This is a genomic window from Glaciimonas sp. CA11.2, assembly GCF_034314045.1.
Taxonomy (GTDB): domain Bacteria; phylum Pseudomonadota; class Gammaproteobacteria; order Burkholderiales; family Burkholderiaceae_D; genus Glaciimonas.
On sequence record NZ_JAVIWL010000001.1, the window covers coordinates 3,918,873 to 4,149,558 of the forward strand.

Here is a 230,686-nt window from a genome sequence, read left to right on the forward strand (position 1 = left end):
GCAGCGGTTTAACAGGAAGCACTTCTGAGGGGGAAGTCAACGCTGGCTTTATTTCTGATGTCCCTGCAGGGGATACATCGGTCGGTAGGGCATCGGGTGCGGTTGGTATCGCAGGTATCGCAGGTGTCGCGGGTAATATTGTTAATGCGGGAGCGGGTAAAGGCGTAGCTTTTATTGCTTGCCCTGACGCCGCAGGTTTAACGATGGCTGCGGCAGGCGATGCTTTTTGCCAATACCGCAATCCCCACACTGCACCGATTACTATGGCTATCAACAACAACAACAGCGCCGCCACCCACCAGATACGTCGTGATTTATTGTCTACATTCGGTACTGTCCGGATGTGGTTTTGCGACAAGGCGTCCGTCCCGGTCGGTCCGATAACTACACCAACAGTGGATCCACGCTTGTCGAGATCCTGCAGCATTTGATTGATAAGACTCATTTAAAATAATCCACAGCCATATCTATAAATAAAAAAAAGAACGCCGAGCCGCCTAATAGTCGCCAGAACCATGAATGAGGTTTTGAGGAAAAGGTATCCTTCACTGCCACACGGACATTTGCCGGACCAACCTGCTGACGGCCTTTGCCGTAAGCAGCCATCAAGGATTTGTGGGCTAAAATATTTACCAATCGCGGAATTCCGCCGCTCGCTCTGTACAGGCGTCGCAGTGCGCCATGGGTGAACAAGCGGCTACCAGTGAATCCAGCAACGTTCAGACGATGCGAAATATAAAACGCCATGTCATCTTTGGTCAGTGGCGCAATATCGTATTCAAATGTGATGCGCTGCTTCAATTGCCGAATCGTATTGTTTTGCAATTTCAGATTTAATTCAGGCTGTCCAAACAGGACGATTTGCAATAACTTTCTTTTTTCTGTTTCCAGATTGGTTAATAAACGCAGCGCCTCCAGACTTTCCAGTGGCAACGCTTGTGCTTCATCCAGGCACAGTACGACTTTTTTTCCTTGTTCGGCCAGTTTAAGTAAACGGAGATTGATTGATTTCATCAAATGATGTTGGTCGACATCCTTCTCCAGCACAATCTCCAATTCGTCTGCTACCGCCAGCATCAACGGGCGCGGTTCAAGCGATGGATTGGGTATGTAAGCTGTCACAAAGCTATCGTCGAGGGTTGACATGAACTTGCGACATAACATTGTTTTTCCGGTGCCAACTTCACCGGTAATTTTGATGAAGCCTTCACCATTATTGGTCGCAATCAACAGCGTATTTAAGGCAGCCTGATAATTCGAGCATGCGAAAAAAAAGCTGGTATCGGGTGTTATACCAAATGGTAATTCACGTAAACAGAAATGTGCTTTATACATGGTTAGCGCTGTCCTTGGACCTGTGCGTCTCCGTCGCCCATATTGCGCGGTACCAAACCTTGCAATCTGCGCTGACTATCAAGCATGTCCTGATCCCAGCTATCTTCGCCCTGAACGATGGTTGGTTTGAGCAAGATGACCAATTCGCTTTTTTGCGACACACGGCTGTTATTGCGGAATAGATTACCGAGCACTGGCACATCAGCGGCCCCGGGTACTTGGGCGCGATCAGATGAGGACGATTGGCGCATCAGACCACCAATGGCAATGATCCGTCCATCCTGACCGCGGACCACGCTATCGGTCTCGGAGATTGCGCTGGAGGCTAAAGGCAAGCTCAATGTGCCGCCACTTGCTCCCAAATTGATCACTTTGTCGACTGTTGTTACTTGACTCACGGACGGGTGAATATGCAAGGTGATATTGCCGATTGCATCAATTTGAGGCGTCACATCCAGTGATACACCAGAGAAAAAGGGCTGCACATCCACGGTAGTGATCGGTAGCGTAGTCGTATTGCCGGAACTTACGCCTTGGGAGGTCGTCAATTTCGTCACAAAAAACTCATCTGTACCGACTTTCAAGACCGCTTTTTGATTATTCATCGTGGCGATGCGGGGACTGGATAAGACATGCACCGTTCCTTGAGAGTCGAGAAACGAAATCAGCGCTGCAAAATTGCTATTTTGAAAGGCCAAACCGAACAGCGAGCCAGCCGCCGTGTTGACCGCGCCCAAGGTGCTGCCAGCAACGGCGTTGATTGCGTTAGTACCACCGTTGGTCAAGGTTGTGCCAGCGACTGACGAAAGCGTTGTTCCAGGTGCGACATAGCCGAGCGAAGTCCGGCTACCTTTGCCGCCAAAGGCAGACCAATTAACGCCAGATTGAAAATTATCATTGAGTGAGACCTCAATGATTTTGGCTTCCAAAATCACCTGGCGATCTACCGATAATTGGGTCGCCTTTAAAAACGTCGAGACATTCCGCAATTCATCCGACATGGCGCGAATCACTACGACACCCGATTGCGGGCTGATCACGACGCTACGTCCGTCTTTGTCGCCAATGATGGCGTTTAAAGAGGCCTTCAGTTCGCCCCAAAAGTCGTTGTTTGAAGTTGTACTAATTTTGCTGCTGTCGACTGCACGCGAGGTCGTTCCGGACTGCGACTGATATCCGGGCGTGTTGTTACTACCCGAATTACTGGATACAACGTCACTCACCGAACCTGAAGTAACGCGGATATCAGATGATCCTTTGCGACTGCCGCTGAGATAATTGACCTGAAAAATACTTGTTTGCAAACTTAACGGTTTAACATAAATACGCGTGCCTTCAACCTTGTATTCATAGCCATAGAGTTCTCGGATTGCGTCCAGTGCTTCAAACAATGTCACGTTTTTAAGATTGGCCGAAATAGTGCCGGTGACGTCAGGATGAACCAGCATGTTGTAACGCGTACCGGCAACCAGCGCCATAAAAAACTGACTTGCTGGCACATTATTGAACGATAAATTAAATCGCTCTTCCATTGGTTGCCGCGTTTTTGGCATTTCAATTTTGAGCGGCGGCAACAGCGACGCAAAAACGGCTTCCTGCTGGGTGCGCTTCGCGTTGTTTTCTACCGCGCTATTCATCTCGGTATTGATAAGGTCGTACGTTTCACGCTTAGAGGCCGGTGAAGCGCATCCTGTCAATCCTACGATCAAAATAGCTATGAGAGTCTTTTGCATTCTTTTCTAAAGCCTGTTGATGTACATTTTAAGGTGTAGATTTGTTGACTGATTTTTTTTGTATATCAGGAAAAAGTTTCAACACTTGTTGTTCTTTTCCATTTTGTAAAATGACTTCGGTTTCACTCACCTTTACCAGACGAAATTCACCGAATTTTTGATGAAGTTTGACTGTTTTCCCGCTGATAATCGCTATCTTGCTATGCTCTGAAATGATGACGGATTGGAGTACCGGGCCACTGGCTGCCGGGATCGCTTCGCCGTGTCCGGTACTGATACCGATGGAATCTGGTGGGCGTGTCGGGTCAGGCGTAGTTTGTGCCATGACCGTTGATGCTATCAGCAAGGAGCAATATGCTGCTGTTGCGATCCATTTGGCAAATGTGCTCATAGATTTAGCCATTTTTCATCCAGGCTTAAGGTGAACAGCGTCAGACTTAAGGTGGCGTCCGGATAAGTGTCTATCTGCATCGTTGCTTTGCCCCAAAATAATTGCCAAGGCATTGCTTCCAGTGCCGACATGTAATGCATCATGTCGAGATACCTTCCTTGAATAACAATTTCGACACCATGTTTGTAAATGCCGCTGCCGTTTTCGATGCCACGCACTGCCTGTGCTCCCGTTACAGATGGCTTTTCTAGCGAAATTTTTTCGTCAGTGGGTGTGGGGTTGGGATTGTTTAGCGTGCTGACGGGAAGTGTGTTGAGCGAAATTAAGCGTAACGCGCCGTTACGTTTCAAGATATCTTCGAGTAGCGATGTCATGTTCTCCGGCTTGACGAGCACGCTATTTAATCCCAACAGCTTGGAATGGAGTTGTTGCGATTGCTCCTGCAAAATTTTTAAACGATCACTGTTGATAACATCCGGATCGAAGGCTCTTGATCTCAGGCGTTCTTGAATCGCAGTCTGTATTACAGCAATTTTTGATTGATTGTTTTGAATGTGGAGCGACATTAGTTTTTGTCGGTCAAATTGTGGATTAAATAATAATGTATTGAATAATAGTATGAGCGTCAGTGCAGCACCGATGAAGATCATGATGCGCTCACGCAGACTCATGGCATCAATTTTTGAAATGATTGGCTGGAGGTTGTGTTTCATTACCCTTTTTCTCCGCGTAATTCTGCCGGTTGCTTGACGGGTTTGGCGTTTTGTACAGCGGTCGTTGCCGGAATATTTGGCATGATAGAAGGAATCGCGGAGGGTGGCGCGGTGTATGACGCGATGTCAGAGGCCGTCTTGTCTTTCGCTATGCCTGATGATCGCAGATCAAACTCCACGTAGGGCGCAGCGATCGGAGAATTAGCTTGATGCGCATTGCCGCTCGCTGCTATTTGCGGGACGTGGATATCAAGTCTGGAAAAAGTTTTTCCTTGCATGACGGTCTCATTTTTAAGACGACCAATATAATAGGGCACTAGCTCAGGGCGCAATGCGCGGCCGCGCAAATCCATCTCGTTGCCAGCGCCGATAATACTGAAACCGGTTAACCACAAGCCATCCACTATTTGACGAGAAAAGGCGCCTAAATAAGCTGAATAGCCGCTGGTATTGCCGATGTCACCTTTTTCCAGTTTATCGAATACCTGTTGCAAGGATTTGACTTCCAGGTCTGTCTTTGTAACGCTATCCTCGATAGATTGACTTTTTGGATGCGGTGCATATTCAGTAGTGACTTTGTTTAACTCGGCCTGAACCACTATTAACTGCGCAAAAGTACTGGCCTCGTCTTTACTGACGCTAGAAAATTGATAGCCAGAATAAACGGAAATACATGCGGCACCAAGGATTATTAATCCCAACGCCTGAAGCATCGCTACCGCAGAAAAATATTTCTTTTGCTTTAAAAATATGGGATTGAAAAGATTGATCTGCTGACTCATAACTTCTTCTCATCAAGGCGCAACGCCGCACCCAGCGTGATGAAGTAGCGTTGTTGTTGCTCAATCTTGTAGAGTTCCGGCACCTTGGAAAAATCTAGAATGGTTTCTAAATTCAAGGTTTCAATTGGAATGTATAGATTGGCGGAAAGGTATTCCTGCAGCGCTGTTCCCTCTTCTCCCATCGGGGAGAGTATTAATTTTGACAATGACAGCGCGTGATACTGTCGATCAAAATGATCTAATGATCGTTGGAGGTCGAGTGTAATGCGTTCGTAAATGATTGTGATTTGAGATGCGTCGGCTGCTTGTAGTTGGGTGATGGTGGTATCCATTCGGCGTGACAAATAGAGCTCACCTGCGGAGGTGATGGTAACGAGCCCACCTTCCGAATTGAAGGACAGCAACGCGACGGCATGTCCTTCTGGTTCTAGTAATGTAGCGATGTTACGCTGCGCCATTTCAGGAACATCAATGACGCGTAACGCAATATTGGCATCTTCGAATAACGCTTGACGCTGTTCGATTAATTGATTGCGGACCACCACTGCAAACAGCGCGTTGCTGTGTAATGGCCCATTTTTGTCGATGGGGATAGCAAGAACATCAATGGTGGCGTCGTCAACGTGATAGTCCAGCATATCCTTTAAGCGCCAGCGTACGGCTTTTTTAAGCTCATCTGGCGGCACATTTAGCGGATCAATCGAGAGTAGTTGATACTCACCGATATTGAGTAAGTGGGAGCATTGATAACGATTTACGTTGATATCTTGCGCAAGCTTACTGAGCGTAACGGCTGTTGTAGTTTTTTCTGAAGGGTAAAAAGATAATAATTCCACGCTAGGCTTGCTAGACGGCAACCTTTTTAAATGGGCGGCGTAAACACCATCGAAATGACAACCAATCGCTAACCAACCTGCATTTTTTTTAGTTTTACTGAATAAGCTCACAAATAAACCTTTGCTGGTGCTGAATAAAAGTAATTGATGAGCGGTGCCCGTACCAGGGTACGGATAATGGTTACTGTATCGCAATTTGATCCGTATCGTTAGGTAAAATTAACGTTTTGTGGCGGTTATATTTTTCATAAATATCGGATTTTAACGAGGACGTACAGTTACCGTAAGGTTCTTAACCGCAATCGACTTCAAAGAGATGCTTTTGGGAAATTATCGTGATGACCAGTCGTGCAAATTGTGAAGTGAGTTTTTAAATATAAGTGTTGTAAAACACGACGTATTTATATCGATTTCAAGCTTTATTGCCAGAACTGGTGTTGTCGAAGGATAATCTAGCGCGTTGTTTTTCGGTTGAGTGGACAGATCAGGATTTAGATTAGGACAGAGATCTGGATAGAAACCGAGGCAGAGATTCCACTTTCGCAGAATAAATTTTGCTACATCAGATGATGCTGCTCAAAGTAACTAACGCAACGTCGGAATGCTTTTCGCTTGAAATTTGAAATCACAATTGACTCATCTGAGTATTGTAACAATTGTTAATAAAGCAATTTTCCTCCCACTTTTTAAGTGTAATAATTAACGCACTACCTACATGACATCGATAAAAAAATTGCCAGTTCGCAGCCTGATCAGTTCTTCTTTTCCTTTTGCAAAAAAACTGTTAACAATGTTGGTTGCTGCAACGACTACCGTTGGCGCAGGCGTTAGCTGTGCAGAAACTGAAGTAGATCAGCCGTCCAGTCAGAGCGCCACGACAGCGGTTAGGATTCCAAATACACACGAATTACCGCTGGTTACCGTCAAGGCAGAAGGTGAAGCAAAGGATAGCTATCGTGCCAGATCAGCGACAGTCGGTACATTTGGCAGCGAGACGTTGTTAGACACACCAGCGTCGATCTCGGTGGTTACGCGCAGTCAGCTGGACGATCAGCAATCTCGGTTACTCAGTGATGTGGTACGTAACGATGCCTCGATTGATAATAATTACACGCCATTGGGCTATTACGAAAATTTTAGCATCAGGGGATTTTCGTTAGATTTGGCGTCTAGCTACCAACTGGATGGCATGACGATTTCGGGTGAGCAAAATGTGGCACTGGAAAATAAAGAGCGGGTAGAGGTATTGAAGGGATTAGCTGGCTTGCAGGGTGGCCTTGCCGCACCCGGCGGATTGATCAACTATATTAGCAAGCGACCGGCCGATGTCGCGTCTGTGACGTTGGGAACCGACTCGCGCGGTTCGCGCTATCTGGCGACCGATGTCGGGACGTTATTTGGCGATCAAAAACAGTTCGGTTTACGGGTTAACGCCGCGCATGAAGGAATAAATACCTACGTCGATGGCGTGAGCGGTAATCGCAATTTTGTCTCAGTAGCGGCGGATTGGGTTCTCTCACCGTCTGCGACGCTGCAGTTTAATATTGAAGATCAGCATAGCCAGCAGCTTTCTGTGCCGGGTTATCAACTACTTGGCGGCATTGTTATCCCAAGCGGTGTTTCTCCTTACCGTTTGCTCGGTGGGCAGCCTTGGGGCAAGCCTGTCACTATGGATTCGTTGAACACCAACTTGCGTCTGGACGTAGCGATCAATCCTGACTGGCATGGCTCTTTAGCAGTTAGCCGGAGCAGGGTGATTATTGATGATAATTCGACATTTCCTTATGGCTGCTTTTATGTGAGTAGTTGCGGGGCCGGTGGCACGCCGCCGCAATACTTTAGCGCGACCGGGGATGTTGATGTTTACGATTATCGCTTCCCGAATGACACACGACGCAACGATCAGGTTCAGGCAATTTTGCAAGGCAAAACAATGCTTGGTGGATTACGCCATGACCTCACGTTCGGTGCGAGTAGTTTCCGTCGCACGGTGAGTTTGAGCGACGGCGTCAACCAGTATGTCGGCAGCGACAATATCTACAATGCGACTCCGTTAATTTTTGCGCCATCGACTGATATACCGTCGTCTTCCACGCGCCGTCTCGATAGTCGGCAACAGGGTTTGTTTGCATTGGATCGCATACAACTTAGCGAGCGTTGGCAAATTCTGGCGGGTGCACGTCAGGTCTGGTTGCGTGAAAATGCATTCGATGACACCGGCGCGACGACGCGAACAACTGACAAATCGATGCTGTTACCACAACTGGCATTGATCTATAAGCCGCTTGCAACGATGACTTTATATACCAGCTACAGCAAGGGTCTGACGATGGGTGGTCAGGCGCCGTTTTGGGCGACGATTAACCCTTCGGCATTTTTGCCGCCGACCGTGTCGCGCCAGATTGAAGCTGGTATTAAATTTGAAGTAAGTAATCAACTGATGTTGAGCGCGGCCATTTTCCAGATGACCAAGCCATACGAATATCCGAAACCGGAAGGTGCCGATATTGAGTATGTGCAAGAAGGAACACAGACTAATAAAGGCATTGAATTAAGCGCAGCTGGCCAAGTCACCAAACGGTTGCGACTGACCGCTAGTTTTGCGGGAACGCAGGCTATTGCTACCAATACGGGAACACCCGCATACGATGGCCATCAAGCCATTAATGTGCCACGTTTGCGAGGCAGTATTTACGCTGACTATGCGGTTCCGGGCATCGATGGTCTGAATCTGCTGGGCGGTTGGGAATATAGCGCGCGCAAGGCCGCGACACGTTCAGGCGATGTTGATGTGCCGTCCGTTAATGTATTTAATGCCGGTTTGCGCTATGCCGCTGTGTTGTCTGGTCACAAGGCAGTCGTTCGCTTGGCCGTCGATAACCTGCTCAATAAGCAATACTGGAAAGACGTTGGAGAATACCTCGGTGATGGTTATTTGCATTTAGGCGCGCCGCGCACCGCCCGTTTGTCCGTCCAATACGATTTTTAAGCAGGTCGAAATTGATTTTAAGATGAGCCACCAAACCGATAACACTTCATTGCTCAGTCATGGCCTGGACGCGAATGACGTGCCACCCGCCTGGCCGCCACTGAAGCTGGCCGAAATAAAGGATTTGTTGAGGCGGTATCCACAAACCGGTGAGGTTATACGCCTTACATGGTTTAGCCCACGGCCGTTTTCCAGCGCCTGTGTGGTGGAGACGACGTCAGGCATGTTGTTTGTTAAGCGTCTGATAAAGGCGATACGCAGTGCCGCTGATCTTTTGGAAGAGCATCGGTTTATTGCACATTTAGCATTGCATATGTCGGTTGACGGACCCGCCGTCAGCGAAGTTCTTGCTGATATGCATGGTGCGACAGCGATTGCCGACGGCGACTGGACCTATGAAGTGCATCGACTGGCGAAGGGAAATGACGTCTATCGGGATGCCTTTTCCTGGACACCATTTTTGCACCCCGGACATGCCTATGCGGCCGGCCGTGCCCTGGCGGAAATGCATCAGGGTGCAGCCGGTTATAACGCTCCTGCACGCAAGGCAATGTTGCTGGTGTCGGGGTTTTCAATATTTAGCGACGATGATCCTCTCACCGCGATGGCGCATTACATCGACGCCCGGCCAGGCTTGGCGACCTACGTCGCACAACGTGATTGGCGTCAGGATGTAGAGCGTGTATTGATGCCTTTTTACGCATGCTTGCAACCGTTGCTAAAAAATCTGGTGCCCTTATGGACGCATAACGACTGGCATGCTTCCAATTTGTTATGGTGCGCATCAGACGATCAGAACGATGCTGGCGGGGCGAAAGTAGCGACAATACTGGACTTTGGCCTATGCGATCAAACCTGCGCGGTCTACGATTTGGCTATCGCCATTGTTACGAATATTGTCGAATGGCTGAAACTTCCGCAGCTAGACGCTGATAATCAGTTACAGGACGATCAATTAGTACACTTTGATCAATTGGCGCTTTTGCTGGATGGCTATGAAGCCGTGGTTCCTTTGTCGGCGTTCGATATGGCTGCCGTGACCGCTCTGCTGCCGCTTGCACACGTGGAGTTTGCGCTTTCCGAGCTGGCATATTTTTATGGCGTTCAAGGCTCCGCGGAGAATGCAACAGTGGCTTATGATACGTATTTATTGGGTCATGCAGAATGGTTTAATAGCGATGCGGGACGGCGATTGTTAGCGTATATGCGGGATCGCAGTACGAAGAAGTGACAATCTCAAAAGAGAACAATCCTGGAAGAGATAAACTTCCTCAGTCCATAATTGAAAGAAAAAAATGTCCGGTTTGGAAATAGTGGCGGTCATTGTTAGCGCGCTGGCGGTCTGGCTCACGGCACGCCGTAACATATGGTGCTGGCCGGTTGGTTGTGTATCGGTGATGTTTTATTCGCAGATCTTTTTTGATGCCAAATTGTATTCTGACTTGCTGCTGCAACTGATTTTTTTTGTCATGCAATTGTACGGCTGGTGGCATTGGACGCGCAACCGCACGCATTCCCAAACCTTGCCGGATGCATCGCGAGATGAAGATAAAGTACACATCATGCCCCGACGATTGTCAGTCGCCGGTTGTTGGGTTGGTTTGATGATCGGCGCTGCGGGAAGTCTCTTGCTGGGCTACGTGATGGCGCGCTTTACGGATGCGCATATTCCCTGGCTTGATTCTGCTCTGACCAGTTTTAGTCTGGTGGCGCAATATTGGATGGCGCGTAAATACATTGTAAACTGGTGGCTATGGATAGCCGTCGACGTCATTTACATTGGCGTGTATGTCTACAAAGATTTACAGTTGACTGCGGGCTTGTACGCAATGTTTATTATTCTGGCGATTGTTGGCTTGCGCAATTGGCGTCGTGAGTTGCTGCAATATGAGAGTGCCACGCCGAGTGTTAGTCTGGCGGCGCAGAACTATTAAAAACAACTAAGAGTATTCAACGTCGATAATGTCCGAAACTCCCAACGATATGTCACTGCCAACGCGCTATGTTGCGCATCTCGATATGGATGCCTTCTATGCTTCGGTAGAGCTATTACGCTATCCGGAATTGCGTGGTCGCCCTGTTGCCATTGGTGGTGGATCGGACCATCAACCGGTCGTAAACGCGGACGGGACGCGCAGCTATGCAACTCTCCGACATTATGTCGGTCGCGGTGTAATCACGACATCTACTTATGAAGCACGTGCGCTGGGTATTTTTTCGGCAATGGGAATCATGAAGGCTGCAAAACTGGCCCCGGATACAGTCTTATTGCCCACCGACTTTGAAGCGTATCGACATTATTCAAGATTATTTAAAGCTGCCGTGGCGAGCATTACGCCACTCATTGAAGACCGTGGTATAGATGAAATTTACATTGATCTTAGCGAACAAACAGAACCGATTGCTATTCTTGCAGCGCGTATAAAAAAGGCGGTAAATGATGCCACCGGGCTTTCTTGCTCGATTGGCGTTGCGTCTAATAAACTACTCGCAAAAATCTGTTCTGATCTGGAAAAACCGAATGGATTGACCATTCTGACGCAAGCCGATTTAGCAACCCGGATCTGGCCGCTGTCGGTAAGCAAGGTTAATGGTATCGGACCAAAATCAGCCGAGAAATTAACCTTGTTAGGTATTCGTACAATTGCGGAGCTGGCCCACGCAGACACTGGCATGCTTCAGGAAAATTTCGGTAGCAGTTATGGCGCATGGCTGCATTGCGTTGCACACGGTATTGATGATCGGCCCGTTGTGACGCATTCCGAACCCAAGTCGATCAGTCGCGAAACTACTTTCGAGCGCGACCTTCATGCAACGGCAGATCGCACAACACTCACAGAAATATTTACACGTTTATGTGAGCGCCTCGCTGGCGATCTACAGCGCAAAGGCTACGTTGGGCGCACGGTAGGTATCAAGTTACGCTTTACTGATTTCAGTGCGGTGACACGTGACGTCACTCTTCCTTCAAGCACCGACGATGCGGTCGCTATTCGGCGTGCTGCAGGAGAATGTCTCCGCCGTGTCTCTTTCCATCAAAAGCTGCGGTTACTTGGCGTACGCGTCAGTGCGTTGGAGAGAAAAGGGGTGGCGAGCACAGCGTCACAGCGAGCACAAGGTGATTTGTTCGAAAATGGCACGGATGCGCCTTGATGGGTTTGTAATGGTTTGCAGCGCGTGGTGATGCGTTGTTTGAATCTTTGCTAATTTAGTTGATTTTACTTTCCGGAAAATTAATAACTTTTTTTGTCGGTGCCCTGATGGGACGTGAGCCATATTTTTGAAGGCGCGTTTTATTGCTAAGTCTTTGACCCCTTCGAAGAAACTATTGCCAGTGTAACGGTTCGACGCAACGCCAGATGCAACGTCTGGCTGGTTTATATTTCTCCCAATTTCTAAAAAAAATAAACGCGAATTATAAGAATGATCCTAGATACATTTCCGCAAAAAACCTATATTCTCCTTGCCAATGACTTTTAGTTCAGCAACACAACATGCGATTGGTATTTTATTACCCATCGATTAGCAAGCGTGAAACTACATTCAAGCCCTCGTGCCATTTCCGCATTTTGGCATTTTTTTTACGGGTATAAATTGTATAACTTCTTATTAATGTTCGTTCTCTTCATGCCTGTTTCTTTCGCTTCAGCTGCTGCGGTAATGCAGGATGTAACGGTGGGTCAATTGCTGGAGCGGGCCGAGAGAGGAGAGCGCAAGGCAATCAAAATGCTTGCCGCTGCGGGTGCTGTCATATTCCAGGGACGCTCCCTTAACAGGCGTGTCGAGATCACGCCTGAGATCAATGGATTAATGAAAATAATCAGTATACGAGTTAGCTTATTAAGGATTGCTGAATATACAGAGAATGGTTTTTTGAATAAAAATTCATTTCTAATGTGGACTAAAAAACGTGATCCGATTCCGGCATGTGTCTGGCTAATGCGTGCCGCCAATTATCCCGATGAGAGTGGCGAGTCGGATAAAAAATACGCCCATGAGATACGTAAAAGATTAGGTAATTCGATCGAAAAAATGACCGATGAACAGATAGTTGCATGCCAAAAAGGCGCAGACAATTGGATTCTCGGCTTGCCAGATGTGGAAGACACATGGGCCACTATTCAAAGCTCTGTTTTAGGCTAAGTGGCTAGCAATATGACTCATGAAAATAATCGAATTACCTGCCACGGATCTGCTTAAGAACTATGATCTTTAAATGGGACGATAACTGCTTTTTGGCATTGAGGTAACTTCGTCTCATAGGTAATGGAAGGCCAAAATTTGTAATTCAAACAAACTGTTATCGCCTCATCGCTACTTACGATGCTTGCGTTTGGCGACGCCATTTTTTAACGAGCTGAAACTTTTTCAACTGGTAAAAAATATCGTGCAACATATTAATCTCTGATATTTACGCAGATAAAACGAGGATCGAAACTGAACAACAAGCATGTCTTGATCAACAAAAATAATCGTCCACCGGTGTAATTCAACCACTCATTTCTCCTGTAATCAAGCAGGTGATTAACTTCGTCGCAGGTAAATTATTTGATGGCACAACGGTTGCAGGCTTCATTACGGTCGTGATTTGAAAGTCACGTGGAGATACTTCCCATTTATATTATTAAGGAATTGAAAAGATTGAATAAAAATTATAATGGTGGAATAGAAAGTACACATTGGAAAATAGCTGATCTTGATTTTTCTACGATTGACCTTGCGCAGGTAGCGCTAGATGAAAACCTTTTCTATTTAGTGACTAGCGCATCATTTATCGAGAGTGGATCAAGTTTATATACGCAGAATCTGGTTGAATATTACCGGGATGAACCAGAAATTGAAGATTGGTTGCGCAATCAATGGGAAGTTGAAGAGCTTCAACACGGGCAAGCTTTGCGGGCATATGTGAATTATGTATGGCCAGAGTTTGACTGGGAAACTGGTTATCGACATTTTTTTAAAGAGTATTCTGATCATTGCAAGGTAGAGCTTTTAGCACCTACCAAGGGTCTGGAGATGGTGGCGCATTGTGCAGTGGAGGCGAGTACCGCGGCGCTATATCGGGCTCTGTCGCGTTGCACTACTGAACCGATATTAAAAGAAATGGCATCGTTGATTGGGCGCGACGAGGTTAGTCACTATAAGTATTTTTATCGCTATTTCCGCCGATTCCGGAAAGAGGAGGGATTGCGTCGGCATCGGATATTGTGGACATTGTGTCACCGGATGCTAGAAATAAAAAATCAGGATACTAGTTGCGCGTTAAGGCACGTCGTTCAAATCAAGTCTCCCTCACACGCCAACGATGCGGCATATATCAAAAACATCAGTAAAAAAATGAATGAGATGGTCCGCCGCCATTTATCTGCCGATATGACGATTAAGATGGTTATCCGGCCATTGGACTTGCCCCCGATGATTGAATCCATGGTGACTTATCCGTTGACGCAGATTATGAACAAATTTTTTCTACGTTAAAGGGGTTACATCGGTCGCGGCGGTCAGGCCTTAACCCATCAATTGACCAGTGGCGATAAGAAGTATCTTGTCGTTATGGCTTACGTCAGGTCGGCTATCAATACAAGAGCTGCTGGCTGGAGCGGGTAAATCGACCGACGTCCGTAAATTGGTGATCTGTGGGGCTGAATTATTGAATATTGAAGACGAAAGAAAGTCGTTTAGCACGTCTTCACGGAGCATTTTAAATACTGTTGCCAAGTCATCAAACAGACATAAATGTGTCATTTTCCTGAAGTAATCGCTCGTTACTCTGGCATTGTCAACATCTAAAAAGGACAATGCATGCGTTTATTGACCATACCCCGCGATGCAAACCCGATTTTTCCCAAGCTAACGGTGAGTATTGCCACCACACAGGAAGAAATACGGGAAGTGCAACGCTTGCGGTATAAAGTTTTTGTTGAGGCATTTAGTTTGTCTGCGCTGGTGAATGTAGACGGCCTTGATGTCGATGAATTTGACGCTTACTGCGATCACCTGATTGTCCGTGACAACAAAACCTTGCGCGTAGTTGGCACATATCGCGTGATGAGTCCGCATGCGTCGCGTCGCATGGGTTCTTACTACTCTGAAAAGGAATTCGATCTGGGTCGGCTCGACCATTTACGCAATCACCTTGCCGAAGCAGGGCGCGCTTGCATACATCCCGACTATCGTAGTGGCAGTGTCATCATGCTTTTGTGGGCGGGATTAGCGGCGTATATGCGGCGTGAACGTTGCGACTATTTGATGGGATGCGTCAGCGTTAGCCTTGCTGACGGGGGCCATAATGCTGTGGCTTTGTATCACTCTATGACCGACGAGAATTTCTCTCCTCCAGAGTATCGGGTTACGCCAATTACGCCGTTCTCGGTTTATGAACGCGAACCCGGGCATGTGCCGATTATGCCACCGCTTTTAAAGGGATATTTACGCAGTGGTGCATGGGTTTGTGGTGAACCGGCCTGGGACCCTGACTTTCATTCTGCCGATTTTTTCCTGTTATTGCCGTTAGCCAGACTTGATAGTCGTTATGCACGTCATTATCGCAAAGAAATGAGTCCAGGATGAAACCAAGCGAACGCTTTCTGAGCAGCGGATTTTCTGGTTCAGGTACGGATATCAAACGCGAACCAATTCGCTTCAGGGCGATCTGGATTTCTGATGTGCATCTTGGGACAACCGGATGTCAGGCGAAGCGCTTACTGGAATTTTTACGGGCGACTGAATCGGAGACGCTCTATCTGGTTGGCGATATCATAGATGGTTGGCAATTGAAGCGGCGCTGGTATTGGGATCAAGCGCATAATAACGTCGTTCAAACGGTATTAAAAAAAGCACGAAAGGGGACTGAAGTTATTTTTGTTCCTGGCAATCACGACGAAGCGATCCGTCAATTCATCGATCTTGATTTTGGCGGTATCAAAATACGCGATGAGTTGATACATACCACCGCCAAAGGAAAGCGGTTTCTGGTGCTGCATGGAGATCGCTTTGATGGCGTTATTTCCTGCGCTAAATGGTTGGCGTATGTCGGTGATAGTTTGTACACAGTGATTCTCAAGTTTAACCAGTGGTTCAATGGCTGGCGTGCTCGAGCGGGATTACCTTATTGGTCGCTATCCCAATATTTAAAGCTTAAAGTAAAAAATGCAGTGAATTATATTTCTTCTTTTGAAAATGCTTTAGCAGCAGAAGCAGCCAAAAAGGGCCTTGATGGCGTCATTTGTGGACATATTCATAAGCCTGAAATGCGTGAGATCAATGGGATCACTTATTGCAACGACGGCGATTGGGTGGAGAGTTTAACCGCATTGGTAGAGGACGCCAGCGGTACGTTGCGTTTAGTGTCGTGGCAAGAAATCGTGGGACAGAAGAGTGCAATAGCCAGCGCCAATGTTGGAGAGCTATGCGAATTGCCATCATAGCGGACGCTTCTCTTACGCAAATTAATGGTGTCGTCAATACGTTGCAAGAAACCTGTCGATGCTTGCGCAATATCGGTCATGAGGTCTTATTGCTCACTCCCGACGATGCTGCCACGTTCGCTTGTCCTACTTATCCAGAAATCCGATTAGCCTATAAGCCTTATCGGCGAGTGGCTGCTTCGTTGCGCGATTTTCAGCCCGATTGCCTACACATCTCGACCGAAGGCCCGATGGGGTTGGCGGCCAGACGTTTTTGTTTGCGTCACAAAATAGGATTTACCACGGCATATCACACGCGCTTTCCTGAATATCTGAGTGCGCGCGCGATGATGCCAAAGGCGGTGACCTATCGATGGTTGCGCTGGTTTCACTGGCCGTCCAAGGCGGTGATGGTACCGACCCCGCATATGATAGCCGCACTGCAAAAGCGCGGATTTAGGCGTTTGGTGCTGTGGGGACGCGGAGTTGACACAGAGCGATTCCAATGCATCGAGCAGGATCGATCGTGTATTCAACGGCCTTTATATTTATATGTTGGAAGAGTGGCGATCGAAAAAAATATAGCAGCATTTTTAGATGCTGATTTACCTGGCAGTAAGTGGATTATTGGCGATGGTCCAATGCGTGAAGAGTTGCAGCTACGCTACCCGGATACGCACTTTTTGGGTAGTAAATTACATCAGGAATTAAGCGCCTATTACAACTGTGCCGACGTATTGGTGTTTCCAAGCGAAACAGATACGTTTGGATTGGTCATGCTGGAAGCAATGGCTTGCGGTGTGCCTATTGCAGCATATCCAGTGTGTGGACCGATCGATGTGGTGAGGGACGGTGTATCGGGGAGTCTGGAGTTTGACTTAAGGCGAGCGTGTATTCAGGCGCTTCGGCTGGATCGACATCAGGTACGCGAGCATGCGCTGACCTATTCGTGGGAATTGGCGACACAACAGTTTTTGCAAAGTTTGTATCGAGTTGATGCTATTAAAACGATGGAATGGGCGCAAATGTCCATAATATCCTGATCGCTATACTTATTTTATAACGTGTATCAATACTTTTTCTTATCTGGCACCGTCCGTCAGTATGGCAAAATACGCAAGATTCGAAGTTTAATGCGCCAAATTTTCTCGGGATCAAAACAGGATAGAGACGATTACACAACAAAAAACCTCGCATTGCGAGGTTTTTTGATTTGATCGTCAACTATGGCTCGATGAGCGATTCGCTTACCAGATTTTCCACCAAGGTTTCTTCTCGGCGACTGGGCCACCCTTGTAATAAACGCTATCAGGGTAGTTTTTTTGCAGAACGCGCGCAGCATCGTCACGCAATTCTTTCATTCCCAGCGCATCGTAGGACCGTACCATAATGTAAAGGGCTTCCTGAACGGCGGGGGCATCGCGATATTCTTGTACTGCACTTTGGGCACGGTTCGCTGCTGCGACATAAGCACCGCGGCGTAAGTAATAGTTTGCTACGTGGACATCATATTGGGCCATCGCATTAACCAGGTACTTCATGCGCGTTAGCGAATCCGGCGCATAAGTACTATCTGGAAAGCGCTCGACAACTTGCTTAAAAGCATCAAAAGCGTCGCGGGCTGCTTTAGGATCGCGTTCGGTGGCATCTTCTTTTGACAAGAAATCAAAGATACTGACCTTGTCATTAAAGTTAACCAGGCCACGTAAATAGTACATATAGTCTACGTTTGGATGATTTGGATGCAATTTAATGAAGCGGTCAATGGCCGCAAGCGCCTCTGGCTGTTCACCCTGCCGGTAGTGCGCATAAGCGATATCCATCTGTGCTTGTTGGGCGTAGGTGCCGAATGGGTAGCGCGATTCCAGCTTTTCAAAGTATGAAATTGCTTTATCGTAACCACCACTACTCATTTCATCCTTTGCCTCCGAGTATAATCTGGGAGCAGACCAGTTTGCGGTTTCATCGACCTTGTCGGGCAATAGGCCACATGCCGATAATGAGAGAGCGAATGCGACAGCAGCTAGTGTGGAGAGTTTTTTTTGCATGGTGGTTCGCAAGAATGCGTGTAAACAATTGATAGATTATAGCCGATGGGACTTGCAGTGACGTCATTTACAAAGCCAAATTTGGCTGAAAACCCTACGGAAATAGAATTTGAAGCCGATATCGATGATAGCGAAGAAATTGAGGTAGCGGTAAATACCGCTGCGCCAATCGTCTTGATATTGACGCCTCAGGTGTGTGGAACCCGACTTGATAAGGTTATTTCAAGTCAGATTCCCCAATTTTCCCGTAGCCGGATCCAACAATGGATGGAAGCAGGTCATGTTAGTGTCGATGGCAAGGTTGCCACGACCAAAATGATTGCTTTCGGCGACGAGACCGTAATCGTGCAGCCGCAACCGGCACCGGATGAGCATGCTTATACGCCAGAAGAAATGGCGCTTTCGGTGATATACGAAGACGACGATATTATCGTGATCGACAAACCGGCGGGACTAGTGGTGCATCCTGCCGCTGGCAATTGGTCGGGAACGCTATTGAACGGTTTGCTGTATCGCTGGCCAGAATTAGCTGGCGTGCCGCGTGCCGGGATTGTGCATCGGCTGGATAAAGATACCAGTGGATTGATGGTGGTGGCGAAGACGTTAGAGTCGCAGACCGATCTGGTTCGCCAGTTGGCCGCGCGGACGGTAAAACGCCAATACCTGGCGTTGGTATGGGGCACGCCTCAACTTAACGGAACCATTGATGCCGCAATGGCGCGTCATCCTCGGGACCGTATCAAAATGGCGGTGTCTGAAAGCCTCAGCGCCAAAACCGCAGTGACGCATTACGAAAGGCTGCAAAGTGGGCTTTTGGATGGGCGCCCAGTCAGTTTGATGCGCTGCCAGCTTGAAACCGGCCGCACTCATCAAATTCGCGTGCACATGTTGTCAATCGGTTTTGCGTTGGTTGGCGATACGTTATATGGCAAGCAGCATTTAATGCCCGCGTTTCCACGACAGGCTTTGCAGGCAACGCGGCTTGGCTTGAATCATCCCTCGACTGGTGAAGAGTGTGAATGGTTCACGCCGCTGCCGGATGATTTTGCTGATTTAATCAAGCGCTCTAGTATTGCGGCACCTGATTGACACTGTGCAAATAAGTCTTTGAGAAAAGCTTATCGTCATAGTTGAAGGGCGCAATGGCGCAATGGTCATTGCGTCCTTCAACCAAGCCCCGTATTAACACTTTATAGACGCACTTTATGAACGTGATTATTCCCGATTGGATCGGTGCGCCACCGAATGTTGGCGCTTTGGTGACGTCCCGTGACGGCGGCGTAAGTCGTGCCCCTTACGATGACGGAAGTGGTGGCGGTGGGCTTAATTTAGGCTCGCATGTCGGTGATCTGTTGGCCGATGTTGAGGCGAATCGGGCTTTGTTGATGCCATTTTTGCCTTCTTCACCTCTTTGGATGACCCAAGTTCATGGCGTTCAAGTGGCTGATGCAAATAGGGCCGTTGCCGGTGTGGAGGCGGATTCTGTCATTGCGACAAAGTCGGGGAGAGTATGCGCCATCCTGACTGCTGATTGTCTGCCTGTATTATTCTGTGACGTCGAAGGTCGGGTTGTTGGCGCTGCACATGCAGGGTGGCGCGGCTTGGTCGGTGGCGTCCTTGAACTTACCGTAGCGCATATGCGGGATGCTGGCGCAGGTGAAATCATCGCATGGCTTGGCCCCGCAATTGGGCCGCAAAAATTTGAGGTTGGAGCGGACGTGCTCGCGGCATTTATAGACAGTGCTCAGGCGCGAAAAGTATCGGCAGAAACTTTGCAGCAGATTTCTTCCGCCTTCATACCCATTTTTGAATCTCCAGGAAAATATCTGGCGAATATTTATAGTCTTGCTCGCATTATATTGAGTGAGGTTGATGTGCACGGTGTTTCTGGTGGCAGTGCTTGTACCGTTACTGACCGACAGTTTTATTCTTATCGCCGGGATCAAGTTACTGGTCGCATCGCTTCGCTGATCTGGCTGAAATAGTGTTTTTAGGATTGTCTCGAAACTTTACTAAGCGCATTGCGCTCTAGCTGTAGTTATGGCTCAGGAGAAGCTTTACGGGGACTATTAAGACTGACTCCCTCATCCTTCGTAACGTATCAACGTATGCTGGCGTATGGCGGCGCTCCGATTGAGCGCGGCTCGGACAGTAATTACAGTACTACTTGCGTGGCTTAACCTATTTAAGCAACCTAGACGCAATTCTCTTGTTGATCCTTCGTTTGGTTATATATCCACAACGGTAATAATTGCTTCAATCTTCTTTTTTACTATAGTTTTTGTGTCGGATTTTCTCTGGATTTTGGTGTTGCTAGTTGTGTTGAATCGGCCTTTGGTTCGTCTGATTCAGCGTTTACTTGCAAGGCAGCATCCTTCTCGACAAGCATTCTCTTGCGTTGTTCGGCTCTTTGTCGATTTCGCTTGCGTTGGGGTGTGCCCATCAGGTATAAAACTATTGACAAAGGAATTACGCCATATAGCAGAAAAGTCATTACTGCGGCGGTAGCAGTTTGTTCTGTAATTGACATCATGAAGACAACGTAAATCCAAGCAATAGCGACGATATACATAGAATGAAATTAGGCTAACGGACAATCCCGCACAATACGCGAAATCAACGGTACCCGCATGACTAATCCAAAATTTCCTCCCTTCGATCCTGCATTTTTGTCGCAAGCGTCACAACAAATGCTGGAACAATTCTCTAAAAATGTGTCGCCGAATATGTCAGAAGGCATTTCGCAAATTGCAGATCCGAACAAATGGCTATCGTGGTTCAGTTCTGCGCCTGGTCATTCGTTGGCACCACCGCTGATTTCCGATACGGCGCTTGGCGACCTAGGGATCAAACTAGCACCAGAATCTCTCGAAAAACTACAAAAATCGTACACGGAGCAACTCACTGCATTGTGGCAGGATGCGGTTGCGGCGCGTACACCGTCCCTCCCGGACAAGCGTTTTAATGGTGCTGCGTGGCAGAGTAATCCGCTGCATGCGTACAACGCTGCGGTCTACTTGCTGAATGCGCATTATTTGACCGCTTTAGTCGACGCTGTCGATGCGCCGTTGAAAACCAAGCGGAAAATTGGATTTGCTGTTCAGCAGATGATTGATGCCATGTCGCCCAGCAATTTTCTGGCAACCAATCCGGTAGCACAGCAATTGTTGGTCGAGACCAAAGGGGAGAGTCTGACCCGCGGAATGGCGCACTTACTCGCCGATATGCAAAAAGGCAAAATATCGCAGACCGATGAGGGGGCTTTTGAAATCGGCAAAGATGTTGCCACCACAGAAGGTTCGGTAGTTTTTGAAAATGCTTTATTTCAGTTAATACAATATAAGCCGTTGACCAAGACTGTGCATGAGCGTCCATTGTTGATCATGCCGCCTTGTATCAACAAGTTTTACATCATGGATTTGCAGCCGCAAAATTCGCTTGTGCGTTATGCGGTTGAACAAGGTCATACTGTTTTTTTGATTTCATGGTGTAACGCCGATGCGTCTACTGCAAAAACCACGTGGGATCAATACGTCGAAGATGGCGGAATTCAGGCCGTACATGTGGCGCAAGAAATTTCTGGTCAGGATCAGGTCAACGCGCTAGGTTTTTGCGTCGGCGGTACGATTTTGTCTTCTGCATTGGCAGTCATGTATGCGCGGGGTGAAAAGCCAGTATCAAGTCTGACTTTGCTAACGTCATTGCTTGACTTCACTGATACGGGCATTCTTGATGTCTATATCGATGAAGGACAAATTGCTAAGCGCGAGCAGGAAATTGGCGCTGGCGGTTTAATGCCGGGGCGCGATTTTGCATCAGCATTTTCGAGCTTGCGTCCAAATGACTTAGTCTGGAATTATGTCGAATCGAATTATTTGAAAGGTGAAGAGCCAACGGCTTTTGATCTATTGTATTGGAATGCGGATAGCACGAATTTGCCGGGTCCAATGTTCTGCTATTACCTTCGTAATATGTATTTGAATAACTCGCTAAAAGAGCCGGGTAAGCTTACGGTGGCGGGTGAGAAGCTCGATTTGGGAAAGATTGCTGCACCAACCTTTATTTATGCCTCCCGTGAAGATCATATTGTTCCCTGGACTTCTGCGTATGCATCAACCACACTCCTTAATCCTAAGCACGGTAGCCGTAACCGATTTGTATTAGGTGCTTCCGGGCATATCGCCGGAGTGATTAATCCGCCGTCTAAGAATAAGCGTAGTTATTGGACCAATTCAACAGCGGGTATAGCCGCAGAAAAGTGGCTGGACGGCGCAACCGAACATCCCGGCAGCTGGTGGTCTGAATGGTCAGCGTTCCTAGCTGAGAACGGTGGTAAAAAAGTGGCGGCACCGCGCAAACCAGGTAATACCACTTACAAATTAATTGAGCCAGCTCCGGGACGTTATGTCAAAGTAAGGGCTGAATAAATTACTAAATTCATAATAATTGAAACTTATCGCGGACAGAAATATACTACAATTCATAAACCAGATTCAACCACTAGAATTCCACAGCATAGTAATCCCCCCAAGGGAGTTTTAGCGATGCGTTGCCTGCATCGGTTTTTGTTAATTGAATGAAAGAGGAGACAAAATGTCCAAGCGAATTGCTTATGTAACAGGTGGAATGGGTGGCATTGGGACCCCAATTTGTACTCGTCTCTGTAAAGATGGTTACACCGTGGTCGCAGGCTGTGGTCCTAATTCAACGCGAAAGGACACTTGGCTTGCAGCAATGCGCGCTCAAGGTTTTGATATTCACGCGTCTGAAGGGAACGTGTCAGACTGGGAATCAACCAAAGTCGCTTTTGACAAAGTCAAAGCTGAAATTGGTGAAGTTGATATTCTGGTCAACAACGCTGGCATTACGCGGGATGGTCAATTCCGTAAAATGTCAAAGGCAGACTGGGATTCAGTCATTGATACTAATTTGAATTCACTATTTAACGTGACTAAACAAGTTATTGACGGCATGGCAGATCGTGGTTTTGGACGGATCATTAACATTTCATCCGTAAATGGACAGAAGGGTCAGTTCGGGCAGACCAACTACTCGACTGCAAAGGCTGGAATTCACGGTTTTACCATGGCTTTGGCGCAAGAGGTGGCCACTAAAGGTGTTACTGTGAATACGGTCTCTCCTGGTTATGTTGGTACCGATATGGTGCGCTCGATACGCCCCGAAGTTCTTGAGAAGATTATTTCAGGAATTCCAGTCAAACGTTTGGGTGAGCCAGAAGAAATTGCTTCGATTATTGCCTGGATTGCGTCTGACGAGGGCGGTTACGCCACCGGATCGGATTTCTCGCTGAATGGCGGTTTGCACATGGGCTAAGTGACGCTTTTTGCTCAATCGAGAGGTCGGGCGAAAGGTTTGACGCCGTCAATGTTTTATCGTTTTTTTGTTGAGTATCACTAGCGCGGGCCCTGTAATCCGTGTCTTTTGTACCGGTAGACTCCTTTTCACACTAGCGTGAGAAGGAGTCTAACGTCATCGGTTGCCTTGCATTATTTCTTTTTATCCCACAACTTAGCGCAATTGGCGCAATATGATACTGTAAGTTGACCGCGTTTCAAGCGGTGTACTGTATTGTGTAAGAGGGAGCTGACTTACATGCTTGATTTGAAATGCGTTTATGCGCGATAAACTGGAAATTCCCATGACCACACCAAAAAAAATTTCTGTGCGCCTGATCAAAAAATACCCGAACCGCCGCCTTTACGATACGCAGACTAGTTCTTACATTACATTGACTGACGTCAAACAGTTAGTGCTTGAAACCGAAGAGTTTGCAGTGATTGATGCCAAGAGTGATGAGGATTTGACGCGAAGTATATTGCTACAAATTATTCTGGAAGAGGAGTCCAACGGAACGCCGATGTTTTCGAGCGCAGCGTTGTCTCAAATAATTCGCTATTATGGTCACGCCATGCAAGGCATGATGGGGTCATACTTGGAAAAAAATATCCAGGCATTCATCGATATTCAAAATAAGCTGACTGAAAATTCTAAAGGTTTTTACGAAGGTAAGCCATTTAGCCCTGAAATGTGGGCACAGTTCATGAATGTACAGGGCCCAATGATGCAAGGCATGATGAGCAACTACATTGAGCAAAGCAAAACATTATTTGTTCAGATGCAGGAAAAAATGCAAAATCAAAGCAAAAATATGTTTGGCACATTCCCCTTTGTCCCGCCGCCGTCCGATAAAGACGAAAAATGATGGTTGGTGTCTAAAACAGCATACATTTACAGGCGGCCGTAACATGTTGCGAGTAATGCGGCTCTACCCGCCTAACAAGTTAATATAATAAAAGGTGGGGCCGCTGAAGTGTGGTCGCTGAAGTGGCGCTCTCAGGAGGTAATACCACCTCGAACGAAGAGATGAGACAGATTTTTCCATCCACAAAAAGGGAAATCTCATCTAAAACAGGTTCTAAGGTGTCCATGTCAGCGGAAGGGGTACAATGGCGCCTTCGCTTCGTCCCCATTTTCTCCATCATGTCAAATGTTACTCCTGTAGCCGTTCCGGTTGCCCCTAAAGTTGGATTCGTCTCCCTTGGTTGTCCTAAGGCGTTGGTCGATTCCGAGCAAATCCTAACGCAATTACGTGCGGAAGGTTATGAAACTGCCAAGTCTTACGATGGTGCCGATCTGGTGATCGTGAACACCTGCGGATTCATCGACGCTGCCGTGCAAGAGTCTCTCGATGCCATCGGTGAAGCCCTTAGCGAAAACGGCAAGGTGATTGTCACTGGTTGTCTAGGCGTCAAAAAAGATGCCGCCGGTGACGATATCATCAAAAAAATTCATCCAAAAGTGCTGGAAGTGACTGGTCCACACGCGCTGACTGAAGTCATGTTTGCGGTGCATAAGCATCTCCCAAAGCCGCATGCGCCTTTTTTTGATTTGGTCCCACCGCAAGGGGTCAAGCTGACACCCAAACATTTTGCGTACCTGAAAATTTCTGAAGGCTGCAATCACCGCTGCACCTTTTGCATTATTCCATCGATGCGTGGCGACCTCGTATCGCGCCCAGTCGCCGACATCATGCTGGAAGCTGAAAACCTTTTTAAGGCCGGGGTCAAAGAACTACTCGTTATTTCTCAGGACACCAGCGCTTATGGCGTCGATGTTAAATTCCGCATGGGATTCTGGAATGGCAAGCCGGTCAAGACCCACATGACCCAGTTGGTAACCGCGCTGGGTGAGTTGGCTGCGCAATATGGTGCGTGGGTTCGCCTGCATTATGTTTATCCGTACCCGCACGTTGATCACATCATTCCTTTGATGGCTGAAGGAAAAATCTTGCCGTATCTGGACGTGCCTCTGCAACATGCACATCCCGATGTATTGAAGCGGATGAAGCGCCCTGCCAATGGCGAGAAGAATATTGAGCGTATTCAGGCGTGGCGTGCAATGTGCCCGGACATTACTATTCGCTCGACTTTTATCGCTGGATTTCCAGGTGAGACCGAAGCGGAGTTTGAATATCTGTTGGATTTCTTGAAAGAAGTTGAAATCGATCGCTTGGGTTGTTTTGCTTATTCTCCTGTAGACGGTGCGACCGCGAATGAGATTGCCAATCCTGTTCCAGAAGAGCTGCGTGAAGAACGTCGTGGCCGTGTCATGTTATTACAAGAAGAAATTTCTAAAAAGCGACTGAAAGCCAAAGTCGGCAAAACCATGCGGGTGTTGATCGACTCAATCGATGGTAGTGGTGGTGTTGGGCGCTCGAGCGCAGATGCGCCCGAAATTGATGGCGTGGTGTATGTCAAGCCGCCGTACGAGCCGCATAAAAAATTAGTCGTCGGCGAGTTTGTTGATGTCACGATTACCGCTGCAGATTCGCACGATCTGTGGGCGTCTGCATGACGTTGAGGTATCACGTTAGTTGGACGGCCGGGAGGGCCAAGTTGTGTACATCCTTACTTCCGGTCTTACTTACCGCGTTATTGACAGTCTCTCACTTAGCAGTTGCCGCACCGATTGCAGCAGAGACGCCGCAATTTTCGGCCATGTCTGGCGTTCCGGTTTCAGTTCCAGTCGATCAACCGGCAAAAAAGCAAGTTACACCAGACCTTTTCACGCAACCGCTGTCGTTCCGCGGTACGTTGGGGGATGCGACGATTGAAATGCATCTTCAGCTAAAGCCTGACCCGACCGAAGGGCTGCAAGGGACCTATTCGGCTCCCGGTCAATCTGTCCAAATATTGTTGGCTGGTGAGTATGACGGCGGCGATGTCATCATGGAAGAGTCTATTAATGGCAAGGACGTGTCTGGCGACTGGTCAGGCCAATTTGATGGCAAGACATTCAGCGGCACCTGGTCGACCATTGATGATGCGATTACCAAGTCTTTTGTGTTGGTAGTTGAGTCCAGCAAAGAACGCAAAAAATCGTCCAAAAAATAATCGTAATCAACATTATTTCGACGCGAAGTCACATTTATCATGCGATGTGGATTATTCCTTTTATCTTCATCTGGAAAAGTTGCTATGCTCGTAGCTGAAACGCGTGTGGTTGAACCTCGTTTCAAGATTAGCACCTGATTCAAGCTTCACCTGTTTAGTAAAGCAAGTCGTAATCAATGCATTCTCTTTGGCTGTAATTAATCCAATATGTAAGTATGCAATCTGGTCAGTAATTGCGCCAATAATCAATTCAACAATCGGGTAATCCCATATGTCCAAAAAGTCACTGCAAACTTCTATCATTCACAACGATTACGTTGCTCCGCAAGGATTTGGCGCATTTCCAACGCCGATATATCACGCATCGACTGTTTTGTTTGAAAATGTCGCCGCGATGCGCGCGCGGGACTGGCTCGATAAGAGTGCTTATAACTATGGTTTGCACGGTACACCGACCACCTTTACGCTAGAAGCGCGCCTAGCCGATATCGAGGGCGGTACGCATTGTCGCCTCGCGCCTAGTGGCTTGGCTGCGATTACGATGGTTGACTTCGCATTTCTAAAAAGCGGTGATGACGTTCTGGTGCCTGATAATGTGTACGGCTCCAATCGCGTGCTGAGCAATTGGCTATCAACTAATTTCGGGATCACCTCACGCTATTATGATCCGATGATTGGTGCTGGAATTGCTGATCTGATTCAACCGAATACGACGCTGATCTGGACCGAAGCACCGGGTTCCGTATCGATGGAAGTGCCTGATATTCCAGCAATCTGCGCCGCCGCACATGCTCGCGGCGTTTTGGTCGCGCTTGATAATACCTGGTCGGCTGGTCTGGCGTTTCGGGCATTTGATCACGGCATTGATATCGTCATGCATGCACTGACCAAATATCAGTCCGGTGGCTCGGATGTATTGATGGGCGCGGTGATTACGCGTGATCCGGCAGTCGCAAAGAAGATTGAGATCGCTTTTAATAATCTTGGATTAGGCGTCGGCATGGATGATGTTTATCTGGTGCTACGTAGTTTACCGACAATGAAGTTGCGTTTTGAGGCGCATGATGCAGCTGCGCGCACGGTAGCCGCCTGGTTCAAAAATCGGCCGGAAATTACGCGGATGTTGCATCCGGCTTTTGCCGATTGTCCTGGTCACGAAACCTGGAAGCGTGATTTTACCGGTGCTGCCGGTTTATTCTCCGTACTATTTGATAGGCGGTATACCGAAGAACAAACCGATCGTTTTGTTGATAGCCTGAAGTTGTTCAAGATTGGTTTTAGTTGGGGTGGAGCGAATAGTCTGGCAGTCCCGTATCGGATTCAAGGCATGCGTAAAGACTGGGCAGAAGAGGGAATTTTGGTGCGCTTTAATATTGGACTGGAAGATCCGCAGGATCTGATTGCAGATATAGAGCAGGCGCTAAATCAACTGAAATGATTAAAAATTGCCCCACATGGCGGCAAATCATGGGCTGGTTGTCATGAAAATCTCACCGCAACCAGCAAAGACGAGAAAGTGACTTTTAGGTAAAACGGGCTAAATCGTCCGTTTAAACTGTCCACCGCCTCTTTCTCATGCTGCCGTCGAATACTTGAATAAAACCGTCGTTATTCTGAATAGTCTTTTGGTTAAAGTTTTTTATATTAGCGCCCATGCTGACATGGGCGCTAAAGCAGGTCTTAAATCGGCATAGTCTTGTTGTCATTCAAGTCGAGTAGGCCCTTGATCAAACGATACGCTTTCCATAGCCAGGCGACACCCCACACGAGAAATGCCAGTGGAATACCGACAATCGTGAAAAATAAGACGCCGCCAACCGCAACCCAGACCAGATACCACCAAAACGAACGAATTTGCCAGTTGTGATGGCTGTAGATGAACGTATCTGCGGCATCTTCTCGCTTCATATAGTTAATAATGAGCGGAATAAACGAAAATAGTCCAAGAGAAAATACCAGACAAGCGCCGTGGAATAGATAGAGCCACCACGCGAGATTTTTCAAAGAGTTCAGTTTGTTATCGAATACTAATTCTTGTGTCATCGTAGCGATCCTTGCATTGAATTGTTTCAAAATGATAGTGTGCGTAAGTCGAGCCACTAGACGATGAGACCAGATTCTCCGTTTTTAGTTACGGATCAGCGCGATTATTAGGTCAATAGTGGCAAGATGCCGTCTAAACCAACAAAATTCAAGGCCACACTTGCTTGAGCGCGTACTACGGGTTTGGCGCGGAACGCCACGGACAGGCCAGCGACGCGCATCATTTTTAAGTCATTTGCGCCATCGCCCATGACGATTGCCGCCGCTGGCAGAATCCCCAGCTCGGTACAAATACGTTCTACGGTACGTTGTTTTACATCAGCATTGACGATTTCACCGATAACTTTTCCGGTGAGTTTTCCATCGACGATTTCTAATTCGTTGGCGTGTGTATAGTCGAGGCCAAGACGTTTTTTAATGCGAGCAGTAAAAAAGGTAAATCCGCCTGAAACCAGTAGTGTTTTGATGCCGGCAGCTTTTATCGCTGTTAGCATTTTTTCAGCGCCCATTGACAGCTGAAGGCGCTCGTCATAAACCCGTTCGAGGGCAGATGCATCCAATCCTTTTAGCAAGGCCACACGACGAATCAGGCTTTCGTTGAACTCCAGTTCCCCACGCATGGCAGCCTCGGTAATGGCCGCAACTTGTGGTTTTAGACCTTGCATGTCGGCAATTTCATCGATGCATTCTATAGTGATCAGCGTCGAATCCATATCCATAGCAAGTAATTTGAAATCGGATAACTGACGCTCTGGCGTCATGAACGCGTAGTCAAGCTTAGCTATGTGACAAGCACTATCAATTTCAGCCTTCAGCGCATCCGACATCGCGATACCCTCACAGCGCCAAGTCGTTGCTGAAAGGTCTATGAGCCGGCCACTTGCAAGATTGGCGATGTGGGTCGCGGCGGCGCGGTCTTGGCTCAGGCCTTGCAGGATTAAATTCATGTCGTCATTCTTTCGTAATGCTTTGTTAAGTATTTTTTAATACGTGTTTTTTAATACCTGCTAATTGATCCGTTGATCCGTTGATCCGTTTATCCATCTACACATCTCAACCGTATTTATAATATTGGTTGAAATCTTGATTCGACTGAATAATGTGGTCGATTTATTACTTTAATTAGCCTGACTTGATATTGATTCAACTTTAGTATTATAAAAGTCTCAAGTGGCCTAAAAACCTCAAGGACTTTGGATACAGTTAAATCAAATTGAAAAAAGTTATTAGCCAATGAGCGCCCGGATCGTTGCCTTCACCTGATTCACGCGTGCAGCCAAATCCGGCATGGGGATAGTAATACGTAATTTGTCCTGACCATTGAGTTTGATGTGGCGATTCTTTTGGATCAATTCGATAATCCGCATGGCATCGATGGGTGGATTCGGGGCGAACTGTAGTAATGCCGCTTCTGAATGGGCGTCAATTTTAACGATACCAACCGGCTTGGCCGCCACACGGAGTCGATGCGTTTCGATCAGGGCTTTCGCCGGATCTGGCAATTTGCCAAAACGATCAATCAATTCTTCCTGAAGATCGTCAATCTTATCCTGCACATTGCAATTCGCCAAACGCTTGTATAGCGACAAACGCTCGTGGACATCGCCGCAATAGTCGCTAGGCAACAATGCAGGAACGTGCAGATTTATTTCGGTCATGGTCGAGAGTGGTGCGGCCAAATCTGGCTCTTTGCCATTTTTGAGTGACCGTACAGCCTCGTTGAGCATGTCGGAATAAAGTTGAAAGCCGATTTCGTGCATTTCGCCAGATTGATTGTCGCCTAGCACTTCTCCGGCACCTCGGATTTCCAGATCATGCATTGCTAGATAAAAACCGCTACCGAGTTCTTCCATTTGCTGGATGGCGTCGAGGCGACGTTGGGCAAGCTTGGTCAGTCCTTGTACGTCGTTTACCAACAAATAGGCGTAAGCCTGATGATGCGAACGTCCGACCCGACCGCGTAACTGATGTAGTTGCGCCAGGCCGAATTTGTCAGCGCGATGCATGATGATGGTATTTGCCGTGGGAACGTCAATGCCGGTTTCAATGATGGTGGTGCATAACAAGATGTTAAAGCGCTGTGCAACGAAATCACGCATCACTTTTTCGAGATCGCGCTCGTGCATCTGTCCATGCGCGACTGCAATGCGGGCTTCTGGCAACAGGACTTCCAGCATTGCCTTACGATTCAGGATGGTGTCGACTTCATTGTGTAAAAAGTAGACTTGACCGCCGCGTTTGAGCTCACGCAAGCAGGCCTCACGAATGGTAGATTCATCTTCACTGCGCACAAATGTTTTGATTGCCAGACGCTTTTGCGGTGCGGTTGCGATAATCGAAAAGTCACGTAGTCCTTCGAGTGCCATGCCAAGGGTACGTGGAATCGGAGTTGCTGTCAGCGTCAGGACATCGACTTCGGCTCGTAACGATTTCAGTACTTCTTTTTGACGAACACCAAAGCGATGCTCTTCATCGATAATGACCAATCCCAAACGCGCAAATTTAACGTCGTCCGATAACAGCTTATGCGTACCGATGACGATGTCGATAGTACCGTCGGCCATGCCTTTCATCGCTTGCGTGATTTCTTTTCCTGAACGGAAGCGCGATAGCTCTGCAATCTTAACCGGCCAGTCCGCAAATCGGTCTGCAAAGGTTTGTGCATGCTGCTCCGCCAGCAAAGTGGTCGGCGCCAAAATGGCTACCTGTTTGCCGCCGAGCACGGCGACAAACGTTGCGCGCAAGGCGACTTCTGTTTTGCCGAATCCTACGTCGCCGCAAATCAAGCGATCCATTGGCTTTCCACTGGTCATATCACCGATCACCGCATTAATTGCAGCGGCTTGATCAACCGTCTCTTCAAAACCAAAACTTTCGGCAAAGGTGGCGTAGTCATGGGCCGAGTATTCGAAGGTATGACCTTGACGTAATGCACGACGCGCATACAAATTCAGTAATTCGGCAGCAGTATCGCGCACTTGTTGTGCGGCTTTGCGTTTGGCTTTTTCCCATTGACCGGAGCCGAGCGCGTGCAAAGGCGCATCTTCGGGAGATGCACCGGAATAACGTGAGATGACGTGTAGCTGCGATACTGGCACGTAAAGCTTGGTATCTTTGGCATATTCGAGATGCAGGAACTCAGTTTCACCTTCACCAAGATCCATGCTGACCAGTCCCATGTAACGGCCGATCCCATGATTAATGTGGACTACCGGATCGCCGATCTTGAGTTCCGACAAATCGCGGACCATCGATTCGACCTGCGTTGCGCCTTCCTGTTTTTTCTTGCCGATACGCCGCCCGGAGCCTGCGTATAGTTCGGTTTCGGTGATGAAGGCGAAATCGTTGAGTTCGAACCCGACGTGTAGCGGGGCCACGCCCAGCATCAACTTCGACGACGAGGTGACAAAATCGGTGTAACTCTCGGATAGTTGCAGCGGTAGATTGTATTCGGTGAAATATTGCTGAAGCGTCTCGCGTCGGCCATTTGACTCAGCGCAGATCAACACCCGTTTGCCTGTTTGCAAAAGATAGCCACGCAAATTGGTAAGGGGGTCTTCAATCCGCCGGTTGACTGCTATATTTGGTATAGCAGCAGATAACGTTGGTGAAGAGGATACTGTTGCGGGTAATTCCGTAGTCGCTGATTCAGTATTGCTATCGTTGGCTAATCCGTCATCCTGTTGAATAATCCACCGTCCATGCGGTTTTACCAATTTGAAGAAATCTTCGTCACTGAGAAAAATCGTTTCTGGCGCAAGTAAAGGTCGTTCTCGATCAGATTTTAAAAACCTGTAACGCGATTGCGTATCGGTCCAGAAGCGCATGATCGCGTCATTAATATCGCCGACCAAAGCGAAGGTTGTGTTCTCTGGCAGATATTCAAATAATGTCGCAGTCCCATCAAAAAATAGCGGCAAATAATATTCGATACCGGCGGAAGCGATACCGTTGCCGATGTCTTTATAAATGGCTGAACGGGATGGATCACCCTCAAATACTTCACGCCACCGACTGCGAAAGGCAGTACGCGCAGTTTCATCCATTGGAAACTCACGTCCTGGGAGTAAACGTATTTCTTTGACCGGATATAAGGAACGTTGCGTATCGGCATCAAAAGTACGAATAGTCTCAATGGTGTCGCCGAACAAATCGATGCGGTAGGGGAGAACTGAACCCATCGGAAAAATGTCGATCAATCCGCCGCGGACAGAATATTCGCCGGGTGAGATCACTTGCGTGACGTGACTGTAACCTGCCAATGTCAATTGCGATTTCAGGCGCGCTTCATCCAGTATCTCGCCCTGCTTAAAAAAGAAAGTGTAAGCAGCCAGAAACGAGGGCGGTGCCATGCGCACTAAAGCGGTGGTCGCCGGGACGATCAATAAGTCGCAATGCCCATTTTGAATTTCATACAACGTGGCGAGGCGCTCCGACACCAGATCCTGATGCGGTGAGAAGGCATCGTAGGGAAGCGTCTCCCAATCCGGCAGCAGATGGCAACGCAAACTGCTGCGATTTTGAAACTTAGGCGCAGTGTCGCTGTTTTCACTCTTAGTGCCGCTTTTAGCGTCGGTTTCCTTCTGATGTTGCTCGGCAAACCATGGAATCTCGGAAAGGAGTCGTTGCGCGTCGGTGGCGTTGGCGACAATCACTGTCAACATTTGTTGCCGGGATTTCAGCGTTATCGCAGCGTGGGCCAACGCGTAAGCATCCGCTGAGCCATGGACGGCTGGCAGCATGAAACGAGCGCCCGGTTTGGGCAGCGATTTATCTAGATCAAAGTACATCTGGCTTTTGGTTTTGATGTGGGAACCTATTTAAGAACAAAATACGCGGTCATGGTCGGAGCGCATGTGCTGCCCATCCTCCAACCCAGCTGAAGAGTGTCGTGTCGTTCTTGACATGACTTTGACCATACCAGCACAGCGAGAGTGAAGGATAATAATAATCGGCTTCAGCGACGCGGCGACTGGAGAAGGCCAAAAAAGCCACAATTAACCTGTATTGACAGTTAAAATTCAGTGCAACATTATAAACTACGGCGCCATTGTCTATTCGTCAGCCTTATTATGTGGGATGCCAGCGCGGTCGTCTCAGGGTTAGGCGGTATTTATGCGCTGTGTTCGGAAACTTTCTAATCGACAATAACTTCATAAATCTGCGTGGATTGACCACGACTGCGGTTAGCTTGTAGAGAAGCACACGATCTTTTAAAAGATGTCGCGCTGGAAGTGATGTGTCGATGAGAGACCTGCGCAACCCTTGACCAAATGTTCTTTTTTTTAATTTCACCATATTCAATCGCATGCATTCGTCACGTAATTTCGCTTTGATTCCTGCAGCTGGTATAGGCGCGCGCTTGGGTGCCGATTATCCTAAGCAATACTTGCCGCTGGCGGGCAAAGCCATGTTACGACATGTGCTGGACACCTTTGTTGCCTGTGCGGCGATTACGCATACATTCGTGGTGGTCAGTGCGGAGGACGGCTATATCGCCGACCTGATGGCTGCTGCGCCACATTTGCAGGAGCGCGTGACGCTGCTTTATTACGGCGGAGAAAGTCGACATCTATCGGTCCTTAATGGACTTAATGTAATGGGTGACGATGTAGCGGATGACGATTGGGTGTTGGTGCACGATGCAGCGCGACCGGGTTTAACGGTGACATTGATTGATCAATTGATTGCGGCCTTGCGCGATGATGACGTTGGCGGATTGCTGGCTTTGCCGGTTGTCGACACGCTGAAGCGCAGTGATGAAGGCCGTCACGTTGGTGCAGAAGATCGAGAGCTGCTGACGACACGAGTCACAGAAACGGTGTCGCGCACAGGATTGTGGGCGGCCCAAACGCCTCAGATGTTTCGGTATAGCTTGTTGCATCGTGCATTGGATAACGCGTTTAAGAAAGGGCTGCACATCACCGACGATGCAAGTGCGATTGAGATGCTTGGATTGCAGCCAAAGTTAGTGAAGGGCAGTCCTCGTAATTTTAAAGTGACGTTGCCACACGATATTGCATTAGCAGAAATTTTTTTGAGGGAGAAAATATGAGCAGTCAACCAGGGTTTCGTATCGGACAGGGCTACGATTGCCATGCGCTTGTCGCTGATCGGTTATTGATTATTGGTGGTGTCACCATTCCGCATCGGTTGGGTTTGCTAGGGCATTCGGATGCTGATGTGTTGCTGCACGCCATAATTGATGCATTATTTGGTGCATCAGGACTTGGCGATATCGGCCGCCATTTTCCAGATACTGATGCGGAGTTTGCCGGTGCTGATTCACGAAAATTATTGCGAGAAGCGATACGACGCGTCAGTATTTCTGGGTTTGGGGTCGGTAATATTGATTGCACCGTGATCGCTCAGGCACCCAAAATGGCACCGCATATTCCATTCATGGTAGAAAGAATTGCCGAGGACTGTGGTATTACCGCGGGTCAGGTAAATGTGAAAGCAAAAACCAACGAACGGCTAGGTTATCTGGGGAGAGAAGAGGGAATTGCTGCCGAGGCGGTGGTTCTTTTATTCCGTTTGTGACTATCGTTGTTGGCAAAAAAAGAGTCCTGACATTTTTTCGAAAACGCTATTTGCCGCCGTTTTTGACGAATGGAAGGATGATTTGTACCGACAAACCGCCACCGCTTCGATTGTATAGGTGCAATTTGCCGTCGTGACGTTTGATAACGCGATTCACGATTGCTAACCCTAATCCCGATCCATTGGCTTGGCCGCGTGCGGTATCGAGACGTGTAAATGGTCTGAGTAGTCGTTCCATTTCAGCCTCGGGAACGCCGGGGCCGCGATCCGAAATATCGATCAGTACTTTGTCATGCTGAAGCATGGCAGTGACATCGATCACCGCTATGTCAGTTCCGTTGGACTTTCCATAACGACGCGCATTTTCAATCAGGTTGGTAAAGACCCGACGTATTTCAGTTTCGTTTCCCTGAATATAAAGATTCTCGGAAACCCTGGAATGGATTTCGATATCGGTATGACGCGCGGCATTTTGCTCCACGTCATGGAGAAAATTGGTCATGTCAATAATGGTAAAACTACTGACGTCAGTTGGTTTAGCATAATCCAGAAATTGACCAATAATGCCGTCCATCTGTGCCAGATCCGATTGCATGCCGATTCGCGCTTCATCTGATAAATGCGCCATTTCAACTTCCAGTAACATGCGCGAGATTGGCGTTCGTAAATCATGCGAGATACCGGCCAAAATGATGGCCCGATCGGCATCGACGCGCTGCAAATCATCAACCATTTGATTAAAGCTACGATTCGCTTCTTCGATTTCTGTAGGACCAGTTTCTGGCAAACGGTCGGGTTGTTCACCCTTGGCGACCGCGCGCGTGGCGGCGGTAAGGCGTGCCAGCGGTTGATTGATCAATGCCGAGACAAACATCGCACCCAATAGCGACAACAGCATGGCAGCGGTCGCCCATTGAAACCACTGAAAACCGGAGCTGCGTTCAACGCGATCACGATCCAGCATCAGCCAGTATTGATCCTCATCAATAGTGAAGCTGACCCAAAAACCACCGATATCATTGACGCTGGCAGAAAATTTTGTATCGTTGCCGAGGCGTGCTCGTACTTCGGCTTCCAGTTCTGGCATCACGGCACTATCTGGCGGTGGCTCAATCTTGTCGTTTTCTTCGAGTGGATAGATGCGTATGCCTTCATTGCTGGCGAGATCAAATAGCAGCTCGCGGCGCAAATCCGGTGCGGAGTGCGTGAGAGCCGCCCGCGTGATAGTAACGACCGAAATGATTTGGGCCGCTAATTGCTGTGCTCGGGGACCACGTTCTACAATGCGAAAACTGGCAACCCACACCACCATACTGATGGTGATGAGGAATGCCATTAAAAAGAAGGTGCGCCAGAGAAGGCCGCTTTTTAGCCACGCCAAGCGTTGTGGTGTGGTCATAGCGTGCTCATGAATTGGTCATTCAGCGCGGTTGACCTTCTGGAATAAAGACGTAGCCAAGTCCCCACACAGTTTGGATGTATAGCGGATTAGCGGGATCAGGCTCAATTAATTTGCGTAGTCGCGAAATCTGCACATCAAGACTTCGATCAAATACTTCGTATTCACGGCCGCGCGCTAACTCCATTAATTTTTCACGCGACAATGGCTGACGCGCATGGCGCGCAAAAACCTTAAGGACAGAAAATTCACCCGTTGTAAGTGGCACAGATTCGCCGCTTTTCTTGAGGGAACGTGTTCCCAGATCAAGAACAAATTCACCAAATTCAAACGATTGTGGCGTCTCTGATGGTGCGCCAGGCAATTCATCCGGGCCTTTGCGTCGCAACACCGCACCAATGCGGGCCACCAGCTCGCGGGGATTAAAAGGCTTTGGCAAGTAATCGTCCGCGCCCATTTCAAGGCCTACAATCCGATCTACGTCTTCCCCTTTTGCCGTCAGCATAATGATCGGCGTCTGGTCTCCAGCACCACGCAGCCGGCGACAAATCGCGAGTCCATCTTCGCCCGGTAGCATGAGATCAAGCACCAACAGATCGTAGCGCTCACGTATCCACAATTTATTCATTGCCTGTGCATTCTCTGCCGTGACCACCTGAAAGCCTTGCTCGGTCAAATAGCGGCGCAATAAATCTCGTAGGCGGATGTCATCATCGACCACAAGAATTTTATACTGGTGGGCGTTAGCTGTTTGGGTAGGGGTGTTGTGAGTATTCATAGTCGTATGGTAACGTCAGTGCACATTAAAAATATACAGGAAGGGCGTGGATTACAAAGTGTTACAAACTTTACCAAATACCTCTTATGACAAAAAGTGAGGGGGCTTACACTTAAGCTGTGGCGGGTAAATCTTAACCGTTATCCTGCATTCACAGAAGAAAACGTTATGAATATGATGTTCCGAAAAATGAGTCTTTGTTTGTTGTTGCTTGCTGCAATGGCGGGGGCAACTGCGCGGTCAGATCGTGAGCGTGAAGAGCCGTCGCCACAACGCTCTTCCCGCCAGTACGAACCGCAACACGACAGCAATCGCAATCAGGAATGGCAAAACGAACGTGCCAACAGAGATTCGGGTCAGCCAGTTCCGCGTGGGCGTTTGTCACCTGATGAGCGACGCGCCTTGCGTCAGCAAATTAATGAGGTTGGCCGCGATCTTTATCCTCCTCGTCGTTGATGCATTAACTATGCTGCTATTTGTGCTGTATTAATCCATTAGTTCAAAAGTTAATAGTGTAATTCTGCCTCCTTTTAAGCCTGGCAGAATTCTTGATCTAAGGCACCCCAATAAGTCACAGCAACATGCAAAATGACGGCGCGTATTCCTATTGTAGAATGGAATGGGGCAAAGAAACAGTCAGCGAATCATCTTCGTTTTTTTGTCACACAGCCAGTACATTCAAATTCTCAGGGTATTACGAATAGAAAAGATAAAGACGCATCTTCCTTGCGCATCTTCGCAACCTGTCCCTCATTAGTCTTCAGGCAAAACTTCCGCGACTTTGCTATATTTTGTCAGGCAGTTTGCTGTACGGCCAATCTCGTGAAAAGTCATCCTTATCTGAAATCGTCGCCCTGCTTGGAGGTGGCGTTTCGCTTGTAGGATAAATAGTCCCCGCATTAATGGACGTCCGGTGAATACGTGTTTGATGCCGCGTTTGGAGATTTACCACTTCAGATATAGCAGTGCTGCGTTTTACCTTATCTAAACACCACGCCTTTGATAATCGGATGGGTTTCTACTATTGATTAGGCGTAATCAGGATCTCATTGAGTCGTGGAAATTTTCACAGGGAATTGAAAGCGACATTATCGTTGGAGCAATTTTTGATGATGAAGAATGGGGAACGTATGTTGTATTTGTGCAACTGGCGAGATGTAAAGCACGGGTGCGACTTTTTGTTACGGGCACAAAGATCGGTGCTCTATCACTTTTTTGATTCTCGATGGGCTAGGTTGTCTTCCATTTCCGGCATTTGCCGTTGCGTTGATATTTAGTATTGTTAGCCAAATGCATCAAAAACGTCTCTCGATGCATTTTGGCTTCAGTCAGGCTATCGCGTCTGCTTCAACTCGTTCCGTTATGGGATTCACTCGGTTGTAAATGCTTTAGGTATTCAATGAAAGCATTGCTTGCATCGTCTAGAGGTGCGCTGGATTTCTCAAGTTTCGAGCAAAGCACAGCTCCCTCCCAAACGATCCAGAAATAGCGCGCAAGTGCCTCACTGTTGGCATCAGCCCTTAGATGACCTGCTGCTTTTGCCTCGTCAAGACAGGCTTGAATACGTTGACGCCAATCCGTCAGTACGCTAAGGAGAGCGAGGCGAAATTTATCGTCCAATGCGGCCAACTCCTGACCCAAATTTCCGATCAGGCAACCTCGCCTGAAGTTAAATCGCGCCATTCCTGCTGTAGCATCTAATGTAAAAGCCTTGATACGGTCTAAAGGTTGAATTGAAGTGTCCATCAATATGCGATCAAGTTTGTGCGCAAAATAATCGGCATACCCATCGATCACTGCAAGCGTGTAGGTTTCTTTGTTTTCGAAGTAGTAATAAAACGACCCTTTCGGAACGCCAGCAGCTTTAACGACTTCATCGAGCGGTGTATTGTGAAAACCTTTTTCCGTAAAGATCTCGACCCCAATACGAATGAGTTCGGCGCGTTTTCCTTTATCGCGAGGGGCAGATGCGACTGTATTTTTAGCCATTTGTGATTCCGGTTGGAGATGCTGAGGTGAGCGATTGGATGAACGGTTAAGCGCAAAATGTAGGCATGATTTTCGTAATCAAATCCGATAAGGACTCCACATTTGTTTTTTCTGCGTTAAAGACGTCGAATCGCTCTTCGATTTTCAAGACTAGGTTCTATTCATTCACCCTAGTAAGGTGCCCACGCAATACCTAGCGATTCGAACATCAAATATTTCTTCAGGAATCATAATAGTTTATAACTGACTGGTCAACTAAATAAGAAAAATTGGTAAATCCGTTATTGGAAATAGCTTAAATCTCAGACTAGATGCGCCATACACCCTTGATAGCATTTCTAAATTTTTTCTACAAACGACTTTCAAAAGATATAGTTGACCAGTCAGTTATTACTCGGTATAAATACGCCGAGTGGCTGATTTTAATTTGCTCGTTAGAAGCGAACTATCGGTTACTAGCTCAAACAGGTTCGTCAAGTTTGAGTAAAAATGTCCATTTATAAATATTAAGGAGACAAGTGGTGGAAAAAAACAATTTCGGACAACCCGTCGAGGCGAGACGGTGATGGATTTCTTAGCGCCGCACTGCAGCGGTTTGCAAGACTTTGCGTAATGATTGTCGAGCGGATCATGCCTGATCCGTTTGTCATTGCCATTTTGTTGACAATGCTCACGTGCGCTTTGGCTTATTTTTTAGCGCCGCACGCCTCAGTTCCCCAAGTATTGACAAGCTGGGTCGACGGTGTCTTCAAAATCGCTAGCTTTGCCTTTCTTGTTGCACTGACACTGGTCATCGGTCACGCCCTGTCCACCTCCAAACCGGTTGCAAGTATTCTTAAAACAATTGCACAGATCCCGACTACAAAACAAGAGGCGATGACCCTGACATTCCTGGTTTCAATGACGGCCGGCCTTTTGAATTGGGCTGTTGGCCTGGTTGTCTCGGCGCTATTTGCGCGGGAAATAGCAAAACGTATGCGTGTAGATTTTGCCTGGTTGGTAGCCGCCGCGTATGCTGGCTGGTCATTCTATGTATGTGGCATTTCGAGCTCGATCGCGCTGGTGAGTGCCAGCAAGGGTTCGCCTCTCAACGTGATAGAAAAAATCACTGGAAACGTGCTTCCGATGAAGGAGTTTTTATTTTCTCCGTTGAATTACCTACCTTTGATTATTCTGGCGATCATTCTTCCTCTTGTATTTTGCGCGATGATGCCAAGCGATGCGGAGACGATTGCAGCAGACCCGGCTCGTCTTAAGGCTGAAGATGCCGTGATCCCGGAAGAAAGCGTATCGCATACCATCGCCGGAATGCTTGACCATGCCTGGATACTTAATCTTGCGCTGGTAGGGCTTGGACTGGCATACATCGGGCTGAAAATATCAGAGGGTGCATTTGCGATGGATTTGAACATGTTGGTTCTCATATTTCTGTTGCTTGGGTTGTTGATGCATTGGACGCCAAAGGCTTATGTACGTGCCGTAAATAATGCGGCGCGAGTGACAGGACCGATTTTGCTGCAGTTCCCAATTTACGGCGGAATTATGGGGATCATGTCGGCCACCGGATTGGCGGACGTCATCGCCCAATGGTTCATTAGTTTTTCAACGACGCAAACGCTGCCATTTTGGAGTTTTGTATCGTCCGTGATCATTAGTATGTTTATACCGAGCGCGGGTGGTCACTGGGTGGTCCAGGCGCCGTTTGTGGTAGCGGCTGCAGAGCATCTGCATGTTGCGCAGGGTGCGGTGGCAATTGCAGTCGCACTCGGCGAGAGCGCCGCCGACATGATTCAGCCTATGTGGGTCATTCCGCTGCTGGCAATTGCCGGTGTGGGGATGGGGCGTGTCATGGGTTATACCGTGGTCGCTTTTTTCATTATGTGCGCAGTAATGGGCGGCACATTACTTTTTTTTCCACATTAGGCCGCTGCCGTTCGATCAATGCACACTATAAAGTGACGTAAAAAAATGGGCGAGTGCAACTGCTTATGTTGAAGTCGAACTCCGCCCAGGTAAATATTTGACTACTCGACTAGCAAGTTGAATATAGTGGCGGTTGTTGCGTAGGTTCACCTGCATCCGCCTTTTTTTCGGGGTAAATCCCATTAAAAATTAAGGAGACTCTCATGTCGCAAAACAAATTTCAAGCTCTGGTTCTTCGCGAAGAAGACAAGAAAACCAATGCGTCAATTGAAACACTGACTCTGGATGCGCTGCCTGATGAAGATACGTTGGTCAAAGTTGACTATTCCACGCTGAATTACAAAGATGCACTGGCGGTCACCGGTAAGGGCAAGATTGTGCGTACTTGGCCAATGGTGCCTGGAGTCGACTTTGCGGGTACTGTCGTTGAATCCAGCAACCCGCAATACCAGCCGGGGACCAGAGTGGTACTGACAGGATGGAGTGTCGGTGAAAAATATTGGGGCGGTTACAGTCAGTACCAGCGTGTCAAAAGCGAATGGTTGGTCCCGCTACCGGAAGGGCTGACTACGCGACAGGCGATGATGATTGGTACCGCTGGTTTTACCGCAATGCTCTGCGTTAACGCGCTGGAAGCGGCCAATATCACGCCGCAAAGCGGGCCAGTGCTGGTCACTGGTGCTGCGGGGGGAGTAGGGAGTGTAGCGGTCGCCATTCTCACAAATCTTGGTTATTCGGTTACTGCACTCACTGGCGATCCCGACAAACACACTTACGTAAAACATCTTGGTGCAACCGCATTTGCGGACGGACTGGAGTGGAGTGAGGCTCCACGTGCCTTGGAAGCGCAACGGTGGGCCGCGGCGATCGACACTGTCGGCTCTAAAGTGTTGGCGCGCGTTCTGGCGGAAATGCACTATGGCGGCGTTGTTGCTGCGTGCGGTCTCGCTGGCGGTGCTGATCTGCCCACAACCGTTATGCCGTTCATTCTGCGTAGTGTAAAGTTGATCGGCGTTGACTCCGTGATGCTGCCAACCAAAGATCGCGTTAGTGCATGGCAGCGTATCGTCAACGATCTGCCATTGGAAGTGTTAAATGGTATTACGGCGGCGACAGTGCCATTGACCGAGGTCAAGAGTGCGGCGGAAGACATGCTGGGCGGCAAACTCAAAGGACGTGTACTAGTTGATGTGAACGCTGTCTGATCATTGCGAAGGTAACGTAATGATGTAAAACCGCTCAAAAAAACTGGATGGAGACTGCTGTGCAAATAAAATTAAACATGGGCTTGGGAAATGCGCTGAAGAATGCGTGCGGCAGGTTTGACGATGCTGTCGCGCTCACTGGAACGCATGGTTCGCTGTCATATACGGCGCTGGCGTACGAGGCGGAGCGCGTATCACATGCGCTTCGCAACATTGGGATCAGGCCCAATGAGCCTGTGCATGTCCACGTGTCGAATCATCCACTAGATATAGCGGCATTGTTAGGGGTATGGAATGCGGGCGGGGTCGTGGTTCCAGTGCATCGCACCACGCCGGCAGCAGTGGCAGCCAAGGTTCTGGATAAAACCAAGGCACGATTGATGATTGACATGCAAGCAGCCGCCGCCAACCCCGCAAGCGTAGTAACTATGATCACAATGACACGCCCGCCTGACAGGCCGTTGTTGGAGAATGCCGCATTCATTATATTTACCTCGGGATCCACCGGTACGCCGAAAGGAGTAGTGGTCTCGCATGATGCGTTTTACGGCAAGATTCAGCAGATCGATAGCTTACTTAATTTCCAACCCTACGAGAATACGTTGCTGGTATTGAATATTACTTTCAGCTTTGGTCTCTGGATAAGTTTGCTGACATTGATGCGGGGCGGCACGCTAGTCATGGCTGAAAAATTTGACCCAACAACCTTCCTGGGAACGCTGGTCGATAACAACATCACGCGTGTCGGGATGGTGCCGACAATGATGCGTGTTCTGTTTTCTGATTCAGGATTACTATCAGAAATCGATCGAGTAGTTGCGCAAGATAAATTGCGCCAGATTTTAATTGGTGGAGAATCACTGGGTCATTCGCTTGCGTCTACCATCAGACAACGCTTTTCGGGTACGGACCTGATCGATATTTACGGATTGACCGAAACGGCGACCTGTGATTTTTTTTCTTTCCCGGAAGATTATGCGAAATATCCGGGCTGCATCGGCCGCCCATCGCCCAACGTTAGTTTCCGCATAGTTGATGCTTATGATGCACCGGTTCTATCGGGCACTTTGGGAGAGCTACAAATACACAGTCCCTATTTGATGATCGGCTATCTTGATGAGCCAGAGCTTACGACCACGGCCCTGTCGGATGGCTGGTTGAAAACCGGCGACCTGGTGCGCCTGATAGACGGCTCGGTGGTTGAACTCATGGGGCGAAGCAAGGAAATAATTAGTCGCGGAGGGAACAAGGTTACGCCAGGAGAATTGGAGCAACTGTTATGCTCTCACCCCGATATTTCGGCCGCCATGGCCGTGGGGATTGCGGATACCGTTCTCGGTGAACGTATTCACGTTCTGGTGGTACCCCGAACTGGTACGTCACTTGACATTGCGTCTTTAAAAAAATACCTTGAAAGCCGACTAGAAAAATTCAAGCAGCCCGATACTTATTACATATCTGATGAGCTGCCGTTAGGACGCACTGGCAAGGCGGATAGAGGGCAGCTCAAGATGATGATCCAATCCGGTGCCATCGCATCGGCCTCAGCAGCGACCCGGGTTTAACGCGAACATTAAAGGACCATTATGTCTGACTTCACTACGATCCAATATACGTCCCAAGGCGGTATCGCACACATCATCTTTAACCGGCCCGAACGCCTGAATGCGTTAGATAAAACGATGCTGCATGAGATTAACGATGCCGTCGATCGTGCTGAGTCTGACGAGACTGTGCGCGTTATCCTGGTGAGCGGATCTGGCCGTGCCTTTTCATCTGGCTTCGATTTAAAGGCCCAAATGGAAAGCCAACCGCAAGGGTCAAAAATCTGGCGTGATATTCTCGATCTCGACTTCAATACCACGATGCGTTTCTGGAATAGTCCTAAGCCGACTATCGCCGCCGTTCATGGCGCATGCATGGCCGGCGCGTTTGAAATAGCACTGTCTTGCGATATTACAATCGCTGCCGAAGATGCTATTTTTGGTGAGCCTGAACTGAAATTCGGTGCGGGGATCGTTACGATGTTGTTGCCTTGGATGACAGGGCCGAAGCATGCAAAGGATATCATTTTTACCGGCGCAGACAGAATCAGTGCTCAAGATGCACTTCGTATGGGATTTATCAGCCGTATAGTTCCGCAAGGTGCGCATGTCGAGACGGGACTCAGCATTGCTCGCGGGATTGCATTGGTGGATCCGGTCCTTGTCAGTCAAACAAAAAAGGCGCTGAATCGGACCTATGAACTTCAAGGAATGCAGAGTGCGTTGAAAGAAGCGCTGGACATTGATCACGCCATTGAGTCGAAGGGTTCGCCGGACAAACGCGCATTCATGGACATCGCGCGAGATCGTGGCATGCGGGCAGCGATCGCATGGCGTGATGCCCGCTTTGCCGAAGCACAGTCTACATGAACAAGCCGATCACCACTATCGTCCTGGCGCAACTATTCGGTACCTCGCTCTGGTTTAGTGCGAACAGTGCGGCAGACGATTTAATGCGCCTCTGGGGATTAAGTGCAGCAGATATCGGTTGGTTAACCAACGCTGTTCAAGTCGGCTTTATTGTTGGGACGTTGATTTTTGCTTTTACGGGTTTTGCGGATCGCTTCGCCGCGAGTAAGATATTTGCGGTCTGTTGCATCCTCGGCGCAGTCTTCAACGGCCTCTTTGCACTTTTGAGTACCGGGCTGGAAAGCGCCTTGTGGTTTCGATTCGTCGTCGGTTTGTCTCTAGCCGGAATATATCCGTTGGGAATGAAACTCGTCGTCAGCTGGAGTCCGCAAAGCGCCGGCCGAAGTCTTGGCCTGCTAGTGGGCATGTTAACGCTGGGCACCGCATTGCCGCATGGAATACGGATGGTTGGCGGAATGGTTTCGTGGCAAACGGTTATTCTGACATCCTCCGCATTGGCACTTGTCGGCGCGTTGATGGTTGGCTGGCTGGGCGATGGTCCGCACCTTCAGCGGCGTACCCACGCATCAAGCTCGATCGGTAACGTCATGGATGCATTCCGAGTAAAAGAATTTCGGGCATCTGCCTTCGGCTACTTTGGCCATATGTGGGAGTTATATGCGTTCTGGACTCTGGTGCCTGTTCTGCTTTTGGATGTGCTGTCATCCCCGGGAACACTGCCGTATCACAGTATTTCAGGTTGGGCATTTGCGGTAATTGGCATCGGTGCGATTGGGTGCATCGCCGGTGGCTTACTCAGCGAAAGAGTGGGAAGTGCGCGCGTGGCATGGTGGGCGTTGGCAACATCGGGGGCGATATGCCTGCTGTTTCCATTTTTACAAACTTTGCCAGTTTTCTGGAAGCTGGCATTAATGCTCTTGTGGGGCTTGGCAGTGGTCGCCGACTCGCCGCAGTTCTCGGCGATGTCAGTTAAGGCTTGTCCACCGGGATTGGTTGGCAGTGCGTTGGCAATTCAAAACAGTCTGGGATTTCTACTCACAACCTTCGCGATTCTAATTACCACGTCGGCTTACCCAATAGTCGGCAACAAGGTTGCCTGGATCTTGTTACCCGGACCGATTTTTGGACTTATCGGTATGCGCTCACTTTTGCGAGGACCTTCAGTTCCTTTGCCCGTTCCCGCTGAGTAACGCTCTGTTAAATTACTGAGATCTGCTTTAAAACACACATAAACTTAACGTTCAATTGACGAAGCTAAATATGATGACATGGCACTGCATGTCACCTCAGTTTAATCAAATAAGGTGTGAGGATGTCCGTCAGCCAGCGCATTACAGCCTGAACGCGTGGCGCAAGCTGGTGGCGATTGGCATATAGCAGTGAAACTGGCATCGGGCACGCGGTGAACTCTGGCAGTACGAGAACTAATGACCCTTGATCAACCAATCGCTGGAGGCCAAGTGTTGGTGCCTGAATGAAGCCTAAACCGGTTAAAGCGGCTGCCTGATAGGCATCGGTGCCAATTACTGAGACCGCAGCGGTCATCGGTAATGTTTTGTAGGTGTTGTTGGTACGATCGAAATACTCCCATCTCGCATCGTTCGACGTCAGATTTGGCGTGTAGTGGACGATGCGGTGTTGTGTCAGATCGGCGAGTGTCTGAGGCACGCCGTGCTGGCTTAGGTAGTCTGGACTAGCCGCGTTTGACATCTGCATCAGTCCGATAGGACGGGCGACCAGGTCGGAGTTTTCTAGTGCGCCTACGCGCAAGATGCAGTCGAATCCTTCCTGGATCAGATCTACGCGGCGGTCGGTTGTACTAATGCCGATTTCTAGTCCCGGATGCGCGCTCAGAAATTCTGGCAGACGCGGAATGATGACATCGCGGGCGAAGATGTTCGGCATGTCGATTCTGAGTCGTCCGGTGAGACCTCCTGAAGTGGGTTGAAACATGACCTGAAGTTGTTCCGCTTCAATCAGCAACTCCTTGCAGCGATCAAGAAAGCGTTTGCCATCTTCTGTCAGGCGCACGCTACGCGTCGTTCGTTGTAGCAGCCGAGTACCAAGGCGCGCTTCTAGCTGTTGGATAGATGTCGATACATGTCCCTTCGCCAGCCCCAATTGTTCTGCGGCGCGGCTGAAGCTGGCTAAGTCGGCGACTCTTGAAAAGATCCGAAGTTCATCAAAATCCATGGCTACACGACCTCGATTGTTTTTATAAAAGAACAGTGTAACCAGTTTTGATGGCTTTATCCTCGGTCAGGAAATGATTAAAGTTCAGCTATCGCAACCTGTTTCAACAACTAAGGATTCCCAATGACTATTCAAACTTCTCCAATAGCGCTTATTACCGGGGCTAGCCGCGGTCTCGGGCGCAACACGGCGCTGAAGCTGGCCGAACGCGGCGTTGATGTGATCGTTACCTACAAGGGTAACGAAGTTGAGGCAGAAGCTGTGGTTCAACAGATTCAGGCGCAAGGTCGTCGGGCGCTGGCTCTGCAACTCGATGTCGGCGACGCGAAGTCGTTTGCGGCGTTTGCCGATGCGGTAAAGACTGCGCTGGCGACTACTTGGCAGCGTGATCGATTTGATTTTCTCGTTAATAACGCCGGTGTTGGCTACCATGCAAGCCTGGCAGAAACCACTGAAGAACAGTTCGACATGCTGTTTAATATCCATCTGAAGGGCCCATTTTTCCTGACGCAGAAACTGCTGCCGCTGATGAATGACGGCGGTCGTATTGTAAATATCTCATCCGGTCTGACCCGCTTTACGTTTCCCGGGCTTGCTGCCTATGCTGCAATGAAGGGCGGCGTCGAGGTGCTGACGCGGTACATGGCCAAGGAACTTGGCACACGCGGTATCGCCGTTAATACGCTGGCGCCGGGCGCGATTGAAACGGATTTCGGCGGTGGCATGGTGCGTGATAACGCGGAGATGAATGCGGCTGTAGCGAGCCAAACTGCGCTAGGACGTGTCGGTTTGCCGGATGACATCGGCGGGGCTGTCGCAGCCTTGCTCTCTGCGGACAATCGCTGGGTAAATGCGCAGCGTGTCGAAGTCTCGGGCGGCATCTTCATCTAACCGCTAGCTAGAATTTCGGTGGGTTTTAACCGCCCGGCCCGAATGTATCTTGACCATTTTTTTGCGTACAAAAGTGAGACCAAACCTTGGCGTTGTTTAGCTAAAGAGTAATGCCGTCTGAGGCGGTATTTAAAAGTTGAAAGTATCTGAAAGCCCGCTGAGATGCGGGCTTTTTTTTGAATCAATTTGATCGAATGGCAGGCTTGGAAATCCTCAATAGCGCTTAAAAAAAAGTTTATTGAAGTTTTTTGGGGATTCACTATATGGCGCGCTAGACATCGCGTTAGTAAAAGTTGGCATCCCAGTCGCACCACCGCATGTCACTTTGCTTTACGACAACTGCTTTATTTCTAATCGATCAATTGAACCTACTAGCTAGACAGTGCGTGAATGCATTTTGGTCCATAGTTTATTCTGATGTACGCATCATGTTCCGTTGGCATGGTGGACGCTTTTGCCGTGATGCATCAAGCCGCGTCTGCGCTTTCTTGCTCGCCATTAACATTCTCCTCCAGAGTATTTTTCGATGTAACGCTAATTAGATTGTTTGCAGCGATTTCGCTCAACAAGTTCTCGAGTCGATGCGCGGCAAGCATAAAACGCATGTTTTCGTTTGGCAGCGTGAGTGTAGGCCCGATTCTAAAAAAAAAGGACCGCCGATGGAGATGACGATCCACGCCATTCTCGGGCACGCAAAGGAACCTCTGTTCTTGCACTACAATGTTGCTCAAATTCTGGAAATGGACGAGGCGTTGCAAGAAATTAAGAGTGAGTAAGGGAGTAAAAAAGCCGACATGCGCACGCTGCGTCTTCGACTGGCGCAACGAACAGCCACTCAATGAAAAACATGACCCATTCAAAAGTCACTCAAGCAAAAAAAAGGGGATTAACGCTTTTAGCGCTAACCCCTTAATTTCACAACGTATTACTGGTGCGGCTGGCAGGAATCGAACCCACGACCCCTTGGTTCGTAGCCAAGTACTCTATCCAGCTGAGCTACAGCCGCGAAAGATCGACATTGTATATGGGTTTTATGTAAATAGGGAGAAACTTTTTTAAAAATTTAAATGTGCGAAATGCGGTGCAATTTATCAGCCGTATGCGAGCTTAAATGCCGGATTAATTGCGCGTTGATTCCCGTGCTAAATGGCATTAGCGAGGTATCTGCGCACATGCCGGAGTATTAAATAAGGGAATCTTGTGGCGTGATATTTGATGCGGAGGAGGGTGTTATTTATCGACGCCGTAAACCAGAAAAGAGTTGCAAGATTTCTCTTGCAACTCTTTTGTTTTCTGGTGCGGCTGGCAGGAATCGAACCCACGACCCCTTGGTTCGTAGCCAAGTACTCTATCCAGCTGAGCTACAGCCGCGAAAGAAAAAATTATAGCCGAGGTGGCGTGATTTTGGAAGGGGTAAATTGCGAATGAATCATTATTGTTAAAAAAATCTACATTTTTCTGAATCGGGATAAATTTTAATCGTCAAAGCCCGTCCGGTAAAGAAGGGGTAATCGCCGCTATAGCGTTAGTACCTCACATTGGTAAGCGCGCATGGACCGCCATATTCTTTGAGGGGAAGCGGTTTTATGATGGCGGTGATACAATCAAACAATAATCATTATCATTTACTATTCTGAAAGAGCAACATAATGGGAGCGAAATCTAATATGAAATTTTTGACCTTGGCGATGTTGTTTACTGCGGGCTTTACAAATAGCGCCTTAGCTGCGGAATATCCAATCGGCAAACAGCAAATCATGAACGGAATTGAAGTCGCTGCGGTTTATTTGCAGCCTATCAAGATGGAACCAGAAGGCATGATGCGCAAGGCAGAGTTATCAGATATCCATGTCGAGGCAGACATTCGTGCCGTAAAAGATAACCCTAATGGTTTCGCTGAAGGGGACTGGATGCCGAATTTGGTTATCTCGTATCAGTTCACAAAAGTGGGATCAAAAGAAGTCATCAAAGGCGACATGATGCCGATGGTAGCGAACGACGGTCCGCATTATGGCGATAACGTCAAGTTGGCAGGTCCCGGTAAATATACGTTGATTATGAAAATCTCACCGCCGTCTGCGAATGCGGCAGCGCACTTTGGTCGGCATGTAGATAAGGAAACCGGCGTTAGCGCCTGGTTCAAACCGTTTGAGGTCAAGAATGATTTCGTTTTTGCCGGCGTCGGTAAAAAGGGCGGCTATTAATAGATAATGCTGTTGCTAAATCGGCATGTAACACCATGTGCTTCTTTAGTAACCTCAAGTGGACGTTTTCCGATCAGGAGTCATATCGATGTTTGTACAAAATTTACGTGGTGTGCTGGCTATTGGTTTGCTGTGCACCGCAGGCTTTTCGTCCGCTGTAGATTTACCTACTTTTAGGTTGGAGATGAAAGATGGCGTCTTAAACCCGGCGCGAATTGAAGTTCCGGCTGGTCAGAAAATTAAGATCGAAGTGCACAACACCGGCTCTTCCGCGGTGGAATTTGAGAGCGTTCAGTTACGCAAAGAAAAAGTTTTAGGACCCGGCGCACAGTCATTTATCGTGATTGCGCCGCTGTCACCTGGTGAGTACAAATTTTTTGATGATTTTCATTTAAGTGCAAAGGGCTTGATTGTCGCCAAATAAAGTTATTCGGAGCCTGACACCATTAATTTGAATTGACAAAAAACAGGTTTTTTAGTTGATATTTTTTGTAATCTCAATAGGAGAGTTTTTGTCGGGTTCATAACCGAAGCGGCGCTGGAAATCGCTCAAATGTTTAATGTTTATACCTTGTTAACGATGTAATGGAGAATTAAGCGATGGGTCAAGTTTTGTTCATCGTCTGGCGCGAGAGCGTTGAGGCTTTGCTAGTGGTTGGCATATTACACGCTTGGTTGGCTAACGGCGGAGCGGAAACGCGCCGTGGCCTGCCTTATTTGTGGGCCGGTGTCGGCATCGGCATCATTGCGGCGATCGGCCTAGGTGCTGCGTTGCTGGGTTTTAGCGAAATTCTGTCAGGAGATTCGCAAGACTATTTTCAGATAGCGATGGTATTGATAGCGGCGGTATTGATCGTGCAGATGGTGTACTGGATGCGCAAACATGGTCGTACGATGAAGCGCGAAATGGAAACCTCGTTGAAAGCCAACTTAAAGGCTGCTAACTGGTGGGGCGTGACGGTACTGGCGGCGTTGGCTATCGCACGCGAAGGTAGCGAGACGGTGATTTTCCTGTATGGCATTAAACAGAGCGAGCATAACAGTCTCCAGATGCTGATATTGGCTGCAATAATCGGGTTTGGACTAGCCGTTTTGACGTTCTATCTTCTGCAATTAGGCGGCAAGATTTTTTCCTGGCGTCGATTCTTTCAGGTGACCGAAACCATGCTGTTATTTTTGGCGGCGGGATTATTACTCACCGGCGTTGAGCGCCTGATGTCGCTAGACATTGTTCCCACGTTGATCGATCCGATCTGGAATAGCGCATGGTTGCTCGATGACAGCAGTACTTTCGGCAATTTGGTTGGCACCTTAACCGGCTATCGTGCTCAACCGGCATTGATGAGTTTACTGGTCTACATTGGCTATTGGGTGGTAGTGTCACTGTTTTTAAAACGTGCCGCGCCAAAAAGCACCGCACAGGCTAAGCTGGCAACCTAAACTCATGAGCTCTTGCACTACATCAACTGCATCGCCGACGTCGCCAACCCGCTTGGCACGCGTCGGCGAGTGGATGCGCCTCAATGCACCGCTCATCCGTGGCATCCAATGGGGCGTCGTTCTCATTTACGCATTGCTGATTCTGGTACCAATTTTTCTACCGCTACCCGATGAAACGGCGCACATCTGGTCCAACCTGACCTTAATTGCGCAGTTTGCATTTTGGGGAGTATGGTGGCCTTTCGTGTTAATCAGTATGGTGTTGATGGGGCGTGTCTGGTGCGGCGTATTATGTCCTGAAGGTGCACTGACTGAATTTGCCAGCCGGCATGGCCTCTTTAAGCCGATTCCACGCTGGATGCGTTGGGGTGGATGGCCATTTGTGGCTTTTGCGCTCACGACGGTTTATGGACAAATGGTAAGTGTCTATCAATATCCCAAGGCGGTTCTACTTGTATTGGGCGGTTCGACCTTTGGTGCGATTATCGTTGGATATCTTTATGGTAGGGAAAAGCGCGTTTGGTGCAAATACCTTTGCCCTGTCAATGGTGTGTTCGGCTTGTTGGCAAAATTGGCGCCTTTTCATTACAAGGTTAATGAGGCGGCCTGGCGTGCTTCGTACAATACGCACGGTAAGAAAACGATTGCCATTAATTGTGCACCGCTGGTGCCTTTGCGTGCAATGACGGGTGCTGCCGATTGCCATATGTGCGGACGCTGTAGCAATCATCGCGAGGCGATCACATTAACATGGCGTCCTCCGACATTAGAGATAGTCTCTCTGGGCGAAAAGCAAAATAGCCTGTGGGAAAGTGCTTTAGCACTTTATGGCCTGATGGGAATAGCGATTGGTGCATTCCACTGGTCGGCAAGTCCATGGTTCATTGTGATCAAACAAGCGATTGCGACCTGGTTAATAGATCGCGACATCATGTGGCCTTTTGCGACCAATGCACCGTGGTGGATATTTACCAATTATCCTGCCCAAAGTGACGTCTTCAGTTGGTTGGATGGAAGCCTCGTAGTTGCTTACATTTTAACCACCGGCTTGGTGCTGGGGACCGTTTTGTCGTTGCTGTTTGCTTTGAGTACCCGTTTGTTGGGTAATTGGGATCGTAGCCGCTTTAATCATTTGGTACAGTCTACGATTCCTCTGGCGGGTTGCGGTGTGTTTGTGGGCTTATCCGCGACTACCATCAGCCTCTTGCGGGCCGAACATTTACCCGTGTTCTGGGCGAACGACATGCGGGCGATTCTATTGATTGCTACCACGCTGTGGAGCGTCTGGTTGGCATGGCGTGTAACTGGTCGATACGCATCAGGAACAGGGCGACGCTTACTTGGTATGGCGCCAGTAGTAGCTGCTCTCGGTGTGGTAAATTTTGCCTGGTTGCTGATGTTTTGGTTATGGTGAAAATTGCCGGGTTTGCTCAAATCACTAGGTTAACCTAACAACACCTGCTGGTGCTGGCTGCCACGGTTATCGTTTTTTATTGAAATGTAAGTATTAACATGTACTAAATGGCGCCGCTTGGTGCCATTGTTGTTTTAATCCTGCTGTAATGGGCCATTTAAACCGATTTTCCCAAGCCAGTTGATGTCTAGTCTGCAAGTTTGGTGGAGGCGGAGTAAAATGTTGACCTTAATGTGGCAAGTAGCCCACCGGCCGATCAAATCATTCAACTCGCTTAGCGGCATGGCACCGGTAATTGCATGCCGACATTTTAGCTATGCAATATTATCTGCAATATTTTGCCCGTCTTTTAATCGTTTTAATCACATTCATATCCCACCATGGTTCGTCCCCGTTTTTTGCCTGATAATTTCACTCTGATGCTTGTCACGACCGTGCTAATCGCGAGTCTTTTACCTGCTCAAGGTGAAGTCGCTCACGGATTTAGTATGTTGACGACATTTGCTATCGGGTTGCTCTTTTTTCTTCATGGAGCAAAATTGTCGCGCGAAGCGGCGATCGAAGGTGCGATGCACTGGCGTTTGCATTTAACGGTATTGGCATTTAGTTTCGTTTTATTTCCCCTTTTAGGTTTGGCATTTAAACCTATCTTCCTGCCGCTCGTGACGCCAGATTTGTATCTGGGTATTTTGTTTTTGTGCACTTTGCCATCGACTGTCCAATCCTCGATCGCCTTTACTTCCGTCGCCCGGGGTAACGTTCCAGCGGCGGTGTGCAGTGCGTCGGCATCCAATCTGATCGGGATATTTCTTACTCCTGTTCTGGTTGGTTTAATCGTCGTAGCACATGGCCAATCCCATGGTTCGTTAGATTCGATTATGAATATCGTCTATCAACTGCTGTTGCCGTTTGTAGCTGGTCAAATTGCACGACGCTGGATTGGCGTTTGGGTTGATAAACACAAAGCCCTGTTGAAGTTCGTAGATCAGGGATCGATTTTGTTAGTGGTATACACCGCATTTAGCGAGGCAGTGGTACAAGGATTATGGTCGCAGTTACCCGCAATTTCGTTGCTTGGATTACTTGTTGTATTGTCATTGTTATTGTTTGTTATGCTGGCAATAGCGACTTTTCTCAGTCGTCGCCTGGGATTTAATAAAGAAGATGAGATCACTATCGTATTTTGTGGCTCTAAGAAAAGCTTAGCCAGCGGCATACCCATGGCGAACGTATTATTTGCCAGTCACACAGTCGGGATGGTGGTATTGCCGCTGATGTTATTTCACCAAATACAATTGATGGTTTGTGCAGTTTTGGCAAAACGCTACTCTCAGCGGGCAAGGGTTATGGCTCCGCCGATTATCGTTAAGACCGATTCAACATCCGTTTGATGTTTGTATAGAGCAGATTGCTTGCGCCAATTTAGTAAGCTTGATGCGTTATTGACGGAGTGCTGAAGGCAGAAAAAATGCCTTCAGCATGTTGGCGGTACAATTCATTGACGAAAAAAGCTGTGTGCCACCCAACCAATAACGCAATGAACAACGCATATAACCATCAAGGTGCCGGATTAGGTTGGCGCGTATGAATTGCTTCGATTTCCGCCAAAATTTCCTCACTTAAAGTCACTTTGATACTGTCCAGATTGCTTTGCAATTGCGGCAGCGTAGTAGCGCCGATGATGTTACTAGTGACAAAACCGCGACTCGTTACAAAAGCCAAAGCCATTTGCGCGGGATCGAGACCGTGTTTTTGTGCAAGCGCAACGTAATCGCCAGCGACCCGATCAACTTGCGGGTTAGTGTATCGACTAAAACGCTCAAATACCGTCAAACGCCCACCGGCAGGACGCGCACCGTTTAAATATTTTCCAGATAAAACACCAAAGGCCAACGGTGAATAAGCCAGCAAGCCAATTTGCTCCCGATAAGAAAATTCGGAATGCCCAATTTCAAAAGTGCGGTTCAGCAAACTATAGGGATTTTGAATGGATACAATACGTGGCAGATCGAATTTTTCGGCAGCGCGAATAAATTGCGCAATTCCCCAAGGTGTTTCGTTCGAAATACCGATGTGACGGACTTTGCCAGATTGAATAAAATCAGCAAGGATCGTCAGCGTCTCCTCAATCGGAACAGTGTCTTCCTCCGGAAGGTGCGTGTAATTCAAATGACCGAAACAATTTACGCTACGATCCGGCCAATGCAATTGGTATAGATCGACATAATCTGTTTGCAGCCGTTCAAGACTGCCATTGAGCGCTTCGGTCAAACCTTTACGATCAAAATTATTGACGCCGCCGCGGATGTGTCGTGGATTGTGTGGTTTGCGTGCCGGACCGGTTGCTTTGGTTGCAATCAATACTTGATCGCGTTTGCCAGAATTTTTTAGCCAGGTGCCCAGATAGTTTTCAGTCAAGCCCTGTGTCTCAGGACGAGGTGGTACTGGATACATTTCGGCTGCATCGATCAGATTCACCCCATGCGCAAGCGCCATATCGATTTGAGCATGCGCTTCGGCCTCAGTATTCTGTTCTCCCCACGTCATCGTGCCGAGCGTGATCTGGCTTACTTTTAGGTTAGTGTTTCCCAGCTCGCGATATTGCATTGTATGTTCCTTTGTCGCGATGACCACTTTGAAAGGTAGGCCAACCACGATCTTGACGGTTGAAATTGACTGGAATATGGAAAGTGACTTTAGCGTTGCTGCGCCCACTGATCAGACTTATCGCGTTCATCAGTAGATTTTTCGTTAATCCTGTTGATCTTTATGTTGTGGATGGTAGTGATCTGTAACGTGCTTTCGGTCAATTTAATGCGGCGTATTAGTTGTCTTAAAGTATAGCGGTAACCAATGATCGTTGCTGGCGCAGATTATTTTTCGCGGGGCATTATGCATGCCGTCCCATGTGGCGAAGGTCAGTTTGACCACTCAATTCGATGCTCGCTTGCGCTGTGAAGGTGGCGCGTGTTCTGTTGTGGTCGATGGGTCGGTGAGTCGATCAACCTTAAATAACTCAGGGAATAATCGAATCCATAGCGCCACGACAATAATGGTGCCGATACCACCGATCATTACTGCGGGAACCGGGCCGACCCATGATGCTGTGATACCTGATTCAAATTCACCCAGCTGATTTGAGGTTCCAACGAATACAGAATTGACCGCACTGACCCTTCCCCGCATCGCGTCTGGCGTTTGAAGCTGGACAAATGAGGATCGGACGACAACGCTGATCATGTCGGATGCTCCCAGTATTACCAACGCCACAAGTGATAGTGCCATGGAGCGGGAAAGGGCAAAAACGACAGTGGCAACGCCAAAAATCGCAACGGCAATAAACATGCTGCGGCCAACGCGTTTAGTTAATGGACGACGTGTCAGATATAAACCTACGGAAAGTGCACCAATGGCAGGCGCTGAGCGAAGAAGGCCCAACCCGAGTGGGCCGGTCGCGAGTATGTCATGCGCAAAGATCGGCAATAAAGCGGTCGCACCGCCGAGCAGCACAGCGAATAAGTCGAGTGAAATAGCGCCCAAAACAGCTGGACGGCTCTTGATGAAAGCAATACCTGCAAATAGCGATGTCAAAGTTGCCGGTTCTCGTTTCGGTAAAACGGTTTCAATTCGTATACGATTGACCAATACGCTTGCGATAATAAACGCTGCGCTGCTGATGGCGTATACGGCACTTGCTCCGAGAGCATAAATAAATCCACCAAGTGCAGGGCCGATAATCACGGCGGTTTGCGTGGCGGACGCTGCCCATGCAACAGCGCGTGGTAATAGTCTCGCGGGAACCAGGCCGGGCACTAATGCTTGCATGGTGGGTGATTCAAAGGCGCGAGTGGCACCGATAATAAAGACAATGACGAAAATCGCGTCCTTTGAAAGCCATCCTTGAATGCTGCCGAGCGCCAATATGGCAGCGGCGATGCCTTCAATAAATAAACAGATACGGGCGATTTGGCGACGATCATAACGATCCGCGACATGGCCCACGACCAACGCCAGAAATAGTGCAGGAAGGAACTGAACCAGTCCGACGATGCCAAGATCGAATGCACTGCCGGTCATTTGATAAACCTGCCAACCGACTGCCACGATTTGCATTTGGTTTGCCACGGTAGAGGCTACCCTTGCGCGCCAAAATAATGAAAAAGGTAGATGACTTAAGACCGAATCAGAATCGGGAGAAGGATGCGTCTCGGTGTTGGCTGACATTGGTAAGAGTAGTTAAAACAAAAGCAGTGAAATTAAAATGAAATGTCAGTCTCATGCAAATTTACGGGGGACTGGTGCATTTTTTTGGCTAAATAGCGATTAGATACGACTGCTACTTTTATACTGAATCATTGTGTAGAAGTATGAAGAGCTGCGATTATATTACTGTATTCGATATTAATCTCTTGCTAATAAAATCTTTGATTACTAATCGTTTGATGTAGGTTCTAGATCGCTAGCTGGATGATTTTTTAGTGATGTTCGCTCTTAGAAAAAGTGCATTATCCGTATGCTTCTATTAAAAAAATGTAGGAGAAAAAGAAATTAGTTCGCCTGAAAAGTATCGAAAAAGTAGGGGGTAAATGATTTTTTTGCTATATTTTGAAAGATAATAATTGCCATTTGTTATGTTTATCAGTTATAAAGATAACAGAGCAAGAAGGTTGACTGAATTACAGGAAACTCTTTAGCTCGTATCCTAAGCATAATTAATCGAGTAATTCTTATATATTTTTAGTGTTATTCGATAATTTTCCGGTATAATACGGAATCGTTTAGGATTCGAGCTAGTGGTGCAGTATTGGTCTGTCATTCCTTTCTTGCTTTAAACGATCTAACGGGCGCAAGCCCAACTTAACTGAAATAGGAAATGTAATGGCAACTGGTATTGTTAAATGGTTCAATGATTCAAAAGGTTTTGGTTTTATTACTCCTGATGAAGGCGGTGAAGATCTGTTCGCGCATTTCTCCGCAATCCAATCTAACGGCTTCAAGTCGTTGCAAGAAAACCAACGTGTTTCTTTCGAAGTTACTGCTGGCCCTAAGGGTAAGCAAGCTTCGAACATTCAGCCTATCTAATAGCTGAATCAAGTAATTTCTAAAAATCCCCGGTGCGCTGGGGATTTTTTTCGTCTAGCTTTTCGTATTCTTTGTCCTGATCTGTCTTCCATTTCCCAAATTGCACGTTGCTATATTGTTATGTTCTCATCTTAGCTATCCAATGCCTTAACGGCGCAGTCGTTTGAAATCCGGGAAGTATTTCCCTTTCCCATCCTTATTTCAGCCATCCTAATTGGATGGCAGAATATTAACGACCTTTTTGATGTAAAAACGGCGACATTGGTTATGCTGTTTTGGTTTTAATAGGTAGAAAAAGTCGCGCAATAAGCGTTGTATCTGCACTACTAAAAAATAGTGAAATCGATTCGAAATCGTCGGACATTAAAATTTTTCACCTCATTGATGAAAAGGTTTGGGGGTGACAGCCTTGTTTGTGCGGATAGTACGTACTGTTTTTTAAAAAACATCATATTGTCAGGAACTTGTAAGGGTGGACTGAAATGCTGCGTTGTCTGATATTTTTTAGATCAAAAACTAAAACGCAGATGGTGACAAAATCGCTCGGGGAAATGCCTCAAAATTGTAGGCAATTGCAGTATCCTGCGAGTTGATGTGTAGCTAGCTAATGAGCTCCCGTCATGCCGAGGACAGCAGTTAAAAGTCAGGCACGCAGGATGAACATAATAAATAACAGGAAAGAGGAAGAGACCATGTCATATAAAACTAACGTATTCGTTGCCGCTGCTTTACTAACTTGGTCGATTGCCGGTGTTACCTCGGCTGTCGCAGCAGAGCCAATCAAGATAGGCGTCACAGGGCCATTTACCGGTGGTTCCGCACCGATGGGCGTCTCCATGCGTGACGGCGTTAAGTTGGCGGTTGCAGACATCAATGCAAAGGGCGGTCTTTTGGGACGTCAATTACAATTGGTTGAACGCGATGATGAAGCTAAAAATGAGCGCGGTGTCCAGGTAGCGCAAGAATTGATCAACAAAGAAAAGGTCGTCGCCACGGTTGGTTTTGCAAATACCGGTGTAGCCCTTGCATCGCAACGCTTCTATCAGGAAGCAAAAATTCCGGTGATGAATAGTGTTGCGACTGGCAGCATTATTACTAAACAATTTGTTGGTCCGGAAAACAAGGACAACTATATTTTCCGTACTTCTGCAAACGACACCATTCAATCAAAAATGATTGTCGACGAAGCTGTTGGACGTCAAAAATACACCAAGGTAGCGATTCTGGCTGACTCCACTAATTATGGTCAACTTGGTCGGGAAGATTTGGAAAAGGCACTTTTGGCAAACGGCATCAAGCCGGTTGCCGTAGAAAAGTACAATCTCAAAGATGTCGATATGACCGCACAATTGCTGAAGGCCAAGCAGGGCGGCGCGCAAGTAATATTGACTTACGGTATTGGACCTGAGTTGGCCCAAATCGCAAACGGCATGGAAAAGATTAACTGGAAAGTACCGATTATCGGTAGCTGGCCTTTGTCGATGGGTAATTTTATCGACAATGCAGGTAAGAACGGCGATGGTGCGCGTATGCCCCAAACTTTTATTCAGGATGGTAATACGCCGATGCGTAAAAACTTTATCCAGGCCTATCAAAAGGCCTATAAAGTAGAGCGGATGCCGTCTGCTGTTTCGGCTGCCCAAGGTTACGACTCGATCTACTTGCTCGCTGCGGCGATCAAACAGGCCGGCTCCACCGACGGCGCGAAAGTTCGGGAGGCGTTGGAAAATCTAAAGGCCCCTGTAGAAGGCGTTATCACCACTTACAATAAACCATACAGCCACGATGATCACGAGGCTATTAAGCCTACTATGGTTACGATTGGTGTAGTTAAGGATGGCCGTGTCGTTCTAGCAAAGTAACGCTATCAAGAACCGTTTATTGGCTTTGCTGTATGAACGGATATTGACGATCATGCCAGTCCTTGGGAACCGGGGGCTGGCTTTTTTTATTGCCTTATAGCTGCCGTACTAAGGTAATTTGAGATCGTATTTTTTCGTATTTTTTCGTCTTTTGGGTAAAACAACATGGAAATCTTTCTCCAGCTGGTTTTTAGCGGTGTCGCGTTGGGTATGATCTACGCGGTGATTGCTTTCGGCTATCAACTTACTTTCGCAACTTCCGGCACGCTCAATTTTGGACAGGGCGAAGCACTGATGCTAGGTGCGCTGGTCGGCTTGAGTCTGGTTGGTAATATTCACGGCGGTCCTTTTTTAAATTACTGGCTAATGATTCCGGTAGTGATTATGTTCGGCGCCTTACAAGGCGTTGTGGTCGAGTGGATAGGCGTACGCCCGGCGATCAAAATTAAGTCGGAGTTTGGCTGGATCATGTCGACCATCGCGCTCGCGATCATCTTCAGAAACGTCGCTGAAAATATCTGGGGCAAAGATGACCTGACATTCCCATCACCGCTATCGGCAACGCCTTTTCAGGTATTTGGTGCCAGTGTGCAGCCGATGCAAGTTGTTGTAGTGCTGGGTGCTCTCGGCATGATGCTAGCGGTCGAGCTATTCAATCGTAAATCTATTTATGGCAAAGCAGTTGTTGCGACCGCCAATGATCGTGACGCAGCGGGACTGATGGGCATTAACACCAGCATGGTGATTACGTTCTCCTACGCATTATCGTCCGCGACTGCCGCTTTTGCTGGCGTACTGGTGGCACCGCTGACCTTAACCGGCGCAACAATGGGTGCAGCCTTGGGTTTGAAAGCATTTGCAGTTGCCATTATTGGTGGTTTGACCTCTGGTATGGGCGCGGTGGTTGGCGGATTAATTCTGGGGATCGCCGAAACGTTGACTGGTTTTTATGTCTCGACTGGATATAAGGAAGTGCCAGGACTAGTTTTACTCCTGCTGGTCTTAGCCGTTAAACCTGCCGGTTTGTTTGGTAAAACTGCCATCAAGAAGGTGTAATGATGAGCAAAAAAATATTTGCATTAAGTTTGCTAGGGATTGTGGCATTGGGCGTTTTTCCGCTGGTATTTCATAATCCGTATTACATTCATCTGGCCGAAACCATCCTGATTTATGCCATTTTATTATTCGGCCTCGATATCGTCGTCGGGTACACCGGTCAAGTGTCGCTGGGTCATGCCGGATTATTTGGTATCGGCTCATATACAACCGGTGTTTTGGTATTTAAATTAGGTTGGCCGTTCTTGCTTGCTGCACCGGCCAGTCTGGTAGTGACGGCATTATTTGGCGCCATTATGGCCTTGCCAGCGCTGCGGGTTACCGGTCCTTATTTGGCAATGGTGACGCTCGCGTTCGGTACCATCACCGGTATATTGATCAATGAAATGTCATTTCTGACCGATGGCCCAATGGGTATCAAGCTTAGCAAACCTTCGTTCTGGGGTTACAAGCTGGATGAAGTTGAATACTTTTATCTGGTCGCTGTACTAATGGTGTTGTCGCTTCTGGTAGTGCACCGTATTCTGAAGTCGCATTTGGGCAGGGCTTTTGAAGCTTTGCGCGATAGTCCGATTGCCTCCGATTGTATGGGTGTGTCGGTGTATCGTTATAAAGTCTATGCGTTTGTTATTAGCGCTGCGTTAGCAGGTCTGGCCGGTAGCTTGTATGCGTATTCGGAAGAGTATATTTCACCGAACACTTATAACTTCGAGCTGACGATTCTGTTCTTGCTTGCTGTCATTATGGGAGGTCGCAAGAGCCGTATCGGATCGTTAATCGGCGCGTTGATTGTGGTGATGCTACCGAGTTTGTTATCCGACATTAACCTGTTTCGGGATATTGCAACTGTCATCGCCGTAGCCGGCGTGGGTTCCGGAGCGTACTTATTATTCAAAAAACGTAAAACGCCACGCGAACTCGCTGTTCCGGTTTTAGCCACTGTTGGCCTGGCTATTTTTGCCTACCGACTGGAAAATATTACCGACTGGCGTTTGACGGTATTTGGTTTAATGACGTTGTTCGTCGTGTATTACCTGCAAGATGGGATCGTCGGATTTGTGCGAGGTGTGTTTGCTAAAAAAGGTATTGCGGCCCGCAAGCCTCTTCCCGTGACGACAGTCGCAGATAATGTCTGGGCGGGTAGCGCCGGCAACGTTGAAATTGGCACTAATTTACTCAGTGCCAAACAACTTTTGATGCAATTTGGTGGTTTGAAAGCGTTGAATCAGGTTGATTTGAATATTGTGAAAGGTTCGGTGCATGGATTGATCGGTCCTAACGGTTCAGGCAAAAGTACCATGATGAACGTGTTGACCGGCATCTATAAACCGACTGCTGGCGTGGTTGAGTTTAATGGTCGCGTGATCTCTGGTACAACGCCCTCCGCCATCGCGTTGGGCGGGGTTGCACGCACATTTCAAAATGTGCAGTTGTTCGGTGAAATGACCGCGACAGAAAACGTTTTGGTTGGCTTGCATCATACGTTTCGTAGTAATGTTTTGGACGTTATGCTTAACACTCGTCGTTATCGGGAAGAAGAACAAGCTGCTCGGGTGCGGGCTGCCAGTATTTTGCAGTTTGTGGGTCTTTCCGATTTGGCTGGTGAAGAGGCGCGCAATCTTCCTTATGGCAAACAGCGTTTGCTGGAGATTGGGCGCGCATTGGGCTTAAATCCAGAACTATTGTTATTGGATGAGCCTGCTGCGGGACTGACAGCACCGGATATCGTGGAGTTAATTGCGATCATTCATAAGATTCGTGACCACGGCATTACCATCATCCTGATTGAACATCATATGGATGTGGTAATGACTATTTCAGACACCGTCACGGTGCTCGATTTCGGACAGAAAATAGCTGAAGGCAAACCTGCCGCTGTGCAAGCCGATCCTGCTGTGATCGAAGCATACCTTGGAGGTAATGTTAGCGATGAAGAAGTCGCTCATGCGCCGACCACATCCACACCATTAACATCCAGCGAAGCGGGGGCTTGAAATGCTATCAATTTCTAATCTACACGCCGCTTACGGCAAAGTTGAAGTTTTGCATGGTATTTCTTTAGAGGTACCCAAGGGAAAAGTAGTGACGTTGGTCGGCTCCAATGGTGCTGGCAAAACGACTACGATGCGTGCCATTTCGGGCATGCTCAAGCCGCGTATGGGTACCATTACGTTGGGTGGCAAGGATGTTACCGGACTTGACTCGCATAAAATTGCCCGTGCCGGACTAGCCCATTCGCCTGAGGGACGGCGAGTGTTTGCGACGATGAGCGTGACAGACAATTTGTTGTTAGGCGCGTTTCCACGTTTCACCAAAGCGCGCCCGCGCGGCGATATAGCGCACGATCTTGAGAAGGCGTTGGAGCTTTTTCCTCGCTTGAAAGAGAGGCAAACGCAGCTGGCTGGGACTTTGTCCGGTGGTGAGCAACAGATGTTGGCGATGGCGCGCGCGGTGATGCTCAATCCAGAAGTCATTTTGCTGGATGAGCCATCGATGGGGCTTGCCCCGATTTTGGTGGAGGAAGTGTTCCGCATCATCATGCGTCTAAAAGAGCAGGGGATCACGATGCTGCTGGTTGAGCAATTTGCTGCTGCTGCTTTGAACGTTGCGGACTATGGTTATGTGTTGGAAAATGGTCGTATTTCCGTGCACGGACCGGCTGAAAAGCTGCGAAATGATCCAGCGGTGCAGGCTGCTTATCTAGGCGGTGGTCACTAGCGCTTGTTGTTCTAATGTAGTCGGATATCATCTATTTAACTAAAAAAATGCCCCGCGACCTCAAACCTGAGGGGCGGGGCGTTTTGTTATCCAGAACCCTAACTATTAGTTTTAACCATTATTTGCTGGTCCCGTATGGACAGATTTGCTGTTTTTGGATGCCATCCATCCGCCACCTAATACCACCGCCATTCCAACGATATAGGCGATATAAGTAAGCCAAGGTACGCTATTCCAGAAGTCTGCAATCAACGGTTCAGTGATAATCATATGTATTGCGGTGTAGACCAAAATCGCTGCACCGACGTAGATCGTAACGGGAAACTTCTCAATCAGTTTTAATGCCAATGTCGATCCCCACACCATAATCGGTACCGAAATCAGCAAGCCGACGATGACCAGAAAAATACTCCCGTGCGCAGCCCCAGCCACTGCGAGAACATTATCGATTCCCATGACAGTATCGGCAATAATGATGGTTTTCAGCGCCACAGCCATACTATTGATTTTACTTCCGTCAATATTGTGAGCACTTGAATCGCTTAGTAAGCGATAAGCAATCCACAGCAGCGCAGCGCCACCGAGTAACAGCAAGCCCGGAATTTTCAACAGCCATACGACCGCAATAGTCATTAATACGCGCGTAATGACAGCGCCTAAGGTTCCCCAGATAATGGCTTTTTTGCGTAAATGATCGGGTAGATTACGAGCGGCCATCGCGATCACAATAGCGTTATCACCCGCAAGAACCAGATCAATGACGACGATCGATAAGAGCGCCGTAAAAAATTTGGCCATATCCCAATCGGCCATACCCAAGGTTGCTAATAAACTTGAAAAATCCATAAAATCTCCGTCGACATAAATGTAAGGTGAAAGCCGTAAATAATAGTAATTTCGACTCTAATCTCGAACAGAATGGAGGATGACAGGATTGGTGAGGAGAACACACGACACAATGCCTGCATGGATTCCATGCTGACAAAGGTCTTGCTCAACAGATCAGATCAATCTGCCATGGTAACCGGGTGCAAGCGTTGTGCTTGTTCCGTGATGACGACTACCGTGTAAAGCGTTGACGTCGCAGATATGATCTTGACGTTGACGCTTGAGAGCTACTCCCCTTTGGAGGGCGGAACCAAATGTGACTCCGCTGACGGCAGTGTACTACATTAACAATTAAATCCACGAAATAATGATAGGACTTACGCAAAATCGCCCCAGCTGCATTGTGCTTTCCTTGCCGCACTCGCGTGCTGTCTGCGTCGGCACGCCTTGCTGGGACGGTTTTGCGTAAGTCCTGTCTTACTTGAGAGATATGCAAACGCCTTTGCTGGGATGGTTTTGTGAGGTGTTGTTAGAGGGAAATATCGATAAAATGTTATCTTCTCAATATGCACATCTCAGCCCTTACGCCAATAATCTGCTTGCGCGTACGCATGCCGCAAAAAATCTACGAAGGCGCGTATTCGCAAGGGTAAATGTCGTCGTTGTGCGAATACTGCGTAAATGTCATTACCGGGCGCAGCAAATTCGTCCATTACTGTAACAAGTTGGCCTGATTCTATCTCGGTGCCAACTTCCCACATTGAACGCCATGCCAGTCCTTTGCCGCTGATCGCCCAGTCGTGCAATACCTGACCGTCGTTACAAAATAAATTGCCTGCTACCTTCATCGTCACGACTTTACCATTTTGGCGAAAAACCCAGCCGCGCTGGCTACCGTCGCCACTCATGGCAAGACAATTATGTTTCGCCAGGTCGTCCAATGATTGCGGTTTGCCATGGCGTTTGATGTAAGCGGGGGATGCCACGACGACGCGCTTGTTATCGGCTAATTTAGTGCCGATCAGGGTTGAGTCGGATAGCGAAGCAATGCGTATGGCGACATCGACGCCTTCGCCAATCAGATCCACCACGCGATCATTCAGATTGAGGGTGAGCGTTACATCGCGATGCTCGGTTAAAAACGAAGGCATCAACGGCGCCACGTGCTGACGACCAAAGCCCGCAGGTGCAGAAATCAGCAAATGACCGCTCGCGTGTGCGCTGCGTTCAGAGACTGCGGATTCCGCATCTTCCAGATCGGAAAGAATCCGCTGGCAGTCCTCCAAAAAAGCCTCGCCTTCGTTGGTAAGCGCAATCTTGCGCGTGGTGCGCTGGAGTAATTTGACGCCAAGGCGTTCTTCCAAGGCATCCAGACGGCGTCCAATCATGGCTGGCGCTATTCCTTCAGCGCGCGCCGCTGCGGACAAACTGCCTTTGGCAGCAATCTCTACAAAAGTCGAAATTTGCTTGAATTGGTCCATCGCGTGATTCTCTTTCTTTTTGTCGCGGACTTACACTTGCCACTGTCTTTACGAAATTGCACGCAAATGATTTTGTCTGGATCCTTACAAGTTTTGGCCACTTGTGACTAAAACGCATAGATCATATGATAAATGATTCCACCTATGATGATTTAGTTTAAATATACTCTATAACGTAAAATCGTTAGAATGCTATTCCAACTTTTGAATACTCAACATGGTGCAATAGCGAATGTAGCAGCGCACAATACGGGATTCGCGCAGCATATTAACGAGGATTTACGCAAAACCTTAAAGCGGATTCATACCTACCGGCTTTATATTCACTTTATCGTTATGCCTCGCAGAGACATTTGGCGTAAGTCTGCTTAAGAGAAGCAAAAACGTAAAAAGCGATTTGAAACACCGAATTAAATACCGAATCAAATTTCAAAAACAGGAGCGATGTATGACACAACTGACACTACCAGCAGGATTAGAAATTAACGGCGCAATTCAAGCTGGATATGAAGAAATTTTGACGCCAGACGCATTGGCGCTGGTTGCAAAACTAAGCCGCGCCTTCGAATCGCGTCGCCAGGAATTGTTGGCGGTTCGCGTTGAGCGCGCAAAGCGTCTTGACGCTGGTGAGCGCCCAGATTTTCTGGCCGATACTGCGCATATCCGTAATGGCGACTGGAAGATCGCACCGATTCCACAAGCGCTGGAATGCCGTCGCGTAGAAATTACTGGTCCAGTTGAACGCAAAATGGTCATCAATGCTTTCAACTCTGGCGCTGACAGCTACATGACCGACTTCGAAGATTCGAACTCGCCAGTCTGGGATAACCAGATCACCGGCCAGATCAATCTGCGGGATGCGATTCGTAAGACAATCTCGCTCGAACAGAACGGCAAATCATACAAACTCAACGACAAAGTAGCGACGTTGGTTGTGCGTCCGCGCGGTTGGCATCTGGATGAAAAACACGTATTGGTCGATGGCAAACGTGTCTCAGGCGGTATTTTTGATTTCGCTCTTTTCATGTTTCACAATGCCAAAGAACAATTGGCACGCGGCGCTGGCCCGTATTTCTATTTGCCAAAGCTGGAATCGCACATTGAAGCGCGTCTGTGGAATGACATTTTCGTCATGACTCAAAACGAACTTGGTTTGCCACAAGGCACGATCAAGGCCACCGTATTGATCGAGACCATTCTGGCCGCGTTCGAAATGGATGAAATCTTGTATGAACTGCGTGAACACAGTGCTGGTCTCAATGCTGGCCGTTGGGATTACATTTTCTCGTGCATCAAGAAATTCAAGCTAGACAAAGATTTCTGTCTGGCTGATCGCGCCAAAGTCACCATGACAGCACCGTTCATGCGCTCTTACGCGTTGCTATTGTTGAAAACTTGCCACAAGCGCAATGCGCCAGCAATTGGCGGCATGGCCGCATTGATCCCGATCAAGAACGATCCAGAGAAGAACGACATCGCCATGGGCGGTGTGCGCACTGACAAGGCACGCGATGCCACTGACGGCTATGACGGTGGTTGGGTTGCCCATCCAGGTCTGGTCGAGCTGTCGATGGCCGAGTTCAAAAAAGTCCTGGGCGACAAGCCAAATCAAATCAGCAAGCAACGCGATGACGTCAATGTTACTGCGGCTGAATTGCTAGACTTTAAACCAGAAGCGCCAATCACTGAAGCGGGTCTGCGGTACAACATCAACGTTGGTATCCATTACCTCGGTGCCTGGTTGTCTGGCAATGGTTGCGTGCCGATTCATAACCTGATGGAAGATGCCGCGACAGCAGAAATCAGCCGTGCGCAAGTCTGGCAATGGATTCGTTCCACCAAAGGCGTCCTCGACAATGGCAAGAAAGTCACCGCCGAGATGGTCGTTGCGATGATTCCGGAAGAGTTGGCCAAGGTCAAAGAACTGGTCGGTAATGGTCCAACATATGACCGCGCTGCTAAAATCTTTGAAGAAATGTCGACCTCGTCTTCTTTCGCCGAGTTCCTGACATTGCCGCTATACGAAGAAATCTAATGTGACATCGGCCTTTGGGTCGATTCAACGTTAAAAAGCCGATCTTAGGATCGGTTTTTTTTATTGGCGTTTGTATTTTCTTAATCGTGATTAATAAAATTTCAAAATTTAAATTTAAACATTTCAGAAAAATGAATGACATGAAAATTGATTAAGGAAGCGTATTTACGTTCTTATTGTTGCATTTAAAATGTATCTTACGTATGATGCCTTTATCGACTATTTTTTAACTGCCACACCCAACGTTTCCGTCCTATGCAACTTACTAAATTTACCGACTTTGGACTACGTATTCTGATGTATCTGGCCTCAATACCCGAGCAGGATCTTGTAACTGTGGGTGAACTGGCGCATCGTTTTGACATTCCAAAGAATCACTTGAATAAAGTGGTGAATAAGATGGTTAAACAAGACTGGATAATCGCTACGCCCGGACGTAATGGTGGTATTCGAATGGCGCAAGCCCCGCAAACATTACATTTAGGCGATATTTTGAGTGTGATGGAGGGGCATACACAACTTGTCGATTGTGAGCAGCCTTTGTGTATTTTAAAAGGAAATTGTTATTTGAAACGGGTTCTTGATAATGGGCAACGCGCGTTTTATGCCGACATGAATCGCTATAGCCTAGCTGAGTTGGTGCAACCGGAAACCGCTGGGCCACAAACTGCTGGCATCATTGCGCGCATGCATTTTCAGCCCTCAATGGCGCAGTAAGATAGTCGTCACGCTGCAAATAGCAGTGGGATTTTGTTATTTATGCAACGCCTTTTTTTCTTCATATTGTAGTATTTTAAATGTAACAATAGGAGTATTTATGATTTCTGCTAATGCCCGTCCTTACATTGATGCCTCCGTTCCCGTTTTGCGGGAGTATGGCGTTGCTATTTCTACCTGTTTTTATGCTCGTTTGTTTGAGGCGCATCCTGAACTAAAGAATATTTTCAATATGGCGAATCAGAAAAATGGCAGCCAACAGCAAGCGTTAGCAAGCGCATTATTTGCTTATGCCGCCAACATTGATAATGCTGATGCGCTTACCCCGGTCATCAGTCGAATCGTGCAAAAACATGTCAGCCTTGGTATCCGCGCGGAGCATTATCCTATCGTTGGCCATCATTTACTCGCTGCTATCGGCGAAGTACTCGGTAAGTCGGCAACCCCAGAATTGATCGCGGCGTGGGCCGAGGCTTATGATGCGTTAGCTAGCGCGTTTATTGGCGAAGAAAAGAAGTTGTATGCGTCGCACCAGATTGAACCAGGTCAACTACGTGAGATGGTCGTCACTCACAAGAAAAAAGAAAGTCAAACGGTCACCTCTTTTTATTTGGAGTCGGTAGATGGATTACCCTTGCCAGCCTTTCAACCAGGCCAGTACATCAGCATTGCAAGAAACGTTGTTGCGTTAAACTTAAGGCAGTTGCGGCAATACAGTTTGTCAGGCGCACCAGATCAACCATACTGGCGCATCAGTGTTAAACGCGAAGACAAGGACGAGCAAGGCAATCCCGCCGGAATGGTATCCAATCTGCTGCATGCCGAAGCTAATGTTGGCGATAAATTGTGGGTCAGTCCACCTTGCGGTGACTTTGTTATGGACAAAAATATTCGGACACCGTTGGTATTGATTAGTGCAGGTGTCGGCATCACGCCAATGATGAGTATGTTGCATGGCAGTCTTCAGCAAACTCCGGCGCGCCATGTGCATTTTTTATATGCGACCCTGGATGGGCATCATCATCCACTGAAGGCTGAATTGGCAGCATTAAGCGCATTTCAGAAATTGCCAGAACAGGCAGCCATATTGACTACCCATTTTGCGTACGCGACACCAACCGCCGAAGATCGGGCAGCCAATGATTTTGACCAGTCCGGCTATTTGGAACTGGACAAGTTGGACTCGTCGCTATTACCAAAAAATGGAGATTACTATTTGTGTGGTCCCAGCGTCTTTATGCGCATCCAGCGGCAGGCTCTGCTCGACAGAGGAATTGCGGCCAATCAAATTCGGCAGGAGATTTTTGGCCCGGCTTTACTAGAGAATTTGCAATAAAGGTATAGGCAGCATATTAATTGGTGGACACTGTTGTAACAATTTATTGGTTGCATAAAGGAAACTATAAAAGTGCAAAAATGCAGTATCCTCGCAATCTGAGATTTCATATTTGCCCAATCAGAGGATATCTATGCAACAAGTGAGACAACCAAAAGAAGAGAGAAGTAGCGTTAGGATATTTCTAATGCTGCTTTTTTTTGTCTTCAGATTTTTGGGTGTAGCCTTTAGCAGTCCCGTTGCAATGGTGTTGGCCCGAATATTGTGCCAAATTCTGCCGATATTACGGTCCACATCGTTGCCCATATTGGTAGCCGTATCGAGCATATTTGCTCAAATGGCGCAAGCCGCGCCGGTACCTAAAATCAATACTTTTTCACCGCAAGGAGCAATTATCCAAGTGCGTCAGGTGCGGGTACAATTTTCTGAGGCCGCGGTGAAGTTCGGTGATCCAAAAGCACCGATGCCGTTTGATATTCAATGTAAAGAGGCCGGTAGCGGACGTTGGGCCGATGACAAAAACTGGATTTATGATTTTGAGCGCGATGTGCCACCGGGCACGCGCTGTTCTTTTGCTCTGAAATCTGACTTCACATTGTTATCCGGTGCTGTAATAACCGGTAAAAAAATATTTCAGTTCAATACCGGTGGCCCCGCTGTTATCAATGTAATGCCCAGAGGCGACTCCATCGACGAGCAACAAGTTTTCATTCTCGTGCAAAATGGTGTCGCCACCAGCGATAGTCTCCTTAAACATGTCTATTGCGAAGCCGAAGGCGTGCATGAGCGGATTCCGGTTAAGTTGATTACCGGGGCATCTCGCAAGGTATTACTGGATCAGTTTGCAGAAAAAATTAATCCGGAAGTCGTTAGTACCGTGCAATGCCAGCAGCGCTTGCCGAACGACAGCGCAGTTCGACTTACGTGGGACAAGGGTGTGGTTACGCCATCAGGCATCGCCACCACGCAGCCGCAAGTGTTCAAATTCAAAGTCCGCCCAAGCTTCACGGCCAGTGTCAGCTGCGAGCGCGAGAATGCCAATGCGGCTTGTGCACCGATTTTGCCACTGCGTATTTTATTCACTTCGCCCGTCACACGTGCACTGGCGGAAGCCGTAACGCTGAATGGCAGCAATGGCAAATTGAAACCTTTTTTTGAAAAAAACAATACCGACGACACCGTCTCGCAACTCACATTTAAACCGCCTTTTGCCGAAAGATCGGAACTAACCATCGTATTACCAAGCGGATTCCACGACGAAAGTGGTCGCCCATTAACAAACGCCAATTCGTTTCCGATGAAAGTCCGCATGGCCGATTACCCACCGCTGGCAAAATTCCCCTCGGCACCATTCGGCATTATTGAACTGAACGCCGATGCCACACTGCCGGTCACATTACGCAGCGTTGAGACCAACATGCTTGCCCGCAGTGCGGATGGAAAAGTGAATCCCGGCAACGTCAGCAACCTCAAAGTCACCGATGATCAGAGTGTTATTGCATGGCTCACCAAGCTCAATCGATACCACGAAACCACTATTACAATCGGCAAAAAATCGGTGGAAACGCGTAGCATCGGCTTGCTGGCAAATCAAGCCGGAGCCAAAACGTTAAGCTTGCCACCTTCACCAGATGCCAAAAATGGGGTGAGGCCGTTCGAAGTTATTGGTATTCCGCTCAAAGATCCGGGTTTTTATGTGATCGAACTTGAATCACAAAAGCTAGGAGCCGCACTATTAGGCAAGGCCGTTCCGATGTACGTGCGCACCAGTGCGCTAGTGACCAATTTGTCGGTTCACGTCAAGATCGGACGTCAAAATGGTGCAGTCTGGGTAACTACTTTGGACAACGCCAAACCGGTAGAGAACGCCGATGTCAGAATCGCCGATTGTCGTGGTACCGAACTTTGGCGTGGAAAAACCAACAAGCTAGGCATCGCCATGGTGCCTGAATTTCCCGAAGATGGTTGTCGTAGCGGTCGGCAAAGTGCGCCAGGACAAATTGATGGCCTGTTTGTTAGCGCCCGTAAAATCGATGAAAAAGGCCGTACCGATATGACCTTTGCCTTAACTTCATGGAACAACGGGATTGAATCCTGGCGTTTCAATCTACCGATGGACAACGACAAATCGGCAACGGTACGCGCCCACACGGTATTTGACCGGACGCTTTTTCGTGCAGGCGAAACGGCCTCAATGAAGCATGTCATCCGGACCGAAACCATGCAAGGTTTCGGTTTGCTACCAAAAGACCAATTGCCAACACGCGTGCGGATTATCCACCAAGGTAGTGGTCAGGAGTTTCAATTCCCGTTGATCTGGCGCGGACAAAAAAATGCCGAGACCGTATTCGCGATTCCAAAAGAAGCCAAGCTTGGACGTTATGACGTCACTCTGGATAGCGGCACGGTGAAAAGCGATACGAACGACACTAACGACACTAACGACACTAACGCTCGAGGCCAGCGGAGTTACAGTACCGGCAGCTTCCGGGTGGAAGAGTTTCGTCTGCCACTCTTACAAGGACGCATTACACCCCCGAAAACGTTAATAGCGCCGACCGACGTACCGCTTGATGTCCAATTAAATTACCTCAACGGCGGCGGTGCTTCTGGTCAAGCGGTGCATATCACCAGTTTATTGCGCACTAAAGCGATCAGCTTTTCTGCCTACGACGGTTATTCCTTTTCAACGCTTTCCAGCGAATCCAATGACGGCAGCAGCGACAACGCTAACGGAGACGATCAAAAAATTGTTGCCGACAAATTGCCGGTCACGTTGGATAAAAATGGCGCTGGCAAAGCGGTAATAAAGGATCTGCCAGCCATTATTGCGCCGAAAGAATTATTGACTGAGATGACCTTCGCCGATCCGAATGGCGAAATACAGACCGTATCGAGCGTGGCCCCGGTATGGCCTTCGGCAATTGTCGTCGGTCTAAAAGCGGGCGAGTGGATATCTGTGAAGAAAAAATTAACCCTGACTGCGGTCGCCCTTAATCCCGCCGGTCAGCCGCAAGTTGGCATACCGATTGAAATCAGTGGCCGTAGCAAGCAAACTAACTCCCATCGCAAACGCATGGTAGGCGGTTTTTATGCGTATGAAAATACCAATACTTCGACCGATCTGGGAGCGCTGTGTTCGGGTAAAACCGATGCGCGTGGTGTGATGATGTGTAGCATTGAGTTGTCAGAGGCGGGAAATGTCGAATTGACGGCTGAAGGCAAGGATGGCAGCGGCAAGGCATCGCTGGCGACCAGTTCTGTGTGGGTCACCAAACAGGGTGAGTTGTGGTTCGATGGTGAAAACCAGGACCGCATCGATATTTTGCCAGAGAAAAAACATTATCAGCCGGGCGAAACCGCCAAATTTCAAGTGCGCATGCCGTTTCGCTATGCCACCGCGTTAATCGCCATTGAGCGTGAAGGTGTGATCGACACGCAGGTCATGCAATTGAACGGACAAGATCCGACTTTTAGCCTGCCGGTGAAAGCCAGTTATGGCCCGAACGTCTTTGTTTCAGTATTGGCAGTACGTGGCCGCATGCGTGATGTTCCGTGGTATTCATTCTTTACATGGGGTTGGAAAGAACCGTTGAACTGGTGGAGTGAGTTCAAAGAATATCAAGCACCTGGTGCAACCGTCGATCTGGCAAAACCAGCCTACAAATTTGGCATTGCCGAAATCATGGTCGGCACGGCGGCGAATCAGTTGGCGGTGACAGTCAAGGCCGATCAACCGAGCTACGCAATCCGTACTGTGGCCAAGGTGACAATTCAGGCCAATTTGCCAAATGGTAAGCCAGCCGCCCGTGCCGAAATCGCCGTGGCCGCAGTCGATGAGGCGTTGCTGGAACTTGAGCCGAATCGCAGCTGGGATTTGCTACAGGCGATGCTGCAACGTCGCAGTTATGGCGTTGAAACCTCGACCGCGCAAATGCAGGTCGTCGGCAAGCGCCATTATGGTCGCAAGGCGATTCCTGCCGGCGGTGGCGGTGGCAAATCGCCCACGCGTGAACTGTTCGACACGTTGTTGTTATGGAAGCCGGTTATTTTGCTGGATGCCAACGGACGGGCGCAGATTGATGTGCCGCTAAACGATGCGCTGAGCAGTTTCAAGATAGTCGCCGTGGCGCAAAGTGGCGACAGCCTGTTCGGCACCGGATCGGTCAGCATCCGCTCAACGCAGGATCTGCAATTGATTTCCGGGTTGCCACCGTTGGTGCGCGAAGGCGATAACTTTAGCGCAATGGTGACGGTGCGCAATACCACCACGCATGCCATGCAAGTCAATGCCACGGCACAAGCTAGCGGTGCGGCGGTATTATTGCCGACCTCGGCAAACGCGCTAACTGCACCAACCAGATCTGCTCAGGCTGTTCTACCTATAATGCCAACCTTGCAAGGGAAGGAGTTGAGCATCCCACCTGGCGAGTCGCGTGAGTTGGTTTGGCAAGTGACCGTGCCGTCAGGTGTGAAACAATTAACGTGGGAAATCAACGCGCAAGAGCAGGGCGGCGCTAAAGTGAAAGACAGTATCAAATTCACTCAGCGTGTGGTGCCAGCCGTGCCGGTGACGGTGCAACAGGCAACCTTCTTCCAGCTTGATAAAGCGTTCTCGCTACAAGTCGCACAACCTGCCGATGCTTTGCCGGGGCGCGGCGGCTTAGCGGTCGCGTTATCGCCTTCATTAGCGGGCAATAATGAGGGGCTACGACGTTACTTTGCCGAGTATCCTTTCTCTTGCCTCGAACAACAGGCTTCGCGAGCGATTGGTTTGCAAGATAACGCATTATGGCTAAAGGTCCTCAATGGCTTACCGACCTATCTCGACAGCGATGGTCTGGCTTATTACTACCCACCGACTGAAAGCAATGCGCGGCACGGAAGTGATACGTTAACGGCTTATTTACTGGCGATCACGCAAGAGTCGGGCTTTGCCATCTCACAGCCAAGTCGCGACAAAATGCTGGACGGTTTAACCGCATTTGTTGAGGGCAAAATTACGCGTGACTTTTGGTCGCCGCAAAAAGATCTCGATGTCCGCAAACTGGCCGCGTTAGAGGCGCTATCGCGCTATGACCGCGCACGGCCCTCCATGTTGGGGGCGATCCAGTTGTCGCCAAATCGTTGGCCGACTTCAGCGGTACTCGACTGGATTAATATATTGCAGCGGGTTACGAGTATTCCTGAGCGCGCTAAACGTCTTGCCGAAGCGGACCAAATACTCCGTTCAAGACTGAATTATCAGGGAACGCAGATGGGATTTTCTACCGAGAGCAGTGATTATTGGTGGTGGTTGATGACCGGTGGCGACGTCAACGCAAACCGTTTGGTATTGACCGTACTCAACGATCCGGCCTGGAAAGACGATATGTCAAAATTAATCAATGGCGCGATTCAACGGCAGTCACGCGGACATTGGTCAACGACGACCGCCAATAGTTGGGGCAGTTTGGCACTACAGAAATTTTCACAGAAGTTCGAATCCGAAAAAGTATCAGGCATCACCAAAGTTGCGCTAGAGCCGGGAATCGTCTCAGCAAATCCAAATCCGCCAAACGGCCAAAATTTCAGTTGGCTAGCAACGGGAGGCGGTAAGTTGCAAATCCCTTGGGCCAGCTCGGCCACGCCAGCGACGCTTAAGCTAACGCACATTGGTGGTGGTGCACCGTGGATCAACGTCCAAAGTTTGGCAGCGGTTGTATTGAAGAAGCCATTCTCCAGCGGTTATCGGATCAATAAAAACATCGTTCCGATCGAGCAAAAAGAAAAAGGAAAATACACGCGTGGCGATATTTATAAGATCAATCTGGAAGTCGACGCACAGACCGATATGACGTGGGTCGTCGTCACTGATCCGATCCCGGCCGGTGGAACTTTGCTGGGCTCCGGGTTGGGACGCGATTCGGCGATTTCCACACTCAGCGAACGACCAAGCGGCAGTGCGTGGCTGGCATACGAAGAGCGCAGCTTTGAGGCATTTCGTAGCTACTACGAATACGTGCCGAAAGGAAAATTCATAATGACCTATACCTTCCGCATCAACAATCCGGGCGAATTTAATTTGCCGCCTACACGCGTGGAAGCCATGTACGCGCCAGAAATGTTTGGTGAAAGTCCTAATCCGAAATGGACGGTGAAGTGAGTGACTTAGTGCGTGACTTAGTCATTGCGCTGCCCATCCGATTGGTCGGATGGGGGAAGCGATAATGTCGCCAGTTAACCTTTGTCTGCGTACAAAAGCTTCACCATGTCTGGGGCGGCTATCAATGGCTGCTGTATTGATGCTGGGATTCAGCACCGCGCCGGTTCACGCCTTGCAAACTTTTAATGAGGTGCAGCAGGAGTTCCGCACCTCCGAGGCAAACTTGCTCGACCGCAAAGGTGCGTTATTACAGCAAATCCGCTTGAATCCGAACGAGCGACGTTTGTCATGGGTGGGTATAGAAGACGTTTCACCCGCTTTACGAAATGCATTGATAGCGTCCGAAGATAAACGTTTTTATGCGCACAGCGGTGTTGACTGGAGTGCCGTTGCCGCCGCCGCGTGGGGCAATCTATGGAATAGCAGAACCCGTGGCGCATCGACTATTACGATGCAATTAGCGGGATTGCTGGACGACGATTTACGTCGCCGCAATGCGCCGCGTACGATCCGCCAAAAAATGTCGCAAGTCGTTGTGGCCCAATTATTGGAACATCGCTGGCGCAAAGATCAAATTCTTGAGGCCTATTTAAATCTGGTCAGTTTTAGGGGTGAGTTAGTCGGCATGCACGCCTTGTCCCGCGTTTTGTTCGACAAGCATCCGAGTGGTTTAAATCAGCGTGAAGCAGCGATTGCAGTAGCGCTCATTCGCGGCCCTAATGCAACACCAGCACGTGTCGCAGAACGCGCCTGTCGCATCTTGACCGATCAGAACGCTGCATCGGAATGCAAGGGATTGGCGGGTTTCACCTTGTTGGCACTGGCCCGAACTGGCTCCAATTCGGAAGTCATTGTGACCACGACTGCGCCGCAATTAGCGCCTCATCTTGCCCGTAAATTACTAAAAACACCCGGCCAATCGGTGCGCTCCACATTGGATGCGGGCGTGCAACGGTTTGCCAATGATGCGCTAAGGCGGCAGATGGCGTCATTGGTTGAGCGTAATATCGAAGACGGCGCCATCGTCGTGATCGACAATGCCAGCGGCGACGTCTTGGCATGGGTTGGATCAAGCGGATCGTTTTCGAACGCTGCCGCGGTTGACGGTGTGGTGGCGTTGCGTCAGGCTGGATCGACCTTAAAACCGTTTTTATATGAATTGGCGATAGAGAAAAAATGGATGACCGCCGCATCGATTCTGGACGATGCGCCGATTAATTTGCCGACTGCCAGTGGCTTATATATTCCCCAAAATTACGATAAGCAATTTAAAGGTCTGGTCAGTGTGCGCACTGCGCTGGGTTCATCATTGAATATTCCCGCTGTGCGGACCTTGGTGACGGTGACGCCAACGGCATTTTTTGATCGCCTGCAACAACTTGGCTTTGGTCTACGTGAATCGGGCGATTTTTACGGCTACAGTCTCGCACTCGGTAGTGCCGATGTCAGCTTGCTGGCGCTCACCAATGCCTATCGTGCGCTTGCCAACCAAGGCCAATACAGCGGCGTACGTACCGCGCTGAACGATCCGCCGGTAAAAATGCGTAAAGTGATGCGTCCCGATGCGTCCTTTATCATCGGCGATATTCTGTCTGATCGCAGTGCGCGCAGCCGCACCTTCGGTCTGGAGAGTGCGCTTTCAACCAGGGTGTGGGCCGCAGTCAAAACCGGCACATCCAAAGATATGCGCGATAACTGGGCCGTCGGTTACTCGGATCGCTACACAGTTGGCGTTTGGGTCGGCAATGCATCGGGTTTGCCGATGTGGGATGTCTCCGGCGTCACCGGCGCAGCGCCAATCTGGCAAGAGGTCATGCAATACTTGCACACGCGTCAGCAAACGCGGCAACGGATACCGCAGAAACCTGAAGGTGTAGTCGAACAAACTATTCGTTATCAAGACAAGATTGAAGCGCCACGTAAAGAGTATTTTATGGCCGGTACAGAGCAAAGTGTGATGACGACCGCCAAATCTGACGATATCAGCATCGCGATACGCTATCCGACACCCGGCATGTTAGTGGCATTGGATCCCGATATTCCACCGCAACGGCAACGCGTACGTTTTGCGGCAGATGGGTTAACCAGCGGGTCGTGGCGACTAGATGGAAAGTTGCTGGCTTCACCCAACGCCGTGTTGAAAACAGCTAACCTATCGAGCAAAAATAGCCACAAATTCGCAACGGACCAAAGTCACCAGATTGCCCTGGACTGGATGCCGTGGCCGGGCAGACATACGTTGGAATTACTGGATAGCAAAAATGTGGTGGTCGATCAGGTTAAATTTGAGGTACGTGGTGCGGTAGAAAAAGAGTTGGAACAGAAATCCGCACAAAAGACAAAAAACCGCTAATTTAGCAGCGTTGATTTTGCGACCATTGGTAAATGGATCGCCAAGGCCAAATGGACATCAAGATAGACATCTCTTTTGATCGCGTACAAGGGAAGGATAAAAATCTAATAGCCGCAAATGCGGCTATTACGATGCGCCGATCAAGGCTGTCCCTGACAGATCGCGTCAACCGGCGATTTGACTTTATTCCTGAGTCTTGCGCTTAGCGAACACACTCATGGCAAGCAAGCCCAAGCCCATCAGCAACGTAGTTGCTGGCACCGGCACAGCGTTAGACGCCTGAACATTGGTGAAGACGAAGTTTTCATCGTGATAATTCAAGTCGGCACCTGGGATTCGAACATCTTCGAAAGCGACATAGGTTCCGGCTGGGATTTGGATATCGCCGGCATAGCTGTTCGAATAAATATGATTTGTTTGATCGCTATTTAAGGCACGATTCGAATACCAAGTATTGCCGGTACTCAAAACGTTGAGCTTGAATGTGAGTACATCACCAGCATTTACATTGCCAAAATTCAATTGTTGGCCGTAGACAGAAGTATGATCGTCCAAGCCATTGATGCCGGTATCGATGCCGTTTACCAACAAGCCCAAAGTATTATCGTAACCGGCAGTTGATCCGGCGAAATACGCCATTATGTCGCCTGTGCTGGCAGCTGTAAATGTATAGTTTACCGGATTGATGGTGCCAATATTCGAATACGCAGTCGGAGTAGCTTGCGCTGCAGATGCGGCGAATAGGCCAGCGATCAGTATGTATGCAATGTTGGTTGTCAGTTTCATTCGGTTTCCTAAAGTAGGTTATTTCAATTTGTTTTCAAGCAAGAAGGTGCCTGTCTAAGCAGCGCCACATACCAACGTATTATTGCTTTTACTAAAGCAAATATCGTGCCGTGAAAATGATCAATAGAATTTACCGCCCTAGGTCGGGTAGGTTGCCTTGCTGCCGGGAAATCCGATAGCAAGCAGGTTCGTTATGCCGTCGGAAAAATAATGGCGATACTCTAAAGCCGTCTTCCACACCGCAACCCTTTGCCAGTAAGGGTTTGCAATCGTTTCCGAGCATTCTTTTAGTGGTATTCGATGGCCTCTCGGTTTAGGCATATCAGTGCGTTGACTACGACGACACATTGTCGGGTGGAAATTTATAACGACTAACTTCACACGATCAACATTTTGAAACGCAAGTTTTTACATTGGCTTGAGGCCTGCTGTGTAAAAATTACCGACATTTTCCGTTAATTGAAATTGAATCCTAATTAATACGTTGGGATCAGTTAAACGCGACAAAATTCTAAAAAAAGCCCTCACTTTTTCCATCATGCCGTCCATACATCCGACATTCAGCGGCCAGCGCCAATAAGTTGGGATCGCGTTCCCGACTTTTCGGTAGTAACAAAGTGATGCGTTGTCTGGCTCCGTACTTTGATTCCAGCGCGATAAGCTGAATATGCGAACTGAATTTGCCCACGCGTCCCGGCAACAGGCTATAACCGATACCACCGCTGACCAGGTTGATCAGCGAAAAAATATCCTGCACCCGCATACTAATATTCGGCGTAAAACCTGCTCGTTCAAAGCACGCCGCAAAGTCTTGCGACGTAACAAAGCCTTCTGTCAATGTTACAAATTTTTCGTCCCGTAGATCCTGTAAATTCACCCGCTTCTGACCGGCATAGGGTGAGTGTAGGGGCGCGGCCAAAAAGACATCATCATCGAACAGTGGAACCGCCACCAACGCCTGACTATCGTCGGGGTTGTTAAGGTCACTTTGTTCGTGCAAACCGATAACGATTGCATCAAGCCGCCCATCCGCAAGCTGTTGTATCAGATCGCGGTTGGAACCCAGCGTCAAATCGATATCCAGTGCAGGCTTACGCAGTTTCAATCCAATCATCAGTTGGGGAATACAGCGCAATGTGAGCGAATAGAGTGATCCTATCTTCAGGCGGGTGGCGTTAAAACCGGCCGCCTCTTGGACTTTTCGGATACCTTCTTCGACTTCATTGATTACACGCTGTGCGTATTCGGCAAACGTGTAAGCGCTTTGCAATGGAATCAGGCTGCGGCCTTCACGTTTAAAAAGCGGGCAACGCATCGCCTCCTCCAGCGAGTGTAAAGAGCGATGCACGCTGACAGTGCTTTGACCTAACAATTCAGAAACCCGAGCCATATTATTAAGCTTCATAAAGGCCAGAAAAACTTCCAGTTTCTTGATTGTTATAGATTCATCGATCGCCATATTTGATCCTTTTGAGCGCTAGTTATGCGCACCATATTTGCTTAAGTTCGGCACCACCGTGACTGGGTGGATGCGAAGTCATTTCGGCGTTAAAGATGATTTATATTCATCGTTTTTTTATTGATTAATGTGCCATGCTGCTAGAGCCATATTAACGTGAATTCATTACTGTCAGAGTAATAAAATCACTTTAAAGTTGATTGAAGTGCAGCGTGCAGTGGACTAATGTCTCTAACACGATGACTGAATGCTGGAGCAAAGATGCAAGCCCAACGAAAGCTTGACCCGCAGTGGAGCAAACGCCGTATTGAAAAACACCGTCGCCTCGCCTTAGTAGCACATCTGGCTGATGGCCCCGTTCTGCGAACCGCCGATATCGTACCCGCGCTACACGCCCTGATCTCTTCCGGAGATCGTGTTGTGCTTGAGGGAAATAACCAGAAGCAGGCCGATTTTCTTGCCCGTTCGCTGGTCAAAATAGATCCGACCAAAGTAAGCAATCTGCATCTGATTATGCCGAGTGTCAGTCTGCCTGAACATCTTGATTTGTTTGAGCGCGGCATCGCTCGCAAGCTCGATTTTGCGTTTGCCGGTGCACAAAGTTTGCGGATATCGCAGTTGTTGCAGGATGGCGTTTTAGAAGTTGGCGCGATCCATACTTACGTTGAGTTGTACGCGCGACTGTATGTTGATCTATCGCCAAATGTCGTGATGGTCGCTGGTTTTAAAGCCGATCGTCAGGGCAATCTATACACCGGATCAAGTACGGAAGATACGCCGGCATTGGTCGAGGCGGCAGCCTTCCGCGACGGTATAGTCATCGCGCAAGTTAATGAAATAGTCGACGATCCTGCTGATCTGCCGCGTGTTGATATTCCCGGGTCATGGATTGATTTTGTGGTCCAGGCCGACAAGCCATTTTTTCTTGAACCTTTGTTTACAAGAGACCCGCGCCTGATTAAACCGGTGCATGTGTTGATGGCGATGATGGCGATTCGAGGCGTGTACGAGCGCCATCAGGTGCAATCGCTGAATCACGGCATCGGTTTCAATACTGCCGCGATTGAATTGATTTTGCCGACTTATGGTGAAAAATTAGGGCTTAAAGGAAAAATTTGCAAAAACTGGACATTAAATCCACATCCAACGTTGATCCCGGCGATTGAGTCCGGTTGGGTTGAAAGCGTCCATTGTTTTGGTGGCGAGCTTGGGATGGAAAATTATGTTGCGGCAAGACCCGACGTATTTTTTACGGGCAAGGATGGTTCGATGCGTTCCAACCGGGCTTTGTGCCAATTAGCGGGGCAATATGCGGTTGATCTGTTTATTGGGTCGACGCTGCAAATGGATGGTCTGGCTAATTCGTCCACTGTGACGCGTGGTCGTTTGACCGGCTTTGGCGGCGCACCGAATATGGGCCACGATCCTGGCGGTCGACGTCATCCCACTCCGGCTTGGCTCGATCTGATCGAAACCGATGATCCATTGGCACGCGGCAAAAAACTGGTTGTGCAAATGGTCGAGACGTTCCAGGGTGGCGGTCAGCCGACCATTGTGGAAACGCTAGATGCGGTCGCAGTTGGTAAAGAGTCGGGGATGCCGATTGCGCCGATCATGATTTATGGCGATGACGTGACGCACGTGTTGACCGAAGAAGGCATCGCCTATCTGTATAAAGCGCGCTCGCTGGAAGAGCGCAAGGCGATGGTAGCGGCGGTGGCAGGCGTGACGCCGATCGGCATGCATCACGATCCGGCGACGACGGCAAAATTACGTAGAGATGGTCTGATTGCGCTGCCGGAAGATATGGGCGTCAATCGTAATGAAGCCACGCGCTCACTTTTGGCGGCAAAGAGTGTTGCCGACCTGGTGACATGGTCGGATGGGCTGTATGACCCGCCAGCAAAATTCAGGAGCTGGTAATGATTGCCATCGCTGACCTCACACATTTGTCGACAATCTCCGACAACCGCCCCAAGGCGGGATCAGTTGTAGTGGAGAAAACATTCGCCGAACGTCTCGCAGATCTGGTGGTGTCGGCATTGGTCGATGAGGTAACGCTGACACCAAAACCCGGTTTGGTCGACATGCGCAGTCGTGGTGCGCATCGTGATCTGAACTGGGGCTTGATGTGTCATTCCGCTTGGGTGTTGCATCCCACTTTTTATGCGATGGCAGTTGCCGGTGAGACGATCACCGATCCCAGCCGATTACGTGAAGAGATCGGTCGTATCGGGCGTGACGGCGAGATGCAGATGATGGCGGCGACGGGTGGCGTGAATACGCACCGTGGCGCGATCTGGGCGCTTGGCTTGCTAGTGACGGCGGCGGCACAGGATCGGCAGGCGTTAACGGCTAGTGCAGTGGCGTCGCGTGCAGCGATGATGGCCCGCTATCATGATCAGTTTTCACCGATTGTTACCGGCAACAAGGGTGAGCAGGCTTGTCGCACTTACGGTGTCGGCGGTGCACGGGCACAGGCGCAAGCGGGGTTTCCTCACGTAATCGATGTTGCGTTACCCGCACTCAACTACTGGCGCATTCGTGGTGAGGGCGAAGACGCCGCACGGCTCAATGCATTACTTGCGATTATTGCCAAACTTGACGACACTTGCGTGCTGTCACGCGGCGGGTTAGAGGCGTTAGTCGCGATACAAACCGGCGCGCACACAGTATTGCGATTAGGCGGCGCTGGCAGTCTGGAAGGAAAAGCGTGCCTGCAAGCGTTTGAAGCTGAGTTGCTTGAACGCCATATTTCTCCGGGTGGTGCAGCCGATCTGTTAGCGGCAGCCTTATTCCTGGATCAATTGAAAAAAGAATTTCCAGCACGAACCTGAAAAAAAGAGACAACAAATGGAAAAGATTTCGTATGAATTTGCCGCTGGTGATCCAGCCACGGCAAGGGTGTTGACCGGAGTGGTTGGTTCAGGTGACCTGGAAGTATTGATCGAACCCCCGCACGTTTCACATCGAACCGGCATCACCACGATCCAGGTCAATACTTCGGTGGATGGCATGAACAACGTATGGGAAGCATTATTGCGACGTATTTTCACGGCAGCGTTATTGCCCGCCATGAAGATCGACATTAATGATTTTGGCGCAACGCCGGGAGTAGTGCGGTTACGCATTGAACAGGCGTTTGAAGAACTCAGACAAGTTTGAGTCATTGCAAGGTGCGCTTTTGGCGCCGTAATGATGAATGCCCAACCCTCGATGACCGCTACGCGAAGGTATATAAAGGTAAGGACCAGATGAACATAGAACAACTATTAAAGCGCGACAGCTTTATTGAACTGACAGCACGTGACCGTGCGCGCGCGCTGCTGGATGCCGGTTCGATGCGCGAACTGATCGGCCCGTTTGATCGGATGACTTCTCCCTGGCTGGCAATGCAAGGCGTGGTGACGCAATCGGACGATGGCGTAGTGGTCGCCAAAGGAACCTTCGACGGTCAACCGTATTTGGTGCTCGCGATTGAAGGTGCATTTCAGGGCGGTAGCATGGGCGAAGTTGGCGGTGCCAAGATAGCCGGAGCGTTGGAATTAGCAGCGGAAGACAATCGCAACGGGATTCCGACCGGTGCCGTGATTCTTTTTGAAACCGGCGGTGTGCGATTGCAAGAGGCCAATCTGGGTCTTGCCGCAATTGCCGATATTCATTCTGGGATTGTTGATCTGCGCCGCTACCAACCAGTGATCGGTATTTCAGCTGGCACGGTTGGTTGCTTCGGCGGTATGTCTATTGCCGCCGCGTTGTGCAGTTATCTGGTCGTGACACAAGATGCAAGAGTCGGATTGAATGGCCCCGCCGTGATCGAACAGGAAGCTGGAATCGCAGAGTACGACTCTCGCGACAGGCCATTCATCTGGAGTTTTACCGGCGGTGAGCAACGTTATCACTCGGGTCTGGTTGACGCTTGCATTGACGATGACAGCGCTTTGATGCGGACCACCGTGAGGGATTTGATTGCACGCGGCCGACCTGCAAAAAATCGTAGCGAACGCTATCAGGATTTTCTGGCCTGCCTTGACAGTGTCGATGCCAGTCTGCAAGCGACGCCGGAAATGGTGCGCAATATTTATCAGAAGGGATTGTCATCATGAAAGCAGTCGTCCAGTTAGAAGAGTCGCCAGCAACGCATAGAACGCATAGAACGCATAGAACGCATAGTCGCGGCTTGATCTGGTTTCAAAAACTGACCAATAATGCGCCGATTAATCCTGGCTATGCTGCTTCCGTGCTAGTCGCCGATGCAGATCTTGCTGGACAGCGCGCACGTTACATCGCTGTCGTACCCGATCCTGAAAACCGCTTTCCCCGCGTTCGCAACGGCGAGGTTGGACTGGTCGAAGGCTGGCAATTGGGCCGTGCTGTGCAAGAAGTGATTGATGCCGACCATGCCAACCATACAAAAACGCCTATCGTCGCCGTCATTGACGTTGCTAGTCAAGCTTATGGTCGGCGAGAGGAGGCATACGGTATCCATCAGGCCTTGGCGGGCGCAGCGGGCGCATATGCCAGTGCGCGACTGGCGGGTCATCCTGTTATCGGTCTGATAGTCGGCAAGGCCATGTCCGGCGCATTTCTAGCCCACGGCTATCAAGCCAATCGATTGATAGCGATCGATGATCCTGAAGTGATGGTGCACGCCATGGGTAAAGCATCGGCGGCGCGGATTACATTGCGTTCAGTTGAAGCAATGGAAGCCTTTGCAGCCAAAATTCCGCCCATGGCTTATGACATCAAAAGCTTCGCATCGTTGGGATTATTGTCGCAAAGTTTGACGTTGCAACATCCCGATAATCCCTCTGTTGAAGAATTGCAGATAGTGCAGCAAAGCTTGCAAGCGGCACTCGAAAGTATTACATCCGATCCTGTCAGGGATCTCAGCAGGCGTTTGAACGCAAAAAATAGGCAAGCCTCAGCAAAGGTGCGCGAGATGTTACGTGCGCAGTGGAAGGGAGACCGACCGTAACTGGAAAAACACACCAGCCTATTTTCAATCTGTCCAAATAGATAAATATAAAAATACTTTGTGCGAAATGCAGGTCAAGGGCTGCCATCAGCGTGTAGCTAATTCAGACCAATACTGAAATTATTTAAGGAGACAAACATGATTATCTATGGAACGGCTTTATTAGCCATTTGCCATTTGCTCGGTATCTTTCTGGGCGATTTGTTGGGACATTTGATCGGCGTCAAAACCAACGTCGGTGGTGTCGGTATCGCTATGCTGCTGCTCATTTTCGCTCGACTATATATGCAACCACGTGGACTTTTACCAAAGCCAACGGAGGCCGGTGTCGGCTTTTGGTCGGCTATGTATATCCCTGTAGTGGTGGCGATGGCGGCACAACAAAATGTAGTTGCTGCGTTGCGCGGCGGCCCGGTAGCGCTGATTTCGGCATTTGGTGCCGTTGCTCTTTGCGCTTGCTGTATTTCGCTGATCAATCGGATGGAACCTCAGACCGATACAGATCCCTTTGCAGTTGAACCAGTGCCAGCGGCTTAAAGGGGAGACATCATGCTAGCAATTTTTGAAAAAGCGTTGCAACAGAATGGATTGATTACCGCCTTTGCTGTAGTTGGTATCATCGTGCTGATATCCGGTTATATTTCGCGCAAGCTGACTTTCGGTCGCGTGCATGGATCAGCCTTTGCGATTCTCATTGGCCTCGTGCTGGCGTATTGGGGCGGCCTGCATACCGGCGGCGAAAAGGGATTAGCAGATATTTCTCTTTTTAGTGGAATCGGCCTGATGGGCGGTGCCATGTTGCGTGATTTTGCCATCGTCGCAACCGCATTTGAAGTACAGGCGACCGAGGCGCGCAAAGCCGGTTTGATCGGCGTGGTGTCATTGCTTCTTGGGACAATCGTACCGTTTATAGTCGGTGCCAGCGTCGCCTATGCTTTCGGCTATTCCGATGCGGTTAGCATGACCACTATTGGGGCGGGCGCGATCACTTACATCGTCGGCCCCGTTACTGGCGCAGCGATAGGTGCTAGTTCTGACGTGATGGCATTGAGTATTGCTACCGGCCTGCTCAAAGCCATCATGGTCATGGTCGGGACCCCAATTGCAGCACGCTTTTTAGGTCTCAAAACACCACGATCAGCAATGGTATTTGGCGGTCTGGCTGGCACGGTAAGTGGGGTCTCCGCAGGATTAGCGGCGACCGACCGACGTCTGGTTCCGTATGGTGCGCTGGTGGCGACATTCCATACCGGTATCGGCTGTCTGCTTGGTCCATCAGTGTTATATTTTGCGGTCAAAGCTTTGATGGGGTAGAGTCAGGAATTAAGAATTAAAGTAGCCATCAAGCGAGAGCGTATTGACATATAAAGCTTATAGATGAGGTTAGTACAACTAAATCATATCCAATATGAAGGCTGTTGTTGTTGACCTACCCGTCATTGGCGCTGCCAAATGTTTTAGTCATCAGGCGGGAATTGTTGGGAAACATGTTTCAGCCAAAGGCGAGTTGGTTTCTCAACCCGCATGATGACTAAAACACTTGGGGACCCGACCAACGGGAGGGCAGCGCCTCTGCGGTCACCTTCTTTTTGGTTACTTTATCTTGGCGAAGCAAGAAAAAGTGACTGGCTATCGGGCCACCCCCGATCAGCATCCACGGAGTACCAACCGTTTCAATTATCGACGAACCGAAACCGTAGCAATAAATTCTATTAAGTAATTTTTAAATCAACATTAGAATGTCAATACAACCAAGTATGAAATATATATTGTCTTAGATTACCCCAATCGTATTTTTATACGGTTGGGGTAAAAACGACTGATTCATCTTTTCATTCATTCCACTGATCGCCTAATTGTTGTGATGCCAAACCAAATTACTCACAATGGAAGCAAGACCACACCGCGACCGCATGATCTGTTATGGATCACCGGGGTGGAAGGACTCGCGACGGATCAGTTGTTACCAACCTGGGCAACCGCCGAGTGGTTGGCTGTTGCGCCGGTGGTGATACGCCGCGAAACTGTTACTGATTGCGCATGGCTGCCGGTGGGTTTGCGTGGCACAACACGGAGCGAACGCTTTAAGGCGCTGCTATCGGTAGATGCGATAAAACGTTGCGTGCAGCCCGAGTTTTTGGTGCAGACCGAAGCGTGGAATATTCACTCGCAATGTGGCGCGTTTCCCGCAGTGAAGACATTGGCCAGTATGGCATCTTCTCTGACCAATATAGGTTTGCATTGGGGGCCGACCGGCAGCGTAGGTTTTGCGCTGGCAACGGGATTGCCGGTATTGCGGGATGAAAGCGATCTGGATATTGTTTTGCATGCACCGTCACCGATATCTCCCGAAAAAATGTCCTTATTGCAAGACCTACTTGATTCGCAAATGTGCCGTATTGATTTGCAAATCGATACCGGTTCGGGCGGCTTCGCTTTTGCTGAATGGGCGGCTGGTCGCAAGACCATTTTGCTGAAAACCGGTAACGGTCCTGTTCTGACCGCTGATCCGTGGTCAGAAAGTCATCAACTCGATACTCACCGCCTGCCATGAGCGTGCTGTTCACGTTTCCCGGGCAGGGCGCACAAAGATCCGGCATGCTACACGCGCTTCCTCGCGAGCCAGAAGTATTGCGCACGCTGGAAGAAGCCTGCATCGTCCTTGGTAGTGATCCTTTGCTGCTCGATACCGCCGCAGCGCTGACATCAACCTACGCAGTACAGCTTTGCTTGCTCATCGCGGGCGTTGCCATGGCACGAGTTTTTGTAGCGCATCATGCGGGACCGGATATGGTGGCCGGCTTATCGATAGGCGCATATCCAGCAGCGGTTGTCGCCGGTATTCTCAATTTCGATGATGCGATGCGGCTGGTACAGCGACGCGGTCACTTGATGGAGAGCGCCTATCCAGTGGGTTATGGCATGGCGGCGATCAGTGGAATCGATCGTTATCAACTCGCTCCCATTATTGCGAATATTCATTCGACAAAAACCCCCGTTTATCTCGCTAATTTGAATGGGCTAAGACAGAACGTCATCTCCGGTTCGGAGGAAGCGATGCAATCAGTGATGACTCTGGCGTTGGTATCAGGTGCGACCAGCGCAGTGCGGCTAGCGGTGAACGTTCCCTCCCACTGTGAACTATTCAATCCGGCTGCGCTTGATATGCAAGATGCTTTTTCTAGTGTAAAAGTCAGTCGACCAACACTGACGTATCTGAGTGCCAGCGCCACAAGGGCGCTCTTCGATCCGACAATGATCGCCAGCGATCTCGCCAACAATATGGCAACGCAAGTGCACTGGTCGGAGACAGCAAGACTGGGATGGGAACGCGGTGCGCGCCTAGCAATAGAGATGCCGAGCGGGACGGTATTAACCAATCTGACGACGCCTTTGTTCACAGAGGGTTTGGCGATTGCCTGTGAAAATAATCGCCTCGATACGTTGCTGGCGTTGGTTGCGCGTGAGCGTGGTTGATTTAAAAATATAGGTCGTATTTGTTGTTGAGGCGCTTTGTTTGGTGGCGGTAAATTCCACAATAACGTCTTGGATCCAAACTGCACTTCACCCTTAAATACGATAACTGCATCCCACTGGGCTTGCGTAACAACCTCAGTAGCGCAGTGAGTTTAGGCGTAAATCCGCATATCCATCGTCTGAATGGACGCTCAGGGTCGGTACGCGGTACGGTTAGAGCAGTCTACTTCTGCATGATGTGCATTCCGTCTATTGAAAATGACAGCAGTGATGAAGAATAAAAAAACGTTGCGCAAACGACGCATTGCGCAACGAAAAAAAGTACCGCTTTTGGCTATTTTCGTCGATGTGACGGAAATTTCAGCTATGTGGACGCTACCCTTGTTTGCGAAACATTCAGGCTAAATACTTAAACTATCGTGCAATGCTGATGAGAAAATGCGATACGGATCGTGCTTACTCAAACCTGCTTTGGCCGTGTCCCAATTGCTTGCGGACGACTGCCCCACTCTGAAGGTATTTGGAACCGTGGTCTGCAGCGCGAGAGGGTCCGACCAGGCCGATTGGTCCGAGTATCCCCATCCTTTTGACCATTCTGGACGCACGCTGGCGTAACTGCCGCTGTAGTTGGCGTTTATCCATTGTTCGATCTCCCGATAAAACCGATTCGCATATGGCGTACCTGGGAAGGTCAGAATATCGAGCCAGACAGCGGTATCCCACTCAGGGCGATCCGGGCGTGGACGCAATGCGGAAAGAATAGGCGATACGCCGTTCGAAGAAGGAACGTCATTCGGATTATCCAGACCGGTAACGCGTATCTCGACCGGACCATTCATCGGAAAGCGATGCATTTGTTGGTATGCAGCAAGACGTTTCTGATAAAACGTCGTGAACTCGTTGATCACACGCTGAACATTTTCACGCTTGGTCAGCACTGCATACCCGTTGGCAGTGACATGCAATGTAGTGGGCCGAACGTATAACAAAAGATTCTTCGACCATCCCCATAAATCCCACGAAACCGTCGTCACCAACCCTGCCGACGCGGCGGCGTATTGAACATTGCCATAAGACGGCGTCATTCCTCCCTGTCCCAAAGTGACGATTTTATATGTCAGCTCACTCACCGAATCAGGAATATTGTCCGAGAAGGTGTAATTGAACGGTTGCGTCGTCAATCGCGATAAAAAAGGTTTATTCGGCGACACTGTCCAGACCTTTACCCAAGGTTTGCTGGTGAACGGAAACCAGATTGCTTCGACGCGCCCGGCACTATCCAAAAAATTGGAGAAGGAGCGACCGCTTGAGGCCACCGGCCCGAACAATTCAGTGGCAGGAATATTGAACCAGCTCTGGCAGCGAAGGCGCTGATTTTGTGACACTTGCAGAGTTACTTCGACAATAAATGCACGGCCGATATGCACCAGCAAAGCAGCAATCTCTGGATCGCTCCGGACAAATTCTCTCAAAACATAACTGCGGCTGTCGTCGTCATATACCACTGCGGTCAACGCCAGGATCAAATTTGCCACCGAACCGTAAGTGCCGCCAGCCAGTGGCTTTTCACCCTTGGCAGGTACACCTGTTCCATGGCCATCAATAGCCAATACGCCACCCAGGGTTATATCGCCGGGTGCGGGTGTGGCGGTCATCCCCAGCCCGGCATTTTCTAACGCCATCAACAGCGCCTCCATCGTGATGCCAGTTTGCGCTGTCACTTGCGGCGTCGGACCCGATTGATCGATGCTGACTGCGGTCAAATGAGCGGTCATATCAAGCATTACCACGGCTGGAAACTCCACGTCGGCGGCAATGCTGAACGGCGACCAATTGTGCATCATGCCACGGGGACGAATTTTATACGCGTTATCTTTGGCCCAGTTAGCGATCTGGACCACATCGTCTGGACTGAGCGGGGAACAGGTCCAGATGTCATCGACCTTGATATCTCCTGCCCAGTTTCGAAAGGTCTGTTTATATAAGGAAATGCCGGGTGGAAAATGTGCAGGCACGCTGCTTGTCGCTGCCTGCGCGGCACGTATTCGGGCTAGCGGCAGCCAACCTGTCAATGCACCTACAGTTGCAATTTTGGCGGTACTTAATAAAAAATCTCGACGCTCTGACCTCACTTTTTTTTGCCTTCTTTTGAATCCATTTTCTAATTCTTTGCATAATTTGTTGATCATGAATTGAGCAAAATTTTTCTAAGCCTTGCTACTTTCACGCGGAGCAGGGATAGAAAATCGGCGTAGTTCTGAATAAATTACCGCATGGTTCATACCCTCCCCAATGGTGCTCTTTACATGTCGTCAGGACCTACGCAAATCCGCACTAGCGGCGGTGTGCTTTCCTTGTGCACGTGCCTGTTGTCTGCGTTGGCACGTCATGCGGGACGCGTTTGAACAAGTCCCTATCGCATCAAATAATAGGCGTGATTGTTGCGTGACGGACGGTGTGTGAAGGGGAAATAGGGGAATTACTTAGGGATCAAAAGAAGGAGAAATATGAGCGTTTTTTTATTGCGGTATACCACCAATGTGGTGTCCAATTTTTATTGGACACGCAAGTTAAGCGGATTGATCCCGACTTATCCGATGAGGATTGTGATATGTGGAGAGAGTCAAGGAGTCGGCACGCCATTTTGGATGGCTTTTTCTGCCGACATCGACTATTTTTTTTGCAATTTGCTCTCTTCCTCTTTCGCCGCATCTTCAAAACGTCCACGTGTCGTGTCTTCATCGCGGCTGCCAAATGCATAGTTGGACTCTAGCCACATCACGTTGATGATGCCGAAGGCGAGTGCCAATCCAACTCCTAAAATCCATGCGAAATACCACATAACTTCTCCTTTTTTTCCTTACTCCTATTTTAATCATAGGAGTAAGGAATGTTAGTAACCAACGTTAGCAATCAATATTAATAAGCAGTATGTTCGTTATCGTGAATATCCTGAATGGTCACCTTGCCGCGCATGATGCGATATACCCAACTGGTGTATAGAATGATGATCGGCAGCATGATGACGACGACCCAAAACATAATGCCCAGCGTCTTATAACTTGAAACTGCATCCCAGACCGTCAAGCTGCTGCCGGGATCGAGTGAGGAGGGCATAACAAATGGAAACATCGCTGTGCCGGCCGTTAAAATAATACACGTCACCGCGACACCGCTCGATAGAAATGCTGGCAATGCCTTTCGAGCTAGACTACATATTATGCACAAGAGTGCCGCGACGACAGCAATGACAGGAAACGCCCAGATTACCGGCCATTTTGTATAGTTGTCCATCCAGGCACCCGCAGCTGTAACAACGGTTTTGGCGGTTGGCATGAACGCGCTGTTGGCATCTGGCATGGCGGTGATGCGATAGCCATGGATGCCGGTGGCGATCCAAAAGCCGCCGATGACGAACAGTACGATAGTGACCAAAGCTGCGCCGATAGCAATTTTGCTTGCGCGCAGTGCGATCACGTCTTCCGTTTTAGTCTGCAAAAAACCAGCGCCGTGCATGACCAGCATGGCGATGCTGAGAACGCCTGACAATAGGCCAAATGGATTGAGTAATCCAAAGAAGCCGCCAATATATTCGACCCGCATGGTGTCGTCGTAATGAAAGGGGACGCCCAATAATAGATTGCCGAAAGCAACCCCAAAAATCAGTGCGGGCACTAATCCGCCAGCAAACAGACCCCAATCCCAAAAGTTGCGCCAGCGCGGATCGGCGATTTTGCTCCGATAGTCGAATCCAACGGGCCGGAAAAATAAGGAAAATAGTAATAACATGAGGGCGACATAAAATCCGGAAAAAGCCGCTCCGTAGACCAGTGGCCATACTGCGAACAACGCGCCGCCAGCGGTGATGAACCAGGTTTGATTGCCTTCCCAAGTGCTGCCGATAGAGTTGATGACAACCCGCCGTTCGGTATCGGTCTTGCCGATAAACGGCAGCATGATACCGACGCCAAAGTCAAAACCGCCGGTCAAGGCGAACCCGACCAATAGCACACCGACAAAACCCCACCAAATAATTTTTAATGTTTCATAGTCGAAAATCATGGCGTTTTCCCTTCAATGACCAGTTTAGGGTCACGGTCAGTATTTTTTACGGCGGTGTTCGATTGGATTTTTTCCAGAATCTCCCAATGATATTTGCCCGTGTGCAGACTACTTGGGCCGCGTCGTGCGTATTTCACCATCAGGATCATTTCGATCACGAACAAGAAACTGTAGAACAGCAGGAAGCCAGCCAGACTGAAATACAAGCTCGAAGGTTGCAGGGTCGAGGCCGATAAATGTGTGGGTAAAATACCCGAAATGGTCCACGGTTGACGGCCGTATTCAGCCAACAGCCAGCCCAGTTCAATCGCGACCCAAGGCAGTGGAATACTGTACATTGCCAGTCGCAACAGCCAGCGTTGTTGGGCAAGTTTTTTCCGTATCAGAAAATAGAACGATGTAGAAAAAATAAACAGGAACAGGATGCCGAGCGCGACCATCAAACGGAATGACCAGAACATCGGCGCGATTTTAGGAAAGGTGTCGTTGACCGCCATCGCAATTTGTTCGGGCGTTGCATCCACCACGGCTGGCGTATATTTTTTCAGCAGCAGACCAAAACCCAGATCATTTTTGAGCTTATCAAATGCTGCAATGGCTTCTGGTGATTTGTCGCCGGATTTAAGCCGCGTCAGCGCAGCGTAAGCCAGCATGCCGTTACGGATGCGGACTTCATGTTCCTTTTTTAAATCAATAATGCCGGTAATTTGTTTGTCGACCGAACGGGTGCCAATCAGACCCAACACGTAGGGAATTTTGACTGCGTAATCAGTACGCTGTTCCTTCTCATTGGGCCAACCAAAGACCGTGATCCCCGCCGGTGCTGGTTCGGTATGCCACTCGGCTTCCATCGCCGCCATTTTGACTTTGTTGACTTCACCTGCGGTATAACCTGATTCGTCACCGAGGACGATAACCGATAAAGTTGCGGCCAGACCGAAACCCGCAGCAATCGCAAATGAGCGCAGTGCAAATGCGGTGTCACGACCTCTTAGTAGATAGAAAGAAGAGATGCCCAACACAAACATCGATGCGGCAACATAACCGGCTGAGAGCGTGTGCACAAACTTGACCTGCGCCACCGGATTGAATATCACATCAATGATACTGGTCAGTTCCATCCGCATAGTGGCGTAATTGAATTCCGCGCCAACCGGATTATTCATCCATCCATTGGCGATCAAAATCCATAGGGCTGAAAGGCTTGAACCCAGCGCCACCAAAAAAGTGATGAACAGATGCTGGACCCTTGATAGACGATCCCAGCCGAAGAAAAACAAGCCGACGAAAGTCGATTCAAGGAAGAACGCCATCATGCCTTCAAGCGCCAAAGGCGTGCCGAAAATGTCACCTACGTAGTGTGAATAGTAGGACCAGTTGGTCCCAAACTGGAATTCGAGCGTGATACCGGTGGCGATTCCCATCGCAAAGTTAATGCCGAATAATTTGCCCCAAAAGCGGGTCATGTCTTTATAGATCGGACTACCAGTCATCACATAGACCGACTCCATAATCACCAGAATCCAGGCGAGGCCGAGAGTAAGAGGGACGAACAAGAAATGGAACATCGCAGTGGCAGCAAACTGCAGCCGCGATAGATTGACTACTTCATCAATGGGAATCATGAGGCGCCTCGGATGTGGGAGAGGGTGAGTTTGAAACAGAGTTGGATGATGACTGCGCTGGCGGCATAGCTTGCGTCACGTCTGTCGGCGCTGTCAGCTTGGTAGCTGGTGGGAGTGTCGAAGCAGGGCGATTGGTCAAAAAATGTTGCTCCACCAGAGCGGTTGGCATGCGCATTTTTTTGGTTTGCGGCTCTGAGAAAAAAAGCTTCCACAGAACAAACAGAAGCGCTAATTTGATGATCACAATTATTGTGATTTCAACCGCGAGCGGTAATCGAGACCAACGTTTTTGAAAAATAAAAGAGGCCATCTCTATTCTTTCCTGTGAATGTCAGGAGAAGTGATCTTTCCTTTTTCCTGTTCTGCCACCTTGTCTAACTTGGTTTTTTTTGCGGTGGGCGAAAGGCGAAACTTATCTCGCACATCGAGCAACTTGCCCACTTTTGATCCCATTTTCATCAGGGATGCCAGTGTTTCCGGCGATAGCCGTTGCACATCATCAAACCACGAGCTTGATAACTCAATCAAATCATACATCTCGCGCATTCTTTTTTGGGCTTCTTTATCGGATGCCGATGATGGATTTTCTAGCAACGCATCGCGCAGCATCGAGAGAGTCGGCTCAATCTCGCGGCGACGACGCTCTTCTAGCAAGGCCTTAAAAATATCCCAAATATCTTTCGGCGGCTCAAAATACTCACGCCGGTCACCTGGTCGATGCAACAACTTCACCAGCCGCCAGGATTGCAATTCTTTCAATCCCATGCTGACATTTGAGCGAGAAAATGAAAGATAGTCGCCAATTTGATCGGCATTCAATGGCTGGCCAAGAACATAAAGTAGCGCATATATCTGGCCAACTGTCCGGTTAATACCCCAACGACTGCCCATCTCACCAAAATGGGAAATGAAACGTGACGTGAGAGGTGTCAGCGGCGTGAGTTCGCTTGCGCCCAAATCTGTAGAGTTCAATGGCATAAAGTTAAGTAAAGGAGAGTTTAGATTTTTGAATTTTCAGTAATTACTGAAATGTATGATAAATCAGGAAGATTTGCAAGTGGGGCGATTGAAGCGTGAATAACGTAAATATCTCTCTATTGAATAATTTTATGGAGCTGCCGATGCGGTTAGTTGCGGAATATGCACTTGACGGCATATTCACTGAAGGGCATACTTTTGGCATGACATGGGAAATCGAATTTACAATGAGTTTGGAGCGTGGTGGGATGGACTTCGCGATGATGAGCAAGCTTCCGTTCGGGCAAGTGTGAGGCTGCTCGGAGACTATGGACCCAGTCTCCGATTTCCGCATTCGAGTGGAGTCAATGGATCACGGCATAGCCACATGCGCGAGCTTCGTGTCCAACATGCTGGTCGGCCATATCGATTGCTATTTGCTTTTGACCCTCGCCGATCCGTAATCCTATTGTTGGGTGGCGACAAGACCGGCAACCGCTGGTATCACGATAATGTGCCGATTGCCGATCGATTGTATGGCGAGCATTTGGAATTACTTAGAAAGGAAGGGCTGATTGATGACTAGGAAATTTTCGGAGCTTGAAAGTAAGATGTCGCCGGAGTCGCGTGCGCGTTCCGATGCGATCTACCGTCAACTTGTGGCGGAACTTCCTCTTGCAGAATTGCGCCGTGCGCGTGGTTTGTCGCAGAAAACGCTTGCTGGCGTGCTGCACGTTGATCAGGCCAGCATTTCTAAAATGGAGCGCCGCACTGACATGTATATCTCCACGTTGCGCAGTCATATTGAAGCGATGGGCGGAGAATTGGAGATCGTTGCCCGCTTCCCCGACGGTACAGTGAGGATCGCTAACTTTAAGGGTATCGAGCAGACGACCTCTTAAAATCGTCTAGGAAAGCAAATTAGCCCAAGTTGCGCCGGATTAGCCGACTAGATGTTTCTATAGATGCTGGCGAAGCGGTTTGGCGCGTGCGTAAATTCGTGCTTTGCGGCAGCTTGTCTGCCATTAATTGGCTCATTACTATTCTGCTCGATAGGTCATTACTACTTTGGCCTAACACACGCTTGCATGTTCATCAAAACTATTAGATACTCAAAAAATCCCTGAAAAAGAAGGGAATCGGGTTTAGTCGCCTGAATTATCCAAAGCGCACAGACGGCGCAATGCCGTTTTTTTTCGTGCGTATGCCTTGTTGCGCCTTCTTGGGGCGGCAATGGTTGGGAGGCTTCGGCCTGCCGATTGCTTTGGATATCGGTCGACTAACCCGGCTATTTGCCGCCCACCCGTTTAGTCGCGGGAGCGGATTAAACAATATCCAAGAAAACCAAAATGCCAACACACGCTCAAGCAAGCACCGTAAAAAATATCCATATAGTCGACAATCTCACGTTACTACATTGCCGTACCTCTGCGATCCTCGCCACCCTTTCAATGGCGTTTGACAGCCAGCAAGACGGACTGCCGAAAACAACCGTGCAAGAAGTCTTGGAAGTGGCCCAAGATATTCTTAAAAAAGCGCAAGAGGAAGTGACTGCACTCCAGGTGCGCATCACACCACTAGGCTAACACCACGGAGCGCCATCCGAGGATGGTGCCATTCGGCGTAAAAAGAAACATAACGCCGTGGTTTAGTCCGGTAACGCCGCATCAATCAGCAGATCCGCCGACATGAGCCGAATCCGATGATCGACAAAATAGCCTCCCGCCTCGGTATAACGTAAATAGAAGCGGCCGCATGTAAGGCAGCGCGTCACATTGCAGCGGTTGTAAGGGAAAAACCGTGGTGCGATTGGCGCGTCCGGCGATTCATAACGCGTGCCGGCCGGATGAAATTCGACAAACGTGGGTTCGACATAAGGATCTTCAAATAGCGTCCCGACCACTTCAAACAGTGCCTCGTCGAGCGATGGCGGCACAGTTTTCCAATCGACAACATTTTCTGGTCGACATTGGCAGGGTATGGTGGCGTTAACAGACATTTGGGACTTTCCGGACATTTTTGTCATGTCGGTCAAGCTTGCAAAATCCAGCACGACGGGATTTTTCATATCAATCTTTCTTGTTTTCCAAAATGCAACGATACCAATATTGGGGCGAATGTTTGGCCGACCTTTGGCTCGTTACTTCCCAGCTGGTTGTCGACTTATTGCGGCATTGTTACCACATTATTCCTGAGTTATTGGCTGATTTCCCCGATTGTCACAGCTAACCGCGTTACACGGCAAGCAGTTCTCCCGCAATTTTTATCGCTGCGATGTCGGCTACATCTAAAAATAAAAACGTTATCGGATTAAGGAAATGCGAATGCCCACTTTGGAAAAAGCGAATCCGGAGGCGCTTGTATTGCTCTATGATATTTTTGAAATACAGGATTATGCAACGCGGGCTTCGCAAAAATTCATCATGACTTCTCAAAAGATTGACGCTGAAGTGCGGTGAAAAACGGCAGGCTTGCGCAAAAACTGACAACATAAAATCATAATAATGAAGCTTAATCGTGCTAAAGGTGGTGCGATTCAAACTAAACCAGGAGATAGACATGCGCATTTTTGGACGAATTTTTACGGTCGGCTTGAAGGTGGCGGTTTTAGCCTTAGCATTATCTTCGGCATCCGCGACAGTGCAGGCACAAGACGTGACGATTGGCGCTTTGTTTCCAATGAGTGGCTTGAATGCATCCTACGGCGATATTTTTAGTTCAGGTGCCAATTTAGCCGTATCCCATATCAATGCGGACAATATGCTTGGCGGCAAACTAGCGATTCAATATGAGGACAGTCAGGGACTTCCGCAGCAAGGAGTCATCGGTATGAACAAATTGGTCAACGTACAGAAAGTCCCTTACGTTCTTTCTGCATTTACTGGCGTATCCAAAGCGATTTCGACCATTGCCTCGCGCACTAAGACGGTCGCTGTTAATGGCGGTGGGGTCGGTCCTGATCTGGCGGAATTGGGTCCTTATTTCTGGAACACGATCCCGTTAGCAAACTTTGAAGTTCAGGCGATGACGCCGTTCCTTATCAACGAACGTCATCTAAAACGTTTCGTCCTCGTATATGTCGACGACCCATTAGGGCAATCGATTCGTAAGGAGATGGAGGCGACCTTGACGGCCGCCGGTGGACAACTCATGGAATCACTTTCGGTTCCTGCCTCTGCGCAGCAGTTCAGCGGCATCGCTGCCCGTGTGCGCGCCGCCAATCCTGACGTGGTGTATATCGCGTCGTACGGTTCGCAGCAGTTACAGATAATCAAACAGTTCCGCGACAACGGAATCAAACAGCAACTGGCCAGTTACAGCGCATTTTCGGTGCCTGAAATCAATGCACAGCCAGAAGCGCTCGGTTCTTTGTACACCACGCAAAAGATTGATTGGGCTTCAAACGATCCTGTCACCAAGCGCTTTGTTGAGGACTACAAGAAAAAATACGGCAAGATGCCAACTGCCTATATTGCCAACTATTACAACGCAGTGCGCCTGTTTGCATTGCTGGGACAGCAATTACATCTAAAAGGCAAGCCGATCACCGGCGAGAATTTGTTAGCCCAACGTATCGAAACCAAAACCTTCGATCTGGTCGGCGGCAAGGTCACCATTAACGAAAACGGTACGGTGATCACCCCAATGCAGATTAATGAAGTCGATGGCAAAGGCGGCAAAACTGTCGGCGTAGTTGCGGTCAAGTAACAGAAAAGGATCGCAGTCATGCTGATATTACAGCTTTTGATTAACGGTCTACAGGTGGGTGCATTGTATGCACTCATTGCTGTTGGCTTCTCGCTGATTTTTGGCTCAACCAAGATATTTCATTTTGCGCACGGCTCGGCGTTCACCATTGCAGCCTACGTATTTTATGATTTGTATTCGGTGGTGCAGAGTCATTGGATTGTGGCGCTAGGCGGCGCCATCTTTGCGGCGGTGCTGTTTGGGATTTTGCTGGATCGGTTTGTATATGCACCCATTCAGCGTCATGAAGGCTCGTTTTTCACCTTGTTCGTGGCTTCGTTCGGCGTCGGTATCGTGGTTCAAAATGTGATCGGTATCATTTTTGGACGTAGTTTTGTATCGATCAGCACGCCGCTTAGCCGCAGTATCGAGATCGCGTCTGGCCTGTTTGTATCGCCGCTATCGGGCATCACCATCATTTGTGCGATCGTGATTTTTGGTGGATTGCAATATTTCCTCATGCGTACCCATGTCGGTATGGCTTTGCGTGCCTTATCTGAAAATCCTGAGCTGGTACGGACTTATGGATTAAGCCCACGTCGCTTGTCGACCATCGTATTTGCGCTCGGCTCTTTGATGGTGGTTCCGGCGGCGATTATCAGCGGTGCCAGTTCGGGTCTTAATCCTGCCATCGGCCATCACGTGATGCTCATCAGCCTTGCTGCCACCATTGTGGGCGGGGTCGGTAGCCTGCGCGGCGCGGCGTGCGCTGGACTGTTACTCGGCTTGGCAGAAAATCTGGCACTGGTTTATTTCGAACCGCAATGGAGCGAGGCGGTCACGTTCATCGTGCTGTTTCTGTTCATTCTGTTCCGTCCCTCGGGCTTTTTCGGTCGCGCAATTACATCGTAAGGTGCTGATAAATGTTAGCTTACAGTCTTAATCTTGCGACGCTGATTTGTATCAATGCAGTGCTCGCGATTACACTCAATTTCATCATGGGATATGCGGGAATTTTTTCGATTGCCCATGCGATTTTTTTTGGTATCGGTGCTTACACCGCCGCCTATTTTGCGATTCATGTTAGCGCAGCGTTATTTTTGGCGGTCCCGGCGGCGATGATAGCGGCAGCGCTGATGTCACTGATTTTGGCATTGCCCGCATTGCGGGTACGTGGTGAGTATTTTGTCGCTGCGTCGCTCGGGTTGCAGGTATTGGGCGTGACGGTGTTTTCGGAATGGAAATCTGTGACCGGCGGTATCGGCGGCGTGATCGGGATTCCACCGGTTGAGTTGTTCGGTCATGCGGTCGTTGATCCGATGCAATTTTTGCTCCTGACCGTCGTTTGTCTGCTCATGGTCATTGGCATCACCAGTATTTTGTTGCGGTCCAGTTTTGGTCGCAACCTCAAGGCGATACGTGACAGCGAGTCCGCTTCATATGCATTCGGCAAAAATGGTGCTGCCATCAAAACCCTGTCCGTGATGTTGTCCTCATCGCTAGCGGCGGTGGCGGGCGCGTTGTATGCATTTTATTTAGGGTTCATCAACGTCGAAAGCTTCACGCTGGATACTTCGGTATTGCTGATGGCGATGGTGATTATCGGCGGTACCGGCACACTATTGGGGCCAATCGTCGGCGCTGCGTTGTTGATGCTGTTGCCAAGCCTGTTCAGTTATATGTCGTTTCTGCCACAGACCGAAATCGGCTCCATTCAGCAAATCGCCTATGGCGTCGCAATGGTGTTGCTGATGATATTTCGTCCCGGCGGCATTGTGGGCGCGCGCGCAAGGAGTGCAAAATGACGGCATCCACAGGGCAGGTTTTGCTGGAAATTCGGCATCTGAACAAAAGTTTTGGCGGGCTAAAAGTCACCGATGACGTCTCACTGGCTCTGCGTGCTGGCATTGTGACGACGTTGGTTGGGCCAAATGGCGCTGGCAAGACCACGTTATTCAATCTGATTACCGGTCATTTGACGCCTGAATCTGGCGATATTCTCTGGAACGGGCAGTCGATTGTCGGCAAGTCGCATTGGCAGATCGGACGTCTTGGGATTGCCCGCACCTTTCAGGACCTGCGACTCTTCGATCACATGACTGTTGAAGAAAATATTCTCACCGTGATGGAGCCAATTTCATGGTTCTGGCAACCGGGCGGCGCGGCTGCACGTAAGGCGCGACGCGACCGGGTGATCGAAATTCTGGCGGCAACGCGTCTGACGAAAAAAGCCCATGTACGGGCGATTGATTTAGCGTATGCCGAGCGTAAATTTCTTAGCATGGCCCGCATCATGGCGACCGATGCCAAAATCTGGCTACTGGATGAGCCTGCATCGGGGCTTGATCGTGGCTCATATGAACTGTTCCTTGAATTGCTGCGTAATGAAGTCCGCAAAGGTGTCACGGTATGCATCATTGAGCATAATCTGGACATCGTGATCGGCATTTCGGATCGTATTGCGTTTTTAGATCAAGGCAAGTTGCTAGCCGATGGGGAGCCGAAGAGCGTTTTGAATGATCCGCATCTGGCAGCGATTTACTTCGGAGAAAAAGCAGCATGACCAACCCTATATTTAAGACCGAAGGACTGATAGTTGGTTATGGCGGTCGGCCGGTTCTCGATGGCGTGAATATCGAACTGCGCTCCAATGAAGTGCTTTGTCTGATCGGTCATAACGGGGCCGGAAAATCGACCTTACTCAAAACATTGTTTGGGTTGATTCCCCATCAAGGCGGACAGATGTTTCTGGATGGCAAGCCGTTGCCAGTCTCCGAACCGCGCGCGCTGACCGCGTCCGGTATTTCTCTGATGCCGGAAGGCCGTGGCATCTTTCCCGGTTTAACGGTCGCCGAAACTTTAAAGATGGGTTTGTGGGCGGCAGGCGTTCCGCAGAACGAGCGCAGTGATCGACTTGAATGGGTGATGTCGGTATTGCCGCTGTTGCGGACTTTCTATGATCGTCCGGCGGGGACACTGTCCGGCGGGCAACAGCAGATGGTATCGATTGGACGGGCGCTGCTCAGCAAACCGCGTTGTCTTTTGATGGATGAACCATCGATTGGCCTTGCGCCAAAACTGTTTCAGGATCTGTTACGACCGATTCGCGAATTGCATGAGCAGACTGGTATGTCGATTCTGCTGGTGGAACAGAACGTCAAAGAGGCACTGAAAATTTCTGACCGCGTGATCGTCATGAAGTCGGGTGCCATTATTAGAGAGGCGCTGCCGGAAGAATTGTCTGACAACGCCAAATTGATGGAGCTTTATTGATATGTCCTCTTTGCTGACTATTTCAGAATTATTATCGCGTCAAGCGAGGCAGCACCCCGATCAGATTGCCTTTATCGATGGTGATCACGAAACGTCTTATGGTGAATTCGATCGCCTTTGCAACAATACTGCGGCGTGGTTATCCGATCAGGGTATCGGGCCGGGCGACCGGGTGGCGGTGTGGCTTGTTAATCGGATTGAATGGCTGACTTTATACTTTGGATTAGCCCGACTCGGAGCGTCGCTGGTCACAGTCAATACCCGCTATCGTTCGCACGAGTTGGAGTACATTCTTGAGCGCTCGCAAGCAAAGATGCTGGTGCTTCAGCTAAATTTTCGTAAAATCGACTTTCCAGCTATCTTACGTGACGTTAATCATGCAGCCGCCAGCATGCTCACCTGCGTGGCGGTAGTCGATGCGGATGAGGGCATGCCAACCAGTGTTCTCGGCAAACCGACAGTCGGTTTCCATCTTGACAGATTGCCGGATGCTACGGTGCCGGATCGTGGCTCTGAGGACGCACTAAGTATTCTGTTCACAACCTCCGGGACCACCAGCCAGCCCAAGTTGGTCATGCATTTGCAGCGCTCTATTGCCCTGCATAGCCAGCGTGCGGCAAAAGCGTATGGCTTTGAGGATGCCGGTGCACGCCTTTTGGGTGCGCTGCCATTTTGTGGCGTATATGGATTTAATGCAGCATTTGCAGCATTTTCAGCTGGTATACCGGTGGTGATCATGGATACCTTTGATGCAGAGTCGGCAGCACAGTTGATTAATCAGCACAAGGTCACCCATGTATTCGGTAGTGACGAAATGTATCGTCGGCTGGTTGATCAGCGGGGCGGGTACGATCCTTTTCCAACGGCACGCGTGTTCGGTTTTGCCAGCTTTCAGCCGGGCCTGAGCGAGTTCGCCCAAGAGTCCTGGCGGCGTCGGATTCCGATGACCGGACTGTACGGATCGAGCGAAGTGCAGGCACTATTTTCTTTGCAGTCCGCGACGTTGCCGATTACGCAAAGGATTGAAGGCGGCGGCGTACCAGCTAGCCATGACGCTGAAATCCGCATTCGCGACGTGGATACTGGTGAGTTGTTACCGGCGGGTGTCAGTGGAGTGATTGAGATTCGTGCACAGACCAATTTTGCAGGTTATCTGGATAATCTGGAAGCGACCGAAAAAGCAATCGACAAGGATGGTTTTTTCCGCACTGGTGATGTTGGCCTATTGCGGGAAGACGGCTCTTTTGTGTATCAGACCCGACTGGGTGATGCGATTCGTTTGGGTGGCTATCTGGTGAGCCCGGTTGAAATTGAAGATGTCTTGAAAGCCATGCCCGGTGTCGCCGATGTGCAGGTGGTCGCCGTAGATATCGCGCGTCAGATTCGTAGTGTGGCGTTTGTGATCGCACTGCCCAATCAGGTGCTGCAAGAAAGCGAGATGATTGCCACAGCAGCGGCCAGCATGGCGGGCTTTAAGGTGCCAGCACGTATCTGGATGGTCGACGAATTTCCCACCACACAAAGCCCTAACGGCATCAAGATACAACGCGCAAAATTACGCGAAATGGCTCTTCAAAGGATTGCACAGGCTTGACGCATCCCCAAGCTTGATTACTTGCGCCTATTCACCTGCTTCAAGCAGGACGACCTCAAAATAACTGGAGATTTTTTTCATGCGATCACTTTTTTTTGAAGATTTTAAGATTGATCAGACGTTCAAAAGCAGCGGCAGAACCATCACTGAAACGGATTTGACTTTCTTTTCCATGATGTCAGGCGACTGGAACCCTATCCATGCCGATGCAGAATTTGCCAAGGAAACCCGTTATGGTGAGCGCGTCGTACATGGGGTACTGGGCATTGCCATCTGCACCGGCATGCTGCACGAATTGGGTATTTTCGGAAAATCGGCGCTCGCCATGCTCAACTTGCGACACTGGAATTTTATGGCACCGTTACTGGTCGGCGATACGGTGCATCTGGAACTGAAAATAATCGAACTGGAAGTGGGGAAAAGGGGGAATAGCGGCCGCGTAGGACGGCAGTTTCGCCTGATCAATCAAAAAAACGTGATCGTACAAGAAGGCGAAAGCGATATTTTGGTGCTCACGCACAGCGCCAGAGATGCCGTTGAGAACAAAGGATAACGCATGTCAGCGCTTATCCTTATCGATTGGGGCCTGTGAGCGTCATCCGCCAGCATTCGCAAGAATCCTCAGGCATCACTCATAGTGACACCACTTTAATGCGACTATTTCAGGGCATCGTTCTCTCTTTTTTTAAAGGTCAGCATCATGCTCGATAAGAACTACATAGGTCACAAATTGACCGGATTCAGTGCAGAAGCGAATGTAGAGCGGCTGCGCTTTTTTGCCAAGGCCATCGGTCAGCAAGATCCGATTTATACCTATATCTTAGTGGCGCAGAAGGCGGGTTATCCGACCGTGCCGCTGCCGCCGACTTTTCTGTTCTGTCTTGAGATGTCCGCTCCTAATCCCGCGGAAGTGCGTGATCTGCTGGGCATCGATTGGGGCAAGGTGTTACATGGCGGTCAGAGCTTCGTGTATCACCAGATGGCGTTTGCCGGTGACCGCCTCAGCTTTCAGGGGCAGATTATCGATATCTACGACAAGAAGGGCGGGGCGCTCGATTTTGTAGTGATCGATACCCGTGTGACCAATCAGGACGGTGCACTGGTGGCCGAACTACGCAAAACCACCGTCGTTCGCAACACATAGGAGAACGATCATGACATATCCTTCATTTGAGGCATTAGCGGTTGGTGACGCGATCCCGCCATTTACTACCGAACCGATCTCACGCCACACGCTGGCGTTGTATGCGGGCGCATCGGGTGACCATAATCCGATTCACGTTGATCTGGATTTCGCGAAACGTGCAGGGATGGACGACGTGTTCGCCCATGGCATGCTGTCAATGGCTTATCTGGCGCGTCTGCTGACTAACTGGGTGCCGCAAACGGCGATCCGTAGCTACGAGGTACGCTTTGTTGCCGTAACGCAAGTCGCTGAAAGCGTCACGTGCAGCGGCAAAGTGCTTGAGAAATTTACGCATGATGGAGAAAATCGCGTGCGGCTGGAACTGTCGACGGTGAGTCTGGACGGTGCTGTCAAGCTGACTGGTGAGGCCGTCGTTTCTCTATCGTAAATAGTGAACAAGCTGCATCAGGAGCGCAGGCAACCAGCTTTGCCACCGCGCTCCGCTGCGGCTATCTGCCCATAGCCAATATTTTGGCACGCACGATGTTGCGTGCAAGTTAAGGCTAGGCAAACTCCCCCTTCGACGAATAAAAATTGCACCCCGGCGCAGCTTGGCCCCACACTAGCTGAGTCGCATCTGCACATCGGTCCTGGCGGTTTTTTAGTCGCTCGTAGCATGTCGAGCCTGCGCCGGCCGATCGCCCGATCATTCAGCTACCGTAATATGGAGTTTTACGCATGACAACAGATTCCCTCGACGCATTTCGTGATAGCGCACGTGATTTCTTAAGCCGTAAAGATCAACTTAAGCGCCTGCGCGCTCTGGGCGACAACCCGCAGAGTGTTGATCGTGCCGTCTGGCGGGAAATGGCCGACATGGGTTGGCTGGCTATTTTGGTGCCAGAAGCCGAAGGCGGACTTGGTCTGGGATTGCGTGAAGTGGCGGTTATCGCCGAAGAATGCGGTCAACAATTATTGCCAGAACCGTTCATCGCCGCCGCTGTGCAGGTCACCACCGTATTGTGTCAGATATCCAATAGCGAGCTGAAAGCCACATTGTTACCGAAGCTATTGGACGGCGCGCTAATTATTGGTCTGGCGTGGCAAGAGCGGCTTGGGCAACTTGATCCAGATAGTACACTCACCAGCGCCATCGAGAATGGCGAAGGCTTCTCGCTAAACGGGCGCAAGTTATTTGTGACGCCGGGCAGTGATGCTGACGGCTGGATTGTGTCGGCAGATTGCGACGGCACGTTGAAGTTGTTCTGGATTCCTGCAGCGACGCCCGGCCTGCGCTTGGTAGATGCGGTGCGGGTGGACGGCAATGTCATGTGTGAAATGACGCTGGATGGCGTTGACCTGTCCAGCGCAAACGTATTAGCTTCCGGTGCCGCAGCCCACAATGCTTTGTCCGTTGCAAACGATGCGGCGCGCATCGCGCAGGGAGCTGAGCTTTTAGGCGTCATGCGCCGTGCCTTGGCGATCACCATTGATTATTTAAACACACGTCAACAGTTTGGTAAGTTGATCGGCAGTTTTCAGGCGCTTAAGCACCGTGCCGTGGATGGTTATGTGCAGACCGAACTGGCGGCTAGTTGCCTGGCAGATGTATTGACCGCGCTTGATCAAGGCCACGTGCCGCGTGGAATATTAGCAAGTCGGGTGAAGGCACGTTGCGCACACGCTGCGCTGCTGGTAACGCGCATGGCGATTCAGTTGCATGGCGCTATGGGATACACCGATGAATGCGATATCGGCCTGTATTTAAAGCGTGCCTTGCATCTGTCGGCATGGCTTGGCAATGCGTCAGCTAACCGTCAACGTTATTCTGCATTACAACCGAGATTTACCGATGCTGTTGAGTCGGTTGCTGCGCCTTCGCTGATCCGTGACTTTCCGCATGATGCGGATTGGGATGCGATGCCCGAAGCTGAGTTCCGTGCGTTGGTGCGTGGATTTTTTGCGCAGCATTATCCAGAGCAATTGCGCAATATGCCGAGCCGCATGCACTGGAACGAGATGAAGGATTGGTACATGACGCTGTCGCGTCAAGGCTGGGTCGCACCTTCATGGCCGAAAAAATTTGGCGGTATGGGATTGGCGCCGGACAAGATGCTGGCGTGGGTCGACGAGCAGGAACAGTATGGCGTAGCGCGCTCGCCGGACATGGGTATCGTCATGATTGGGCCTTTGCTGATACAGCGCGGCAATGCGGCGCAACAGACCCAGTTTCTGCCGAAGATACTTTCCGGAGAGAATGTCTGGTGCCAAGGTTATTCTGAGCCGGGCGCGGGCTCTGATCTGGCATCGCTACGGACCGAAGCGTTGATCGACGGCGATGAGTTCGTCGTGACCGGAAATAAAACATGGGCGACGCTGGCGCAGGACGCCACCCATATGTTTACATTGGTGCGCACAGATAAAACGGCGAAGAAGCAGGCTGGGATTAGCTTTTTGCTGATTGACCTGAATACGCCTGGCGTGACGATTCGTCCAATCAAAGATATTGGTGGGCACGAAGATTTTTGCGAGGTATTCCTGGATCAGGTGCGGGTACCGTTTGCTAATCTGGTGGGCGAGCTTAATCAGGGTTGGGGAATTGCCAAGGCGTTGCTCGGTTTTGAGCGGATTTTTTTGGGCAGCCCGAAACAGTCGCAATATGCGCTCGCACAGCTTACGGCGCTGGCGGATGCGCGCGGCCTGTTTGCGGGTCCGGCTGCTTCGGCATTCATGGCACGGTACACCGAGTTACAGCTGGATGTGGCTGATTTGTGTGCAGCGTACGCCCACTTCGCTGATATCGTTAAGCGCGGCGAAGCGTTGCCGCCCGGCGTTTCCTTACTGAAAATCTGGGGCTCGGAGACTTATCAAAAAATCTGCATGATGTTGGTAGAAGCGGCCGACGAATATGGTGGCAGCGCCATCGCGGCCGATTTCGGTGGGCTAAAGCTGGATGTCGTATCGATGCTATTTACGTCAACACCCGCCACCATTTACGGCGGCAGCAGCGAAATACAGCGCGACATCATCGCTAAAAATGTGTTGCGTTTGCCGGATTGATCGGCATCCATCATTGTTATTTACGCTCAGAGGATTTGCATGAACGCCACGCTTCAAGATGTCAAACGCATCAGTGATATTCCACGCTATTGGGCAAAGGCGTCGCCGGATGCTATCGCACTCAATGAGCCGGACCAGAAACAGACTGTCAGTTATGGGGTGTTGTGGGCGGCAGTCGAGGCCGCCGTTGAATTGTTGCGCAACAGCGGCGTTCAGTCCGGCGATCGCGTCATGCTGGTGAGTGAAAATTGTGCTGCGCAGATCGCCTTGCTGTTTGCCGCCTCTGAATTACAGGCATGGCCGGTTATTGTCAATGCCCGTTTGTCAGAGCGCGAAATCGACGTAATCCGTGCGCATTGTGTGCCACGCGTGATGTTGTTTACCTGCGCGATTTCCAGCGATGCGCGTGCGCATGCCGAGCGCTATCACGCGACCTTGGCCGATATTGATCCGCTAGGAATGGTCGCCATTACGACAGCCAACCCAGCAGCATTAGCAGAACCGATGGAGATGGCGAACGATGTCGCGGCGATGATCTACACCTCGGGAACCACCGGCACGCCAAAAGGCGTAATGATGCGTCACGAAGGTTTGCTCCATTTTGCAAAGCTTTCCAGTGCTTCGCGCAACATGGTGCAGGGTGACGTGGCGCATGCGGTGCTGCCGATCTCGCACATCTTTGGCCTTGCGACGGTGTTGCTGGCGACGATGTATGCCGGTGCCAGCCTGTATTTGCAGCCACGTTTTACTGCTGAGGGGACGTTGCAGGCATTGGCTGAAGGTGGTCTCTCGATCCTGCAAGGTGTTCCGACCATGTTCACCCGTTTGTTGACACTGATTAACGCGACCGGTGGCAAAGTATCTGCACCTAAATTGCGATATGTCTACGCTGGCGGTGCGCCGCTCGATCCGACCTTGAAGCGGGATGTCGAAGCCTGCTTTGGATTACCAATGCACCACGGTTACGGTATGACGGAATATGCTGGCTCACTTTTTATCACCAACTTTGATCGTCCCCGTAGCGATTGTTCATCCGGTGAAATCGTACCCGGCGCAGAGTTGCGCATTGTGAGTGAACAAGGCGTCGATCAGTTACCCGGCGTGCCTGGCGAGTTATGGGTGCGCGGTCCCGGCACCATGCGCGGTTATTACCTCGCTCCCGAACAGACAGCGCAAGCATTGTTGCCCGGGGGTTGGCTTAATACCGGCGACATAGGTCGTACCGATCCAGACGGTGCATTGTTTATCGTTGGTCGCACCAAAGACCTGATCATTTGTTCTGGTTTCAATGTTTATCCCATCGAAGTGGAATCAGTGATCAACACTTTCCCCGGCGTCCGGTTGTCTGCGGTGGTGGGACGTCCAATTGAGAATTGTAACGAAGAAGTGGTGGCGTTTGTAGAGACGGATGACAGTGGACAATTTGATCAGGCAGCGTTGCAGGCTTTTCTCAAAACCAGTTTATCCCCGTATAAAAGGCCGGTTGCGATTGTTCAAATTGCGGTCATTCCTACTACTATCAGTGGCAAGCTTTTGAAGCAAAGTTTAAAATTGCTGGCAGTCGAGGCATCTTAGGACTTAGACAAACTCGTCCCAGCTGCGCTGTGCTTTCCTTGCCATGCTAGCGTAGGTCCCGATATTCATTACGTACTACCAAAAAAACTAAAAAAGGAAGAGACATGAAATTCATTTTAAAGGGTGCGTTAGTAAAAGGGTCGTTTGCGCTACTTTCCTGCGTGGCATTGTCTAACGCGGCCACCGCTGCCGAGGAGATTCTGGTCGGGACAGAACTGCCGCTTACGGGTCCAAATGCAAGGGCTGGTAAATCGGAGCTGGAGGGCATTATGGCTGCTGCAGATCAGTTCAATGCAAAGAACGGCAAATACAAGATCAAGATCATTAGCATCGATAACGAGACGCAACCAGCCAAGGCGGTGGCGGCGGTCGAAAAGCTGGCTAGTCAACAGGTGGTCGCGCTGACCAGCGGCTACGGATCCAATTTGGTCGGCCCTGCTTCGGTGGCGGCCGAGAAGGCGGGTTTGGTCTACATTACGTCGGGCGGTACGGACGAGGGATTGACGGGACGTGGCTTAAAGAATTTTTTCCGCATCAATAATACGCCAGGGTATGAAAAGGCAATGGCAGGATTATTCGGCGTGCTTAACGTCAAGTCGGTTTCGCTGATTAGTTCCACCAAGGAGGCGCCGACCGATCTGGCCAAAAAAATGCAGGCGCGCCTTACCACCGCAGGTGTCAAGGTCGTGATGCATCCGTTCGATCCGGCGATCACCGACTTCAAGCCAATTATTAACAAAGTAAAACTACAGGACAAATCCGAGGCGATCGCTATGATCGGCTATGAAAACGATTACGTCGGTATTCTTCGCGCAGCCAAGGTCCTCAAGCCGGACGTCAAGGCGATGGTGGGTATCTGGTCGTTAGCCACGGTCAAGATGGCGCAAGATTTTCCTGATTTGATGCCTAACGTGTTCGGTATGGCATTGTTGCCGTATCCGACCGCATTCAAAACGCCGGAAGGTGTTGCCTTTGGAACGGCTTATAAACGCTTATTTAATGCGGAGCCTGACTATCTGGGTCAGTTTGGTTACGTGCAATCGCAATTACTGTTTGATGCTATCGCACGCGCCGCCGACAAGGGTACTATGAAGACCGGCGGCATCGCCGAGGAACTACGCAAAAGTGATCGCGAAACGCTGATCGGGCGAGTACGGTTCAATGATAAGGGTGACAATGTTGCGTTCTTACCGAGTATGGGACAGCACAACAACGGCAAGATTGTCGTGGTGTGGCCAAAGGAAATGGCGACTGGACCAATGGTATTTCCTGGCGTGCCCTGGTAAGCGTATTCAACTAGTGTTTGAAAGGTCAACATGCAAGGTGCACTATCGAATATCAGGGTTCTCGACTTATCTCGGATTCTGGCCGGACCCTGGTGTACGCAAAATCTGGCCGATCTGGGCGCCGAAGTAATCAAGGTTGAACGGCCTGTCACGGGCGATGATACCCGGCATTGGGGTCCTCCGTGGATTCGGGATGGAGAGGGAAGCGAAACAACGGACTCAACCTATTTTGCCTCTGCAAATCGCAACAAAAAGTCAATTGCTGTCGATATCGCCAGCGCGGCAGGTCAGGCCCTGATACGTGAATTGGTGGCCGAGTCGGACGTGCTGGTCGAAAATTATAAAGTCGGTGATCTGGCGCGTTACGGACTGGCTTACGATGATCTGCGCAAGATCAATCCGCGTCTCATTTATTGCTCAATCACTGGTTATGGACAAAGCGGACCCTCGGCACATCGCCCCGGTTACGATTTTGTCTTTCAGGGCATGGGCGGATTAATGAGTATCACGGGCGAACGCGATGACTTGCCCGGTGGCGGCCCCCAAAAGGTCGGCGTGGCGATCACCGATGTCATGACCGGCATGTACGCCTGCGTCGCAATCCTCGCCGCAGTCAACGCACGCTCCATGAGCGGTGTCGGACAATATATCGACATGGCGCTGCTGGACTGCATCGTCGCCTTCGGTGGCAATCAGGCCAACAATTATGTAATGACCGGCCAAGTACCAAAACGCTCCGGCAACGCACACCCCGCGTTAGTCCCGTATCAGGTCTTCGCGACCACGAATGGCCATATTATCGTAGCCGCCGGCAACGACACTCAATGGCAGCGCTTGTGCAAGGTAATGGCACGTGCTGACTTGGCAAGCGATCCACGCTTCAATCAAGTAAGCGGACGCATCACCCATCGCGAAGCATTAATCGTGGAGTTGGAACGCGCGATGCTGACCAGAAGTTCGGAAGACTGGCTAGCGGCACTGGAAGAAGGCGGCATTCCAGTTGGCCCAATCAACGACTACGCCCAAGTATTTGCCGACCCGCAGGTTCAACACCGACAACTACAAGTCGCGCTGCCACGGCCAGAAGGCGGAACACTACCCGCCATCGCCAGCCCTTTGCGCCTGTCTGAAACACCAGTAACCTATCGCTCAGCACCGCCCACGCTTGGTCAGAATACTGACGAAGTGCTACGGTCAGTACTGGGAAAAACGCCAGAACAACTCGACATGCTGGTTGAGTCCGGCACGATTTCTCGTTGAGCCTCATTAAATTCAGCTAAGCGTGTATTAACATACAACGCTGTTAGGTGAGTATAGTGCAAGCTAAATCACATTAACTATAAAGGCTATTGCTGTGGCTGTGGCTGTGGCTGTTGCAGGCGCAGCCACAGTTGACGTTGCTTTTGAACTTGCAGGCGCAGCCACAGTTGACGTTGCTCTTGACCTTGCAGGCTCAGCCACAGTTGACGTTGCTTTTGACCTTGCAGGCGCAGCCACAGTTGACGTTGCCTTTGAACTTGCAGGCGCAGCCACAGTTGACGTTGCTCTTGACCTTGCAGGCGCAGCCACAGTTGACGTTGCTTTTGACCTTGCAGGCGTAGCCACAGTTGACGTTGCCTTTGACCTTGCAGGCGCAGCCACAGTTGACGTTGCTCTTGACCTTGCAGGCGCAGCCACAGTTGACGTTGCGGTTGTTCTTGAATTTGAATTTGACGTACTCCGTCATGGACGCTGCCAAGTATTTCAGCTGTCAGTCGGGAATTGTTGGAAGACATGTTTGAGCGAAGCGAGTTGGTCTTTCAACCCGACTGGCGGCTGAAATGCTTGGGAACCCGCAGGGCAGCGTCAGTTGCGGCCGCCTTCTTTTTGGTTACTTTTTCTTGGCGGAGCAAGAAAAAGTAACTGGCTGTCGGGCCACCCCCGACCAGCATCCACGGAGCACCAACCGTTCTAATTATCGACAAACCGAACCGAACCGAACCGAACCGAACCGAACCGCTTAGTGTTTTCTAAACCCCACCTTTTCCAAACATGAATTGCGATTTCCCCCAAGATTAGGCAATCTCTAAGTGTTCCACCAGACCAAAGAATCAAGCGAATAAGCCGCCCCAATCCCTGAACGCACAGGTAGCAAGGAGAGCCAAACGCCGGTGGAGCGGTTCTGCATAAGTCCCGACATAAAAAAACCAGATTGGAGATAGCAGTATGAAGCAGCAATTCAAATCCACATTGGCCCTAGTTATTTGCATCGCCACCATGCATGCAAACGCCCAAGCCGAAGAATTTAAGGTCGGCGTCCAACTACCCCTAACCGGTCCGCTAGCCCTAGCTGGCAACGAAATGTCAGAAGGCATACAAGTCGCAGCCGACGTATTCAACCGCCAAAATCCCAAGAACAAGATCAAGCTGATAGTAGTAGACGACGAGTCAACTCCAGCCAAAGCAGTAGCCGCGGTAGAAAAACTAGCCTCGCAAGGCGTAGTCGCCATCGCCGGCAGCGCCAATTCCAACAATGCGGGTCCAGCCTCCGATGCGGCCAATAAGGCTGACCTGGTATATATCACCTCTGGCGGAACCAGCGACGAGATGGTCAATCGCGGCCTGAAGAAGTTTTTCCGCGTGAGTAACACCAGCGGCTACGCATCTGGAATGGTCGGGCTATACACCGACATGGGAATTAAATCCGTATCGGTACTTTATTCAACCCGCGATGCGACAACCGACCTCGCAAACAAGTTAAAAAAAGCGCTTGAGTTAAAAGGTGTAAAGCTGACCATGCATCCGTTCGACGCAGCAATCACCGATTTCAAACCAATCCTGAATAAAGTCAAGTTGCAGGACAAATCAGAAGCGATTGCGATGGTCGGCTATGAAACCGATTACGTCGGCATCCTGCGTGCAGCGCGCATCATCCGCCCGAACCTCAAGGCGATCGTCGGTCCGTGGAGTCTGGCAACGCCAAAAATGGCGGCGTCCTTTCCTGATCTGATGCCTTACGTGTACGGCGCGACAGTGCTGTCCTCGCCACCCAAATTCGACACGCCTAGCAGTAAAGAATTTGCTGAGACGTTCCAGCGGTTGTTCCACACGCCATCAACCTATCATTCGCAAACCTCGTTTGTGTATGCACAATTGTTATTCGAGGCAATCTTGCGTTCGCACAATACCGGTATGCTGGCAAAGGGCGGCCTCGCTGATGAACTGCGCAAAACCAAGACCGCCGACAGCCTCCTTGGTCCGGTCGCCTTCGATGCCAAAGGCGACAATCCAAGCTACAGCGCCCATATGGGGCAATTTCAGCAAAATGGTGATATCGCCATCGTATGGCCGAGCCAGTATGCCACTGGGAAAATGGTCTTTCCGAAGGTTTCATGGTGAGCGTAAGCAAACCGAAATTTGACGTGATCCTCATGCACGACGCATTTTTTGCCAACCTCACACAAGGTGTGAGGCCATACCAAGGAGGTAAAAATGTTTGAATTGATTGTACAGTCTCTCTATTCCGGGGTGCTGGCTGGTGGCGCGTATGCGCTGATTGCGCTGGGTTTGGCGCTGGTGTTCGGTACCATGAAGATCATTAATCTGGCGCATGGCGAACTGGTCCTTTTGGCAGCTTACATCGCCTATATGGCAGAGAATAACTGGCACCTTAATCCAATACTCGCGATACCGCTGGCGATAGTGGTGGTGTGCGCGACCTCGGTGATGGTGTATTTTCTGGTCAGCAAGATTGAAAAAGATCGTGAGCTAAATTCGCTGATCCTCACCTACGGCATCGGGATCATCCTGACCAACGCCGTATTGCTGATCTGGAAGGCCGATATCCACTCGACCAACGATGCATGGTTTCAACAGCCAGTCACGCTCGGGCCGTTTTACAGCATGACGAGTGAAATCACCTTCTTCGTGATCAGTCTGGTACTCATCATCGGGGTCTGGTGGTGGCTGGCGCGTAGTTGGTATGGTCGCGCGGTGCGTGCCGTGTCGAGTAATCGCGATGCCGCCAAACTGATGGGCGTCAATCCGCGCTGGACAGAACTGATCTCTTTCCTCGTATCGGGGCTGCTGGCGTCTTTCGCCGGTATCGCGATCTATAGTTCTTCGGTTATTCAGCCGTCGATGGGCAGTCACCTGACGATGAAGGCCTTCATCATCACTGTATTGGCCGGTGCTGGCTCAATTCCAGGCGTGCTATTGGGCGGTATGCTGATTGGCATTGCCGAGGCTTTGACGGTGACGTTATACAGCTCAGCTTTGCAGGAAATGACGAGTATGTTGTTGTTTCTGCTGGTGTTGTTTGTGATGCCGAACGGCCTGTTCGGCGCGAAAGGAAGACGCGGATGAAATTGCGCACAGTCATGTTAATCGTCGTGGCAGCGGCCATGTATATCGCGGTGCCTTTATTGTTCGGTTCCAATCGTTATTTGATGAGCCTGATTGTGGCCTCGGTCACCATCGGCGGTATCGCGCTGGCGTGGGCCTTGCTGGGCAATTTGGGTGGCATGGTCAGCTTTGGTCAGGCGGCTTTTTTTGGTGTGGGCGCTTATGTGTCGGCGTTGCTGACCCTCAAGCTCGGTCTGCCTGTGTTCCCGGCCATGCTGCTAGGCGGCGTTGGCGCTTCGCTCTCCTCGTTGATGATGTTGCCAGCGTTGCGATTGAAGGGGCCTTACTTTGCGCTGGTCATCCTGGCTTACGCTCAGATATTTCGTATTTTGGTCACTGAGTTTGACAGCCTTACCGGGGGCAGCGGCGGGTTGTCCAGCATCCCGCCATTGCCACATGTGTTGGGTTTTGATTTTGGTAGCAAGGTCGGCGGTTATCTGGTGATCCTGACATTGGTGGTTGTATTCGTCTGGATTTATGACCGCACGCGTGCCAGCTATTACGGTCTGGCCTTGCGTGCCATGCAGGAGTCGGAAGATGCGACCCGCGTAGTGGGCGTCAACAGTACGCTGCTGAAAGCGATGATATTGTTGCTGTCAGCCTTTATGACTGGGATGATTGGTGCTTTTAATGCCCATTACATTAACTTTCTGGCACCTGATTATGCTTTCGATGCCGGTTGGACCGTCGTGCCGATCATTGCTGCTATTTTCGGCGGCTACCGTACTATTTTTGGACCCTTGGTCGGCGCAGCGGCGGTATACCTGATTGATCAGTTGATCTTCAAAAGTTTGCTGCCCAGTGGTCATCAAATAGTGCTCGGCATCCTGCTGGTGGCGATGATCTTATGGAGCCCAACCGGATTGGTTCCTCTTGTGGCAGATAAGTTCAAAAGGCGCAAACAGCCTGCTACCTCGGGCAAAACTCAGGAGGTTAGTCATGCTGAAGCTTGAAGATATCACCATTCGGTTCGGCGGTCTGACAGCGGTCAACGCCGTGAATATGGAAATCGGCTCGCATGAAGTGGTCGGATTGGTTGGCCCGAATGGCGCGGGAAAGACCACGCTATTCAATGCCATTTCCGGTTTGGTACGTCCTTCCAGTGGACGGATTATATTCGGGAATGAAGACATATTGAAACTGCCGTTGCACCAGCGAGCACGGCGCGGTATCGGCCGTTCGTTTCAAATCCCACAGCCGATGCACCAGTTGACAGTACGTGAAAATTTACTGGTAGCGCAGCGCTTTGGGACGGGGAAAGTGGACCCGTACAAGATCGATGAAATCATGGAATTTCTGAATCTTTCGGACAAGGCAGACCGCAACGCCGCCACGGAACTTGCATTGACTGAGCTGAAAGCGCTAGAAGTTGCCAAGGCGCTGGCGACAGAACCCAGATTGTTGCTATTAGACGAGGTGCTGGCCGGACTGGAAGTGACCGGCAAGCGTCGCTTCATGAGCATGCTCAAGGATCTGCACCAAAAATATAAGCTGGGTATTCTGATCGTTGAGCACGATATTGAAACCATCAGCGCGATGTGCAGCCGCGTCTGTGTGCTTAACTTTGGTCAGTTGATCGCCAATGGACCGCCTGAACAGGTGTTTCGTGATCCAGCGGTTATCAAGAGTTATACGGGGGACAGCAATGCTTGAAATCGTAAAGGTACGCGCCGGTTATGCCGCCATCAATATTTTGTGGGACGTTTCGCTTGAGATAGAACGGGGAAAGTTGACAACCATCATCGGTCCCAACGGTGCAGGAAAAACAACGCTGCTGCGCACGATTATGGGCCTTTTACCGGTGAGTCAGGGCGATATTCGGCTAGACGGACAGTCGCTTAAGGGCACCAATACCTGGGATATGGCCAATCACGGGATGACCATGATCCCGGAAGGACGGATGGTTTTTCGTGAGATGTCGGTTGAAGAGAACCTGATCATGGGCGCTTTTCACAAAGGCAGTCGTGCCAAGGTCAAGATTAATCTGGAAATGGCCTACGATATGTTTCCGCGTCTGAAGGAACGTCGCTCGCAACTGGCCGGTTCGCTTTCCGGTGGCGAGGCGCAGATGCTGGCGATGGGACGCGGTCTGATGTCGGAACCCGGCGTGATCCTGATCGACGAACCTTCGCTGGGATTAGCGCCGGTGGTGGTGCAAGAACTGTTTGAAATCCTGAAACGTCTGAAAAGTCTGGGTCGCACGATTGTTCTGGTTGAGCAAAATACGCATCGGGCGGTGGGTGTGGCTGACTATGTGTATTTGATGCAGGGCGGAAAGGTGCTTTTATCCAAACCGGCGGCGGAGGTCGATCTGAGCGCGTTGCATGATCTGTATTTCGGGCGCGAGAAGGCCTGATGTTCAGGGATTTTGATGCAATAGGTTGGGGTCTACACAGCCGTGCCGAACCGTACGATGAAGGCCCGATTTAATTGAATAAGGTAGCGTGTCGGCACGCTACCTGTAATTTTCAGGCTCGGTCAAACGCGAGATGTTCATCGCGGTCCAGTTCCAGGCATGTCATCAACTCGCGTGCGAAAGTAGGCAGCATTTCCGGGTCCTGAACACAGGTGACCAGATTGCGGATGGCCCATAAATCACTTAATCGTGTGATCTTGATTGCCATGTGTCTGGAGTAACGTCGCGCAGCCGATTCGGGCAAGATCGCGATGCCAATATTTGCTTCAGCCATACGACACACTGTTTCGAAGCCGCTGACCTGAATCCGAAGTCTCAGTGTGACGCGTAGTTCGCTGGCGACGTTGGCGAGGAATGAATGGATGGCGCTTCCTTCGTGCAACCCGATGAAGTCGTATTCCAGTGTATCGGCAAAACTGACTGGCCCGTTTTGCGCCAATATATGGTCAGGGCCGGTAACCAGCACCAGACGGTCACTGCGGTACGGTGTGACGTGCAGACCTTCGGTGCGCACGGTGCCTGCGACGATGCCGATATCGGTGGTGCCTTCGCTGACGGCACGCACGATATCGCTGCTGAGACGTTCGCGCAGGTCGATATTGATATCTGGACGGGTTGAGAGGAAATGACTCAATACATTGGGGAGAAACTCTGTCATTGCCGTTGTGTTAGCCAGTATCCGAACGTGGCCTTTAATGCCGTGAGCGTATTCCTGCAGATCGCCGCGCAAGTTTTCCAGCTGATTGAGAACTTGTCTTGCATGATGCAACAAAGCCTGCCCCGGCGGTCGTAGTGTGACGCCGTGATTTTCGCGATTGAGCAGCTTGGTGCCAATCGATTGTTCGAGATTCTTGATCCTGATACTTGCAGCTGGCAGTGACAGGTGAGCTCGAACCGCGGCGCGCGTCAGGCTGTTTTCTTCTGCGATATAGACAAATAACCTGAGATCAACCAAGTCGAAATGAATAGCCATGTGTTTTAACAAGGCAAGCCAGCCGTCACGTTGAAGTCGCGGCGGTGTAGTTAAGCTAAGCCTAATTCCCTCTTTGAAAAATGTGAATTGTACGGAATTAACGAGTCTGACATTCTACGATGAAACCGGAATTGCAGTCTTACTAAAAGTCAAATGCGGAAAGTTGACGAGACGAGATGTTATTCGACAACTATTATTCTTCAGTCATCGTGCGCCGTGCGTTTGAATCTCATCAAAACTCTCAGGAGAAGCAGTAATGCCTTTACCCGCACAATTAAAAGGCAAGTTGGCGCTGCCAGTTATTGCATCGCCAATGTTCATTGTTTCTGGCCCGGAACTGGTCATAGCGCAGTGCTGCGCCGGTATCGTCGGTTCGTTTCCGGCGCTGAATGCACGGCCACAGGAAGAGCTGGAAAAATGGATCGTGCGCATCAAACTAGCGTTGGCTGAATATCAAGCCGTACACCCGGATGCGAAGGTTGCACCGTTTGCTGTGAATCAAATCGTCCATCCATCGAACAAACGTTTGCAAGAAGATTTGGAAGTGTGCATACGCCAACAGGTGCCGATTATTATTACTTCATTGCGATCGCCTGAAGGGCTGGTCGAACAGGTCCACGGCTATGGCGGCATTGTGCTGAGTGATGTCGTCAATGTGCGTCATGCAAAAAAAGCACTGGCTGCCGGTGTCGACGGATTGATTCTGGTATGCGCTGGAGCTGGCGGTCATGCAGGAACACTCAGCCCGTTTGCGCTGGTGAATGAGGTCCGCAGTTTTTACGATGGTTTGGTCGTTTTATCCGGCGCGATTACAAACGGTAGCGCGATTCTTGCGGCACAAGCGATGGGTTGCGATCTGGCTTATATCGGGACGCGCTTTATCGCCACGCAGGAAGCGAGCGCAGACGACGAACACAAGCAGATGATCATGGATGCAAGCGCAGCCGATATCGTTTATACGCCGTATTTTTCTGGCGTACCGGCGAACTATCTGAAGGCGAGCATCACGCGTAACGGTCTGGATCCGGACAACTTGCCGGTCTCTGATCCGTCCAAGATGGATTTCAACAAACCGAAGGCCTGGAAGGACGTCTGGAGTGCGGGACAGGGTATCGGCAACATCAATGACAGACCGCCGACAGCACAACTCATCGCCCGACTAAGCGCTGAATACCGGATGGCCAGACAGCAGATTCTGGACGCGCTATAAAAAAATTACGCAACTATGCCTGCCTGAGTTCTTAGGCTTTGGAGGCTGGCTTTGCAACTTTTATAACATCAGCAATACCTCTAAAAAGGAATAAGAATATGTCAGAGTCCACCATGTTCACAGGCGCGGGACCAGAAAAGGTGTATTACGACGCCCTGAAGGCTGGCACTTTCCAGATTCAACGCTGCGGCGCTTGCACAAAACACGTGTTTTATCCACGCGTCATCTGTAGCCATTGCGGTTCTCCAAATCTAGCCTGGGTCACGCCCAGCGGCAACGGAACGGTATATTCAACGACGATAGTGCGGCGCAAAGCGGATGCCGGTGGCGACCTGAACATTGCGCTGATTGATTTGGAGGAGGGCGTGCGCATGATGAGTCGGGTGGATGGTATTCGGTTCGATCAGATCAGCATTGGAATGGCAGTGAAAGCCAGCATCGTTACAGAAAACGCGCAAACCATGATTATTTTTACGCCAGCTGGAGACGCACAATGAGCCCGCGTGATGTGCGAGAATTGAGAGGTTCAGTCGCCATTGTTGGCATCGGTCAAGCTGGCCTGGGTGAGGCGCACGGGCGCACGGAATTGGAAATTCTGGCCGAAGCGGCGCATAACGCCGTACGCGATGCTGGCCTGCATATGCGCGATATTGATGGTATTTGCACCGCCAGCGTCAATGCTGTCATGTGGGGTTTGCCGGTTGCTGAATATCTGGGCATTCAGCCTAAGCTAATCGATAGCACGATGGTAGGCGGCTCCAGCTTTGTATCGCACATGATGCCAGCCGCGATGGCGCTCAATGCGGGCATCTGTGACGCAGTGTTGGTGTGTTACGGCAGCACCCAGCGCACCGGTACTATTGGTCGTGCGGAAAGTGGTCAGGCGCGCCGTATCCTTGATCCAATGCCTTACGAAAGCGTGTACCAGCCAGCGATGCCGATATCGGCCTATGCGCTTGCCGCGGCACGTCATATGCATCAATACGGCACCACGCGAGAACAGTTAGCCGAAGTGGCGGTATCTGCACGTAAATGGGCGCAACTTAATCCAGAAGCATTTATGCGCGATCCATTGTCGATTGAGGATGTATTGAAATCCCGGATGGTCGCTGATCCGCTGTCTGTACGCGATTGCTGTCTGGTCACCGATGGTGCTGCTGCGTATGTCATGGTGCGTGCCGATCGCGCCAAACATTTAGCGAAAAAACCTGTCTACATGTTAGGCAATGCCAGCGCGACCTGGCATCGCCAGATATCCAGCATGCCGGACGTGACAGTCACGGCTGCCAAAGAATCTGGCGAGCGAGCGTTTGCGATGGCAGGCATGACGCCGTCCGATATCGACGTGGTGGAACTGTATGACGCCTTCACCATTAATACCATTCTGTTTTTGGAAGATCTGGGCTTTTGCAAAAAAGGCGAGGGTGGTGCGTTTGTCGCCAACGGCGGCATTGCGCCCGGCGGCCGGTTAGCGGTCAATACCAACGGTGGCGGCCTGTCTTGCGTGCATCCCGGCATGTACGGCATGTTCATCACGGTCGAGGCGGTGCGCCAGTTGCGCGGTGAGGGCGGCGATCGGCAGATTGAAGGTGCGCAAACCGCCATCGTGCATGCCAACGGTGGCACGCTGTCAGCGCAGGCGACGGCCATTCTTGGCACAGAAGCGGCACTTTAAATAATATTCAAGGATCTACGATATGACAAATTCCCACATGATTGAAGGCAAAGTAGTCGTTGTGACCGGCGCGGGTGGTGGCATTGGCCGCGATATTGCGCTGGCGATGGCACGTTCTGGCGCTAAAGTGATCGTCAATGATATTGGCGCTTCACTCAGCGGCGATCCGCTGGCGGTCAACCCGGGCCAGAAGGTCGTTGACGAGATCAAAGCATTTGGCGGGCAGGCAATTGCCAACAGCGATAGCGTATCCGAGGCAAGTAGCGCAGCGCGCATCATCGAATCTGCGCTTGATCATTTCGGTCGTATCGATTGCGTGGTTAACAATGCTGGCATATTACGTGACCGGATTTTTCACAAGCTTAGCGCGGAAGACTGGGATACTGTATTAAAGGTCCATCTCTATGGCGCTTTTTACACCAGCAAAGCCGCCGCATTGCATTTCAAAGAGCAGGGTTCGGGCAGTCTGGTTCACATGACCTCGGCTTCTGGCTTGGTGGGCAATTTGGGGCAGGCTAATTATTCGGCCGCCAAATTGGGTGTGACCGCGTTGTCGAAATCGATTGCGTTGGACATGCAACGCTTCAACGTGCGGTCCAATTGTATCTGTCCGTTTGCATGGAGTCGCATGACCAGTTCGATCCCAACCGACACGCCAGCAGAGCAAGCGAGAGTCGATAAACTCAAACTGATGACACCAGACAAGATTGCTCCGCTCGCGGTTTATCTGGCTAGCGATGCCGCAAAAGATGTCAACGCACAAGTGTTCGCCGTGCGTAACAATGAAATTATTCTGATGAGCCAGCCGCGTCCGGTACGGTCAGTGCACCGCTCGGAGGGGTGGACGCCCGAGAGCATCGCAGAACACGCGATGCCAGCGTTGAAGGCCTCATTTTTTGCGCTTGATCGGTCTGCCGATGTATTTAGTTGGGACCCGATCTGATCCTGACGCTTGCGCTGCAATTAAATTAAGTCCTGACGGAGACTCAAATGGATCAGACAGAAATGGAAACAATTATTTATACCGTATCGGAAGGGGTTGCAACGCTGACTCTGAACCGGCCAAAGCAAAAGAACGCGCTTGATATGGTGATGCGGCGGGAAGTGAGTGAAGTGGTGTCCTCGATTAAGAGCGACCGCGGAATTCGTGCACTCATCCTCGCTGGTTCGGGTGGTGCTTTTTGTGCGGGCGGTGATGTGCGTACGATGGATGCCGGAGCCAATGCAGAAGAGGCACGCAACCGTATGGCTGATTTGCATAGGTGGCTGGCTGATTTGCTTAACCTTGACCGGCCAGTGATCGCGGCGGTGGATGGTCCGGCTTATGGCGCTGGCTTCGGTTTGGCACTGGCAGCTGATTTTATTATTGCCACACCGCGTGCGCGTTTTTGCATGCCCTTTTTACGGTTGGGGTTGATACCTGATTGCGGGATGTTGTATACGTTGCCACGCGTGGTCGGTCTGCAACGCGCTAAGGAACTGGCGTTTTCGACGCGGGAAGTTGATGCTGAAGAAGCCCGGCACTTGGGCATCGTGTTTGAAATACATTCAGCCGAGCGTATTGATGCACGGGCGCGGCAACTGGCGTTGAGTTTTACCCAGGCATCGCAGACGGCGCTTAGCTTGACCAAGCGCGCTCTTAATACTTCGCTGGATAGCAATCTTGCGACGATGTTGGAGATGGAGGCGAATGGTCAGGGGTTGGCGCGTTCGACCGGATACCATCGTGATGCGGTTAGTCGTTTTATTCAGAAGCAATTGCCGTTGTTTCAGTGGCCGAATGCTGTCGAATAAGCCAATTATTTGGGTTGTTGGTTCAAGGGATTGAAGGGTTCCAATGTTTTGACGATGGAACCCTTTTTTATCAGGTATTTTTTTGTTGACGGCTTCGACGTTCGGCGTCGCTCAGTATCCGTTGCGCGAGTAACATGACCGGTCGGTCTACCATTTTCCCGTCGATGGCTACGGCTGCGCCATTGGCTGTGGACGCTGCTTCAAGCACGCGTTTGGCCCAGCTTAGTTCGGTTGCGCTAGGGTCGAATCCTTCGTTGACATAATTTACCTGTTTTGGATGAATGCAGAGTTTGCCGCCGAATCCTAATCGCCGCGCTTGTTGGGTGTCGTTGCGGATTGCGTCGATGTCGTCGATGCTGGTTGTGACGCCGTCTACCGGGGCCTGGATGCCTGCCACGCGGGAGGCGAGTACTAGTGTGGAGCGGAAGTAGAGTAATTCCTGATGACCTTCGGTGATGCCGAGGTCGAGGCTGAAGTCGATTGAGCCGAATAGTAGGCGCTGCACGCGGGGTGATCGGGCTAGTGCGTTGACATTGGACATGCCTTGGGCGCTTTCTATGAGTGGTAGGATGATTTCTGCGCCGGCGTGGGCGATTACGGCTAGGTCGTCTATGCGGTCGGCTTTGGGGAGCACTATGCCTGCTATGCCTGGCATTTTGCATAAACTCAGGTCTTCGCTGAACCATTCGCTGTCGGCGCTGTTGATTCTTACTAATACTGATTTTTCTGGAGATAGCCAGGCTTTTAGTGCTTTGCGGGCGGATTCTTTTTCGCTTGCTGGGACTGCGTCTTCTAAATCTATGATTACTACGTCGGCGTTTGTTGCGCAGGCTTTGTCGAAGCGTTCTGGGCGGTTTGCAGGGACAAATAGATAGGATCTTGAGATGAAGTTTTCCATTGAATGCTTTCTTGGTGCGTTTTTTACGTTTTTGGTTTTCGTTAATTAACGTGGTTTGGTGCTCCGTGGAAGCTGGTCCGGGGTAGCCCGACAAGCTTCCACGGAGCACTAACCATTTTAATTAAATAATACCGAAATTTGGCACCTTGTGCTGCCTTTGAAGTCGCTTTTAACCAAGATCCAATTCATCACGAAATAAAAACCAAGTCAGCAAAACAAACAATCACAACCGACCAACCTATCCCCTCAACCCACGCACAACCCCCAACATAGTCCCCATCCCCCAAGCAAATTCCCGCTCAAGAAACACCCCCAAGTGCGGAATCAACATCTGCAAAACCACTATCCCACCAAGCAACGTCAAAGGAAACCCTACCGCAAAAATACTCAACTGAGGCGATGCCCGATTGAGAATCCCCATTGCCAGATTTAACGTCAGCAATGCAGCAATTAACGGTAACGCCAACATCAGTCCGGCAGAGAACACATTCGCCCCTGCGAGAACTAAAACATACCAACCATTTGCACTGAGTGGCGCATCAGAAATTGGCAAGATATGAAAACTTTCCGCCAATGTAGCGATCACCATCAGATGACCGTCCAGTGCCAAAAAAATCAACATAGCTAACATGTTCAGAAGCCGCGACAAGACCATGGTATTGCCGCCGCTGGTCGGATCGAAAAAGGAAGCGAACGATAAGCCCATTTGCAGGCCTGCGTAATCGCCCGCTGACTGCACCGCTGCAAATACCATTTTCATGCAAAATCCCATCGCGCCACCGATTATTACCTGCTGCATCAAAATCCAGACACCGCCAGCAGATACTAATGGAACGTTCGGCATCGGACCGAGAGTAGGGCCTATCGCCATTGCCAGCAGCGCTGCCAGTCCGACCTTCAGTGGGCGTTGGACGATCGCTTCACCAAATATTGGGGCCGTGCTAATTAGCGCTAACATCCTTACAAACGGCCATAAAAATGCCGCTATCCAAAAGGTTAGCTGTGCAGATGTGACGGATAGAGCTGGCTGCATTAGCCAACCAGTTGTGGAATGCCGGAGAACAACTGACGCATGTAGTCGAGAATGATATTGAGCATCCATGGACCAGCAATAACCAGAGTGGCGAATACCGCAAGTAGCTTTGGAATGAACGAGAGCGTCATCTCGTTGATCTGGGTCGCCGCCTGGAACAGGCTGATAATAAGGCCGGTGATGAGCGCGACCAATAGTAGCGGAGCACCTAGTAACAAGGTGATTTTCATGGCTTGATAGCCAAGGGCCATTACTGTTTCAGGAGTCATTTTGGATAGGCAATAAACGGGAATAAAAAAGATGTGCTCTAGGTATAAAAACTTTGGGCCAGAGCGCCGACCAACAAATGCCAGCCATCAACCAATACGAATAGCATGAGTTTGAATGGTAACGCGATGGTGGCGGGCGGCACCATCATCATCCCCATTGACATCAGGACACTGGCGACGACCAGATCGACGATCAAAAAAGGGATGAAGATGGTGAAGCCGATCTGGAATGCCGTTTTTAACTCACTGATGACAAATGCCGGTACCAAAATCCTGAGCGACACTTCCTCTGGACCTTGCATTGGACCGGTATTGGCTAATCTGGCAAACAAGGCCAGATCGGCTTCGCGGGTTTGTTTTAGCATGAATTGTTTAAAGGGTTGAACACCTCTTTCGAGTGCTTGCTCTGCGGTGATTTTATTTTCAGAGAAAGGTTTGTAACCGTCGGTATAAGCTTTATCGAATACCGGAGACATGACAAAGAAGGTCAGAAAGAGTGCTAATCCAACCAATATTTGATTTGGTGGCGAGGACTGTGCACCGATGGCCGTCCGTAATAATCCGAGCACGATGATGATGCGAGTGAAGCCCGTCATGGTCAGTAAAATTGCGGGCAGGAACGACAGCGATGTCAGCAGCAGCATCGTCTGGACACTCAGCGACCAGGTTTGGCCGCCTCCAGGACCTGGTGTGGTGGTGATGCCCGGAATTCCTTGTGCACTGGCAAGCGCAGGCATTAAGGCAAAAAATAGAATCAGGGCGGCAACCGTAAGGCGGACACCGGTGTCTTGACGAAATAGGTTTGGTGCTGACATTAGTCGGACTTTGAATTTTCTGCTGGCTTGGTGTTGAACTGGTTCATTGTTTGTTGGCCTAGCATCGATTTTTGTAGCTTTTGCGCAAAGCTGGCGGCAAGCCCGCTACCAAATGGCTTATTTGATAAAGCCGACCCAGCCGATACAACTGATTCAGTCGTCGCTTCAGCGGACATGGTATGTAGCGCATTGATTCGTCCCGGCGTGACGCCAAGTATGACCCACGTGCCAGCGACTTCGACAATCACAACCCGTTCGCGCTGGCCGACCATTGTGCTACTGACTACTTTGAGCAGGCTGCCGTTGCCTTGACGTTGCATACCCAGACGACGCGCCACCCATGCGCATAAAAAAATCAGGGCGAGGACTACAATCAAACCGAAAGCAGCTTGCAGTAATCCCGCAGCGCCCCAAGACGGAGAGCCGGCCACGCCAGCTCCCGAGGCCGCAGCGAATGCCGGCGCAGATGCTGCACTAACTGTTGATGCTAAAGGCGTTCCGATTGTATTAGATGCTGACGATGCGTTGGCTAGCGCCGGTACGGTCAGCAGCATGCATAAAATCGCGATCAATCGCTTCGCAGAGGTAGACGACAACATTATCGATTCAGTTTATGAATGCGTTCAGACGGTGTAATGATATCGGTCAGACGAATACCAAATTTTTCGTTCACGACAACGACTTCACCTTGCGCAATTAAATAACCGTTAATTAACACATCCATAGGTTCACCGGCGAGCCCATCCAACTCGACTATTGAGCCTTGCGCTAGTTGTAGCAAATTCTTGATGGTAATGCGGGTGCGACCCAGCTCGGCAGTCAGTTGTACCGGAATATCGAGAATCATATCGATATCTGCTTTGGGAACATCGACGCCCACGCCTTCGCCGCGTAAAGGCTGGAATACGTTGGCTGTGCTTTCAGTCTTTTCTGCTGTGGTCATCGGAACGGGTGCCGTTGGTGATGATCCCATGGTTTGTTCCGCCAGCGCACTGGCCCAGTCATCGGCCGCATTGTTGGTTTTGTCCGATTGCTTGTCATCACTCATTGTCGTTCCCCTTACTTGCATCGCTTTCGCGGTGATTAATCATTTTCTTTACACGCAATGCGTAGCGGCCATTTGATGTACCGTAGCCACATTCCATCACAGGAACATTGTCAACCTTTGCCAGAATCGTTTCTGGCATATCGATCGGCAAAACGTCGCCTACTTTTAGTTGCAATAGCTGGCCGATAGTTGATGGCAGGGTGATGAAATCGGCTTTTAGCTTGACGTCTGCACTTTGCACTTGTTGCGATAGTTGCTTCACCCATCGCTTGTCTATTTCCACTTCGTCCTGTAACGGATTGGAGAGCAGATCACGAATTGGCTCAATCATCGAATACGGAATACAGACGTGAAGCGCACCGCCAATCGGGCCGAATTCGATGTGGAACGTTGTATTGACTACGACTTCATTCGGAGTCGCAATATTGGCAAACTTGGTATGCATCTCTGCACGAATATATTCAAATTCGATGGGATAGACGGGTTTAAAAGCAGCGCGGTAGCTTTCCAGCGCCAGATCCAGCAAACGTCGGATGATCCGGTGCTCGGTTTGTGTGAAATCGCGTCCTTCAACCCGCATATGAAAGCGACCTTCGCCACCGAACAGATTATCGACTACCAAAAATACCAGATTAGGGTCGAAGACGAAAAGTGCCGTGCCGCGTAACGGCTTCATGTGCACCAGATTGATATTCGCTGGAACGGGTAAATGCCGGACAAACTCACTGTACTTCTGAATATTTACCGCTCCCACAGAAATATCAGCAGTGCGACGCATGAAGTTGAACAATCCTCTGCGCAATTGGCGTGCGAAGCGTTCATTGATAATTTCAAGTGTATGGAGGCGGCCGCGTACGATACGCTCCTGGGTCCCCAGGTTGTAAGACTGGACGCTGCCCGGTGCAATGGGTGGCAGCGGTGTGTTCTCAGAATCACCAGCGACGCCTTGTAGTAAAGCGTCTACCTCATCTTGAGACAGTAGCTGTTCATAAGCCATTGAATAATCTCATCATTACTATTGCACTTTATTAAAAGTCTGCTGTTTTCGCTAATTATTCATCTTCAATGGCCACATCTATTTGATCGTCCATTGGGGCGCTTTGGCTTCATATTTTTTAATCGCCTTGATTTAATATCTCTATATCAGAATGTCATTGCACCACGAACGAAGTAAACAGAACGTCGGTTATCCGCTGTGTCAGCTTGTCAGCTGAAAGAGGCTTGCTGAGCGTCTTAAGAATTTCGACGGATAGTTGTTTTTTGTCGTCTGCCGTGATCAGAGAATCTGGTGTTCGATCCGCTAGCATCAACAAAACCCGACTGCGGGCCTCAGGTAAATACTGTGCAATTGTGCTCTGTGATCCCGCATCTGCGACTTTTAGCGTGATGCCGATATGAAGAAAGCGCTCACGCTCATCCGAGCGCAAATTGACTGTGAATGGCTCTAACGCAACAAAAATGGGTGCTTCAATTTTGACTTCTTGCGGCGTACTCAGATTGGTGCGAGCGACGTTATTAATGCTGCCTATATAATAGGCAATAGCGCCAGTAATGGCCGCGACGAGTAATAGCGTTACGGAGAAAACAACCTTGGCTTTTTTCGATATTGCCGCTGGTTTGGTAATAATGGTCGCCATCATATGCCTGCATAAAATTCTGACGTTCATTGTTGGCGATAAGCGCCAGAAACTATCTGCTAATCAAAAGGGATAAATTACTTCAACTCAGCGCTTCGACTACTAGCTGTTTGCTCGAAATAAACCTTGTCCCACTTCGGCCCAATTGATTGTGATAAACATGCTGAAGAAATTGTTACCGCAAGCAGGAAAATATCGACGTACAGTTTCTGGAGTCTTCATTGTTAAAAAAACACTTGATATCACTGCTTGGTGCTACCGCCTCATACAAATGTATCAACGCCACGGCTGCTTTGAGGGCGCAATGGTTGAACGGTCACGTTCTGATTTGTCTTCGACTGCGCCAACAATCCTGATTCTGTGCTTCCGTGGTTGTGCTGGCCGGATTGCTTTCCGTCATGTTGTGTAAAGGCGCTTTGTTGCTGTTGTTGCTGTTGTTGTGCATCGGCGCTGACTGACGTATTGCTTAGATTAATACCATTTTCCGCAAGTGAACTACGCAACTGCGGCAACGCTGCTTCGATGGCTGCCCGTACTGATTGATGGGCTGATATGAACTGCGCTTGTGCCTGATTGTCATTGAAAGTCAGCGTCACTTTTAATGGACCTAAGTCTGGCGGGTTCAAATGTAGTTCGGCGACGGGTTGGTTATTGTTGCCCATCCATACCACTTGTTTTCCTAACGCCGTACCCCAATCACCGCTGGCGACCGAAGGACCGAGGTGCAGTTGCACAGGATTGGTCAGGTTCGTGTCGAGGTTATTCATATTTGGCGATAACGGCGAAGAATGCACAACCGGTATCATTGCAGCTGATCCTGCAATATTAAACTGATCCAAAATAGGGCTTGTGTTGGCTGCAAGATCTCCTGCGATTGTCTTGGATGTTGCCGTTGCCAGCGCATGCTTTGCACTGGATTGCTCTTCTTTACGGCTTTGGTCGTTACCTTTATCAAATTGCTGTTGGAAACCAGTCCCATTTGCAAGGATATTCTGTGCATGCGTTTTTTCAGCGGGCGAGGCTATCTTGTCTTCCGTGTTTGCTGTCTTGCTATCATTTAACGCGGTTTGCCTGTGTTCCGTCGATTGGCCAAACAACCTTTGATCAATACTCACATTGCTCTTGCTGAGGGCTGACTCAGCAGCAGTGCCGTAGTGAGTTTGATCACTAACCTGATCGTTATCTGTACTGAACTCTTTGGTAGTAGCGTGAGAATGATGGCGGTTGCTATTGTTGGTCGTCGCCATCGCATCTCGCAATTGTGTATCTGCCGCCGATGGAAGAGTGTTAAGAGGGTTGGACGGGACATCGGTTGTAACACCTTTTGCCGTTACAGCGGGCTTTTCACTGATCTCCATCAGGGCGAGCCCTAATGATGGCGTTTGATCTGGTGATGTTGTTTGATCGAGGCTCGTAAGTTCAAGGTGTTTTTTCAGCGGTTGATCCGATGTCTTTTCTGCGCTCGGGTCTGTGTCCTTGCTGGCGGACCGACTCTTTTCAAGAGACTGATCGAATTCTTTCCCAAAACTATGCGCTGCATTTTGGTCGATATTTTTAATCGAAGAACTGTCACTAACGAAATTACTTTGAGTAACGGCGATGGCCGCAAGAGCGAGAGACATGAGAGTTCCTTAAAAATTAGTCCGTCGCGGTACGCAACTGGAATTGTCGGGCGGCATGTTCGTCGCTATCGCGTTGTTCACGCTTGTTGATTATGCCAAGTTGTCGTTGTCGATTGCGTTCGGCTAAGGTGCCGAATGATGACAGACGACGTTTGTTCTGTTGCCAGTCGATACGGCCATTCGACAAGCGCGTATCCGCTTGCGCGGCAATCGCACTTTGCTGGTCGATAGCACCGTCTAATGTTCCGATGAAATGCTGAAAGTTACGCCACCGCGCCGACGGCACGCCATCGCGCATTTGGGCTTGCAGCTTATCGTAATACTCTTGTCGATATTCCAGTAGCAACGCCAATTTTTGCGCTGCGCTGGTGTGGGCATTTTGTAGTTGGCCGAGTCGACGAGTAGATTCGTCGGTTTTATTTTGAGCCAGTTCAATTAACATGGCGAGCGGTAAAGTATTGGACATGGGCTTCTTTCAGATCGGGTCAGGACCGGGAAAAGATGGCATTTAATCGGGCCAGTGACTCTTCGACACCGGTACGTTCATCCATCTCCTGCTGTAAAAATGCTTCGATTTCAGGATAGTGTGCGATGGCCTTATCCAATTGCAGGTCATTACCGGCGGCATATGCACCGACACTGATCAAATCACGATTACGTTGGTAGCGCGATAGCATTTGCTTGAAGTGCCGAACCGATGCAAATTGTAGTGGCGTGATCAATGCGGTCATGGCGCGGCTAATGGATGCCTCGATATCAATTGCCGGATAGTGGCCCGCTTCAGCCAGGCTGCGCGATAGGACGATGTGACCATCCAGAATGGCACGGGCGGCGTCAGCGATGGGATCTTGCTGGTCATCGCCTTCTGTCAGCACTGTATAAAAAGCGGTAATCGATCCACCTTGTCCACTGGCGTCGCGTGCACCGTTACCGGCTCTTTCAACCAATGCTGGCAACTTGGCAAATACCGATGGTGGATACCCCTTAGTCGCGGGTGGTTCGCCGACCGCTAACGCAATTTCACGCTGTGCCATAGCATAGCGCGTCAGTGAGTCCATGATCAGTAATACATCTTTGCCTTGATCGCGGAAAAATTCAGCCAGACAAGTTGCATAAGCGGCCCCTTGCAGACGGAGTAATGGCGATGTGTCTGCTGGTGCGGCAACGACTACTGCACGCGCCATTCCTTCTGCGCCGAGCGTGTTTTCTATAAAATCTTTTACTTCGCGGCCGCGTTCGCCGATCAAGCCAACCACTATTACGTCAGCGCTCGTATAGCGCGCCATCATGCCGAGCAATACGCTTTTACCGACGCCGGAGCCGGCAAATAAGCCCATGCGCTGACCGCGCCCGACTGTCAGTAAAGCATTGATGGCGCGTACACCGACATCCAGCACTGAGTCAATCGGCGCGCGGGTCAATGGATTGATTGGCGCAGCAGAAAGTGGCACTTCACGGGAAAAATTGAGCGGCCCTAAGTCATCCAGTGGACGTCCCATAGCATCGACCACACGTCCCAGCATGCCCGAACCGACTGGCAAACGCTTGGCACCGTTCTGTATTGTTGGCTCATCAATATGGCCTGATTCAGCATCGTTTGCTATCAGCGAGGAGGGTGCTGCCGTCATTGGATAGACGCGTGCACCGGGTATCAAGCCAGCGACTTCACTCCGTGGCATCAAAAAGGTACGGTCACCGGCAAAGCCGACGACTTCGGCTTCGGTGGTACGTTGGGAATAACCTTGAGGCAATTCGATCAGGCAATCACTGCCGACCGGCAAACGTAATCCGACCGCTTCCAACACCAAACCGACGGCGCGCGTCAGCCGACCGTAAGTGCGGATTGGTGTGCTGCGAGCAATATCGATACTGGCACTACCAAGACTCCGCCGCCAGGTTTGAAGATGGGCGTTGGTCGCCGCCGAGGCGGCAAGATCGGTATCGGCGTAGTTATCGGTTTCGTGGAGGTTCATTTTAATCATGGCGAATGATTAAGATTTTTTTCGCTGCGACCAAGTGCAGTCGTTATCCGGTGCCAGCGTGTTTCTAGTGTGGCGTCGATTTCACCGCTGGTCGCATGCACTCTACATCCGCCGCGGTTCAGACTGGGATCAGCGCGCAGCAACCAGCCCGCGGTTTGCAGGTCATCAGACAGATATTGTTTGACCAGCGTCAAATCTTCCGGATGCAGTAAAAGTCGGGGGTTGCCACTCAGGGCAGGCTCAGTTTGCAATAGCGACCGGACTGCTATCAGAATCAATTCTGGATCAGTCGCGAGTTCCCTTAAAACCAATTGTCGCGCAATGTCCAGCGCCAGCGTTATCAGATCATCGGCGATTTCTTTATCTACATTGCGTAAGGCGCTTGATAGCGAAGCCGTGAGCACACGCAATTGGCTTGCTTCACTTTCGCCCAGGGCAATAGCGTCGGCATAGCCTTGCTTTTGACCTTCGAGGTAACCTAACTTAAGGCCTTCTTCCTGGCCCGCCTGAACTGCTTCGGTCCGCAGTCGTGTCAGTTCGGCCTCATCAATCAGGAGCACGGGTTGGAGTTGTTTTAGAGTAGGTTCTTCATTAGCCGAAAGGTCTTGACTGGCGCTGCCGGGTGGAGGTGCGGCAGGTCCGGTTGTCTGGAATGATCCCATTTCCCAACGTTCCCACGCGCTTAAAGACTCTTTGGACTTTAAGGCGGTGGGTCGCTTGGCAAGCGACTTCGGTGGTGCTGACTTATGATCGAGATCAGACAAACGCGTCATCGCCTTGCCCGCCCATGATAATTTCACCAGAATCAGCTAAGCGCCGGACAATTTGTAGAATCACTTTCTGATGGGTTTCTACTTGAGACACACGTACCGGCCCACGTAGTTCTAAATCGTCACGTAACATTTCTGCAGCGCGTTGTGACATATTGTTGAGGAATTTGTCGCGTAATTCCTGCGGTGCACCTTTGAGAGCGATGATGAGTGTTTCCGATTCGATTTCCTTCAACAGCATTTGAATGCCGCGGTCGTCGATTTCCAGCAGGTTTTCGAACAGGAACATCTCGTCAACAATGCGTTGTGCCAAATCGTCATCGTAATTCCGTACGTGTTGAATGACCGACTCTTCCTGCGCACTACTCATTAAATTAAGCATTTCTGCGGCTGCGCGGACACCGCCAAGTCGACTGCGTTTTGTGCCATGTCCGGAAAGCAGACCAGACAATACTTCGGTTAGTTCATTCAATGCAGCAGGTTGTACACCACCAAAAGTAGCAATCCGGAGAACCACATCATGACGCAGACGTTCGTCGAGTAATTCCAATACTTTGGATGCCTTGCTGCGCTCCAGATGCACCATCATGGTGGCGATAATTTGCGGGTGTTCGTCGCGAATCAGTTCGGCGACTTCAGTCGCTTCGAGCCAGTTCAGGCTTTCGATACCACGCGTATGGTCGGCCGAATTGAGAATGTCTTCCATCAGGTCGGAGGCACGATCGCCGCCGACCGCTTTATTCAGAACGGCACGGATATAGCTACTTGAATCCAGACTGATGGCCGAGAATTGCTCGGTCTCTACCCGAAATTCGTCGAGTACCGTTGAAATGTGATCGCGCTTTACGTTACGCAATTGGGACATAACTACACACAGCGCCTGCACAGCCTGCGGTGTCATATGTTTAAATACATTGGCGGCGCCATCCTCGCCGAGTGATAACAGGAGGATTGCGCTTTTTTTGATTCCCTCGTTATCCATTGGCGTTCTTCCCTGAGTCCATCCAATTTTTAATCACCATCGCCACCAACTTTGGATCTTTTTCTGAAAGAGCTTTGGCATGCGTCAGATTTTCCTGATGACGCATGTTGGCACGCACTTGGGCTTCCGCACTCAAGGAGACAGTTTCTGCCGGGATGTCTTCGGCCGGCTCAGCATTGATTGGCAATGCCTGCGGTACTTCTAATGGTGGTGCCAGATATTTGCGCAATAATGGCCGTAGCACGCCAAACCACAACCAGAGGCCAAGTACAGCAATGAGCAGGTATTGGCCCAATGTCTTCCCCAGAGCGATATTTTCAGGTTGCTGCCACCATGGCAATACCGGTTCTACAATCTCGGAGGAAACAAACTGGCTATTGACAACATTGAGCGAATCGCCACGTTCAGTGTTGAAACCCATTGCTTCCCTGACGAGATTGCGCACTTGTTCTAGTTCAGCTGGCGGAATCGCTTGTGCAGCTATTTTTCCCTGAGCATTGCGAATGCCACGGTAATTGACGACAACAGCAACCGACAATCGTTTGATCCCGCCAGCGCTCTGCTGAACATGACGAATTGAGCGGTCAACCTCATAGTTGGTAGTGACATCGCGGCGTACGTTGCTGGAACCGCCAGTACTTGCAGGCCGATTGGCTGCGCCGATTGGATTTGCGCTTGCCTGCGTGGTTGATTGACCACCGGCAGCGGCCGTTGCGCCCGGCAATGGTCGGTTGGCGGCTGCGGTGACAATCGGTGCTGTTGGGTTGAGTGGCGGTTGATTCGATAAAGCGCCGGGAACGCCGCCTGCCGGAGTGGCGCCCTGTTGATTAGAGTCACTCGATTGCTGACTGCGGATTGCTGCTTTTTCCGGATCTTGATTTGGGCGATATTTTTCGTCGGTATTTTCGACTGTTGCAAAGTCAATGTCGGCCACAACTTGGGCCTTCACATTTCCAGAGCCGACAATTGGTTGCAAAATTGCTTCTATGCGACGAATATAGCTTTGCTCTATTTCCTGAGAAAACTTGAGCTGGCTCGCGTCCAGCCCGCGATTGCCTGCGCTTGGCACCGAAAGTAGATTTCCTGCTTGATCGACTACCGTGACGTTATTCGCGTTCAAGTCCGGCACACTGCTGGAAATCAAGTGAGCAATGGCGCTCACCTGGCCCTCATCAATTGCGCGCCCGCGATGTAGTGTCAGGATCACTGCGGCGCTTGGCTTTTGCTGATCACGGACAAATAACGATGGTTTAGGAATGGCGAGATGAATTCGCGCGGTAGCGACGGAAGAGATGGACTCTATCGAATGGGCAATTTCACCTTCTAATGCGCGTTGATAGTTAACCTGCTCAGCAAACTGACTGACGCCGAATTTTTGATTATCCATCAATTCGAACCCAACCGAACCGCCTTTTGGCAGCCCTTGCGAGGCCAGTTTGAGACGCGCGTCGTAGACTTGATCGGATGCGACCAAGACAGCGCCACCGCCGTCTGCAAATTTGTAAGGGATATTCATTTGCTGCAATGAAGCGATGATGGCGCCGCCGTCACGGTCTGACAGATTGCTAAACAGTACGCGATAATCGGGCGCACGCGTCCACAGCCAAAGGGCGAAAATCGCGGCAATCACCGCCGCGCCGCCAATAATTATTGGTAACTTGGGATTAGCACGCAGCTGTTCTAATAATGAAAATTTATTTGTATCTGCTGCATTTTCTTTAGCGCCAGTCGAAGCTACGCTCATTCGTAGCCTCCGGAATTAAACGCGGTGGGCGTCAATAAAGATCGAAGCTGCGCTAGTTTCGATGTAAAAAAATGCAATATGTTTTTTTCGTTCACTTGTCGTTTCTTTACCGTTTTTTTGCCGTTTTTTTGTCGCTTCTGCTTAGGTGATAAAAAGCAGATTTCCTCATTTTTGAGAACGTGTTCCGGTTTTTGTATCGATTCAGCATCGATGCAAAATGCGCTGCCACTACTAATCTGTGCGGACAGCCTGTACGACTTTAACAATTGTCGACGCCTTGAGAGGCTTTTGATCAGTGGAATAGGATTGATTTTTGCCATCACTTGGCGCTTTGCCTGATTGGCATAGCTGGTACGCTTCATCACTTCGGGATACTAGGTGGATGAATGTGCCCAACAATAGAGGAGAGCAACATGGCGATAGCGGCAATTGAGTCGGTTTTGCAGCAATTACGGGCTACCGCGCAAGTTGCGGGAGCGTCTTCGTCTAGTGCCGCTAATCCTGTTGGGGAGTCGATTGGTGGTGGCTTTGCAGGTGAAATGAAAAAATCATTGGAGCGTATTAGCAATGCGCAAACGCACGCGATGGGTCAGGCGGAGTCGTTTGAACTAGGCAAACCGGGAGTTGCGCTCAATGACGTCATGGTGGATTTGCAAAAAGCCAATGTAGGCTTTCAAATGGGACTACAAGTTCGCAATAAAGTGGTAAGTGCTTATCAAGAGATTATGAATTTGCCTGCTTGATAGATTAGGTGGCTAACCTGAGCGTGTGGCGTTTTCCTAAGTGTGTGAGGTTTTTTTGAAGCGACCCTACAGTTTTAGATGTCTATTGCCGATAACCTGATTAACGGTGGCTTGCACATAATGGTGGCTTGCACAATGTACAGGTCCAACGTTACGGCAACGTAGCCGGCATCCATCAATTTTGCAAATAGGAGTCGTACCATGGCATCAGTCATTAACACCAATTCCCTTTCGCTGCTGACCCAAAACAACCTTACCAAGTCACAGTCTTCGTTGAGTACCGCGATTGAGCGCCTATCGTCCGGTTTGCGGATTAACAGCGCTAAAGATGATGCGGCAGGTCAAGCAATTGCTAACCGCTTCACAGCAAACATCACCGGTTTGACCCAAGCCTCACGTAACGCGAACGATGGTATCTCGCTAGCGCAAACCACTGAAGGCGCGTTGACCGAAGTTAACAATAACTTGCAACGGATTCGTGAGCTGGCGGTGCAGGCAGCTAACGGTAGTAACTCCGGCAGCGATCTGAAGTCGATTCAGGATGAAATTACCCAACGTTTGGCGGAAATTGACCGTACATCGGCACAAACTGATTTCAATGGCGTCAAAGTATTAGCCTCAAACAAAGCGCTCTCCATTCAGGTTGGTGCAAACGATGGTCAAACCATTGACATCAATTTGCAAAAGATGGACACCACTGCGCTAGGTATGAACGGCTTTAACGTCGATGGCTCAGGAACGGCGAACTCAACGGCAGCGGTTAAAGACTTAAAAGCAGCGGGTTACGCAGCTGGGACTGTTACCAACGGCACGACAGCGTATACCAAAGCATATGGCGCATCGGACGCTGCGACGCTGTCGACAGTATTTGGCAAGATTGCAAGTGGCGACACGGTCACGGATTCTGTTAATCCAACCGCTTCGTATAAATCTAACGGTACAAGTTTTGACTTTGCCGATACGGCACGTAGTCTTGCCAAAGTACGCACGGATTTAAAGCCAGCTGCAGGCGCATTCACAACAATCAATGTAAAAATTGGTGGTACCTCACAAGATGCCAAAATTGATTCAAGTGGTAAGTTAACGGCAGCCGATGATGGTTCCGTTCTTTATCTTGATGCAACTGGAAACCTGTCAAAAACTAATGCTGGTAGTGATCCGCAAGCGAATATCAATGGCGGTACGGGTACCGGTGATATTCTTGAAAGTATGAGTAAGACAGGTGGTACAAGTGGTGTAATCACTTCAGGTGCAGCCAAATACACACTGACTGTAGCCACTGCTACTGTAGGATCTACTGGTCTCAATATATCCAACTCAGCGTTGAGTTCGCAACTTAGTGCTAGCAGCGCTACTGTTGGTAGTACGATGGCTATCACGCTTGCTGGAACTAAGTACGATGTCAAAAATACTGCTGGTACTGTAGCAGTCACTGATGATGCTTCAACCAAAGCAGTGAATGTTGATATGAATGGTGCGCTAACGACTGATACTGCTGCAACATTGTATGTGCATGATAATGGCACTGTCACCGATAGCGCTTCTAACCAGGTCTACAACGACTCTGCACATGCTGATAAGTTCACGTTAAATAAAGGTAGTGGCAGCACTGCTACCGCCAACGCGTTATCGGTCATTGATGCTGCGCTGTCGAACGTTGACGGTTTGCGTAGTTCATTGGGTGCGGTACAAAACCGTTTTGCATCCACGATCTCTAACCTTGGTACAACTATCGTCAATTTGTCTTCTTCACGTTCACGTATTGAAGATGCAAATTACGCGACTGAAGTGTCGAACATGACGCGCGCTCAAATCTTGCAACAAGCCGGTACTTCGGTGTTGTCGCAAGCGAACAAGACAACGCAAAGTGTTCTGTCGTTGTTGCAATAAATTTATCAGAAGTTGCCGTCAGCGATTAGTTCGCTGACGGCAGTGGGGTGATCGATTATGTTGCTGGATCGTGAATCCGATAAACAAGCATTTAGACAGTCCTGGATTGCCTATCTGCTTGTGTTGTCTGCTTCCGTTACTTACGTTAACCAGTCTGGCTTTTGCTAATTGTCAAAGGCGTGAGTGGTTAGCGAATGGTTGAAGTGCTGCACGTGACATATCGATTTAATTTGGTTAGCAGTATTGCCGCTAAAAAACGGTAAGTCGCGAATCTAATATCTATACCGCTTAATTAGCTTTTGCATAAGTTAATAGAGCGACGCAAATGACAGAATTTGGAGATTTATCATGACAGGGATTGTTACCGATGGTATTGGGTCTGGACTTCAGCTTGGCCCTTTGCTGGATCAGTTAAAGGCCGCTGAGCAGATTCCACTTCAGGCGTTGCAGGCGCAGTCGGTCAGTTATACCTCTAAATTGTCAGCCTACGGGACGTTGAGTAGTCTGCTGAATAATTTCCAGACGGCGTCCAGCGCGCTTGCTGCATCCGCTTTGTATCAGACAGTGAAAGCGACTTCAGGTTCGGCCAGTGTGCTGACGGCAGTTGCGGGCGCGAACGGCGCTGCCGGTTCATACGCTATTAACGTATCGCAATTGGCGCAAGCCCAAACGCTGGCAGCTGTCGGCCAGGCCAGTGCTAAAACGTCGATTGGTAACGGCACGGTGACGATTCAGTTCGGGAAAGTGTCCGGCGGCACGCTCGATCCATCGACTGGCAAATATAGTAATGCGACGTTCGCGGCAGATGCTAGTCGTGCTGCCGGTTCGGTGACGATTGATAGTTCCAGTAATACGTTAGAAGGGATTCGTGACGCCATTAATAAGAGTACGACGCTGGGAGTAACAGCGACCATTGTGAGTGATGGTGGTACTAACCCAAACCGTTTGGTACTGACATCAAATACGACTGGTGAAACTTCCAGTATGCAGATTTCGGTAACTGGTGATGCGGCATTGGAAAATCTTTTGTCGCAAAATGTGGGTGGTGGCAATCAAAATATGCAGGAGACGGTGTCTGCCATGAATGCGAAACTGACCGTCAATGGCATCGCTATTACGAGCGCCAGTAATACGGTGACGGATGCGATTCCAGATGTGAGCATGACCCTTGTTTCAGCAGCTAATACGACACTTACCGTGGCGCGCGATACCACTGCTGTCTCGACAGCCGTAACGGCGTTCGTAACTGCTTATAATAATTTACAAAAAGCCGCTACGACATTGACTGCGTATGACGGGACCAGCAAAACCGGGGCTGTACTATCAGGTGACTCCGTCTTACGCTCAATACAGAGCGGCATTCGTTCATTACTGACTACGCCGCAAAATGTCACTGGAGGTAGTACAGGTGGATTCGCCTCCCTCTCGCAAATTGGTGTTTCTCTTCAGACCGATGGCACGTTGTCCATCGATTCAGTTAAATTGAGTAAGGCACTGAACACTAATCTGGATAGCGTTGGAGAATTATTTAGCGGGACCACAGGCAATAGCGGCACTGGTTTGGGGACGCAGTTAACGTCATTGTTGAAAGGTTTTAACGCTACAGATGGGATGTTGACGGCGGCTACTTCCGGTGTCAATAAGACGCTGGATGATCTCAGCAAGCAATACAAGGTCATGTCTGCGCAAATCGACGACACGATGGCGCGCTATAAAAGTCAGTTCACTGCGTTGGATTTGATTGTCACCCAACTAAATGCGACAAGCACCTATTTGACCCAACAGTTCGACGCAATCAACAATACGAAATAAGGTAGATAGCCATGTACTCGTCACAAGGTTCCAAGGTGATCAATTCAGGCGCACAGGCCTATGCAAAGATGGGTGTCGAAAGCGCCGTTATGAGCGCCTCGCCACACCACCTCATTACCTTGCTGTTTGATGGTGCCAGGACCGCTATTAACATGGCACGCCATCATATGGTTAATAAAGAGATCGTTGCCAAGGGCAATGCCATTTCTAAAGCGATTAATATTATAGATAACGGCCTGAAGGCAAGTCTTGACGCTGAGATAGGCGGTAAGGATGGCGCTGAACTGGTAGCGAATTTGTCGGCTTTATATGACTATATCAAGCAGCGTTTGATGTTCGCCAACTTGCGTAACGATCCTGCGCTGTTGGATGAGGCGGCTCGCTTACTGGAAAATATTGGCTCAGCGTGGCGTGAAATTGATCCAAATAAGAAGAGTTGAAAGAAGCCCCGACGATACCGCTGGAAATTTCAGTAATGGGTACTCGTCTGGCAACTCAGTCAAGCACGCCGTTTAGTTTCAACATTGCGCTAAAGTGAACCGATAGAGCAGCACAACAAGAGAATGCGATGAGATGTCAAAGCGATGTAATACATTGTTACGAGCAAATTAAACCCATCACCGGCCGCATGCTGGCATTGGCTCGGGCTGGTGATTGGGACGCAATGCCACCGCTGGAAGAGGAATTTAGAAGATATGTTAATCATCTCAAAACGATAGAGTCGAGCTATCCACTTGATCCGTCTGAGTTGGAAAAGAAATACTTATTACTCCGACAAATATTGGCTGATGATGCCGAGATCCGCGATCTGCTGACGCCGCAGGTTGCACGATTAGGTATTCTGATGGGAAATCTACGGCGTCAGCAGAATCTCAATCAGGCCTATGGTCGATAGCGTTGGTCTGGTCGTATGAGTGGCATTACACCTATTGTCGATACGCTGCTGGCAACGACATTGACGCAGCGCCTCGATCTGGTTCCCCTCAAGTCTGCGTTGCAGCTTTCCGAGCCCACCGCGGTGACCAATGCTGGCGCAGTCAACAACGACCTTCGTCTTCCTTCTCGCGCTGCAACGGACACGCAATTGGGTCGAGGTTTGCAGCCAATGCGTGGCGCTGCAGATGTGGTTTTGTATTCCGCTGAGACGCCACCCACATTGAGTGCCACCGCGCGGGCTATTAGTGCTATTTTGGGCGGCCCTCAAAATGGTCCCGGTTCAGCGGTCTTCATTAAGGGAGAAGCGCCGTTATTGCCGACCATGCCGATAGATGGTCGCGCCTCTTTGCCATTGCACTTGCTGGCATCTGTTTTGGCGAGAGTGGTATCCCACAGTGGCTTGTTTTACGAATCCCATCTGTTGCAATATTCCAGCGGCCGTCGTTCACTGGCACAAATGGCGCAGGAGCCACAGGCGCGACTCGGCACACTGGTGCAAAGCCGTCCAGAGTTATTTGGCGCGAATGGGACGCGTGCAGATTTGCCGTTATGGGCCGAGCAGGCCAGGGGAATGTCTTCTGTACTCGCCACGACTACGAGCAGCCGTTTATCCGGTTTTTCGATGACTTCCGGTTCACAGGATCCGACAGGGATAATGGAATCTGACCATGGCGTCACCACTGACCGCTCCTCGGCAATCGCGCCGCATGTACCACAGCAATTGACTAATCCTTCTCTACCTAATACGTTGGGTACCAGCATGCTGAGAGCTTACAGCGGGCAATATACGCAAAAGGATACAGATCCCTCAAAAAGTGATTCCAGCGATGACAATGGGGCGAACGACATACTATTGTCGGAGAAAAATTCGGCCCCCTCGATATCTCAAAATGATAAAACGTCTGTTATTAATTCTATGACCGCAGAAATGCGTCCTGACGCGGCAGAGTTGGTCCGTCAACAACTTAATTTTCTGGCGTCTCCGGTGTTTCGTTGGCAAGGCGAGGCATGGCCCGGTGCGTCTATGGAGTGGGAGTTGAACCAACAGCATACGCAGCGTAAAGATCAACCCAATTCACAAAATGCCCAGATTGATCCAGCGGTAGTTGGATGGAGTACCTATTTGAAGCTGAATCTGCCTTCTTTGGGAACGTTGGAGTTACGATTGCATTTGGCCGGACAAAGCATTGAAACCAACATCGTGGTCGGCGATAACACAAACGCTAACCTGCTGCGCGATCACACTGCTGATTTGCGTAGTCGTTTTATTGCTAGTGGCCTGGATGTGACGTCGTTACAGATATCAACCTCAGAGTCAACGGGCGCGGATGTTGAGGATGATAATGTTGTAAAAAAACGTTAAAACTATTTAAACAATCTAACCAGCAGAATAAATCTCGCCGATACTGTAATATTATAATAGAGAAACATTTGTGCAGTTTAAAACAATATCATTGAATTTTGTCTAAGCATAATCGGCGCAATGCACGCAGGTTGCGATAGAAGCCTGGCAAATAAAAAGGTTGAGTATGGAGGCTTTTGATGTGGCGAAGCGTCATAGTGCGGTAGCGCTCTCCTACTCAGGCAAAGAGTCGGCACCAATTGTTGTGGCTAAAGGTTACGGCGTTACTGCTGAAGCGATAGTGGAACGCGCACGAGAACATGGTCTATACGTTCATTCGTCACCGGAGTTATTGAATTTATTAATGCATGTTGCGCTGGATGAGAAGATTCCTCCCCAGCTTTATCATGCAATTGCGGAGTTGCTGGCATGGCTCTATAGGCTTGAGGGAGGCCCGGTAAGGGAGGCCCGGTAAGGGAGGGGATGCCGAATGACAAACGATAAAGGGTGGTGGGGACATGCGCAATCGTTTGCCTGGATTGATATAACGTTATCTAAACACAAATAGAGATTCTGACGCAAAAAAAAGCGAGTCTCTTTACATGCGGGATGTTCGCTGAAGGAGTGTGCTCTACGATTGCGGCAATCTAATGAAATTTCCTTTTTTTGGAAATTTATTTATAGTTGAACACAACAGGTGCTTTGGTATCGATGGACTGGTGACGTAAATTGTTCAAATAAACGTTGCACCATCCACGATAGCGAGTTGCCATTGTCTGGCAAAAAGTAATGAATACGAACGTTGTTTCATCAATCCGGGTCGTGATTGCAGATGATCACCGGATTGTCAGAAGAGGGTTAGCGCACATTTTAAGTGCGAGTCCGGGCATAACAGTGGTTGGGGAGGCCAGTGACTATGCCGGTATAACGCAGATATTGCGAGAACAACCTTGCGATGTATTATTGCTCGATATTTCGATGCCGGGGAAAGATGGTATCGAAATTTTGCATTTGCTCAAAAAACGTGAGCCAATGTTACGGATCATGGTTCTCAGTAGCCATGGTCCGGAAAAATTTGCAGTGCGTGCGCTGAAAGCTGGCGCTGCCTGTTATCTGACCAAAGATGAGGCACCAGACGAACTTATTGAAGCTGTTCGGGTGGTCGCTCGCGGTAAAAAATATATTACCGAGGGAATGGCAGAGTCTCTGGCGAATCACGTTGTCGATGAAGATGACCTGATGCCGCATCAAACGCTTTCTGATCGTGAGTTTCAAACCGTCCGGATGATCGCATCAGGACAAACACGCACTGAAATTGCCCAAACTTTATCGATCAGCCCTAAAACTGTCAGCGTGTATCGCTCACGGGTATTTGAAAAAATGGGTATTCGTACCAATGCGCAGCTAACGCAATATGTCATTAAGCATGGCTTGCTTGATTAAACCGAAAGGTATCGCAGATATCAAGTTTTAATAATTCACTTTCGGAGGTCTTTTAAGTCATCGTCAGTGCGGCCTTTAGATAAATCTGGCGCCGCCAACAATGATTGGATTATCAGCTAACGTCGTCTAGAGCGGGAACTAAGTCTGATTGATAGTCCAAATTAAGTTCTATTCCATGCCTTTTTCCCCGTATCAGCATGCGGTGGATGTGTTTATATTTGATGTTCCAGTGTGATTGTTATGCGCGTGTCGGTGCCGAGACCCCTGTGAACTAAATGATGCTTTACATTTGACAAGGATGAAGTCTATGCCGCATACCGCAATAACCGCAGCCAAAATGCTAAACCAACCTCAGACACAGTTTCATACACGAAAATCTGCTGCACGGCAGGAAGCTGTCGGACGTGAATTTTTGATTTTTACTTTGGGTAAGGAAGAGTACGGGATCGATATTTTAAAGGTGCAAGAATTACGTGGTTACGACAACGTTACCCATATTGCCAATGCTCCTGATTTTTTAAAAGGGGTCATCAATCTTCGTGGAATTATTACTCCGATTATTGATATGCGCATCAAGTTCGGGCTTCACGCGGACGCCTACGATCAGTTTACTGTCGTCATTATCTTACGTCTCTACGACCGTGCTGTGGGCATCGTTGTTGATAGTGTTTCTGACGTGATTACCCTGTCGTCAGAACAGATCAAGCCAGCGCCTCAAATGGGGATGCTGGTCAATACCGACTATTTGATCGGATTGGGTACGGTTGATGCGCGTATCCTGATTTTGATGGAAATTGATAAGCTGATGTCATCCGATGAAATTGGCATGTTTCAGAAACTGACAACATGATCAGGTTTTAACGGCGTGTGGTCATGACCATTCCGAAGTATCGATGTCAGTCTGGTTATATTATATGAATGGTGCGTAGTCTCATTTATTAACGCCTTATTGACGCCACTTCACGACATCCTTTTTTCATTTCGCTATAGCGATGATTTTATCTGAACCGATAGTCTGGCAACCGTAATGCAACGATTCAACCCTCGCCGATCACACCGGTACAATCAGACCAAGACTGGAAGTATTTTTTCTGGAATCCGGTATTTTCGACTTCTCAACGTCATCGTGATAATGGTTGTCGTGACGATCGGTTATATCTGGCTGCATGCCGGTTATCAAATCGGATTTGAATTTGATAGGGATCTTAATGAAGCCCAGCGCGACAGGGTGGTATTGGTTGGGCACTATGTGAAGCACCTCGTCCACGAGATTGACGAACGAGATCGTATGTTAAGACAGGTGCGTGCGGACTATGGCATTAGTAGTGAAAAATTCACACAATCGGCGCAGGTCCAGGAAAATCACTTACCAGCGCGCGCATTGTCGGCGCGCTCGTCCTCGCAAATTCCTCCTCAACCATCTTTAACGCAAAGGTCCTTAACTCAGCGCTATGCTCCTGCATATGCCGGTCTTTATAACGAGTTAGCGATTGTTGGTGAAAATGGACACGTGGTCGCATCAACAGCGATTCCGACAGTGACTAAAGTAAAGATGGCGGAAGGTGTCGATCTGAGCCTGCAGGAACTGTTTATAGCGAACCGTGATAGCAGCGAAGATATCCTGAGAATAGGAAAACCGTATCAGACACCCGGAACCAGTCAATGGGTGATGACCATGTCGCGTCGCCTATTGTCGCCAGCTGGCGAGTTTGCCGGTATTGCACTGATACGATTTCCTATTGAGCAGATGTCCTATTTTTATCGCAATACTGAGCCTCTCAGTAATAGCGAAATATTTGAACCTGGACATGTAAATCTGGACGCCGAAAGTGCGATTGAGCGAGTTGTACTATCTTCCATCATAGGACTGCCGGTGTTGACAGATGGGGCTTCAATGGTGAAGCCGATTGATCAATCTCATAATCCGAGAAACGCGGGTGATGGTTTTCCTGCCGCAGACCCGTTGGCGTCGCGCGCAATCGTTTATAAACTAGGTCCTTATCCCATTTTGGTATCGGTCGTTTTTGCGCAATCGGCGGTAATTCCCTCGCAATTTACGCATCAAATTACTAACTACATCACGTTTGCTTTGGTGCCGACTTTATTGATATTAATCCTCGTATTCTTTATTTATAGAACGATTAAACGACAGTATTTTGTTGTCAAAAAATACGATATCATGCGGCGCCGCGCGGTTGATGCAACCAAGAGAAAATCACGCTTTCTTGCCACTGTAGTGCACGAGTTACGGACGCCACTAACTAGCATACAAGGTTATTCAGAGCTGGTACGTGATGGTAGTACGGATGATTTGAGTCGAGAATTTAACGATCTGATTCATCAAAGTGCAGTCCATCTTCATAGCTTGTTGAACACTTTGTTTGATCTGGCAAGAATTGAGGCTGGAAAGGTGGTGATATTTCGGGAGTCTATTGATTCGGTGACTTTCTTTAACTATATTTGCGCCGTACACCAACCGGCAGCAAAAAAGAAAAGTTTGAGTTTTGGCATGCTGCTGGCTACAGATTTGCCAATACAATTCTTTAGTGATCGGATGCGACTCTCACAAATACTAAACAATTTGTTAGACAACGCAATTAAATTTACGGCAAAAGGGGGCGTCTCGCTAGAAGTCGTTGTGGTGAAAGGAAAAATTCGGATCAAAGTGCTAGATACCGGTTCTGGTATAGAAAAAAAGGATTTGGCGCATTTGTTTGAATATTTTTACCAAACAGATACGGTGAGAGTGCAACGTGGCGAAGGCTTGGGGCTTGGACTGTCGCTCGCCAAGGAGTTCGCAGAACTTATTGGTGGCGCTATCAGTATCGAATCACAGTTAGGTGTTGGTACCGTTGTGGAACTCACCATTCCTATCGATTCACGCTAGTCACCAGCCTTCATTTTGCGTAATGCCGGAGTACTTTTAAATCGGCGCAGTAACACATCGCATGATGTAGGGAATAGTGCATTCTGCTGCTGGTTCACTCAAGAAAGTAATTATGAGACTATACAAATGTTGTTACTGAGGGCATCACCGCTGTTACTATTATTTCAGCCATACCAGCAACCGCAGCGGTTGCTGCGACGACCGCCATTTGTCTTTTCATCAGTGAATCACTGACACGCGATGTGTTCCTACCTTATTCTTGTCGTCGAAGACAATCCCATTAATCGTCGCCTGTTGCAAGTGCAACTGGCGTCTGAGGGCTGGCAAAGCGAGGTCGTAGAGACAGGCGCAGCGGCGCTGTCCTGGTTACGCAAACGTCATGCTGATAAACAAGCCTGGCCTTCAGCGATGGTGACGGACTATGTGCTGGAAGATATGACGGGCGTACAACTGCTTCATAGAGTGCGGGAATGGGAAGTGGAACTGGCGGGAGCTGATGCTATGGATAGTACGGCACTTGCGCCTATTCCCGTCCGATTACCGCTACCAATGATTCTATATAGTGGAATGTCTCTTGATTTTTTAAAGACCAAATCACGTGGGCTAGATTGCCTGGCCATTATCACTAAGCCAATTGGTCGCCGACAATTACGGGATGCATTGTCACCATTGATCAACCGCCGTACATCCACGCGTTACTCTTTTGCGCGATCCAGATTGCCGAATGATCCGTCGCCCTTAGCTGAGTCGTATAACTCTCTCAGTGTGGTAATAGCGGATATGCCGATGGATTTGCTAATTGAATTGCTGCAGTTTGGTGAGGAAGGATTAATATGCATCCGCAATAGCCTTCGCATCGGGGCATTGGATCAGGCCGCGAGTGTCGCTCATGGAATAAGGGGAGCGGCGGGGATATTGCGGTGCGTTCAAATCGCACAATCGGCGACAGAAATTGAAACGCAGGCGCGGCTTGGAATCGCAACACATTTAGATAGAGGATGCAATCATCTTCAGATCGGGCTAGAACATCTTCGCCGACACATCGCCTTTTCGGAGCAAGTCCACAATACCCAGGTTAGTCGCTGACTTCCTGACCTAACTGACCCATTTTTCACACTCCGTGTATCCGATCAGGCCATTGCTGCGATCAATTTCGTTTGCATGGCTTGATCGTGAAATCGTGATCATTCTTTTTGTAGGAATAATTCTTACAAGCGATAGCCCAAATATTTCATTTAGATTAAGAAGAGTGCCGACTCTTTTTGCGTCAAATATATTTCATAATTGCCGTGTGGAAAGTTGAACTAAAATAAAACGTTATATTTTTTTCAGTTTTATGGAAGTGTTGTTGTCGTCTAGGGGAATTAAATGGGTGGCCTTGGCAGTGAAATCGGGGAAGTAAACTTATCTTATTTATTGTTGGCACAGCGCTTGTTAAGGGAGGACCGCGCAACAGCAATGTTCCGTCTGGGGTTGTCAAAGGAGTTAGCCGAGCTAATCAGTGATTTGTCTTTATCGCAAGTGATTAAACTTGCCGCTTCGAGTTTATTGTTATGTCGCTTCCGTTTCGATGACCACGCCATCTTGTCGTCATTAACCCACGAGGGCAAAGATAACAGTCTGCAGCAGGCACACGCCGCTATTCTGTTGGCTAGTCAAGAGGTTGAAGGCATTCATTGATGAAACTTCAACTTGATGGAATTTACGCAAGCTTTGATGACTATTGGCCTCTGAAAGTGCTTCATGGCTAGCAAAAGCGTGATTCTTGAAGCACAGGAAATTCAGCTGGCAATGGATTTGATCAAACTTGGTGCGCGCTTACAGTTTTTAGAGGCTGAGACCAGCTTGAGTCGTGATCGGCTCATAAAACTATACAAAGAAATCAAAGGGATGTCGCCCCCTAAGGGATTGTTGCCGTTCTCTACCGATTGGTTTATGACATGGATGTCTAATATTCATTCGTCTATGTTCTACAACATCTATCGTTTTATGATTACGCATGGAGAGTGTAAGCAGATTGTTGCCGTTATAAAAAGTTATCGGCTTTATCTGGAGCAGGTACAGCAACAAGGCGGTGAACCGGTACTCGATTTCACTCGCGCCTGGACGCTTGCCCGCTTTTTCGACAGTGGCATGTTGCAATTGACTCCTTGTAGCCGTTGTAAAGGCCATTTTGTGGCGCATGCGCACGATCCTCAACAGGGATTCGTTTGTGTCTTGTGTCGCCCCCCTTCGCGCGCGGGCAAGACCCGCAAATTAGCTGCTAGCAACAAAGCAGAAGCAGAAGCTCTACAGCACAAACTTAATCACCACCACCACGGAATACGCCATGCATCCGTGGCCTGACGGCGTCGTTGCTTTGAAAGATAGTGTGCAATTGCCGCTCTGCCAGCGCTGCCGGATTCATCAATACGTGGCACCGACAGGTTCAGTTTCATAGATTGAACCCGCATATTGGCGGTATTTTTGCTGCCCGGTGTGGTTTTTTATAAGGGGATGGATAGTGCTGGTTTTAATTGGTTATATCGTGGTGGCAGTATCCGTATTCGGGGGCTATGCACTGTTGGGTGGCAACCTCGGCGCACTCTATCAGCCGGTAGAATTATTGATGATCGCCGGTGCGGGTATTGGCGCATTTGTGGTCGGTAATAATGGAAAGGCAATCCGTGCCACGTTGAGAGAACTTCCTAAGTTGTTACGCAGCTCTAAGCACGATAAAGCGCTTTACATGGAGTTGATGGCGCTAATGTACGTGCTGCTGGCAAAGGGCCGTAAAGATGGGATGCTGGCACTGGAGTCAGATATTGATGATCCATTGAATAGTCCGCTGTTTGCACAATATCCGATGATTTTGAGCGACGCTAACGTGATTGAATTTTTGACCGATTATCTGCGTTTGATTATCAGCGGTAATATGGATTCGTTCGAAATTGAATCCCTCATGGATCATGAAATAGAAACCTATAAACATGAATCCGAGGTTCCTGCCCAAAGTTTAGCTAAGGTAGGTGACGCTTTGCCTGCATTCGGTATTGTCGCTGCAGTCATGGGCGTAGTCCATGCGCTGGCCTCCGCCGATTTACCGCCAGCGCAAATGGGGATGTTAATTGCCAACGCGATGGTGGGTACTTTCCTTGGTATTTTATTGTCCTACGGTTTCGTATCGCCGCTGGCGACATTGATCGAACATCAGGTTGCTGAGTCTGCCAAACTATATCAATGCATGAAGGTAACTCTGCTTGCTAGCCTGAACGGATACGCGCCGCAACTGGCAGTTGAATTCGGTCGAAAAGTATTGTATTCGACAGAGCGGCCATCCTTTTCCGAACTCGATCAACATGTGCGCGAAGTGAAGAATCGGTAAGTGGATTATTGACCGGTTGCATGAGCGCCGCGCGCATAGACGGCGATCAAATACATAAAATAATTTATTAGGACGATGGACATGCGGAGATGGTATGAGTAAGGGGCAACATCGCATTGTCATAAGACGTTCCGCACCTGTCAAACCGCCACAACATGGTGGTAGCTGGAAGATTGCATACGCTGATTTCATGACCGCGATGATGGCCTTTTTTCTGGTGATGTGGTTATTGTCGATATCAACCCCGCGGCAACTTGTTGGCATCGCAGAATACTTTCGGACGCCGCTAAAGGTAGCCATTAACGGCGGTGACCGTAGCAGCATGAGTAATAGCGTGATACCTGGCGGCGGCCGCGATCCAACGCGATCGGACGGCGAAGTTAATCGGGCAGCAAAGGTTGCCGCTGATCTTGTCGGTGCAGGCAATGCTAGTGATGCCAGTGATAACAAACGCCTGCGCGAACTTAAGAAGCGGCTCGATTTGGTAATTGAAGCCAACCCTTTGCTTAAAAAATTTAAACCGCAATTACTGATTGATATTACGACCGAAGGTCTGAGGATTCAGATTGTGGATAGTAAAAAACGGCCAATGTTCAATCTGTCAAGCGCTACGGTCGAGCCTTACATGCGCTTAATTTTGCGAGAAATCGGGCCGGTTTTAAGCGAGTTGCCAAATAAAATTACTCTGTCTGGCCATACCGATGCCACGCCTTATGTGGCGAGTGAGAGAGCCTATAGCAATTGGGAATTGTCGGCCGATCGCGCCAATGCATCGCGTCGCGAGTTGATTGCCGGTGGGATGGCAGAGGACAGAGTGCTGCGGGTTATGGGGGTTGCTTCGAGCATGCATTTAAACAAGGCAGATCCATTCGATCCGATCAATCGTCGCATCAGTATTGTCGTGCTGAATCGCCATTCGCAGGAGCAGATTGAATATGAGAATGCGACTGGAAATGAAGTGCAAACAGTCGGTTCGAAGTCGCGCATAGTAAATGGCAGCAATGCTGGCAGCGACACCAGCGTTGGTACAGATATGGCCACGATCGGCCCCGGGCGTCCTGATGTGGTAACACAGTTACGCAAAATGGTACCGTCCAAACCGTCACCCTGACGTTAGAAGTTAGGCGACGATTTCGCCAATCCCTGGCAATCGGGCTGCGTGGTAAAGCATTTACTTCATCACCAATAAGCGCCGGCATATCCTCACAAAAAAAATTATCCTTTAGGTATTCAGAAAACCCATTTGCGTCCGTAATACCGTATGCAGCAGTATTTGCGAAGTAGCGAGCATGCCGTATTTAAGGCGTTAAAAAATAGGCAGTATTGAGCAAGGATGTGAGTGCCAATGGACATAACCGAGTTTTACCAGACCTTCTTTGAGGAGGCAGAAGAATTACTCGCCGAAATGGAGCAATTGCTACTGGGCCTTGATCTTGACGCGCCTGACAATGAGCATTTAAATGCTATTTTTCGTGCCGCACATTCAATTAAGGGTGGTGCTGCAACGTTCGGATTCGTCGCATTGACTGATACGACCCATCTTTTAGAAAGTTTGCTGGATCGGGTACGACATCAGGAGTTGATATTGCACAGCACAATGATCGATGTATTTTTGGAAACAAAAGACGTGCTACAAGAGCAATTAAATGCCTATCGGGTTGGCGTCGAACCAGCGCCGGAAATGGTCGCTCGTATTTGTTTGGTATTACAACATTTGGCGCAGGAAGAGCTGAGGAAACAAGGATTGTCAGACATTCCTGTTAGACCTGTATCCGTTGTGATGCCAATCACGCCCATTCTCCCTAATCCTCTAATCATCGTTGATGCAGAGGATTTGGCCCAGCAGAATGATTCATCAAAATCCATCTGTTTGAAGGTGCGATTTTCTGGTCTGGTCGACAGCGACCATTCGTGGTTGATCGCTGAAATGGCAAACTTAGGCGATGTGCTGGCAAAGACGCAAAGTGACGATAGCTTGGTAGTCTGGCTTAGAACTTCCTGTGAACCCGATGACATTATTGCAGTATGTTGTTTTGTTATAGACCTGGATCAAATCGAAATTACACGTGAACTGGCGGAGAGAGTCGAGACTTTAGTCGCTCCACTACAATCCGAAGTGTTGCCATTGCCGCTGGTTTCGCCTCCATCTATTACCGAAGCGCAAATAAAGGTTTTGATTACCACCGCGGGTTTCAGCGATGTTGCGTCTGCGGCTACCTTAATGCCAAATATAGCTGCTGAGGCTAACGTTGATGCTCCTGAATCTATTATTTTCAATCCGGGTACGTCCGCGAGCGCTGGAAGTACTAAAGAATCGAGTTCAATTCGTGTCGATGTAGACAAGGTTGATCAAATTATTAATTTGGTCGGAGAACTAGTGATCACGCAATCGATGCTGGTTCAAACCGCTTCGACCCTGGATTCAGTCATCCACGAGCAGCTATTAAGCGGCATGGCGCAGTTACAACGTAACGCCCGTGATCTTCAAGAATCCGTGATGTCGATTCGCATGATGCCGATGGATTATGTATTCAGCCGGTTCCCACGTCTGGTGCGTGACCTGACCGTCAAACTAGGTAAAGAAGTGCAACTGGTGACGGTTGGTAAAACGACGGAACTTGATAAAAGTCTGATTGAGCGCATCGTCGACCCATTGACGCATCTGGTACGAAATAGTCTCGATCACGGTATCGAGCGAGCAGAGCAGCGAATTGCTGCTGGCAAAGATCCGGTTGGTGAATTGGTTCTGTCGGCGCAGCATCAGGGCGGCAATATAGTGATCGAAGTCAGTGACGATGGTGCGGGTTTGAGCCGTGAAAAAATCCTCGCTAAGGCCATCCAGCAAGGCATGCCGCTGCTGGACGTGGCTAATATGACGGATGAGGAAGTTTGGCAGTTGATATTTGTTCCCGGATTTTCGACTGCAGAAAAAATAACCGACGTTTCGGGGCGCGGTGTTGGGATGGATGTTGTTAAGAGGAACATTCAGGAGATGGGCGGATATGTCGAAATTTTTTCCCATGAGGGCAAGGGCAGTACGGTCAAAATCATATTGCCATTAACTTTGGCGATACTGGATGGGATGTCGGTCAAGATTGGAAACGAAGTATATATTTTGCCCCTGAATTACGTGATTGAGTCGTTACAACCACGTTCGGAAGACATACATTCTGTCGCTAATGACGAGCAAATCATGCACGTACGCGGTGAATATTTGCCGCTGACTGAGTTGTATCGCGTGTTTGATGTTCCGCATGCTCGCACCGATCCCACAAAAGGCATTGTAGTGATTGTGCAGGCAGATGGCCGACGCTTTGCCTTGTTGGTGGATCAACTGGTCGGTCAACATCAGGTTGTCGTTAAAAATTTGGAAACAAATTATCGTAAGGTTCCAGGCATTTCGGCTGCGACTATTTTAGGGGATGGCAGTGTGGCGTTGATTGTTGATGTCTCGGGCCTAAAGAGTATTAATCGATAAATATGGGCCTTATATCGATGGTAAAAAAATGTTGCCTAAAGTATTGAAAAAGGTATTGAAAAAGATTCTACAGCCGATCCAGCTAGCTCCAGGCAGTGCCGATATCTTGCTTTGTTAGATAAGTATATAAGTCCTTGCGGCTAGGTTACGTAATCAATGATGACGTAACAAATGGTTATGCAACAACTGCGCGTCGAAGATTGGAGAAAGAAATGATGGCAATAAATGTAGCAGATGTGCTTAATGCAGTAACAGACGGAGACGGTGAAAAATTTCTGGTCTTTACGTTGGGCGCGGAAGAGTACGGAATTGACATCCTGCGCGTTCAGGAAATTCGAAACTATGAGGAAGTGACACGGATTCCCCACGCGCCGACGTTTATAAAAGGCGTCAGCAATTTGCGTGGAATTATTGTGCCGATTGTCGATTTTCGCATTAAATTAAAACGCGATAATATCGATCAAAAGGACGATACTGTTGTGATTATTTTGAATATCAGGAACCGTGTCGTAGGAATACTCGTCGATGGCGTTTCGGATGTTTTAACATTAACCACAGATCAAATAAGACCCGCACCCGAGTTCTGCGCGACATTATCAGCCGAGTATTTGACCGGCCTTGGTGCGCTGGAAGATCGCATGCTTATTTTGCTGGATATTGAAAAATTGATGTGTAGTGAAGATATGGCATTATTCGATACAAAGATCGCAGCCTGACGATCAAACTGTTTGAAATTGTTGATATGGCATATTCATAGGGTAGATCGAAATAGGCACCCAAAGTTTTGATAGGTTTTATGCTTCATCTGGTTGACTAAAGCTTTAATCGGTAAAAGACCTGTTCATGTTATCTCTACTCACCGTCGATTCATCGCATGTTGCAGTTGCGACAGAGGATTTGGATGGCAGGCAATTGCTTATCTGTAATTGAGAATGTTAGCGAGATGGTTGTTAAAATATGTGCATAATATCAAACACATTAACGACCAAGGACAATCGACATGACGTCAACTCTGACATCAACTACGCACCCGAATCAAAAAGTTGCTCTCGTCACTGGTGCAGGTTCGGGGATCGGTAAGTACATTTCTCTCGCACTGCTCAACAATGGCTATTCTGTCGTATTGGCAGGACGGCGGCTTGAGGTGCTTAACGAAACCGTTATTGCAGCAGGTGAGTTCGGCGTCAATGCGCTGCCGATATCAGCAGATGTGAGTGATCCTGCATCGGTTAAATTATTATTCTCCCAAGCCCGGGCGCGTTTTGGACGACTTGATCTATTAATTAATAATGCCGGTGTTTTTACGCCATCGGTCTCGCTTGAAGATGTTGAGTATGCCGACTGGAAAGCGTCAGTGGATATCAATTTGACTGGCGCATTTTTGTGTACGCAAGAGGCTTTTCATCTAATGAAGGTGCAGCAACCGGGTGGCGGCCGGATCATTAACAACGGCTCGATTGCAGCACATGCGCCGCGGCCAAATTCAGTGGCCTACACCGCAACTAAACACGCCATGACCGGCCTTACCAAGGCTACCTCGCTAGATGGACGCAAATACAATATCGCTTGTGGACAGATTGATATCGGCAACGCCGCTACCGATATGACCGAGCGGATGGGAAGTGGAATCTTGCAGGCCAACGGGGAAATGGCAGCTGAACCAAGAATGTCGGTGGAGCATGTTGCGCAGGCGGTGTTATATATGGCGGGACTGCCGTTAGACGCTAACGTGCAATTTATGACGGTGATGGCGACTAATATGCCGTTTGTTGGTCGGGGATAAAGTTGCCCATTGCTTTGTTGCGGTCTTGTGAGCGGTAGTTGTTTAACGATGTCTCGACATCAGTAGATGTACATCTCAACCGGCGCGACAGTCGATGCTTCTTGACATGGATTGGCGAACCGGTTGGATGAAGTATCTACAGTGGCTGCCGTCAAGCCGTGGTTTGTAAATGACGCGAAGCTCTCTAAAGCTCAAAGCAAAAATGCTCCTTGTATCTCTAACTGGTTTTCGTGATCTTGCTCAGATGGCGCGGTCGGTCGGGGTCCATACCGCGCGCTAACGATAGGTGTGCGGCCATGACATAAAATGCTTGAATGGCGACGATGGGATCCAGATCGGGGGTCGCTGCCACGGGAAGTGTCAGGTTACGCTCTGCGATGTCATCAGGTGCGGCTAACAGGACCTTTGCTCCGCGTCCACGCATTTCTTCTGCCAGTTTGAGTAAACCTGCCTGTGTTGGGCCGCGGGTGGCGAATATGAGAAGCGGGTATCCTTCGTTGATGAGCGCCATTGGGCCGTGTTTGATTTCGGCACCGCTGAATGCTTCTGCCTGAATCGCCGACGTTTCCTTGAATTTCAACGCTGCCTCTAACGCCAGCGGAAAACTGATCCCGCGCCCGACCACCATGATGTTAGTGGCGGGAATTAATACTTCTAGTGCGGCTGACCAGTCACACTGGGTTGCTGCATCCAAAGATTCCGGCAATGTGTCGAGAGCGGCCAGAAATGTTGGATCGTCTTGCCAATGCCCTGCAAGTAGCGCTCCGGCGACCAGACTGGCAATAAAGCTTTTAGTCGCGGCGACGCTAAGTTCTGCACCGGCATGTAATGGCATCGCCCATTCGGCACTGGTTGCCAACGGAGATGAGGCGTCATTCACGAGCGCAACTGTGGTCGCGCCACCGTCGCGGAAGTAGCGAATCGGGGCAATCACGTCGGGACTTTGGCCCGATTGAGAAATGGCAATGGCGAGTGCATCACGCGCTACTAATGGCGCGTTGTTCAGAGTGACCAAAGACATTGGTAAGGATGCGACGATGCGACCAAGGCGGGCCATGATCAGATAAGCGCAATAACTGGCCGCGTGATCGGAACTACCACGTGCCACGGTCAGAATACTGGTCGGTGGTTCGGAGCGCAATCTACGTCCAAGTTCTGCGTAGCGATCACGATCTTGCTTTAGCTGCGCGGCAACATGGGCGCTGGCGGAACACGCTTCTTCAAGCATGCGCGATGATGGGGCCGATGATGAATTAATTGGTGTTGGCGGCGTTGAGGTCAATCTGTTCTCCTTCTACATACACTGCTGTGAGGTTAAGCTGGCGATCAAATACCAGAATATCGGCGAAGCAGCCGGTTTTAAGGCGACCACGTTCTGTGATCCCAAGATAATCAGCAGGATAGGTTGAGGTGCGTAACGAGGCTTCGGCCAAATCGAGCCCGAGCGATACCAGATTCCGCAACGCCTGATCCATCGTGAGCGTGCTACCCGCCAGTGTGCCGTCAGCCAGGCGCACGCCACCCATACATTTATGGACGACTTGCCGTCCTAGCATATATTCACCATCTGGCATGCCGGATGCAGCGGTTGAATCAGTTACACAATACAAACGTGGAATAGCGCGCAATGCCGCTTTGATCGCGCCGGGATGTACGTGCAACAAATCAGGTATCAGTTCGGCATACTCGGCATGTGCCAGTGCTGCACCGGCCATGCCGGGAGCGCGGTGATGGAACGCGCTCATGGCGTTGAACAGATGGGTAAATCCAGTCGCGCCATTATTTAGCGCAGCCACGCCATCCTCGTAATTGCCCAGCGTATGCCCGATTTGTACGCGCATGCCGCTTGCACTGAGTGTCTTCACCAGTTCCAGATGACCATCCACTTCTGGCGCTATCGTAATGAGTTTAAGCGGTGCAAAGCTACGTAGCCAGTCAACTTGCTCCAGCGTTGCTGCGACGGCGAAGTCGGGCTGCGCACCCAGTTTTCCGGGATTAATATAGGGGCCTTCCAGATGCGCGCCAAGTATCCGCGCACCACCGTCACAGCGTTGCAGACATGCGCGGCCGATAGCGCTCAATGCGGCCTCAAGATCTGCTGCCGGTGCGGTCATAGTGGTCGCCAGCATACTTGTGGTGCCATGTTGTGCGTGCATTCTGGCGATTAAGTGCACGGCATCGCCTGCGTCCATCACGTCTTTACCGCCACCGCCATGGACGTGACAATCGATAAAGCCGGGCAAAATAAACTGATCAGAGGGCGAATGTCCCAAGGGCTTAATGCCGATGGGCAATGGCAGGCTCGGATCAAAGTCCAGGGTTTCGCCGCTGATATCAGTAATCAAATCGTTGAAGCTGATTGCACCGGCGACCCAGCCTTGCGCAGTAAGCACGTTGCCATGAAGTTGGGTGGTGAAGGGCATCAAATTTTCTCCGTTATGAGGGTGTAAATGACAGCGGAAAATACGTCTCTATAGTGTTTATGACGGTTCTTCATTCCGCATCTAAGCGAGACAAAGTTGATTTGAACATGCATAGTGAGGTCATCGTAAAAATTGTTAATTTTCAACATCATTGCTCCAGATGTTGACGAATGAGTAGCAATCCGCCGCTTGAAGAGTCAGCTTCTGGCGGAACGGTGCGCAATTGTAAAGTCTGCGGCAGATAGTCTTTCAATACATGCGCGAGGCCGCCGCACAACGCTAACGGTAATTGCTCTGATACATCCAGAGCAAGCGCCATTTTGGCGATTTCATTACCCGCTCTCCAGAGCATATTTCTCGCCACCTCATCATCCACCGCGTGCTGGAAAATAAAGGGTGCTAATTGCGCGTACATGCTCTGATTGGCATTTGCCAGCCAGGCTAGGACGCTGTCCCGATTGCTTTTGTCAGTGCCATCGCCGCCGCAATGCCGGATGATGTTCGTCGCCAAAATACTTTGGGGCGTCCGACCATCAAACACTTGTTCCACATGATTGATTGCCAATATTCCTAACCAGGCGCCACTTGCCTCATCGCCAGAAGGAAACCCCCATCCTCCAATAATGTGTTGGACTCCATCGGGTTTTAGCACCGCGCCAATACTTCCCGTGCCTAACGCGATGATCGCGCCCGGGCGACCCTGATGCGCGCCGAGAAGGGTGGTAATGGCATCTGAGGCCACGGCGATGCTGCCAAATCCAGGATTCAGGGCCGTGAATTCTGCGGCCCAGGACGGGACGTTGACACCGGACAATCCGAAGCCAGCGGCGATTCTGTTGTAAGAAGGGGCTGAAATACCTGCTTTATGAAAACCTGTATGTATTGCCGATCCAATAGCCGCCCACGCCTTATCACGGCCATGCATGAGAGCGGACGGCCCACCGGTTGCTTCTGCAATCACGCTGCCATCTGCACGCGCAATACGGATCTGGGTTTTGGTGCCACCACCGTCGATCCCGATCAAATACTCGTAAGCTGAGTCAAGCGTTGTATTCACTTCAAATCCTGTTTGTTGTGGCCTAAAGCAAAAGTTTATCTATTTTTGCCGTTAAATGGTGCGCAAACTACTAAATAGAAATGTTTTTTGGTCATCATGCGCTTTTTAGGACTTACGCAAAACTGTCTGATCATGACTTGACGACAAAGATAGTTCGCGCTGAGAGCGGGCAGCGCAGGCGGCTAGGATGGCACATCGCCGTTAGGGCGATTTTGCGTTAGTCCCAATTTTGATGAAATCATGTTGCCTGGCTTGATGCGACGTAGCGCATTGCCATTTGCATCGAATACGTGAAATGCATTGCTGGCTGCCGATAGCGTGATATTTTCACCGATAAGGACGGTATTGTTTCCATCGCCGCGTACGACGATATCCTGACCGTTTTGCAGCGTGGCATAAATGAAATTTGCTTCTCCAAGATGTTCAACGACGTTAACTCTCCCGCTAAAGGTCTCGCTGCCGCTGTTGTTCTCCAGAATGTGTTCGGCGCGCACGCCTAAAGTGACCGGATCGCCGATGCGCATAACGCCGTTCACTTCGGTTGTGCAGACATCAGCACCCACCTCCTGACCTCCCTCTAATTGTATTTTTAGATAATCTGCCTCAATAGAGGTAACCAAGCCCTGCATCAGATTCATTTTGGGCGAACCGATAAAGGTTGCCACAAACAAATTTTCTGGCTGCTGATATAGCTCTAGAGGCGTACCTGATTGTTGTATTTGGCCATCATTCATCACGACAATTTTGTCGCCTAACGTCATGGCCTCAACTTGATCATGCGTGACGTAGACGATGGTTGCTGCCAGTTGACGATGTAATTTGGCGATTTCAAGGCGAGTCTGTACGCGTAAGGCCGCATCCAGATTGGATAGTGGTTCGTCAAATAAGAACAGCCTCGGTTTCCGTACGATAGCGCGACCAATCGCCACACGCTGGCGCTGGCCGCCGGATAATTCACGCGGCAATCGATCCAGTAAATGATCAATCTTCAAAATGCCAGCGGCATGATGAATCTGTTGGTCGATCGTATTTTTATCGGAACCAGCAACTTTTAGCCCGAACGCCATATTTTTATACACCGTCATATGCGGATATAACGCATAGCTTTGAAATACCATCGCGATACCACGCTCGGCAGGCGGAAGATGGTTGACGACTTGATCGCCAATGGCTATTTGGCCATCGGTGATATCTTCGAGTCCGCATAAAAGTCGTAGTAATGTCGATTTGCCGCAGCCGGAAGGGCCGACCAGTACGCAAAATTCGCCGTCGTTTACGTCAAGGTTGATGCTTGCCAGCACATCTTGCTTGCCATCGTATGATTTTCTAAGATTCTTAATATTGACGTTAGCCATGATTTTTTACCTGTTTTACTCTGCCGTGCGATCAGAAATACGCGGACGAATTTGTATAAGTTTGTTGGTTTATTTGACCGCACCGGATGTCAGGCCGCGTATCAGTTGGCGTGAAAACAGCATGTACAAAATCAAAATGGGAATCACCGCCATCGATAAAGCAGCCAACACAGAATTCCAGTCAGTGGCGTACTGGCCGATGAATTGCTGGACGCCGAGGGTGACAGTTTTAGTGTCGTCGCCGGGTGCCAGAATCAATGGAAACCACAGATCGTTCCAGACTGGAATCATCGTAAATACAGCAACGGTCGCAATCGCAGGACGAATCAAGGGAAGTATCACGCGGAAAAAAATCTTGAATTCACCCACCCCGTCGCAACGTGCGGCTTCCTTTAATTCCTTTGGAATTTGCCGAATGAATTCGGACAAAATCATCACAGCTAATGGTAATCCCTGAGCGGTATAAACCAGTATCAACGCCGTGCGCGTATTGATCAGATCAAGCGTCACGACCAATTGCAAAATGGAGACTGTGCCAAGGCGGATGGGAATCATGATGCCAAGTGCCAGATACAACGTCATCATGCGATTGCCACGAAATTTATATTCGGATAGCGCCCAGCCTGCCATGGCACCGAACAAAACGATGAGTGCCAACGAGCCGAGTGTCACGATCAGGCTATTGCCAAAATACAGCATGAAGTTGGTGTTGGTTAACACCTTCTCAAAGCCGATCAGCGAGAACGTGTCGACGGTGGGAAATGCCAGCGGATTGTCAAAGATGGCTTCGCGCGATTTGATGGAGTTGATCAGTATCAGCGCAATGGGGAACAGTGCCACCAGCGCATAGGCGCACAGCACAAGGTGTACCCAAATGCGGCCGATATTACTATGTCGCATTGACGGTCGTAGCGAGGGGCGAAGTGTGGAGGAAGTCATGGAATACACCTTACAATTCATAGCGTGTCAGCCTGCGCTGGACGAGATAGAAATACACGGCAACGCCGAGCAAGATCACCAAAAACATGAGGGTTGCCACTGCAGCGCCCATCGTGGGACTGCCAATTTGCGCCTGATAGCCAAAGAACGTCCGATAAAAGAAGGTACCCAGAAGATCGGCTGAATAGTTGGGTCCAGCCAGTGCACCCTTAACCGAATAGATCAGATCAAATGCATTGAAGTTGGCAACGAAAGTCAGAATCGTGACTAATCCCAAAGTTGGCAAAATTAGCGGTAATTTGATTTGCCAAAAGATGCGCCACGAACCAGCGCCTTCGACGTAAGCCGCTTCCAGCACTTCTTCTGGCACGGCCAATAATGCCGCGTAGATCAGCATCATGGGGATGCCGATGTATTGCCATACCGAGATTAGGGCCAGTGTGATTAATGCAGTAGATTGCTGACCAAGCCAGGGCGCGAAGAAATTTGCCATTCCGACGAAGCCCATCAATTTTTCACCAACACCCCATAACGGCGACAGAATAAGTTGCCAGATAAATCCGATTATCACCACCGACAGTAATGTCGGCAAAAATATCAGGGTGCGATATGAGCGCGCCCAGCGCAGACCTTTGAGACTAAACAGCGTCGCCAGCAATAATCCGATTGGATTTTGCAGCAGCATGTGGATTGCAAAAAACTTGACGTTATTCCACATCGCGTTCCAGAACGCGTTGGACCAGTCAGAATCGAAAAGGATGATGTGATAGTTGGATAGACCGACGAAGCTATGAACACCAGCATCGTTGGTGGTATAGAAGCCAAGCCGGAGTGTGTCCAGCAGCGGCAGCGCGCTGAACATCGAGTAGATGATCACCGCTGGCGCTAGAAAAATTACAATATGCCAGGGAAATGCTTTTTTCAACTTGATTCTCCAAACAAACTCATTGTCCTATTGAGTTGGACTTATTCAAAACCGCTGTGGCGGGGTTGATCGCGATCACTTCGTTACCGTTGAGATATCTCGTCACAAGGCCCGGTAATTTTTGTGCAAAAGAGTCGATCTTGTTTGGCTGTTAGAACGGACAAGCAAGTGAAAAAAATCGCTTGTATTGCTTGCTCGTTCGGCCACTCGACTCATGCTTTCGATAATTATTTTTGTTGTGGCTTGTACCATTTGGCAAAGCCGGTCTGAATTTGTGCCGCTGCATCTTTTGGTGCCAATTTGCCGTTAATGACTTGTGCATTGACGTTCCACAGTTCATTTTCCATGCTTGGTGTTCCGCGATTGAGGATTTGCGAATTCAGGCGAATGGTTGATGAGCAGGTTTTGCGCCAGTCGATCATTTGTTTGGCGACGGGGTCTTTGACCGATATCAGATGATTGGACAAAGAGAAGAAGCCGGTCACCTTATTGGTATAAATATCGGCGAATTCTTGTGATCCCAACCAGGCCAGGAATTTGTACGCGTCTTCTTTGTTTTTCGACTTTTTGTTGACGCCCATACCGATATCGTTATGGTCGGAGATGTAGCATTTATCGCCAGCTTTTGGCACAGGTGGTGGAAAAGCGCCCATTTCCAATTTGGCATTCGCATTGAAATACGCGATATCCCAGGAGCCTGCGGGATAGATTGCTGCTTTGCCGAGACCGAACAGGTTCTGACTATCGCCATAAGTTTGGGCGCTTGCGCCTTTGGACAGGTATTTGCCTAGCTTGGCCTCGTAGTCAAATACGGACACAAATTGCGGATCGGTGAACTTGGCTTTGCCTGCGATGAGGGCTTTACGGCCTTCCTCACCTTTCCAGTAGTTGGGGCCAAGACCGGTAAACATGACTTGACTAGACTCCCACTGATCTGCAGTACCGATTGAGATAGGCGTATATTTGCCGTTAGCTTTGATGGTATCGAGAATTTTAAAGAACTCGGCCTCGGTCTTTGGCGGCTGAATGTTTAATTCTTTGAAGATTTTTTGGTTATATAAGAAGCCATGTATGACCGAAGCGATAGGCATGCAGAATGTATCTTTTCCATCATCGGTTTGCCATGCGACTTTTGCCGACGGAGGGAAGTTTTCCATGCCGGGTTTGCCATCCAGTTTTTCCAGATTGCCTTTGTTATAAAGTGACAGCGATACATCAAAAGGACGGCAGGCAATCAGGTCGCCAGCGGTGCCACCGGCGAGACGTGCTGTGACGGTGGAGTCGTATTCGGTCGGCGCAGTGGGGGAAAACTTGACCTGAATGCCCGGATTTTTCTTTTGGAATGCAGGAATCAGGACGCTTTCCCAGAGTGCTTTATCGTCGACGCGCCAGCTTTCTATGGTCAATGTGCCGGCTTGGGCAGTGGTGACGGCGGCAAACGTTGCAAGCGTTGCTAGCGCGGTGAGAACGGCATTGCGGAGGGTCTTACTTCCCTGGATTTTGCTGACGGATTGCATGGATTGTCTCCTCTGTATTTTGTGGTGAAGGGCGTTTTGCCGCATTTTTTCGCAGTTTATGGTCTGGCTTGCGGGTTATCCACTTGCCCTCATCCTGCTGTGGATTGACAGTAGCATCATAGGGATTGTGATGCTATCGGTCTTTGTTATGATAGTTAATTGCTACGTAAGTTATTGATTTAATGCGTTTTTTATGGAATTTCCAAGATCGGCAAGTTACATATATTTACACCACGTTGGGGCCGTGTTTACGCTGCCATAGTGTGATGATTTTTGCGCAAGCCGCAGAAGACTTTGCATCAGAAACGAAAGTTAATTGTTCTTTACAAATCTTTACAAAACTAGCGTGAAATTTAGCTAAATGGAGGCTTAAAACCAAATCAAGTCGTGAACTTACGTTATAGTCTCTCGCGATACGGGACAGAAAAACGGTATAAATTATTCACGAATGACGCAAGAAGCCTGATGGATACCAAGCCTGGCCAAAAAAATAAGAAGCAAAAAAGCGCGATAAGTTACACATGTTTAGATAAATAAAAATACAAATGACTGAACAATTAAAAAGGTCGTACTGCGCATTGAGGATTAAGCAATGGCGATGGGGATGGTGCATGGCGATGATGCTGGGATGCGGGTTGTCGCCGTTTTCATACGGCACAAATACCAGCTTTGTAGTGTATTCGCAGGCCAACGCATTGCAAGTTTTACATTGGTGGACCTCAGACAGTGAGCGCAAAGCCGTTAAGGTCCTCTCGGATCGGTTGGTGGATGAAAACATTGAATGGCGCAATGCAGCAATACCGGGCGGGGCCGGTGTCGGGGCTAGCAAAGTCTTGAAGAGCAGAGTGTTGGCGGGGCATGCGCCCGAGGTGACCCAATTGAATGGTGTGGTCTTTGGCGAATGGGCTGATCTTGGCCTATTGCTGGAACTGGATGATGTATCGAGGCCTGGCAATTGGAAAAAACTATTGTTTCCAACGGTGTGGTCATTGGTGCAAAATCGGGATCATGTTGTTGCTGCTCCGATCGGTATCCAACGTATCAATATGCTGTTTTACAACAAGAAGATATTTGATCGATTGGAGTTGATTGCGCCCAAAACATGGGCCGATTTTGATCGTGTCGCATTCAAATTAAAACAGGCGGGCGTCGTTCCTTTGGCACAGAGTAGCGAGGCATGGCAAGTCGCAACCTTGTTCGAAACGTTGGTTTTGGCAGAAAGTGGTCCCGCATTTTATCGCCGATTGTTTGTCGACATGAACGCTAAAGCTTACGCCGATCCTCGTCTGGCGCATGCACTGAAACGATTGCGCGGACTTAAACAATGGATGCCGATGCCACTTCGGGAGCAGCCCTGGAACGAGATGACGCGGCAACTTGCCGATGGTGATGCTGCGATGTTTGTGATGGGGGATTGGGTAAAAGGTGAGCTACGTGCGTGGGGCAAGATAACCGACGTTGATTTTGGATGCAGTACGGTGCCGGGAACGGATGAGTATCATCTTTATAGCGTTGATACGTTGGCGATGTTTGCCGGAGATTATTCGCATCAACAGGCGCAGGAGAAACTCGCGCAGGTCTTGATGTCGGCAACGGTTCAAACCGATTACAATCAAGTAAAAGGGTCGATTTCAGTCTGGCGTGATCCCAATAAAGCGAAAATGGATAGTTGTGCGCTGGCATCGTGGCGTACGTTCAGCAAAGGCGGCGCGTTTCAGGCACCAAGTCTGGTGCATAGAATGGCGACTGATGAGACAACAAAGGATGCCATCGTTGCGGAAGTACGGCGCTATTTTATGGACGATCAAATAACTGAATTGGATACGCAGCGTCGTCTAGCGGCAATAGCGCGCAGCTCACCTAAAATAGAGCGTCCTGAGGAATGAGTGAGATCACACCCACACATTTATCGATGTATCCAGTCGTTTTTCAACTTATGTATCCACTCTTGTACCTACTCTTGAAGCCTCACTATGCGTAAGATTTTGATCGTTGACGATGACCAGAAAACCCGGATCTTGTTAAAGGCCTATCTTGAAAAAAATCAGTATGAAGTCATGCTGGCGCATAACGGCGAAACTTTTCTGGCAGAATTTCAGCGTTTTGCTGACGAGTTGTCGCTGGTTATCCTGGATGTCATGTTGCCTGACACGGATGGTTTTGCATTGTGTAAAATCGTCCGTCGCCGCTCAAATGTGCCGATTATCATGCTGACAGCCAGCTCAGATGAAACTGATCGGGTTGTTGGTCTGGAGTTAGGCGCGGATGATTATATGGGCAAGCCTTATAGCCCGCGCGAGTTGCTGGCGCGGATCAAGGCAATCCACCGGCGCATGGGATTCGATAACGCCGCTGCACCGCGGTATTACCGGTTTCTGGGTTTTACGCTGGATACGGTCGAAAGAACCGTTGTTGACGCCGAACAAAAACTGGTGGCGTTGACTGGACTGGACTATCAATTGTTGAAGTATTTTGTCGCGCATCCGGGCGATATTTTGGATCGCACCGTATTGTGTGAAGAAACCCGAGGTCGGGATTCGGGGCCGATGGATCGTTCGCTGGATGTCCAGATTAGCAAGTTGCGAGATCGTCTGAACGATGATGGCAAATCACCGCAGTTGATCAAAACTGTACGTGGCGCAGGTTACGTATTTTCTGCTGACGTTGTTTCTTCCGCCATTTAGGCTCAGGTTGGCAAACACAACTACCCATCGATTTATTACCCGTGTTTTGGCGCGGGTATTGCCGCATTCGCTGCTTGGGCAATTGTCGGTGGTGATGGTGTTGGGCATATTAGTGACACAATTAGTCGGTGGGTTGATTTGGGCTACTCAACTACGATCTAAATCAGAAATAGAAACCCGGATCGCGGCGCAGCATCTCGGTCATAGTGCCGTTAGTGCCATCCGTTATTTCAAGAGTTTGCCCGCCAATTATCGACCAATCATGATTCAGCAATTGCGCGAAATGGGCGGCACGCGCTTCTTCGTGAACGCCAATAACGCCCCGATTCTGATTCAACCAATTGGCAAGAACGCGTTAGCTGATCTGGCAAGCCAGACTGTCCTCAAAACTCTCAAGGAAGAGCTGCCATTTTTGCCCGAGTTTCGACTCGCTTTTGCGTGGCCGGATGATGTGAATGTATCAGACGACGGATTGAAAATTGCGGATTTACCGGACAATTGGGTACAACATATTTTATTGATTAAACCAAATCCCGCGCCAGTGTTGGTGATCCAGACCCAGCTCGAACCGGGCAAATGGTTATATCTTGCGGCGCTGATGCCCAATCCCTATTTTTTGGAAAGTAACGGTCCTTTGTCGCCAGATCGTTTGGTATTGCAGGCTTTGTCGCTGGCGGCGGTATTGCTGCTATCGATATTGGTGGTGCGCTGGACGACGCGCCCGCTGGCCGCACTGTCGGATGCGGCAGAAGCTTTTGGAAAAGGTGAGACCGTACCAGAGTTGCCGGAAACCGGCAGTCGCGAGTTTGTCAAAACGGCGCGTGCCTTTAGCGCAATGCGTGAAAGGATAAAGCGTTATCTGGAGGATCGCGAGCGTTTGTTCGCTTCTATCTCGCATGACTTGCGCACTCCCATTACGCGTCTGAAACTACGTACCGAACTGCTCGATGATGACGCGATGCGCGCCGATTTTCACGAGGACCTGGATGAACTGGACATGATGGTGAAGGGCGCATTGCAATCGGTAAAGGATAGCGATATACATGAAAATCGTACCGAGGTCCGGCTTGATGCATTGATACAAAGAATGATCCGTGATGCGCTGATGGCCGGTCATGCGGTGGCATTTGAGGAATCTGGATTGACAGTGATGGCGAAACCGCTGGCACTCAAACGTGCAATCGGCAACCTGTTTGATAATGCACTTTTTTACGCTGAAAGGGTGGAGATTTCTGTGCGGCAGATTAGCGCGCAGTCAGCAAATGAGGGGTCAGATAATATTGAAATTCAGATTCGGGATCATGGGCCTGGCGTGCCTGAACAGGCGTTTAGCAGTTTGTTCCAGCCTTATTTACGACTTGCACATGGTCGTGAATTAAATGCCAACGGAATGGGACTTGGCCTGGGAATTGCGCGAAACATTGTGCAAGCGCATGGTGGGGAGTTATTGCTGGTGAATCATCCTGAAGGTGGATTGGTGGCGACAATTGTGTTGCCGCGCACCTAAAGATCAGTCTTGATTTTGACGCACTGATTGTTTCGCTCATTGTTTCATTTATTGCTTCATTTATTGTTTTGTATCGCCGTCTTTGTACATCTCAACGTTTTGCGCCACCAGAGAATAACCGGCATCGCCCATGTCGGTGGATGTTGGTTTAACGTTTAATACGCCACTGATCCATACAGCATCCATCGTACGCACGCCCTTGATGGCGTTGGTGCTGTTGACGTGAATAATCTGGTTTGCAGGCGGCGGTGGTACATGGATGCAGCCGCCAAAATACGGAACGAGTAAGAATTCTTTGAGCGCATCGCCTTCGCGATCCAGCGACACCACGAATCCCGGAATTTTGACCATTTTGCCGTTCATCGCAGGATTGATCGGTGCACTTTTCCAGTAATCCTTGGCTTTTTGGAGCGCTGCTTCTGCACGTGGATCAGCGTCGTCGAGCTTGTTAAGATCGATTCCCTTGAACGGCTTCATCGGGTCCCAACTGGCGGGGGCAAGGTCTTCCCATTTTATTTCTTGAAACGGCGACTTGATTGCTGGCGCAGTCTTGGTTGGGTTTGATGCTACCAGCGGATTCTGTTGCAGGCGGTCGCCAATTTTGTAGCCGCCATCTTGCGTCGCTAATTGTGCCGCCGCCGATGCTTTAAGCGCTGCTGTTGCATTGCGGTCAGCCACCACATAACGTCCTACCATTCCAGTACCCAGACCTGCGATGACGATTGCCAGGATCCATAAAAATATTTTCATAGCCAACCTCTTATATTTACACTCGGGGCGTTAATCCGTCGGATAGACTGAGCCGATACGCTCGCAATCCCGGCAGCAGACTAGCGACCAGACCGCCAATGATGGTCCATAGCAATAGGAATAATTCTCCTGTCGTGGGGAGTGCTGGATGTAAGGCGATACCGAATTCCGTCACCAATAGCGGTCCTAGCATCACAATGGCGAGATTTAATATCACAATCCCGAGCAGTACGCCGATCAACATCACGACAAAACCCTCTATTGCGAGCAGAAAAAAGATGTCTATCGGGTGCGCGCCCACGGAGCGCAGGATGGCTAACTCGCGACGTCGTTCGCCCAGACTGGCAAGGATAGAGGATACCAATCCGGCCAGTCCGACGACGACGACCATGGCGGAGACGGCTAACAGCGCTTTTTCGCCGATACCGACCACTTGCCACAACTCATCCAATGCGACGCCCGGCAAGACCGCCATCTGCGGATCGTCCTTATCGTCGGCAATGGCGCGCTGCAAGGCAAAAACGCTGGCACGATTTTTTAGTCCTACGAGAACGGCCGTGACAGTTTTGGGCGTCAGATCGAATTTTTTAACCATTTCCGATGGGATCATCAATCCCTTGATCGGCGCGCCGCCTTCCCAGTCGAGATGGATCGCTTCCATCCCGTCGAGGCCGATGTGTACGGTGCGATCGACCGGCGTTCCGGTTATCGCTAAAATTCCACTGACGACGAAGGGTTTATCAGCATGTTCGGTCAAATGCGCATCGCCGCTTCCATGGCTGAGGATAATTTTGTCACCGAGTTTGTAGTGCAATTGTTGTGCGACGTCGGCCCCGAGTACGGTCTGAAACACGTCATGGAACGGCTGGCCAGATGCGAAAAGCAGCGGTTGTTTGTCGCCATAGTGAAAATGCGTGAAATAGTCGCCATTGGTTGCCAACACGGGAAAGCCACGATGCGAGTCGCCCAGCGATAGCGGAATAGTCCAGGCAACGGCGGGATTATGCGCGAGTTTTTGGGCGCTATCCCAACCGATATTGTTGGTGGCGCCACCGATATGAAAGATCGCATAAAGCATCAGTTGCACTGAGCTGGTACGGGCACCGACCACCAGATCAGTACCGGATACGGATTGGGAAAAACTCTCGCGCACGTCGTGCCGAATACGCTCTATGCCCAATAACAATGTCGTTGATAAGGCAATTGCTAATAGGATTAGCCCAAGTGTAAAGCGGCGATTCCATGCACTGCGCGCGGCCAGACGAATCAGCATGCTCATGCCTGATCCTCCAGGTGGGCAGCATGATTGAGTTCGTTTAACGCTAACCGGTGGCTAAAGCGCGATGCCAGCCGCTGATCATGGCTAACGAAGAGCAACGTAGAACGTGCTTGTTCACACTCTCGCTGCATCAGATCCAGGAACCGTTGTTGGCGATCGGCGTCGAGTGCTGATGTTGGTTCGTCGGCAACGATGATCTCGGGTTGGCCGATCAATGCGCGGGCGGCAGCAACCCGTTGTTGCTGCCCTATGGATAGTTGCGTCACCGGTTTGCGCCATAACGATGGTGCCAGATCAAGACTGTGTAGTAAAGATTCAGCAGCATTCCGTAACGTGGTGCCCTGCGCCACTGCACGTTGGCGTCGATAGCGGGAAAAATGGCATGGAAGCAATACATTATCGAGGATTGATAAGTACGGAATCAAATTGAATTGCTGGAAAATAAAACCTATGTGATCAACCCTAAACTGGTCTCGCGCCGAGGCAGAAATACTATGGAGCTCAGTATCAAGTATCGTGATGGTTCCGCGTTGCGGCACCACAATACCGCCGATCAATGCCAGCAATGTGCTTTTGCCACTACCACTTGGCCCCGCGATAAATACCTGATCCTGACGATCTACCTTTAATGCATCCATTTGCAAGGTCGGCACAGACTGTCCGGGCCAACTGAACGATACGTCATCTAATTTAATGACTACTTCACTCATGACATTACACGCATTTTATTCCCAGGACAGAAGTGTGGCCGATGGTCGTAGCGTGGCGGCTAGCTGGTTTTTTTGCGTCACCATTTGCACATCAATTTTCTGAAAGCCTTTGAATTTTGCAAATAAGTTAACGTCAATAGTTTTTAAAAGATGAGGATTTTCACACTGTAAAACGATATCGGCATCAAGGTCAGCATGTACCGCTGCTTTTGCGGTGGCGTTGATCTTGGTCGCAGGCGTTGGCGACTCGCCAAGGAGTATCGGATCGATCGCATTGGATGCCAGTTTGACCGATATAGGGCGACATTCTGCGGCAGGCGTTGTCACGAATATTTTGCTGGCGTTGCGAAGTTGAAGCGCCATTTTTTGGGCCGCCGCGCGATCTTTGGTATTTTTTGCGGCGTGCTCGAATCCGAGCAGATTGATTAATGGTGTGTCCAGATGGAGCGTAATTTGTGCGCCATCAATTGCCACATCCAGTTTGCCGACGCCATGGACGTGTGCTTCGTGCGCGATTGCAGGTGAGAGTGCCAAGCAGAGCAGGGCGCTAATGGCGACGCTAGAAAATATGTGCTTCATGTTGTCCTTCATATTTTTTGATTCAATGTCGACTAAATTTGCAGGTATGTTTATTGTGCAACAGTGTTGCATTATAAATCTAAACCATCTTTTCGTTGATCGGAGAATGTTTCAATTGGTGACAGTTATTGTGTTTATTTTGTTTTCAATGGTCCGTTTCTAAGGGGCCAGCAAAGACGCCAATAACCAACCGCCAGCTTGGCCCAATCCATGTCTTCTAGACCAGACTGCGTCAACCTGAACCGATTTTGGCCATCCGCGTACTTGTAGTTCCAGTAAGCCATCGGCGGCGAAGCGTTGTGCCAACCATCGTGGAAGCTCGGCCCAACCGAAGCCCAGTTCCGTCATCTCAAGCAGTAATAAGTAGCTGGAAGCCGACCAGCAAAGGCCACGGCGGCGCTCGATGATGTCATTAAGGTAAGTGTTGAGCCGGAGTTCACGGGCGTTGTGCAGCATTTCCGTGGTGACAGGCGTAGCAGTTGCGAGAGGGTGACGCTTGCTGACATACAACCCAATCTCTGAACGTTCAGACATGGATTCGAATCCCACGTCGGGTGGATAGTCTGGCTGCGCGCCGACCAAACCAAGCTGCGCGCGGCCTTCTTGTACCAGGGCGACAACGTCGGTATGTTCGGCAATCATGCATTCAAGTTCCAACTCAGGGTAACGCTGTTCAAATTCGGTCAGGATCGATTCGAAGCGATTCGATTGATACATATCTGATAACACTAATGTAAGCGTCGGTTCCAAGCCATCAGCCAGTCGATGGGCTGAACGGGACAGACGATCATTGGCGTCCAGCACTTGTTGTGCGTGGATTAACATCGCTTTGCCATGTTCAGTCAAAGTAGGCCGCCGCGTAGTGCGGTCAAACAATAGTAGGCCAAAATCAATTTCGAGATTGGCGATGGCCTCGCTGACGGTTGACTGTTGTTTGTTCAATTTGCGCGCAGCAGCGGAGAACGATCCTAACGTTGCCGCTTCGACAAACATGAATAAAGATTCAAGAGAATGTGACATGACCGAGGTTATTTCAGTTGTTTATATTTTAATATATCGGAAATTCCGATGGTTACTCATTTTTTAGTATCAGTAAAAGCAAGGAGAATAGCAAGGATCAGTTATAAATAAAGCTTAGGAGCTTGTATGCGTATCACCGAACACACCAGTCACGTCAGTCACGTCAGTCACGTCAGTCAGACCAGTGACACCAGCCAGACCAATAAAACCAATAATATCCATACCAAAAAATCGTTTGCCGAGCGCGGATTTCACGCCTTGACCTTCGAGTTGTTGGCCGTTGCCATCAGCGCGCCGGCACTGTCCTGGCTAATGGGTGTATCGATGGCCCACGCTGGCTTGCTTACATTAATGATTTCGCTCATTGCGATGGTTTGGAATGTTGTCTTTAATGCGCTGTTTGACCGGATTGAGCGACGTATGAATCTGGTACGGACATTTGGCGTTCGTGTCATTCATGCAATTTCATTCGAATTAGGACTGATTGTGACGGTGGTTCCATTGGCCGCGTGGTGGTTGAATTTGAGTTTGCTGGATGCGTTCGTGCTCGATATCGGCTTGCTCCTTTTCTTTTTGCCCTATACGTTGCTGTTCAACATAGGCTACGACAAAGTACGCGAAGCCCTGATTAAAAGACGCCTGGCAACTTCTTAACCGCAACAAAACCGTTCTGAACGTTGTTTGGGGCGGACTCTCATTGCACTGGTTTGTCAGTAGGTGCGCGGCTCATGCCAGCTTTATAAATCCAGTTTGATTGCCCACTGCGCAACAATGGATCAATAGGCCCGATCACGCAGGTTATCTCTGTGATGGTTTATTTTTTACTGTTAGCCCGATTTCATTTTTCTCCAACGTTGAACAGGTGGCGTAACGCCCCGATTGCAACGCATCAGATCGACTTTTCTGCTAATACGCTACTAAAATTAACGCTCTACTGAAATCGTGCATTTCTTACACAATAGAAAATCACGTTTTATGCACAACACTTCCACAAAATCCCTGTTAAAACAATTTATTGCCTTAGCGATTCCGACTTTGCTTTCAGGTTGGGTGTACACCCTCTACACGTTCGTTGACGGCATTTTTATAGGACGCTATCTCGGGGCAGAATCACTAGCGGCGCTCAATCTGCTGGTCCCTTTGTTGTATGTGCCTTATGCCGTCAGTCTGATGATTGGCGTCGGCGGTGCGACGTTAATTGCACGTTTATCTGGCGAGGGACGCTTCGATGAAGCGCGTCGCGTATTTACTCAAGCGTTATGGACGATGCTTGCTATAGGCATTGGGCTAAGCGTCGTGGTGTTAACCAACACGTCAAAAATAGCAGAAATGATGGGCGCGACCGGCCATTTGGCAATTCTGGTGGAAGACTATCTGCGCGCATACGCATGGTTTATTTTGTTTGCGCAAGCGTTGTACGCGCTAGAATTTTTCTTACGTACCGAGGGGACAAAAGCGGCGACATTTGGTTTGTACGCGATGTTGTTGGGTGCCTTTGTGAATGTTGTTTTAGATTATTACTTTATCGTTGTCCTTCCGCTTGGCATGCAAGGGGCTGGATTGGCGACGGGAATCAGTATGCTGGTCTCGAGTTTCACCATGTTGAGTTATCACGTTTTCAAAGCAAAAAATATCAAACCTTGCTGGAATGCGTTTAAAGATGGCAGTAATGTCGGAACGATTTTGTACAACGGTTCGTCGGAATTTTTGGGAGCGATTGCCGCCGTCGTCACCATCTTTGTTTTCAATCGACTAGTGTTGAACACATATGGTGAGAGCGGATTGGCCGCTTACGCTATTTTGGAATACATGACGCTGGCCGCCACCGTCACCATGGTTGGTTTGGTTCAAAGTATGCAGCCGATGATCAGCTTTTATCGCGGAGCAAATCAGCCCCGCGCGATGCACGTGGTCTTTGCTTTTGGAGCGACCTCAGTGATGGCCGTTGCCGTGATCATTGCGGTTGTCATGTGCGTATTTTCCAGACAGCTAACGTTTCTTTTTCTGCCCGATGGTGGATCAGCATGGGAAATATTGGCGCCAGTGATCATCTGGTATGCGCTGGCTTTCTTGCCAGCAGGTTGTAACTTGATTGCAGCCGGTTATCTGACTGCGGTTGAGCGTCCCGGTGCTTCTGCGATTATTGCCATTTTGCGAAGTTGGGTTTTGTTGCTGGGTTCTTTATGGCTACTAAATACCTATTTGGGTGGCAAGACAATCTGGTATGCATTATTAATTACGGAACTCTTAACCTTGGCGGCTAGTGGATGGCTTATCTGGAGATATCAACGTGAAGGCAGGCCCACACCGTCCAGCCACATGATCCATGGGTGAGATGCGCTGGCGATGTTGGAATTGAGGGGTTGTGTAGTTACTTACTGTGACAAATCGTGATGGCACGGCAATGGCGGAGTATGATCAGGCAACTATGCCGATACCTTACTTAAGACAACTCACCGGCCGGGAGCGCAGCCAGCGGGGCAATATTCATCTGGCCTGCTTCTTGTCATTCATTGCAGGGGCGATCAATGCCGGAGGTTTTTTGGCGGTGGGACAATATACGTCTCACATGTCAGGAATTATTTCTTCGATGAGCGATAACCTGGCGCTTGGTTCAATTGGCTTCCTGTTGTCCGGCCTGGCATCACTTCTGTTTTTTACGTTTGGGGCAGCCTGTTGCGCGATTTTTATTAATTGGAGTCGAAAACGCGATCTCCATGGAGAGTATGCGATACCCCTTATGTTAGAGGCTGCATTGCTATTATTGTTTGGCTTGTTGGGGAGCAATTTGGAAAACCATCAATGGTTGTTGGTACCGTTCACGGTCTTGTTGCTGTGCTTCATTATGGGTCTGCAAAATGCCATTATCACTAAAATCTCCAAGTCAGAGATTCGTACAACCCACATGACTGGGATGGTCACCGACATTGGTATCGAATTGGGAAAATTGCTCTATTGGAACAGCGCGCGGCATGATCAAAAATTATCAGTCCATGCTGATCTGAATAAACTGCGTTTGCTTGGAACGTTAGTGTTTCTATTTTTTTGCGGCGGCTTTGTCGGTGCGTTGGGATTTAAAAAAGTAGGATTTATTTCGACAGTGCCGCTGGCTGCAACTTTGGTGGTGTTAGCCATGGTTCCCATTGCAGATGATGTGTGGCGAATGGTGCGGGGATTTTTACGAGAACCTAAATAAAGCATGCAAAGTCATAGTGTATAAAAAAACCGCGATCCTTACTAAGAACGCGGTTTTTTTATTTGAATTTCAGACAAACTTTACGAATGCGGATTTGCTTTAAAGCGAAATATGCCTAAAATTCAATCAAGCTTTTGCGTGTGCGTAGACTCTGGCTTTTTCAGCATTGACCATTAATTGCTTTTGCGCCGAGGTCAAATGCAGATGCGGGGTGTCGCCGGCTATAGTGGCATATTCATCTTCATGGACTGCTTTAAATGTCACAAAAAAAGCGTCGCCGGGCAGGCCGGTATCTTTTTTAACCATGACAACCGCGTAAATTGCGGTATGTAAATTAGCAATGCTAGTGCAAGCAGCTTCCAGTGTGGCATGGACTTTTTGCGCTGGGGTGTTCTTCGGGAATAGTGTATACAAAGCATTAAAAGCAACGCTGTCACTATCGCTTGCTGCTTTTTGGATGAGTGCCGTTACGGCGGGTAGTTGTGCTTCAATGATCACGAGATTCTCCAACAGTATATGGGAGCCAAGATGTTGCGAGTGGCTGGGGGCGCATTATCCACTATAAATTGTGATGCAATATTTTGTTTGATGTTTATTGTTGTTGGAGGTCAAGAAATGGTGTTGGGCAGCGCGGTTTGGGTCGAGAAATTATGTAGCAAGATTACATAATTTTTACTTACTTAGGCGATAGTCTGGTTTTTGACACTTGTTCTTTTGAATAAAAAGAGATTGTGCGCAGCAGCAAAATCGACCCTCGCGGGAAAATTTTATCCGATAGGGTTACCATTGTTGCCTTAAGCGATGCTGATCGCTGTTTTTTGTTTTACCTAACAAAGGAAATTGAAAATGCCTAAAGCAATTGGATACGCCGCACAGTCGGCGCAAACACCCTTAGCACCATTCACCTTTGATCGTCGGGAACCAGGTCCGCACGATGTCCAAATCGACATTTTGTATTGTGGGGTCTGCCATTCTGACCTGCATACTGCGCGCGATGAATGGCATAACACCATCTATCCAAGTGTACCGGGCCACGAAATTGTGGGGCGTATTACCAAGGTTGGTACTCATGTAAAAGCCTTTAAAGTAGGCGAAATGGCTGGCGTCGGTTGCATGGTCGATTCATGTCAGACTTGTCCGAGCTGCGCAGAAGGCCTTGAACAATATTGTGAGACCGGCTTCATCGGCACTTATAACGGTGAAGATAAGCATAGCGGCGGCGTGACTTTTGGCGGTTATGCTAACAATATCGTCGTCAGTGAAAAATTTGTTTTACATATTTCAGACAAACTCGATCCGGCGTCGGCGGCTCCACTTTTATGTGCCGGTATCACGACTTATTCACCGTTACGCCATTGGAAGGTCAGCAAAGGCCACAAGGTTGGTATCGTTGGATTAGGCGGTCTTGGCCACATGGGCGTAAAAATTGCCCATGCAATGGGCGCACACGTGGTGTTGTTCACGACGTCGCCAAACAAGATAGATGATGCGTTGCGCCTGGGTGCCGATGAGGTTGTCATCTCTAAAGATCCTGACCAAATGGCAAAACACGTCAATAGTTTCGACTTCATTCTGAATACCGTGGCTGCACCGCATAATCTGGATCATTTCTTAAACTTGCTAAAGCGTGATGGAGCGATGACATTAGTCGGCGCGCCAGCCGAATCGCATCCTTCACCGAACGTGTTTAATTTGATCATGAAACGACGCACCTTGGCGGGATCACTCATCGGCGGTATCAAGGAAACGCAAGAAATGCTGGATTTCTGTGCTGAGCACGGGATTACTTCGGATATTGAGTTGATTCCGATTCAGGACCTCAATACAGCTTACGAACGCATGCTCAAAAGCGATGTTAAATATCGCTTTGTGATTGATATGGCGTCACTGGCGAAGGAAAAAGCGGCCGCCTGATTTTGGTCGATTTAATATTCGGCGAATGTAAAAAAAACCATGCTGGCTTTTGCCAGGATGGTTTTTTTATTGATTCATGGCGCGATACCATTTTCGAGCATCAGTGCTTTATGGCTAGACACGTTTTGTAGTATTTAATATTTTCATGGCCCGCTGGCATGCTGGTCATGACTAACTTTGGGGCAGCGGAATAAACTCCGTTTCGCCCGGTACGGACGGAAAAATATTCTGCTCTTGATTTAACCAAGCCAGTTTAGCGCGTTCGATCCGCTCCTTTGTGCTCGCCACGAAATTCCACCAGAGAAAGCGGGGACCATCAAGCGGTTCACCACCTAAAATCATGAAGGCGGTATCGCGCGGTGCAACCACGGTGACCGTGCTCCCGGATTTAAGCACAATCAATGCGCCTTGATCCACCGCTTGACCATCGACCGTCAACGCCCCACTAATGATGTAAATAGCGCGTTCAGCATAATCGGGTGTTACTTGCATGCTTGTACCCGCAGCGAGTCTGGCAGAAACGTACAGCGTATCGCTGTGTGTTTTGACGGGAGATGTCTGACCAAATGCTGTTCCTACCAGGACGTGGTACGTTGCACCTTCTAATTGCACAAAGGGAAGATCTGCTTCCGGATAGTGCCAAAAGCCGGGTGTCGTTTCTTCGTCTTTTTGTGGCAGAGCCACCCACATTTGCAGGCCCTGAACGGCCACGCCTTGTTGGCGAATATCTTCAGGCACGCGTTCTGAGTGCGTGATTCCTCGCCCCGATGTCATCCAGTTAATATCGCCCGGTACGATGCGTTGCACGCTGCCCAGACTATCGCGATGCATCATCGCACCAGAGAACAGATAGGTAACGGTCGCTAATCCGATATGTGGATGAGGCCGAACGTCGCCTGAACTACCTTCGGTCGAAAACGTATAGGGTCCCATGTGATCGAAAAAAACAAAGGGCCCGACAGTCCTCACCTCCGCGGCTGGCAACAAACGCCTGACCGGGAAGCCGATATCGCGGACATGTGCGTGAATGATGTGGCTGATGCTACTCATTAGGTAATCCTTTTCGTTTAACTCTTTGCATTTTTGATGTTTATCGAAAAATCTATCGGTGAGATATCATCTAAAAAAATCATCTAAAAAAAATCATCTAAAAAATTGCCTAAATGTGACTTACGGTATTTTAGCGTGCAAAAGACTGCCAAGTGGGACGCGTTACGAAACGTCGGGAAAGCCTGAAAAGTGCACATACATGTACTGGGCCGTAAGGCACAAGCGAGCGTTGCATGGCCTAAGGACATTGAGTAAAAACTATTTTAATAGCATTCTATCCAGCCAATCGGCAGGCATTATAGTAATAAAAACACAACATTGCAATCGCGCAAATGCTCCCTGATAAATTAGGATTGGACGAAAGTCCCGCTCTCCCTCTATCCTCCTCCTATTCTGAATAAAATGATAAATGGAGATTGTAATGAGTGGACCGCTTAAAGGTATCCGTGTCATCGAAATTGGCACGTTGATCGCCGCACCTTTCGCCGCCCGCATGATGGGTGAGTTCGGTGCAGAAGTAATAAAAATCGAAGCTCCCGGTGTCGGTGACCCTATTCGAAAATGGAGAAAGCTCTACGAAGGCACATCGCTTTGGTGGTATCTCCAATCGCGCAACAAAAAATCCATTTCAATCAATTTGAAGTCTCCTGAAGGCATCGAGATCATTAAGCGTCTTGTCAGTAATGCCGACGTTCTGATCGAAAACTTGAAGCCCGGTGCGATGGAGAAACTGGGTTTGGGGTGGGACGTGCTCCATGCCTTGAATCCGAAACTGACGATGGTACGCATCTCTGGCTATGGTCAGACTGGCCCGTATAAGGATCGCCCTGGATTTGGTGCCATTGGTGAGGCCATGGGCGGTATCCGTTACACAACGGGTGAACCAAATGGCGCTCCGGCCCGTGTTGGTGTCAGTTTAGGTGACTCACTCGCATCCTTGCACGCCGTAATGGGCGCCTTGATGTCGGTATTGCGCGTCAAGACGGGTCAGGGCGACGGTCAGGTGGTGGACGTGTCACTGGTGGAGAGTGTCTTCAACGTGATGGAAAGTCTGATTCCCGAATATGATTTGCTCGGTCATGTGCGCGAACGTAGCGGTGGCGCTTTGCCTGGAATTGCTCCTTCGAATACCTATCCGACTCGTGACGGCGCTTATGTCGTTATAGCTGGCAATAGCAATCCCATTTTTAAGCGCCTGATGCAGGCTATTGGACGCGCTGATCTGGCTGATGATCCACATTTCGAACACAACGATGGACGCGTCGCACAGGTCGTGTTGCTCGATGCAGCGATTGCCGGTTGGACCTCAGCGAATGCGATCGAAGACGTATTGGCGACGCTGGAAAAGGCTGGCGTACCGGCAGGGCGAATATACTCTGTTGCCGATATTGTGGCCGATCCTCATTATCAGGCGCGGGATATGCTTTTGTCGGCAGAGTTGCCCGGCGGCGTGCATGTCAAAATGCCCGGGATTGTGCCTAAACTGTCGGAAACACCGGGCCAGGTGAATTGGCAAGGTCCAGCGCTGGGCGCACACACAGCCGAAGTACTTACTGAGTTAGGCTTGGGCGATAGCGAAATTCAACGATTAAGAGATACCGGAGTCATCCAATGATCACCGACTTTTCTGAACGACTGATCGTGCAGGAAGTAGCACCGCGGGATGGCCTGCAAATTGAGCCGAGGTGGGTTTCTACAGACAATAAAGTAGCGTTGATTGATCAGCTCTCTGGCGCTGGCTTTAGCCGTATTGAAGCCGGTTCTTTTGTGTCGCCCAAGGCGATTCCCGCGTTACGTGACGGTGAAGAGGTTTTCGCACGAATCCGACGCCAGCCGGGCGTTGTGTACGTTGCCTTGATACCGAACCGGAAGGGTGCTGAACGCGCGATCCATGCGGGCGTCGATGAGCTTAATCTCGTGATGTCCGCAAGTCAGACGCACAATCGCGCCAATATGCGGATGCGTTGCGAGGAATCGTTGGCGGCGTTTGGTGACGTCGTGGCGTTGGCTGCGGGGACTGGACTCTCGCTTAACGGAACGATTGCCACAACCTTTGGTTGTCCATTTGAAGGAAAAATTGACGAAGACCGCGTGATGGGGTTCGTGGAGCAGTATCTGGAGATGGGAATCGGGGCTATCACGCTGGCAGATACGACTGGGATGGCTAATCCGCGCCAGGTCGCACGTTTGGTTGAACGCGTACTCAGGACACTACCGTCATCGGCGTTGACATTACATTTCCATAACACGCGTGGACTCGGCCTCGCGAACGTCCTTGCGGCGTATGAGGTCGGTGCGCGACGTTTTGACTCAGCCCTTGGTGGTCTGGGAGGTTGCCCATTCGCACCCGGCGCGTCGGGCAATATATGCACCGAAGATCTGGTGAATCTCTGCGAAGAAATCGGCATTGAAACAGGTATCGACTTGCCAAAACTGATCGCTATGTCGCGCCAGTTGCCAGCGTTGCTCGGTCATGAAGTGCCTGGACAGGTAGCCAAGGCCGGTCGCAACTGTGACCGCCATCCTGCACCTTGGGAACAGGAAATAACGACCGTTTAGCCTGGTGATGGTTGGCCTTCCGAATAATTAACGCCGCTAACCTTAGCGCAACGTAAACCCGAACTCAGAGCAGCATTCATAGAGTGAAATAGACGACGTGAATGCGAGTGGTTATCAGTAAATAAAATTGCATTGCTCTATCTATTTCTATAATCAATAATAGTTACCCCTATAACAATAAAGACATTAAGTGAGACGAATTCAGAATATAGGATTGCTTTTATTTTTCCGAAAAGTGTACGGTGAATCTGAATTCATAGCTAAAATGCAAGAAAAATCATGATTAGTCTTGCCGATAAATCGAAATCTCAGGATGGTTTAAAACCCAAACTTATTTCTATAACGTCGTTGGCAGGTATTTTCGTTATTTTAGTGTGCCTTTCGCTTGTATTTGTTGATGGATGGCGAAGCTGGACCGCGCGTAAAGTTCAGCTGCACGAGATGGACATCGCTACGTCCAACATGGCGCGCGCAATAGCCCAGCATGCAGATGACACAATTAAAGAAGTGGATACCGCGCTGGTTGGGCTCGTTGAGCGGGTGCAAACAGATGGAATCAGCCCTATAGCGCTGAACCGACTTCATACTCTGCTGGCGTTGCGGGTGACTGAATTGCCGCAACTGAATGGTATCTACGTCTACGATGAAAACGGCCGTTGGTTGACCTATTCATTACCAGCAGTAGTGTCAAACGTCAATAATGCGGATCGCGACTATTTTATTTATCATCGGACGCACTCTAATTCTGGGCCTTATGTTGGAATTCCGCTCCGAAGCCGGTCTACCGGAGCCTGGATACTGACTTTATCGCGCAGAATTAATCATGCCGATGGTAGCTTTGCTGGCGTGGCACTAGCCACAATTAGCATCGATTATTTTAATAAATTTTACGAGAGTTTTGATATTGGCCGGCACGGTGCGATTACGCTCGCCTTAGATAGCGGCGTGATGTTAACCCGCAGCCCTCTTCTGAAGGACTCTATCGGTAAGAATATTTCCGGCTCGATATTGGTTCAGGACGTCACCAAAGGCAAGGCTGGAACAACCGTTATAAAATCGGGGCAAGACGGGATAAGGCGCATCAACAGCTTTCGGCGGCTCGATCAATATCTGGGTATTCTGGCCGATCGTGACCACCGATTCTGGTCTATCGTGACCGACCATTCTGGCGCATCGTGACCGCTCATTCCGGTCTATCGTGACCGATTTCAAGCCCGACCAGAATCGGCGGTCACGATAGCAGAATCATCGGTCACGATACCGGAATGGTGTCGTACAGCACCGTGATGATGTTACGCATAGAGCAACCGAACGGGTACGCTTCCAGTTTGTCTGGAGACAACGTGCCCGTACAAAGGATCACTATGCGTAAGATAAAAGACGTATTACGTTTAAAACTGGATGCCAAACTATCGCACCAGCAGATTGCCGCAGCACTGGGGATTTCAAAAGGAGTCGTCACCAAGTATGTCGGCCTGGCCGCCGTTGCCGGTTTGGACTGGTCGGCGGTGCAAGATGTAGACGACACCGAGTTGGCGCACCGGCTTTTGGTCACGCCAGAACGGACCCGAGACCATGTCCAGCCAGATTACGCCAGGCTGCATCACGAACTGCGGCGCAAGGGGATGACGCTGATGTTGCTATGGGAAGAGTATCGTGCCGATTATGCCCAGCACCAGACCTATGCCTACTCACAGTTCTGCGTGAATTACCGGCAGTTTGCCAAACAGCTCAAACGCTCTATGCGCCAGATTCACCGGGCTGGCGAGAAACTGTTCATTGATTATGCTGGTCCGACTATCGGTCTCACTGATGGTAGCCGTGCCCACATCTTCGTCGCTGCTCTGGGCGCATCGAGCTACACCTATGCCTGTGCTACGCCGCGTGAGACGATGGCCGACTGGCTCACTTCGACAGCGCGTGCGCTGCGCTTCTTCGGCGGGGTACCGCAGTTGATTGTTCCCGATAATCCGAAGGCTATGATCGCCGACGCCAATCGCTACGAACCACGCAGTAACGACACCGTACGCGATTTTGCGCGCCACTACGGCACCTCCATCTTGCCAGCCCGTCCGCGTCATCCTCAGGATAAAGCGAAGGCCGAATCAGCAGTGCAGATCGTCGAGCGCTGGATCATGGCGCGTCTGCGACATCAGCAATTTAGCAGCGTCCACGAGGTCGATGTCGCCATCGCACCGCTGCTGAGCGTACTTAACGATAAGCCGTTTCAGAAGCTACCCGGTAGTCGCGCCAGTGCGTTTGCCCAACTCGATGTCCCGGCGCTACGGCCTTTGCCATTGCAATGTTATGAGATGGCGCATTTCAAGACTGTCAGGGTGCATAACGATTACCACGTTGAGATCGGCCGCCATCACTACAGTGTGCCGCAAGCCCTGGTCGGTCAGGTGCTGGAAGCCCGGATGACAGCGACGACAGTGGAAATCCTGCATCGCGGTCAACGTGTCGCCAGTCATCCGCGCAACAGTGGCGAAGGCGGGTTCACCACCGACACCCTGCATATGCCGGTGGCGCATCGTGCGCAATTGGAATGGACGCCACAGCGACTGATTCACTGGGGACAGACCATCGGTACGGCGACAGCGGAGGCGGTGACGCGTCTGATGGCCGAGAACAGACATCCCGAGCACGGCTACCGTGCCTGTCTTGGTCTGCTGTCATTGGCCAAGCGCTACGGCAAGCCACGTCTTGAAGCAGGATGCATGCTGGCCTTACAGCTCGGTGCCTGCCAATACCGCCACGTCCGTGACATTCTCAAAAATAACCGTGATCGCACACCGTGTGCCCCAGTTGGCGATTGGGTCAGTCCTGACCATGCCCATGTGCGTGGCCCTGATTACTATCAATGAGGATGTCAACGATGATGATGCATACCACTCTGGCCCAATTGCGGACCTTAAAACTCGATGGCTTAGCGACCGGACTGGAGGAACAATTGACGCAGGCCAGTATGGCGGCGATGAGTTTCGAGGAACGTCTGGCACTCTTGGTTGATCGCGAAGTCCATTGCCGCAATGACCGCAAGCTCCTGCGCCTGCTTAAGAACGCCCACCTGAAATACGCACAAGCGGCGATTGAAGACATTGATGCCCGCTCGGGGCGTGGCATCGACCGCCGTGAAGTGATGAGTCTGGCGCTGGGAGATTGGGTCAGTGCTGGCCACAGCATTCTCATTACCGGACCGACCGGTGCTGGCAAATCGTGGCTGGCCTGCGCACTGGCACAGTACGCCTGTCGGCGCGGATACTCTGCTGTTTATCAACGCGTACCCCGTCTACAGGAAGAACTACGCATCCGGCACGGCAGCGGCAGCTTTGGGAAATGGCTGCTCCAACTCGCCAAGATCGATGTCTTGGTACTTGATGACTGGGGCATGGGCGCGATCGACAGCACGACCCGTTCCGACTTGCTGGAGATGATTGACGACCGGGCGGCAAACAGAGCGACGATTATTACCAGTCAACTTCCTGTTGACCATTGGCATGCCTGGATTGGCGACGCCACTATTGCCGACGCCATCCTGGACCGCATTCTGCAGCGCAATCATCGGCTGACACTGACCGGCGATTCACTGCGTGGCGCAGAACGACCTAAAACCAGCAAAAAGGAGAAAACTATCGACCCATCGTGACCGCAGACATTACAATTTAACCGCGTAACAACATCGCAGGCGCAGCGGTCACGATCGGCCAGAATGAGCGGTCACGTTGACCAGAATACGCAAATATCCTCTTTTTGTTTCTGCAGCATTGTCAGAACCTGAAGTTCTGGCGGACTGGTTGGCAGACACCTACCTCCATTCGGCAGGCGTAGCTTTTCTCTTGATCGTGCTAGGTTTAGTTGGGTTTCATTTAGTCGGTCAAATTAAACGAAGGGTCGATGCTGAAACCGAAATTGTGCGCGCACGCGATGCTTTGGAGGCACTTAATCAGACACTTGAAAAACTGTCTCTGCAAGACGGTCTGACCGGTCTTTCAAATCGTCGCCATTTCGATATCGCACTGGATAAGGAGTTTAATCGGGCAATGCGCAACGCAAGTTCACTTGCATTAATCATGATTGACGTAGATTGCTTCAAGCAATATAACGATATCTACGGTCATATAGCGGGAGACGAATGCTTGCGGCGCATTAGTCAGGTTGTTGAGTCCAGTCAACGCCGACCAAGTGATGTAGCCGCAAGATACGGCGGCGAAGAACTTAGCGTATTGCTCCCATGTACCGATATAAACGGTGCGATGGTCATCGCCGAAAATATCCGCATGGCGATACGCAACCTCGCAATTAAACATACGGGAAATCCTGCCGGCATAGTAACAATTAGCGCCGGTGTCGATGCTTTTGTTCCAGTCAGGGATGAAAATATGCCACTCGAATTAATACAAGCTGCCGATACAGCACTCTACGCGGCGAAAACCAGCGGGCGCGATCGAGTTTGCCACAATGTCAATTTTACCCACCGCGGACAACCCGTTTCGTCAGACACCTCGATGATTAAAGAACCTTAAACGTTAAGGTAAGGTGCATGAGAGTCGACGTCATTCGCGGCTTTACAACTTGTGTGTTAGTTCGTTTTACTTCGGATGAGAAGCTGCATTCTTCGGCTAGCCACATAACTCAGCATGCATTCAAAGTAGATTGTTGATTCTTCAGACTTTTGTATTGCATCGTGAATAAACTGCATGCGTATGGTAGACATAGGCAAGGATGCTATCGCATTTGTTCTTTCATTCGATTGGTCCAGGTCGTCTTTGCAAAAAGATCGAAAATAGTCTTTTGCTCAGTACTTAACCCATCATAAAAAGTCCTGGTGATTGAAGCGGTCTTGCTCAAAAAATCGGCATTCGAACGCATCATGATGACCATCTTTTCCATTTTTTCTGGCGTGGACAAATTTTCATAATCAGGGCCAAGCGCGCTTTTCATTTTTTCTTTGGATTGTGCGCGCAATGTTGCTTGCGCGGCTAAACCACTTGAAAATGTATCCCATGCGGTTTGCTGAGATGATTTAAGATTGAGTTTTTGTTTCAGTTCAGTAAGGCGCTTTTGTGTTGCAGGCACTGCATCTTGTTGGCTACGGGCACTCCCTTTTGTACCATTGACGGCTGGTTGCGTGCCTTGCTCGACAGCATAGGAAGCCGTTCCCGCGATTAGCAAACCAGAGAGCAGACATGCGGTGATGATTGATTTGTTCATTATTTCTCTCGTTAAAATACTCTGTTATTGCAAGGTCTTTGAGGCCTATTCTCAGACGGTAATTATGCGCTCATGGATCAGACTAAGGTTAGAGCGCTCCTTAATTATTTCAAAAAATTATTTCAAAAAATTATTTCCGAAATCTCACCAATTATTGCGAGGCGTTTATCCGTATTAGAAATAAAAAAAAGACAGGATAAACCTGTCTTTTTACGACCGACTATCTATTTTATTTAGGAGCGGTTTTAGTTGCATCTACCTTGGCCACTGGTGGCGTTACTTTTGCTTCGGATTTGGCTTTGGTTGCCTTGACCTTCGCTACTTTATGATGGGCTTTTGCCTTCACCGTTTTTGTTCCCGAATCAGCAGCGACTTTTGTTTCCGCCTTCGTAGTCTTGGCAGTGTTAGTGATCGGCGTAGCTGGGGCGACTGGTGCTGATGGCGCGGCGGCTTGTGCAAAGACGGAAGTAGCAAACAAGCCAGCGATCAGAGCAGCTAATAATTTATTCATTTGAGTACCTTTTACGTGGTCTTGATTAACTCAGGTCATCCTGAGGGCTTGCGGTATAAACGACCTTGATCGGTCGATGGTTGACCACGATTACAACCGGTTACAAACTGGACTAAAGGTAGACTGTATGTGTGCAATCCATTCATGCCTATGCGCATTTTGACTGGTGATCCAGATTTGATGAAAAACACTTTTGTGGAGTCTCCTTCCTGCACTTCTGCATGTCAGGGTATTGATCTTTTGTATATCCAATACGCCGCGAACTCTACTGATTGACATTGTTACGTGCTCACCGTCAGACATTATTGGTGGGGTCCTAATTGCTGATTTAAATCCTGATCCAGGTAATCTCAGCCAGCTTCTAAGTTGCGTATTCTGCCGCTTATTTGGTTAATGCTCTGCTATATGGAAAAGTATAAAAAGATTTAAGAAACGATTTTTATCGTGCGTGCATATCGCCACGCTTCTCGTTATCCCACTTGCATTTGTGGTCTGTCGTGCGGCTATTTCATGGTTAATTTATTTATGTCAATCCTGTGATGAATACGATCATTGCCCAATTAAGTGAACATGGCGCATCCCAAGATGAGGTCTTGACGGTCAACGCATTTCTGACGGCGGCAGGTGAGTTGGTAGAAAGAGATGTTGCAGATAGCGCTAAATCAGATATGAATTAGGCCTGTTGATAGTTGATATAAAGTAGGCTATAAGAGTAACTTTTAAAAAAAGCGCTATCCGCGGATAGCGCTCAATTTGAGCAAATAGAACTACCCTATTTGGGCATGTTATGCATCGGCGTCAAGGTTAAGGCTAAAGATAGCGTCATAACCATTTTTTTCCCGATCGCTTTCTTGCAGGTCATCTATCAAACCCATGTCATCAAGTTCTTCGTACGCGTTGTTGTATTGGTTATCGGTAGTTGCACCGATTACGCGATAGATTTCCTGATCGGCGTTACGGACGCCGATGAGTTTATATTCTTGTCTGACGATATTGAGGTCCACTACGGACACCAATAAGTTAGTCATGATCGTTTTGTCGAACTCGGGGATGCTGTAGTCTCCGACCAGTGCTGTTTTCAATCGATTCCTCTTGTGTATTTGGTGTTTGCTTACAGTTCACTTCTTGAAACCCTTGAAATGATTGCCAGGCAACGTATTTTCAAGCGTATCGCGTCAAATAAAGACGAGAGGTGTTAATTTTACCTTCACCCGCGTTTGTCGGGGGAATTTGTCTAATTTGTTAGGCAGCCCGGTAGATTTTTGCTTGATTAGTGTATTGAATCAGCGACTACCGGCCCCACGACTCCTAGACCTCTAACATTTGGCAAAAAACATTTTAGTTTGGATATCTTTACGTTGCTGGCGTATCCATTCCTGACTTTGGATGGGACGTTTACTTTCATATTTGGTACCACGTTCCATGAGACGTTGTTGTTCTATCTGATCAAGTTCCCGCGTTCGCTCGTCTAACTGATGACATTCAGCGCTGGCTGGCGCTTTTGATACTTCTATTGCGGCGTGAGTGGTGTTGGTTTGTGCTTGTGCGAAAGTCCCCAAAAGTGGCAGTGCTATTGATAGCGTGACGGTGAAGAACTCTTTTTTTATTCGCATGGCTCGCAACATGATGATATTCCTTTAGAGTTTTGCAGGTGTTAAGTAAGTGCTGAAGTCACTTTTAAAACTTCCTCGACCGTGGTGACGCCCTCTATAATCTTAAGGGCACCGGCAACGCGTAAAGGCTTCATGCCATCGGAAATACTTTGTTGCTTTAGTGCCTGAATGTCAGTTTCAGCCTGAATCATTTTTGAAAACGATGGTGTAACTGTTAGAAGTTCATACAAACCTGTTCGTCCACGATAGCCGGTTTGACGGCACTCGGGGCATCCAACTGGTTGATAGACGTTTGCGGGTTTTGGAATCGCATTATTTTTCACCAAATTTTGCCACACTTCATCCGTGACTTCACCGCCGTCGCTTTTGCAATGTGGGCATAAAGTGCGCACAAGTCTCTGGGCCATGATGCCAATGATCGTACTTTCCAGTAGATAAAAAGGTACGCCAAGTTCCAGTAATCGCATAACCGCAGATGGCGCGTCGTTAGTATGGAGCGTAGAAAGCACCAGATGGCCTGTTAGTGCAGCCTGAATGGCCATTTCTGCGGTGGCTAAGTCGCGTATTTCACCGACCATGATGATGTCTGGATCTTGTCGCATCAGCGCTCGGACACCATCCGCAAATGTCAGATCGATGCCTTGGTTGATCTGCATCTGATTGAATGCAGGTTCGACCATTTCGATCGGGTCTTCGACCGTGCAGACATTTACTTCTGACGTCGCTAGCGCTTTTAGGGTGGTGTATAAGGTCGTCGTTTTACCTGACCCAGTTGGCCCGGTGACGAGAATAATGCCGTGTGGACGCTTGGTCAGTGCATCCCAACGTAAGGCGTCATCTTTTGGGAAGCCCAATTCGGGTAGCGTTTTTACGACTACCTCTGGATCAAAAATCCGCATCACCAGCTTTTCACCGAAAGCGGTTGGCAGCGTTGAAAGACGTAATTCGACTTCCTGACCACCGGCGGTGCGAGTTTTTATCCGTCCATCTTGTGGGCGCCGTTTCTCAATGACATCCATCCGACCAAGTAATTTGATTCGCGCTGTCATCGCGATCATTACGACAGCTGGAACTTGATATACCTGATGTAGCACGCCGTCGATGCGAAACCGTATAGCACTGAAGTCGCGCTTGGGCTCCATGTGAATATCTGACGCGCGCTGTTCAAATGCGTATTGCCATAACCAGTCGACGATATTGATGATATGACGGTCATTGGCGTCTACCTGCTTATTGGCTTTGCCTAGCTCCACCAATTGTTCAAAGTTATTTCTTAATGCTAATTCCTGTCCACCCGATTTATGCGCACTTTTAATCGATTTTGCGAGGGTAAAAAATTGTGTGATGTATTGCGTTATATCGATTGGATTAGCAATGACCAGCTTAATATTCCGCCGCGAAATTTTAGCAATTTCCGGTTCCCAATCGATACGAAATGGTTCTGCAGTTGCGATCACGAGTTCTGTCGCCGTTAACTCGACCGGCAAAATATTGAACCGGGTAGCGTAAGTCGCCGACATCACATCCGCCACTTTGGCAAAGTCAATTTTGAGTGGATCAATACGGTAAAAGGGCAGGGCGACTTTTTGCGCCAACCATTCCGTCAACCACTCCAATGTCATTGCCCGCTGAGGGATTTGCGCGGTCAGGCGCTTGCATTGGGCCACTGCGGACAATGGATGAATAGCAATACTGGCGTTGCGGAAAATACCCTGCGCCTGGGTAAAAAAGTCTTTAACTTCTTCTTTTATAACCGTGCCATCCGCCAGCAACCAAGTGAAAATTTGCTGTAGATCGAGTATTTTTGGCGGAGCTTTATTCATCACTTTATTATGGCTAGTTTCGCAAAGTTAATGTTGTGAGTCGATTAGTGGACCAAGCGCGCGATGATTTGAATCTTGCACAACGCTTAGTCAATAATCCCTAGGGTTTAGTTCTCAATGGTCGGTATGCCATACCTTTATGCCGTTCACCCACGTTTTTGCTGGCAACTTGGTCTCAGCTGTTATCTCTGCAGCGCGTTCATAAAGTGTTGTGAAATCCGGCTTCCATGCGGTTTTAAACGCGATGGCTATCACATTGCCGTCATGGACTTCAGGTAAACACCAGACATCATCGAAGGCGAACATCATCGCTTTCAGATTCTTGGCGTAACTTGGGTGGTCGCCAAATAGATTAACCGTCATTACGCCATTGTCCGTGAGGCAGGCGGCGCAGGCGCTATAGAACTCGGGGGTGTCGAGCACCGGGCCTTTTGCAGTGGCGTCGTATAAATCGACTTGTAGCGCATCGATGGTGTCCCGATTCGCCTCGTTCATGACAAAATCCATTGCATCCATTTCGATGACGGTCAAGCGGTCATCATCCGGCGGCAACTTGAACATGGTTGTGCATATTGTGAGCACGGAAGGATTCAGTTCAATCGCGGTGACGCGTGCGGCTGGAAATTGACGATAGCTGAATTTGGTCAGGGCGGCTGTACCCAGGCCAAGTTGCACAATATGCTGCGGCTGATCATTAAATAGCATCCACGCCATCATTTGTTGTGCGTATTCCAACTCCAGCCAGTCTGGTTTCCTTAGCCGCATTGCGCCTTGCACCCATTCGGTACCGAAATGTAAAAAACGGACGCCGTCTTGTTCTGACAATGTGACGGGAGCGAATTTAGGTTTGCGCGGGGCTTTAGGCTCTGCCTTCGCATCCTTTGTATCAGTTTTTTGGAGGCGTTTACTTGGGCCGGCTTTAAGATTGGCTTCGGCTTCGATGGATTTGCGTTTGATCAGCATTGTCTGGATATGAGGTGGCGTAAGTGGATCTACTAAAGGGAATAAGCGGCTAGCACAAAATGATCTGATGATTACGCAATGATACCGCGCCACAGCGCCAGTTTTTGCTCAAATGTAGATTGTGCGTTAGCGGGTGATGAGGATGGTAGCACCAGAGTTTCGAATCCAGCTGACGAGAATTGGGTCGCGAATTTGCCAGATGTTTTGCCATTAAAGCAAATTCGCGCTAATTGCGGGCAGCGCCGATGCAGTAAATCAAATTGGTTAGCGAGTGGATTACGAATAGCGCTATCCAGACTGCCATTACGCTCACAACCAGCAAGCACGTCCCATAAACCGATGCCGTGTGCGCGTAGACGGATTAATCGCTCGAGATAAGGCAAGTCAACCAAATTATCGTCGAGCACTGCCGAAAGCAAGGGCCAGAACTGGTTGCGTGGATGACCGTAATATTGTTGGAGTGCCAATGATGCGACACCTGGAAAGCTGCCCAGTATCAAGATTTGTGTGCCTTCATCTATAACGGGGGTAAAGCCGCTCAAGTTCGCAATTGATGTTGGTGGTGCTGGCATAAGGTGGCGCCGGTAATTATTTTCTCGAAGGATCAGTATATTATCGTTTCTGTAGGTCTTTCATCATGATTTTTACGAGACTAATATATTTTTCTTGAGAAACTTTTTTTATACGTCAACTTATTGGTTTTTTTTAGGCTCACCGTTAATATCTGAAGGAGTGTTTGCATGCATCAACCCGTTATTCTAATTACCGGTGCCAGTCGTGGCATTGGCGCGGCTACTGCACTGCTGGCGGCTGAGCGGGGTTGTGCGGTCTGCGTCAATTATGTGCGTAATCGGGATGCTGCCGAGGCCGTGGTCAATGCTATCGTCGTTGGTGGCGGAAAGGCTATCGCCGTGGCTGCTGATGTGGCCGTGGAGAGTGACGTTGTAAAGCTTTTTGAGACCGTCGATACAAAACTCGGAACATTAACTGCATTGGTCAACAACGCAGGCATTCTCGAAACACAAATGCGTCTGGAGCAAATGGATGCGGCACGTTTGCAGCGGATATTCGCGACGAATGTGGTCGGTAGCTTTATTTGTGCACGCGAGGCGGTGAAACGCATGTCTACCTCTTTGGGTGGCAACGGTGGCGCGATTGTGAATCTGTCATCGGTAGCATCGCGCCTTGGCGGCGCAGGAGAATATATTGATTACGCCTCATCCAAAGGCGCAATAGATACCATGACGATAGGATTAGCAAAAGAACTTGCTGATCAGGGTATTCGGGTGAATGCGGTCCGGCCTGGAGTGATTTATACAGATATTCACGCCAGCGGTGGCGAAGCGGGGCGCGTAGACAGGGTGAAAGATGCCATTCCGATGCGTCGTGGTGGTCGTGCCGATGAGGTGGCGCAAGCAATTATGTGGTTGTTGTCGGATCAGGCGTCGTACTCTACGGGATCGTTTTTAGATGTAGCCGGTGGCCGGTAAGTGCTTTATGCGTATTTGGTAGTTGCCCTTAATCGGGGCTCTGTATCCCCAAGATTTTAAAACTAAACAAGGTGCAGACGATGCAAGCAACCCCGAGAAAAATTGATGCCCTGTTAAGGGCCTATGCGGAAAGTCACCGCAACCATACTAACGAAATCATCCATTGTATTTGCGTCCCGGCGATTGTATTTGCGTTGCTGGGTTTACTCTGGGCACTACATCCATTTGTGGCGACAATAGCCGCAATAGCCGCGCTGATTTACTACGGATCATTGTCACTATCATTTGCTGCCGGAATGGTTTTGATGGTGGCATTGATGCTGTTAATTTTGGATAGTATTCCTGGTAATTGGGTGTTACCGTTGTCGGTTGCCGTTTTTGTTGCGGCGTGGATCGGTCAATTTATCGGTCATCACATCGAAGGTAAAAAGCCTTCATTCTTTGATGACTTGCGTTTTTTATTAATAGGCCCTTTATTCGTGCTGAGTTTTTTGTACAACCGGTGGCATTTACGTTATTGATCCATTGACTCAAAGTAAGGGCTTCAGCGTGTGAAGCATGTAAATTTGAGAGGTGAAATCCGGTATTGTAAGACGGTAAGGCGGTAAGGCGGTAAGACGGTTCGATGGTGAAATGGTGAGTGAGGTAACGGCTTCTTTTAGATGTTTAAATAAAACAAGGGAGGAATCATTCGATGCTTGCGACGTTTGCTACCCTACTAATTTTTCAATGTTTGGGCGAGGGCATTACGTTTGCTTTAAGTTTGCCTATTCCCGGACCTGTTGTTGGCATGTTGCTGCTATTCGTGGCTCTAGTGATTTCTCCGGGCTTACTTGAGCGCATTGAGAAAACCGGCACTGAACTGCTCGGCCATTTATCGCTATTGTTCGTCCCTGCGGGTGTAGGAATTGTCGTCTCAGCAGCCACCGTCCGAGGCCATTGGCTCGCCGTGATTGTATCGGTCATCGTCAGCACCATACTTACTCTCGCTGTGACAGCTACCGCGATACGATTGACAATGCCCGCTCAGCGTAAAGCGCGGAGGGAGCCAGATGCCGAATTGCAGGGTGAATCAGGCGCTTTAGACAAGCATAAAGTACCCAAAGAGAGCGATCATGCATAGCATTCCTGAGTTTGGATCAATATGGGTCTATCTTGCGGGTTCACCTCTGCTTGGCTTGACGCTGACGTTGTGTGCGTATGTCATCGCATTTTGGGTGTACGGTCGCTTCAAATTTTCACCACTTGCTAATCCGGTCGCCATTGCGATTGCGCTGATCGTTTTGGTTTTACAGACTACGGGTATGTCTTACCGTGACTATTTTTCAGGCGCTCAGTTCGTTCACTTCCTACTCGGACCCGCGACGGTGGCATTGGCGATTCCCCTTGCGCGCCAGTTACCGCGATTACGTAGATCATTTATACCGCTCGTTTGCGGGTTATTTTCTGGATCGATAACAGCGATCATTTCTGCCGTCGCCATTACTGTTGTGATGGGTGGCTCCTATCAACTCGCTATCTCCATCGGCCCTAAATCGGCCACGACACCGATCGCCATGGGCGTGTCAGAGAAACTAGGCGGACTTCCTGCATTAACGGCGGTATTGGTTATTTGTACTGGCATTTTTGGTGCAGTTATAGCGCGATTTTTGTTTAACTGGATGCGTGTTGATTCACATGAAGTGCGCGGATTTGCGTTGGGTGTCACCTCGCACGGGATCGGCACGGCGCGTGCATTTCAGGTCAGTCCCGAAATGGGGGCGTTTGCCGGTTTGGGAATGGGGATGAATGGCGTACTGACGGCATTTTTGGCCCCTTGGTTGATTCCGATTGTAGTAAATAATTTGTCTTCGTTAATCTCACATTAGTCTTAATTTGTTCTAAACAGGGCGCTGATAGGCAAATTTATTGATTCACTGAGAGATCGCTCTGGTTATTGTTTTTCTATTTAGCGTTTTGTCATTTTTTAAGTAAAAAAATGGGAGAGCCAGGCTCCCCCATTTGTTTCCATACTTATTTCGCCGTATTCGCTATGTTGACGCTTATTTTGAGGCCAAGCCGAGCAACATATCATTAAGACGTTTGACGAAAGACGCAGGATCGGTCAGCGCGCCGCCTTCGGCCAGCATTGCCTGATCGAAGAGAATATTTGCCCAATCGTCAAATTTCGCTTCTTCGTATTTCAAACGTTGCACCAGCGGATGATCTGGATTAATTTCCAGAATAGGCTTCGAGTCAGGCGCTTCCTGACCAGCGGCCTTCAGCATACGCATCAGATTGCCGGACAATTCATTGGTATCGGCTACCAGACACGCTGGTGAATCGGTCAGGCGGAAAGTGACGCGTACATCCTTGGCTTTGTTGGCCAATGACGTCTTCATCTTCTCGACCAGATCCTTAAACTGCGTTTCGGTTTCTTCGTGTTGCTTTTTCTCGGCTTCGTCTTCCAGCGTGCCAAGATCAAGTCCGCCTTTTGCCACAGAAGCCAGTTCCTTGCCTTCAAAATCTTGTAAGAACGAAAGCATCCATTCGTCGACGCGGTCAGTCAGCAGCAAGACTTCGACGCCTTTTTTGCGGAAAATCTCTAAATGTGGGCTATTTTTAGCCGCTGTATAGGTTTCGCCGGTCGCGTAGTAAATTTTGCTCTGGCCTTCTTTCATACGGCCGATGTAATCAGCAAACGATACGGTTTGCGCATCGCTATCGTTATCGGTCGAGGCAAATCGCAACAGTTTAGCGATACGTTCCTTGTTGGTAGCGTCCTCGCCCAGTCCTTCTTTCAGGACTTGACCGAACTCGGTCCAGAATGTTGCGTATTTGTCTTTTTGCGATTGCTCATCATTGTTTGCCAATTCTTCCAGCATGCTTAGTACACGCTTGGTCGAACCTTCTCGGATCACGCGAACATCACGCGATTCTTGCAATATTTCACGCGAAACGTTAAGAGGCAAATCTGCTGAATCGATCACGCCTTTGACGAAACGCAGGTAAATCGGCATCAGTTGCTCGGCATCGTCCATGATGAAGACGCGTTTGACATACAGCTTGAGACCGCCACGCTTATTGCGATCCCACAAATCGAATGGCGCACGTGCCGGGACATACAGCAACTGCGTATATTCGCTGCGACCTTCAACGCGATTGTGGGTGTAAATCAGAGGTGCTTCGAAAGCGTGCGAGACGTGTTTATAGAACTCGACATATTGCTCTTCGGTGATGTCCGATTTGCTGCGTGCCCACAATGCGCTGGCCTGATTGACGGTTTCAAAAGTGTCTTGAACGACCGTTTCTTTCTTTTCTTCGTCCCACTCTTCTTTCTGCATCAAAATCGGCAGCGAGATATGGTCGGAGTATTTTTGAATGATCGATTTCAATTTCCAGGCCGACAAGAACTCGTCTTCCTCGGCGCGCAAATGCAAAATAATGTCTGTGCCACGACCCGCTTTGTCGATAGCTTCGATGCTGAACTCGCCAGCACCTTCCGACTCCCAGCGCACGCCTTCCGTGGTGTTGGTGCCAGCGCGGCGGGTTTCAACGGTAATTTTATCGGCAATGATAAAGGCAGAGTAGAAGCCAACGCCGAACTGTCCGATTAAGGCAGCGTCTTTTTGCTGGTCGCCAGATAGTTTGGAGAAAAATTCTTTGGTACCTGATTTGGCAATCGTACCCAAATGGGAAATAGCGTCTTCGCGCGTCATGCCAATGCCATTGTCTGACACGGTGATGGTGCGGGCGACTTTATCGAAAGTAACCTTGATTTTCAGCTCGGGATCATTTTCAAACAATGCGCCATCGTTAATCGCTTCAAAACGTAACTTATCGGCAGCATCGGAGGCATTTGAGACCAATTCGCGCAAGAAGATTTCTTTGTTCGAGTACAAAGAATGAATCATCAGTTGCAGCAACTGTTTGACTTCTGCCTGAAAGCCCAGGGTTTGCTTTTCGGATACGGCCATTATCTGTTACCTCTAAAGATTAATATAAACGAAAGAAATGTCTTAGCTCGCTGCATAGCGGTATGAACGGGTATTAACCGGCATTAACCGCGTACAAAAAGCTGATTTTCTCAAAAATGGGGTGTAAATCGGCTATTTCAAGGGTTTAACGGGGTTGTTATCAAAACACTCGTTATCGACAACATTCTTTTTCAAGAAACCGCCAAATCCCCGGGTCCGACATTGCTGCAACGTTGATCCGCATGCGGGTCGATGGCAATTGATTGGGTGAAAATAAGGCGCCCGGAGCCAACATAAAGCCCTGTGCTGCCGCTTTTTCCGCCAGAACGTTCGTATCGTAACCGGTGTCAACCCACATGAACATCCCGGCGGGAGTCATGGTATCAACGGTCATTCCTAACCTTTCCAACTGCCGCGTGGTGCTGTCGCGAGCAATATCGAGCTTGGTTCGCAGACGGTCGGCGTGTTTGCGATAATGTCCTTCGGATAATATTTTATAAACAACGCGTTCCCCTATCTCAGCCGTGGTGAGCGTTGTTAGCATCTTGCGATCAGTTAAATGCTGCGCTATCTCATGCGAAGTGGCAATGAAACCTACGCGTAGATTAGCTGACAATGTTTTGGAGAATCCACCCAGATAAATCACCCGATTAAGCTGATCGAGAGTCGCCAGTCTGGTCGCCGGCTGAACTGCAGAACCAGGATGGATGTCGCAATAAATATCGTCTTCGACTATCGTAAAGTTATGTTCTTCGGCAATTTTTAATGTCTGAAATGCCTTGGCCGCTGACATCGAGGTCGATGTTGGGTTGTGCAGCACTGAAACCAGTACATATAATTTGGGTTTATGTATTGCAGCCAACTCAGCCAGTTTGACGATGTCCGGACCATCTGCCAAACGAGGAATACCAATGACTTTGGTGCCCAAGGCGGCAAACGAACCAAACATTAGAAACCACGACGGATCGTCAACAAAAATCACGTCTCCAGGCTTGGTAAAGTGGCGCGCCACCAGATCGAGCGCCAGCGTGACACCGGTAGTCGTGACGATTTGCTCGGGCGTGACCGCAATTTCAAGCTCTGCCAGTTTAAGTTGCAGCTGTTGCCGCAATGGGAAAAAACCTTGTGGATCACCATAACCTAACAATTGGCTAACGCTTTGGCGACTAATCGCACGCAAGGCATTGGCAATGAGTTCACCATCAAGCCATTCGGCTGGACACATACCCATTCCTGGCTTTTTTTGTGTCGGCATCTGCCGAAACATGTTTCTTACGAGCCAGACTATGTCAATTGAGGGCGTTTGTTCTTGGTTTGATTGGGGTATCTGATGGGCGTTAATCAACGGTGAACGTTCCCGGACATAAAAGCCGGAACCGCGCCGCGACTCGAGAAATCCCTTTGCTACCAGTCTGTCGTAAGCCTCCACAACTGTGAAGCGAGACACACTATTTAGATCCGCATACTGCCGGATAGAAGGCATGCGCGCACCGGTACGAAGCAGTTTGTCACTTATCCGTGTTTCGATCACACGGACGATTTGCTCGACAAGCGACGTGTCCGCATCGCGCGAAAGAAGTTGCTGGGTGCTAACCAAGCGCGGAGGGGTAAGTTTGCGGTTGCTAAGTGTATTGGTCATATTGCCGGTGCAATGTTAGGAATTATTTTATAAAGTGTACTGGTACTGTATCGCTCCTGTCGGTTAGGATACACCTATCGGATTGGCATTGACAATCTCGAATGCAGAAAAGAGGCAAAACAGAAGGTAACTGCCTTCCCTCGTCAAAGCCCATACTATTTTCAGGTTGAATGTGATGAAAAAATTGTTCATGAAAGATTCCCATACGATGGATGTCGGTGATGTATTGGCCGGTATCGCGCTTCGCCCATGTTCTATTCGGGTGGTCGCCGGGCGTGTGTGGATTACCCGCGAGGGTGATATTGATGACTATTGGCTAAGCGCAGGGCAACGTCTGGCGGTTCATCCTGATCAATTGATTGTTCTAGAAGCAGACTCCGGACTCTGTCAGGTGGAGATCGCTTGCGTCAATCATCGTGGTGTACTGACTGCCTTACTGCGCCGGTTTGGGCACGCCTTACGCCAGCCTTTCCGTCCAGCGGTTGGCGGTGCCACATGATCATGGAATCATTGTTTCCGCTGGCTGTATTCGCGTTTGTGTCATCGATTACGCCGGGTCCGAATAACATTATGCTGACATCATCGGGCATCATGTTTGGCTTTTCACGTTCGATTCCCCACTTGCTGGGAGTAACTGTCGGTTTTTGTGTATTGCTACTGATATGTGGAATGGGAATTGGAAGCCTGCTACTAGCACTTCCATCAATGCATTTGATACTGAAAACATTAGGTTCTGGCTATTTACTGTATCTGGCGTGGAAACTGCGCAAAATGTCTTTTAAAGCCGACAAGGACAGTAACGCCCGGCCAATGTCTTTCGTCAGTGCTGCCTTGTTTCAGTTTGCCAATCCAAAAGCCTGGATTATGGGGATCACCAGTGCTTCGGCCTTTTTGCCTTTGGTTGAACCGTTCTGGCTGGCGCTATGCCTGTATTGTCTTGTATTTGCCGCCATTAATCTGCCCTGCGTTAGTGTATGGGCTGGCGCTGGCTCGGTCTTGCGACGCTATCTGGCGGAAGTATTGTGGCAACGTGTTTTTTGTACAGTCATGGTGCTGTTGACAATCTACTCGGCAATTTCAATTTGGCTTTAACGCTAATCCGTACAATGATCGCTGGATCGCTTTTGGCAGCCATCAACGCATAAATTGTTTGGTATTTAGTTATGATAGGACCCTGGCGGCTGGACGGCAGATGGCCGTTCGGCGGCAACCTGTTAAGTTTTGATAATGTTTATTGAGCAGTTTCAGTATAAGTGATGCTAAAGATCTACTTTTTACGCAAAGCGCAGGTAGATTTGAGATAATCATGTATTCGTCGTCCAAAGAACGGGCGCAGTCGATTTTTTTACCCATCCAGAATTGGAGTGTTAGATGTCTGTATATGAAAAGCTGAAAGCCCTTAATATCACACTGCCTGCGATCGCCGCACCAGCCGCGGCCTATGTTATGTACGCTCAAAGTGGAAAGAATGTTTTCTTATCGGGCCATCTGGCGAAAAAAGAGGGAAAAGTATGGGTCGGTCAGCTAGGTAAGAATACTAGCACTGAAGAAGGCAAAGAAGCGGCACGCGGTATTGCGATCGAATTAATCTCGACACTTGAAACAGCCTGCGGCGGTGACCTGACGCGAGTAAAACGTATCGTCAAATTGATGAGCCTGGTTAATTCCACCAGTGATTTTACCGAACAGCATTTGGTTACAAACGGTGCCTCAGAATTGTTGGTCGAAGTATTTGGCGAGCAAGGCAAGCACGCACGTTCCGCATTTGGAGTGGCTCAGATACCATTGGGCGCTTGCGTTGAAATCGAACTCATTGCAGAAATTGATTAAGTTTCTGACCGTTTTATGCATATTGCGGTGACCACTTGTAGTCCATGCCGCAATCGTCAACACCGATAAAAGAGAATAGTAATGAAAATTGAGAATCCAAACGCACTGAAATGGCATTTTTCGGAACGCGCACAAAAACTGCAGGGTTCCGCTATTCGCGAAATTCTGAAAATAACCATGCGTCCGGAAGTGATCTCTTTCGCCGGTGGTTTGCCTTCGCCTTTGACCTTCCCGGTCGAGCAAATGAAGGTCGCGTTCGATAAGGTGCTGACGCAGCAGGGCAAAGTGGCATTGCAATACGGTCCGACCGACGGTTATGGTCCTCTACGCGAATGGGTGGCCAATTCATTGTCGATTAATGGTTCAACGATTTCGATGGATCAGGTCTTAATGGTTTCTGGCTCGCAACAAGGATTGGATTTGCTCGGCAAAGTCTTGATCGACGAAGGCAGCAAAGTGTTGGTTGAGACCCCGAGCTACTTGGGCGCGTTACAAGCTTTCTCTTTGTATGGCCCTGACTTTGTTTCGGTTCCAACCGATGAGGGTGGCTTGATACCAGAGCTGGTTACGACACTTGGTAAGGATGCGCGACTACTTTATTCACTGCCTAACTTTCAAAATCCGACAGGTCGCACGATGTCGCTTGAACGGCGCCAGGCATTGGTGGAGATTTGTTCCCGCCTTAATTTGCCGCTGATTGAAGATGATCCGTATGGTGCGCTCAGCTATCGCCGCGAGCCATTGCCGAAGATGCTGAATATGAATCCCGATGGCGTCATCTATATGGGTTCGTTCTCCAAAGTATTGACGCCAGGTATTCGTCTCGGCTACGTAGTAGCGCCGCGTGAATTGGTTGATAAAATGGAGCAAGCTAAACAGGCCACCGATTTACATACTGCGCAATTGACCCAAATGGTGGTGTACGAAGCGATTAAAGATGGCTTTTTGGATACACATATTCCGACCATTCGGCAGTTATATTCAGATCAGTGCGATGCTATGCTAGCAGCTTTGGAAACCTATTTTCCAAGCAGTGCGACCTGGACCAAACCAGAAGGCGGCATGTTTATTTGGGTAACATTGCCAAAACATATCGACACAATGAAATTATTGGATGAGGCGATTAAAGAGCACGTCGCATTTGTCCCGGGTGCACCATTTTTTGCCAACACGCCAGAGTCTAATACACTGCGGTTAAGCTTTGTGACGGTACCACCGGCCAAGATACGTGAAGGTATTGAAAAATTAGGTAAATTGATTGCTGCTAAGCTGTAAGCTCTTCAGTCCCACCTGAATGTAAAGTTAGTAGGGATATGGAGTAAATTGAAGGACGTTAAAACGGAGGGCATTGCCCTCCGTTTTAACGTCTACATTATCGCTACGTTACTCATTAATATTCCAATCGCCAATCACCAGCTCTCAAGCATGACTCCACAGCAGCATCTCTGCGCGATGCATTCACATCATTCTGCGAATACGATGGCGGCATGTACAGCCCCGGAGTTGTATTGCAAATAACCTGACTATTTTTATCATCGCTATTAATTCTCCGACAGTTGGTAGTCGTAGGACTCTGATAGCCAGGATTAAGTTGATTCACGATTATCGTCGGATAAATTTGCGCAGCTTGTTTCTCACACGATAATTTATCGCGGTAGAAATCGCTTTCACCTTTATATGGATGCTTCCAGGTTGCACAACCTGAAAGCGTCAACATGCATGAGACGGTTATGGCTAAATAAATGTTATGCGGCAAACCGTTTTCCTTTAAAAAATGTTCGATATATCGTTGCTGTGACGCATATAGCGACGAGTGAATTACACCAATGGCGTTAATGTCATCGGCTTAAGTTTCGACTCTAGCAACTTACCCTTACGCGCCCGTTTGCCAATATGCGGGATCAAGCCGTTCGCTGAAAGAGAGACATCTTGCGCCTTGCCTCCGCGACCCATACCGGACACCATCACACCCCGTTGACTGATAGGCTGAGCGGCCAATAGCTTTTCTGCACTCTCCAATTCCATCAGGATCACGCCACGGCCACCATTTGTGAGCATTTTGCATTCTTCCAGGCCAAAGACGAGTAACCGCCCTTTTTCTGACAAACACGCAATTGCGCTGGCACTGGAACCGATAGGGCGAGGCGGTAACGATTGATCGCCTTCATCCAGCGTGATGTAGGCCTTACCTGCTTTAACCCGGCTAAGCATGTCTCCGACTTTGGCGGTGAAACCGTAGCCGCCTGACGACGCCAGCAATAGCGTCACTTCTGCCGAAGCAGCGAAGTAATGCAATATGCTACTGCCGTTGGCCAGGTCGATTAACGTGGTGATAGGAATGCCGTCTCCCCGCGCATTGGGGAGTGAAGCCACCGATACCGAGTAAATTCGGCCATTCGAGCCGAATACCAGCAGATTGTCGACCGTGCGGCATTCAAATGCGCCGTACATAGCGTCGCCAGCTTTAAATGTGAACTGGGCAGCATCTTGACTATGACCGCTGCGGGCGCGTATCCAGCCTTTTTGCGAGACGATGACGGTGACGGGCTCATCGATCACTTTTGTTTCTACTACGGCCTTTTCTGCTGCCTGAATCAAGGTGCGGCGGGCATCGCCAAATTGCTTTTGATCTGCCTCGATTTCTTTGATGACCAAACGTTTTAATGACGAAGAATTTTCAAGCAGATCCTGAAGACCTTTCTTTTCATCGCGCAGTGTCGCCAGTTCTTGCTGGATTTTAATGGTTTCCAGTCGGGCTAACTGACGCAGACGTATTTCAAGAATGTCTTCAGCCTGACGATCCGATAACTTAAACGCATCCATCAACGCCGGTTTTGGCTCGTCTGACTCACGGATGATCTTGATAACTTTGTCAATATTGAGCAAGATCGCTTCGCGACCTTCCAAAATATGGATGCGGTCTTCTACTTTTTGAAGCTTAAATTGTGAACGGCGGGTGATGGTGGCGAAACGGAATTGAATCCATTCGCGCAGGATCATACCCAGACCCTTTTGTCGCGGCCGTCCATCGCCGCCGATCATCACCAGATTGATCGACGCACTGCTTTCCAGCGACGTATGCGCCAGTAGCATGTTGGTGAATTCAGTTTGATCGATATTTTTCGATTTTGGCTCGAATACCAGGCGCACCGGCGCATCGCGTCCGGACTCGTCACGCACCGCGTCGAGTACCGACAAAATGGTTTGTTTGAGCGCCATCTGGTCCGGGCTTAACGATTTTTTACCAAGCTTAATCTTGGGATTGGTAATCTCCTCAATCTCTTCCAATACTTTTTGTGAGGAAGTATTCGGTGGCAGTTCGGTGACCACAGCTTGCCATTGGCCGCGTGCCAACTCTTCAATTTTCCAGCACGCACGCACCTTAAGGCTACCGCGGCCGACTTCATACATATCCGAAATAGCGGCTGCGGAACTGATAATTTGTCCACCGCCCGGAAAGTCCGGTCCCGGAATCATTTCCATTAATTCCGCATGCGTCATGTTCGGATTTCGAATCAGGGCGACAGCCGCTTTGGCAACTTCGGTCAGATTATGTGATGGGATTTCGGTCGCCAGGCCGACGGCGATACCTGACGCACCATTGAGCAACACGAATGGCAATCGTCCCGGTAGCAGTTTTGGCTCTTCGGTCGAGCCGTCATAGTTGGGTTGAAAATCAACCGTTCCCATGTCAATTTCATCAAGTAGCAATTTGGCAATTGGCGTTAAGCGCGCTTCGGTATAACGCATCGCCGCTGCGCCATCGCCATCGCGTGAGCCGAAGTTGCCTTGACCATCGATCAGCGGATAGCGCAGGGAAAAATCCTGGGCCATGCGCACCAGCGCATCGTAGACCGATTGATCGCCATGTGGATGCAATTTACCCAGAACGTCGCCGACTACGGCGGCTGATTTGCGCGGTTTTGCGTTTGAGTTCAGGCCAAGCTCATTCATGGCGTACAAGATGCGCCGCTGAACTGGTTTCTGACCATCAGAAACATCCGGCAACGCACGACCTTTTACGACCGAAATGGCGTAATCCAAATAGGCGCGTTCTGCAAAAGTTGCGAGGGTTAGTGATTCATTAGGTTCGCCGTCAGGCGGCGGCAGGTCAAACAGATCGTTTTGTTCAGTCATGAAGTTTTAGAGATTTATTCGTTTGGTTTATTCGATGATGGGTTGCAGACCGTCAGGCATATTTCTACGTCCGGGAATGACCAGGTGGGTGCGAGGCCGGTTGCTGTGTTCAGCATCGCTCAAGCTGGAGTCTGCAAAATGATTACTGTCGTCTTGCACAATGGCATGCTGACTTTGAGCCGGTCTATATAGTTGGTAGAACTGCGCCACGATTTGTACATAATTACGCGTTTCAGGGAAGGGCGGAATCTGATTTTTGTATTTCCTTACTGCACCTTCTCCAGCATTGTATGAGGCGATTACCAGCTCCTGTTTATACGGAAACAGTAATATCAAATCACGTAAATAGCGCGCACCGAGACGTATGTTAGTGCGTGGATCGCTTAACTTTTCCTGTACCGTTTTTTTCTTGTCACTAATGACGCCGTAACGTTCGGCGGTGTCGGGCATAATTTGCATCAGTCCGACCGCGCCTTTTGGCGATACGGCAGCTGGATTAAACCCCGATTCCGCTGCCATGACAGCTTTCAACAATGCCGGTTCAAGGGAAAATTCTTTTGCGGCCTGATTAACAATCGCTTCAAATTTTTTAGTACCGGCATGTTGCGATAGATAGCGATATAGCGGCGTCTTTGTGAAGTTTGAATCCAGGCCGACTACTCGTTGGTCTTTATGGGAGAAGAAATTCGAGGAGTCAAAGGTCGCATTTCCTCGCATGTATAACTGGTAACGGTCAGTGATCTTTTCTGTAGCAAAATGCCCGACGCCTTGCTCGTCGATAAAACCATAAATATCGGCACGTGCGTTGACTGTGACCAGTACTGACATGAAAGTCAGTGAAAGTATCAGTCGACGTATGTGTGCCGAAGGTTTCATTAGATGTCGGCCTCGGCTTCGTTGCCGTGCTCTTCAATCCATGCCCGACGTGCTGAGGCTTCGCCTTTGCCCATCAACATATTAAAGCGATTTTCGGACGCCTCCAGATCAAACGCCCCGAGCATAATGGGTAGCAAGCGACGCGTATCCGGATTCATGGTGGTTTCCCACAACTGCCCGGCGTTCATCTCACCCAAACCTTTAAAGCGAGAAATGGTCCAAGACCCGTCCTTGACGCCATCTTTACGCAGCTTATCTTCGATCGCAGTGAGTTCACCGTTGTCTAATGCGTAAATTTTTTGTGCAGGTTTTTTCCCGCGGGCGGGTGCGTCAACCCGAAATAATGGTGGCCGTGCAACGCAAATATGCCCACGATCAATAAGCTGTGGAAAGTGGCGGAAAAACAGCGTTAGCAGCAACACTTGAATATGTGATCCATCGACGTCCGCATCTGACAATATGCAGATCTTTCCGTAACGGAGCGTGCTGAAATCGACTGTGTCATTTTTGCTATGGGGATCGATCCCGATAGCAACCGCCATATCGTGGATTTCATTATTCGCAAATAGGCGGTCGCGCTCAGTTTCCCACGAGTTCAGCACTTTTCCACGCAGAGGAAGAATCGCTTGAAACTCTTTATCACGTCCCATTTTTGCGGAGCCGCCAGCTGAATCACCCTCGACCAGAAATAACTCGTTACGACTAATATCGCTGGATTCGCAATCTGTCAGTTTGCCAGGTAACACGGCAATACCCGAGGTTTTTTTCTTTTCAACTTTTTGGGTTGAACGTAAACGATTTTGCGCCTGCTTGATAACGAGCTCGGCAAGTTTTTTACCGTATTCGACGTGATGATTGAGCCATAATTCTAGCGCTGGTTTAGTATAAGTCGAGATCAACTTTACCGCATCACGCGAATTCAGACGCTCTTTGATCTGCCCCTGAAATTGTGGATCTAACACTTTGGCCGATAAAACAAACGATACGCGGGCGAATACATCCTCCGGTAGCAGTTTGACACCTTTCGGTAAAAGTGAGTGCATGTCAACGAAATTCTTCACTGCACCAAACAGCCCTTCGCGCAGACCGGATTCATGCGTTCCTCCAGCCGAGGTTGGAATCAGGTTGACATACGATTCACGGACGATACCGCCATCTTCAGTCCACGCCACGACCCATGCCGCACCTTCGCCTTCAGCAAATCCGTCGGTTTCTGCAGTGGCGTATTGTTCGCCTTCAAACAGCGGTATTAGCGGCTCAGAGCTAGACGATTGCGCTAACGACTCCATCAGATAGCCGCGTAACCCTTGGTCGTACTGCCAGGTTTGGCTATCATTGGTTTTGGCGTTGAGAAGGGTGACTTTGACGCCCGGAAGCAAAACCGCTTTTGAGCGCAGCAGACGCTGCAATTCCGGTTGTGAGATTGCGGGCGAGTCAAAATATTTTGGGTCTGGCCATGCAGTAACGCGTGTGCCGCTTTTTTTGTCGTCGCGTGTTTGGGGCCGGGTTTTTAACTGCTCAATGAGATCGCCACCGGCAAACGCCAGTTGATGAACGCCGCCTTCACGCCAGACGGTGATTTCAAGTCGCGTGGAAAGTGCATTGGTGACGGAAACACCGACACCGTGGAGGCCACCGGAGAATGCGTAAGCGCCACCGCTACCTTTATCGAATTTGCCGCCGGCGTGCAGGCGCGTGAATACAATTTCGACGGTAGGGACTTTTTCCTCCGGGTGCATACCAACGGGTATGCCTCGGCCATCATCTTCGACGCTGACGCTACCGTCGACATTTAACGTCACCAGAATATTTTTGCAATAGCCGCCCAGCGCCTCATCGGAGGCGTTATCAATCACTTCTTGAATGATATGGAGTGGATTTTCGGTCCGCGTGTACATGCCGGGACGTTGTTTGACAGGCTCCAGTCCCTTTAGGACGCGGATGGATGATTCACTGTAGTCGGAAATCGGAGATTTTTTAGTTGCCATGCAATTCAGTTGGGGTGCAGTTTTAATACTTGTCTTTTAGTAAATTAAGACAAAAAACAAGTAATATCAAAATGAGGGAAATCTCTACAAGAACGCATTCTAATGAAAAAATCGACGCAGCTCCAGAATAGGTCGTTTCTCGATGCAAAAACAGTTTGAACCAGCTAAAATGCGGCTGCTTGTTGTTTTTTAATAAATTTCTGAAAGGGGGTCATGACAACCACCGTCTTCAAAATACGTAAACATTCAAGAAAATAGGTTAGACCATACCGTGGTGTTGATGAAATTATCAAAATCTACAGTTTTGGTCGCTAGCTTTCAGCACTTCCCCCCATTATATGGACGTGACAGAAAATTGAAAGTTTGCTCTTCGATGGCGAAGATGGATAATTCAGGCATCTTAGAAAACTGATCACAAGCCGTAAGACTGTGGAGGTAAAAGAATGGCAGACACATACTCTCTAGCCATTGATTTTAGCGCATCTTCTCAGTCTAACATCCATTTTTTGCACGCTTTTACGACGACGTAAGAGTGTGATTATCGGTACGTAGACTAATCGAATACGTTGCACCAAAAGTCGCCGCACCATCTGTGCATTGGCGCTAACAAGCTAGCGAGCAAGCTGGCAGAGTTTTTCAGTTCAACACAGCGTTATTTACCCTTGTATCACTTGCTTAACAATCGCATCCCACGTTCCAACCCATCGATAGTCAGTCCGAACATGCGATTGCTCATCAACTGCTTCACTATTTCTACCGATTGCCGGTATTGCCAAAGACCTTCTGGCTCAGGATTTAGCCAGATGAATTTTGGAAAGGCATTAGTGAAACGCTGCAACCAATCGGCGCCAGCTTCGTCATTATTATATTCAACCGAGCCACCTGGTTGCAAAATTTCATAAGGACTCATGGTAGCGTCACCGACAAAAATCAGCTTGGTGTCAGGTTTGTATTTGCGCAGAATATCCCAGGTGGGGAACCGTTCCGCATGACGACGATGATTGTTTTTCCAGACATAGTCGTAGACGCAGTTATGGAAATAGAAGAAATCCATGTTTTTGAATTCGGTCTTAGCGGCCGAAAATAATTCCTCGGTACGAGCAATATGATCGTCCATACTGCCGCCGACATCGAGCAACATCAGTACTTTAATGTTGTTTTTTCGCTCTGCCTGCATTCTGATATCCAGATAGCCCGCATTGTTTGCGGTGGCCCGAATAGTGTCGTCCAGCGCTAATTCTTCCGCCACGCCTTCGCGGGCAAATCGACGCAGTCGACGCAGGGCGACTTTGATGTTGCGGGTATTGAGCTCACGCTCGTCATCATAGTCTTTGTAGGCGCGGGCTTCCCACACCTTTACAGCAGTGCGATTGCCGCCGCTGCCGCCCATACGGATGCCTTCAGGATTGGTGCCGCCATGGCCGAATGGCGATGTGCCACCCGTGCCGATCCATTTGTTTCCGCCTTCATGACGACCTTTTTGTTCTTCAAGTAGCTCTTTGATGCGATCCATGAGCTTGTCGTAGCCAAATTTTTCAAGCTGCGCCAACTGTTCAGGCGTCAGATCCCGCTTCATGCGCTGCGCCAACCACTCGGCAGGTATCTCAGGGTTTTTATCAAAAATCGCCTGAATGCCTTTGAAATACAATCCAAATGCCTTATCGAATTTATCGTAGTGCGCTTCGTCTTTGACCAATGTCGTTCTCGCCAAATAATAAAAATTATCCAGCGATGGCGTGATCACATGCTTTTGCAATGCTTCCAGCAAAATCAAAAACTCCTTGATTGATACAGGAATTTTGGCGTTTTTAAGTGTGTAGAAAAAATCGATCAGCATTAGAGTTTCGCAGAATGTTTCACATTAACGGTTTTTGCGCGCCATATACACTAAGCGCTCAAACAAATGCACGTCCTGTTCGTTTTTAAGTAACGCGCCATGCAAAGGCGGGACAATGGTCTTGATGTCGCTACTTTGCAGAGCAGAGGCCGGAATATCTTCAGCCAGTAATAATTTTAGCCAATCCAGTAATTCTGAGGTAGATGGTTTTTTCTTCAGACCGGCAACTTCACGCACTTGATAGAATGTTTCGAGCGCCTGCGCCAATAAATCTTTCTTCAATTGCGGAAAATGCACGTCGACGATATCGCGCATGGTTTCTTTGTCGGGAAATTTAATGTAATGAAAGAAACATCGACGCAGAAAAGCGTCCGGTAATTCTTTCTCATTATTCGATGTAATAATGACCAAGGGTCTAAATTTGGCCTTTACCATTTCACGGGTTTCGTAGACGTAAAACTCCATCCGATCAAGTTCTCGTAACAAATCATTGGGGAACTCAATATCGGCTTTGTCTATCTCATCGATCAATAAAACAACTTGTTGGTCTGCGTTAAACGCCTGCCACAACACACCTTGAATAATGTAATTGTGAATATCTTTGACCCGCTCGTCACCAAGTTGGGAGTCACGCAATCGTGATACGGCATCATATTCGTATAAACCTTGCTGTGCTTTCGTTGTCGATTTAATATGCCATTGCAACAACGGCATGTCCAGCGCGACAGCGACTTCCTCTGCCAGCATGGTTTTACCCGTTCCTGGCTCTCCTTTGATTAGCAGCGGCCGCTGCAGGACGAGTGCTGCGTTAACTGCTAACTTCAGGTCGTCTGTAGCGACGTAGTTACTGGAGCCTTCAAAACGGTGTTGTTGTCGCATGGCGTTGTCATCTGGAAGAAAATAAAATCCAGTATAAAGTAGAACGGCAAAAGACATAGTAAGGAGAGCAACAATGAGAAACTTGAAATAATGAAAAATTTTTCTTGGGAAAAATTGAACTGCGTACACTGTTTGCTGTTGTTTCAATGGCCGTACATATTCGACCATCTATTTGTTAAATAATAATTACAATATGAAAATATTTTTTCTGCGTTTGCGTGTCATGTGGCGGCGATTTCGCCAAGGTGACCGTTATCAAAATAATAGTCAAGATCACTACGCCATCGAGCTTGAAGCGTTAATGCGGCGCGCAAATCCGTTTGCATCCTGGCAAGAGCGTGCTAATTGGACGATTGATATCGCCGAGTGGATACGTCACGAACCCACCGTTTCCTTACTAGAGGAGGGGGCGTGGCGTCGGGTCAAGCAGCAACGTGTCGTTTTTATGCTGGATTGGTTGGATGCGCATCGCGACGTTCGCAGGATTGTGCAGACAACGCTACAAAAAACGTTGCGCGAAGCTGCGGGACCGGAGCTCTTTTGTGCGACTGGTTTGCCCAACGAGCCAGCGTTTTTCAATGAGCTTTCTGAACATGTCATTAAATATATATTGCCGAAGCCACCTGCGGAGGCCGATCTTTCTGTGCTATTTACAGCGATGTTTCCGCATCCTGAAGACGCCGAATGGTTGCTGGAGCTGGATGCAGAAACGGTGGAAAGGATTTGGAAGCTCACCGCGGATGACGGTATCTCGCACATGTATCACCAGCAGATAGATGAGGCGCTCATTTATCTGGTAACAGCAGTTTTGGCAGATGGCATTAGTAAAGCCTTCCGTTATCGCCTTGATCCAAAGATGCCGTTGCAAGCGACCCCGTTCATGGTGCTGCGCCGCGAGCTGGAGCGTTACTTATACCTAAGTCCTACCGACGAAGGTGCCTTGCGCAGCGTACGTATGCTGATCGCCGTCTGCCAGGCGCAAACGGATCGGATTTATGGTCATTTAGATGAATATGGCGTATCTGTCAGTCTGGTGTATCGCGTGGAGAGAATGCGTGCGCATTTGAGCCGAATGACTCGCCTGATCGATTTACGTGCGGCGGTCGCATCTAATCTGGCACTGGATGTATCGAAAACGCTTCAGAATGCACCGAATAGCGAATTCAGCGATGAATCAAGCGAAGAATTTACTGATAGCTGGGGTGAAGATGGCGCGACTGCAATTGGCGGTGTAAGGCATCGAATCATTGCTGGATCTGCCTCAATAACGAGTGTGCGAACGGTCAAGGCGGTTTCAAAGACCGGTACCGGTCAAATTCAGGCACTTTTGGTAGATTTTATATTAGCGCATCATCACAGATCATCAATTCGTGGCTTAGTACGTCGCAGCTTTTCATTACTTGCCCGCAAAATGGTGGAACGTAATGCTGATCATGGCGAACACTACATTGCGCGTGACCGAAAGGAATACCGGGCAATGTTAATGGCTGCATGCCGTGGCGGCGTCTTGACAGCGTTCACTGTGCTAGGCAAATCGCTATTGTCTTCGGCTGGCCTGGCACGGTTTTTCGAAGGTCTATTTGCCTCATTAAATTACGCGGTCAGTTTTCTGGCAATATCCGCCATCGGCGGTGTTTTGGCGACCAAACAACCTGCCGTAACCGCACCGGCGCTGGCAGCAAAGATGAGCCAGCTCGATACAGTCGAAGGTTTGCGGACATTACTTGCGGAAGTTGCGCTGTTGTTACGTTCGCAGGCCGCTGCCGTTTTTGGTAATTTGATAGCAGTAGTGCCGACGATGCTAGTCATTTCGCTGGTCATCACGCTTACTACCCACGCGCCTATGCTGGACGTCGGGCATGCGCAAGCGACGATAGATAGTTTGTCGATCATCGGCCCTACGCCATTATTTGCGGCTTTAACGGGCATCTTGCTGTGGTTATCCAGCCTTGCCTCCGGCTTTGCGGACAATTGGTTTGCTCTGCGTAGACTGCGCGAGGCCTTGACCCATCAACGTCGCCTCATCCGCGTTTTAGGTGCGCCACGGGCGCAGCGATGGGCAGCGTGGCTTGAACATCATATCGCTCAGATCGTCGGTAATATTTCACTTGGACTTCTACTCGGCATGTCGCCTGTGATTGTCCAATTTTTTGGTCTTCCTCTGGACGTCCGTCACGTGACGCTTGCGACCGGCAGCTTGACGGCAGCGGCAAGCAGTCTGGGTTGGACTGTAGTGATGTCGCCACATTTTTGGTTGGCAGTGGTGGGCATAGCGAGCGTCGGAGTGCTCAATGTCGGAGTCTCGTTTGGATGTGCTTTGGTGCTCGCATTGCGTGCCCGAGAAGTGCCGGTACGGATTCGTCGAGTCGTATTTAGAGCTGTATTAAGGCGCTTCAGTGCTTCACCACGCTCTTTTTTGTTTTCCGAGGTAGTGGCTCAGGCGCATCCGGCCCAGGATAGCGAGGAGATTCGGAGCGAAGAGCCGGAAGTCGGTACTGAACCTTATTCTGAAACTGACAGGGAGCATGGAACACAGAGTAAAACACAGAATATCATCGAGGTTGTGTCGGAACCGACCACCCCAACATCGACTACATTAGGCGAAACCAAGCGTTAGGCTGATAAATGCTGTTGCTGGACGTGGACTAGGTGTTAACTTTGAGTTAGACTTAACCGTTTTTTGGTTTCCGATAGCGCAACATTTTGTCCCGCTTGTTTACTTCAGGCGGTAATGACATGAATGGCATCTTATAAACACTAAGTTGCAAGCGCAACGAAGATCGAACCGGTTTCGCTACAACTACTCGGCTATTTACCCACAGCTATTATGAAAAAATTAATTGCATTTCTCGCGCTTGCGGGTATTGCCAACTTCGCCGCAGCTACGGACGTCGTCGGTAACGCTAAGGCAGCTGAAAACAAGGTATCCATGTGTATTGGATGCCACGGTATTCCTGGCTATAAAGCTAGTTTTCCCGAGGTATATCAAGTACCGATGCTTGGCGGTCAATCTGCCAAGTACATTGAAAATGCGCTGGCTGCCTATAAGAAGGGTGATCGCCAACATCCGACGATGCGTGGAATTGCAGCTTCGTTGTCGGATCAGGATATGGCTGATCTTGCCGCTTATTACTCTCAGCAAAAATAAGGAACCCACACTATGAAAAAAATTCTTGTTGGCGTGGTGTTTATCCTTTCCGCGAGTGCTTCTGTCGGTGCACTGGCAAGCGGTAACATCGCCGCTGGTGAAGCCGCAGTCAAAAAATATTCGTGTGCATCTTGTCATGGGGCGAACTTACAAACGCCAATCGATCCAGCTTATCCAAAGTTGGCCGGTCAGCATCAAGACTATCTTCAGCACGCTCTGATTTCTTATCAGCGCGGTGCTGCTGGCCCAAATGGCCGCACAAATGCGATTATGGGTGGGGTTGCTAAGGCGTTGACGCATCAGGACATTCAGGATATTGCTGCTTATATCCATAGCTTGCCAACATCGTTGGTCTTGCGTAAGTAAGATATTGATATAATTTAAAGAACGGTTCAGAAGTTGCTAGTAACTTCTGAACGACAAAAAGCCACCATATTTTGTATGGTGGCTTTTTGTCGTTGTTTTCTTGTTCTAAAAAGCTTTGTGAAATAACGTATGTAAGGCATGGACTAACGAGATGTGTGACCAAATACGGAAGATCGCCAAGCCGTCTAATCGTTTAAGGATGTGTACATAAATATCCCCCCGTTACCTCTCTAACTAATCAAGCGCTAGACCGCGATGTCTCAGAGGTCGAACGCAGTGCATTCATGCTATTAACCCTCTGTATCTGCTACATCTTCTTTTTGACACACTCAATATATTCAGCACCATCTGGCGCCAAGCCGCTCCGCTGCGCGTTCCAGATCATCTGGCCTAGACATTCCATGATGTGATGATAGGCATCATGTTCCGATTGTAGTCTCTGTGTCAGCGCAGTCGATGCTGCACGAATCCCAGGTGGCTGATCGATCGAAATCTGTTCGGCGATTGATAGGTGCATCGCCAAGTGCAGAAATGGATTTGTCTGGCCATTTTCGACTGAATAATCGGCGGCAAGAGCAGCATCGACATCGTTCAAATCATTTGAATATTCTGGATGCTGCATAATCCAATCACGGGCAATAGCCTCAATTGGGGTGAGTATTTCGTTCGCCCGATACTTACGATAGGCTTCACAGAAAAACCGACGGACGTCTTGTTGAGAGGGATTGAACATAGATAATTTTAGCTAATGAGTCTTGCGATACTGAAAGCCGCTGCCGCTGCCAGGCCGCCGACGAGCAATGTTTGCAAGCCGGATTTAAGCGCGCCGGTCCCGGTTACACTACCTTTCAGGTAACCAAACACAAACAACGCCAGCAGTGTGACGATAGTCGATACTGTAAGTGCGCTGTGGGTAGAGTTCATAAATATATAAGGCGCGAGAGGAATCAAACCACCGACCAGATATGAGAGCGCAATTGTTATTGCACTTTTTCTTGCGGCGCCAGGATGCGGCTCCTCCAGTCCGAGTTCAAAGCGCATCATAAAATCCCGCCAGGCCAGTGGCGTGCGTTCGAGCCCGGCCAGCATCGGCTCACATTCTTGTTTGGTGACGCCATACTGCGCCATGATGTCGATCACTTCCCTGCGTTCTCTATGAGGGACGGTCAAAATCTCTTGCTCTTCACGGTCACGCTCAGCGTAATAATGCTGGCGTTCAGTACGTGCTGCAAGATAACCGCCTAATCCCATGGCAATTGATCCAGCGGCTATTTCGGCGACACCGGCGGTAACGATAATATTCATCGCCACCGACGCGCCGCTGATACCCGCTGCAAGTGCAAACGGAACCGTCAGGCCGTCTGCCATTCCAATCACGATGTCGCGGACTGTGTCGCTGGCTTCGAAGTGATGTTCAGTATGAGGGGTCGGCATGGCGCTTTATATACCTTTTTCAGGTAATGGTGTTTTGGTTTTGTAGTCACAAAGATCTGCGATTGTGCAGTTCCAGCACAGAGGCTTGCGTGCGATACACGTATAGCGGCCAAGTAGTATAAGCCAGTGGTGCGCATCTTGCTGAAACTCTACAGGTACCACTTTCATCAATTTATGCTCAACGATATTGACGTCTTTACCGGGCGCAAGTCCGGTTCGGTTCGAGACGCGAAAAATATGCGTATCAACGGCAATGGTCGGTTCCCCGAAAGCGGTGTTTAGCACCACATTGGCTGTCTTACGACCAACGCCAGGTAACGCCTCCAACCCTTCACGTGTATGCGGAACTTCTCCAGCATGGCGTTCAATGAGCAGTCGGCATGTTTCGATCGTATTTTTGGCTTTTGTCCGAAATAATCCAATGGTTTGAATATATGGAATCAGCCCGTCGATACCGAGAGCTAGAATTTTCTCTGGCGTATTTGCAATGGGATACAACATGCGCGTGGCTTTGTTGACGCTTACGTCTGTAGCTTGCGCTGACAGCAACACAGATATGAGTAATTCAAATGGCGAGGTGTATAGAAGTTCGGTGGTCGGGTTTGGCATGACAGCACGCAAGCGGTTAAATATTTCGCGACGCTTCTTTGTATTCATGACAGATCCTCAGCCTGTGGCTTAGGCTGTATCTCAGCTTGTTGTTCTTTTTTTAGTCGAGCGCGTTCAATCGCTGCCTGAATGATCGCTTTTTTGCGTTCTTGTTCGATTTTTTGCTCTGGATTGTTAGTTGCCTCCGCCGCTATAACCCTCAATTTGTCGGCCGCTTTGGCGGCGAGACGGTCGTCGTTTTCTTGCTTTTCACGTTTTAAGCGTGCATCTCTAAAATCGTGACGTTGGCGTGCGTCGGTTGCTTGTTGTTGGGTCCAGGCTTCCCAGCCGGTCTTGTCTTGCGTTACATCGACCATGCTAATACAGTCAACGGGGCAGGGTGCGACACATAAATCACAGCCAGTGCACAGGTCTTCTATGACGGTATGCATCTGTTTTGCTGCTCCTAAAATTGCGTCAACCGGACAAGCTTGAATGCACAGAGTGCAGCCGATGCAAATCGCCTCATCAATGATGGCACGTGGGCGCGGGCGCTCAGCACCATTGACTGGGTTAAGCGGAATTATCGGCGCACGCAATAGTTGCGCGAGGCGGTTCACGCCCTCTTGTCCGCCCGGTGGGCATTGATTATAGAGGGCGCTGCCTTCCGCTATCGCTTCGGCGTACGGGCGACAACCTGAAAATCCACACTTAGTGCATTGCGTCTGAGGCAGTAGCGACTCAATATGGTCGGCAAGGTCGGCGGTAGAGGGGGTAGTTTGGTTAATAGTTTGATTAAACACAGCAGATGATAACAACATAAAAGGTTTATTATCCGCGTAAATCAGCGGCGGGCTAAATAGAAAAAGCCACTCTATTTTAATGAGTGGCTTTTTAAACGGTAGAACGGCTCAGATCGACATCATTATCATTATCATTAAGCGTTGGCCTTGATGAATTCTGTGATCTTAGGGGCAATCATTTCACGCCAGCGACGGCCCGAAAATATCCCGTAATGTCCGCATTTCTCTGCGGTGAAATGCTGTTTCATTGCAGTCGGAAGAGATGCGCATAAATCATGCGCAACTTTGGTTTGCCCTGGTCCTGAAATATCATCAAGTTCACCTTCAATGGTGAACAAGGCAACGGTCTTGATATCTTGCGGCTTGACGAGTTTTCCGTCAATTTTCCAAGTCCCGAGCGGAAGACTGAAGTCCTGAAACACCGTTTTAATGGTATCTAAATAATAGTCGACAGGCATATCCAGTACCGCATTGTACTCGTCATAAAACTTGCGATGATTTTCTGCGGACTCGTTATCACCTTGGCGCAGGTGCATATAGAAGTCCCAATGACTTTGTGCGTGGCGATTCGGATTCATTGCCACAAAACCAGCGTGTTGCAGAAAACCAGGATAGACCTTGCGGCCTGCGCCTGGATAATTCGAGGGTACAGTATAGATTACGGTATTTTCGAACCAGCTAAACGGCTTTTCAGTTGCCAGATCATTGACTTCGGTTGGGGAAATCCGTGCATCGATCGGGCCACCCATCATCGTCATGGTTTTCGGAAGTTTTGGATCTTTTTCGCTCGCCATCAAGGAGATCGCAGCGAGTACCGGAACGGTCGGCTGACATACTGAAATCACGTGCAGATCAGGACCTAATAACCGTATAAAGTCCTGAATATAAAACACGTAATCATGTAAATGGAAAGCACCTTCGGATTCGGGCACCATGCGTGCATCTGTCCAGTCAGTGATGTAGACATCATGATCAGCCAATAAAACATTCACCGTATCGCGCAGTAGAGTGGAGTGATGTCCTGACAACGGGGCGGCTAGCAGTACAGTCGGCTGCTTAAGTGCTGCCAACTCTTTTTTGTTTAAATCTTTCTTAAAATGCAATAACCGACAAAAAGGTTTTGTCAGCTCAACCTCTTCAATAATGGCAACTTCCTTGCCATTAATTAAAGTGGAGACAATATCAAAATTTGGCTTTTCATAATCTTTCCCCAGTCGATACATCAGTTCGTAGCCAGCAGCGATGCGCTGCGCAAATGGTGAATGGGCAAGCGGTGACACCGGATTGGTAAAAAGCTTTGCACTCGTTTCGGCGAATTGCACCAGAGGCGTTAATAGAGAACGACTAAATTCGTGCATGTGATAGAGCATACAAACCTCTTAGGTAACTCTTTGGCGGATAAGTGGGGATTACTGTGCCGCAACGCCGCAAGTAGATTGTTTTAATTATTGTGTCGCTTAATGGTACAGGTTGGCAAAGGTAAAATTACCTAAAGGCAATGTATTTCTTTACTCTCAGCATTATATAGCGTATCGCAGCATTCATCCGTTAGGTACTGCTCCTTATTTGACGAATATCTTGATCGTTATGAAGAATTGTGCAAATTTGATATGTGAATTTGGCTTAATACTTACCCTTGTTCATGCCGTTTGCGAATGACACTCTTTCAAACACTCTTTCAAATTGTCCCTTATATAAGTGCATCGAAGGTCATTTTTACAAGAAATAAAATATTGAGCTGATCTGAAATTTTTTGATAGCTATAAAGTGAATTCGGGGGACTGATGCTAGAAACCCACGATAAACAAAGAGTTCGTCTTACGCCATTTATCTATTTCTCTACAAATGAGACTTTAGTTCTTGTCCTAACGACAGATCAAAGTAGCAATGATATTTTTGAGAGGCTAACTTAAATCAGCAATGAAGTAATCGTTATCAGCGTTGTTGGGTGGGCGCGCAGGGAGGATAAATGCTTTCTTTGTTCGCATGAAACGAAACCACTAATGCCAGATGGTTGCACGTGACGTTTATCCTCTGAATCAGTGATTAATTCTCCTTGTGCATTAGCGAACAAGTATGTCATTCGCAGCCTCGAAGTTATTCATTTTTTTCATTAAATTCATTAAGGGATGCGCATGGTGCGTACCAGCTTTACCCCATCAACCTCAGCCGCCTCTGCGAGTTTCGCGGCCCGCGGATCGGAGCCATCTTCAAAATCCCAATCGACATTTATCAACGCCGTCATAAACTGTAGCGGCATTGAAGTGCCACTTCGCAACGGGAAGTCATCTCTTAACGCCAAGTTCCCGCGGGCAACGCGCCGACAACGCATTCAAAGTGAGCTAGAGAATAAAATAATAAATGACAAAAAAGAACAGACAGACATGAAGAAACTTCGAGAGGGGTTCGAATACGTACAATTTGGCACGAACCCTAGCGAAGCTTCCTGTTGTGATTCAGGCTCAGAAGGAGCGCCCATAAAAACAGGATTAGCCCTAGCAGCTATGCTAATCACTAATGCATGTAAACCAGAACAATTATTGTCAGCTTTCTGCAATCAGACAGGAACACGTTTTACGGCCTTGCCAGATACGAAGGAGGGCCTGCCTCTGACGGCCCCTGACACATGTCCGATCAATAGTACGACTCAGGCAACGCCGTCAAACATTCCTACATTAAGCGATATCGGCAATAGCATTTTATCGTTTGGACAATCCATCTATAACAGCTTACCGGCTTTACCAAGGTCGCGGATGTTGGTAGAGGCGCATACTGGCGGTAGGCAAGTGAGGGCATTTTGGGGGCGAGAGTACCCTCATTGGGGCGCGGGTGGTAACCAGAAAGTCGTAACCAATAATACTGCCGAGAAGCTCCGCCCCAACGTATTTTCTGCGTTTCCCTCGTCATTAGATGCGGATGCGATTATGGGTGGGTTAAATGCCTTTCAACGTTGGCCCGCAAATATTAATCAGGATGAGAGATTGAAGGGCATCGCACTTACGCGCCTGAGTGACAATATCGCAAATATTTATCAGCTCCTTGATGTGTTCAAGCCATTAATATTACGCAACTGGGGAAGTGACCCAACTATCAGTCAATATGAGTATTCGGTCTTAAAATATGCTGTGCAGTCCCAGTCTTACGGAACTAACAGCACGGGTGTTTCGATTAACCCCGCAGAACCCCAACTGGCCTGGCCGCAAGCAGAATTACGCCACGAGATCGCGCAGCTTTTCTTTATGGCTTTAACGGAGATAAACAGGCTATCCGGTACTCAGGCTTTATCAAGTTACATAAATTCCAAGGCTAAGTTGGAATTGGCAACTAATCCGACATTGGATAAATTGTCCAAATTTTCGGATCGTATAAAAGCCGAGATTATTCATCAGCTAGAGATACAAGTGCCAAACTTTTTGCCGAATGATCGTAGTAAGTTGAACTTGCTCGCAAAGTGGTTTGTTGATGCTACATTAATCGGTGTTGATCCTTTGTTCCACCCACAGCTCGATCTTGATCACCCCGATTTTCGTTACGCTTCTTACCTTAGCCCTGATGGCACATTAATGAGTATTGGGGCAGGGTTTATGAATCAATTTCCAGCGAAGGCGGGAGGCCGAATGACTCCCGAAGTTTTACGTGAGGCAGGTCTGCATAGTTTAATTGATCTTGATCCTTTAGCATGGTCTTCCTCTACAGGGACCGCCCTCATACGCTTCGACGATTCGCGTGCAAATGACATTGCAGGTGAACGTTTGGGGAGCGCAGCGGACCGTATGAAATCTGGACTAGCCTTTCTGATTGCGCCTGAAATTCCAAAGATCAGGTTGATGCAAAAAGTTAAGCTTAGCGAGGAGGAGTTTTTGATCTGTGTCAATGATCGGTTTAACGATGACGCGGTTCACAATCAGCAATCCAAGGATGCGTTAGGTCGACTAGAGCAAAGTAAATTTGATTTATACAATTACGGCCTTGAGCATTTGCCACTAAGCCATCAGAAAAATTTAATCAGGGCGGCCCATTTTGGTGCATTGGAAATATTTGTGCCAAGAGTGATTTTATACGAGGGAAAACATGGCGATATTGCCCATAAAGCTACGTTCAAAGCGACGTCGGGGCTCATTGCAAGTGTGGGAAATTCGGGCAGCGGTGCGCCTCCCGAGTACTATTTGTTTTCTGAGGAGGGCTACTGGGGTTCACCCGTTGTTTCTGTCATCACTTCCTACGTAAAGGAGTCGGGCGGGGTTGCGGCGTATGTCAACAAACATCATGCGAGCTTCACTAGCGGCGTTCGATTTAAGCCATCCAATCAAACCTCTTTCGAAACAGCATCCTTTTCTACCTATGCAACAAATCTAAAAGAAATTGCCCTTGTCGTAAGTCAGGTACAGAGTTTTCCCTCAGCTATACATCAACGATTTACCGATGCGTCGTCGACGCAACGAATGCATATAACGTTGGCCCAAAAAATATTCAGCTCCAGTATTTATACACTTGGAAAATTTATTATAGGTATGGTTCCGTATGGTAATTGCGTGATCGCCGTCCTTGATACTGCAGAAATGGTTGCGTTGCCAGCCGAAACCGATAAAGGTAAAGTTGAGCAAGCTACGGTGATAGCAACAGATGCCCTATTTTGTTTCACTGGATTGGTCAACGAAGTAAAGGAAGCAAAAGTCGTGATGAACTCTGCTCGAGCTGTTTTTCGTTCCAGATCTCCCAATGAATTTGCTGAAACGAAGATTAAAGAGCATTTGGCAGGGCCATCGCTCAACAAGGATGAGAAGGTGGGATTGACGAATGGCGGCCTTAGATTTGACACTGTGAAACATCTTGCCAATAACCCGGCAGATTTACACTTTAGAACTGGTATCTCCCACTTTATCGAATTCGCACCAAGCGCGATCAGCCCCACCCCAAACAAAATATCGTTTAAGAAAGACAACCTAAACGTACCGAACAATTTAGTTCCTAAAGGACTTTTCCAAAAGTCTGAGGGAGGACCGATATGTTTGGTGTTGGCCTTAGATAATACTGAAAAAAGAGTCGGTTATCTCTGGAATGAATCGGAAAAACAATTGGAATTGCAGACCGATCAATGGTTCGATGCATATAGTGAATTGACCGATGAAGATATTCAAATCGTAGACCTATTCACGAAAAATGCTCCGACTCACATAACTTCAACCCGAATATCGGATATGTTGTACAACAATAAATGTCTCAATGCAGTGCGTAAATTTTACTATCAGAGTTATTTCGCACATCCGCCGGAAAATATCAATCACGGTGTCTATACCGTTGGAGATCGACAGTACCTTAAGCTTGATGAAGAATTTTATTTACTGGAGGAGCAATCTAAGCCTAGTTTGGAGCGTCGTATTATTGGCGAGCAAATGCCGGAAGATTTAAGTCTTGACGTCCAGTATGACGGAAAAAAATGGAGGGTAATAAAAAATTATTTGATTACTCCTGCGACCAAACTGACTAACACTGTCGCAACGTTTGAGGAGGCGATAAAACATGGATTTAATTTGCCAGAAGGTTGGTCGACGTCTGCGATGTTCTTTGACAACTCCAACCCCGATCAATTTGTTTTAAGCCTCAGGGACAGCGAAGGCAACACCAAATATCGTCTCGGCCCGAATCGAAAAGGTGCTTTGGATGAACTAGAAATTACAGCGTTTGAAAAAAATAGATGCAGGATTAAACGAGCGCCACCGTTTGGTTCTCAAGCAGCTTGTGGTTCTCAGGGGGCTTACTTTGCCTCACTTCCAGCGGAAGCCGCGCGTAAAGAGGCAATAAATCAGCTCGTTGAGCTGGATGTTGAAACGCGTCCCTATTACGAACGTCCGTTGCTTCAACTTGAAATAGTTCGAGACGTCGAAAAAATTCAAAATGCATTCCAAAATAATCCCGAACTTTCACAGCATTTCTTGCTTTTAACCGATAATATTGTCAACAAGCCAAAATTGACTTTAGTTGCTGCAATGGAAGAGGTTGGTCAATTAAAGTGGGCGGATCGAGAGTTGCCCGCAGATAGGTTGATGGACTTGACGGACTTTTGGGAAGAAATAAAATCGCAATTAGCGAGCGAATCTTCTAACGATTTTGGAAGGCAGCGTGAGGCTTTGGGTGAGACCTGCGAGTTAAATTTGCGACTCGTCGAAAGCCAACGACAATATGATGAATTAGGGAATGTTTACATCAACAAAGTAAGATGGTTGAATAAATTGAATCGAGAGTACGAAAGCGACTTCGTTGAGGCGCAGCAAAGTGTGACATCTCGGTTATGGAAAACAATATTTGGACCCGCTTTAACATCAGGTTTCACCAAGTCTGGCGGCTGGACGTTTGAGGTACGCGCAAAAGGATTCTCTCAAATAAGAGAAAAATATGGCGCAGAATTTGCTAGTGAAATTCGTCATGCCTACGCCTACACTCATGATCTCGCTGGGCAGTTAGTAGATTGGTCGCAAAATGCTCCTCAACAATTTTGGAGCCAGACTTCTACCTTTTTTCATGTTGAGGAAGAGAGCCTGACATCAGATTACAAGCAAAGAATTCTACAAACACTAACAGAATTTCAGGGATATTCTGCTCCAGACAGAGTCGATAAATTACGCGTCATCTCTCCGTCCGTCAGTCCAGAAGGGGTGCAGTACAAATATAACGTACAGGAACACGTGAGGGGTGTTCCGCAGGAGGCAACACTTTTTGGCAACGTTGTTACAGCTTACACTTATACGGGGGGGCCACGCCGCGGCCAGCTATATTTAACGACCTCAGCATTTTTGTCCCCAGTCAGCGGTCGTCATCAATTGGGGGAGTCCTTGCAACATGAATTATCGCACCTGGCAATACCCGATAGCCATATGGAGATTTACCTTGATGCTGGCAGTACAAAATACGGACACTACCCAATAAATGGAATGCGTCGTAACGCTGATGCGATACTTAGTTCGCCCGCAGCTTTTCTAAAGTACGCTGAGTTGATTACTTCGGTAAAACAAAGCTTCCTAGAGCATTTTAAGCTGGTGTCGCCCGATAGTCTGGAAAAGTATCTGCCCGAAGGGCTTGCTGACGTTAGTGATAAACGCTTTGAAAAATTCATAAAAAAACTTTTTCAGGGGCCTGCTGATGACAAAGTAAAAGCCTTCATGCTGCCCGATATATTTGTAGCATGGTGTCAACATATGTTGAGTGCAATACCAGAGGCAGGTGCCGAACAAGCAAAAATGAAAAATCGGCGCCATGTGGCCCCTAACGATATGGATACACAAGTGCACAGACTTTTAGTACGTGAATTGTTTGATAGTGGCAATCAAAAAAAGAATAATATTGATTCCGTACCTTTTTTCGAAGAAGACAAAAAGGGTCCGAATAATTCTGTGTAACTGCATGGCTTCAAATAAAGCTTCGGGTATTCCCAAGCCGAATAATAAGACTTCTAATAGCCAGTCGCTGATTGGCGCAGTCTATTTTTTTCTCTATTGCGTTGATCGCTAAATAAATAACCCACTCACCGTTTTATCGGTAGAGAGTACCGCCGCTTTATGATGGCGTGCCAAATCACAATTTAACGCTTTAATAGTATTCGGGGTGTTGGCAAATTGCACGTTCTAAATGGGCGCACAAAAACCACATTTACAAGAAATAAAATGTTGCGCTGATCTGAAATTTTCAATGGCTACAACGCCACTTCGAGGGCTGGCGCTCGAAATCCACGAAAAATAATAGGTGCGTCTTGCGCTATTTTCCTATTTCTCTACAAATGAGACTTTAGTTCTTGTCCTAGCGACGGATCAAAGTGGTAATGATATTTTTGAGAGTCTAGCTTGAATCAGCAATGAAGTAATCCTGCGCATATAGTGCTGTCGTCTGGGTTCGGAGGAACGTTAATATGCTTTGTTGGCTCGCGCAAGACGAGACCAATAATACCGGGTGGTTGTAAGTGACGTTTATTCTTTGAATCGGTGATTAATTCTTCTTGTGCCTGAGCGAACAAGTATGCCATTTGTCATCGGCAGCATCGAAGTTATTCATTTTTTTCATTAAATTCATTAAGGATGCTCATGGTGCATACCAGCTTTACCCCATCAACCTCCGCCACCTCTGCGAGTTTCGCGGTCCGCGGATCGGAGCCATCTTCAAAATCCCAATCGACATTTATCAACGTCGTCACAAACTGTAGCGGCATTGAAGTGCCACTTCGCAACGGGAAGTCCTCTCTTAACGCCAAGTTCCCGCGGGCAACGCGCCGACAACGGGTTCACAGGGAGCTAGAGAATAAAATAATAAACGACAAAAAAGAACAGACAGACATGAAGAAACTTCGAGAGGGCTTCGAGTACGTGCAATTTGGCACGAACCCTAGCGCAGTTTCCTGTTGTGATTCAGGCTCTGAAGGAGCGCCCATAAAAACGGGATTAGCGCTAGCAGCTATGCTAATAACTAATGCCTGTAAGCCAGAACAATTATTTTCAGCGTATTGTCATGAGACAGGAACACGTTTTACGGCGTTGCCAGATACCAAGGAGGGCATGCCTCTACCTGGCCCTGAAACATGTCCGAGCAATAGTACGACTCAGGCAACGCCATCAAACATTCCCACATTAAGCGACATCGGCAACAGCATTTTATCATTTGGGCAGTCCGTCTATAACACCCTACCGGCTTGGCCGAAAGACCCGATGCTTTTCCAGGGGGTCGAAGGTAGTATTTATGACGATCTTAATAATCCCTATTGGAATCAGGGAGAAGAAAAGAAAAAAATAGAGCCTGTTCCCACGACAACAAGTGTACCAAGTGTAGCACCTAAGTTAGACGTTGCCGCTTCCTCCAACTACCTCAGCATCGACTCGTTTGATACTTCTCTTAACGGGATTCACACTTGGTCTTCCATAGACAAAGGAGTAATCCTAAATGGCATCAACGCATACCAGCGTTGGCCAACAAATGTTGCCCAGGACGACCGTTTAAAGGGCATTGCACTTGAGCGTTCAAACGATCCTATATTTCGTGTGGATCAATTACTGAGTGCGTTCACGCCTGTGGTTTCCCGGATGATTGGAGGTCAGCCATCGGTTGATCAGTACGAGTATGCGATGTTGAAATACGCAGTGCATTCCAAGTTGCCGCCAGTTGACAAAGGCGTTGCTTATGATAGCCCAGCACATCCACAGCCAACGACGCCACAATCGGCACTGAAAAACGACGTTGCGCAACTATTTTTCAATGCTTTAGGCCAAATATCAGAGCCATCTGGTGCGCAAGTCCTTGAGGTCTTCGTACGAAAAAATACAAGCGCTGCGTTAAGCCTCGACCCAACGCTCGATACATTAGCAGGATTTTCTGATCGCATCAAAGCGAGTGTTATTAACCGGCTAGATTTGCACCTTCCTTCATTGAAGGCCGCTGATCGTGCTAGATTAAATACGCTAGCAAAATGGTTTGTTGAGGCGTCTTTACATGCCATTGATCCTTTGTTCAACGCACAATTTAACATGAGACAACGTGATTTTCGTGATGCGCACTATCAGGGCCGTGATGGCGCGTTAATGAGTATTGGAGCAAGCTTCATTAATCAATTTTCAGTCAAAGCAGGTACGCTTCTTACGCCCTCTATTTTGCGTGAGGCAGGGTTGCATAGTTTGATTGATATTGCTCCTTCTGCGTGGCTACCCTCTACTGGTTCTACCTTGACACGTTTCGGTCAGTCAATAGAGAAAAGGATTTATGGTGAGCCTTCAGGTACTGCGACTGATCGTATGAAGTCGGGACTTGCCGCGTTAATTGCACCTGAAATACCACGGATTCGTCTCTTGCAGGAAGTCAACATAAGCGAGGAAAGGTTCTTACGCAATATTAATGATCAGTTCAATGAAGATGGGGTTCACAAGCGACAATCCGAAGCTGCATTAGATTTACTAATATTTAGTAAATTTAAGTTATATAGTTTCGGTCTTAAGCAATTGCCGCAAATCGATCAAGATAATTTGGTTAGCGCAAGTAGGATTGGGCAACTAGAAGTATTTATGCCGAAAGTAGTTTTATACGATACGCAACATGCTGATATCACTTATAAGGCTGCACTTAAAGCCACTTCTGGTCTAATCGCACCAACTGGCCATACGGAAAGTGAATATTATTTATTTTCTGAAGGGCGCTGCTGGGGTTCTCCGGTTGTTTCTAAAGTGACGGAACAAATAAATCGCGCGGGCGGGGTCGCGCAGTTCGTGAATCAAAATCATGCCAGCTTTACTAATGGTATTCAATTCCAGCCATCGAACCAAATCACATTCGAGGCTCCCTCCGTCTATATTTTTTCAACAAATATAGTTGAGATTGCCACCGTCGTGAGTGACTTGCAGAGTTTTCCTTCAGCAATACATAAGCGCTTTACCGATGCGTCGCCTTCGCAACCAATATCTTCAACGTGGACCGAAAAAATATTTCATTCTGATATTTATGCAATTGGAAAATTTATTGTTGGGCTAGTTCCCGATGGTAATTGCGTGATTGCGGTCCTGGATATGGCTGAAATGATCGTAGCTCCCGCAAAAACCGATGCAGGTATCGCCACACAAGGACTAGCAGTGGCAACAGATGCGCTATTTTGCTTTACCGGATTAATTAAAAAAAATCAAGCGCAGTACCTGATGCATTATGTTCGCACTCCTTTTAATTATCGGTCCTCAGAAGAATTTGCTACACATAAGACAGCACAGCATATATCGGAACAGTCTCCTAAAATTGAACAGGCAAGAGGTATTACAAAAAAGGGTGCGGAATCAGTATTAAGTAACCCTCTCTCAACCAGGCATGAAGATTTACATTTTATGTCAGACATGTCCGAATTTTTTGATCCCGCTCCTGTAGAGTTGACCGTACCCCCCAATCTCATTTCACTGCTCGGAGATACGCTAACCTTTCCACACAATTTATCTCCTAGTGGACTTATACAAAAATTCGACGGTGGGCCGATATATTTGGTCATGGACGTTAGCCATTCTGGCAAAAAAGTGGGTTACCTATGGAACGAAGCGGAAAGACAATTGGAAAAGCAAACCGATCAATGGCTTCGGGGATATAGACATCTGATTGACGACGATCCGCAAATACTGAATTCCTTTACGCAGAATTTTCCTCTGCACTCATCCTCAGCGCGCGTCTCGGATATGTTGTACAACAACAAGCTCATCAAAGAAGTCAGGCAGATTAAATACCAAAGTTTCTTTGATCATTTGCCGGAGCAGTTGGATCTGGGTGTGCACAGCGTTGGAGATCGTGAATACATCAAAATTGAAGATGAATTTTATTTGGTTGAGAGGCAATTACTACCAACTAATGAGCGCTGTATTATTGGCGAGTCGATGCCGGAAGACCTGCGCCTTGATATGCAATATGACGGCGCCACTTGGCAGATATCGAATAATCATTTGATTACGCCTAAGCCCACGCTTCCGAGCGGTGTAACTTCTTATCAGGAGGCGTTACAACGAGGCTTCAATTTGCCTGAAGGATGGTCAGAGCCAATCATGTACGCTGATAATACTAATAGCGAGCAATTTATTTTTAGTTTTCAAGATAAAAGTGGGCGCACCAGATATCGCCACGGCCCAGACCGAAAAAATGCATTTGAAGTGCTCTCCAACGACGAATTTGACGAAAAGCGATGCCGGTTGCGGCGTGCACTGCCCGATAGTCTCCAAGCAAGTTGTAGCACGGAGGGCCTGAACATTGTAGCATTACCGTCGGAGTCCGAGCGCACAACTGCAATAAGGCGACTGGTTGCATTGGATGTTGAAACACGTCCTTATTATGAGCGTTCGCTATTGCGGCTAGAAATTGTTCGCGATGCTGAAAAAATTCAAAGTGCATTCCCTGCGAATCCCCAACTGGCACGACATTTCAACGCCTTAATCACCCGTATGACCGATAACCCGGATTTAGATTTGTCCGAGACAATAAATAAAATGAAGTCTTTAGATTGGGGAGGTAATACTTTAACTGAGTATCAGTTGGACGGCGTTAAGATTTTTTGGGACAAAATGAAGTCGCAGTTAGCTGCAGAATCCTTTGACGATTTTGGAGGAGAGACCGAGGCGCTTAACGAGGTCTGTGATACGAGTCTGCAACTCTGCGAAAATCAGCACACTTATCGTCAACTCCTAAAAGTTTATGGCGAAAAAAAAATAATATTAGACCACTTGGATAATAACTATCAAACCGATTACGTCATGCCACAGCAAAGCGTCACAACCCGCCTATGGAGAACAGTATTTGGTCCTGCTTTAACGTCGAGTTTTGCCAAGGTTGGCGGCTGGACATTCAAGACACATGCAAGAGGTATATCTGAAATAAGTAGTATGTATGGGCCATACTTTGCAGACGACATTAATACCGCCTACGTCAATAGTCATCGTCTTGCGGAACAGTTGGCTAACTGGTCGAAAGACTCTCCTCTGGAATTCTGGATGCACGCCTCTGCATTTTTTCACGTAAAACCTGAAGGGCTAACAGATGCTTATAAACAGAAAGTAGAACGAATACTGGTGAGATTTAAGAAAGTGACTAACCCCATCAGGACCGATAAAATTTGTGTTATATCGGCTTCGGTCAGTCCGGAGGGCATACAGTACCGATATAATCCGCAAGAACATGCGGATGGCGTTCCCCAGGAAGCTTCGTTATTTGCTAGCGTGATCACGGCATACACATATGAAGATGGCCCGAAGCGAGGTAAGCTTCACCTGACCACATCAGCATTTTTATCGCCAATCAATAGAGCCGGTCAGCTGCAGGAGACCTTGCAACATGAGTTATCACATTTAGCCATTCCGAATAGCGTCGAGGAAATTTACCTTAATGCTGACAGATCAAAATATGGTTACTACTCGGAAGATGGAATGCGACGTAATGCCGACGCGATACTCAGTTCGCAGGCCGCATTCATACAATATGCGAAGGATATCTCAGCAGTGAAGCCTAGTTTTCTACAGCACTTCAGGACTGTGTTGCCGAACAGCTTAAAGCAGCATCTACCCGAAGGAATTGAAGGCGGTGAAATCAGTTCAGCGCGTTTTAAGGACTTTGTAAAAAAAGTATTCGAAGGGCCTGCTGATGAAAAAGTACGTGCATTTATGATGCCTGATATTATAAATGCCGCGTGAATAATGTACCGGATAGCGCACTTGAAACGGCCGTGAATGGCGCGTTAAAAGTGTACCAATCCCAGCCTGTAGTCTTATGCCCTTGATGGTGCATAAGAAAGGCGGAAAGGATGTTTCCCGTGGACATATACGTCAAAGTACGTCGCGCCGTGATGGTCGAGAACAAGAGTGAGCGTGCGGTTGCGCGCTACTTCGGTATCCATCGCAATACCGTCAGGAAGATGTGCCAGTTCGCGGCACCGCCGGGATATCGGCGAGCGCCGGCCCCGGTCTCTCCGACGCTGGCACCGTTCGCAGCCATCATCGACGCCATTCTCGAGGCCGATAAGCAAGTCCATGTGAAACAGCGCCATACGGCGGTACGTATCCGCGAACGATTACGTGA

At 49.1% G+C, this 230,686-nt stretch carries 201 protein-coding genes, 2 tRNA genes and 1 pseudogene (2 of these 204 only partly in view); 123 read left to right on the plus strand and 81 right to left on the minus strand.

Going from position 1 to position 230,686, the window contains the following annotated elements:
* The 7 genes from RGU75_RS16970 to RGU75_RS17000 all read right to left on the minus strand — a co-directional run.
* Positions 1–445, minus strand: partial view of a tetratricopeptide repeat protein gene (locus RGU75_RS16970; RefSeq protein ID WP_322237975.1) — the beginning only. The gene continues 845 nt to the left of window position 1, outside the view; the window shows 445 of its 1,290 coding nt (coding positions 1–445); the start codon lies at positions 443–445; its stop codon lies off the left edge, out of view.
* Entirely contained in the window at positions 442–1,335 is an 894-nt protein-coding gene (locus RGU75_RS16975; protein WP_322237977.1) for an ExeA family protein, read from the minus strand. The genes RGU75_RS16970 and RGU75_RS16975 overlap by 4 nt, the downstream gene beginning before the upstream one ends.
* Positions 1,336–1,337: 2 nt before the next feature.
* The gene (locus RGU75_RS16980) at positions 1,338–3,068 is read right to left on the minus strand and encodes a secretin N-terminal domain-containing protein (protein ID WP_322237979.1); all 1,731 of its coding nucleotides are present in this window, start codon (positions 3,066–3,068) and stop codon (positions 1,338–1,340) included.
* Positions 3,069–3,096: 28 nt separating this feature from the next.
* Positions 3,097–3,393: an MSHA biogenesis protein MshK gene (locus RGU75_RS16985; RefSeq protein WP_322237981.1), complete on the minus strand. Its 297-nt coding sequence runs from the start codon at positions 3,391–3,393 to the stop codon at positions 3,097–3,099.
* 62 nt (positions 3,394–3,455) lie between these two features.
* Entirely contained in the window at positions 3,456–4,172 is a 717-nt protein-coding gene (locus RGU75_RS16990; RefSeq protein WP_322237983.1) for an MSHA biogenesis protein MshJ, read from the minus strand.
* Complete coding sequence (locus RGU75_RS16995) at positions 4,172–4,954, minus strand: MSHA biogenesis protein MshI (RefSeq protein ID WP_322237985.1); 783 nt, start codon at positions 4,952–4,954, stop codon at positions 4,172–4,174. Before RGU75_RS16995 ends, RGU75_RS16990 begins: the two co-directional genes overlap by 1 nt.
* Complete coding sequence (locus RGU75_RS17000; protein WP_322237987.1) at positions 4,951–5,790, minus strand: agglutinin biogenesis protein MshI; 840 nt, start codon at positions 5,788–5,790, stop codon at positions 4,951–4,953. The genes RGU75_RS16995 and RGU75_RS17000 overlap by 4 nt, the downstream gene beginning before the upstream one ends.
* Before the next feature lie 715 nt (positions 5,791–6,505).
* Here RGU75_RS17000 and RGU75_RS17005 point away from each other — a divergent pair.
* From RGU75_RS17005 to RGU75_RS17045, 9 genes are all read left to right on the plus strand, one after another.
* Positions 6,506–8,779, plus strand: coding sequence for a TonB-dependent siderophore receptor (locus RGU75_RS17005; protein ID WP_322237989.1), 2,274 nt, complete (start codon positions 6,506–6,508; stop codon positions 8,777–8,779).
* A gap of 22 nt (positions 8,780–8,801) precedes the next feature.
* On the plus strand, positions 8,802–10,010 hold the full coding sequence (locus RGU75_RS17010) for a phosphotransferase enzyme family protein (protein WP_322237991.1): 1,209 nt from the start codon (positions 8,802–8,804) through the stop codon (positions 10,008–10,010).
* 64 nt (positions 10,011–10,074) lie between these two features.
* Positions 10,075–10,713 (plus strand): nicotinamide riboside transporter PnuC, encoded by a 639-nt coding sequence (gene pnuC, locus RGU75_RS17015; RefSeq protein ID WP_322237992.1) that lies wholly within the window; start codon positions 10,075–10,077, stop codon positions 10,711–10,713.
* A gap of 49 nt (positions 10,714–10,762) precedes the next feature.
* Positions 10,763–11,932, plus strand: a complete 1,170-nt coding sequence (gene dinB / locus RGU75_RS17020; protein WP_322240614.1) for a DNA polymerase IV — start codon at positions 10,763–10,765, stop codon at positions 11,930–11,932.
* A 378-nt stretch (positions 11,933–12,310) separates the two neighbouring features.
* Positions 12,311–12,922, plus strand: coding sequence for a hypothetical protein (locus RGU75_RS17025; protein ID WP_322237994.1), 612 nt, complete (start codon positions 12,311–12,313; stop codon positions 12,920–12,922).
* Between the two features lie 498 nt (positions 12,923–13,420).
* The gene (locus RGU75_RS17030) at positions 13,421–14,257 is read left to right on the plus strand and encodes a ferritin-like domain-containing protein (RefSeq protein WP_416186825.1); all 837 of its coding nucleotides are present in this window, start codon (positions 13,421–13,423) and stop codon (positions 14,255–14,257) included.
* 324 nt (positions 14,258–14,581) lie between these two features.
* Entirely contained in the window at positions 14,582–15,349 is a 768-nt protein-coding gene (locus RGU75_RS17035) for a GNAT family N-acetyltransferase (RefSeq protein ID WP_322237996.1), read from the plus strand.
* Complete coding sequence (locus tag RGU75_RS17040) at positions 15,346–16,206, plus strand: UDP-2,3-diacylglucosamine diphosphatase (RefSeq protein WP_322237997.1); 861 nt, start codon at positions 15,346–15,348, stop codon at positions 16,204–16,206. The genes RGU75_RS17035 and RGU75_RS17040 overlap by 4 nt, the downstream gene beginning before the upstream one ends.
* On the plus strand, positions 16,188–17,228 hold the full coding sequence (locus RGU75_RS17045; protein ID WP_322237999.1) for a glycosyltransferase family 1 protein: 1,041 nt from the start codon (positions 16,188–16,190) through the stop codon (positions 17,226–17,228). Before RGU75_RS17040 ends, RGU75_RS17045 begins: the two co-directional genes overlap by 19 nt.
* Before the next feature lie 204 nt (positions 17,229–17,432).
* Here RGU75_RS17045 and RGU75_RS17050 read toward each other — a convergent pair whose 3' ends face one another.
* Entirely contained in the window at positions 17,433–18,233 is an 801-nt protein-coding gene (locus RGU75_RS17050; protein WP_322238001.1) for an outer membrane protein assembly factor BamD, read from the minus strand.
* A gap of 45 nt (positions 18,234–18,278) precedes the next feature.
* On the opposite strand from RGU75_RS17050, the gene RGU75_RS17055 reads away from it, so the two are divergent.
* Together RGU75_RS17055 and pgeF are read left to right on the plus strand one after the other, a co-directional pair.
* Complete coding sequence (locus RGU75_RS17055) at positions 18,279–19,322, plus strand: RluA family pseudouridine synthase (protein WP_322238003.1); 1,044 nt, start codon at positions 18,279–18,281, stop codon at positions 19,320–19,322.
* Between the two features lie 116 nt (positions 19,323–19,438).
* Positions 19,439–20,218: a peptidoglycan editing factor PgeF gene (pgeF, locus tag RGU75_RS17060; RefSeq protein ID WP_322238005.1), complete on the plus strand. Its 780-nt coding sequence runs from the start codon at positions 19,439–19,441 to the stop codon at positions 20,216–20,218.
* Positions 20,219–20,505: 287 nt separating this feature from the next.
* On the opposite strand, the gene RGU75_RS17065 is transcribed toward pgeF, so the two are convergent.
* Complete coding sequence (locus tag RGU75_RS17065) at positions 20,506–20,805, minus strand: hypothetical protein (protein ID WP_322238007.1); 300 nt, start codon at positions 20,803–20,805, stop codon at positions 20,506–20,508.
* 118 nt (positions 20,806–20,923) lie between these two features.
* Here RGU75_RS17065 and phaC point away from each other — a divergent pair, with 118 nt between their 5' ends.
* The 6 genes from phaC (at position 20,924) to RGU75_RS17095 (ending at position 28,085) form a co-directional block, all read left to right on the plus strand.
* Positions 20,924–22,660, plus strand: coding sequence for a class I poly(R)-hydroxyalkanoic acid synthase (gene phaC, locus RGU75_RS17070; protein WP_322240618.1), 1,737 nt, complete (start codon positions 20,924–20,926; stop codon positions 22,658–22,660).
* Positions 22,661–22,826: 166 nt separating this feature from the next.
* The gene (locus tag RGU75_RS17075) at positions 22,827–23,567 is read left to right on the plus strand and encodes a 3-ketoacyl-ACP reductase (RefSeq protein ID WP_322238009.1); all 741 of its coding nucleotides are present in this window, start codon (positions 22,827–22,829) and stop codon (positions 23,565–23,567) included.
* Between the two features lie 325 nt (positions 23,568–23,892).
* The gene (phaR, locus tag RGU75_RS17080) at positions 23,893–24,456 is read left to right on the plus strand and encodes a polyhydroxyalkanoate synthesis repressor PhaR (RefSeq protein ID WP_322238011.1); all 564 of its coding nucleotides are present in this window, start codon (positions 23,893–23,895) and stop codon (positions 24,454–24,456) included.
* Between the two features lie 278 nt (positions 24,457–24,734).
* On the plus strand, positions 24,735–26,108 hold the full coding sequence (rimO, locus tag RGU75_RS17085; protein WP_322238013.1) for a 30S ribosomal protein S12 methylthiotransferase RimO: 1,374 nt from the start codon (positions 24,735–24,737) through the stop codon (positions 26,106–26,108).
* Positions 26,109–26,149: 41 nt separating this feature from the next.
* Positions 26,150–26,647: a hypothetical protein gene (locus tag RGU75_RS17090; protein WP_322238015.1), complete on the plus strand. Its 498-nt coding sequence runs from the start codon at positions 26,150–26,152 to the stop codon at positions 26,645–26,647.
* Between the two features lie 271 nt (positions 26,648–26,918).
* A complete protein-coding gene (locus RGU75_RS17095) occupies positions 26,919–28,085 on the plus strand; it encodes a cystathionine beta-lyase (protein WP_322238017.1) in 1,167 nt (388 codons plus the stop codon).
* A gap of 242 nt (positions 28,086–28,327) precedes the next feature.
* On the opposite strand, the gene RGU75_RS17100 is transcribed toward RGU75_RS17095, so the two are convergent.
* The 3 genes from RGU75_RS17100 to mfd form a co-directional block, all read right to left on the minus strand.
* On the minus strand, positions 28,328–28,690 hold the full coding sequence (locus tag RGU75_RS17100) for a DUF4870 family protein (protein ID WP_322238019.1): 363 nt from the start codon (positions 28,688–28,690) through the stop codon (positions 28,328–28,330).
* A 107-nt stretch (positions 28,691–28,797) separates the two neighbouring features.
* The gene (serB, locus tag RGU75_RS17105; protein WP_322238021.1) at positions 28,798–29,637 is read right to left on the minus strand and encodes a phosphoserine phosphatase SerB; all 840 of its coding nucleotides are present in this window, start codon (positions 29,635–29,637) and stop codon (positions 28,798–28,800) included.
* 279 nt (positions 29,638–29,916) lie between these two features.
* On the minus strand, positions 29,917–33,480 hold the full coding sequence (gene mfd, locus RGU75_RS17110) for a transcription-repair coupling factor (protein ID WP_322238023.1): 3,564 nt from the start codon (positions 33,478–33,480) through the stop codon (positions 29,917–29,919).
* A 518-nt stretch (positions 33,481–33,998) separates the two neighbouring features.
* On the opposite strand from mfd, the gene ispD reads away from it, so the two are divergent.
* Both ispD and ispF read left to right on the plus strand, forming a co-directional pair.
* The gene (gene ispD, locus RGU75_RS17115; RefSeq protein WP_322238025.1) at positions 33,999–34,745 is read left to right on the plus strand and encodes a 2-C-methyl-D-erythritol 4-phosphate cytidylyltransferase; all 747 of its coding nucleotides are present in this window, start codon (positions 33,999–34,001) and stop codon (positions 34,743–34,745) included.
* Positions 34,742–35,233, plus strand: coding sequence for a 2-C-methyl-D-erythritol 2,4-cyclodiphosphate synthase (gene ispF, locus RGU75_RS17120; protein ID WP_322238027.1), 492 nt, complete (start codon positions 34,742–34,744; stop codon positions 35,231–35,233). Before ispD ends, ispF begins: the two co-directional genes overlap by 4 nt.
* A gap of 46 nt (positions 35,234–35,279) precedes the next feature.
* Here the strand turns inward: ispF and RGU75_RS17125 are convergent, their stop codons facing one another.
* Positions 35,280–36,632, minus strand: coding sequence for an ATP-binding protein (locus RGU75_RS17125; protein ID WP_322238029.1), 1,353 nt, complete (start codon positions 36,630–36,632; stop codon positions 35,280–35,282).
* 22 nt (positions 36,633–36,654) lie between these two features.
* Positions 36,655–37,410 (minus strand): two-component system response regulator OmpR, encoded by a 756-nt coding sequence (gene ompR, locus RGU75_RS17130; RefSeq protein WP_205321144.1) that lies wholly within the window; start codon positions 37,408–37,410, stop codon positions 36,655–36,657.
* Positions 37,411–37,578: 168 nt separating this feature from the next.
* On the opposite strand from ompR, the gene RGU75_RS17135 reads away from it, so the two are divergent.
* Complete coding sequence (locus RGU75_RS17135) at positions 37,579–37,866, plus strand: hypothetical protein (protein WP_322238031.1); 288 nt, start codon at positions 37,579–37,581, stop codon at positions 37,864–37,866.
* Positions 37,867–38,757: 891 nt separating this feature from the next.
* On the opposite strand, the gene RGU75_RS17140 is transcribed toward RGU75_RS17135, so the two are convergent.
* Positions 38,758–39,399: a TetR/AcrR family transcriptional regulator gene (locus tag RGU75_RS17140; RefSeq protein WP_322238033.1), complete on the minus strand. Its 642-nt coding sequence runs from the start codon at positions 39,397–39,399 to the stop codon at positions 38,758–38,760.
* Positions 39,400–39,984: 585 nt separating this feature from the next.
* Between RGU75_RS17140 and RGU75_RS17145 the strand changes: the two genes are divergently transcribed.
* The 5 genes from RGU75_RS17145 (at position 39,985) to RGU75_RS17165 (ending at position 46,131) form a co-directional block, all read left to right on the plus strand.
* Positions 39,985–41,322, plus strand: coding sequence for a TIGR00366 family protein (locus tag RGU75_RS17145; RefSeq protein ID WP_322240620.1), 1,338 nt, complete (start codon positions 39,985–39,987; stop codon positions 41,320–41,322).
* Positions 41,323–41,525: 203 nt separating this feature from the next.
* Positions 41,526–42,527 (plus strand): MDR family oxidoreductase, encoded by a 1,002-nt coding sequence (locus RGU75_RS17150; protein ID WP_322238034.1) that lies wholly within the window; start codon positions 41,526–41,528, stop codon positions 42,525–42,527.
* Between the two features lie 59 nt (positions 42,528–42,586).
* Entirely contained in the window at positions 42,587–44,092 is a 1,506-nt protein-coding gene (locus tag RGU75_RS17155) for a class I adenylate-forming enzyme family protein (RefSeq protein WP_322238036.1), read from the plus strand.
* A gap of 21 nt (positions 44,093–44,113) precedes the next feature.
* The gene (locus tag RGU75_RS17160) at positions 44,114–44,941 is read left to right on the plus strand and encodes an enoyl-CoA hydratase/isomerase family protein (RefSeq protein WP_322238038.1); all 828 of its coding nucleotides are present in this window, start codon (positions 44,114–44,116) and stop codon (positions 44,939–44,941) included.
* On the plus strand, positions 44,938–46,131 hold the full coding sequence (locus RGU75_RS17165; protein ID WP_322238040.1) for an MFS transporter: 1,194 nt from the start codon (positions 44,938–44,940) through the stop codon (positions 46,129–46,131). The genes RGU75_RS17160 and RGU75_RS17165 overlap by 4 nt, the downstream gene beginning before the upstream one ends.
* A 91-nt stretch (positions 46,132–46,222) precedes the next feature.
* Here the strand turns inward: RGU75_RS17165 and RGU75_RS17170 are convergent, their stop codons facing one another.
* The gene (locus RGU75_RS17170; protein WP_322238042.1) at positions 46,223–47,134 is read right to left on the minus strand and encodes a LysR family transcriptional regulator; all 912 of its coding nucleotides are present in this window, start codon (positions 47,132–47,134) and stop codon (positions 46,223–46,225) included.
* 123 nt (positions 47,135–47,257) lie between these two features.
* Here RGU75_RS17170 and RGU75_RS17175 point away from each other — a divergent pair, with 123 nt between their 5' ends.
* On the plus strand, positions 47,258–48,025 hold the full coding sequence (locus RGU75_RS17175; RefSeq protein WP_322238044.1) for an SDR family NAD(P)-dependent oxidoreductase: 768 nt from the start codon (positions 47,258–47,260) through the stop codon (positions 48,023–48,025).
* A 929-nt stretch (positions 48,026–48,954) separates the two neighbouring features.
* Here RGU75_RS17175 and RGU75_RS17180 read toward each other — a convergent pair.
* Positions 48,955–49,031, minus strand: a tRNA-Arg gene (locus RGU75_RS17180).
* Positions 49,032–49,319: 288 nt separating this feature from the next.
* Positions 49,320–49,396 (minus strand) — tRNA-Arg (locus RGU75_RS17185).
* 296 nt (positions 49,397–49,692) lie between these two features.
* On the opposite strand from RGU75_RS17185, the gene RGU75_RS17190 reads away from it, so the two are divergent.
* The 5 genes from RGU75_RS17190 to RGU75_RS17210 all read left to right on the plus strand — a co-directional run bounded on the left by RGU75_RS17190 (position 49,693) and on the right by RGU75_RS17210 (position 54,474).
* Positions 49,693–50,229, plus strand: a complete 537-nt coding sequence (locus RGU75_RS17190) for an iron transporter (RefSeq protein WP_322238046.1) — start codon at positions 49,693–49,695, stop codon at positions 50,227–50,229.
* 88 nt (positions 50,230–50,317) lie between these two features.
* The gene (locus RGU75_RS17195; protein ID WP_322238048.1) at positions 50,318–50,653 is read left to right on the plus strand and encodes a cupredoxin domain-containing protein; all 336 of its coding nucleotides are present in this window, start codon (positions 50,318–50,320) and stop codon (positions 50,651–50,653) included.
* 176 nt (positions 50,654–50,829) lie between these two features.
* Positions 50,830–51,669 (plus strand): FTR1 family iron permease, encoded by an 840-nt coding sequence (locus RGU75_RS17200; RefSeq protein ID WP_322238050.1) that lies wholly within the window; start codon positions 50,830–50,832, stop codon positions 51,667–51,669.
* A gap of 73 nt (positions 51,670–51,742) precedes the next feature.
* Positions 51,743–53,083 carry a 4Fe-4S binding protein gene (locus tag RGU75_RS17205; RefSeq protein ID WP_322240623.1) on the plus strand — a complete coding sequence of 447 codons (1,341 nt, stop codon included), beginning with the start codon at positions 51,743–51,745 and terminating at the stop codon, positions 53,081–53,083.
* Positions 53,084–53,463: 380 nt separating this feature from the next.
* Positions 53,464–54,474: a bile acid:sodium symporter family protein gene (locus RGU75_RS17210; RefSeq protein ID WP_322238051.1), complete on the plus strand. Its 1,011-nt coding sequence runs from the start codon at positions 53,464–53,466 to the stop codon at positions 54,472–54,474.
* A 166-nt stretch (positions 54,475–54,640) separates the two neighbouring features.
* Here RGU75_RS17210 and RGU75_RS17215 read toward each other — a convergent pair whose 3' ends face one another.
* Together RGU75_RS17215 and RGU75_RS17220 are read right to left on the minus strand one after the other, a co-directional pair.
* Positions 54,641–55,690 carry an NADP(H)-dependent aldo-keto reductase gene (locus RGU75_RS17215; protein ID WP_322238052.1) on the minus strand — a complete coding sequence of 350 codons (1,050 nt, stop codon included), beginning with the start codon at positions 55,688–55,690 and terminating at the stop codon, positions 54,641–54,643.
* A gap of 324 nt (positions 55,691–56,014) precedes the next feature.
* Positions 56,015–57,307 (minus strand): MFS transporter, encoded by a 1,293-nt coding sequence (locus tag RGU75_RS17220; RefSeq protein ID WP_322238053.1) that lies wholly within the window; start codon positions 57,305–57,307, stop codon positions 56,015–56,017.
* Between the two features lie 654 nt (positions 57,308–57,961).
* Here RGU75_RS17220 and RGU75_RS17225 point away from each other — a divergent pair.
* From RGU75_RS17225 to RGU75_RS17245, 5 genes are all read left to right on the plus strand, one after another.
* A complete protein-coding gene (locus RGU75_RS17225; RefSeq protein WP_010398811.1) occupies positions 57,962–58,165 on the plus strand; it encodes a cold-shock protein in 204 nt (67 codons plus the stop codon).
* Between the two features lie 692 nt (positions 58,166–58,857).
* A complete protein-coding gene (locus RGU75_RS17230; protein WP_322238054.1) occupies positions 58,858–60,027 on the plus strand; it encodes an ABC transporter substrate-binding protein in 1,170 nt (389 codons plus the stop codon).
* A gap of 165 nt (positions 60,028–60,192) precedes the next feature.
* Positions 60,193–61,083 carry a branched-chain amino acid ABC transporter permease gene (locus RGU75_RS17235; RefSeq protein WP_322238055.1) on the plus strand — a complete coding sequence of 297 codons (891 nt, stop codon included), beginning with the start codon at positions 60,193–60,195 and terminating at the stop codon, positions 61,081–61,083.
* A 2-nt stretch (positions 61,084–61,085) separates the two neighbouring features.
* The gene (locus tag RGU75_RS17240) at positions 61,086–63,077 is read left to right on the plus strand and encodes a branched-chain amino acid ABC transporter ATP-binding protein/permease (RefSeq protein WP_322240626.1); all 1,992 of its coding nucleotides are present in this window, start codon (positions 61,086–61,088) and stop codon (positions 63,075–63,077) included.
* A 1-nt stretch (position 63,078) separates the two neighbouring features.
* Entirely contained in the window at positions 63,079–63,801 is a 723-nt protein-coding gene (locus RGU75_RS17245; RefSeq protein ID WP_322238056.1) for an ABC transporter ATP-binding protein, read from the plus strand.
* 111 nt (positions 63,802–63,912) lie between these two features.
* Here the strand turns inward: RGU75_RS17245 and RGU75_RS17250 are convergent, their stop codons facing one another.
* Together RGU75_RS17250 and RGU75_RS17255 are read right to left on the minus strand one after the other, a co-directional pair.
* A complete protein-coding gene (locus RGU75_RS17250; RefSeq protein ID WP_322238057.1) occupies positions 63,913–64,647 on the minus strand; it encodes a TerC family protein in 735 nt (244 codons plus the stop codon).
* 557 nt (positions 64,648–65,204) lie between these two features.
* Positions 65,205–66,110, minus strand: a complete 906-nt coding sequence (locus RGU75_RS17255; RefSeq protein WP_322238058.1) for a LysR family transcriptional regulator — start codon at positions 66,108–66,110, stop codon at positions 65,205–65,207.
* Between the two features lie 448 nt (positions 66,111–66,558).
* Here RGU75_RS17255 and aceB point away from each other — a divergent pair, with 448 nt between their 5' ends.
* The 5 genes from aceB to pbpC all read left to right on the plus strand — a co-directional run bounded on the left by aceB (position 66,559) and on the right by pbpC (position 78,696).
* A complete protein-coding gene (gene aceB / locus RGU75_RS17260) occupies positions 66,559–68,145 on the plus strand; it encodes a malate synthase A (RefSeq protein WP_322238059.1) in 1,587 nt (528 codons plus the stop codon).
* Between the two features lie 255 nt (positions 68,146–68,400).
* Positions 68,401–68,862, plus strand: a complete 462-nt coding sequence (locus RGU75_RS17265; RefSeq protein WP_322238060.1) for an Rrf2 family transcriptional regulator — start codon at positions 68,401–68,403, stop codon at positions 68,860–68,862.
* A 100-nt stretch (positions 68,863–68,962) separates the two neighbouring features.
* On the plus strand, positions 68,963–70,198 hold the full coding sequence (gene hmpA, locus RGU75_RS17270; protein WP_322238061.1) for an NO-inducible flavohemoprotein: 1,236 nt from the start codon (positions 68,963–68,965) through the stop codon (positions 70,196–70,198).
* Between the two features lie 337 nt (positions 70,199–70,535).
* Entirely contained in the window at positions 70,536–76,343 is a 5,808-nt protein-coding gene (locus RGU75_RS17275) for an alpha-2-macroglobulin family protein (protein ID WP_322240629.1), read from the plus strand.
* Positions 76,344–76,407: 64 nt separating this feature from the next.
* The gene (gene pbpC / locus RGU75_RS17280) at positions 76,408–78,696 is read left to right on the plus strand and encodes a penicillin-binding protein 1C (RefSeq protein WP_416186826.1); all 2,289 of its coding nucleotides are present in this window, start codon (positions 76,408–76,410) and stop codon (positions 78,694–78,696) included.
* Between the two features lie 183 nt (positions 78,697–78,879).
* Here the strand turns inward: pbpC and RGU75_RS17285 are convergent, their stop codons facing one another.
* Both RGU75_RS17285 and RGU75_RS17290 read right to left on the minus strand, forming a co-directional pair.
* The gene (locus RGU75_RS17285; protein ID WP_322238062.1) at positions 78,880–79,482 is read right to left on the minus strand and encodes a PEP-CTERM sorting domain-containing protein; all 603 of its coding nucleotides are present in this window, start codon (positions 79,480–79,482) and stop codon (positions 78,880–78,882) included.
* A 511-nt stretch (positions 79,483–79,993) separates the two neighbouring features.
* The gene (locus tag RGU75_RS17290) at positions 79,994–80,941 is read right to left on the minus strand and encodes a LysR family transcriptional regulator (protein WP_322238063.1); all 948 of its coding nucleotides are present in this window, start codon (positions 80,939–80,941) and stop codon (positions 79,994–79,996) included.
* A 261-nt stretch (positions 80,942–81,202) separates the two neighbouring features.
* On the opposite strand from RGU75_RS17290, the gene mdcA reads away from it, so the two are divergent.
* From mdcA to mdcH, 9 genes are all read left to right on the plus strand, one after another.
* Positions 81,203–82,864, plus strand: a complete 1,662-nt coding sequence (gene mdcA, locus RGU75_RS17295; RefSeq protein WP_322238064.1) for a malonate decarboxylase subunit alpha — start codon at positions 81,203–81,205, stop codon at positions 82,862–82,864.
* Positions 82,864–83,778, plus strand: a complete 915-nt coding sequence (locus RGU75_RS17300) for a triphosphoribosyl-dephospho-CoA synthase (RefSeq protein ID WP_322238065.1) — start codon at positions 82,864–82,866, stop codon at positions 83,776–83,778. The genes mdcA and RGU75_RS17300 overlap by 1 nt, the downstream gene beginning before the upstream one ends.
* Before the next feature lie 16 nt (positions 83,779–83,794).
* Complete coding sequence (locus RGU75_RS17305) at positions 83,795–84,106, plus strand: malonate decarboxylase subunit delta (RefSeq protein ID WP_322238066.1); 312 nt, start codon at positions 83,795–83,797, stop codon at positions 84,104–84,106.
* A gap of 89 nt (positions 84,107–84,195) precedes the next feature.
* On the plus strand, positions 84,196–85,047 hold the full coding sequence (locus RGU75_RS17310; protein ID WP_322238067.1) for a biotin-independent malonate decarboxylase subunit beta: 852 nt from the start codon (positions 84,196–84,198) through the stop codon (positions 85,045–85,047).
* Positions 85,044–85,919, plus strand: coding sequence for a biotin-independent malonate decarboxylase subunit gamma (gene mdcE, locus RGU75_RS17315; RefSeq protein ID WP_322238068.1), 876 nt, complete (start codon positions 85,044–85,046; stop codon positions 85,917–85,919). Before RGU75_RS17310 ends, mdcE begins: the two co-directional genes overlap by 4 nt.
* 138 nt (positions 85,920–86,057) lie before the next feature.
* Positions 86,058–86,456 (plus strand): malonate transporter subunit MadL, encoded by a 399-nt coding sequence (madL, locus tag RGU75_RS17320; RefSeq protein WP_322238069.1) that lies wholly within the window; start codon positions 86,058–86,060, stop codon positions 86,454–86,456.
* Positions 86,457–86,468: 12 nt separating this feature from the next.
* Entirely contained in the window at positions 86,469–87,233 is a 765-nt protein-coding gene (madM, locus tag RGU75_RS17325; RefSeq protein WP_322238070.1) for a malonate transporter subunit MadM, read from the plus strand.
* Positions 87,234–87,783: 550 nt separating this feature from the next.
* On the plus strand, positions 87,784–88,473 hold the full coding sequence (locus RGU75_RS17330) for a malonate decarboxylase holo-ACP synthase (RefSeq protein ID WP_322238072.1): 690 nt from the start codon (positions 87,784–87,786) through the stop codon (positions 88,471–88,473).
* Complete coding sequence (mdcH, locus tag RGU75_RS17335) at positions 88,470–89,396, plus strand: malonate decarboxylase subunit epsilon (protein WP_322238074.1); 927 nt, start codon at positions 88,470–88,472, stop codon at positions 89,394–89,396. Before RGU75_RS17330 ends, mdcH begins: the two co-directional genes overlap by 4 nt.
* Before the next feature lie 401 nt (positions 89,397–89,797).
* On the opposite strand, the gene RGU75_RS17340 is transcribed toward mdcH, so the two are convergent.
* From RGU75_RS17340 to RGU75_RS17365, 6 genes are all read right to left on the minus strand, one after another.
* Positions 89,798–91,585 carry a cholesterol oxidase substrate-binding domain-containing protein gene (locus RGU75_RS17340; protein ID WP_416186827.1) on the minus strand — a complete coding sequence of 596 codons (1,788 nt, stop codon included), beginning with the start codon at positions 91,583–91,585 and terminating at the stop codon, positions 89,798–89,800.
* A gap of 482 nt (positions 91,586–92,067) precedes the next feature.
* Positions 92,068–92,238: a cytochrome bd-I oxidase subunit CydX gene (gene cydX / locus RGU75_RS17345; protein WP_322238078.1), complete on the minus strand. Its 171-nt coding sequence runs from the start codon at positions 92,236–92,238 to the stop codon at positions 92,068–92,070.
* 77 nt (positions 92,239–92,315) lie between these two features.
* Positions 92,316–93,458, minus strand: coding sequence for a cytochrome d ubiquinol oxidase subunit II (gene cydB / locus RGU75_RS17350; RefSeq protein WP_322238079.1), 1,143 nt, complete (start codon positions 93,456–93,458; stop codon positions 92,316–92,318).
* Positions 93,455–95,083 (minus strand): cytochrome ubiquinol oxidase subunit I, encoded by a 1,629-nt coding sequence (locus RGU75_RS17355; RefSeq protein WP_322238081.1) that lies wholly within the window; start codon positions 95,081–95,083, stop codon positions 93,455–93,457. The genes cydB and RGU75_RS17355 overlap by 4 nt, the downstream gene beginning before the upstream one ends.
* Complete coding sequence (cydP, locus tag RGU75_RS17360) at positions 95,070–95,393, minus strand: cytochrome oxidase putative small subunit CydP (protein WP_322238083.1); 324 nt, start codon at positions 95,391–95,393, stop codon at positions 95,070–95,072. The genes RGU75_RS17355 and cydP overlap by 14 nt, the downstream gene beginning before the upstream one ends.
* A gap of 2 nt (positions 95,394–95,395) precedes the next feature.
* Complete coding sequence (locus RGU75_RS17365; protein WP_322238085.1) at positions 95,396–96,061, minus strand: GbsR/MarR family transcriptional regulator; 666 nt, start codon at positions 96,059–96,061, stop codon at positions 95,396–95,398.
* A gap of 95 nt (positions 96,062–96,156) precedes the next feature.
* Between RGU75_RS17365 and RGU75_RS17370 the strand changes: the two genes are divergently transcribed.
* The 4 genes from RGU75_RS17370 (at position 96,157) to RGU75_RS17385 (ending at position 97,626) form a co-directional block, all read left to right on the plus strand.
* Positions 96,157–96,354, plus strand: coding sequence for a hypothetical protein (locus tag RGU75_RS17370; RefSeq protein ID WP_322240775.1), 198 nt, complete (start codon positions 96,157–96,159; stop codon positions 96,352–96,354).
* Complete coding sequence (locus RGU75_RS17375; protein ID WP_322238087.1) at positions 96,270–96,626, plus strand: type II toxin-antitoxin system RelE/ParE family toxin; 357 nt, start codon at positions 96,270–96,272, stop codon at positions 96,624–96,626. The genes RGU75_RS17370 and RGU75_RS17375 overlap by 85 nt, the downstream gene beginning before the upstream one ends.
* On the plus strand, positions 96,619–96,942 hold the full coding sequence (locus RGU75_RS17380; protein WP_322238089.1) for an XRE family transcriptional regulator: 324 nt from the start codon (positions 96,619–96,621) through the stop codon (positions 96,940–96,942). The genes RGU75_RS17375 and RGU75_RS17380 overlap by 8 nt, the downstream gene beginning before the upstream one ends.
* A gap of 447 nt (positions 96,943–97,389) precedes the next feature.
* Positions 97,390–97,626 carry a hypothetical protein gene (locus RGU75_RS17385; protein WP_322238091.1) on the plus strand — a complete coding sequence of 79 codons (237 nt, stop codon included), beginning with the start codon at positions 97,390–97,392 and terminating at the stop codon, positions 97,624–97,626.
* A gap of 62 nt (positions 97,627–97,688) precedes the next feature.
* On the opposite strand, the gene RGU75_RS17390 is transcribed toward RGU75_RS17385, so the two are convergent.
* On the minus strand, positions 97,689–98,108 hold the full coding sequence (locus RGU75_RS17390) for a hypothetical protein (RefSeq protein WP_322238093.1): 420 nt from the start codon (positions 98,106–98,108) through the stop codon (positions 97,689–97,691).
* Between the two features lie 166 nt (positions 98,109–98,274).
* Positions 98,275–98,601: a hypothetical protein gene (locus RGU75_RS17395; protein WP_322238095.1), complete on the minus strand. Its 327-nt coding sequence runs from the start codon at positions 98,599–98,601 to the stop codon at positions 98,275–98,277.
* Between RGU75_RS17395 and RGU75_RS17400 the strand changes: the two genes are divergently transcribed.
* The 13 genes from RGU75_RS17400 to RGU75_RS17460 all read left to right on the plus strand — a co-directional run bounded on the left by RGU75_RS17400 (position 98,600) and on the right by RGU75_RS17460 (position 112,901).
* Entirely contained in the window at positions 98,600–99,748 is a 1,149-nt protein-coding gene (locus RGU75_RS17400) for an ABC transporter substrate-binding protein (RefSeq protein WP_322238097.1), read from the plus strand. The two genes, RGU75_RS17395 and RGU75_RS17400, sit on opposite strands and share 2 nt — an antisense overlap.
* Positions 99,749–99,766: 18 nt before the next feature.
* The gene (locus tag RGU75_RS17405) at positions 99,767–100,639 is read left to right on the plus strand and encodes a branched-chain amino acid ABC transporter permease (protein ID WP_322238099.1); all 873 of its coding nucleotides are present in this window, start codon (positions 99,767–99,769) and stop codon (positions 100,637–100,639) included.
* Between the two features lie 11 nt (positions 100,640–100,650).
* Positions 100,651–101,532 (plus strand): branched-chain amino acid ABC transporter permease, encoded by an 882-nt coding sequence (locus tag RGU75_RS17410; protein WP_322238100.1) that lies wholly within the window; start codon positions 100,651–100,653, stop codon positions 101,530–101,532.
* Positions 101,529–102,290, plus strand: a complete 762-nt coding sequence (locus tag RGU75_RS17415) for an ABC transporter ATP-binding protein (protein WP_322238102.1) — start codon at positions 101,529–101,531, stop codon at positions 102,288–102,290. Before RGU75_RS17410 ends, RGU75_RS17415 begins: the two co-directional genes overlap by 4 nt.
* Positions 102,287–103,000 carry an ABC transporter ATP-binding protein gene (locus RGU75_RS17420; protein ID WP_322238104.1) on the plus strand — a complete coding sequence of 238 codons (714 nt, stop codon included), beginning with the start codon at positions 102,287–102,289 and terminating at the stop codon, positions 102,998–103,000. Before RGU75_RS17415 ends, RGU75_RS17420 begins: the two co-directional genes overlap by 4 nt.
* 1 nt (position 103,001) lies before the next feature.
* On the plus strand, positions 103,002–104,594 hold the full coding sequence (locus RGU75_RS17425) for an AMP-binding protein (RefSeq protein ID WP_322238106.1): 1,593 nt from the start codon (positions 103,002–103,004) through the stop codon (positions 104,592–104,594).
* A 79-nt stretch (positions 104,595–104,673) separates the two neighbouring features.
* Positions 104,674–105,147: a MaoC/PaaZ C-terminal domain-containing protein gene (locus RGU75_RS17430; protein WP_322238108.1), complete on the plus strand. Its 474-nt coding sequence runs from the start codon at positions 104,674–104,676 to the stop codon at positions 105,145–105,147.
* Between the two features lie 147 nt (positions 105,148–105,294).
* On the plus strand, positions 105,295–105,738 hold the full coding sequence (locus tag RGU75_RS17435; RefSeq protein WP_322238110.1) for a MaoC family dehydratase N-terminal domain-containing protein: 444 nt from the start codon (positions 105,295–105,297) through the stop codon (positions 105,736–105,738).
* 10 nt (positions 105,739–105,748) lie between these two features.
* The gene (locus RGU75_RS17440) at positions 105,749–106,168 is read left to right on the plus strand and encodes a MaoC family dehydratase (protein WP_322238112.1); all 420 of its coding nucleotides are present in this window, start codon (positions 105,749–105,751) and stop codon (positions 106,166–106,168) included.
* A gap of 290 nt (positions 106,169–106,458) precedes the next feature.
* Positions 106,459–108,780 (plus strand): acyl-CoA dehydrogenase, encoded by a 2,322-nt coding sequence (locus RGU75_RS17445; protein ID WP_322238114.1) that lies wholly within the window; start codon positions 106,459–106,461, stop codon positions 108,778–108,780.
* Positions 108,781–108,819: 39 nt separating this feature from the next.
* Positions 108,820–110,355: a class I adenylate-forming enzyme family protein gene (locus tag RGU75_RS17450; protein WP_322238116.1), complete on the plus strand. Its 1,536-nt coding sequence runs from the start codon at positions 108,820–108,822 to the stop codon at positions 110,353–110,355.
* A gap of 104 nt (positions 110,356–110,459) precedes the next feature.
* On the plus strand, positions 110,460–111,641 hold the full coding sequence (locus RGU75_RS17455; RefSeq protein ID WP_322238118.1) for an ABC transporter substrate-binding protein: 1,182 nt from the start codon (positions 110,460–110,462) through the stop codon (positions 111,639–111,641).
* A gap of 30 nt (positions 111,642–111,671) precedes the next feature.
* Positions 111,672–112,901 (plus strand): CoA transferase, encoded by a 1,230-nt coding sequence (locus tag RGU75_RS17460; protein ID WP_322238120.1) that lies wholly within the window; start codon positions 111,672–111,674, stop codon positions 112,899–112,901.
* Positions 112,902–112,987: 86 nt separating this feature from the next.
* Here the strand turns inward: RGU75_RS17460 and RGU75_RS17465 are convergent, their stop codons facing one another.
* The gene (locus RGU75_RS17465; RefSeq protein ID WP_322238122.1) at positions 112,988–113,416 is read right to left on the minus strand and encodes a hypothetical protein; all 429 of its coding nucleotides are present in this window, start codon (positions 113,414–113,416) and stop codon (positions 112,988–112,990) included.
* Between the two features lie 430 nt (positions 113,417–113,846).
* On the opposite strand from RGU75_RS17465, the gene RGU75_RS17470 reads away from it, so the two are divergent.
* From RGU75_RS17470 to RGU75_RS17490, 5 genes are all read left to right on the plus strand, one after another.
* Positions 113,847–115,019, plus strand: a complete 1,173-nt coding sequence (locus RGU75_RS17470; RefSeq protein ID WP_322238124.1) for an ABC transporter substrate-binding protein — start codon at positions 113,847–113,849, stop codon at positions 115,017–115,019.
* Between the two features lie 93 nt (positions 115,020–115,112).
* Positions 115,113–115,985, plus strand: a complete 873-nt coding sequence (locus RGU75_RS17475) for a branched-chain amino acid ABC transporter permease (RefSeq protein ID WP_322238126.1) — start codon at positions 115,113–115,115, stop codon at positions 115,983–115,985.
* Positions 115,982–116,977: a branched-chain amino acid ABC transporter permease gene (locus RGU75_RS17480; protein WP_322238128.1), complete on the plus strand. Its 996-nt coding sequence runs from the start codon at positions 115,982–115,984 to the stop codon at positions 116,975–116,977. The genes RGU75_RS17475 and RGU75_RS17480 overlap by 4 nt, the downstream gene beginning before the upstream one ends.
* Complete coding sequence (locus tag RGU75_RS17485) at positions 116,964–117,677, plus strand: ABC transporter ATP-binding protein (RefSeq protein WP_322238130.1); 714 nt, start codon at positions 116,964–116,966, stop codon at positions 117,675–117,677. Before RGU75_RS17480 ends, RGU75_RS17485 begins: the two co-directional genes overlap by 14 nt.
* On the plus strand, positions 117,670–118,380 hold the full coding sequence (locus RGU75_RS17490) for an ABC transporter ATP-binding protein (protein ID WP_322238132.1): 711 nt from the start codon (positions 117,670–117,672) through the stop codon (positions 118,378–118,380). Before RGU75_RS17485 ends, RGU75_RS17490 begins: the two co-directional genes overlap by 8 nt.
* Positions 118,381–118,492: 112 nt before the next feature.
* Here the strand turns inward: RGU75_RS17490 and RGU75_RS17495 are convergent, their stop codons facing one another.
* The gene (locus tag RGU75_RS17495; RefSeq protein ID WP_322238134.1) at positions 118,493–119,413 is read right to left on the minus strand and encodes a LysR substrate-binding domain-containing protein; all 921 of its coding nucleotides are present in this window, start codon (positions 119,411–119,413) and stop codon (positions 118,493–118,495) included.
* 256 nt (positions 119,414–119,669) lie between these two features.
* On the opposite strand from RGU75_RS17495, the gene RGU75_RS17500 reads away from it, so the two are divergent.
* The 5 genes from RGU75_RS17500 (at position 119,670) to RGU75_RS17520 (ending at position 124,092) form a co-directional block, all read left to right on the plus strand.
* Positions 119,670–120,623 carry a nitronate monooxygenase family protein gene (locus RGU75_RS17500; RefSeq protein ID WP_322238136.1) on the plus strand — a complete coding sequence of 318 codons (954 nt, stop codon included), beginning with the start codon at positions 119,670–119,672 and terminating at the stop codon, positions 120,621–120,623.
* Between the two features lie 98 nt (positions 120,624–120,721).
* Positions 120,722–121,120: a Zn-ribbon domain-containing OB-fold protein gene (locus RGU75_RS17505; RefSeq protein ID WP_322238138.1), complete on the plus strand. Its 399-nt coding sequence runs from the start codon at positions 120,722–120,724 to the stop codon at positions 121,118–121,120.
* A complete protein-coding gene (locus tag RGU75_RS17510; protein ID WP_322238140.1) occupies positions 121,117–122,298 on the plus strand; it encodes a thiolase in 1,182 nt (393 codons plus the stop codon). Before RGU75_RS17505 ends, RGU75_RS17510 begins: the two co-directional genes overlap by 4 nt.
* Before the next feature lie 37 nt (positions 122,299–122,335).
* Positions 122,336–123,241, plus strand: a complete 906-nt coding sequence (locus RGU75_RS17515; protein ID WP_322240633.1) for an SDR family NAD(P)-dependent oxidoreductase — start codon at positions 122,336–122,338, stop codon at positions 123,239–123,241.
* A 62-nt stretch (positions 123,242–123,303) separates the two neighbouring features.
* A complete protein-coding gene (locus tag RGU75_RS17520; protein WP_322240635.1) occupies positions 123,304–124,092 on the plus strand; it encodes an enoyl-CoA hydratase/isomerase family protein in 789 nt (262 codons plus the stop codon).
* A 70-nt stretch (positions 124,093–124,162) separates the two neighbouring features.
* Here RGU75_RS17520 and RGU75_RS17525 read toward each other — a convergent pair whose 3' ends face one another.
* The 14 genes from RGU75_RS17525 to fliF form a co-directional block, all read right to left on the minus strand.
* The gene (locus tag RGU75_RS17525) at positions 124,163–124,990 is read right to left on the minus strand and encodes a CoA ester lyase (protein WP_322238142.1); all 828 of its coding nucleotides are present in this window, start codon (positions 124,988–124,990) and stop codon (positions 124,163–124,165) included.
* A 238-nt stretch (positions 124,991–125,228) separates the two neighbouring features.
* Complete coding sequence (fliR, locus tag RGU75_RS17530; protein WP_322238144.1) at positions 125,229–126,023, minus strand: flagellar biosynthetic protein FliR; 795 nt, start codon at positions 126,021–126,023, stop codon at positions 125,229–125,231.
* Positions 126,023–126,292 carry a flagellar biosynthesis protein FliQ gene (gene fliQ / locus RGU75_RS17535; protein WP_322238146.1) on the minus strand — a complete coding sequence of 90 codons (270 nt, stop codon included), beginning with the start codon at positions 126,290–126,292 and terminating at the stop codon, positions 126,023–126,025. Before fliQ ends, fliR begins: the two co-directional genes overlap by 1 nt.
* A gap of 38 nt (positions 126,293–126,330) precedes the next feature.
* A complete protein-coding gene (gene fliP / locus RGU75_RS17540; protein WP_322238148.1) occupies positions 126,331–127,107 on the minus strand; it encodes a flagellar type III secretion system pore protein FliP in 777 nt (258 codons plus the stop codon).
* Entirely contained in the window at positions 127,107–127,706 is a 600-nt protein-coding gene (gene fliO, locus RGU75_RS17545; protein WP_322238150.1) for a flagellar biosynthetic protein FliO, read from the minus strand. The genes fliP and fliO overlap by 1 nt, the downstream gene beginning before the upstream one ends.
* A complete protein-coding gene (gene fliN, locus RGU75_RS17550; protein WP_322238152.1) occupies positions 127,706–128,155 on the minus strand; it encodes a flagellar motor switch protein FliN in 450 nt (149 codons plus the stop codon). The genes fliO and fliN overlap by 1 nt, the downstream gene beginning before the upstream one ends.
* Positions 128,148–129,152: a flagellar motor switch protein FliM gene (fliM, locus tag RGU75_RS17555; RefSeq protein WP_322238154.1), complete on the minus strand. Its 1,005-nt coding sequence runs from the start codon at positions 129,150–129,152 to the stop codon at positions 128,148–128,150. Before fliM ends, fliN begins: the two co-directional genes overlap by 8 nt.
* 154 nt (positions 129,153–129,306) lie before the next feature.
* Complete coding sequence (gene fliL, locus RGU75_RS17560; protein ID WP_322238156.1) at positions 129,307–129,795, minus strand: flagellar basal body-associated protein FliL; 489 nt, start codon at positions 129,793–129,795, stop codon at positions 129,307–129,309.
* Positions 129,796–130,055: 260 nt separating this feature from the next.
* The gene (locus tag RGU75_RS17565; protein ID WP_322238159.1) at positions 130,056–131,414 is read right to left on the minus strand and encodes a flagellar hook-length control protein FliK; all 1,359 of its coding nucleotides are present in this window, start codon (positions 131,412–131,414) and stop codon (positions 130,056–130,058) included.
* Positions 131,415–131,430: 16 nt separating this feature from the next.
* Positions 131,431–131,880, minus strand: a complete 450-nt coding sequence (gene fliJ / locus RGU75_RS17570) for a flagellar export protein FliJ (RefSeq protein ID WP_322238161.1) — start codon at positions 131,878–131,880, stop codon at positions 131,431–131,433.
* Positions 131,881–131,899: 19 nt separating this feature from the next.
* Entirely contained in the window at positions 131,900–133,387 is a 1,488-nt protein-coding gene (fliI, locus tag RGU75_RS17575; protein ID WP_322238163.1) for a flagellar protein export ATPase FliI, read from the minus strand.
* A gap of 5 nt (positions 133,388–133,392) precedes the next feature.
* The gene (gene fliH, locus RGU75_RS17580; protein ID WP_322238165.1) at positions 133,393–134,196 is read right to left on the minus strand and encodes a flagellar assembly protein FliH; all 804 of its coding nucleotides are present in this window, start codon (positions 134,194–134,196) and stop codon (positions 133,393–133,395) included.
* Positions 134,153–135,148: a flagellar motor switch protein FliG gene (fliG, locus tag RGU75_RS17585; RefSeq protein WP_322238167.1), complete on the minus strand. Its 996-nt coding sequence runs from the start codon at positions 135,146–135,148 to the stop codon at positions 134,153–134,155. Before fliG ends, fliH begins: the two co-directional genes overlap by 44 nt.
* Positions 135,141–136,892: a flagellar basal-body MS-ring/collar protein FliF gene (gene fliF, locus RGU75_RS17590; protein ID WP_322238168.1), complete on the minus strand. Its 1,752-nt coding sequence runs from the start codon at positions 136,890–136,892 to the stop codon at positions 135,141–135,143. Before fliF ends, fliG begins: the two co-directional genes overlap by 8 nt.
* A 413-nt stretch (positions 136,893–137,305) precedes the next feature.
* Here fliF and fliE point away from each other — a divergent pair, with 413 nt between their 5' ends.
* The 18 genes from fliE (at position 137,306) to RGU75_RS17680 (ending at position 156,570) form a co-directional block, all read left to right on the plus strand.
* Positions 137,306–137,635: a flagellar hook-basal body complex protein FliE gene (gene fliE / locus RGU75_RS17595; RefSeq protein WP_322238170.1), complete on the plus strand. Its 330-nt coding sequence runs from the start codon at positions 137,306–137,308 to the stop codon at positions 137,633–137,635.
* 201 nt (positions 137,636–137,836) lie between these two features.
* The gene (locus RGU75_RS17600) at positions 137,837–139,525 is read left to right on the plus strand and encodes a flagellin (RefSeq protein WP_322238172.1); all 1,689 of its coding nucleotides are present in this window, start codon (positions 137,837–137,839) and stop codon (positions 139,523–139,525) included.
* Between the two features lie 348 nt (positions 139,526–139,873).
* Positions 139,874–141,337: a flagellar filament capping protein FliD gene (fliD, locus tag RGU75_RS17605; RefSeq protein ID WP_322238174.1), complete on the plus strand. Its 1,464-nt coding sequence runs from the start codon at positions 139,874–139,876 to the stop codon at positions 141,335–141,337.
* 11 nt (positions 141,338–141,348) lie between these two features.
* On the plus strand, positions 141,349–141,777 hold the full coding sequence (gene fliS, locus RGU75_RS17610; RefSeq protein WP_322238177.1) for a flagellar export chaperone FliS: 429 nt from the start codon (positions 141,349–141,351) through the stop codon (positions 141,775–141,777).
* A 128-nt stretch (positions 141,778–141,905) separates the two neighbouring features.
* The gene (locus RGU75_RS17615) at positions 141,906–142,232 is read left to right on the plus strand and encodes a flagellar protein FliT (protein WP_322238179.1); all 327 of its coding nucleotides are present in this window, start codon (positions 141,906–141,908) and stop codon (positions 142,230–142,232) included.
* 15 nt (positions 142,233–142,247) lie between these two features.
* Complete coding sequence (locus RGU75_RS17620) at positions 142,248–143,636, plus strand: flagellar hook-length control protein FliK (RefSeq protein ID WP_322238181.1); 1,389 nt, start codon at positions 142,248–142,250, stop codon at positions 143,634–143,636.
* Positions 143,637–143,802: 166 nt separating this feature from the next.
* Positions 143,803–144,090 (plus strand): EscU/YscU/HrcU family type III secretion system export apparatus switch protein, encoded by a 288-nt coding sequence (locus RGU75_RS17625; protein WP_322240638.1) that lies wholly within the window; start codon positions 143,803–143,805, stop codon positions 144,088–144,090.
* A gap of 314 nt (positions 144,091–144,404) precedes the next feature.
* A complete protein-coding gene (locus tag RGU75_RS17630) occupies positions 144,405–145,058 on the plus strand; it encodes a response regulator transcription factor (RefSeq protein WP_322238183.1) in 654 nt (217 codons plus the stop codon).
* Between the two features lie 337 nt (positions 145,059–145,395).
* Positions 145,396–145,908 (plus strand): chemotaxis protein CheW, encoded by a 513-nt coding sequence (locus RGU75_RS17635; RefSeq protein ID WP_322238185.1) that lies wholly within the window; start codon positions 145,396–145,398, stop codon positions 145,906–145,908.
* 177 nt (positions 145,909–146,085) lie between these two features.
* Positions 146,086–147,945, plus strand: coding sequence for an ATP-binding protein (locus tag RGU75_RS17640; protein ID WP_322238187.1), 1,860 nt, complete (start codon positions 146,086–146,088; stop codon positions 147,943–147,945).
* A 240-nt stretch (positions 147,946–148,185) separates the two neighbouring features.
* Positions 148,186–149,031, plus strand: a complete 846-nt coding sequence (locus RGU75_RS17645; RefSeq protein ID WP_322238189.1) for a response regulator — start codon at positions 148,186–148,188, stop codon at positions 149,029–149,031.
* Between the two features lie 282 nt (positions 149,032–149,313).
* Positions 149,314–149,625 (plus strand): flagellar transcriptional regulator FlhD, encoded by a 312-nt coding sequence (gene flhD, locus RGU75_RS17650; RefSeq protein WP_322238191.1) that lies wholly within the window; start codon positions 149,314–149,316, stop codon positions 149,623–149,625.
* Positions 149,626–149,688: 63 nt separating this feature from the next.
* Positions 149,689–150,291: a flagellar transcriptional regulator FlhC gene (flhC, locus tag RGU75_RS17655; protein WP_322238193.1), complete on the plus strand. Its 603-nt coding sequence runs from the start codon at positions 149,689–149,691 to the stop codon at positions 150,289–150,291.
* 157 nt (positions 150,292–150,448) lie between these two features.
* Positions 150,449–151,309, plus strand: coding sequence for a flagellar motor stator protein MotA (gene motA, locus RGU75_RS17660; RefSeq protein WP_322238195.1), 861 nt, complete (start codon positions 150,449–150,451; stop codon positions 151,307–151,309).
* Positions 151,310–151,403: 94 nt separating this feature from the next.
* Entirely contained in the window at positions 151,404–152,420 is a 1,017-nt protein-coding gene (motB, locus tag RGU75_RS17665) for a flagellar motor protein MotB (protein WP_322238197.1), read from the plus strand.
* Between the two features lie 234 nt (positions 152,421–152,654).
* Positions 152,655–154,787 (plus strand): chemotaxis protein CheA, encoded by a 2,133-nt coding sequence (cheA, locus tag RGU75_RS17670; RefSeq protein ID WP_322240640.1) that lies wholly within the window; start codon positions 152,655–152,657, stop codon positions 154,785–154,787.
* Positions 154,788–154,999: 212 nt separating this feature from the next.
* The gene (locus RGU75_RS17675; protein ID WP_322238199.1) at positions 155,000–155,503 is read left to right on the plus strand and encodes a chemotaxis protein CheW; all 504 of its coding nucleotides are present in this window, start codon (positions 155,000–155,002) and stop codon (positions 155,501–155,503) included.
* A 284-nt stretch (positions 155,504–155,787) separates the two neighbouring features.
* A complete protein-coding gene (locus tag RGU75_RS17680) occupies positions 155,788–156,570 on the plus strand; it encodes an SDR family oxidoreductase (RefSeq protein WP_322238201.1) in 783 nt (260 codons plus the stop codon).
* 217 nt (positions 156,571–156,787) lie between these two features.
* On the opposite strand, the gene RGU75_RS17685 is transcribed toward RGU75_RS17680, so the two are convergent.
* The 7 genes from RGU75_RS17685 to RGU75_RS17715 all read right to left on the minus strand — a co-directional run bounded on the left by RGU75_RS17685 (position 156,788) and on the right by RGU75_RS17715 (position 164,786).
* Positions 156,788–157,798 (minus strand): SIS domain-containing protein, encoded by a 1,011-nt coding sequence (locus RGU75_RS17685; protein WP_322240641.1) that lies wholly within the window; start codon positions 157,796–157,798, stop codon positions 156,788–156,790.
* A gap of 25 nt (positions 157,799–157,823) precedes the next feature.
* The gene (nagA, locus tag RGU75_RS17690; RefSeq protein ID WP_322238203.1) at positions 157,824–158,993 is read right to left on the minus strand and encodes an N-acetylglucosamine-6-phosphate deacetylase; all 1,170 of its coding nucleotides are present in this window, start codon (positions 158,991–158,993) and stop codon (positions 157,824–157,826) included.
* A gap of 148 nt (positions 158,994–159,141) precedes the next feature.
* Positions 159,142–160,050: a BadF/BadG/BcrA/BcrD ATPase family protein gene (locus tag RGU75_RS17695; RefSeq protein WP_322238205.1), complete on the minus strand. Its 909-nt coding sequence runs from the start codon at positions 160,048–160,050 to the stop codon at positions 159,142–159,144.
* Between the two features lie 182 nt (positions 160,051–160,232).
* Complete coding sequence (locus RGU75_RS17700; protein WP_322238207.1) at positions 160,233–161,405, minus strand: sn-glycerol-3-phosphate ABC transporter ATP-binding protein UgpC; 1,173 nt, start codon at positions 161,403–161,405, stop codon at positions 160,233–160,235.
* Between the two features lie 69 nt (positions 161,406–161,474).
* The gene (locus RGU75_RS17705) at positions 161,475–162,344 is read right to left on the minus strand and encodes a carbohydrate ABC transporter permease (RefSeq protein WP_322238209.1); all 870 of its coding nucleotides are present in this window, start codon (positions 162,342–162,344) and stop codon (positions 161,475–161,477) included.
* A gap of 10 nt (positions 162,345–162,354) precedes the next feature.
* A complete protein-coding gene (locus RGU75_RS17710) occupies positions 162,355–163,269 on the minus strand; it encodes a sugar ABC transporter permease (protein ID WP_322238211.1) in 915 nt (304 codons plus the stop codon).
* A gap of 227 nt (positions 163,270–163,496) precedes the next feature.
* Positions 163,497–164,786: an ABC transporter substrate-binding protein gene (locus RGU75_RS17715; protein WP_322238213.1), complete on the minus strand. Its 1,290-nt coding sequence runs from the start codon at positions 164,784–164,786 to the stop codon at positions 163,497–163,499.
* A gap of 620 nt (positions 164,787–165,406) precedes the next feature.
* Here RGU75_RS17715 and RGU75_RS17720 point away from each other — a divergent pair.
* The 3 genes from RGU75_RS17720 to RGU75_RS17730 all read left to right on the plus strand — a co-directional run bounded on the left by RGU75_RS17720 (position 165,407) and on the right by RGU75_RS17730 (position 168,977).
* A complete protein-coding gene (locus RGU75_RS17720; protein ID WP_322240644.1) occupies positions 165,407–166,672 on the plus strand; it encodes an ABC transporter substrate-binding protein in 1,266 nt (421 codons plus the stop codon).
* An 87-nt stretch (positions 166,673–166,759) separates the two neighbouring features.
* Positions 166,760–167,470: a response regulator transcription factor gene (locus RGU75_RS17725; protein WP_322238215.1), complete on the plus strand. Its 711-nt coding sequence runs from the start codon at positions 166,760–166,762 to the stop codon at positions 167,468–167,470.
* A 94-nt stretch (positions 167,471–167,564) separates the two neighbouring features.
* A complete protein-coding gene (locus tag RGU75_RS17730; protein WP_416186879.1) occupies positions 167,565–168,977 on the plus strand; it encodes an ATP-binding protein in 1,413 nt (470 codons plus the stop codon).
* Positions 168,978–169,037: 60 nt separating this feature from the next.
* On the opposite strand, the gene RGU75_RS17735 is transcribed toward RGU75_RS17730, so the two are convergent.
* The 5 genes from RGU75_RS17735 to RGU75_RS17755 all read right to left on the minus strand — a co-directional run bounded on the left by RGU75_RS17735 (position 169,038) and on the right by RGU75_RS17755 (position 173,315).
* Positions 169,038–169,727 carry a DUF3299 domain-containing protein gene (locus tag RGU75_RS17735; protein WP_322238218.1) on the minus strand — a complete coding sequence of 230 codons (690 nt, stop codon included), beginning with the start codon at positions 169,725–169,727 and terminating at the stop codon, positions 169,038–169,040.
* Positions 169,728–169,743: 16 nt separating this feature from the next.
* The gene (locus tag RGU75_RS17740) at positions 169,744–171,006 is read right to left on the minus strand and encodes an ABC transporter permease (RefSeq protein WP_322238221.1); all 1,263 of its coding nucleotides are present in this window, start codon (positions 171,004–171,006) and stop codon (positions 169,744–169,746) included.
* Entirely contained in the window at positions 171,003–171,716 is a 714-nt protein-coding gene (locus RGU75_RS17745) for an ABC transporter ATP-binding protein (protein WP_322238224.1), read from the minus strand. The genes RGU75_RS17740 and RGU75_RS17745 overlap by 4 nt, the downstream gene beginning before the upstream one ends.
* A 15-nt stretch (positions 171,717–171,731) precedes the next feature.
* On the minus strand, positions 171,732–172,295 hold the full coding sequence (locus RGU75_RS17750) for a DUF2796 domain-containing protein (protein WP_322238226.1): 564 nt from the start codon (positions 172,293–172,295) through the stop codon (positions 171,732–171,734).
* Between the two features lie 159 nt (positions 172,296–172,454).
* Positions 172,455–173,315, minus strand: a complete 861-nt coding sequence (locus RGU75_RS17755) for a LysR family transcriptional regulator (RefSeq protein ID WP_322238228.1) — start codon at positions 173,313–173,315, stop codon at positions 172,455–172,457.
* A gap of 126 nt (positions 173,316–173,441) precedes the next feature.
* Between RGU75_RS17755 and RGU75_RS17760 the strand changes: the two genes are divergently transcribed.
* The 3 genes and pseudogenes from RGU75_RS17760 to RGU75_RS17770 form a co-directional block, all read left to right on the plus strand.
* Positions 173,442–173,969 carry a multidrug/biocide efflux PACE transporter gene (locus RGU75_RS17760; protein WP_322238230.1) on the plus strand — a complete coding sequence of 176 codons (528 nt, stop codon included), beginning with the start codon at positions 173,442–173,444 and terminating at the stop codon, positions 173,967–173,969.
* Between the two features lie 321 nt (positions 173,970–174,290).
* A complete protein-coding gene (locus RGU75_RS17765; RefSeq protein ID WP_322238232.1) occupies positions 174,291–175,649 on the plus strand; it encodes an MATE family efflux transporter in 1,359 nt (452 codons plus the stop codon).
* A gap of 94 nt (positions 175,650–175,743) precedes the next feature.
* Positions 175,744–176,478: pseudogene (locus RGU75_RS17770) on the plus strand (YoaK family protein); the annotation flags it as partial.
* Positions 176,479–176,637: 159 nt separating this feature from the next.
* Here RGU75_RS17770 and RGU75_RS17775 read toward each other — a convergent pair.
* Positions 176,638–177,009, minus strand: a complete 372-nt coding sequence (locus tag RGU75_RS17775; protein ID WP_322238234.1) for a hypothetical protein — start codon at positions 177,007–177,009, stop codon at positions 176,638–176,640.
* Positions 177,010–177,357: 348 nt separating this feature from the next.
* Between RGU75_RS17775 and RGU75_RS17780 the strand changes: the two genes are divergently transcribed.
* Entirely contained in the window at positions 177,358–178,425 is a 1,068-nt protein-coding gene (locus RGU75_RS17780; protein ID WP_322238237.1) for an NAD(P)-dependent alcohol dehydrogenase, read from the plus strand.
* Positions 178,426–178,596: 171 nt separating this feature from the next.
* On the opposite strand, the gene RGU75_RS17785 is transcribed toward RGU75_RS17780, so the two are convergent.
* On the minus strand, positions 178,597–179,475 hold the full coding sequence (locus RGU75_RS17785) for a pirin family protein (RefSeq protein WP_322238240.1): 879 nt from the start codon (positions 179,473–179,475) through the stop codon (positions 178,597–178,599).
* A 421-nt stretch (positions 179,476–179,896) separates the two neighbouring features.
* On the opposite strand from RGU75_RS17785, the gene RGU75_RS17790 reads away from it, so the two are divergent.
* The 6 genes from RGU75_RS17790 to RGU75_RS17815 all read left to right on the plus strand — a co-directional run bounded on the left by RGU75_RS17790 (position 179,897) and on the right by RGU75_RS17815 (position 186,560).
* Complete coding sequence (locus RGU75_RS17790) at positions 179,897–181,090, plus strand: CaiB/BaiF CoA-transferase family protein (protein WP_322238241.1); 1,194 nt, start codon at positions 179,897–179,899, stop codon at positions 181,088–181,090.
* Positions 181,087–182,034: a hydroxymethylglutaryl-CoA lyase gene (locus RGU75_RS17795; RefSeq protein WP_322238243.1), complete on the plus strand. Its 948-nt coding sequence runs from the start codon at positions 181,087–181,089 to the stop codon at positions 182,032–182,034. Before RGU75_RS17790 ends, RGU75_RS17795 begins: the two co-directional genes overlap by 4 nt.
* 279 nt (positions 182,035–182,313) lie before the next feature.
* Complete coding sequence (locus RGU75_RS17800; protein WP_322238245.1) at positions 182,314–183,213, plus strand: cache domain-containing protein; 900 nt, start codon at positions 182,314–182,316, stop codon at positions 183,211–183,213.
* Between the two features lie 164 nt (positions 183,214–183,377).
* Positions 183,378–184,901 (plus strand): IS21 family transposase, encoded by a 1,524-nt coding sequence (istA, locus tag RGU75_RS17805; RefSeq protein WP_322240175.1) that lies wholly within the window; start codon positions 183,378–183,380, stop codon positions 184,899–184,901.
* Between the two features lie 11 nt (positions 184,902–184,912).
* Complete coding sequence (gene istB, locus RGU75_RS17810; RefSeq protein WP_322232626.1) at positions 184,913–185,683, plus strand: IS21-like element helper ATPase IstB; 771 nt, start codon at positions 184,913–184,915, stop codon at positions 185,681–185,683.
* 76 nt (positions 185,684–185,759) lie between these two features.
* Positions 185,760–186,560, plus strand: a complete 801-nt coding sequence (locus tag RGU75_RS17815) for a diguanylate cyclase (protein ID WP_322238247.1) — start codon at positions 185,760–185,762, stop codon at positions 186,558–186,560.
* Positions 186,561–186,762: 202 nt separating this feature from the next.
* On the opposite strand, the gene RGU75_RS17820 is transcribed toward RGU75_RS17815, so the two are convergent.
* Positions 186,763–187,248, minus strand: a complete 486-nt coding sequence (locus RGU75_RS17820) for a Spy/CpxP family protein refolding chaperone (RefSeq protein WP_322238250.1) — start codon at positions 187,246–187,248, stop codon at positions 186,763–186,765.
* 229 nt (positions 187,249–187,477) lie between these two features.
* Positions 187,478–187,759, minus strand: coding sequence for a hypothetical protein (locus RGU75_RS17825; RefSeq protein WP_322238251.1), 282 nt, complete (start codon positions 187,757–187,759; stop codon positions 187,478–187,480).
* 536 nt (positions 187,760–188,295) lie between these two features.
* Between RGU75_RS17825 and RGU75_RS17830 the strand changes: the two genes are divergently transcribed.
* The gene (locus tag RGU75_RS17830) at positions 188,296–188,436 is read left to right on the plus strand and encodes a hypothetical protein (RefSeq protein ID WP_322238253.1); all 141 of its coding nucleotides are present in this window, start codon (positions 188,296–188,298) and stop codon (positions 188,434–188,436) included.
* A 108-nt stretch (positions 188,437–188,544) separates the two neighbouring features.
* On the opposite strand, the gene RGU75_RS17835 is transcribed toward RGU75_RS17830, so the two are convergent.
* The 5 genes from RGU75_RS17835 to RGU75_RS17855 form a co-directional block, all read right to left on the minus strand.
* Positions 188,545–188,841 carry a hypothetical protein gene (locus RGU75_RS17835; RefSeq protein WP_322238254.1) on the minus strand — a complete coding sequence of 99 codons (297 nt, stop codon included), beginning with the start codon at positions 188,839–188,841 and terminating at the stop codon, positions 188,545–188,547.
* A 234-nt stretch (positions 188,842–189,075) separates the two neighbouring features.
* Positions 189,076–189,384, minus strand: a complete 309-nt coding sequence (locus RGU75_RS17840; protein WP_322238255.1) for a hypothetical protein — start codon at positions 189,382–189,384, stop codon at positions 189,076–189,078.
* A gap of 29 nt (positions 189,385–189,413) precedes the next feature.
* On the minus strand, positions 189,414–191,195 hold the full coding sequence (locus RGU75_RS17845) for a GspE/PulE family protein (protein ID WP_322238257.1): 1,782 nt from the start codon (positions 191,193–191,195) through the stop codon (positions 189,414–189,416).
* Between the two features lie 114 nt (positions 191,196–191,309).
* Entirely contained in the window at positions 191,310–192,158 is an 849-nt protein-coding gene (locus tag RGU75_RS17850; protein ID WP_322238259.1) for a spermidine synthase, read from the minus strand.
* Positions 192,159–192,229: 71 nt separating this feature from the next.
* Positions 192,230–192,730, minus strand: a complete 501-nt coding sequence (locus RGU75_RS17855; RefSeq protein WP_322238261.1) for a DNA-deoxyinosine glycosylase — start codon at positions 192,728–192,730, stop codon at positions 192,230–192,232.
* Positions 192,731–192,898: 168 nt separating this feature from the next.
* On the opposite strand from RGU75_RS17855, the gene RGU75_RS17860 reads away from it, so the two are divergent.
* From RGU75_RS17860 to RGU75_RS17875, 4 genes are all read left to right on the plus strand, one after another.
* Complete coding sequence (locus RGU75_RS17860; RefSeq protein WP_322238263.1) at positions 192,899–193,648, plus strand: SDR family oxidoreductase; 750 nt, start codon at positions 192,899–192,901, stop codon at positions 193,646–193,648.
* An 80-nt stretch (positions 193,649–193,728) separates the two neighbouring features.
* Positions 193,729–194,169: a DUF962 domain-containing protein gene (locus RGU75_RS17865; protein ID WP_322238264.1), complete on the plus strand. Its 441-nt coding sequence runs from the start codon at positions 193,729–193,731 to the stop codon at positions 194,167–194,169.
* Between the two features lie 173 nt (positions 194,170–194,342).
* Complete coding sequence (locus RGU75_RS17870; RefSeq protein WP_322238266.1) at positions 194,343–194,771, plus strand: CidA/LrgA family protein; 429 nt, start codon at positions 194,343–194,345, stop codon at positions 194,769–194,771.
* Entirely contained in the window at positions 194,764–195,516 is a 753-nt protein-coding gene (locus RGU75_RS17875; RefSeq protein WP_322238268.1) for an LrgB family protein, read from the plus strand. Before RGU75_RS17870 ends, RGU75_RS17875 begins: the two co-directional genes overlap by 8 nt.
* A gap of 174 nt (positions 195,517–195,690) precedes the next feature.
* Here the strand turns inward: RGU75_RS17875 and htpG are convergent, their stop codons facing one another.
* Both htpG and RGU75_RS17885 read right to left on the minus strand, forming a co-directional pair.
* Entirely contained in the window at positions 195,691–197,604 is a 1,914-nt protein-coding gene (gene htpG / locus RGU75_RS17880; protein ID WP_322238269.1) for a molecular chaperone HtpG, read from the minus strand.
* A gap of 172 nt (positions 197,605–197,776) precedes the next feature.
* Entirely contained in the window at positions 197,777–199,243 is a 1,467-nt protein-coding gene (locus RGU75_RS17885; protein ID WP_322238271.1) for a PLP-dependent aminotransferase family protein, read from the minus strand.
* 190 nt (positions 199,244–199,433) lie between these two features.
* Between RGU75_RS17885 and RGU75_RS17890 the strand changes: the two genes are divergently transcribed.
* The 4 genes from RGU75_RS17890 (at position 199,434) to RGU75_RS17905 (ending at position 202,348) form a co-directional block, all read left to right on the plus strand.
* The gene (locus RGU75_RS17890) at positions 199,434–199,742 is read left to right on the plus strand and encodes a DUF2917 domain-containing protein (protein WP_322238273.1); all 309 of its coding nucleotides are present in this window, start codon (positions 199,434–199,436) and stop codon (positions 199,740–199,742) included.
* 2 nt (positions 199,743–199,744) lie between these two features.
* Positions 199,745–200,335 carry a LysE family translocator gene (locus RGU75_RS17895; protein WP_322240647.1) on the plus strand — a complete coding sequence of 197 codons (591 nt, stop codon included), beginning with the start codon at positions 199,745–199,747 and terminating at the stop codon, positions 200,333–200,335.
* Positions 200,336–200,614: 279 nt separating this feature from the next.
* Positions 200,615–201,073, plus strand: a complete 459-nt coding sequence (locus tag RGU75_RS17900) for a RidA family protein (protein WP_322238275.1) — start codon at positions 200,615–200,617, stop codon at positions 201,071–201,073.
* Positions 201,074–201,154: 81 nt separating this feature from the next.
* Entirely contained in the window at positions 201,155–202,348 is a 1,194-nt protein-coding gene (locus tag RGU75_RS17905) for a PLP-dependent aminotransferase family protein (RefSeq protein WP_322238277.1), read from the plus strand.
* A 543-nt stretch (positions 202,349–202,891) separates the two neighbouring features.
* Here the strand turns inward: RGU75_RS17905 and parC are convergent.
* The 5 genes from parC to RGU75_RS17930 form a co-directional block, all read right to left on the minus strand.
* A complete protein-coding gene (parC, locus tag RGU75_RS17910) occupies positions 202,892–205,210 on the minus strand; it encodes a DNA topoisomerase IV subunit A (RefSeq protein ID WP_322238279.1) in 2,319 nt (772 codons plus the stop codon).
* A 27-nt stretch (positions 205,211–205,237) separates the two neighbouring features.
* The gene (locus RGU75_RS17915; protein WP_322238281.1) at positions 205,238–206,086 is read right to left on the minus strand and encodes a lytic transglycosylase domain-containing protein; all 849 of its coding nucleotides are present in this window, start codon (positions 206,084–206,086) and stop codon (positions 205,238–205,240) included.
* Positions 206,086–208,074: a DNA topoisomerase IV subunit B gene (locus RGU75_RS17920; RefSeq protein ID WP_322238283.1), complete on the minus strand. Its 1,989-nt coding sequence runs from the start codon at positions 208,072–208,074 to the stop codon at positions 206,086–206,088. Before RGU75_RS17920 ends, RGU75_RS17915 begins: the two co-directional genes overlap by 1 nt.
* A 667-nt stretch (positions 208,075–208,741) precedes the next feature.
* Positions 208,742–209,911 carry a vWA domain-containing protein gene (locus tag RGU75_RS17925; RefSeq protein WP_322238285.1) on the minus strand — a complete coding sequence of 390 codons (1,170 nt, stop codon included), beginning with the start codon at positions 209,909–209,911 and terminating at the stop codon, positions 208,742–208,744.
* Positions 209,912–209,935: 24 nt separating this feature from the next.
* Positions 209,936–210,790: a MoxR family ATPase gene (locus tag RGU75_RS17930; RefSeq protein ID WP_322238287.1), complete on the minus strand. Its 855-nt coding sequence runs from the start codon at positions 210,788–210,790 to the stop codon at positions 209,936–209,938.
* 193 nt (positions 210,791–210,983) lie between these two features.
* Between RGU75_RS17930 and RGU75_RS17935 the strand changes: the two genes are divergently transcribed.
* The 3 genes from RGU75_RS17935 to RGU75_RS17945 all read left to right on the plus strand — a co-directional run bounded on the left by RGU75_RS17935 (position 210,984) and on the right by RGU75_RS17945 (position 214,304).
* Positions 210,984–213,407, plus strand: a complete 2,424-nt coding sequence (locus RGU75_RS17935) for a site-specific recombinase (protein WP_322238289.1) — start codon at positions 210,984–210,986, stop codon at positions 213,405–213,407.
* A 210-nt stretch (positions 213,408–213,617) separates the two neighbouring features.
* On the plus strand, positions 213,618–213,938 hold the full coding sequence (locus tag RGU75_RS17940; protein ID WP_322238292.1) for a cytochrome c: 321 nt from the start codon (positions 213,618–213,620) through the stop codon (positions 213,936–213,938).
* A 12-nt stretch (positions 213,939–213,950) separates the two neighbouring features.
* Entirely contained in the window at positions 213,951–214,304 is a 354-nt protein-coding gene (locus RGU75_RS17945; protein ID WP_322238294.1) for a cytochrome c, read from the plus strand.
* Between the two features lie 307 nt (positions 214,305–214,611).
* Here RGU75_RS17945 and RGU75_RS17950 read toward each other — a convergent pair whose 3' ends face one another.
* The 5 genes from RGU75_RS17950 to RGU75_RS17970 all read right to left on the minus strand — a co-directional run bounded on the left by RGU75_RS17950 (position 214,612) and on the right by RGU75_RS17970 (position 218,499).
* Positions 214,612–215,037 (minus strand): DUF1841 family protein, encoded by a 426-nt coding sequence (locus RGU75_RS17950; RefSeq protein ID WP_322238295.1) that lies wholly within the window; start codon positions 215,035–215,037, stop codon positions 214,612–214,614.
* Positions 215,038–215,045: 8 nt separating this feature from the next.
* Positions 215,046–215,738 (minus strand): VIT1/CCC1 transporter family protein, encoded by a 693-nt coding sequence (locus RGU75_RS17955; protein ID WP_322238297.1) that lies wholly within the window; start codon positions 215,736–215,738, stop codon positions 215,046–215,048.
* Positions 215,739–215,744: 6 nt separating this feature from the next.
* Complete coding sequence (nth, locus tag RGU75_RS17960; protein ID WP_322238299.1) at positions 215,745–216,395, minus strand: endonuclease III; 651 nt, start codon at positions 216,393–216,395, stop codon at positions 215,745–215,747.
* Positions 216,392–217,147, minus strand: coding sequence for an electron transport complex subunit RsxB (gene rsxB / locus RGU75_RS17965; RefSeq protein WP_322238301.1), 756 nt, complete (start codon positions 217,145–217,147; stop codon positions 216,392–216,394). Before rsxB ends, nth begins: the two co-directional genes overlap by 4 nt.
* A gap of 116 nt (positions 217,148–217,263) precedes the next feature.
* The gene (locus tag RGU75_RS17970; RefSeq protein ID WP_322238303.1) at positions 217,264–218,499 is read right to left on the minus strand and encodes a polyhydroxyalkanoate depolymerase; all 1,236 of its coding nucleotides are present in this window, start codon (positions 218,497–218,499) and stop codon (positions 217,264–217,266) included.
* Between the two features lie 765 nt (positions 218,500–219,264).
* On the opposite strand from RGU75_RS17970, the gene RGU75_RS17975 reads away from it, so the two are divergent.
* The 3 genes from RGU75_RS17975 to istA (RGU75_RS17985) form a co-directional block, all read left to right on the plus strand.
* On the plus strand, positions 219,265–224,523 hold the full coding sequence (locus RGU75_RS17975) for a hypothetical protein (RefSeq protein WP_322238305.1): 5,259 nt from the start codon (positions 219,265–219,267) through the stop codon (positions 224,521–224,523).
* Positions 224,524–225,201: 678 nt separating this feature from the next.
* Entirely contained in the window at positions 225,202–230,301 is a 5,100-nt protein-coding gene (locus RGU75_RS17980) for a hypothetical protein (protein ID WP_322238306.1), read from the plus strand.
* A gap of 110 nt (positions 230,302–230,411) precedes the next feature.
* Positions 230,412–230,686, plus strand: the 5' portion of a protein-coding gene (gene istA, locus RGU75_RS17985; protein WP_322232686.1) for an IS21 family transposase. It continues 1,261 nt past the right edge of the window; only the first 275 of its 1,536 coding nucleotides appear in the window; it begins with the start codon at positions 230,412–230,414; the stop codon falls past the right edge of the window.

What these genes read in the sequence shown, in the direction of transcription:
- RGU75_RS17340 (WP_416186827.1), bottom strand. Translation starts at nt 91,585, where the DNA reads ATGATCAACAAATTATGCAAAGAATTAGAAAATGGATTCAAAAGAAGG.
- RGU75_RS17845 (WP_322238257.1), bottom strand. Translation starts at nt 191,195, where the DNA reads ATGAATAAAGCTCCGCCAAAAATACTCGATCTACAGCAAATTTTCACT.
- RGU75_RS17485 (WP_322238130.1), top strand. Translation starts at nt 116,964, where the DNA reads ATGCTGAAGCTTGAAGATATCACCATTCGGTTCGGCGGTCTGACAGCG.
- RGU75_RS17620 (WP_322238181.1), top strand. Translation starts at nt 142,248, where the DNA reads ATGAGTGGCATTACACCTATTGTCGATACGCTGCTGGCAACGACATTG.
- pbpC (WP_416186826.1), top strand. Translation starts at nt 76,408, where the DNA reads ATGTCGCCAGTTAACCTTTGTCTGCGTACAAAAGCTTCACCATGTCTG.
- pnuC (WP_322237992.1), top strand. Translation starts at nt 10,075, where the DNA reads ATGTCCGGTTTGGAAATAGTGGCGGTCATTGTTAGCGCGCTGGCGGTC.
- RGU75_RS17755 (WP_322238228.1), bottom strand. Translation starts at nt 173,315, where the DNA reads ATGTCACATTCTCTTGAATCTTTATTCATGTTTGTCGAAGCGGCAACG.
- RGU75_RS17630 (WP_322238183.1), top strand. Translation starts at nt 144,405, where the DNA reads ATGAATACGAACGTTGTTTCATCAATCCGGGTCGTGATTGCAGATGAT.
- RGU75_RS16985 (WP_322237981.1), bottom strand. Translation starts at nt 3,393, where the DNA reads ATGGCACAAACTACGCCTGACCCGACACGCCCACCAGATTCCATCGGT.
- fliL (WP_322238156.1), bottom strand. Translation starts at nt 129,795, where the DNA reads ATGATGGCGACCATTATTACCAAACCAGCGGCAATATCGAAAAAAGCC.
- RGU75_RS17825 (WP_322238251.1), bottom strand. Translation starts at nt 187,759, where the DNA reads ATGAATAAATTATTAGCTGCTCTGATCGCTGGCTTGTTTGCTACTTCC.
- madM (WP_322238070.1), top strand. Translation starts at nt 86,469, where the DNA reads ATGCTAGCAATTTTTGAAAAAGCGTTGCAACAGAATGGATTGATTACC.
- RGU75_RS17700 (WP_322238207.1), bottom strand. Translation starts at nt 161,405, where the DNA reads ATGGCTAACGTCAATATTAAGAATCTTAGAAAATCATACGATGGCAAG.
- RGU75_RS17940 (WP_322238292.1), top strand. Translation starts at nt 213,618, where the DNA reads ATGAAAAAATTAATTGCATTTCTCGCGCTTGCGGGTATTGCCAACTTC.
- RGU75_RS17240 (WP_322240626.1), top strand. Translation starts at nt 61,086, where the DNA reads ATGAGCAAAAAAATATTTGCATTAAGTTTGCTAGGGATTGTGGCATTG.
- RGU75_RS17440 (WP_322238112.1), top strand. Translation starts at nt 105,749, where the DNA reads ATGACATATCCTTCATTTGAGGCATTAGCGGTTGGTGACGCGATCCCG.
- RGU75_RS17150 (WP_322238034.1), top strand. Translation starts at nt 41,526, where the DNA reads ATGTCGCAAAACAAATTTCAAGCTCTGGTTCTTCGCGAAGAAGACAAG.
- mdcH (WP_322238074.1), top strand. Translation starts at nt 88,470, where the DNA reads ATGAGCGTGCTGTTCACGTTTCCCGGGCAGGGCGCACAAAGATCCGGC.
- parC (WP_322238279.1), bottom strand. Translation starts at nt 205,210, where the DNA reads ATGACTGAACAAAACGATCTGTTTGACCTGCCGCCGCCTGACGGCGAA.
- RGU75_RS17300 (WP_322238065.1), top strand. Translation starts at nt 82,864, where the DNA reads ATGATTGCCATCGCTGACCTCACACATTTGTCGACAATCTCCGACAAC.
- RGU75_RS17385 (WP_322238091.1), top strand. Translation starts at nt 97,390, where the DNA reads ATGCCAACACACGCTCAAGCAAGCACCGTAAAAAATATCCATATAGTC.
- RGU75_RS17175 (WP_322238044.1), top strand. Translation starts at nt 47,258, where the DNA reads ATGACTATTCAAACTTCTCCAATAGCGCTTATTACCGGGGCTAGCCGC.
- RGU75_RS17795 (WP_322238243.1), top strand. Translation starts at nt 181,087, where the DNA reads ATGATCACCGACTTTTCTGAACGACTGATCGTGCAGGAAGTAGCACCG.
- RGU75_RS17680 (WP_322238201.1), top strand. Translation starts at nt 155,788, where the DNA reads ATGACGTCAACTCTGACATCAACTACGCACCCGAATCAAAAAGTTGCT.
- cydX (WP_322238078.1), bottom strand. Translation starts at nt 92,238, where the DNA reads ATGTGGTATTTCGCATGGATTTTAGGAGTTGGATTGGCACTCGCCTTC.
- RGU75_RS17895 (WP_322240647.1), top strand. Translation starts at nt 199,745, where the DNA reads ATGGAATCATTGTTTCCGCTGGCTGTATTCGCGTTTGTGTCATCGATT.
- RGU75_RS17445 (WP_322238114.1), top strand. Translation starts at nt 106,459, where the DNA reads ATGACAACAGATTCCCTCGACGCATTTCGTGATAGCGCACGTGATTTC.
- RGU75_RS17310 (WP_322238067.1), top strand. Translation starts at nt 84,196, where the DNA reads ATGAACATAGAACAACTATTAAAGCGCGACAGCTTTATTGAACTGACA.
- rimO (WP_322238013.1), top strand. Translation starts at nt 24,735, where the DNA reads ATGTCAAATGTTACTCCTGTAGCCGTTCCGGTTGCCCCTAAAGTTGGA.
- fliJ (WP_322238161.1), bottom strand. Translation starts at nt 131,880, where the DNA reads ATGTCCAATACTTTACCGCTCGCCATGTTAATTGAACTGGCTCAAAAT.
- RGU75_RS17500 (WP_322238136.1), top strand. Translation starts at nt 119,670, where the DNA reads ATGCCTTTACCCGCACAATTAAAAGGCAAGTTGGCGCTGCCAGTTATT.
- RGU75_RS17765 (WP_322238232.1), top strand. Translation starts at nt 174,291, where the DNA reads ATGCACAACACTTCCACAAAATCCCTGTTAAAACAATTTATTGCCTTA.
- RGU75_RS17395 (WP_322238095.1), bottom strand. Translation starts at nt 98,601, where the DNA reads ATGTCTATCTCCTGGTTTAGTTTGAATCGCACCACCTTTAGCACGATT.
- RGU75_RS17005 (WP_322237989.1), top strand. Translation starts at nt 6,506, where the DNA reads ATGACATCGATAAAAAAATTGCCAGTTCGCAGCCTGATCAGTTCTTCT.
- RGU75_RS17430 (WP_322238108.1), top strand. Translation starts at nt 104,674, where the DNA reads ATGCGATCACTTTTTTTTGAAGATTTTAAGATTGATCAGACGTTCAAA.
- fliE (WP_322238170.1), top strand. Translation starts at nt 137,306, where the DNA reads ATGGCGATAGCGGCAATTGAGTCGGTTTTGCAGCAATTACGGGCTACC.
- RGU75_RS17635 (WP_322238185.1), top strand. Translation starts at nt 145,396, where the DNA reads ATGCTAAACCAACCTCAGACACAGTTTCATACACGAAAATCTGCTGCA.
- RGU75_RS17065 (WP_322238007.1), bottom strand. Translation starts at nt 20,805, where the DNA reads ATGTATATCGTCGCTATTGCTTGGATTTACGTTGTCTTCATGATGTCA.
- RGU75_RS17525 (WP_322238142.1), bottom strand. Translation starts at nt 124,990, where the DNA reads ATGGAAAACTTCATCTCAAGATCCTATCTATTTGTCCCTGCAAACCGC.
- RGU75_RS17010 (WP_322237991.1), top strand. Translation starts at nt 8,802, where the DNA reads ATGAGCCACCAAACCGATAACACTTCATTGCTCAGTCATGGCCTGGAC.
- RGU75_RS17365 (WP_322238085.1), bottom strand. Translation starts at nt 96,061, where the DNA reads ATGCCATTGAACTCTACAGATTTGGGCGCAAGCGAACTCACGCCGCTG.
- RGU75_RS17290 (WP_322238063.1), bottom strand. Translation starts at nt 80,941, where the DNA reads ATGGCGATCGATGAATCTATAACAATCAAGAAACTGGAAGTTTTTCTG.
- RGU75_RS17285 (WP_322238062.1), bottom strand. Translation starts at nt 79,482, where the DNA reads ATGAAACTGACAACCAACATTGCATACATACTGATCGCTGGCCTATTC.
- RGU75_RS17945 (WP_322238294.1), top strand. Translation starts at nt 213,951, where the DNA reads ATGAAAAAAATTCTTGTTGGCGTGGTGTTTATCCTTTCCGCGAGTGCT.
- nagA (WP_322238203.1), bottom strand. Translation starts at nt 158,993, where the DNA reads ATGCCCTTCACCACCCAACTTCATGGCAACGTGCTTACTGCGCAAGGC.
- RGU75_RS17885 (WP_322238271.1), bottom strand. Translation starts at nt 199,243, where the DNA reads ATGACCAATACACTTAGCAACCGCAAACTTACCCCTCCGCGCTTGGTT.
- RGU75_RS17255 (WP_322238058.1), bottom strand. Translation starts at nt 66,110, where the DNA reads ATGGACCAATTCAAGCAAATTTCGACTTTTGTAGAGATTGCTGCCAAA.
- pgeF (WP_322238005.1), top strand. Translation starts at nt 19,439, where the DNA reads ATGAACGTGATTATTCCCGATTGGATCGGTGCGCCACCGAATGTTGGC.
- RGU75_RS17520 (WP_322240635.1), top strand. Translation starts at nt 123,304, where the DNA reads ATGGAAACAATTATTTATACCGTATCGGAAGGGGTTGCAACGCTGACT.
- RGU75_RS17450 (WP_322238116.1), top strand. Translation starts at nt 108,820, where the DNA reads ATGAACGCCACGCTTCAAGATGTCAAACGCATCAGTGATATTCCACGC.
- RGU75_RS17760 (WP_322238230.1), top strand. Translation starts at nt 173,442, where the DNA reads ATGCGTATCACCGAACACACCAGTCACGTCAGTCACGTCAGTCACGTC.
- RGU75_RS17235 (WP_322238055.1), top strand. Translation starts at nt 60,193, where the DNA reads ATGGAAATCTTTCTCCAGCTGGTTTTTAGCGGTGTCGCGTTGGGTATG.
- RGU75_RS17785 (WP_322238240.1), bottom strand. Translation starts at nt 179,475, where the DNA reads ATGAGTAGCATCAGCCACATCATTCACGCACATGTCCGCGATATCGGC.
- RGU75_RS17305 (WP_322238066.1), top strand. Translation starts at nt 83,795, where the DNA reads ATGGAAAAGATTTCGTATGAATTTGCCGCTGGTGATCCAGCCACGGCA.
- RGU75_RS17640 (WP_322238187.1), top strand. Translation starts at nt 146,086, where the DNA reads ATGCAACGATTCAACCCTCGCCGATCACACCGGTACAATCAGACCAAG.
- serB (WP_322238021.1), bottom strand. Translation starts at nt 29,637, where the DNA reads ATGAATTTAATCCTGCAAGGCCTGAGCCAAGACCGCGCCGCCGCGACC.
- RGU75_RS17705 (WP_322238209.1), bottom strand. Translation starts at nt 162,344, where the DNA reads ATGACTTCCTCCACACTTCGCCCCTCGCTACGACCGTCAATGCGACAT.
- RGU75_RS16980 (WP_322237979.1), bottom strand. Translation starts at nt 3,068, where the DNA reads ATGCAAAAGACTCTCATAGCTATTTTGATCGTAGGATTGACAGGATGC.
- RGU75_RS17195 (WP_322238048.1), top strand. Translation starts at nt 50,318, where the DNA reads ATGTTTGTACAAAATTTACGTGGTGTGCTGGCTATTGGTTTGCTGTGC.
- cydB (WP_322238079.1), bottom strand. Translation starts at nt 93,458, where the DNA reads ATGATTTTCGACTATGAAACATTAAAAATTATTTGGTGGGGTTTTGTC.
- mdcE (WP_322238068.1), top strand. Translation starts at nt 85,044, where the DNA reads ATGAAAGCAGTCGTCCAGTTAGAAGAGTCGCCAGCAACGCATAGAACG.
- RGU75_RS17725 (WP_322238215.1), top strand. Translation starts at nt 166,760, where the DNA reads ATGCGTAAGATTTTGATCGTTGACGATGACCAGAAAACCCGGATCTTG.
- RGU75_RS17435 (WP_322238110.1), top strand. Translation starts at nt 105,295, where the DNA reads ATGCTCGATAAGAACTACATAGGTCACAAATTGACCGGATTCAGTGCA.
- RGU75_RS17715 (WP_322238213.1), bottom strand. Translation starts at nt 164,786, where the DNA reads ATGCAATCCGTCAGCAAAATCCAGGGAAGTAAGACCCTCCGCAATGCC.
- RGU75_RS17935 (WP_322238289.1), top strand. Translation starts at nt 210,984, where the DNA reads ATGAAAATATTTTTTCTGCGTTTGCGTGTCATGTGGCGGCGATTTCGC.
- RGU75_RS17730 (WP_416186879.1), top strand. Translation starts at nt 167,565, where the DNA reads ATGGTGTTGGGCATATTAGTGACACAATTAGTCGGTGGGTTGATTTGG.
- RGU75_RS17215 (WP_322238052.1), bottom strand. Translation starts at nt 55,690, where the DNA reads ATGCAATATCGCGAGCTGGGAAACACTAACCTAAAAGTAAGCCAGATC.
- nth (WP_322238299.1), bottom strand. Translation starts at nt 216,395, where the DNA reads ATGAATACAAAGAAGCGTCGCGAAATATTTAACCGCTTGCGTGCTGTC.
- RGU75_RS17140 (WP_322238033.1), bottom strand. Translation starts at nt 39,399, where the DNA reads ATGGCTAAAAATACAGTCGCATCTGCCCCTCGCGATAAAGGAAAACGC.
- RGU75_RS17860 (WP_322238263.1), top strand. Translation starts at nt 192,899, where the DNA reads ATGCATCAACCCGTTATTCTAATTACCGGTGCCAGTCGTGGCATTGGC.
- RGU75_RS17475 (WP_322238126.1), top strand. Translation starts at nt 115,113, where the DNA reads ATGTTTGAATTGATTGTACAGTCTCTCTATTCCGGGGTGCTGGCTGGT.
- RGU75_RS17740 (WP_322238221.1), bottom strand. Translation starts at nt 171,006, where the DNA reads ATGAGCATGCTGATTCGTCTGGCCGCGCGCAGTGCATGGAATCGCCGC.
- RGU75_RS17075 (WP_322238009.1), top strand. Translation starts at nt 22,827, where the DNA reads ATGTCCAAGCGAATTGCTTATGTAACAGGTGGAATGGGTGGCATTGGG.
- RGU75_RS17750 (WP_322238226.1), bottom strand. Translation starts at nt 172,295, where the DNA reads ATGAAGCACATATTTTCTAGCGTCGCCATTAGCGCCCTGCTCTGCTTG.
- aceB (WP_322238059.1), top strand. Translation starts at nt 66,559, where the DNA reads ATGACACAACTGACACTACCAGCAGGATTAGAAATTAACGGCGCAATT.
- mfd (WP_322238023.1), bottom strand. Translation starts at nt 33,480, where the DNA reads ATGTACTTTGATCTAGATAAATCGCTGCCCAAACCGGGCGCTCGTTTC.
- RGU75_RS17390 (WP_322238093.1), bottom strand. Translation starts at nt 98,108, where the DNA reads ATGAAAAATCCCGTCGTGCTGGATTTTGCAAGCTTGACCGACATGACA.
- fliQ (WP_322238146.1), bottom strand. Translation starts at nt 126,292, where the DNA reads ATGACTCCTGAAACAGTAATGGCCCTTGGCTATCAAGCCATGAAAATC.
- RGU75_RS17735 (WP_322238218.1), bottom strand. Translation starts at nt 169,727, where the DNA reads ATGAAAATATTTTTATGGATCCTGGCAATCGTCATCGCAGGTCTGGGT.
- RGU75_RS17870 (WP_322238266.1), top strand. Translation starts at nt 194,343, where the DNA reads ATGCTTGCGACGTTTGCTACCCTACTAATTTTTCAATGTTTGGGCGAG.
- fliO (WP_322238150.1), bottom strand. Translation starts at nt 127,706, where the DNA reads ATGTTGTCGTCTACCTCTGCGAAGCGATTGATCGCGATTTTATGCATG.
- RGU75_RS17100 (WP_322238019.1), bottom strand. Translation starts at nt 28,690, where the DNA reads ATGACACAAGAATTAGTATTCGATAACAAACTGAACTCTTTGAAAAAT.
- motB (WP_322238197.1), top strand. Translation starts at nt 151,404, where the DNA reads ATGAGTAAGGGGCAACATCGCATTGTCATAAGACGTTCCGCACCTGTC.
- RGU75_RS17905 (WP_322238277.1), top strand. Translation starts at nt 201,155, where the DNA reads ATGAAAATTGAGAATCCAAACGCACTGAAATGGCATTTTTCGGAACGC.
- RGU75_RS17980 (WP_322238306.1), top strand. Translation starts at nt 225,202, where the DNA reads ATGGTGCATACCAGCTTTACCCCATCAACCTCCGCCACCTCTGCGAGT.
- RGU75_RS17355 (WP_322238081.1), bottom strand. Translation starts at nt 95,083, where the DNA reads ATGATTCCCATTGATGAAGTAGTCAATCTATCGCGGCTGCAGTTTGCT.
- ompR (WP_205321144.1), bottom strand. Translation starts at nt 37,410, where the DNA reads ATGAATACTCACAACACCCCTACCCAAACAGCTAACGCCCACCAGTAT.
- RGU75_RS17095 (WP_322238017.1), top strand. Translation starts at nt 26,919, where the DNA reads ATGTCCAAAAAGTCACTGCAAACTTCTATCATTCACAACGATTACGTT.
- RGU75_RS17970 (WP_322238303.1), bottom strand. Translation starts at nt 218,499, where the DNA reads ATGCTCTATCACATGCACGAATTTAGTCGTTCTCTATTAACGCCTCTG.
- RGU75_RS17720 (WP_322240644.1), top strand. Translation starts at nt 165,407, where the DNA reads ATGCTGGGATGCGGGTTGTCGCCGTTTTCATACGGCACAAATACCAGC.
- RGU75_RS17900 (WP_322238275.1), top strand. Translation starts at nt 200,615, where the DNA reads ATGTCTGTATATGAAAAGCTGAAAGCCCTTAATATCACACTGCCTGCG.
- RGU75_RS17955 (WP_322238297.1), bottom strand. Translation starts at nt 215,738, where the DNA reads ATGCCGACCCCTCATACTGAACATCACTTCGAAGCCAGCGACACAGTC.
- RGU75_RS17405 (WP_322238099.1), top strand. Translation starts at nt 99,767, where the DNA reads ATGCTGATATTACAGCTTTTGATTAACGGTCTACAGGTGGGTGCATTG.
- fliD (WP_322238174.1), top strand. Translation starts at nt 139,874, where the DNA reads ATGACAGGGATTGTTACCGATGGTATTGGGTCTGGACTTCAGCTTGGC.
- RGU75_RS17375 (WP_322238087.1), top strand. Translation starts at nt 96,270, where the DNA reads ATGGGAAATCGAATTTACAATGAGTTTGGAGCGTGGTGGGATGGACTT.
- RGU75_RS17265 (WP_322238060.1), top strand. Translation starts at nt 68,401, where the DNA reads ATGCAACTTACTAAATTTACCGACTTTGGACTACGTATTCTGATGTAT.
- RGU75_RS17600 (WP_322238172.1), top strand. Translation starts at nt 137,837, where the DNA reads ATGGCATCAGTCATTAACACCAATTCCCTTTCGCTGCTGACCCAAAAC.
- RGU75_RS17275 (WP_322240629.1), top strand. Translation starts at nt 70,536, where the DNA reads ATGGCGCAAGCCGCGCCGGTACCTAAAATCAATACTTTTTCACCGCAA.
- hmpA (WP_322238061.1), top strand. Translation starts at nt 68,963, where the DNA reads ATGATTTCTGCTAATGCCCGTCCTTACATTGATGCCTCCGTTCCCGTT.
- RGU75_RS17950 (WP_322238295.1), bottom strand. Translation starts at nt 215,037, where the DNA reads ATGTTCAATCCCTCTCAACAAGACGTCCGTCGGTTTTTCTGTGAAGCC.
- RGU75_RS17915 (WP_322238281.1), bottom strand. Translation starts at nt 206,086, where the DNA reads ATGAAACCTTCGGCACACATACGTCGACTGATACTTTCACTGACTTTC.
- cydP (WP_322238083.1), bottom strand. Translation starts at nt 95,393, where the DNA reads ATGGCCTCTTTTATTTTTCAAAAACGTTGGTCTCGATTACCGCTCGCG.
- RGU75_RS17455 (WP_322238118.1), top strand. Translation starts at nt 110,460, where the DNA reads ATGAAATTCATTTTAAAGGGTGCGTTAGTAAAAGGGTCGTTTGCGCTA.
- RGU75_RS17220 (WP_322238053.1), bottom strand. Translation starts at nt 57,307, where the DNA reads ATGTCAGCCAACACCGAGACGCATCCTTCTCCCGATTCTGATTCGGTC.
- RGU75_RS17465 (WP_322238122.1), bottom strand. Translation starts at nt 113,416, where the DNA reads ATGTCTTCCAACAATTCCCGACTGACAGCTGAAATACTTGGCAGCGTC.
- mdcA (WP_322238064.1), top strand. Translation starts at nt 81,203, where the DNA reads ATGCAAGCCCAACGAAAGCTTGACCCGCAGTGGAGCAAACGCCGTATT.
- RGU75_RS17850 (WP_322238259.1), bottom strand. Translation starts at nt 192,158, where the DNA reads ATGCTGATCAAACGCAAATCCATCGAAGCCGAAGCCAATCTTAAAGCC.
- RGU75_RS17745 (WP_322238224.1), bottom strand. Translation starts at nt 171,716, where the DNA reads ATGAGTGAAGTAGTCATTAAATTAGATGACGTATCGTTCAGTTGGCCC.
- RGU75_RS17565 (WP_322238159.1), bottom strand. Translation starts at nt 131,414, where the DNA reads ATGTCTCTCGCTCTTGCGGCCATCGCCGTTACTCAAAGTAATTTCGTT.
- RGU75_RS17840 (WP_322238255.1), bottom strand. Translation starts at nt 189,384, where the DNA reads ATGTTGCGAGCCATGCGAATAAAAAAAGAGTTCTTCACCGTCACGCTA.
- fliN (WP_322238152.1), bottom strand. Translation starts at nt 128,155, where the DNA reads ATGAGTGATGACAAGCAATCGGACAAAACCAACAATGCGGCCGATGAC.
- RGU75_RS17330 (WP_322238072.1), top strand. Translation starts at nt 87,784, where the DNA reads ATGCCAAACCAAATTACTCACAATGGAAGCAAGACCACACCGCGACCG.
- RGU75_RS17040 (WP_322237997.1), top strand. Translation starts at nt 15,346, where the DNA reads ATGAAACCAAGCGAACGCTTTCTGAGCAGCGGATTTTCTGGTTCAGGT.
- RGU75_RS17190 (WP_322238046.1), top strand. Translation starts at nt 49,693, where the DNA reads ATGAAATTTTTGACCTTGGCGATGTTGTTTACTGCGGGCTTTACAAAT.
- fliM (WP_322238154.1), bottom strand. Translation starts at nt 129,152, where the DNA reads ATGGCTTATGAACAGCTACTGTCTCAAGATGAGGTAGACGCTTTACTA.
- flhD (WP_322238191.1), top strand. Translation starts at nt 149,314, where the DNA reads ATGGGTGGCCTTGGCAGTGAAATCGGGGAAGTAAACTTATCTTATTTA.
- RGU75_RS17975 (WP_322238305.1), top strand. Translation starts at nt 219,265, where the DNA reads ATGGTGCGTACCAGCTTTACCCCATCAACCTCAGCCGCCTCTGCGAGT.
- RGU75_RS17925 (WP_322238285.1), bottom strand. Translation starts at nt 209,911, where the DNA reads ATGCTGATCGATTTTTTCTACACACTTAAAAACGCCAAAATTCCTGTA.
- RGU75_RS17135 (WP_322238031.1), top strand. Translation starts at nt 37,579, where the DNA reads ATGAATATGATGTTCCGAAAAATGAGTCTTTGTTTGTTGTTGCTTGCT.
- RGU75_RS17780 (WP_322238237.1), top strand. Translation starts at nt 177,358, where the DNA reads ATGCCTAAAGCAATTGGATACGCCGCACAGTCGGCGCAAACACCCTTA.
- RGU75_RS17425 (WP_322238106.1), top strand. Translation starts at nt 103,002, where the DNA reads ATGTCCTCTTTGCTGACTATTTCAGAATTATTATCGCGTCAAGCGAGG.
- RGU75_RS16975 (WP_322237977.1), bottom strand. Translation starts at nt 1,335, where the DNA reads ATGTATAAAGCACATTTCTGTTTACGTGAATTACCATTTGGTATAACA.
- RGU75_RS17230 (WP_322238054.1), top strand. Translation starts at nt 58,858, where the DNA reads ATGTCATATAAAACTAACGTATTCGTTGCCGCTGCTTTACTAACTTGG.
- RGU75_RS17050 (WP_322238001.1), bottom strand. Translation starts at nt 18,233, where the DNA reads ATGCAAAAAAAACTCTCCACACTAGCTGCTGTCGCATTCGCTCTCTCA.
- RGU75_RS17170 (WP_322238042.1), bottom strand. Translation starts at nt 47,134, where the DNA reads ATGGATTTTGATGAACTTCGGATCTTTTCAAGAGTCGCCGACTTAGCC.
- htpG (WP_322238269.1), bottom strand. Translation starts at nt 197,604, where the DNA reads ATGGCCGTATCCGAAAAGCAAACCCTGGGCTTTCAGGCAGAAGTCAAA.
- RGU75_RS17055 (WP_322238003.1), top strand. Translation starts at nt 18,279, where the DNA reads ATGGGACTTGCAGTGACGTCATTTACAAAGCCAAATTTGGCTGAAAAC.
- RGU75_RS17855 (WP_322238261.1), bottom strand. Translation starts at nt 192,730, where the DNA reads ATGCCAGCACCACCAACATCAATTGCGAACTTGAGCGGCTTTACCCCC.
- RGU75_RS17800 (WP_322238245.1), top strand. Translation starts at nt 182,314, where the DNA reads ATGATTAGTCTTGCCGATAAATCGAAATCTCAGGATGGTTTAAAACCC.
- RGU75_RS17400 (WP_322238097.1), top strand. Translation starts at nt 98,600, where the DNA reads ATGCGCATTTTTGGACGAATTTTTACGGTCGGCTTGAAGGTGGCGGTT.
- RGU75_RS17875 (WP_322238268.1), top strand. Translation starts at nt 194,764, where the DNA reads ATGCATAGCATTCCTGAGTTTGGATCAATATGGGTCTATCTTGCGGGT.
- RGU75_RS17045 (WP_322237999.1), top strand. Translation starts at nt 16,188, where the DNA reads ATGCGAATTGCCATCATAGCGGACGCTTCTCTTACGCAAATTAATGGT.
- RGU75_RS17920 (WP_322238283.1), bottom strand. Translation starts at nt 208,074, where the DNA reads ATGGCAACTAAAAAATCTCCGATTTCCGACTACAGTGAATCATCCATC.
- fliI (WP_322238163.1), bottom strand. Translation starts at nt 133,387, where the DNA reads ATGAACCTCCACGAAACCGATAACTACGCCGATACCGATCTTGCCGCC.
- RGU75_RS17165 (WP_322238040.1), top strand. Translation starts at nt 44,938, where the DNA reads ATGAACAAGCCGATCACCACTATCGTCCTGGCGCAACTATTCGGTACC.
- RGU75_RS17645 (WP_322238189.1), top strand. Translation starts at nt 148,186, where the DNA reads ATGTGTTCCTACCTTATTCTTGTCGTCGAAGACAATCCCATTAATCGT.
- fliG (WP_322238167.1), bottom strand. Translation starts at nt 135,148, where the DNA reads ATGGATAACGAGGGAATCAAAAAAAGCGCAATCCTCCTGTTATCACTC.
- ispF (WP_322238027.1), top strand. Translation starts at nt 34,742, where the DNA reads ATGAGCAGTCAACCAGGGTTTCGTATCGGACAGGGCTACGATTGCCAT.
- rsxB (WP_322238301.1), bottom strand. Translation starts at nt 217,147, where the DNA reads ATGTTGTTATCATCTGCTGTGTTTAATCAAACTATTAACCAAACTACC.
- RGU75_RS17200 (WP_322238050.1), top strand. Translation starts at nt 50,830, where the DNA reads ATGGGTCAAGTTTTGTTCATCGTCTGGCGCGAGAGCGTTGAGGCTTTG.
- istB (WP_322232626.1), top strand. Translation starts at nt 184,913, where the DNA reads ATGATGATGCATACCACTCTGGCCCAATTGCGGACCTTAAAACTCGAT.
- dinB (WP_322240614.1), top strand. Translation starts at nt 10,763, where the DNA reads ATGTCACTGCCAACGCGCTATGTTGCGCATCTCGATATGGATGCCTTC.
- fliS (WP_322238177.1), top strand. Translation starts at nt 141,349, where the DNA reads ATGTACTCGTCACAAGGTTCCAAGGTGATCAATTCAGGCGCACAGGCC.
- RGU75_RS17210 (WP_322238051.1), top strand. Translation starts at nt 53,464, where the DNA reads ATGGTTCGTCCCCGTTTTTTGCCTGATAATTTCACTCTGATGCTTGTC.
- RGU75_RS17205 (WP_322240623.1), top strand. Translation starts at nt 51,743, where the DNA reads ATGCGCCTCAATGCACCGCTCATCCGTGGCATCCAATGGGGCGTCGTT.
- RGU75_RS17470 (WP_322238124.1), top strand. Translation starts at nt 113,847, where the DNA reads ATGAAGCAGCAATTCAAATCCACATTGGCCCTAGTTATTTGCATCGCC.
- RGU75_RS17410 (WP_322238100.1), top strand. Translation starts at nt 100,651, where the DNA reads ATGTTAGCTTACAGTCTTAATCTTGCGACGCTGATTTGTATCAATGCA.
- cheA (WP_322240640.1), top strand. Translation starts at nt 152,655, where the DNA reads ATGGACATAACCGAGTTTTACCAGACCTTCTTTGAGGAGGCAGAAGAA.
- RGU75_RS17515 (WP_322240633.1), top strand. Translation starts at nt 122,336, where the DNA reads ATGATTGAAGGCAAAGTAGTCGTTGTGACCGGCGCGGGTGGTGGCATT.
- RGU75_RS17615 (WP_322238179.1), top strand. Translation starts at nt 141,906, where the DNA reads ATGAGATGTCAAAGCGATGTAATACATTGTTACGAGCAAATTAAACCC.
- RGU75_RS17930 (WP_322238287.1), bottom strand. Translation starts at nt 210,790, where the DNA reads ATGCGACAACAACACCGTTTTGAAGGCTCCAGTAACTACGTCGCTACA.
- RGU75_RS17495 (WP_322238134.1), bottom strand. Translation starts at nt 119,413, where the DNA reads ATGGCTATTCATTTCGACTTGGTTGATCTCAGGTTATTTGTCTATATC.
- RGU75_RS17865 (WP_322238264.1), top strand. Translation starts at nt 193,729, where the DNA reads ATGCAAGCAACCCCGAGAAAAATTGATGCCCTGTTAAGGGCCTATGCG.
- RGU75_RS17380 (WP_322238089.1), top strand. Translation starts at nt 96,619, where the DNA reads ATGACTAGGAAATTTTCGGAGCTTGAAAGTAAGATGTCGCCGGAGTCG.
- madL (WP_322238069.1), top strand. Translation starts at nt 86,058, where the DNA reads ATGATTATCTATGGAACGGCTTTATTAGCCATTTGCCATTTGCTCGGT.
- ispD (WP_322238025.1), top strand. Translation starts at nt 33,999, where the DNA reads ATGCATTCGTCACGTAATTTCGCTTTGATTCCTGCAGCTGGTATAGGC.
- RGU75_RS17490 (WP_322238132.1), top strand. Translation starts at nt 117,670, where the DNA reads ATGCTTGAAATCGTAAAGGTACGCGCCGGTTATGCCGCCATCAATATT.
- RGU75_RS17505 (WP_322238138.1), top strand. Translation starts at nt 120,722, where the DNA reads ATGTCAGAGTCCACCATGTTCACAGGCGCGGGACCAGAAAAGGTGTAT.
- RGU75_RS17675 (WP_322238199.1), top strand. Translation starts at nt 155,000, where the DNA reads ATGATGGCAATAAATGTAGCAGATGTGCTTAATGCAGTAACAGACGGA.
- RGU75_RS17685 (WP_322240641.1), bottom strand. Translation starts at nt 157,798, where the DNA reads ATGCTTGAAGAAGCGTGTTCCGCCAGCGCCCATGTTGCCGCGCAGCTA.
- RGU75_RS17510 (WP_322238140.1), top strand. Translation starts at nt 121,117, where the DNA reads ATGAGCCCGCGTGATGTGCGAGAATTGAGAGGTTCAGTCGCCATTGTT.
- RGU75_RS17415 (WP_322238102.1), top strand. Translation starts at nt 101,529, where the DNA reads ATGACGGCATCCACAGGGCAGGTTTTGCTGGAAATTCGGCATCTGAAC.
- RGU75_RS17625 (WP_322240638.1), top strand. Translation starts at nt 143,803, where the DNA reads ATGGAGGCTTTTGATGTGGCGAAGCGTCATAGTGCGGTAGCGCTCTCC.
- fliF (WP_322238168.1), bottom strand. Translation starts at nt 136,892, where the DNA reads ATGAGCGTAGCTTCGACTGGCGCTAAAGAAAATGCAGCAGATACAAAT.
- RGU75_RS17225 (WP_010398811.1), top strand. Translation starts at nt 57,962, where the DNA reads ATGGCAACTGGTATTGTTAAATGGTTCAATGATTCAAAAGGTTTTGGT.
- phaC (WP_322240618.1), top strand. Translation starts at nt 20,924, where the DNA reads ATGCTGGAACAATTCTCTAAAAATGTGTCGCCGAATATGTCAGAAGGC.
- RGU75_RS16995 (WP_322237985.1), bottom strand. Translation starts at nt 4,954, where the DNA reads ATGAGTCAGCAGATCAATCTTTTCAATCCCATATTTTTAAAGCAAAAG.
- phaR (WP_322238011.1), top strand. Translation starts at nt 23,893, where the DNA reads ATGACCACACCAAAAAAAATTTCTGTGCGCCTGATCAAAAAATACCCG.
- RGU75_RS17890 (WP_322238273.1), top strand. Translation starts at nt 199,434, where the DNA reads ATGAAAGATTCCCATACGATGGATGTCGGTGATGTATTGGCCGGTATC.
- RGU75_RS17790 (WP_322238241.1), top strand. Translation starts at nt 179,897, where the DNA reads ATGAGTGGACCGCTTAAAGGTATCCGTGTCATCGAAATTGGCACGTTG.
- fliP (WP_322238148.1), bottom strand. Translation starts at nt 127,107, where the DNA reads ATGTCAGCACCAAACCTATTTCGTCAAGACACCGGTGTCCGCCTTACG.
- flhC (WP_322238193.1), top strand. Translation starts at nt 149,689, where the DNA reads ATGGCTAGCAAAAGCGTGATTCTTGAAGCACAGGAAATTCAGCTGGCA.
- RGU75_RS17480 (WP_322238128.1), top strand. Translation starts at nt 115,982, where the DNA reads ATGAAATTGCGCACAGTCATGTTAATCGTCGTGGCAGCGGCCATGTAT.
- RGU75_RS16990 (WP_322237983.1), bottom strand. Translation starts at nt 4,172, where the DNA reads ATGAAACACAACCTCCAGCCAATCATTTCAAAAATTGATGCCATGAGT.
- RGU75_RS17035 (WP_322237996.1), top strand. Translation starts at nt 14,582, where the DNA reads ATGCGTTTATTGACCATACCCCGCGATGCAAACCCGATTTTTCCCAAG.
- RGU75_RS17460 (WP_322238120.1), top strand. Translation starts at nt 111,672, where the DNA reads ATGCAAGGTGCACTATCGAATATCAGGGTTCTCGACTTATCTCGGATT.
- RGU75_RS17250 (WP_322238057.1), bottom strand. Translation starts at nt 64,647, where the DNA reads ATGGATTTTTCAAGTTTATTAGCAACCTTGGGTATGGCCGATTGGGAT.
- RGU75_RS17420 (WP_322238104.1), top strand. Translation starts at nt 102,287, where the DNA reads ATGACCAACCCTATATTTAAGACCGAAGGACTGATAGTTGGTTATGGC.
- RGU75_RS17160 (WP_322238038.1), top strand. Translation starts at nt 44,114, where the DNA reads ATGTCTGACTTCACTACGATCCAATATACGTCCCAAGGCGGTATCGCA.
- RGU75_RS17125 (WP_322238029.1), bottom strand. Translation starts at nt 36,632, where the DNA reads ATGACCACACCACAACGCTTGGCGTGGCTAAAAAGCGGCCTTCTCTGG.
- fliR (WP_322238144.1), bottom strand. Translation starts at nt 126,023, where the DNA reads ATGCAGCCAGCTCTATCCGTCACATCTGCACAGCTAACCTTTTGGATA.
- RGU75_RS17820 (WP_322238250.1), bottom strand. Translation starts at nt 187,248, where the DNA reads ATGAACAAATCAATCATCACCGCATGTCTGCTCTCTGGTTTGCTAATC.
- RGU75_RS17245 (WP_322238056.1), top strand. Translation starts at nt 63,079, where the DNA reads ATGCTATCAATTTCTAATCTACACGCCGCTTACGGCAAAGTTGAAGTT.